General features: G+C 43.1%; 224 protein-coding genes, 1 tRNA gene and 3 pseudogenes (1 of these 228 running past the window's edge). 107 read left to right on the top strand and 121 right to left on the bottom strand.

Features of this window, described 5'->3' with window-relative positions; genetic code table 11:
* Positions 1 to 118: 118 nt before the first annotated feature.
* From EFE42_RS01670 to EFE42_RS01660, 3 genes are all read right to left on the bottom strand, one after another.
* Positions 119 to 505, bottom strand: a complete 387-nt coding sequence (locus EFE42_RS01670; protein ID WP_233564680.1) for an NYN domain-containing protein — start codon at positions 503 to 505, stop codon at positions 119 to 121.
* Positions 506 to 621: 116 nt separating this feature from the next.
* Positions 622 to 1782 carry an MFS transporter gene (locus EFE42_RS01665; protein ID WP_123135596.1) on the bottom strand — a complete coding sequence of 387 codons (1161 nt, stop codon included), beginning with the start codon at positions 1780 to 1782 and terminating at the stop codon, positions 622 to 624.
* Positions 1783 to 1920: 138 nt separating this feature from the next.
* Positions 1921 to 2304 (bottom strand): helix-turn-helix domain-containing protein, encoded by a 384-nt coding sequence (locus EFE42_RS01660; RefSeq protein ID WP_123135595.1) that lies wholly within the window; start codon positions 2302 to 2304, stop codon positions 1921 to 1923.
* Positions 2305 to 2409: 105 nt separating this feature from the next.
* Here EFE42_RS01660 and EFE42_RS01655 point away from each other — a divergent pair, with 105 nt between their 5' ends.
* Both EFE42_RS01655 and EFE42_RS01650 read left to right on the top strand, forming a co-directional pair.
* Positions 2410 to 3093, top strand: a complete 684-nt coding sequence (locus EFE42_RS01655) for a DUF5591 domain-containing protein (protein WP_123135594.1) — start codon at positions 2410 to 2412, stop codon at positions 3091 to 3093.
* Positions 3094 to 3250: 157 nt separating this feature from the next.
* On the top strand, positions 3251 to 5110 hold the full coding sequence (locus EFE42_RS01650; RefSeq protein ID WP_158599167.1) for a PAS domain S-box protein: 1860 nt from the start codon (positions 3251 to 3253) through the stop codon (positions 5108 to 5110).
* A gap of 16 nt (positions 5111 to 5126) precedes the next feature.
* Here the strand turns inward: EFE42_RS01650 and EFE42_RS01645 are convergent, their stop codons facing one another.
* Positions 5127 to 6602 (bottom strand): aminotransferase class I/II-fold pyridoxal phosphate-dependent enzyme, encoded by a 1476-nt coding sequence (locus EFE42_RS01645; RefSeq protein ID WP_123135592.1) that lies wholly within the window; start codon positions 6600 to 6602, stop codon positions 5127 to 5129.
* Between the two features lie 343 nt (positions 6603 to 6945).
* Between EFE42_RS01645 and pylSc the strand changes: the two genes are divergently transcribed.
* From pylSc to EFE42_RS01575, 14 genes are all read left to right on the top strand, one after another.
* A complete protein-coding gene (gene pylSc / locus EFE42_RS01640; RefSeq protein WP_123135591.1) occupies positions 6946 to 8160 on the top strand; it encodes a pyrrolysine--tRNA(Pyl) ligase large subunit in 1215 nt (404 codons plus the stop codon).
* A gap of 5 nt (positions 8161 to 8165) precedes the next feature.
* Positions 8166 to 9218 carry a methylornithine synthase PylB gene (gene pylB, locus EFE42_RS01635; protein ID WP_370448643.1) on the top strand — a complete coding sequence of 351 codons (1053 nt, stop codon included), beginning with the start codon at positions 8166 to 8168 and terminating at the stop codon, positions 9216 to 9218.
* Between the two features lies 1 nt (position 9219).
* Positions 9220 to 10302: a 3-methylornithine--L-lysine ligase PylC gene (gene pylC / locus EFE42_RS01630; RefSeq protein ID WP_123135590.1), complete on the top strand. Its 1083-nt coding sequence runs from the start codon at positions 9220 to 9222 to the stop codon at positions 10300 to 10302.
* A 13-nt stretch (positions 10303 to 10315) separates the two neighbouring features.
* Complete coding sequence (pylD, locus tag EFE42_RS01625) at positions 10316 to 11095, top strand: 3-methylornithyl-N6-L-lysine dehydrogenase PylD (RefSeq protein ID WP_123135589.1); 780 nt, start codon at positions 10316 to 10318, stop codon at positions 11093 to 11095.
* Positions 11096 to 11236: 141 nt separating this feature from the next.
* Complete coding sequence (mtbA, locus tag EFE42_RS01620) at positions 11237 to 12265, top strand: methylcobamide:CoM methyltransferase MtbA (protein WP_123135588.1); 1029 nt, start codon at positions 11237 to 11239, stop codon at positions 12263 to 12265.
* 213 nt (positions 12266 to 12478) lie between these two features.
* Positions 12479 to 12871, top strand: a complete 393-nt coding sequence (locus tag EFE42_RS01615) for a NifB/NifX family molybdenum-iron cluster-binding protein (protein WP_123135587.1) — start codon at positions 12479 to 12481, stop codon at positions 12869 to 12871.
* Positions 12868 to 13230, top strand: a complete 363-nt coding sequence (locus EFE42_RS01610) for a NifB/NifX family molybdenum-iron cluster-binding protein (RefSeq protein ID WP_123135586.1) — start codon at positions 12868 to 12870, stop codon at positions 13228 to 13230. The genes EFE42_RS01615 and EFE42_RS01610 overlap by 4 nt, the downstream gene beginning before the upstream one ends.
* A 10-nt stretch (positions 13231 to 13240) precedes the next feature.
* Positions 13241 to 14065 (top strand): ATP-binding protein, encoded by an 825-nt coding sequence (locus EFE42_RS01605; protein WP_123135616.1) that lies wholly within the window; start codon positions 13241 to 13243, stop codon positions 14063 to 14065.
* Positions 14062 to 14925, top strand: a complete 864-nt coding sequence (locus EFE42_RS01600) for an ATP-binding protein (protein WP_123135585.1) — start codon at positions 14062 to 14064, stop codon at positions 14923 to 14925. Before EFE42_RS01605 ends, EFE42_RS01600 begins: the two co-directional genes overlap by 4 nt.
* Positions 14922 to 15494 (top strand): DUF1847 domain-containing protein, encoded by a 573-nt coding sequence (locus EFE42_RS01595; RefSeq protein WP_123135584.1) that lies wholly within the window; start codon positions 14922 to 14924, stop codon positions 15492 to 15494. Before EFE42_RS01600 ends, EFE42_RS01595 begins: the two co-directional genes overlap by 4 nt.
* Before the next feature lie 2 nt (positions 15495 to 15496).
* Positions 15497 to 16153 (top strand): MBL fold metallo-hydrolase, encoded by a 657-nt coding sequence (locus EFE42_RS01590; protein ID WP_123135583.1) that lies wholly within the window; start codon positions 15497 to 15499, stop codon positions 16151 to 16153.
* A 56-nt stretch (positions 16154 to 16209) separates the two neighbouring features.
* Positions 16210 to 16494 carry a ferritin family protein gene (locus EFE42_RS01585; RefSeq protein ID WP_123135582.1) on the top strand — a complete coding sequence of 95 codons (285 nt, stop codon included), beginning with the start codon at positions 16210 to 16212 and terminating at the stop codon, positions 16492 to 16494.
* 37 nt (positions 16495 to 16531) lie between these two features.
* Complete coding sequence (locus EFE42_RS01580; protein ID WP_123135581.1) at positions 16532 to 17827, top strand: MgtC/SapB family protein; 1296 nt, start codon at positions 16532 to 16534, stop codon at positions 17825 to 17827.
* A 46-nt stretch (positions 17828 to 17873) separates the two neighbouring features.
* On the top strand, positions 17874 to 18293 hold the full coding sequence (locus tag EFE42_RS01575) for a metal-dependent transcriptional regulator (RefSeq protein WP_123135615.1): 420 nt from the start codon (positions 17874 to 17876) through the stop codon (positions 18291 to 18293).
* A 3-nt stretch (positions 18294 to 18296) separates the two neighbouring features.
* Here EFE42_RS01575 and EFE42_RS01570 read toward each other — a convergent pair whose 3' ends face one another.
* Together EFE42_RS01570 and EFE42_RS01565 are read right to left on the bottom strand one after the other, a co-directional pair.
* Entirely contained in the window at positions 18297 to 18944 is a 648-nt protein-coding gene (locus EFE42_RS01570; RefSeq protein ID WP_123135580.1) for a TfuA-related McrA-glycine thioamidation protein, read from the bottom strand.
* Positions 18941 to 20221 carry a YcaO-related McrA-glycine thioamidation protein gene (locus EFE42_RS01565; RefSeq protein WP_123135579.1) on the bottom strand — a complete coding sequence of 427 codons (1281 nt, stop codon included), beginning with the start codon at positions 20219 to 20221 and terminating at the stop codon, positions 18941 to 18943. Before EFE42_RS01565 ends, EFE42_RS01570 begins: the two co-directional genes overlap by 4 nt.
* Here EFE42_RS01565 and EFE42_RS10450 point away from each other — a divergent pair.
* The 3 genes from EFE42_RS10450 to EFE42_RS01555 all read left to right on the top strand — a co-directional run bounded on the left by EFE42_RS10450 (position 20205) and on the right by EFE42_RS01555 (position 21878).
* Complete coding sequence (locus EFE42_RS10450) at positions 20205 to 20423, top strand: hypothetical protein (RefSeq protein ID WP_123135578.1); 219 nt, start codon at positions 20205 to 20207, stop codon at positions 20421 to 20423. The two genes, EFE42_RS01565 and EFE42_RS10450, sit on opposite strands and share 17 nt — an antisense overlap.
* A gap of 82 nt (positions 20424 to 20505) precedes the next feature.
* On the top strand, positions 20506 to 20658 hold the full coding sequence (locus EFE42_RS10445) for a hypothetical protein (protein ID WP_158599166.1): 153 nt from the start codon (positions 20506 to 20508) through the stop codon (positions 20656 to 20658).
* A 41-nt stretch (positions 20659 to 20699) separates the two neighbouring features.
* On the top strand, positions 20700 to 21878 hold the full coding sequence (locus EFE42_RS01555; RefSeq protein WP_123135577.1) for an aminotransferase class V-fold PLP-dependent enzyme: 1179 nt from the start codon (positions 20700 to 20702) through the stop codon (positions 21876 to 21878).
* 2 nt (positions 21879 to 21880) lie between these two features.
* Here EFE42_RS01555 and purL read toward each other — a convergent pair whose 3' ends face one another.
* Both purL and EFE42_RS01545 read right to left on the bottom strand, forming a co-directional pair.
* The gene (gene purL / locus EFE42_RS01550) at positions 21881 to 24025 is read right to left on the bottom strand and encodes a phosphoribosylformylglycinamidine synthase subunit PurL (RefSeq protein ID WP_123135576.1); all 2145 of its coding nucleotides are present in this window, start codon (positions 24023 to 24025) and stop codon (positions 21881 to 21883) included.
* A gap of 61 nt (positions 24026 to 24086) precedes the next feature.
* Positions 24087 to 24446, bottom strand: a complete 360-nt coding sequence (locus EFE42_RS01545; RefSeq protein WP_123135575.1) for a DUF192 domain-containing protein — start codon at positions 24444 to 24446, stop codon at positions 24087 to 24089.
* A gap of 77 nt (positions 24447 to 24523) precedes the next feature.
* Between EFE42_RS01545 and yciH the strand changes: the two genes are divergently transcribed.
* The 3 genes from yciH (at position 24524) to EFE42_RS01530 (ending at position 26583) form a co-directional block, all read left to right on the top strand.
* Entirely contained in the window at positions 24524 to 24832 is a 309-nt protein-coding gene (yciH, locus tag EFE42_RS01540) for a stress response translation initiation inhibitor YciH (RefSeq protein ID WP_013036737.1), read from the top strand.
* Between the two features lie 177 nt (positions 24833 to 25009).
* Positions 25010 to 25369 (top strand): transcriptional regulator, encoded by a 360-nt coding sequence (locus EFE42_RS01535; protein WP_072560785.1) that lies wholly within the window; start codon positions 25010 to 25012, stop codon positions 25367 to 25369.
* Positions 25366 to 26583 carry an Nre family DNA repair protein gene (locus EFE42_RS01530; RefSeq protein ID WP_123135574.1) on the top strand — a complete coding sequence of 406 codons (1218 nt, stop codon included), beginning with the start codon at positions 25366 to 25368 and terminating at the stop codon, positions 26581 to 26583. The genes EFE42_RS01535 and EFE42_RS01530 overlap by 4 nt, the downstream gene beginning before the upstream one ends.
* 154 nt (positions 26584 to 26737) lie before the next feature.
* On the opposite strand, the gene purC is transcribed toward EFE42_RS01530, so the two are convergent.
* Positions 26738 to 27469 carry a phosphoribosylaminoimidazolesuccinocarboxamide synthase gene (purC, locus tag EFE42_RS01525; RefSeq protein ID WP_123135573.1) on the bottom strand — a complete coding sequence of 244 codons (732 nt, stop codon included), beginning with the start codon at positions 27467 to 27469 and terminating at the stop codon, positions 26738 to 26740.
* A gap of 136 nt (positions 27470 to 27605) precedes the next feature.
* Between purC and nikR the strand changes: the two genes are divergently transcribed.
* The 3 genes from nikR to EFE42_RS01510 all read left to right on the top strand — a co-directional run bounded on the left by nikR (position 27606) and on the right by EFE42_RS01510 (position 30339).
* Complete coding sequence (gene nikR, locus EFE42_RS01520; RefSeq protein WP_123135572.1) at positions 27606 to 28028, top strand: nickel-responsive transcriptional regulator NikR; 423 nt, start codon at positions 27606 to 27608, stop codon at positions 28026 to 28028.
* A gap of 51 nt (positions 28029 to 28079) precedes the next feature.
* The gene (locus tag EFE42_RS01515) at positions 28080 to 29216 is read left to right on the top strand and encodes a UDP-N-acetylglucosamine--N-acetylmuramyl-(pentapeptide) pyrophosphoryl-undecaprenol N-acetylglucosamine transferase (protein WP_123135571.1); all 1137 of its coding nucleotides are present in this window, start codon (positions 28080 to 28082) and stop codon (positions 29214 to 29216) included.
* A 94-nt stretch (positions 29217 to 29310) separates the two neighbouring features.
* Positions 29311 to 30339 (top strand): flippase-like domain-containing protein, encoded by a 1029-nt coding sequence (locus EFE42_RS01510; RefSeq protein ID WP_123135614.1) that lies wholly within the window; start codon positions 29311 to 29313, stop codon positions 30337 to 30339.
* Between the two features lie 5 nt (positions 30340 to 30344).
* On the opposite strand, the gene EFE42_RS01505 is transcribed toward EFE42_RS01510, so the two are convergent.
* Entirely contained in the window at positions 30345 to 31283 is a 939-nt protein-coding gene (locus EFE42_RS01505; RefSeq protein ID WP_158599165.1) for a phosphatase PAP2 family protein, read from the bottom strand.
* Between the two features lie 290 nt (positions 31284 to 31573).
* On the opposite strand from EFE42_RS01505, the gene EFE42_RS01500 reads away from it, so the two are divergent.
* Entirely contained in the window at positions 31574 to 31753 is a 180-nt protein-coding gene (locus tag EFE42_RS01500; RefSeq protein ID WP_123135569.1) for an MM0924 family protein, read from the top strand.
* Between the two features lie 155 nt (positions 31754 to 31908).
* On the opposite strand, the gene EFE42_RS01495 is transcribed toward EFE42_RS01500, so the two are convergent.
* Positions 31909 to 32112: a TRAM domain-containing protein gene (locus tag EFE42_RS01495; RefSeq protein WP_233564679.1), complete on the bottom strand. Its 204-nt coding sequence runs from the start codon at positions 32110 to 32112 to the stop codon at positions 31909 to 31911.
* 406 nt (positions 32113 to 32518) lie between these two features.
* Between EFE42_RS01495 and EFE42_RS01490 the strand changes: the two genes are divergently transcribed.
* Both EFE42_RS01490 and EFE42_RS01485 read left to right on the top strand, forming a co-directional pair.
* Positions 32519 to 34750, top strand: coding sequence for a CDC48 family AAA ATPase (locus EFE42_RS01490; protein ID WP_123135568.1), 2232 nt, complete (start codon positions 32519 to 32521; stop codon positions 34748 to 34750).
* A 16-nt stretch (positions 34751 to 34766) separates the two neighbouring features.
* Positions 34767 to 35024, top strand: coding sequence for a PRC-barrel domain-containing protein (locus EFE42_RS01485; protein ID WP_072358742.1), 258 nt, complete (start codon positions 34767 to 34769; stop codon positions 35022 to 35024).
* Here the strand turns inward: EFE42_RS01485 and EFE42_RS01480 are convergent.
* From EFE42_RS01480 to EFE42_RS01465, 4 genes are all read right to left on the bottom strand, one after another.
* Positions 35021 to 35701, bottom strand: a complete 681-nt coding sequence (locus EFE42_RS01480) for a phosphoglycolate phosphatase (RefSeq protein ID WP_123135567.1) — start codon at positions 35699 to 35701, stop codon at positions 35021 to 35023. The two genes, EFE42_RS01485 and EFE42_RS01480, sit on opposite strands and share 4 nt — an antisense overlap.
* A gap of 38 nt (positions 35702 to 35739) precedes the next feature.
* Positions 35740 to 36717, bottom strand: coding sequence for a DNA repair and recombination protein RadA (radA, locus tag EFE42_RS01475; protein WP_123135566.1), 978 nt, complete (start codon positions 36715 to 36717; stop codon positions 35740 to 35742).
* Positions 36718 to 36821: 104 nt separating this feature from the next.
* Entirely contained in the window at positions 36822 to 38180 is a 1359-nt protein-coding gene (locus tag EFE42_RS01470; RefSeq protein WP_123135565.1) for an MATE family efflux transporter, read from the bottom strand.
* A complete protein-coding gene (locus tag EFE42_RS01465; protein ID WP_123135564.1) occupies positions 38177 to 38617 on the bottom strand; it encodes a MarR family winged helix-turn-helix transcriptional regulator in 441 nt (146 codons plus the stop codon). Before EFE42_RS01465 ends, EFE42_RS01470 begins: the two co-directional genes overlap by 4 nt.
* Before the next feature lie 90 nt (positions 38618 to 38707).
* Between EFE42_RS01465 and EFE42_RS01460 the strand changes: the two genes are divergently transcribed.
* The 3 genes from EFE42_RS01460 to EFE42_RS01450 are packed head-to-tail and all read left to right on the top strand — an operon-like array spanning position 38708 to position 40358.
* Positions 38708 to 39175, top strand: coding sequence for a phosphopantetheine adenylyltransferase (locus EFE42_RS01460; RefSeq protein WP_123135563.1), 468 nt, complete (start codon positions 38708 to 38710; stop codon positions 39173 to 39175).
* A gap of 24 nt (positions 39176 to 39199) precedes the next feature.
* Entirely contained in the window at positions 39200 to 39529 is a 330-nt protein-coding gene (locus EFE42_RS01455; protein ID WP_123135562.1) for a hypothetical protein, read from the top strand.
* Between the two features lies 1 nt (position 39530).
* Positions 39531 to 40358: a TIM barrel protein gene (locus EFE42_RS01450; RefSeq protein WP_123135561.1), complete on the top strand. Its 828-nt coding sequence runs from the start codon at positions 39531 to 39533 to the stop codon at positions 40356 to 40358.
* A 16-nt stretch (positions 40359 to 40374) separates the two neighbouring features.
* Here the strand turns inward: EFE42_RS01450 and EFE42_RS01445 are convergent, their stop codons facing one another.
* Positions 40375 to 40950 carry a GMP synthase subunit A gene (locus EFE42_RS01445; RefSeq protein WP_123135560.1) on the bottom strand — a complete coding sequence of 192 codons (576 nt, stop codon included), beginning with the start codon at positions 40948 to 40950 and terminating at the stop codon, positions 40375 to 40377.
* Positions 40951 to 41106: 156 nt separating this feature from the next.
* On the opposite strand from EFE42_RS01445, the gene EFE42_RS01440 reads away from it, so the two are divergent.
* From EFE42_RS01440 to EFE42_RS01415, 6 genes are read left to right on the top strand one after another with little or no spacing between them, the layout of a single operon-like run.
* The gene (locus EFE42_RS01440) at positions 41107 to 41904 is read left to right on the top strand and encodes a 2-amino-3,7-dideoxy-D-threo-hept-6-ulosonate synthase (RefSeq protein ID WP_123135559.1); all 798 of its coding nucleotides are present in this window, start codon (positions 41107 to 41109) and stop codon (positions 41902 to 41904) included.
* 9 nt (positions 41905 to 41913) lie between these two features.
* Complete coding sequence (locus EFE42_RS01435) at positions 41914 to 43056, top strand: 3-dehydroquinate synthase II (RefSeq protein WP_123135558.1); 1143 nt, start codon at positions 41914 to 41916, stop codon at positions 43054 to 43056.
* 2 nt (positions 43057 to 43058) lie between these two features.
* Positions 43059 to 43754 (top strand): type I 3-dehydroquinate dehydratase, encoded by a 696-nt coding sequence (gene aroD, locus EFE42_RS01430; protein ID WP_158599164.1) that lies wholly within the window; start codon positions 43059 to 43061, stop codon positions 43752 to 43754.
* Entirely contained in the window at positions 43751 to 44557 is an 807-nt protein-coding gene (locus EFE42_RS01425; protein ID WP_123135556.1) for a shikimate dehydrogenase, read from the top strand. The genes aroD and EFE42_RS01425 overlap by 4 nt, the downstream gene beginning before the upstream one ends.
* Complete coding sequence (locus tag EFE42_RS01420) at positions 44554 to 45861, top strand: prephenate dehydrogenase (RefSeq protein ID WP_199724065.1); 1308 nt, start codon at positions 44554 to 44556, stop codon at positions 45859 to 45861. The genes EFE42_RS01425 and EFE42_RS01420 overlap by 4 nt, the downstream gene beginning before the upstream one ends.
* A gap of 57 nt (positions 45862 to 45918) precedes the next feature.
* Positions 45919 to 46242 carry a hypothetical protein gene (locus EFE42_RS01415; protein WP_123135554.1) on the top strand — a complete coding sequence of 108 codons (324 nt, stop codon included), beginning with the start codon at positions 45919 to 45921 and terminating at the stop codon, positions 46240 to 46242.
* Here the strand turns inward: EFE42_RS01415 and tpiA are convergent.
* Both tpiA and EFE42_RS01405 read right to left on the bottom strand, forming a co-directional pair.
* On the bottom strand, positions 46239 to 46907 hold the full coding sequence (gene tpiA / locus EFE42_RS01410; RefSeq protein WP_123135553.1) for a triose-phosphate isomerase: 669 nt from the start codon (positions 46905 to 46907) through the stop codon (positions 46239 to 46241). The two genes, EFE42_RS01415 and tpiA, sit on opposite strands and share 4 nt — an antisense overlap.
* Positions 46908 to 46917: 10 nt before the next feature.
* A complete protein-coding gene (locus EFE42_RS01405; RefSeq protein WP_123135552.1) occupies positions 46918 to 48096 on the bottom strand; it encodes a bifunctional 5,6,7,8-tetrahydromethanopterin hydro-lyase/3-hexulose-6-phosphate synthase in 1179 nt (392 codons plus the stop codon).
* Positions 48097 to 48203: 107 nt separating this feature from the next.
* Here EFE42_RS01405 and EFE42_RS01400 point away from each other — a divergent pair, with 107 nt between their 5' ends.
* A complete protein-coding gene (locus EFE42_RS01400; protein WP_148039238.1) occupies positions 48204 to 49010 on the top strand; it encodes a hypothetical protein in 807 nt (268 codons plus the stop codon).
* Position 49011: 1 nt separating this feature from the next.
* On the opposite strand, the gene EFE42_RS01395 is transcribed toward EFE42_RS01400, so the two are convergent.
* From EFE42_RS01395 to EFE42_RS01370, 6 genes are all read right to left on the bottom strand, one after another.
* Positions 49012 to 49755 carry a ParA family protein gene (locus EFE42_RS01395; protein ID WP_123135550.1) on the bottom strand — a complete coding sequence of 248 codons (744 nt, stop codon included), beginning with the start codon at positions 49753 to 49755 and terminating at the stop codon, positions 49012 to 49014.
* A gap of 206 nt (positions 49756 to 49961) precedes the next feature.
* Complete coding sequence (locus tag EFE42_RS01390) at positions 49962 to 50303, bottom strand: transcriptional regulator (RefSeq protein WP_123135549.1); 342 nt, start codon at positions 50301 to 50303, stop codon at positions 49962 to 49964.
* Positions 50304 to 50388: 85 nt separating this feature from the next.
* Positions 50389 to 52020, bottom strand: a complete 1632-nt coding sequence (locus EFE42_RS01385; RefSeq protein ID WP_123135548.1) for a tRNA uridine(34) 5-carboxymethylaminomethyl modification radical SAM/GNAT enzyme Elp3 — start codon at positions 52018 to 52020, stop codon at positions 50389 to 50391.
* Positions 52013 to 53044, bottom strand: a complete 1032-nt coding sequence (locus tag EFE42_RS01380) for an AAA family ATPase (protein WP_123135547.1) — start codon at positions 53042 to 53044, stop codon at positions 52013 to 52015. The genes EFE42_RS01385 and EFE42_RS01380 overlap by 8 nt, the downstream gene beginning before the upstream one ends.
* Complete coding sequence (locus EFE42_RS01375; protein ID WP_123135546.1) at positions 53041 to 54732, bottom strand: preprotein translocase subunit SecD; 1692 nt, start codon at positions 54730 to 54732, stop codon at positions 53041 to 53043. Before EFE42_RS01375 ends, EFE42_RS01380 begins: the two co-directional genes overlap by 4 nt.
* Positions 54729 to 55625, bottom strand: a complete 897-nt coding sequence (locus tag EFE42_RS01370; RefSeq protein WP_123135545.1) for a protein translocase subunit SecF — start codon at positions 55623 to 55625, stop codon at positions 54729 to 54731. Before EFE42_RS01370 ends, EFE42_RS01375 begins: the two co-directional genes overlap by 4 nt.
* Positions 55626 to 55800: 175 nt before the next feature.
* Between EFE42_RS01370 and EFE42_RS01365 the strand changes: the two genes are divergently transcribed.
* Positions 55801 to 56271: a cytidine/deoxycytidylate deaminase family protein gene (locus tag EFE42_RS01365; RefSeq protein WP_123135544.1), complete on the top strand. Its 471-nt coding sequence runs from the start codon at positions 55801 to 55803 to the stop codon at positions 56269 to 56271.
* Here EFE42_RS01365 and EFE42_RS01360 read toward each other — a convergent pair.
* From EFE42_RS01360 to EFE42_RS01350, 3 genes are all read right to left on the bottom strand, one after another.
* Positions 56248 to 57009 (bottom strand): coenzyme F420-0:L-glutamate ligase, encoded by a 762-nt coding sequence (locus EFE42_RS01360; RefSeq protein WP_199724064.1) that lies wholly within the window; start codon positions 57007 to 57009, stop codon positions 56248 to 56250. The genes EFE42_RS01365 and EFE42_RS01360 overlap by 24 nt on opposite strands.
* Before the next feature lie 182 nt (positions 57010 to 57191).
* The gene (locus EFE42_RS01355) at positions 57192 to 57656 is read right to left on the bottom strand and encodes an Hsp20/alpha crystallin family protein (RefSeq protein WP_123135542.1); all 465 of its coding nucleotides are present in this window, start codon (positions 57654 to 57656) and stop codon (positions 57192 to 57194) included.
* An 80-nt stretch (positions 57657 to 57736) separates the two neighbouring features.
* Positions 57737 to 58921 (bottom strand): cofactor-independent phosphoglycerate mutase, encoded by a 1185-nt coding sequence (locus tag EFE42_RS01350; protein ID WP_123135541.1) that lies wholly within the window; start codon positions 58919 to 58921, stop codon positions 57737 to 57739.
* A gap of 85 nt (positions 58922 to 59006) precedes the next feature.
* On the opposite strand from EFE42_RS01350, the gene EFE42_RS01345 reads away from it, so the two are divergent.
* The 4 genes from EFE42_RS01345 (at position 59007) to EFE42_RS01330 (ending at position 62944) form a co-directional block, all read left to right on the top strand.
* A complete protein-coding gene (locus EFE42_RS01345; protein WP_123135540.1) occupies positions 59007 to 60179 on the top strand; it encodes an S-layer protein domain-containing protein in 1173 nt (390 codons plus the stop codon).
* 69 nt (positions 60180 to 60248) lie between these two features.
* Positions 60249 to 61643: an aspartate kinase gene (locus EFE42_RS01340; RefSeq protein ID WP_123135539.1), complete on the top strand. Its 1395-nt coding sequence runs from the start codon at positions 60249 to 60251 to the stop codon at positions 61641 to 61643.
* Positions 61644 to 61658: 15 nt separating this feature from the next.
* The gene (gene purM, locus EFE42_RS01335) at positions 61659 to 62657 is read left to right on the top strand and encodes a phosphoribosylformylglycinamidine cyclo-ligase (RefSeq protein WP_123135538.1); all 999 of its coding nucleotides are present in this window, start codon (positions 61659 to 61661) and stop codon (positions 62655 to 62657) included.
* Entirely contained in the window at positions 62654 to 62944 is a 291-nt protein-coding gene (locus EFE42_RS01330; protein WP_123135537.1) for a DUF1894 domain-containing protein, read from the top strand. Before purM ends, EFE42_RS01330 begins: the two co-directional genes overlap by 4 nt.
* Here the strand turns inward: EFE42_RS01330 and EFE42_RS01325 are convergent, their stop codons facing one another.
* The 3 genes from EFE42_RS01325 to glnA all read right to left on the bottom strand — a co-directional run bounded on the left by EFE42_RS01325 (position 62945) and on the right by glnA (position 66231).
* Positions 62945 to 63508, bottom strand: coding sequence for a hypothetical protein (locus tag EFE42_RS01325; RefSeq protein ID WP_123135536.1), 564 nt, complete (start codon positions 63506 to 63508; stop codon positions 62945 to 62947). It abuts the gene before it with no gap.
* Positions 63509 to 63586: 78 nt separating this feature from the next.
* The gene (locus EFE42_RS01320; RefSeq protein WP_123135535.1) at positions 63587 to 64858 is read right to left on the bottom strand and encodes a PKD domain-containing protein; all 1272 of its coding nucleotides are present in this window, start codon (positions 64856 to 64858) and stop codon (positions 63587 to 63589) included.
* Positions 64859 to 64902: 44 nt separating this feature from the next.
* Positions 64903 to 66231 (bottom strand): type I glutamate--ammonia ligase, encoded by a 1329-nt coding sequence (gene glnA / locus EFE42_RS01315; RefSeq protein WP_123135534.1) that lies wholly within the window; start codon positions 66229 to 66231, stop codon positions 64903 to 64905.
* 109 nt (positions 66232 to 66340) lie between these two features.
* On the opposite strand from glnA, the gene EFE42_RS01310 reads away from it, so the two are divergent.
* Positions 66341 to 67168, top strand: a complete 828-nt coding sequence (locus tag EFE42_RS01310) for a 4Fe-4S binding protein (protein ID WP_158599163.1) — start codon at positions 66341 to 66343, stop codon at positions 67166 to 67168.
* 74 nt (positions 67169 to 67242) lie between these two features.
* Here the strand turns inward: EFE42_RS01310 and EFE42_RS01305 are convergent, their stop codons facing one another.
* Both EFE42_RS01305 and EFE42_RS01300 read right to left on the bottom strand, forming a co-directional pair.
* Positions 67243 to 67437, bottom strand: coding sequence for a helix-turn-helix transcriptional regulator (locus EFE42_RS01305; protein ID WP_123135532.1), 195 nt, complete (start codon positions 67435 to 67437; stop codon positions 67243 to 67245).
* 18 nt (positions 67438 to 67455) lie between these two features.
* On the bottom strand, positions 67456 to 67848 hold the full coding sequence (locus tag EFE42_RS01300) for a DUF2178 domain-containing protein (RefSeq protein WP_123135531.1): 393 nt from the start codon (positions 67846 to 67848) through the stop codon (positions 67456 to 67458).
* A 219-nt stretch (positions 67849 to 68067) separates the two neighbouring features.
* On the opposite strand from EFE42_RS01300, the gene EFE42_RS01295 reads away from it, so the two are divergent.
* Positions 68068 to 69660: a glutamate synthase-related protein gene (locus EFE42_RS01295; RefSeq protein WP_123135530.1), complete on the top strand. Its 1593-nt coding sequence runs from the start codon at positions 68068 to 68070 to the stop codon at positions 69658 to 69660.
* Between the two features lie 69 nt (positions 69661 to 69729).
* On the opposite strand, the gene npdG is transcribed toward EFE42_RS01295, so the two are convergent.
* Complete coding sequence (gene npdG, locus EFE42_RS01290) at positions 69730 to 70467, bottom strand: NADPH-dependent F420 reductase (RefSeq protein WP_123135529.1); 738 nt, start codon at positions 70465 to 70467, stop codon at positions 69730 to 69732.
* Positions 70468 to 70746: 279 nt separating this feature from the next.
* On the opposite strand from npdG, the gene EFE42_RS01285 reads away from it, so the two are divergent.
* Both EFE42_RS01285 and EFE42_RS01280 read left to right on the top strand, forming a co-directional pair.
* Positions 70747 to 71058, top strand: a complete 312-nt coding sequence (locus EFE42_RS01285; RefSeq protein WP_123135528.1) for a DUF167 domain-containing protein — start codon at positions 70747 to 70749, stop codon at positions 71056 to 71058.
* Positions 71059 to 71067: 9 nt separating this feature from the next.
* Positions 71068 to 71433: a DsrE family protein gene (locus EFE42_RS01280; protein WP_123135527.1), complete on the top strand. Its 366-nt coding sequence runs from the start codon at positions 71068 to 71070 to the stop codon at positions 71431 to 71433.
* Positions 71434 to 71439: 6 nt separating this feature from the next.
* On the opposite strand, the gene EFE42_RS01275 is transcribed toward EFE42_RS01280, so the two are convergent.
* The gene (locus tag EFE42_RS01275) at positions 71440 to 72585 is read right to left on the bottom strand and encodes a class II fructose-bisphosphate aldolase (RefSeq protein ID WP_123135526.1); all 1146 of its coding nucleotides are present in this window, start codon (positions 72583 to 72585) and stop codon (positions 71440 to 71442) included.
* Positions 72586 to 72724: 139 nt separating this feature from the next.
* Between EFE42_RS01275 and EFE42_RS10595 the strand changes: the two genes are divergently transcribed.
* Positions 72725 to 72892, top strand: coding sequence for a hypothetical protein (locus tag EFE42_RS10595; RefSeq protein WP_169818154.1), 168 nt, complete (start codon positions 72725 to 72727; stop codon positions 72890 to 72892).
* A gap of 222 nt (positions 72893 to 73114) precedes the next feature.
* On the opposite strand, the gene EFE42_RS01270 is transcribed toward EFE42_RS10595, so the two are convergent.
* The 8 genes and pseudogenes from EFE42_RS01270 to EFE42_RS01235 all read right to left on the bottom strand — a co-directional run bounded on the left by EFE42_RS01270 (position 73115) and on the right by EFE42_RS01235 (position 81764).
* The gene (locus tag EFE42_RS01270) at positions 73115 to 75046 is read right to left on the bottom strand and encodes a hydantoinase/oxoprolinase family protein (protein ID WP_123135525.1); all 1932 of its coding nucleotides are present in this window, start codon (positions 75044 to 75046) and stop codon (positions 73115 to 73117) included.
* Positions 75047 to 75485: 439 nt separating this feature from the next.
* A complete protein-coding gene (locus EFE42_RS01265; RefSeq protein WP_158599162.1) occupies positions 75486 to 76283 on the bottom strand; it encodes an energy-coupling factor transporter transmembrane protein EcfT in 798 nt (265 codons plus the stop codon).
* A pseudogene (locus EFE42_RS01260) lies at positions 76280 to 77023 on the bottom strand (ATP-binding cassette domain-containing protein); the annotation flags it as partial. The gene EFE42_RS01265 and the pseudogene EFE42_RS01260, both read right to left, overlap by 4 nt.
* A gap of 38 nt (positions 77024 to 77061) precedes the next feature.
* The gene (locus EFE42_RS01255) at positions 77062 to 77886 is read right to left on the bottom strand and encodes an ATP-binding cassette domain-containing protein (RefSeq protein WP_123135522.1); all 825 of its coding nucleotides are present in this window, start codon (positions 77884 to 77886) and stop codon (positions 77062 to 77064) included.
* The gene (locus EFE42_RS01250; protein WP_123135521.1) at positions 77883 to 78431 is read right to left on the bottom strand and encodes a biotin transporter BioY; all 549 of its coding nucleotides are present in this window, start codon (positions 78429 to 78431) and stop codon (positions 77883 to 77885) included. Before EFE42_RS01250 ends, EFE42_RS01255 begins: the two co-directional genes overlap by 4 nt.
* Before the next feature lie 87 nt (positions 78432 to 78518).
* Positions 78519 to 80138: a thermosome subunit alpha gene (gene thsA, locus EFE42_RS01245; RefSeq protein ID WP_123135520.1), complete on the bottom strand. Its 1620-nt coding sequence runs from the start codon at positions 80136 to 80138 to the stop codon at positions 78519 to 78521.
* Positions 80139 to 80407: 269 nt separating this feature from the next.
* Positions 80408 to 80734, bottom strand: a complete 327-nt coding sequence (locus tag EFE42_RS01240) for a hypothetical protein (protein ID WP_148039236.1) — start codon at positions 80732 to 80734, stop codon at positions 80408 to 80410.
* Between the two features lie 367 nt (positions 80735 to 81101).
* A complete protein-coding gene (locus EFE42_RS01235; RefSeq protein ID WP_199724063.1) occupies positions 81102 to 81764 on the bottom strand; it encodes a hypothetical protein in 663 nt (220 codons plus the stop codon).
* A 417-nt stretch (positions 81765 to 82181) separates the two neighbouring features.
* On the opposite strand from EFE42_RS01235, the gene EFE42_RS10440 reads away from it, so the two are divergent.
* From EFE42_RS10440 to EFE42_RS01175, 15 genes are all read left to right on the top strand, one after another.
* Positions 82182 to 82355: a hypothetical protein gene (locus EFE42_RS10440; RefSeq protein WP_158599161.1), complete on the top strand. Its 174-nt coding sequence runs from the start codon at positions 82182 to 82184 to the stop codon at positions 82353 to 82355.
* Position 82356: 1 nt separating this feature from the next.
* Positions 82357 to 82542, top strand: coding sequence for a hypothetical protein (locus tag EFE42_RS01230; protein WP_123135518.1), 186 nt, complete (start codon positions 82357 to 82359; stop codon positions 82540 to 82542).
* 91 nt (positions 82543 to 82633) lie between these two features.
* The gene (locus EFE42_RS01225) at positions 82634 to 83992 is read left to right on the top strand and encodes an HTH domain-containing protein (RefSeq protein ID WP_158599160.1); all 1359 of its coding nucleotides are present in this window, start codon (positions 82634 to 82636) and stop codon (positions 83990 to 83992) included.
* A gap of 523 nt (positions 83993 to 84515) precedes the next feature.
* Positions 84516 to 84761, top strand: coding sequence for a hypothetical protein (locus EFE42_RS01220; RefSeq protein WP_123135516.1), 246 nt, complete (start codon positions 84516 to 84518; stop codon positions 84759 to 84761).
* 22 nt (positions 84762 to 84783) lie between these two features.
* Complete coding sequence (locus EFE42_RS10435) at positions 84784 to 84933, top strand: hypothetical protein (protein ID WP_158599159.1); 150 nt, start codon at positions 84784 to 84786, stop codon at positions 84931 to 84933.
* Between the two features lie 17 nt (positions 84934 to 84950).
* Entirely contained in the window at positions 84951 to 85916 is a 966-nt protein-coding gene (locus tag EFE42_RS01215; RefSeq protein WP_123135515.1) for a site-specific DNA-methyltransferase, read from the top strand.
* Between the two features lie 792 nt (positions 85917 to 86708).
* Positions 86709 to 86966 carry a hypothetical protein gene (locus EFE42_RS01210; RefSeq protein WP_148039235.1) on the top strand — a complete coding sequence of 86 codons (258 nt, stop codon included), beginning with the start codon at positions 86709 to 86711 and terminating at the stop codon, positions 86964 to 86966.
* The gene (locus EFE42_RS01205; protein WP_123135513.1) at positions 86950 to 87240 is read left to right on the top strand and encodes a hypothetical protein; all 291 of its coding nucleotides are present in this window, start codon (positions 86950 to 86952) and stop codon (positions 87238 to 87240) included. Before EFE42_RS01210 ends, EFE42_RS01205 begins: the two co-directional genes overlap by 17 nt.
* A 25-nt stretch (positions 87241 to 87265) precedes the next feature.
* Positions 87266 to 87613 (top strand): hypothetical protein, encoded by a 348-nt coding sequence (locus tag EFE42_RS01200; RefSeq protein WP_123135512.1) that lies wholly within the window; start codon positions 87266 to 87268, stop codon positions 87611 to 87613.
* On the top strand, positions 87610 to 89754 hold the full coding sequence (locus EFE42_RS01195; RefSeq protein WP_123135511.1) for a carboxypeptidase-like regulatory domain-containing protein: 2145 nt from the start codon (positions 87610 to 87612) through the stop codon (positions 89752 to 89754). Before EFE42_RS01200 ends, EFE42_RS01195 begins: the two co-directional genes overlap by 4 nt.
* Entirely contained in the window at positions 89751 to 90719 is a 969-nt protein-coding gene (locus EFE42_RS01190; RefSeq protein WP_123135510.1) for a hypothetical protein, read from the top strand. The genes EFE42_RS01195 and EFE42_RS01190 overlap by 4 nt, the downstream gene beginning before the upstream one ends.
* A gap of 14 nt (positions 90720 to 90733) precedes the next feature.
* Positions 90734 to 90862 carry a hypothetical protein gene (locus EFE42_RS10865; protein ID WP_255419041.1) on the top strand — a complete coding sequence of 43 codons (129 nt, stop codon included), beginning with the start codon at positions 90734 to 90736 and terminating at the stop codon, positions 90860 to 90862.
* Positions 90862 to 91302, top strand: a complete 441-nt coding sequence (locus EFE42_RS01185) for a hypothetical protein (RefSeq protein ID WP_123135509.1) — start codon at positions 90862 to 90864, stop codon at positions 91300 to 91302. Before EFE42_RS10865 ends, EFE42_RS01185 begins: the two co-directional genes overlap by 1 nt.
* Complete coding sequence (locus tag EFE42_RS01180; RefSeq protein WP_123135508.1) at positions 91299 to 91670, top strand: hypothetical protein; 372 nt, start codon at positions 91299 to 91301, stop codon at positions 91668 to 91670. The genes EFE42_RS01185 and EFE42_RS01180 overlap by 4 nt, the downstream gene beginning before the upstream one ends.
* 109 nt (positions 91671 to 91779) lie before the next feature.
* Positions 91780 to 92334 (top strand): hypothetical protein, encoded by a 555-nt coding sequence (locus EFE42_RS01175; protein WP_123135507.1) that lies wholly within the window; start codon positions 91780 to 91782, stop codon positions 92332 to 92334.
* 448 nt (positions 92335 to 92782) lie between these two features.
* Here the strand turns inward: EFE42_RS01175 and EFE42_RS01170 are convergent, their stop codons facing one another.
* Positions 92783 to 93931, bottom strand: a complete 1149-nt coding sequence (locus EFE42_RS01170; RefSeq protein WP_123135506.1) for a tyrosine-type recombinase/integrase — start codon at positions 93929 to 93931, stop codon at positions 92783 to 92785.
* Between the two features lie 74 nt (positions 93932 to 94005).
* Positions 94006 to 94077: transfer RNA gene (locus tag EFE42_RS01165), tRNA-Arg, on the bottom strand.
* A gap of 108 nt (positions 94078 to 94185) precedes the next feature.
* On the opposite strand from EFE42_RS01165, the gene EFE42_RS01160 reads away from it, so the two are divergent.
* The 5 genes from EFE42_RS01160 to EFE42_RS01140 all read left to right on the top strand — a co-directional run bounded on the left by EFE42_RS01160 (position 94186) and on the right by EFE42_RS01140 (position 98682).
* The gene (locus EFE42_RS01160) at positions 94186 to 95370 is read left to right on the top strand and encodes a redox-regulated ATPase YchF (RefSeq protein ID WP_123135505.1); all 1185 of its coding nucleotides are present in this window, start codon (positions 94186 to 94188) and stop codon (positions 95368 to 95370) included.
* Positions 95371 to 95393: 23 nt separating this feature from the next.
* Positions 95394 to 96053 (top strand): undecaprenyl diphosphate synthase family protein, encoded by a 660-nt coding sequence (locus tag EFE42_RS01155; RefSeq protein ID WP_158599158.1) that lies wholly within the window; start codon positions 95394 to 95396, stop codon positions 96051 to 96053.
* A gap of 12 nt (positions 96054 to 96065) precedes the next feature.
* The gene (locus EFE42_RS01150; protein WP_123135503.1) at positions 96066 to 96530 is read left to right on the top strand and encodes a DUF5817 domain-containing protein; all 465 of its coding nucleotides are present in this window, start codon (positions 96066 to 96068) and stop codon (positions 96528 to 96530) included.
* A gap of 118 nt (positions 96531 to 96648) precedes the next feature.
* A complete protein-coding gene (locus EFE42_RS01145; protein WP_123135502.1) occupies positions 96649 to 97935 on the top strand; it encodes an ATP-binding protein in 1287 nt (428 codons plus the stop codon).
* On the top strand, positions 97936 to 98682 hold the full coding sequence (locus EFE42_RS01140) for an MBL fold metallo-hydrolase (RefSeq protein ID WP_123135501.1): 747 nt from the start codon (positions 97936 to 97938) through the stop codon (positions 98680 to 98682).
* Between the two features lie 3 nt (positions 98683 to 98685).
* On the opposite strand, the gene EFE42_RS01135 is transcribed toward EFE42_RS01140, so the two are convergent.
* The 3 genes from EFE42_RS01135 to tnpB form a co-directional block, all read right to left on the bottom strand.
* Complete coding sequence (locus EFE42_RS01135) at positions 98686 to 99597, bottom strand: DUF5803 family protein (RefSeq protein WP_123135500.1); 912 nt, start codon at positions 99595 to 99597, stop codon at positions 98686 to 98688.
* Positions 99598 to 99667: 70 nt separating this feature from the next.
* On the bottom strand, positions 99668 to 101584 hold the full coding sequence (locus EFE42_RS01130) for a sodium:solute symporter (protein WP_123135499.1): 1917 nt from the start codon (positions 101582 to 101584) through the stop codon (positions 99668 to 99670).
* Between the two features lie 171 nt (positions 101585 to 101755).
* Positions 101756 to 102868 carry an IS200/IS605 family element RNA-guided endonuclease TnpB gene (tnpB, locus tag EFE42_RS01125; RefSeq protein WP_123135498.1) on the bottom strand — a complete coding sequence of 371 codons (1113 nt, stop codon included), beginning with the start codon at positions 102866 to 102868 and terminating at the stop codon, positions 101756 to 101758.
* A gap of 45 nt (positions 102869 to 102913) precedes the next feature.
* On the opposite strand from tnpB, the gene tnpA (EFE42_RS01120) reads away from it, so the two are divergent.
* Both tnpA (EFE42_RS01120) and EFE42_RS01115 read left to right on the top strand, forming a co-directional pair.
* Positions 102914 to 103309 carry an IS200/IS605 family transposase gene (tnpA, locus tag EFE42_RS01120; RefSeq protein WP_123135497.1) on the top strand — a complete coding sequence of 132 codons (396 nt, stop codon included), beginning with the start codon at positions 102914 to 102916 and terminating at the stop codon, positions 103307 to 103309.
* A 116-nt stretch (positions 103310 to 103425) separates the two neighbouring features.
* A complete protein-coding gene (locus EFE42_RS01115; protein WP_123135496.1) occupies positions 103426 to 104193 on the top strand; it encodes an S-adenosyl-l-methionine hydroxide adenosyltransferase family protein in 768 nt (255 codons plus the stop codon).
* Here EFE42_RS01115 and EFE42_RS01110 read toward each other — a convergent pair whose 3' ends face one another.
* From EFE42_RS01110 to EFE42_RS01065, 10 genes are all read right to left on the bottom strand, one after another.
* Positions 104194 to 105168 carry a radical SAM protein gene (locus tag EFE42_RS01110; RefSeq protein WP_123135495.1) on the bottom strand — a complete coding sequence of 325 codons (975 nt, stop codon included), beginning with the start codon at positions 105166 to 105168 and terminating at the stop codon, positions 104194 to 104196.
* 92 nt (positions 105169 to 105260) lie between these two features.
* A complete protein-coding gene (gene rpl12p / locus EFE42_RS01105; protein ID WP_123135494.1) occupies positions 105261 to 105572 on the bottom strand; it encodes a 50S ribosomal protein P1 in 312 nt (103 codons plus the stop codon).
* A 29-nt stretch (positions 105573 to 105601) separates the two neighbouring features.
* Positions 105602 to 106639, bottom strand: a complete 1038-nt coding sequence (locus tag EFE42_RS01100; RefSeq protein ID WP_123135612.1) for a 50S ribosomal protein L10 — start codon at positions 106637 to 106639, stop codon at positions 105602 to 105604.
* The gene (locus EFE42_RS01095) at positions 106639 to 107280 is read right to left on the bottom strand and encodes a 50S ribosomal protein L1 (RefSeq protein WP_072358595.1); all 642 of its coding nucleotides are present in this window, start codon (positions 107278 to 107280) and stop codon (positions 106639 to 106641) included. The genes EFE42_RS01100 and EFE42_RS01095 overlap by 1 nt, the downstream gene beginning before the upstream one ends.
* 126 nt (positions 107281 to 107406) lie before the next feature.
* The gene (locus EFE42_RS01090) at positions 107407 to 107895 is read right to left on the bottom strand and encodes a 50S ribosomal protein L11 (RefSeq protein ID WP_123135493.1); all 489 of its coding nucleotides are present in this window, start codon (positions 107893 to 107895) and stop codon (positions 107407 to 107409) included.
* A gap of 48 nt (positions 107896 to 107943) precedes the next feature.
* Positions 107944 to 108402 (bottom strand): transcription elongation factor Spt5, encoded by a 459-nt coding sequence (locus EFE42_RS01085; RefSeq protein ID WP_123135492.1) that lies wholly within the window; start codon positions 108400 to 108402, stop codon positions 107944 to 107946.
* Positions 108403 to 108406: 4 nt separating this feature from the next.
* Entirely contained in the window at positions 108407 to 108604 is a 198-nt protein-coding gene (locus EFE42_RS01080; protein WP_370448644.1) for a protein translocase SEC61 complex subunit gamma, read from the bottom strand.
* A gap of 163 nt (positions 108605 to 108767) precedes the next feature.
* The gene (ftsZ, locus tag EFE42_RS01075) at positions 108768 to 109871 is read right to left on the bottom strand and encodes a cell division protein FtsZ (protein ID WP_123135491.1); all 1104 of its coding nucleotides are present in this window, start codon (positions 109869 to 109871) and stop codon (positions 108768 to 108770) included.
* Between the two features lie 38 nt (positions 109872 to 109909).
* On the bottom strand, positions 109910 to 111319 hold the full coding sequence (locus EFE42_RS01070) for a D-aminoacyl-tRNA deacylase (RefSeq protein ID WP_123135490.1): 1410 nt from the start codon (positions 111317 to 111319) through the stop codon (positions 109910 to 109912).
* A gap of 44 nt (positions 111320 to 111363) precedes the next feature.
* Complete coding sequence (locus EFE42_RS01065; RefSeq protein WP_123135489.1) at positions 111364 to 112185, bottom strand: class I SAM-dependent methyltransferase family protein; 822 nt, start codon at positions 112183 to 112185, stop codon at positions 111364 to 111366.
* Positions 112186 to 112262: 77 nt separating this feature from the next.
* On the opposite strand from EFE42_RS01065, the gene EFE42_RS01060 reads away from it, so the two are divergent.
* A complete protein-coding gene (locus EFE42_RS01060; RefSeq protein WP_123135488.1) occupies positions 112263 to 112553 on the top strand; it encodes a DUF427 domain-containing protein in 291 nt (96 codons plus the stop codon).
* Positions 112554 to 112598: 45 nt separating this feature from the next.
* Here the strand turns inward: EFE42_RS01060 and EFE42_RS01055 are convergent, their stop codons facing one another.
* Positions 112599 to 113957 carry an aldehyde dehydrogenase family protein gene (locus EFE42_RS01055; RefSeq protein ID WP_370448641.1) on the bottom strand — a complete coding sequence of 453 codons (1359 nt, stop codon included), beginning with the start codon at positions 113955 to 113957 and terminating at the stop codon, positions 112599 to 112601.
* A gap of 52 nt (positions 113958 to 114009) precedes the next feature.
* Positions 114010 to 114180 carry a hypothetical protein gene (locus tag EFE42_RS10430; protein WP_158599157.1) on the bottom strand — a complete coding sequence of 57 codons (171 nt, stop codon included), beginning with the start codon at positions 114178 to 114180 and terminating at the stop codon, positions 114010 to 114012.
* Positions 114181 to 114297: 117 nt separating this feature from the next.
* On the opposite strand from EFE42_RS10430, the gene EFE42_RS01050 reads away from it, so the two are divergent.
* Positions 114298 to 115224 carry a ribose 1,5-bisphosphate isomerase gene (locus EFE42_RS01050; protein ID WP_123135486.1) on the top strand — a complete coding sequence of 309 codons (927 nt, stop codon included), beginning with the start codon at positions 114298 to 114300 and terminating at the stop codon, positions 115222 to 115224.
* Positions 115225 to 115347: 123 nt separating this feature from the next.
* Here the strand turns inward: EFE42_RS01050 and sppA are convergent, their stop codons facing one another.
* Entirely contained in the window at positions 115348 to 116478 is a 1131-nt protein-coding gene (gene sppA / locus EFE42_RS01040; protein ID WP_123135485.1) for a signal peptide peptidase SppA, read from the bottom strand.
* A 161-nt stretch (positions 116479 to 116639) separates the two neighbouring features.
* Here sppA and metG point away from each other — a divergent pair, with 161 nt between their 5' ends.
* A complete protein-coding gene (gene metG / locus EFE42_RS01035; protein WP_123135484.1) occupies positions 116640 to 118682 on the top strand; it encodes a methionine--tRNA ligase in 2043 nt (680 codons plus the stop codon).
* Between the two features lie 6 nt (positions 118683 to 118688).
* Here metG and cyaB read toward each other — a convergent pair whose 3' ends face one another.
* The 5 genes from cyaB to EFE42_RS01010 are packed head-to-tail and all read right to left on the bottom strand — an operon-like array spanning position 118689 to position 122610.
* Entirely contained in the window at positions 118689 to 119204 is a 516-nt protein-coding gene (cyaB, locus tag EFE42_RS01030) for a class IV adenylate cyclase (protein ID WP_123135483.1), read from the bottom strand.
* A 4-nt stretch (positions 119205 to 119208) separates the two neighbouring features.
* Complete coding sequence (locus EFE42_RS01025; RefSeq protein WP_123135482.1) at positions 119209 to 119598, bottom strand: Zn-ribbon domain-containing OB-fold protein; 390 nt, start codon at positions 119596 to 119598, stop codon at positions 119209 to 119211.
* A gap of 6 nt (positions 119599 to 119604) precedes the next feature.
* The gene (locus EFE42_RS01020) at positions 119605 to 120777 is read right to left on the bottom strand and encodes a thiolase domain-containing protein (protein ID WP_123135481.1); all 1173 of its coding nucleotides are present in this window, start codon (positions 120775 to 120777) and stop codon (positions 119605 to 119607) included.
* A 10-nt stretch (positions 120778 to 120787) separates the two neighbouring features.
* Positions 120788 to 121837 carry a hydroxymethylglutaryl-CoA synthase gene (locus EFE42_RS01015; RefSeq protein WP_123135480.1) on the bottom strand — a complete coding sequence of 350 codons (1050 nt, stop codon included), beginning with the start codon at positions 121835 to 121837 and terminating at the stop codon, positions 120788 to 120790.
* A gap of 32 nt (positions 121838 to 121869) precedes the next feature.
* Positions 121870 to 122610, bottom strand: coding sequence for a helix-turn-helix domain-containing protein (locus EFE42_RS01010; RefSeq protein ID WP_123135479.1), 741 nt, complete (start codon positions 122608 to 122610; stop codon positions 121870 to 121872).
* A gap of 127 nt (positions 122611 to 122737) precedes the next feature.
* On the opposite strand from EFE42_RS01010, the gene cas4 reads away from it, so the two are divergent.
* Together cas4 and EFE42_RS01000 are read left to right on the top strand one after the other, a co-directional pair.
* Entirely contained in the window at positions 122738 to 123526 is a 789-nt protein-coding gene (gene cas4 / locus EFE42_RS01005) for a CRISPR-associated protein Cas4 (protein ID WP_158599156.1), read from the top strand.
* A 45-nt stretch (positions 123527 to 123571) separates the two neighbouring features.
* Complete coding sequence (locus EFE42_RS01000; RefSeq protein ID WP_123135477.1) at positions 123572 to 125473, top strand: phosphoadenosine phosphosulfate reductase family protein; 1902 nt, start codon at positions 123572 to 123574, stop codon at positions 125471 to 125473.
* Between the two features lie 13 nt (positions 125474 to 125486).
* Here EFE42_RS01000 and EFE42_RS00995 read toward each other — a convergent pair whose 3' ends face one another.
* Genes EFE42_RS00995 through EFE42_RS00975 form a run of 5 tightly spaced genes read right to left on the bottom strand, consistent with a single transcriptional unit; the run spans position 125487 to position 130875 of the window.
* A complete protein-coding gene (locus EFE42_RS00995) occupies positions 125487 to 126257 on the bottom strand; it encodes an ABC transporter ATP-binding protein (RefSeq protein WP_123135476.1) in 771 nt (256 codons plus the stop codon).
* Positions 126254 to 127315, bottom strand: a complete 1062-nt coding sequence (locus EFE42_RS00990; RefSeq protein WP_123135475.1) for an iron ABC transporter permease — start codon at positions 127313 to 127315, stop codon at positions 126254 to 126256. The genes EFE42_RS00995 and EFE42_RS00990 overlap by 4 nt, the downstream gene beginning before the upstream one ends.
* Before the next feature lie 38 nt (positions 127316 to 127353).
* Entirely contained in the window at positions 127354 to 129099 is a 1746-nt protein-coding gene (locus tag EFE42_RS00985; RefSeq protein ID WP_123135474.1) for a radical SAM protein, read from the bottom strand.
* 3 nt (positions 129100 to 129102) lie between these two features.
* Complete coding sequence (locus EFE42_RS00980; protein ID WP_123135473.1) at positions 129103 to 129756, bottom strand: class I SAM-dependent methyltransferase; 654 nt, start codon at positions 129754 to 129756, stop codon at positions 129103 to 129105.
* A 36-nt stretch (positions 129757 to 129792) separates the two neighbouring features.
* Positions 129793 to 130875 (bottom strand): ABC transporter substrate-binding protein, encoded by a 1083-nt coding sequence (locus EFE42_RS00975; protein WP_123135472.1) that lies wholly within the window; start codon positions 130873 to 130875, stop codon positions 129793 to 129795.
* Positions 130876 to 131064: 189 nt separating this feature from the next.
* Between EFE42_RS00975 and EFE42_RS10955 the strand changes: the two genes are divergently transcribed.
* Positions 131065 to 131208: a 4Fe-4S binding protein gene (locus EFE42_RS10955; protein WP_158599155.1), complete on the top strand. Its 144-nt coding sequence runs from the start codon at positions 131065 to 131067 to the stop codon at positions 131206 to 131208.
* Here EFE42_RS10955 and EFE42_RS00965 read toward each other — a convergent pair.
* From EFE42_RS00965 to EFE42_RS00955, 3 genes are all read right to left on the bottom strand, one after another.
* Positions 131201 to 131797 (bottom strand): hypothetical protein, encoded by a 597-nt coding sequence (locus EFE42_RS00965; protein ID WP_148039234.1) that lies wholly within the window; start codon positions 131795 to 131797, stop codon positions 131201 to 131203. The two genes, EFE42_RS10955 and EFE42_RS00965, sit on opposite strands and share 8 nt — an antisense overlap.
* A 190-nt stretch (positions 131798 to 131987) precedes the next feature.
* Positions 131988 to 133214: a C39 family peptidase gene (locus EFE42_RS00960; RefSeq protein WP_123135469.1), complete on the bottom strand. Its 1227-nt coding sequence runs from the start codon at positions 133212 to 133214 to the stop codon at positions 131988 to 131990.
* 291 nt (positions 133215 to 133505) lie between these two features.
* Complete coding sequence (locus EFE42_RS00955; protein WP_158599154.1) at positions 133506 to 133778, bottom strand: winged helix-turn-helix domain-containing protein; 273 nt, start codon at positions 133776 to 133778, stop codon at positions 133506 to 133508.
* A 106-nt stretch (positions 133779 to 133884) separates the two neighbouring features.
* Here EFE42_RS00955 and EFE42_RS00950 point away from each other — a divergent pair, with 106 nt between their 5' ends.
* The gene (locus EFE42_RS00950) at positions 133885 to 134157 is read left to right on the top strand and encodes a 4Fe-4S binding protein (protein ID WP_233564678.1); all 273 of its coding nucleotides are present in this window, start codon (positions 133885 to 133887) and stop codon (positions 134155 to 134157) included.
* A gap of 10 nt (positions 134158 to 134167) precedes the next feature.
* Here the strand turns inward: EFE42_RS00950 and EFE42_RS00945 are convergent, their stop codons facing one another.
* The 4 genes from EFE42_RS00945 to EFE42_RS10425 form a co-directional block, all read right to left on the bottom strand.
* Positions 134168 to 134632: a permease gene (locus tag EFE42_RS00945; protein WP_233564677.1), complete on the bottom strand. Its 465-nt coding sequence runs from the start codon at positions 134630 to 134632 to the stop codon at positions 134168 to 134170.
* Between the two features lie 59 nt (positions 134633 to 134691).
* On the bottom strand, positions 134692 to 135192 hold the full coding sequence (locus EFE42_RS00940) for a permease (RefSeq protein WP_123135466.1): 501 nt from the start codon (positions 135190 to 135192) through the stop codon (positions 134692 to 134694).
* Positions 135189 to 136016, bottom strand: a complete 828-nt coding sequence (locus EFE42_RS00935; RefSeq protein ID WP_199724062.1) for an ABC transporter ATP-binding protein — start codon at positions 136014 to 136016, stop codon at positions 135189 to 135191. Before EFE42_RS00935 ends, EFE42_RS00940 begins: the two co-directional genes overlap by 4 nt.
* 102 nt (positions 136017 to 136118) lie before the next feature.
* Positions 136119 to 136277, bottom strand: a complete 159-nt coding sequence (locus tag EFE42_RS10425) for a DUF5320 domain-containing protein (RefSeq protein ID WP_158599153.1) — start codon at positions 136275 to 136277, stop codon at positions 136119 to 136121.
* A gap of 209 nt (positions 136278 to 136486) precedes the next feature.
* On the opposite strand from EFE42_RS10425, the gene EFE42_RS00930 reads away from it, so the two are divergent.
* Positions 136487 to 136864, top strand: coding sequence for a helix-turn-helix domain-containing protein (locus tag EFE42_RS00930; protein ID WP_123135465.1), 378 nt, complete (start codon positions 136487 to 136489; stop codon positions 136862 to 136864).
* 256 nt (positions 136865 to 137120) lie between these two features.
* Here EFE42_RS00930 and EFE42_RS00925 read toward each other — a convergent pair whose 3' ends face one another.
* The 3 genes from EFE42_RS00925 to EFE42_RS10690 are packed head-to-tail and all read right to left on the bottom strand — an operon-like array spanning position 137121 to position 138342.
* A complete protein-coding gene (locus tag EFE42_RS00925; protein ID WP_233564676.1) occupies positions 137121 to 137354 on the bottom strand; it encodes a CGGC domain-containing protein in 234 nt (77 codons plus the stop codon).
* Complete coding sequence (locus EFE42_RS10695) at positions 137351 to 138052, bottom strand: (Fe-S)-binding protein (RefSeq protein WP_233564675.1); 702 nt, start codon at positions 138050 to 138052, stop codon at positions 137351 to 137353. Before EFE42_RS10695 ends, EFE42_RS00925 begins: the two co-directional genes overlap by 4 nt.
* The gene (locus tag EFE42_RS10690; protein WP_233564674.1) at positions 138049 to 138342 is read right to left on the bottom strand and encodes a hypothetical protein; all 294 of its coding nucleotides are present in this window, start codon (positions 138340 to 138342) and stop codon (positions 138049 to 138051) included. Before EFE42_RS10690 ends, EFE42_RS10695 begins: the two co-directional genes overlap by 4 nt.
* 47 nt (positions 138343 to 138389) lie before the next feature.
* Here EFE42_RS10690 and EFE42_RS00915 point away from each other — a divergent pair, with 47 nt between their 5' ends.
* The 3 genes and pseudogenes from EFE42_RS00915 (at position 138390) to purH (ending at position 141018) form a co-directional block, all read left to right on the top strand.
* On the top strand, positions 138390 to 138842 hold the full coding sequence (locus tag EFE42_RS00915; protein WP_233564673.1) for a threonyl-tRNA synthetase editing domain-containing protein: 453 nt from the start codon (positions 138390 to 138392) through the stop codon (positions 138840 to 138842).
* Between the two features lie 20 nt (positions 138843 to 138862).
* Positions 138863 to 139314, top strand: a pseudogene (locus EFE42_RS00910) (class I SAM-dependent methyltransferase).
* Positions 139315 to 139401: 87 nt separating this feature from the next.
* Positions 139402 to 141018: a bifunctional phosphoribosylaminoimidazolecarboxamide formyltransferase/IMP cyclohydrolase gene (purH, locus tag EFE42_RS00905; protein WP_123135462.1), complete on the top strand. Its 1617-nt coding sequence runs from the start codon at positions 139402 to 139404 to the stop codon at positions 141016 to 141018.
* A gap of 5 nt (positions 141019 to 141023) precedes the next feature.
* On the opposite strand, the gene EFE42_RS00900 is transcribed toward purH, so the two are convergent.
* Genes EFE42_RS00900 through EFE42_RS00865 form a run of 8 tightly spaced genes read right to left on the bottom strand, consistent with a single transcriptional unit; the run spans position 141024 to position 148014 of the window.
* On the bottom strand, positions 141024 to 141860 hold the full coding sequence (locus EFE42_RS00900; RefSeq protein ID WP_123135461.1) for a bifunctional 2-polyprenyl-6-hydroxyphenol methylase/3-demethylubiquinol 3-O-methyltransferase UbiG: 837 nt from the start codon (positions 141858 to 141860) through the stop codon (positions 141024 to 141026).
* 39 nt (positions 141861 to 141899) lie between these two features.
* Positions 141900 to 142319: a rhodanese-like domain-containing protein gene (locus EFE42_RS00895; protein ID WP_123135460.1), complete on the bottom strand. Its 420-nt coding sequence runs from the start codon at positions 142317 to 142319 to the stop codon at positions 141900 to 141902.
* A 3-nt stretch (positions 142320 to 142322) separates the two neighbouring features.
* Positions 142323 to 142529 carry a DUF2769 domain-containing protein gene (locus EFE42_RS10860; RefSeq protein WP_255419044.1) on the bottom strand — a complete coding sequence of 69 codons (207 nt, stop codon included), beginning with the start codon at positions 142527 to 142529 and terminating at the stop codon, positions 142323 to 142325.
* Between the two features lie 39 nt (positions 142530 to 142568).
* Positions 142569 to 143252: a fibrillarin-like rRNA/tRNA 2'-O-methyltransferase gene (locus EFE42_RS00885; protein WP_123135459.1), complete on the bottom strand. Its 684-nt coding sequence runs from the start codon at positions 143250 to 143252 to the stop codon at positions 142569 to 142571.
* Complete coding sequence (locus tag EFE42_RS00880) at positions 143249 to 144196, bottom strand: NOP5/NOP56 family protein (RefSeq protein ID WP_233564684.1); 948 nt, start codon at positions 144194 to 144196, stop codon at positions 143249 to 143251. The genes EFE42_RS00885 and EFE42_RS00880 overlap by 4 nt, the downstream gene beginning before the upstream one ends.
* An 8-nt stretch (positions 144197 to 144204) precedes the next feature.
* Complete coding sequence (locus EFE42_RS00875) at positions 144205 to 145164, bottom strand: beta-ribofuranosylaminobenzene 5'-phosphate synthase (protein ID WP_123135457.1); 960 nt, start codon at positions 145162 to 145164, stop codon at positions 144205 to 144207.
* 38 nt (positions 145165 to 145202) lie between these two features.
* The gene (locus EFE42_RS00870; RefSeq protein ID WP_123135456.1) at positions 145203 to 147404 is read right to left on the bottom strand and encodes an ATP-dependent DNA helicase; all 2202 of its coding nucleotides are present in this window, start codon (positions 147402 to 147404) and stop codon (positions 145203 to 145205) included.
* Positions 147405 to 147459: 55 nt separating this feature from the next.
* A complete protein-coding gene (locus tag EFE42_RS00865; protein ID WP_158599152.1) occupies positions 147460 to 148014 on the bottom strand; it encodes a type IV pilin in 555 nt (184 codons plus the stop codon).
* A 222-nt stretch (positions 148015 to 148236) separates the two neighbouring features.
* Between EFE42_RS00865 and EFE42_RS00860 the strand changes: the two genes are divergently transcribed.
* From EFE42_RS00860 to EFE42_RS10855, 3 genes are all read left to right on the top strand, one after another.
* Positions 148237 to 148413 carry a 4Fe-4S binding protein gene (locus EFE42_RS00860; RefSeq protein WP_123135454.1) on the top strand — a complete coding sequence of 59 codons (177 nt, stop codon included), beginning with the start codon at positions 148237 to 148239 and terminating at the stop codon, positions 148411 to 148413.
* A 512-nt stretch (positions 148414 to 148925) separates the two neighbouring features.
* A complete protein-coding gene (gene pyrH, locus EFE42_RS00855; RefSeq protein ID WP_123135453.1) occupies positions 148926 to 149630 on the top strand; it encodes a UMP kinase in 705 nt (234 codons plus the stop codon).
* Positions 149631 to 149755: 125 nt separating this feature from the next.
* Positions 149756 to 149884, top strand: a complete 129-nt coding sequence (locus tag EFE42_RS10855; protein ID WP_255419038.1) for a hypothetical protein — start codon at positions 149756 to 149758, stop codon at positions 149882 to 149884.
* Between the two features lie 3 nt (positions 149885 to 149887).
* On the opposite strand, the gene EFE42_RS00850 is transcribed toward EFE42_RS10855, so the two are convergent.
* The 10 genes from EFE42_RS00850 to EFE42_RS00805 form a co-directional block, all read right to left on the bottom strand.
* A complete protein-coding gene (locus tag EFE42_RS00850) occupies positions 149888 to 150883 on the bottom strand; it encodes an isocitrate/isopropylmalate dehydrogenase family protein (RefSeq protein ID WP_123135452.1) in 996 nt (331 codons plus the stop codon).
* The gene (locus tag EFE42_RS00845) at positions 150880 to 151728 is read right to left on the bottom strand and encodes a hypothetical protein (protein WP_123135451.1); all 849 of its coding nucleotides are present in this window, start codon (positions 151726 to 151728) and stop codon (positions 150880 to 150882) included. The genes EFE42_RS00850 and EFE42_RS00845 overlap by 4 nt, the downstream gene beginning before the upstream one ends.
* A gap of 4 nt (positions 151729 to 151732) precedes the next feature.
* Positions 151733 to 152209 (bottom strand): 3-isopropylmalate dehydratase small subunit, encoded by a 477-nt coding sequence (locus tag EFE42_RS00840; RefSeq protein ID WP_123135610.1) that lies wholly within the window; start codon positions 152207 to 152209, stop codon positions 151733 to 151735.
* A gap of 93 nt (positions 152210 to 152302) precedes the next feature.
* Positions 152303 to 152659, bottom strand: a complete 357-nt coding sequence (locus EFE42_RS00835) for a hypothetical protein (protein WP_123135450.1) — start codon at positions 152657 to 152659, stop codon at positions 152303 to 152305.
* Positions 152656 to 152934: a hypothetical protein gene (locus EFE42_RS00830; RefSeq protein WP_123135449.1), complete on the bottom strand. Its 279-nt coding sequence runs from the start codon at positions 152932 to 152934 to the stop codon at positions 152656 to 152658. The genes EFE42_RS00835 and EFE42_RS00830 overlap by 4 nt, the downstream gene beginning before the upstream one ends.
* 178 nt (positions 152935 to 153112) lie before the next feature.
* Positions 153113 to 153307 (bottom strand): YwbE family protein, encoded by a 195-nt coding sequence (locus EFE42_RS00825; protein WP_123135448.1) that lies wholly within the window; start codon positions 153305 to 153307, stop codon positions 153113 to 153115.
* A 92-nt stretch (positions 153308 to 153399) separates the two neighbouring features.
* Positions 153400 to 155868 (bottom strand): oligosaccharyl transferase, archaeosortase A system-associated, encoded by a 2469-nt coding sequence (locus tag EFE42_RS00820; RefSeq protein WP_123135609.1) that lies wholly within the window; start codon positions 155866 to 155868, stop codon positions 153400 to 153402.
* 348 nt (positions 155869 to 156216) lie between these two features.
* Positions 156217 to 157083, bottom strand: a complete 867-nt coding sequence (locus EFE42_RS00815; protein WP_123135447.1) for a glycosyltransferase family 2 protein — start codon at positions 157081 to 157083, stop codon at positions 156217 to 156219.
* 47 nt (positions 157084 to 157130) lie between these two features.
* On the bottom strand, positions 157131 to 158066 hold the full coding sequence (locus EFE42_RS00810) for a GDP-L-fucose synthase (RefSeq protein WP_123135608.1): 936 nt from the start codon (positions 158064 to 158066) through the stop codon (positions 157131 to 157133).
* Between the two features lie 19 nt (positions 158067 to 158085).
* Positions 158086 to 159336, bottom strand: a complete 1251-nt coding sequence (locus tag EFE42_RS00805) for a glycosyltransferase family 4 protein (RefSeq protein ID WP_123135446.1) — start codon at positions 159334 to 159336, stop codon at positions 158086 to 158088.
* A gap of 208 nt (positions 159337 to 159544) precedes the next feature.
* Here EFE42_RS00805 and EFE42_RS00800 point away from each other — a divergent pair, with 208 nt between their 5' ends.
* Positions 159545 to 160237 (top strand): FkbM family methyltransferase, encoded by a 693-nt coding sequence (locus EFE42_RS00800; RefSeq protein WP_123135445.1) that lies wholly within the window; start codon positions 159545 to 159547, stop codon positions 160235 to 160237.
* A gap of 82 nt (positions 160238 to 160319) precedes the next feature.
* Here the strand turns inward: EFE42_RS00800 and EFE42_RS00795 are convergent, their stop codons facing one another.
* The 11 genes from EFE42_RS00795 to EFE42_RS00745 form a co-directional block, all read right to left on the bottom strand.
* On the bottom strand, positions 160320 to 161231 hold the full coding sequence (locus EFE42_RS00795) for a glycosyltransferase family 2 protein (protein WP_158599151.1): 912 nt from the start codon (positions 161229 to 161231) through the stop codon (positions 160320 to 160322).
* 16 nt (positions 161232 to 161247) lie between these two features.
* On the bottom strand, positions 161248 to 162420 hold the full coding sequence (locus tag EFE42_RS00790; RefSeq protein WP_123135443.1) for a glycosyltransferase: 1173 nt from the start codon (positions 162418 to 162420) through the stop codon (positions 161248 to 161250).
* A 456-nt stretch (positions 162421 to 162876) separates the two neighbouring features.
* Complete coding sequence (locus tag EFE42_RS00785) at positions 162877 to 164064, bottom strand: glycosyltransferase family 4 protein (protein ID WP_233564671.1); 1188 nt, start codon at positions 164062 to 164064, stop codon at positions 162877 to 162879.
* A 19-nt stretch (positions 164065 to 164083) separates the two neighbouring features.
* Complete coding sequence (locus EFE42_RS00780; RefSeq protein WP_123135441.1) at positions 164084 to 165034, bottom strand: GDP-mannose 4,6-dehydratase; 951 nt, start codon at positions 165032 to 165034, stop codon at positions 164084 to 164086.
* Between the two features lie 22 nt (positions 165035 to 165056).
* Entirely contained in the window at positions 165057 to 166160 is a 1104-nt protein-coding gene (locus EFE42_RS00775) for a glycosyltransferase family 1 protein (RefSeq protein ID WP_123135440.1), read from the bottom strand.
* On the bottom strand, positions 166157 to 166924 hold the full coding sequence (locus EFE42_RS00770) for a class I SAM-dependent methyltransferase (RefSeq protein ID WP_123135439.1): 768 nt from the start codon (positions 166922 to 166924) through the stop codon (positions 166157 to 166159). The genes EFE42_RS00775 and EFE42_RS00770 overlap by 4 nt, the downstream gene beginning before the upstream one ends.
* Positions 166921 to 168111 carry a glycosyltransferase gene (locus EFE42_RS00765; RefSeq protein WP_123135438.1) on the bottom strand — a complete coding sequence of 397 codons (1191 nt, stop codon included), beginning with the start codon at positions 168109 to 168111 and terminating at the stop codon, positions 166921 to 166923. The genes EFE42_RS00770 and EFE42_RS00765 overlap by 4 nt, the downstream gene beginning before the upstream one ends.
* 114 nt (positions 168112 to 168225) lie before the next feature.
* The gene (gene gmd, locus EFE42_RS00760) at positions 168226 to 169263 is read right to left on the bottom strand and encodes a GDP-mannose 4,6-dehydratase (protein WP_123135437.1); all 1038 of its coding nucleotides are present in this window, start codon (positions 169261 to 169263) and stop codon (positions 168226 to 168228) included.
* A 60-nt stretch (positions 169264 to 169323) separates the two neighbouring features.
* Positions 169324 to 170694 carry a mannose-1-phosphate guanylyltransferase/mannose-6-phosphate isomerase gene (locus tag EFE42_RS00755; protein ID WP_123135436.1) on the bottom strand — a complete coding sequence of 457 codons (1371 nt, stop codon included), beginning with the start codon at positions 170692 to 170694 and terminating at the stop codon, positions 169324 to 169326.
* 153 nt (positions 170695 to 170847) lie between these two features.
* Positions 170848 to 172317, bottom strand: coding sequence for a flippase (locus EFE42_RS00750; RefSeq protein ID WP_123135435.1), 1470 nt, complete (start codon positions 172315 to 172317; stop codon positions 170848 to 170850).
* Between the two features lie 76 nt (positions 172318 to 172393).
* Positions 172394 to 173347, bottom strand: coding sequence for an NAD-dependent epimerase/dehydratase family protein (locus EFE42_RS00745; RefSeq protein ID WP_123135434.1), 954 nt, complete (start codon positions 173345 to 173347; stop codon positions 172394 to 172396).
* Positions 173348 to 173563: 216 nt separating this feature from the next.
* On the opposite strand from EFE42_RS00745, the gene EFE42_RS00740 reads away from it, so the two are divergent.
* Both EFE42_RS00740 and EFE42_RS10680 read left to right on the top strand, forming a co-directional pair.
* Complete coding sequence (locus tag EFE42_RS00740) at positions 173564 to 174232, top strand: bifunctional 2-polyprenyl-6-hydroxyphenol methylase/3-demethylubiquinol 3-O-methyltransferase UbiG (protein WP_123135433.1); 669 nt, start codon at positions 173564 to 173566, stop codon at positions 174230 to 174232.
* 317 nt (positions 174233 to 174549) lie between these two features.
* The gene (locus tag EFE42_RS10680; protein ID WP_233564669.1) at positions 174550 to 174777 is read left to right on the top strand and encodes a hypothetical protein; all 228 of its coding nucleotides are present in this window, start codon (positions 174550 to 174552) and stop codon (positions 174775 to 174777) included.
* 307 nt (positions 174778 to 175084) lie between these two features.
* On the opposite strand, the gene galU is transcribed toward EFE42_RS10680, so the two are convergent.
* Positions 175085 to 175945 carry a UTP--glucose-1-phosphate uridylyltransferase GalU gene (gene galU / locus EFE42_RS00730; protein ID WP_123135607.1) on the bottom strand — a complete coding sequence of 287 codons (861 nt, stop codon included), beginning with the start codon at positions 175943 to 175945 and terminating at the stop codon, positions 175085 to 175087.
* Positions 175946 to 176148: 203 nt separating this feature from the next.
* Between galU and EFE42_RS10950 the strand changes: the two genes are divergently transcribed.
* Positions 176149 to 177636 carry a PGF-pre-PGF domain-containing protein gene (locus EFE42_RS10950; protein WP_123135432.1) on the top strand — a complete coding sequence of 496 codons (1488 nt, stop codon included), beginning with the start codon at positions 176149 to 176151 and terminating at the stop codon, positions 177634 to 177636.
* A 119-nt stretch (positions 177637 to 177755) separates the two neighbouring features.
* A complete protein-coding gene (locus EFE42_RS00720) occupies positions 177756 to 178025 on the top strand; it encodes a hypothetical protein (protein WP_123135431.1) in 270 nt (89 codons plus the stop codon).
* Positions 178026 to 178118: 93 nt separating this feature from the next.
* On the opposite strand, the gene EFE42_RS00715 is transcribed toward EFE42_RS00720, so the two are convergent.
* Positions 178119 to 178946 carry a CPBP family intramembrane glutamic endopeptidase gene (locus tag EFE42_RS00715; RefSeq protein WP_123135430.1) on the bottom strand — a complete coding sequence of 276 codons (828 nt, stop codon included), beginning with the start codon at positions 178944 to 178946 and terminating at the stop codon, positions 178119 to 178121.
* Positions 178930 to 179823: a DUF1616 domain-containing protein gene (locus EFE42_RS00710; RefSeq protein WP_123135429.1), complete on the bottom strand. Its 894-nt coding sequence runs from the start codon at positions 179821 to 179823 to the stop codon at positions 178930 to 178932. The genes EFE42_RS00715 and EFE42_RS00710 overlap by 17 nt, the downstream gene beginning before the upstream one ends.
* A gap of 174 nt (positions 179824 to 179997) precedes the next feature.
* Between EFE42_RS00710 and EFE42_RS00705 the strand changes: the two genes are divergently transcribed.
* Positions 179998 to 180531, top strand: coding sequence for a metal-dependent hydrolase (locus EFE42_RS00705; RefSeq protein WP_233564668.1), 534 nt, complete (start codon positions 179998 to 180000; stop codon positions 180529 to 180531).
* 103 nt (positions 180532 to 180634) lie between these two features.
* Here EFE42_RS00705 and EFE42_RS10390 read toward each other — a convergent pair whose 3' ends face one another.
* Entirely contained in the window at positions 180635 to 180844 is a 210-nt protein-coding gene (locus EFE42_RS10390) for a hypothetical protein (protein WP_148039233.1), read from the bottom strand.
* 207 nt (positions 180845 to 181051) lie between these two features.
* Between EFE42_RS10390 and EFE42_RS00700 the strand changes: the two genes are divergently transcribed.
* The 6 genes from EFE42_RS00700 (at position 181052) to EFE42_RS00675 (ending at position 184243) form a co-directional block, all read left to right on the top strand.
* Positions 181052 to 181153, top strand: coding sequence for a YgiT-type zinc finger protein (locus EFE42_RS00700; protein ID WP_158599150.1), 102 nt, complete (start codon positions 181052 to 181054; stop codon positions 181151 to 181153).
* Between the two features lie 227 nt (positions 181154 to 181380).
* Positions 181381 to 181719, top strand: coding sequence for a hypothetical protein (locus EFE42_RS00695; protein ID WP_148039232.1), 339 nt, complete (start codon positions 181381 to 181383; stop codon positions 181717 to 181719).
* Positions 181703 to 182089 (top strand): DUF2283 domain-containing protein, encoded by a 387-nt coding sequence (locus EFE42_RS00690; protein ID WP_123135425.1) that lies wholly within the window; start codon positions 181703 to 181705, stop codon positions 182087 to 182089. Before EFE42_RS00695 ends, EFE42_RS00690 begins: the two co-directional genes overlap by 17 nt.
* 165 nt (positions 182090 to 182254) lie before the next feature.
* Complete coding sequence (locus EFE42_RS00685; RefSeq protein ID WP_199724060.1) at positions 182255 to 182473, top strand: hypothetical protein; 219 nt, start codon at positions 182255 to 182257, stop codon at positions 182471 to 182473.
* 319 nt (positions 182474 to 182792) lie between these two features.
* A complete protein-coding gene (gene tnpA / locus EFE42_RS00680) occupies positions 182793 to 183194 on the top strand; it encodes an IS200/IS605 family transposase (protein WP_123135424.1) in 402 nt (133 codons plus the stop codon).
* A complete protein-coding gene (locus EFE42_RS00675) occupies positions 183191 to 184243 on the top strand; it encodes an RNA-guided endonuclease TnpB family protein (RefSeq protein ID WP_123135423.1) in 1053 nt (350 codons plus the stop codon). The genes tnpA (EFE42_RS00680) and EFE42_RS00675 overlap by 4 nt, the downstream gene beginning before the upstream one ends.
* Before the next feature lie 401 nt (positions 184244 to 184644).
* On the opposite strand, the pseudogene EFE42_RS00670 reads toward EFE42_RS00675, so the two are convergent.
* Positions 184645 to 184905, bottom strand: a pseudogene (locus EFE42_RS00670) (type II toxin-antitoxin system PemK/MazF family toxin); the annotation flags it as partial.
* 65 nt (positions 184906 to 184970) lie between these two features.
* The gene (locus EFE42_RS00665) at positions 184971 to 185234 is read right to left on the bottom strand and encodes an AbrB/MazE/SpoVT family DNA-binding domain-containing protein (RefSeq protein ID WP_096712500.1); all 264 of its coding nucleotides are present in this window, start codon (positions 185232 to 185234) and stop codon (positions 184971 to 184973) included.
* Between the two features lie 74 nt (positions 185235 to 185308).
* Between EFE42_RS00665 and EFE42_RS00660 the strand changes: the two genes are divergently transcribed.
* Both EFE42_RS00660 and EFE42_RS00655 read left to right on the top strand, forming a co-directional pair.
* On the top strand, positions 185309 to 185500 hold the full coding sequence (locus tag EFE42_RS00660) for a hypothetical protein (RefSeq protein ID WP_123135420.1): 192 nt from the start codon (positions 185309 to 185311) through the stop codon (positions 185498 to 185500).
* A gap of 397 nt (positions 185501 to 185897) precedes the next feature.
* On the top strand, positions 185898 to 186644 hold the full coding sequence (locus EFE42_RS00655) for an SIMPL domain-containing protein (RefSeq protein ID WP_123135419.1): 747 nt from the start codon (positions 185898 to 185900) through the stop codon (positions 186642 to 186644).
* Between the two features lie 180 nt (positions 186645 to 186824).
* On the opposite strand, the gene rbr is transcribed toward EFE42_RS00655, so the two are convergent.
* The 3 genes from rbr to EFE42_RS00640 all read right to left on the bottom strand — a co-directional run bounded on the left by rbr (position 186825) and on the right by EFE42_RS00640 (position 188105).
* Positions 186825 to 187409 carry a rubrerythrin gene (gene rbr, locus EFE42_RS00650; protein ID WP_123135418.1) on the bottom strand — a complete coding sequence of 195 codons (585 nt, stop codon included), beginning with the start codon at positions 187407 to 187409 and terminating at the stop codon, positions 186825 to 186827.
* Positions 187410 to 187605: 196 nt separating this feature from the next.
* Positions 187606 to 187878, bottom strand: coding sequence for a type II toxin-antitoxin system RelE/ParE family toxin (locus EFE42_RS00645; RefSeq protein WP_123135417.1), 273 nt, complete (start codon positions 187876 to 187878; stop codon positions 187606 to 187608).
* Positions 187875 to 188105 (bottom strand): hypothetical protein, encoded by a 231-nt coding sequence (locus tag EFE42_RS00640; protein WP_123135416.1) that lies wholly within the window; start codon positions 188103 to 188105, stop codon positions 187875 to 187877. Before EFE42_RS00640 ends, EFE42_RS00645 begins: the two co-directional genes overlap by 4 nt.
* A gap of 182 nt (positions 188106 to 188287) precedes the next feature.
* Between EFE42_RS00640 and EFE42_RS00635 the strand changes: the two genes are divergently transcribed.
* The 3 genes from EFE42_RS00635 (at position 188288) to EFE42_RS00625 (ending at position 189298) form a co-directional block, all read left to right on the top strand.
* On the top strand, positions 188288 to 188542 hold the full coding sequence (locus EFE42_RS00635; protein ID WP_123135415.1) for a type II toxin-antitoxin system HicB family antitoxin: 255 nt from the start codon (positions 188288 to 188290) through the stop codon (positions 188540 to 188542).
* Between the two features lie 112 nt (positions 188543 to 188654).
* The gene (locus EFE42_RS00630; protein WP_123135414.1) at positions 188655 to 188930 is read left to right on the top strand and encodes a hypothetical protein; all 276 of its coding nucleotides are present in this window, start codon (positions 188655 to 188657) and stop codon (positions 188928 to 188930) included.
* The gene (locus EFE42_RS00625) at positions 188924 to 189298 is read left to right on the top strand and encodes a DUF6516 family protein (RefSeq protein ID WP_123135413.1); all 375 of its coding nucleotides are present in this window, start codon (positions 188924 to 188926) and stop codon (positions 189296 to 189298) included. Before EFE42_RS00630 ends, EFE42_RS00625 begins: the two co-directional genes overlap by 7 nt.
* A gap of 29 nt (positions 189299 to 189327) precedes the next feature.
* Here EFE42_RS00625 and EFE42_RS00620 read toward each other — a convergent pair whose 3' ends face one another.
* Entirely contained in the window at positions 189328 to 189519 is a 192-nt protein-coding gene (locus EFE42_RS00620) for a DUF433 domain-containing protein (RefSeq protein ID WP_123135412.1), read from the bottom strand.
* Between the two features lie 64 nt (positions 189520 to 189583).
* Positions 189584 to 190492, bottom strand: coding sequence for an NAD-dependent epimerase/dehydratase family protein (locus EFE42_RS00615; protein WP_123135605.1), 909 nt, complete (start codon positions 190490 to 190492; stop codon positions 189584 to 189586).
* A gap of 251 nt (positions 190493 to 190743) precedes the next feature.
* Between EFE42_RS00615 and EFE42_RS00610 the strand changes: the two genes are divergently transcribed.
* On the top strand, positions 190744 to 192264 hold the full coding sequence (locus EFE42_RS00610) for a glycosyltransferase (protein WP_123135411.1): 1521 nt from the start codon (positions 190744 to 190746) through the stop codon (positions 192262 to 192264).
* 4 nt (positions 192265 to 192268) lie between these two features.
* Here EFE42_RS00610 and EFE42_RS00605 read toward each other — a convergent pair whose 3' ends face one another.
* Positions 192269 to 192553, bottom strand: a complete 285-nt coding sequence (locus tag EFE42_RS00605; RefSeq protein WP_123135410.1) for a metal-dependent hydrolase — start codon at positions 192551 to 192553, stop codon at positions 192269 to 192271.
* A 47-nt stretch (positions 192554 to 192600) separates the two neighbouring features.
* On the opposite strand from EFE42_RS00605, the gene EFE42_RS00600 reads away from it, so the two are divergent.
* The 5 genes in view from EFE42_RS00600 to EFE42_RS00580 are tightly spaced (at most 19 nt apart) and all read left to right on the top strand, a layout consistent with a single transcriptional unit that may run on beyond the window.
* A complete protein-coding gene (locus EFE42_RS00600) occupies positions 192601 to 193644 on the top strand; it encodes a DUF354 domain-containing protein (protein ID WP_123135409.1) in 1044 nt (347 codons plus the stop codon).
* A gap of 19 nt (positions 193645 to 193663) precedes the next feature.
* The gene (gene wecB / locus EFE42_RS00595; protein ID WP_123135408.1) at positions 193664 to 194734 is read left to right on the top strand and encodes a non-hydrolyzing UDP-N-acetylglucosamine 2-epimerase; all 1071 of its coding nucleotides are present in this window, start codon (positions 193664 to 193666) and stop codon (positions 194732 to 194734) included.
* The gene (locus tag EFE42_RS00590; RefSeq protein ID WP_123135407.1) at positions 194734 to 196077 is read left to right on the top strand and encodes a phenylacetate--CoA ligase family protein; all 1344 of its coding nucleotides are present in this window, start codon (positions 194734 to 194736) and stop codon (positions 196075 to 196077) included. The genes wecB and EFE42_RS00590 overlap by 1 nt, the downstream gene beginning before the upstream one ends.
* A gap of 14 nt (positions 196078 to 196091) precedes the next feature.
* Entirely contained in the window at positions 196092 to 197153 is a 1062-nt protein-coding gene (locus EFE42_RS00585; protein WP_158599149.1) for a CapA family protein, read from the top strand.
* 4 nt (positions 197154 to 197157) lie between these two features.
* Positions 197158 to 197776, top strand: the 5' portion of a protein-coding gene (locus EFE42_RS00580; RefSeq protein WP_123135405.1) for a glycosyltransferase. Its footprint extends 488 nt past the window's final position; the window shows 619 of its 1107 coding nt (coding positions 1–619); the start codon lies at positions 197158 to 197160; its stop codon lies beyond the right edge, outside the window.

The raw sequence follows: 197776 nt of genomic DNA, 5'->3' as shown, positions 1-197776 counted from the left end.
AGATAACTGTTTTAGTGAGAAACATATACTGTCATATTCACACGCAAAATATAAATATTTTACTGTGAATTATTAGACGCATTCCTCCCCTACCTCACGGAAGGGGACTCCTGCTTTATTAGTTGAATTCCCCGAAGCCGTAGACCTTGCGGCCCGATTCCCTGATCCTGGATGAAAGCCGTGTGAAATCACTGTCACTTGAAACAATACAGAAACCATCCAGGGGCTCGGAATAAAGCAGGTCCATCGCATCGATTATAAGGGAACTATCGGTAGCATTTTTCCCGTAAGTATAGCTGAATTGCTGTATCGGCTGGATGGAATGTTCCAGGAGACTGTCCTTCCAGTTTTTAAGGTTGGGACGTGTCCAGTCACCGTAAATCCGTTTTACGCTTGCAATCCCGTATTTGGCTATTTCTGAAAAAAGGCCCTCCACTATGGAAGGTTGTGCATTATCAGCATCGATAAGTACTGCCAGTTTCTTCTGTGCTGCATCGGTCTCCATTAATATTCCCCAAAAAGATAGTGCAAAATCCAGAGCACATCGATTTAATAAATAACCCACTGAATTGATAAATATAACGAGTTCACATCCGTTTGTACTGTAGAACCAAACTAAATTCAGACATCAACAAACCATCCCCTCACCATATAAACAGAAATTCCAGCAAACAAAGCCAATAAACCTGCAAGCAAGAAAACAGTTTGCAGTCCAAAATAAAAGTAAACCATCCCCATAAGGGCAGGAGACAAGCTCATTCCCACATATTTTGTGGAATTGTGAATGGAAAGTACGCCCCCTCGCACCTGAGGCGGGGATATGTGAACAATCATCCCGTCTAGGACTGTCTGGGAAAGGCCATACCCGCAGCCAAAAATAAACATCAGGGCAAAGACAGGGAGCACAGAGTCCACCTGTGTCAGCAACAATATAGCAACACTCACAAGGATAAAGCCAATACCAATCATCGAAATCATCTCAAACCTTGCGGCCATCTTACGTACATTTGAAGCTACAATAATAACGGCAATTCCCTGAAAAGCAAGCACAATTCCGGATTTATCTGCAGTATATCCGAAATATTCCTTAAGCATAAACGGCACGTAAACTACCACTGAATACAGCAGGAAAAATGTCACAAAAACCAGAAATATTGTGTAGGCCACACGGAAATCCCGCATTGCACCAAATGCATCCAGTAACCCTCTTTTATTGATTTCCAGATTTTGGGGTCTTGTTTCGGGCAGATGAAAGAACATAATTAATGCAAAGGGCAGGGAAAGAGCATAGAAAAGGAAAGGATAATTCCAGCCGGCAATTGCCAGGCCCCCTCCAATAAGAGGAGCGGCAATTATACCAATAGCTATCGTCGTACTGACCCGACCCATTGCGTGTAAACGTTCACTACCAGAATAAGCTTCTCCGATAATCAACATTGCAAGCGACATCATTCCGGCCACTCCCGTACCCTGCAAAAGCCTCAAAATCAGAAGGGTTTGCAAATCATTGGCAAAAAAACTTGCCAGGCCCATTAAACCATATATTAAAAGGCAGGGCACCAATACTTTTTTACGATCCAGCCGGTCCACAAAATGGCCAATTATGAGAGTGAAAATTGCGGTGGAGATGGTATAGACCGAGATAACAAGCCCTATCTCATGAGATGTTGTATCAAGAGGCGCCACCATATCAGGCAAAACCGGTGCAAGAATTGCACCTCCTGCCATGGCAAAAAAGGCAGTGATACAAAGCAGCAGCAGATGACTTTTCCCGAATTTCATCGTTCACACCAAATATCAGAGGCAATAGCCAGAGTTGCGAAATGATTCTTCGTATAAATAAATGAGTGAGGTATCAGATAAAACACGGGAATAGAAAATCAAAATAACAGGGAAATTGTTCCATACATATATAGACGGTTATGACATTTCGTCCCCTACAAGTTCCTTATCAATTTTATTAATAAGAAGACTCACTTTAGCATACCACTGATCAACACTTTCCTGGAGCATTCGCCTGACCTCTCCAGGATTTACGGCCACATATTCATAAAAATAGCCACCTACATCAATGGTATGGGTTTCCCTGTAAACAAGCCCACAGGAGATCAGGTTCTGGAGAGAACGATAAGCTGTACTGCGTTCACGGTCTAGGTGCTTCCCTAGTTTTTCAGCTGTCAGAGGGCCATTGGAAAGGAGTATTTTATAGGCCTTTAGATCCAGGTCTTTTAAGCCCAGAATACACTTTGCAACATCATCACATTCACAATTCGCTTTCAGCATTTCCGAAATTGAACCCGTCATTTTAAAACTCACCTGAAGCCCTATAAACAAAGTTGCACAGATTGTACAAAACCATACTAATCAAATCGTTAATTATATATATAGTTTTTCAGCAACGGTAGCCCAGTGACACCAATAATACCAGAAAATGAAAGGTCCGATGAACCACTTGATACAGAGCGATTAATTTATCATCCGGACATGATACGTGCCAATGAATGGGTCCTCAATGAATATGAGGCACCTACACGCAAATTCTGCATATTCGTCCCCTGTTCTATGAGGAAACCCTATCATACGAGCCCATCCCACAGGATGTATGACAGGATCATTTTTGACCTGCTAAAGCCCGAAGATGTTCATATAGTAGTTTTTGGAACCTGTGGCGTAACTCCGCGGGAAATCGATAATGAGTATCCTTTTACAGATTATAAATTCATGATGGGAAAATGCAATGTGGCAAAGATCAAACGGGATTTTCTAAAAATGGAAAGCAGAAGAATTGCAACATACCTCGAAAAGACACGTGACAACTATAGCCACAGGATAGCCTATTGCACAGGTGACTTCAGGAAGGCAATGCTCAAGGGTCTTGAAAAAACGGATATTGAAGTAGATATTGCCCCCAGGCAAAAAACAATGGAGGAGCACATCCGCCCCAACAAGAGATTCATTTACGGCAGTCTGAGCCAGAAAGGCTATCTCCAGGATCTCTCTGATACAATCACCGACAAACTGGGGATTGAAAGAAGGGTTGTGGGAATTGATCCCGAGTGTTCAGAAAACGATAATGACTGGTATCTTTTGTGAACGAGAACAGACATGCAACGTAAATTGCTCCATCACATCAATAAAATACACGCAAAGAATAAATAAAAAGAGATACCTTACCCATCATAACTCGCATGTTTATGCAAATAAACATTATAAAAATATTTAAAATACTATAATGTGCAATGTGGTTAATGTGGATATTTTAGAATTTAATGCACCCGTGAACAAATCAAAAGTATTTGAAGATATGATCCAGCAGTCCACAGATGCTATAATATATACTAATCCTGATTTTACCATCAATTTTGTGAACCGAACTGCAGAAGAGATGTTCGGATGGACTTTGCTTGAAATAAAAGGCGAACCAATAACAATCCTCCATGATCAAGAGCTGACCTCGGAACAGAAAAAAGAAATGTTCTCAAACCTCTATTCCGGAAAACCTCATGAGATTGAAGACATCAGGAAACGCAAGGATGGAAGTACTTTTTATTGCCAGATAAAAATATCACCCCTTTTTACAGAAAAATCCAGAATATACGGATACCTGGGAATAATAAGGGATATCACTGAGGAAAAACAGAATGAAGACAGTTTGGTTAAAGAAATCGACCTTTTAACCGGCCTGATTGGCACTGCCAGAGTGATTGTGGCTGTTCTTGACAGGCAGGGAAAGATCGTATATTGCAACCCCCATATGGAAAAGATCTCCGGCTACGAACTTAAGGAAGTGAAGGGAGAAGACTGGATTTCCAGATTCATACCCGACAGAGAAAAGGAAAGAATCAAATCCGTATTCAAAAAGGCGATTTCCGGCCATCCCAATGAAGGCAATGTCAACCCTATTGTCACAAAAGAAGGCAATGAAGTCATTGTCGATTGGTACGACACGGCATTAAAAGATAATGAAGGAGAAGTAACCGGCCTTCTTGCCATCGGAAATGATATTACACAAAGGGTCGAAGCTGAAGAAAAGTTAAAGACGATATATGAAAACATGCCCGGCGGGGTCCTGATGACAGGTCAGGATTACATCATAAAAGATGTAAACTACCGCACATGTGAGATTACAGGTTATAAAAGGGAAGAACTCGTCGGACAACTATGTGACATCGTCTGCCCAAAGGGCTCAGCCTCAAATCAGTGCCCCATATGGGAAGACGGAAAGAAAGAGTTCAGGGGAATGGACACCACAATAAAGTGCAAAAACGGAAGAAAAAACCCCATATTGAAAAATGCACAGGAAATTACCATAAAAGGAGATACATACATTCTGGAAATGTTTCAGGATATTTCAGAACGTAAGACTGCCGAAGAAAATGCTATCGAAGCTAAAAGAACTGCAGAAAAAGCAAACCAGGCCAAGAGTGAATTTCTGGCAAGCATGAGTCATGAATTGAGGACCCCTTTGAACTCAATCATTGGATTTTCCGATATCCTGTCAAAAGAAATACAGGGCAAACTCAATGATCCCCAGAAGAAATATGTGTCCAATATTGCCAAAAGCGGCAATCACCTGCTAAGTCTGATTAATGACATTCTCGATCTTTCAAAGATAGAAGCCGGACAAAAACAACTTGAATACAGTAGTTTTGACCTGCATGAAGTATTGGATGAAATCAGCATACTCATCAAACCTCTCACGTCCAAAAAGAGGATAGACCTGCAAATGGATTTACCGCCTGAAGATATCACGGTTTATGCTGACAAGAAAAAATTCAAACAGGTTATGTATAACCTGCTGAGCAATGCGTCCAAGTTCACTTCTGATAAAGGAACAATTACAATTATTGCCAATCAGGAAAAGGACAAACTGAAAGTTGCAGTCTCGGACACTGGCATAGGCATGCCTGAGGAGGACCAGGCTAAAATATTCGAACCTTTCCAGCAGGTCAAATCCGCCAAATCCAGTGAACATAAGGGCACCGGACTGGGACTTTCCCTTGTCAGGGAACTCGTGGAAATGCATGGCGGACAGGTCGGACTGAAAAGTGAGGTTGGGAAGGGAAGTACATTTACCTTCACAATCCCGGATAAACCGACTGATAATTAATAATCTGTGATAAAGGTTATAAACTGACACCTATCACTTCATTCCAGGCTTTTTTGAGACTGACGTCAGTGCCACCATCCTCCATGAGAATGTTAAGCATCCTGTGTACAACATCCGAATTATGGACAAGCACACAATCTTCACAGCTCCATACCCTGCTGCCTGTGGTACTATCTATCCATTTACCCCCGGTGCGCGTATCTTCGCATGGGTAGAAGGGGCAGAAACAGAAAGTACAGTCCTGACCTTCGAAATGACAGGGATAATACTCACAGGTATTGCGGCTTGAAGAACATCCAGAAGAGACACCTTTGATGGTTTCCTTCAGTTTTTCCTCGGCATAATCCTTACCGGATTCTGTAAGGACCTCTCCGATAGTATGAATCATTCTATCAGTCTCTTCCGGAGGGCGCACGGCAAGACGGATAAAATCGTTTTCCATCAGCGGGAAAGAACTGCAATCCCGGATTAGCACCCCATGTCTTGCAAGCCTTTTCGTGAGTTCTACAGAATCCATAAGGAGCTCGGAAACATCCACAAGTATATAGTTTACAGAACTTGAATGAGGATGGAAACCGTATATATCGCTCAGTCGATTTATAAGATAATCCCTGTATTGACTTATCTTCTGGCGGGACACATCCAGGTATGTTGATTCCATACCGCCTTCCATCCCCATTAAGGCACATCCCACCTCTTCAGCAAGAGAGCCCATATTCCAGGGCAGGCGGGCCGTATTCAATTTTTCAGCCATTGCCTCTGATGCAACACCAAATCCCATACGTATACCCGGCAGTGCAAATGATTTGGTAAGTGACCTCATTACGAAAACATGATCATGGGAGATAGCAACATCAACAACGGTACTTGATATATCGGATAATTCAATAAAAGCTTCATCAACAAAAAGCAGGGTATCTGTTTCTGCACAAAGCCCTGCAAGATGCAGGATATCTTCTCTTGCCAGCAACTTACCTGTAGGATTGTTGGGATTGCACACAAAAAGGATACGTGTCGATCCCAGAGCATCCTCTGATATGGAAAGCAGGGATTCTACCGGATAATACACAACCTTTGCCCCTGCCACCCTGCATTGCTGCTCATATTCAGCAAAGGTGGGCTGGGGAATCATTACCTCATCCCCTTCATTGAGAATACAACCGGCGACAAGCCTGATGATTTCTGATGAACCATTACCAGGGACAATGTTAACAGCACCTGCGCCCCCTCCTACGAAAAAGGCAGCTGCAGTTCTGTATTCAAGATAGCGATTGTCAGGATATTGACCCATTCTTTCAAAGGAAGTGGCAAACAATTCCTGCAGGTCCATACCCCATTCAGGATTATCAAAAGGGCTGCCCAGAGGATTCAAACTGGCACTGAAATCCACTATATCGGACAGGGGAATGGAATACTGCTGTGAAGTCTTCCGGATAAGTCCGCCATGGGTTGAAGGAATTAACTCAAGTATATTTTCTTTGAAAGGGAGCATATGTTTATCATCTGCCGGGCTTTAATTGGTGTTTTTCAAGATGTATGAAGTTATATAAAGCAATTTTTAGCAGCGAACTTATTATTAATATAATTTATGATAGGAAACTGTTATTCCCCATCACACACCCATAAAGTTAAATACAAATTCAAAGAAATAAAGCAGATCATCATGTGGAAACCTGATCAGGTAGATCAAATGGACTCTAGATCCATTCAGCCGGGTTAGATTCCCGGGGTTTCCGCCAGTAAAATAGAAAGTGACGGTCTGGATATGTTGCAAAATTAGACGCCTCAGCAAATGTAGATGTCAGAAGTCGCCTCTATAGTCGGAGCAATCCCCTATGGAAAGGAAACCACTAGATTTACTTATAGATACCAACGGAGTGTGGCTCTCAAGGAACGGGTTACTCCATGGTGTAAAGAACTTCGAGGTGTCGAGGAACCATATTCATATCACTACTGACTGCGGAAGCCGTTTTACAGTACGTAACTCCAGAAGAAGCCGCTCTGCAAGGGCGCTACGCAACAATAAATATCGCAAAGCATGCAAAAACTGCAAACTTTCCGATGAGCGTATATCTCGTTTTATCACAAAAGATTTCGGCAGGGGAAGCCAGGCGCGTGTTCTCACCGCTTCAAAAACAAAAAAGAGCAAGCCTCCAAAGGCAGCAGTAGTGAAATCTGTTTCCAGCAAGGCAAATGAAATGCCTCCTGTTGCAGAGGCCAAAAAAGAAAAGCCTGTAAAACCGGATTACACGCCTGCCCAGAAAAAAAGAATTACAACGCTGCTTAGCCCTGCAGACGACCTTGGTTCAGTAAAAGAACTTCCCCCCTTCAAGGAGCTGGAGACAGAACTTGTCAAAAAGAGAAAGCAAGACCTGCGCCAGATGTATGAGGATGACCGCAGACATCAGCTGGCCCAGCTTGAAAGGGATATTTCCCTCTTTTTAATAGAAAAGGGATTCATGGAAGTACGCACTTCTGTCCTGATTCCTGCCAAATTCATTGAAAGAATGGGAATCACAGAAGAGGACCCCCTCTACAAACAGATATTCCGGGTGGATGAGAATACATGCCTGCGGCCCATGCTTGCCCCGGGATTATACAATTACCTCCACAATTTTGATAACATAATGCCCGACCCCCTCAAGATATTCGAGATCGGCACCTGCTACAGGAAGGAATCCGATGGCAAGGAGCATCTTGAAGAGTTTACAATGATTAATTTTTGCCAGATGGGTTCGGGATGCACAAGAGATAATCTGCTGAAAATTATTGATGACCTGCTTAAATATCTGAACATTGATTACGAAGTAATCTCGGATAATTGCATGGTGTATGGAGATACCATTGACATAATGCATGGAGACATGGAAATATCTTCAGCCGTTGTAGGACCCATCCCACAGGACCTCGACTGGGGAGTGAACAAACCCTGGATGGGCGCAGGAATGGGACTTGAAAGATTACTCAAGGTTAAGCACAAATACACAAACATCAAGCGTTCAAGCAGGTCTATATCATACTATAACGGAATTACAACCAATCTCAGGTGAATAATTTGTTTGAAAACATGGACAATGAGCAGCTGGACAAATTTGCATCCTCAATAAATAAAGGATACCAGCTCAGGGACCAGGAGATAAGAGATCTGCTGGCCATAGAGGATGAAGAAGAGATGCAGAAGTTGTTCCATGTGGCACGCATGGTCCGTGATAACTTTTTTGGGAACAAGGTGTTCCTGTACAGTTTTGTGTATTTTTCAACATACTGTAAGAATCAGTGTTCGTTCTGCTATTATAACTGTAAGAACAATATCCACCGCTACAGGCTCACCCCCGATGAGATCGAAAAGGTATGCGAGGAACTTGAAAATGATCCTATCCACATGGTAGACCTGACAATGGGAGAGGATCCTTATTATCATGACCATCCTGAAAGACTGGTCAGTGCTGTGCGCAAAGTAAAGGACAAACTTGGCCTTCCAATAATGATCTCCCCGGGTGTAGTGGGAAAAGATATTCTCAAGCAGATGTATGATAACGGGGCCAATTTCCTGGCACTGTACCAGGAAACCTATGATCAGGAATTATACAACAAACTCAGGGTAGGTCAGGTATGCGATCAGAGAATAAACTGCCGCCAGGATGCAAAAGAGATTGGTTACTGTGTAGAGGACGGAATCCTTACCGAAATCGAACCTGAAGCCGAATCCACCCTTGTGTCCCTCAAAGGCCTGCGTAAATCAAATCCCAATATGGTACGTGTAATGACATTTGTACCCCAGGAAGGCACACCTCTGGCAAAACGAAAACCTGGAAGCAGCAAATCAGAACTAAAAATCATATCGATTCTCAGACTCATGTTCCCGGACAGGTTGATCCCTGCTTCCCTTGACCTTGAAGGCATGGAAGGTATGGTTTACCGCCTGAATGCAGGAGCAAACGTTGTGACATCCATCATTCCTTCCGGATCTACACTGGAAGGCGTGGTTAACTATGACAGGGAACTGACAGAACGCAACCGTGATGCATGGAGCGTGGTGGAAAAACTTCAGAGCATGGGTATGGAACCGGGAAAGCAGGAAGAGTTCAATCAGATACTGGGCAGGTAGAATGAAAACAATATGTCTGATTGGGGGCAAGCTACAGGGCTTCGAGGTGGCCTATCTTGCCAGGAAATCCGGGATTCAGGTACATCTGATCGACAGGAAAAACAAGCCTCTGATACGTAATAGTGTGGATAAGCATTTTTGCTTTGATATCACAGAGAGACCAGAAAGGCTCATAGAATTATCCCGCCACTCAGATGCTATAATCCCGACAAATGAAAATATTGACACCCTCCTCTTTTTGAAAAAAATCGGACCAGAACTACATTGCCCCCTTCTTTTCGATTTTACAGCCTATCATACCAGCATGGACAAAAAACGTTCAAGAAAATATTTCAAATCGATAGATATACCCATTCCTTCGGAGAATCCCAAAAATCCTCCTTATTTTGTGAAACCCCCGTGCATGAGCAGCAGTAAGGGCGCGCGCATAATTGACAACGAAAGTGAACTGGCAAACATTGATGATGCCATGGTCATTGAGGAATATGTACCCGGACCTGTAGTTTCACTGGAAGTGGTGGGAGACGGGAACAATTTCATGATCGGTCAGCAGACACAGGTCCATATAGACCAGGAACATGATTGCCATCGGGTCACCCCGATGGAGACAGACGCAAATTTCAGGGAAATCACACACCGGCTGGCCAGCAATCTGTCCCTTAAAGGAATCATGGATGTGGAAGCAATACTATCCCCCGAGGGAATCCGGGTAATTGAGATTGATGCACGATTCCCCAGCCAGACACCTACCGTAGTATATCACAGTAGTGGTGTGAACCTGCTCGAATGGCTAATGGGAACTTTTGCAGGAAAAATAAGGGAAAACAAACCTCTTCCTGTTGGCAAACACTGTAACTATGAGCACCTGATGGCATCTGATGGAAAATTTATCCCTGTTGGAGAACATGTGCTTTCAGGCGGTGATGACTACCGGCTATTCCATGAATCAAAGGGGTTGGAAATATTCAAATGTAAGGGGAAAAGACCAATCTATACCCTGATATCCAGCGGCATGACATGGCATGAGATGTGCGATAAAAGAAAAAAAGCAATTCAACTCATCAAATCCGATATGAAGCAGTAAAAGGAGGATTAATATGGCACTACTTACACCACAAGATCTGGAAGGACTTACAAAGCACCTTGAGTGCAATAACGATACTATCAAAAAAACAACCGGAATGGACATTGCTGACATATGCAAACAAATATACGGCACAACTCTTGACGGAGAAAAGGTAGGTATTGTGCCTATAACTTCCGGCAATGGCATCATTACCAATTTTTCGTCATCCCTGCTTACGATAACCGAATATTTCGGCCTTGATGGTGCTGTAACCGAGCACCCTGACGTTACCGGGTACTATGAAGCTGTTTCCAGTGATGCCGATATAATACTGATGGCAGATGACCACATTTTTATTGCACATAATATGAGAAACGGCAAAATTGCAACCAATCATGTATGCACCGGAGTGGTTTACGCTGAAATCGCCTCCCGTTACAAATATGCCGACTCAAAAGATATACTTGTAATCGGCCTGGGAAGAGTGGGTTATGCCGGGGCACAACATCTCGTAAAAAGGGATTTCGATGTGTATGCCTATGACCCCGACCGGAAAACTATGGAAAAGGCCCGCAAAGAACTGGGCATCATACCCTATGATCCCGAAGAAGAACACAAGTTCTCCATGGTCCTGGAAGCTACACCAAACCCCAATACGATCTCTGAAGGCATGGTCGCAGAAAGATGCCTCATATCCACACCGGGAATCCCCTGTGGCTTACCTGAAGACATTGGGAAAAAGAACGAAATAGATCTGGTAATGGAACCTCTGATGATTGGCGTGGCTTCAATGCTTTACGCGGTAATGTGAAGTAGAGAGGGGGTCATGATCAAAACAGGCATATTGATAGCGCTTTTTTCATGAAAAATTGAACATGAAAAGATATATATATGCTAAATGCGTAGCCAGATTACCTTTTAGAATAAAAATAAGTTTTAAGGAGTAAAGGTTATGGTTGAATATACACCCAAAGAGAGATTAGCACGCGTATTTGCAGGTAAAGAGGTAGACAGGATGCCTGCTATCTGTGCCACCCAGACAGGAACAGTAGAACAGATGGATGCAGTAGGTGCTTACTGGCCAGAAGCTCACGAAGACCCTGTAAAAATGGCAGCACTGGCAGAAGCAGCACACACATTTGTAGGATTTGAAGCAGTACGTGTTCCATTCGACATCACAGCAGAAGCAGAATTTTTCGGATGCGGAATCAAGCCAAGTACCAAGGAACAGCAGCCATCCGTAATCAGCCACGTTGTCAGCAAGATCGAAGACGTCGAGCAATTCGAAGGCTACAACATCGAAGACGGCAGGATCGGAAACGTATGCCAGGCAGTCAAAATCCTCGCAGACAAATACGGCGACGAACTTCCAATCATCGGCAGTATGATCGGACCATTCTCCCTCGCACAGCACCTTAATGGTGACTCCTGGTTCATGAACATCATGACCGACCAGGAATTTGGCCTCAAACTCATGGAATTCACCACTGAGTTCTGCACACAGTACGCCCTCAAGCAGGTCGAGAACGGTGCCGACACCTTTGCAATCATTGATCCAACAGCCAGCTACCAGCTTATTGGTGCTGACTTCTACAAGACTTTCGTAGTTCCATTCCACCAGAAGATTGTTGAAGCCCTCCACGAGAAGGGTATACCTTCCATTCTCCACATCTGCGGAGACACAACAAACGGACTTGCGATTATGGAAACCTGCGGCGTAGATGCAATCAGTGTAGACCAGAATGTCGACCCTGTAGCAGCAGTTGAGAATGTGGACAAGACCCTCATCGTAGGTAACCTCGACCCTGTAAGTGTTCTCTGGAACCAGGGCGAAGACAATGTCGAAGGTGTAAAGGAAGAATCCAAGAAAGTTCTCGATGCAGGAGTACAGCTTCTCGCACCAGGTTGCGGTATTGTGAGCAAGACTCCTACCCAGAACCTTCAGGCAATGATCGAAGCAGCAAAGAACTGGACATACTAAGTCCAGTTTTTTTATCTCTTTTTATATAACTCCTAAATTCGTTTGTTTTTTACAAGCCTACAAGGGCTTACTGCAGTATTTATACTTGTATCATTCTACAGGCAATCATTAGCTTATTAAATACCGCAAAAGAGATTTTCTACAAGATTGTTTTTGGAAAGTTATATATACTTCCTCCTTTATGTGTTAAATATAGTGAAAAGAGGAATGATAATGAAGATCTGCATAACATCAAAAAGCAATGAATCTGATTCAGATATTGAGCCCCGTTTTGGCAGGGCCCCTTATTTCATAATGGCAAATACTGAAACCGGAGAATTTGAAACAAAAGAAAACCCCGCATCAAGTGCTACTGGTGGAGCCGGCATACAGGCTGCCCAGGAAGTCGCAAAAATACAGGCCGATGTTTTGATCACCGGCAATGTGGGACCTAATGCCTACGATGTCCTTTCCACAGCAGGCATAGAAGTCGTAACCACTTCCGGCGTATCCGTAAAAGAAGCAATTGAACAGTATAATAAAGGAACTCTGGAAAAAGTATCCGGGCCCACTGCAAAAGCACATGCTGGCATGGGTCGCGGACAGGGCAGAGGAGGGAGAAAATGAAAGTATGCATACCGGCAACCGAGAACAGTGGAATAGATTCACCCGTAGGCCAGCACTTTGGTAAAGTCCCTTATTACACAATATACGATAGTGAGACCGGCAAAGTAGATGTTCTGGAGAATACCAGTGAGCACATGGGCGGTGTTGGATTGCCTCCCGAATTACTCGCAAATAAAGGCGTTGAAACCATGCTCTGTGGAGGCCTGGGGTGGAAAGCCGTCCAGATGTTCGACCAGTTCGACATCAAAGTTTTCGTAGGTGCACAGGGAAAAGTCAGTGATGCACTAGAAGACTGGAAAAATGATAGGCTCGAGCAAGCTGGTGCAAACAACTCCTGCAGTAGACATGATCACCACTGAAACACCAAACATGAAAATAACTGTGGCAAGCGGAAAGGGAGGAACCGGGAAAACAACAGTTGCTGTTAATTTCTTCCTTTCTGTTCCAAAAACCAGCCTCCTTGACTGTGATGTGGAGGAGCCAAATTCCAATCTGTTTTTACACAATGACCTTGAAAAAGTAAAAGAGGTTACGATACCAGTTCCTGTAATCGATGAGCAAAAATGTGAACATTGCGGCAAATGTGCTGATTTTTGCAATTACAATGCGCTTGCAGCACTACCACAAAAAGTGATGGTCTTTTCAGATCTCTGTCATGGCTGTGGAGGCTGTAGCCTCGTCTGTCCCAATGATGCTATCAGTGAAACAGGACGCAACATAGGGAACATAGAGAGATCCTTTTCAGGACAGTTCCATACAGGACTTCTGAATATAGGAGAAGCAATGGCATCACCCCTGATAAAAGAACTCAAGAACTATGCAGGCGAAAATACAGTAATAATGGACGCTCCCCCGGGCACCGCATGTCCTATGATCACAACCGTTGAAGATACTGACTATTGCATCCTTGTTACCGAACCCACACCTTTTGGACTCAATGACCTGAAACTAGCAGCGGAAGTTGTCCGGGAAATGAAAATTCCTGCGGGAGTGGTGATCAACCGTGCAGGAGTAGGGGATGGAGGTGTTGAAGAATACTGCCAGCAAACCGGTCTACCAATAATAATGGAAATTCCCTATGACCGCAGAATAGCTGAAGCTTATTCAGAGGGTATACCTTTTGTTGAAACAATGCCGCAGTGGAAAGATAAATTCCTGCAGATGTTTGAAACTATCAAGGAGGCAGTTAGATGAAACAACTCACAGTAATCAGTGGCAAAGGTGGTACCGGCAAAACCACCCTCACTTCTTCCTTTGCAGCTCTTGCGGAAAATGCCACCATTGCAGACTGTGATGTCGATGCTGCCAACATGCACCTGCTGCTGCAACCTGAAATAATAAAAACCTATGATTTTACAGCATTACCTACCGCAATCATACACCCTGAACGATGTACAGGATGCGGGATATGTGTTGATCATTGCCGATTCGGGGCAATAAAGGAAGGTTTCGAAATCGATCCATACATATGTGAAGGTTGCGGAGTCTGCGAGTATGTATGCCCTGCCGATGCAGTGACAATGGAATATAATAAGTGCGGGGAAGCCAATGAATCAAAAACCCGGTTCGGACCTCTTGTGCATGCCAGACTCGGGATAGGGGAAGAAGCCGGAGGAAAACTTGTCACCCTTGTGCGGGAAATTGCAGAAGAGGTAGCCCCAAAGAATAATTGTGACACAATAATTATAGATGGACCGCCGGGTACCGGTTGCTCTGTAATTGCAGCCCTTACAGGTGTGGACATTGCTCTTGTAGTCACCGAACCCACCGTCGCCGGGACACATGATCTTAAAAGAGTGATAGAAGTGACAGAACACTTCGAGATACCCTCTCTGGTTTGCATAAACAAATCCGATATAAACGATAGTAAAAGAAGAGAAATAGAAAAATTCTGCACCCAGAAAGGGATTAAAATTGCAGGCGAGATCCCCTATGATACAACCCCTACCAAGGCAATGGTGGAGGAAAAAACAATTGTGGAATATACCGACAATTCTTTTGCAAAATGTGTCATAGAAGTATGGGAAGAAGTAAAAGAAGAGATGCGATCATGAAATGTGCGACCTGTCAGGAGAAGGAATGCCGTAACGGGAAAGATTGCAGCGGTGTTGCAGAGGATATCGAATATACAGGTGAAGACCTCGATTGTATGCAGGTTGCAGCTGCTATCGAAGGGCAACATTATATGCAAAAAACCCGTCTGGAAGAACTTATCCTGTTTGCCAGACAAATGGGTTACCAGAAACTGGGAATTGCTTTTTGTATCGGACTGGCCAATGAAGCCGCAACTATCAACCGGATCCTGAAAAAGGATTTTGAGGTTTATTCTGTCTGCTGCAAGGTCTGTGGTATCCCGAAGGAAAAGTATGAGCTTGAAAAGATCCATCCCGAAAAATTTGAGGTTACCTGTAACCCAAAGGGACAGGCCCTCTTACTTGCCAAAAAACAAACCGAGCTCAATATCATCATCGGCCTCTGCATGGGCCATGACATTATATTTACCCGCAACAGTGAAGCCCCGGTAACCACCTTGATCGTCAAGGACAGGGTGCTTGCACATAATCCCGCTGGTGCAATCTATTCCGGCTATTACCTGCGCAAAAAATTCAATATGGAAGATTGAATATGGAACTTACCGTTGTTTATGATAATAGTGCAACCGAAGGTTTTCATGCAGGATGGGGGTTTGCCTGCCTGGTTCGACAGGGAGGCACTACGCTTCTTTTTGATACGGGTTGGAACGGACCCGCCCTGCTGGAAAACCTTCAAAGGGTGGGCGTGAAACCCTCTGATATAGACATACTTATCGTATCCCACCAGCACTGGGACCATATCGGAGGGCTGTCTGCAATATTACATAATTCAGATGCTCTGGAAGTGTATGTGCCCGGGGCATTCTCCCCAAATCTCAAAAAGGAGATAGCCAGGCATGCCCAACTTATAGAAGTCACAAAATCCCGGCAGGTCTGCAAGGGAGTTTTTACCACAGGTCAACTGGGAAACCACATAAAAGAACAATCCCTTGTCCTTCAATCTGAGGATGAATTGTATATTATAACTGGTTGTGCCCATCCGGGACTGGGGGAAATAATTGACAGCGCTGCAAAAATGGGTCATATCACAGGTGTACTCGGAGGACTACATGATTTCAATGACATGGGCACATTGAGCCAACTTTCATACATAGCAGCCGGACACTGTACATCCCACAAAGATAAAATTAAACGCAAATTTCCGGATAGATTTGCATACATCTATGCGGGATATTCCATAGACATATGACAACATGACAAGAAATATATCCTAAGATTTCTATAATGTTTGATGGGAGGATACGTATGTTATCAAAAATACCAATTGACCTTGATGCTGTAGAGGATGAGAACATCGACAAGGAGATCCTGAGGGCTGGCATTATAGCCGAACTTGATGCTATCAACCTCTATGAACAGATGGCCGAACTTGCTTCCACCGAGGAGATCCGGGCAGTGCTGCTAGACATTGCAAAGGAAGAAAAGACCCATGTGGGAGAATTCCAGACCATGCTGCTTGAATACGATGATGAGCAGGGAGATGAACTGGAAGCAGGTAGAAAAGAAGTTGAAGAAGATGTTCTTAAATAAAGGAACTTAAAGACTTTACCAATCCGGAGGTGGAGTGATGGAAATTATACCCACCATCGGGCTTGATCCTTTTTTATTTGATTTTCTGGAAAAACTCATCCTCTCCCTGATGATAGGTATTATCATCGGGATAGAAAGAGAACACCGAAGAGCAGAACATCCGGTTTTTGCAGGTGTGCGTACATATGCCCTGGCTGCGGTCACAGGCATGCTGGCAACTATTGTGGGTAAGATTATTGGCAACGAAATCATAATTGCCTCAGCCTTTCTGATAATAGCCTGTAGTATTGCCCTTATCTACCGCACCTACACAATACGTGGCAAACTGGGCATGACAAGTGCCCTTTCCCTTTTCTGTACTTTTCTGCTGGGGATACTGGTGGCAACCGATAATTACCTGTTTGCCATTGCAGGCGGGGTTGCAATAACTTTCCTGACTATAGAAAAACGTCCTCTCCATTCCTTTGCCCAGAATCTTTCCGATGAGGATATCCTCAATGGACTCCAGTTCCTTGCTGTGGCTTTTATCCTGTACCCCCTGGTACCCGATGAAGAACTATGGGGCATTGTGAATCTTAAATCCACAATCCTTATTGTAGTACTTGTTATGTTTATCGGATTTATCAGTTATATTTCCCTCAAGCGCTTCGGGTCAGGGGGAGGCATACCCTATTCCGGACTGTTAGGAGGATTTGTGAGCAGTGAAGCCACCACTGCTGCCCTGGCATCGATAGCAAAGGAAAAATCCGGGCTTGTAAATGCTTTTTACATCGGTGTCCTTTTATCCAACCTTTCTATGTTCATCAGTAACCTAATAATTGCCCTGATTGTAGATAATTCAGGCAAGACTACCCTAAACATGCTACCTCCGCAATTATTGATGATACTGGTAGTAATAGGGATTTTTTGGAAAAACAAGAATATTACAAAGAAAATGGAAGGGACCCTTGACATTGGTTCGCCCTTTGCCCTGAAACCTGCACTGCGTTTTGGAGCGATCTTTCTGGTATTACAGATTTTTGCAACTTTTGCCAACGAATACGCAGGAACATATGGCACATATGTAACTGCTCTGGGAGGCGTGGCCAGCAGCTCGGCAGTGACAGCTTCCATGGCAAGCCTTGCAGTTAAGGGAGAAATTTCATACATCGTGGCTGCTGAGACCGCAGTTATTGCCGGTATCGTGAGCACACTCAACAAAATCACCTACATCCGGATTGCAGGTGCTTTGGAACTTGAAAAAAGAGCCCGGTTGACATTGGTCCTGTTATCTATTGTGGGAATTATCGGGCTTGTTATATGGATATATGCAGATGTCAAAACTATCTTCTGAGCAAAACCTCATAAGATTTAAATATATTTTAAATTTAACTCCCATCATGGAAAAGATAACAGGTCTGGAGCTTTCCCCGCGTAAAATAGAATATCTCAAATATATTCACCAGAGAAAAGAAAACGTACGCACCAATGAACTTTCAGCCCACCTTCAGGTAGACCCCTCCACAACAACCAAAACAATCAACGAACTTGCAGAGGAGGGATATGTCAACCATGTACCTTATCGTGGTGTGAAACTTACAGAAAAAGGGAAAGATTATGCTGCTTTTCTTATTCGCAGACACAGGATATTGAGCCTTATGCTCAAAAACTATGGCCTCTCACCCGAAGAAGCCTGCAGCGAGGTGAACCGTTTTGAAAGCTTTGTCTCCCTGCATGCTATCGATACCATATGCAGTACCATGGGCCATCCTACAATGGGAGTATGTGGCAAAATAGAACACCCCCACTGCGACGTATAAAATTTAAAGATTTAACTCCTTTATTCTGGAAAGGACTGTCAGGGCATCTTTTCTTTTGATATCCACTTCAGTGTCACGGCAAAAATCAATTAAACATGCTGCTGTATTTTCATCCAGTATTCCTCTATCCCGGGCACTTTTTATTATGCCATAGTAGCTCCTTAGAGAATAATGGGTAGCTTTTGCAATATCCAGCAGGAAAGCTTCCTGAGGGGATGAGATAATGCCCTCATCCTTAGCTGAGAGGAAGGTACACCGAATATTCACAAACGGAGCAGAGATGGACTCATATGTATCAGGGTTTGTGGCAACCGCCACTTCATCATCATCTTCAATAACACCATCGCGGTACCACTCATAGATTTTACCCACACCTATCATCCCGTGTCGATCCATTTCGGATGCACGCAAAGCTCCCATGCTACACCCACCGACAATTGTTACATTTTTGCGCAGGGCCTCCAGTATTTCCCTGTGACCAACCGCAGCCCTGTGGAAAAAAATACCATCAATGATACCAATCAAGTCATAACCCTGTTTTACAGACTGTGTAACATCTCCACGTTTAACAGGGCCGTGGATGGTGGCACCACTGAGTTTTCCTGCTTCTTCCAGGCCGATACTGGTGCCGGCAAAAACGATTGTTTTCATACTTTTGGCCTGCGTTTCCAGGGTTTTTCCCTTTCAGGACCTTTTCTTTTGCCTACCAGACGAATCCTTTTGCCAACCCTTTCACGATCAAGGGTGTATTGCTCAAAGCCGGGAATTATTACCCTGACTACAGGTATATTGATAGAACTGCGGCTCAAATCCACAACAATAGCATTACGAGCAATCTTTTCCAGATGGGACAGAACGGTATTGATGTTTCCTGCGGGTGTCGGGGAGGAAATGTCCTGCATATTTGCAAGGGATATCTTATCCACACCTTCCTCATACCAGTAAACGTTCATCCTTCTCATACGTTCATAACCGATCTTGCGGACCAGATCTTCCCGGGTTGTATCTTCACGTGCCCCGTGGATCTGGACAACACGGGACTGTGCAGCCTCAGTAATAGCACGCATAACAGCAATCTCCGGTCTTAGATGAGAACCCGCCCCCATAACCAGCAGGGCTGGATCTTTCAGCTGTACATCATCCGTAGCAGCGACCACTGTTGTGACAGGAGTATCATGCAGCAAAACCCAGAGACGAATATCCACACCGCTGTCCCTGAAGGCTTTGAGCATCTCATAAGCCTGCCCGTCTTCTTCCGTTAGCACAAGTTCCATTCCCGGATTGCGGTTGAACTCGGCCATACTCAGAGCATCCCTTTCAATAACTTCCAGCAATCCGTGCAGGATGGCTTCTTCCATCACATTACCCGAAGCAAGTCCGTTGGTATTGCTACGGAAAAGATGGGCGGACATACCCGGAGCATCATAGGGATGATAAACAGCATTGGAAGGCACATATACCTCTTTTCCTGAAAGCAGGTCAAAACCTTCTGTCCATTCGATCAATGAAGAAGAATCAAGGGGTTGCGGCATCAGGAATTCTTCAGGATGGACCAGGTCGTGCTGGCCGGCAGCTTCTTCCATTGTGGCCATGAATTCATCAGCAGCTACGTTTTCGTCAATGTCCGCATTCACCCCGTTGCGCTCTGCAAGACAGCGTTCGTAGCATTCCATGATCGTGGAGATGCGGGCTTGCTGCGGGTTCACTCCTTTGCCGGAATAAACCGAGATGGCACCATCAGCAGCTGTGGGCCGGATGCCTGAAAACACAGGGATACCCAGCCGATCAAGGTCAGTAATATTGGCAATACGGGTTACACCAATTGTATCCAGGCCGGCACTGGCTTTTTCCAGGGTTGCTTCACCATCCAGCACTCTCTGGCTATCTCCCGCATACTTTACAGAAGGATCAATGTTTATTATAGGCATGGAAGGGAAGTCTCCTGCATCGCTAATAATCCTTACGATAACAGGTATTGCAGGGGCCGATGACATGGCACTTAAGAATAATTTATTGGTAAATGTAAGGAAAAATGAGAATTATACCACCAATGTAATGCATTTCCCTAACCCGACAAAAAACAATCAACAAATAAATATATATAGAAAGAACACTGATAAAGTTGTTTAATATTCTGATATGCTGCTGATGCCTGAGGGGTCATGTATGGCAGCAGAGTATTGAAATTGAAGAAGACAGGAGGTTATACCATATGACAACTATAATGAAAAAACATGATGTTTTGAGATGTGAAGACAAGAAGGGAAAATGCCATTCAGTAGTCGGAGGACATACAGAAGGCAAACTTAATGAAGATGATGAGGAACTCTACCATTTTATGGTAGGCGGGATGCAGGCCAAATAACCTGCAAAACCTATTTTACTCTTTATCAATAACTTGCCTGCATGTATGACGTAGAAAAGATACGTGCAGATTTCCCCGTATTAAAGGATAACATCTATCTGGACAATGCCGCCACCACCCAGACCCCGGTGCAGGCGGTAAAGGCCATGGAAGACTATTTCTTCAGGTATGCGGCAAACCACGGCAGGGGAGCCCATCACCTGGCCCGCCAGACCACTGATCATTTTGAAGATGCCAGGGAAACAATAGCTGACTTTCTGAACTGCCCGGCAGAAAATACCATTTTTACCAAGAATGCAACCGAAGGCCTTAATCTGATAGCCCGGGGCATAGACTGGCAGGAAGGAGACCACATAGTAACCACTCTGGTTGAACATCACTCAGACCTGCTCCCCTGGATGGAACTCAGGGAAAGAGGAGTCGAACTTACCATCATGGAGCCAGATAGTGAAGGGCATATTTCCGTGGAAGCCCTGGAGCAGCACATCCGCCCTTCCACACGTCTTTTGGCAGTTACCCACATATCCAATTCCTTTGGCTCCATACAGGATGTGGATAGCATGTGCAAACTTGCCCGGGACCACAAAAGCCTCTGCCTGATAGATGGTTCCCAATCCGCAGGACACATGCCGGTGAACCTCAAACAGATGGATTGCGATTTTTTCGTAACCCCTGGACATAAAGGTTTGCTGGGCCCCCAGGGAACCGGTGTGGCATACATTAAAGAACCAGATTCAATCAAGCCCCTCAATGTAGGAGGAGGAGCAGTAAGATCGGTTACCACCACAGGCTATGAACTGGAAGAAACACCAGCCAGGTTTGAAGCCGGGACACCAAACATCCCGGGAGGAATCGGACTGGGAAGGGCTGTGAAATATGTTCAAGAAATAGGTGTCAGCGACATAGAGAAACATGAAAGACAACTGGCACAAAATGCCGCATACAGACTTGCACAAATAGAAGGAGTGGAAGTATACGGCCCGGATAACAGGGGTGCAGTCGTGCCTTTCAATGTCCGGGGACTCAATCCTCATGATGTGGCAATGATACTGGATGAAACCCGGCAGATATGCCTGCGCAGCGGTTACCACTGTGCCATGCCGGGAATTGATTTCATGGGTCTGGAAGGAACGGTGCGGGCATCTTTTGCCTTGTATAACACCGAAGAAGAAGTTGATGCCCTGGTGGAAACCGTTGAACAGATAACCACCCTGGCCTGATTTTATTCCATCATCAATCGGGTTAGCGAAGCACGGGCATTTTTAATCTCATCCAGATCTACTTCAATGTGCTCATTGCTTACTGTAATCCTTAGACTGCTACCACCGGTAGTACCGATTACAACGTGCGGGATATTGCCAAGCTGTGCAGAGACTGCATCCGGGTCATCTGTTGCAAGCAGAGCCCTGCCATGGGATTCGGAAAAGAGGAGTTCTTCTGCTGACATATCCCCTGCAATCTCAGAGAGGTTCACTTTTACACCCACATACCCACACATCTCACAGAGAGCAGCTGCAAGTCCACCCTGTGAAACATCGTGAGAAGCAGCGACTTTACCAGCCCTGATAGTTGTGATCAGGGACTCAACTATTGCCGCCATATCAGCCGGCACTTGCGGGACATCCCCTGCATTTGGACTACCCCTTAGATTATAGTATTCCGAACCACCCAGTTCTGCTTTTGTGGTTCCCACAAGGATGACAGACTGGCCTGCCCCTGTAAATTCCGAGGATGGGACCGCAGAAACATTCTCCACTTCTCCCACAACACCTATTGCAGGAGTTGGCAGGATTGCGGTATGATGTTCTTCACTCTCGTTGTACAGGGAAACATTACCCCCTACCACCGGAATGGAGAGGTCACGTGCTGCATCAGCCAATCCATTTATGGCATACTTGAATTGCCAGTAGATATCAGGTTTTTCCGGGTTGCCAAAATTCAGGCAATCCACCAGTGCCAGGCCACGCCCACCTTTTACAGCAAGGTTCATTGCATTTTCAGCAAGGGTTCCCTTTCCTCCTTCATAAGGATCGAGATAGGTATGCCTGGGATTACAACCACATGAAAGAGTTATACCCCTGTCACCGATAATCCGCTGGATAGCAGAATCTCCTCCGGGTTTGGCTACTGTCCGTATCTGGACTTCATGATCATACTGGCGATATATCCAGTCTTTTGAAGCCATATTGTGGGATGCAAGTACATCAAGCACTGCCTGTTTCAGGTCCCCTGCTGCATCCGGCACAGGATCTTTTTTGACTGTAAAGGGCGTGGAAGGACGCTCAAAGGTGGGTGCACCTTCTGTTAATAGATGAATGGGAATATCCGTCTCCGTTTTATCTTCAAACTCAACTGTAAAGTAAGGCCTCTCGGTCAATTCGCCAATGACAGCACCGTTCAGGTCATATTTTTCGGCAAGCTGGAGCATATAGTCCACATTTTCAGGTTCCACCTCGAAAAGAATACGCTCCTGGGATTCTGCTATCATAATCTCAAAGGCATTCATCCCTGCCTCCCGCTGGGGTACTTCGTCCGCAATAATATGAATCCCCAGATTACCCTTGGAGGCCATTTCTGAAGAAGCACCTGCAAGTCCGGCAGCTCCTAAGTCACGGCAGGATTTTACGACACCTTCTGCAACCGCTTCAAGAGATAATTCAATAAGAAGTTTTTCAGTAAAAGGATCACCAATCTGGATACTGGGGCGATCCTCTGCCTCGGCGCTTTCGGAGAGATCCCTGGAAGCAAAAGAGGCACCACCCAGACCATCACGTCCGGTGGTGGAACCAATAAGTACTATCTTATTCCCTGCCTTTTGGGCAGTGGCAGTTACAAGCTGATCTTGACGGGCAAGCCCCACACATACAACATTCACCAGAGGATTGCCGCTGTAGCGTTCATCAAAAAATGCTTCACCCCTGACAACCGGCACACCTATACAGTTACCATACCCCCCGATGCCTTCGATAATATGCTCGAACAGATACAGGTTCTTAGGAGTGTTCAGGGGACCGAAATAGAGCGGATCCATAAGGGCAATTGGCCGGGCACCCATGGAGATGATATCACGGACAATGCCTCCCACGCCTGTAGCCGAGCCATTGTAGGGATCGACATAGGACGGATGATTATGGCTTTCCATACCCAGGGCAAGTACCCAGCCGTCACCAAACCGCACAATTGCAGCATCATCACCAGGACCTATGATTACACGGTCACCGGTAGTTGTAAAACTCTTAAGCAGTGGGGCACTGGAGCGATAGGAGCAATGTTCACTCCAGAGATTGAGAAAACAACCCTGCTCCACGTTATTCGGCTGCCGTCCCATTTTTTCTACAATGATCTTCAGGTCATCTTCAGGTAGCATGTGAGAACCTCATTAAATTGGAATGATGTACCCATAAATAGGGCATGTAAATAAACATTTCTTATGTATGGGTGTTTTCCAGGGACATCTGCTGCCCTACCTCAAGTCCATGTTTCTCCACGGAACCTGCAGGCATTTCAACCATATATCGGGTTGCATTTTTTGCGCGGGCAAAACCCAGCCAGGGGCGAAGTGATTCAATTTGTGTTATGCGATAATTCGAATCAAGGAAAAAAACATCCAGGGAGAAGGGAACAAAAAGCATATGTATGGAAAACTTGCAGGGTTTATTTATGGAAAAAAACATAGCATAATCTTGCGGGATATGTGTCCTGAACATCAGGCCCCTGGTTCTTTTCAGTAACGTTTCGGCCATGTCAACGTCTCTTGCAATCATTTTACCATTAACTTTTAATAGCATCGCATTTAACTTCTATTTGTCTGTATATAAATTATACAGACAACATAATACTAAATTTTCGGAGGAAAAACCAGAAGATGAGTTCAGAAATGTGCTCTGTTTGCGGATTGCCAAAAGAATTGTGTATCTGCGAAGAAGTGGCCAAGGAGCAACAGAGAATAACCGTAAAGGTAAACAGGCGAAGGTATGGAAAAGAAGTTACAGTGGTAGAAGGTTTTGATGCCAATGAAATTGACCTCCATGAACTTTCAACATACCTCAAATCAAAATTCGCCTGCGGTGGTACAGTACGGGGCAATGCCGTGGAGTTGCAGGGCAATCATCTTGGAAGGATGAAAGACGTTCTGGTCCAGAAAGGGTTTTCTCCCGATCAGATCAAGAATTAAAACTTTTTTCAATGACTAATTAAATGACAGAAATCCGAAAAACATCTGTCCCGGCAAAAGGAAGAAACACAAAATCTTTTTTGAGCCGGCCTTTTCAGTTACTTATAGCACCTTATCCTGCAGTAAAGAGAGGGATTAGTGTCATCTGAATAAAAATAACATAGAGGATACCATTAAATGAAACCTACCTGTGAAATAATGGTGCAAAGGGTATTGCCAGCCATAAGAGCCGTACTTGCACGTGAGCTTATGAATGAACATAAGTGCACACAGCAACAGGTGGCCAACCTATTGGGCCTGTCAAGAGCCGCCGTATCTCAGTACGTCAGTGAGAAAAGAGGTGCAGAAGTAGGATTTTCTGAAAATACAAATGAAGAAATCCGTAATTTTGCCTTCTGTCTTGCAACGGATGGCCTAACCCCCAAGCAAAAAGTAAAACGTATGTGTGAAGTATGCAAACATGTCCAGAAGTCCGGCTGGCTTTACAAGAATGCACCAGAAGTAGGATATTGTATCCTGTGCGGTGAAGATGATTGAAAAACCGGTGTATTGAATGTAAAGGGAAAGGACTTTGTGGAAGAGCGCGGTGCCCCATACTTGAAAAATTCAGGGCCACCGCTAAACATTCCCCTCAAAAGCAAGGGGAAAAAACTATTTTTGGAGCATCTCCACCTGCTGTATTTGTTGGTAGGTATGGCTATCCCGAGGTAAGTGCCGGACCCATGATACCTCCTTTAATGGAAAGTGAGGACGCTGCACAGCTGGAGGACCCTCATGCACTCCTTGGCATGGGAATCGACGAGATCATACAAAAAAGGTGCCAGCTGGTACGGGCTAACACTACTGTCAAAGTAAAACAATTTGAAAAAAGTCGCCTGATAGAAAAAGCCCAGGAAATGGCACTTTCCCGCAAACCTGTGGATACAGAAGTGTTGCTCAGCAAACCCTTAAAGCCTGCCCAAAAATTCGATGGTGTACTCACACCGATGGGGCCGGCCGGAAAAATGGAAAGTTTTGATATCGCAGAAAATCCGAAGGTTCCTGGTAAAGTTGACTACCTGACCTATGATACCGATGTAAAAGCCACGGATGCTGCCCTGGAACTTTATGGCCACAAGGTTGGCTGTGAACATATTACACGGCTTCTTTCCATCGGTTTGCTCGGGCAGGAAACAAAACTTGTCCCCACCCGCTGGGCAATTACCGCCACAGATGATATGGTGGGCAAAGAACTGTCAAAAGGTTTACTGGATTACCCCGAAATAAAGGACATACAACTATACAGCGGAGGTAGCCTTGGAAACCATTTCGAAATACTGTTGATACCCAGGAGTTATTCTTTTGAGCTGCTGGAATTGTGGATGGCACGTACGGTGTGGTCTGCAGACAAAGTCTGGATTGGGCAGGACATGGAAGGAACTTCAGGGAAAAAAGGATACTCTCCCCTGGCAGGAGGCTATTATGCAGCCCGTCTGCCGGTTCTGGAAAAACTTGAAAACATAAGAAAACAGGCTGCAGTATTTGCGATCAGAGAAATTACTCCTGATTACTGGGCACCCCTGGGGGTATGGGTTGTCAGAGAAGCCGCACGCAATGCTCTTTCAACAAAGCCAGATTCTTTTGAAACACTGGAAGAAGCACTGATGGATATGAGTAGACGCATCAATACACCCTTCTACCAGTGGAGAGAAAAATCAGAGCTTCTGCCTTATGTAAAGGAGCAAACAACGCTATCACGGTTTTTGTCATAAGTATCCACAGCCGGTATGCAGCAATAAAAATGGTTAGAAAAAGAAAGGGGATGTAGCGGAGCCTGACATCTTACAGAATTGATGAAGACAACCGCATACACCAAACAGACTTAAAGCATACAGCCAACAGCCTGCCAGCAATGATATTTACAGTTCAATTTTCAAATATTTCGGGGACAAGGCGGCGCGCCAATTTTTCATAGGTTCCGGAGACATCACCCTTGTTAAACCTGAATACATCCTTATCCAGGGATTCACGGGTACCTGCATCCCAAAAACGACAGGTGTCACAGGATATTTCATCGGCAAGCACAATTTCACCGTTTGCCCAACCGAACTCAAGTTTGAAGTCAACGAGTAAAAGGCCCTGGTTTTCCATATACGTTTTGAGAATGGAATTGATATTCAGGGCAAGTTCACGGATCTTTGCAATATCCTCACTTGTGGCTATCCCGAGGGAAATGGCTATGTCCTCGTTCAGCATGGGATCCCCATATTCATCGCTCTTATAATCCATAACAAGCACGGGTTCTTTGAATTCGTCCCCTTCATTGAAGGGATATTTCCGGGTGATAGAACCTGCAGCTATGTTGCGTGGAATCACCTCAATAGGAATTATTTCCACTTTTTCCACAAGCATCCGTTCATCGTCAAACATCCCAAGATAATGGGTATTTATACCCTCATCTTCAAGCATCTCGAACAACTTGCGAGATATCTGGGCATTATAATATCCCTTTTTCTCAGCTTCACTTTTCTTCTTGCCATCAAAAGCGGTAAGACTGTCCCGGAAATGGGATACAAGTACTTCCGGATCATTCGTTGTATAGATGGTCTTGGCCTTTCCTGAGTATAGTTCTTCCTTGACCTGGATATCAGACATCATGCAATCTCCTTCCATAGTAGATACACAAAATCCAATATAAATCTATCACAACGTTTACACATAGTATAATATATAGCAACTTAAAGTAACACAAAATATTATTAATACGCAAAACAATTGAAATAAAGGTGATAACATGGAACAAGAACTTATGCGAATCGGAGTTTCCCTGCCCAATAATCTGCTGGAAAAGTTTGATTCCATTATAGAACAGCGTGGTTACTCATCCCGGTCTGAAGGAATAAGGGATGCTATTCGAAATTATATAAATTATCATGAATGGATGGGCGATATCAGTGGCAGAAGAGTTGGTACTATAACCCTGATCTATGATCATACAAAAAGAGGGTTGTCCAATGCCATTGCAGACGCACAACATGGCTACACAGACCTTATTAAAACTTCAATCCATATACATCTTGACCCTGAGAATTGTATGGAAATCATAATCTTTGACGGGGACGGGGAGAAAATAAAGAAACTTGATGAAAATCTCATTTCCCTGAAAGGTGTCAAGTATGTCAAACTCAACACAACACCACCTGCAGAAAAATTGTGAAGAATGACATTAATTGAACATAGTATCAGTAAAAAAGAATAATCCATAAATATGTCACTCAAGATATTCATATTCGTTTGTGGGGAGGGGCTTGGTCATACAGGCAGGTGCCTTGCAGCCGGCAGGGAATTATCCAGGGCAGGACATGAAGTCACCTGTGGTGCTTATGGCTATTCCGCACAGTTTCTGGCAGAACATGGAATGAATGTAAGAGATATCCCTCCTGAAATTCGACTTGTGGGAGAGAAAGGCTCTCTTAACCTGGCAAAATCCATAAAGGAGAGTATTAAGTTGGGACAGGTAGCCGGCCTTTTCAATGTTCAAAACCTTGTTGACGAAGAAAAACCGGATGTAATTCTCTCGGACAGTTATTACCTTGGAACTATAACGGCCCTGAGAAGAAAGATACCTGTTGCATTGATGGTAAACCAATCCAATATGGAAATATTCTTTCAGGAGAATTATTTGTTTCAGGGCCTGGGAAAAATTGCGAAAGAATTCTACAACGGAATTTTCAAACGCGTGGATAGGACAATCATACCCGATTACCCACAACCCAATACAATCTGTGCACTGAATCTCAACTTTGAGGATGAATCTATTTCAAAAGTGGAGTATACGGGCCCTCTGCCCGCCAGAAATTATGGAGATGTGATAGCACAGGATCTGCCCAGACCTCATGTCCTTTCCCTCATAGGTGGTTTTGGTTACAGAGCACCTATTTTCCGCAGAATAATCGAAGCTGCCAGTATGGATAGCACCATCAACTATACCCTGCTCTCCGGCCCCGGTCTTGATAAAGAAGAGCTACCCCCCCTTCCTGATAATGCAGAACTTCTACCATTTATTCCCGACCAGTTCCCCTATCTTAAAAGCTGCGACCTGGCAATTGCCCCTGGTGGCCATACAACGATGATGGAGGCTCTTGCCTATGGCGTGCCAATGTTGTCATTCCCTGACAGGGGACATAGCGAACAGCAAAATAATGCAGAGGGACTTGAAGCTAAAGGATGTGGAAAACAGATGGATTACAAGGCTTCAGCTTCGGAAATACTCGAAGCTGTCAGAGAAGCCGTAAACGGCAAGTACAGGGATAAAACCGAACAAATGAAAGAACTTGCCGGTGAAATAAATGGACCAGAAAAACTGAGAAAGATACTCGAAGATATAGCATACCAAAGAATATAAATGTCTGATATACATCTAGAGAATAGCCTCTGCATGCTGATTCCGCAAAATCGTTACCAGCATGGCATCCAGCAAAAAAGACCAGGTGCAAAGGATGAATAAATTCGCAAAATGGCTTGCTGTTTCTTCAATAATCAGTATTGTAACAATAATTGGGGTATTCGTTTACACAATCGACCCTAAAACTACGGAGAGTCTTTACAATATCCGCCCACTTTACCTTGTTGTAGCTGCTGGTATTCATTTGCTGGGATTTGCTATGTGGGGAATCCGGACTAAAATAATGGCTGGAGCCCTGGGGTACCACCTTGAAATCAAAAAGGCATTTGAAATTGTTATATCCAGCTCGTTCCTTGCAGCAATGACCCCTTCATCTGTAGGAGGAGAGCCATTGAGGATACATCTGCTTCAGAGTGATCGGATGCCTGTAGGAAGTGCCACCGCAGTCGTGCTTGGTGAAAGGGTACTGGATGCTATAATAATATTAACAGCCGCACCATTTGCGCTATCCTTTTTTGGGGAAGTGTTGGGCAATAGCAAACTTGACAGCCTTCTTTTATTTGGGGAAGTATTTCTTTTCTTTGTACTTGGAATGCTTTTGTATGCAATATGGAAACCTCATTATACACGTAGGTTTCTCCAATGGTCTGTAAAAAAATGCAGTAATTTTTTTGGAGAGGAAAAACAACATTTTTTCTGTAAAGTCTCCGAAAAAATTGACACCGAACTCGAAGAATTTCACTACAGTATTTTCTTTTTCCTGAAAGAAGGCAGGCAGGGGTTAATCGCAGGAATATTATGCACATTTGCATTCTGGTTCATTGAATTTTCCATGTTGCCCGTACTTCTCATGGGCCTAAACCAGTACCCTTCCATAATCATTGTTTATGCGGCCCAGGTTCTACTGATGATTGTGATAATTATACCTGCAACACCAGGTTCCAGCGGCGTGGCGGAGATTGGGGCAACCACACTGTTTTCAGTTTTCGTGCCTACTTATATGCTGGGAATCATTGTGGTGGCATGGAGGGCACTGACATTCTACATGAACCTGCTTGTCGGTGGGTTTGTGAGCTTCAAGATACTCAAGGATACTGTTGAAGTCGACGAACTTCTAAAATGATCCCCTTATGAAAAGAAACGCTTTCTGAAGCGTTTTAACAATGATCCCACACGGGATTTGATGTTATATTCAGTACCACAATAATCACATTGCATGACCGAATCAAAATATATACGCCTGTTACATCCCACGCAGGGTAGTGCCGGACCTTTGAACTTCCAGGCTGCCATGACGACAATCCAGCGATAAAAGGCAAATAAATGCTCACTGTAGCGAAAAGCAATCATACAACATACAATCGCAAGCAATGTACCCCCTATAAGGTCGCTCAGCCAGTGAATCCCCAGATAGAGAATTGTGAAAAGAATTGTTGCTGTGGTAATAACGGCAAAAGCCTGATATCTGCGGGATTTTACATTATGCAGGACCATAATCATAGCCATTACAGAAAGAGCCGCATGGAGACTCGGGAAACTATTATTCAGTTCAGGATCCACAATACGCACACCTTCGGCTATGAGGGGGCTCAAATTATAAAGAAGCGGACTGACACCTGAAAGGGTATAACCGGTCACATGAACAGGGAACAGTACGTAGAACGGAAATGCCAGCATATAAATCAGGATGAAAGCCACCACAAATTCCTGAACGGCTTTGTGCCTTTGCAGGTAAACCAGAAGCAGGAATGTGAATACCATTAAGAAAGGAAACATTAAAAGATAAAAGAAACCGCTTACATAAGTTAACAGCGGGGTAGCCATTTCCTGAAGCAGGCTTACTGAATTACCTTCCAAGATCATGATGTAGCGGGCATAATTCTGGTTTGCCGGAACTCCCAGCAATGTGGCAGCAGTTGTTTGCATATGCACAAGTGCAAAAACTATTAGCATGGGGATGGCATAAATAGCAACATCCACCACAAAATGGAAAAATCCTTTCATGCTGCTGAATTCAGGACGCCTGCTTTCGACAGGTACAAAAAAAACATACCCAACAGTAACCATAAGAAATAATAATGGAATCGTTACGATTGTCATTATATATTGAGATAACCATTGCCCACTGAAACTGGATATAATCTCAGAGAGCAAAAGATGAATGAAAGAATACATATCCGACCTACCGGCTTTCTATATGCGGAGACTTATATATATATTTTAGGTAGATAGCCATAAAGTCCATATTTCAATTGGTTGCAGGACAAACAATGATCCTAGGGAAGAACTACCTGTTAACCCGTAAAAAATATTAACATTCAAACCATAGATCAATTATCGAAAAAGGAGGGAAATTCATGCAATCTTTCATAGTAGAACATTACCTTGGAACCGAACTTGATATCTATTGTGGCGGCCCCGATATCTTTAAAGGAACCGTGGAAGCATGCGCAGACGGCGTGCTGACCATAAATAAAGACAACAAATACACCCATTTAGCCATCGACAAGATCATAGCTGTCTGGGAAGAAAAATAAATTTCAAGCAGGCTAATGCCTGTACTTTTTTATGGGATTCAAGCCTGCAACTCTATTGATTTGCAAAAAAGGCAAAACCTGAAACATTACTTTGATAAAGACAAGGTAAAAAATAGATGACAGGCATTTGCCTGTCGGTTTGTGAAATAGAAATTTCAGACTACTTCTCCAAAAGCGAATTTCGAAAGGACTTTGGTTACTTTAATTGAAAGTTCATCGCCCACTTCTGTTTCGGGCACAAAAATGACAAAACCGTCAACACGGGCTATTCCGTCGCCTTTCTTGGCAATATCTTCAATCACAACATCGTAGGTTTCTCCAGCTTCTACCGGAGCACTTGATTCAACACGTTCGAACAAACTAATACACATCCTTATTTAAATTAGCCTTTCTAGAAGGCACAAATTAGTGAACTATCCCTGAGCTAAAGACTCAGGGGCTTCCTGCTTCATCCTTTGAACTCACGTTCACAAGTCCACAGGCCCTTCCCCTCGTCCCGAGGGTGCCTTAACATCGTAAGTATCATGTGATTCAAAGGTTTATATACTTTTCTGTATTTCTGGTATCGATTCTGAGTTAAAGGAAGTTATTAAATCATGGGTAAGTTGACGCTTATATCCCCTGGGCTAAAGACCCAGGGGTTTTACGCTGTGTCCTTTCAAACCTTTGCAAGAAGAAAAAACAGGGGCAGTACCATAAATATATATCATTTGGGAATTTAATAAGATAGACATATCAGTACAACATATTTTCGGGATGAACTAAATGGAAGAGTTACAGATAAAAGTGGAGAAAGCGCATCCTATCGATTTTGGCAGGGGTATAATACGACTTGATCCGAGTACCCTCCTGAGCCTGCAGCTTTCCCCCGGAGACATTGTCCTAATCGAAGGAAAGCGCCAAACTACGGCAAAGGTATGGCGTGCTGACAGACAGGATTGGGGACAGGGAATTGCCCGTATAGATGGTTATACACGACAGAATGCAGAAGTGGGGATTGGTGAGAGGATAACACTTAGTAAGGCAGAGCCAATACCCGCAGAAAAAGTACTCCTTGCACCTCCAGAGGGAATCGTCATGGAGTTTGGTGACAATACAAGTGCCGTTATCAAACATAATATCCTGAAACGTCCCCTTGTAAAAGGTGACATTATTCCTATAATCAGTTCCATGGGGCAAACTACCCCGGGTAGTCAGGCCATTCCCCTAATAGCTGTTGAAACCGAGCCATCTGATGGCATACTTATCATCAATGAAAATACTGAGATCCAACTCCAGCAGAAACCTGTAGTGGGTTATGAGGGAGCTGCCAGAGGTATCAATTACGAGGATATCGGCGGGCTTAGAACCGAAATTCAACGGGTACGTGAAATGATAGAACTTCCGTTGAAACATCACGAGCTCTTCCTGCGTCTAAATATAGACCCACCAAAGGGTGTTATTCTCTATGGACCACCCGGCACAGGGAAAACCCTGATAGCAAGAGCGGTTGCAAGTGAATCTAACGCCCATTTCATCAACATTGCCGGTCCGGAAATAATGGGAAAATATTACGGGGAAAGTGAGGAAAGGCTACGAAAAATATTTGATGAAGCTGCGGAGAATGCCCCCTCGATAATATTTGTTGACGAAGTCGATTCCATTGCCCCAAAAAGGGAAGACGTCACCGGAGAAGTAGAAAGAAGGGTTGTAGCCCAGCTTCTCACCCTGATGGATGGAATGGATGAACGTAAACAGGTAGTTGTAATTGCAGCCACAAACAGGCTTGATTCTATTGACCCGGCCCTGCGCCGCCCGGGCAGATTTGACAGGGAAATCGAAATCGGCGTTCCCGATAGTGAAGACAGGCTCGAAATACTTCAGATCCACACCCGTGGAATGCCTCTGAACGAAGATATCGATGAAGAATATTTTGAACACCTGGCAGAATATACCCAGGGTTTTGTGGGAGCCGATCTATTAGCCCTTGTACAGGAAGCCTCCATGAGGGCACTGAGGAGATTGCTTCCTGACATCAATCTCGATGAAGAGGAAATTCCACAGGAAATACTCGATAAACTGGAAGTCACGCCCGATGACTTCGAGGAAGCCCTGAAGGAAATTGAGCCCTCGGCAATGAGGGAAGTCATGGTTGAAATACCGTCTGTGGGATGGGACGACGTTGGCGGGCTGGACCTGGCCAGAAAAGATATCAGCGAAGCAGTCGAATGGCCGCTTAAATGGCCCGATAAAATAAGCCAGATGGGTATCAAACCTCCCACAGGAATACTTTTATATGGCCCTCCGGGGACAGGCAAAACCCTGCTTGCCAAAGCTGTGGCAAACGAAGCTAATGCCAATTTCATCAGTGTCAAAGGGCCCCAGATATTGTCCAAATACGTGGGGGAATCTGAAAAGGCAATTCGTGATACTTTCAAAAAAGCACGACAGGTTGCACCCTGTATAATATTCTTTGACGAAATCGATGCTATCTCTTCGACAAGACAGGGTGGCAGTGATGTAGGCAGCCGGGTTTCCGAACAGGTTGTCAATCAGATGCTTACCGAGATGGATGGACTTGAACCCCTGAATGAAGTGGTTGTCATTGCAGCCACCAACAGGCCCGACCTTATTGATCCGGCATTACTGCGATCAGGAAGATTTGACAGGCTTGTAATGGTAGGAGCCGCACCCGCCGAGGGCAGGGAAAGAATATTCCGCATTCACACAATGGGTATACCCCTGGATAGTGATGTTGACCTAAAGGAACTTGCCACAATGACTGAAGGCTACGTTGGATCAGATATAGAATCCATATGCAGGGAAGCAGCAATGTTATCCCTGAGAGAAAATTTTGATAATGAAAAGGTAAGCAAAAGACATTTCCTTTCAGCTATGGAAAAAGTAAAGCCAACGGTCAATGAGGACATGATAGACTTCTACAGCCGGGTTCAAGATAAATTGAAAGGCGGATCAATCCGCAAGACAGACGCAGGCTCATTTACAGGATACATTTGAAAAGGAGGTTATGAGAATGCCAAAGGTATTTGCAAAAAACCTATCCAACAAACAGGTCATGACAACAGACGGAACAGAAATTGGTATACTCGACAATATAGTAATGGAAGTCAAAACCGGCAAACTTGAAGACCTGATGGTCAAACCAGATATCGGGCTTGACACATCTAAATATGTTACCGACGGGCAGTTTTTGAAGATCCCCTTCAAGGCCGTCCGTTCGATCAAGGATTATATTGTGGTGGATAAACAGATAGCCACCAGTCTGGATTAAAAGAAACTTTTTCGACGTAATATGTCCAGAGCCTCCACTGTACCTTCCCCGAAGGACGTGGAGGTCACATGATCGGCTATCAACTTTAATCCGGGATTCGCATTGCCTACAGCGATTCCGTAACCTGCTAGCTCAAGCATTTCCCGGTCATTTACGGAGTCGCCGATTGCAATAAAATCAGAAACATCCAGACCCATAAGGGATGCTATTTTTTCAAGGCCAGTACCCTTATTGACCTTTTTACTTTTTATATGCAGGGCAAACTGTGTGTCAATAACTTCTATAGTAAAGCCTGCCCTTTCAAGACTTGTCTGTAAATCATCTGCATTGACATTGCGCCTCAGGGCGATTTCAGTCTTTCTCAGGTCACCATCAAGCCGAATCAGATCAAAACGACTGGAAAGATAGGAAAATGCTTTTTCACATTCCTCCATACTTTCAGAAATATGAGGAGTGGAATCAAATCCGGTGGAAATTACCCCACCGTTTTCAGAAATAACTTTACCTCCAAGGCCTATAAGCTTGGAAGTTGCTGCAGCATAGCAGAGAATGTTTCCGGTGGCAAGAATTACCGGAATTCCCAAATTTCTCAGATGTTCTGCTGCTAAAAAATGAAGACGGCGATCACTATAGGTGATCGTACCGTCAATATCTATTGCAAGTGCTTTGAATTTCATTATGGGACAAATGGACACGTTTGATAATATAATTTTTCTCAGGCATCGCAGAGACCATCTGTGGTAATACACGCAACAGCTTCTCCATCAGGCAGGCAAGGCGAATCCACGAGTTTCACGATCCTCTTGTCCCCCTTGGATTTGCGTATATAGAGCCTGAAGGTGGCAGTATGCCCCAGAATATGACCTCCAATCGGACGGGTTGGATCACCAAAGAATGCATCCGGTTTTGACATTACCTGATTGGTAACTATCACAGAGGCATTATTCAGGTCCCCGAAACGTTGCAGGTCATGCAGATGCTTGTTCAGTTTCTGCTGCCTGTCAGCCAGTGTACCCCTGCCCACATACTCGGCCCTGAAGTGAGCTGTTAAGGAATCCACTATAACCAGCCTGACTGGTTTATCCGTATTTTTGAGATTGTTAGCCATTTCCATTGCTGCATCTACCAAAAGGATCTGGTGATTGGAATTGTAAGCCCTTGCCACATGTATATTCTTCAAGAACTCGGCAGGATCAAAATCCTGTTCAAATTTTTGTGAAAGACCCGCAACCATCTGCTCAATACGTTCAGGACGGAAGGTGTTCTCTGTGTCTATGATTATGACTGAACCGTCAAGTCCGCCCATTTCCCTTGGCAACTGCGTATTAACCGCCAGCTGATGGGCTATCTGGGTTTTACCGGAGCCGAATTCCCCATACATCTCGGTGATTGATTGGGTTTCTATCCCTCCGCCCATCAATTCATCGAATTCTTCGCAACCCGTGCGGAGTTTACCCACTTCCATGCGCCTTTGCATCACAAAATCCCCTGTTTCGAAGCCACCTATATCGGCTGCGCTGCGAGCGGCACTTATGATCTTAGCAGCGGTAGATTCCCCGATCTCGGCAGTTGCCACAAGTTCGGAAGGGGAAGCAACTGCAACTGCTTCCACACTGTTATACCCCGCATCATTCAATTTCTGGGCTGTTGCCGGCCCTACATGATCAAGTTCTTCAAGCAAAATTTCACTCATATCTGATACTCCTTTAGGTGCACTGGTTTTCCCTCTTGTACACTGTACTTATGATGCTATCCTGCTGAACGTATTTATATGTAGTCAAAGCGAATTGAAAGTATTCAGGAACCCGATGATCTCCTTTCAAGTAACCTGTATTCTTTCATGAACATATACACTGCAAGCAGAACTGCCAGAAGGTCCGAAACCGGGAACGCTATCCACACACCGGTGGTATCAAAAAACCAGGGCAAAACAAGTACAAGGGGAAGCAGAAACACCTGCCTGGCTGTTGAAAGAATGAAAGAGGGCCGTGCCTTACCCAGTGCCTGATACATACCACCACTCACAAACTGGATACCAAGCAGAGGGACAGCAAGGACCATGATCTTCGTAGCATCTGTACCTTCCTTTATAAGAGTTGCATCTGTTGTAAAAATCGAAAAAAGATAAGATGCGAAAAAGAACAACATTAAGAAACCTGCCACTGCAATCACAGATGAGATTATCACGGAGATACGCAATGTGTCTCTTACCCTCTCGAATTTATGTGCCCCATAATTAAATCCAATTATCGGTTGCATACCCTGCAGCAGCCCTATCATCGGCATAAAGGAAAACATAAGCATGCGGTTAAAGATACCATAAATTGCAATCGAGACATCCCCGCCATACAATGCCAGGATATTATTCACAACTACCACTATAGCACTAGTGGAAGAATTACGTGCAAAAGGAGATGCCCCGATTGCAACCATTTCGCTGATTATGCCCTTATCCGGTCTCATAAAACCCGCATGGAATTGCAGGCTACTTTTACCCGACAGGAAATAATGTATCAGAAATATTGTTGTGGCAAACTGGGAGATGACAGTTGCAGCCGCAGCCCCCCTGATACCCATGTCAAGACCAAATATGAGGATGGGATCAAGTAATATGTTGAGGCCGGCTCCTATAAGCATTGTATACATAGCGACTTTGGCATTGCCTTCAGACCTCACCACATTATTGATAGCCTGGGCAAACGTGATTAAAGGAGTACCATAAAGTATAATTTGTAAATAATCCCTGGCAAAAGGCAATATCGTCGGTGTTGCTCCGAAGGCTTTGAGAATGGGAACAATAAAAATTGAGCCGAAGATAAAGACCAGAAATCCCAGAGAAAGAGACAGACCGACCATATTACCAAAGGTACGTTCCGCACCTTCCAGATCATCGCCACCCAACCGGCGGGAAATTATGGAAGAGCCACCCAGACCGATCGCCAGGGAAACAGCCATCGCTATCATTATTACAGGGAAACTGACCGCAATACCACCAATACCCTGGACACTTTCCCCACCCAGGGCACGACCTACAAAAATAGTATCCACTATATTGTACAGGCCCATAACAACCATACCCACAGTGGCAGGCGCTGAAAGCCTGAAAAGAAGTTTGCCAATACTTTCCTCCCCGAGGGCACGGCTCTGCTCTTTCACTTACAGGCCTCCCCACAATTGGAAATGGCCTTCTCCAGCAAATTTCTGAAGAGGGTTTTTTCCTCTTCTGAAAAACCAGCAAGCATACTTTCACTTCGTTTTTGTGAAAGCTGGCGGATAAAACGATGCATGCGGTGACCTTCCTCTGTAAGGTTAATCACCAATGCGCGCCTGTCTTTTGGATCCGGGGTCCGCTGCACATAACCCGCTTTTTCAAGTCTTTTCAATGCCCTTGTGGCGGTGGCCCGGTTGACCATCAGCATGCGGGATAATTCCTCAGGACGAATACCTTCAACATGGTACAGAGCAAGCAAAAACCTGAATTGACCGCCGCCTATCCCATATATTTCCAGTTCCTGCGAAAGATAACGCAGGTTGTGCCGGTGAAGGCAGGCAATCATTGCTCCCAAACTGTGCACATGTTCGTCCTGATTCATAGCCGGGGGATGAAATTGGAGTTATATAATTGTTGCGTATGCAACTAATATTTACAAATATTTATCAACCGGGAAAACCTCACACAAACTATGCCAAAAACTGCTGTGGGAGGCACCTTCGAATACCTCCATGATGGTCATCGTAAACTTCTTCGCAGGGCTTTTGAAATCGCGGCGGGAGATTTACTTGACATCGGCCTAACATCCGACTCGATGGCAGGGAAAAAAGACAGGAAAATACCCCCCTATGCCACCCGTCTCAACCAGCTTGAAGATTATATTGCCAGCCTTGATATTCCTGACAAAAATTACCAGATCGAAAAACTGGAAGATCCTTTTGGCACCACCGTCAGTGGTGACTACCGCTATATTGTGGTTTCCCCGGAAACATATGCTGTTGCTGAAAAAATAAACAAACTCCGCAGGCAGGATGGGAAAGAGCAACTTGAAATTGTCAAAATTGACTATGTTATGGCAGAGGATGAAGAACCCATATCATCAACCCGTATATCAAATGGAGAGATCGATATACATGGTCGCCTGAGAGGAAAGTTTTAAAGGAAAAATCTCTTATTTTCCTGCATGGGACGGGAATTTACAGACAGAGACATGGACATTTTTAACAAACTTGCCCCCGAAGCCGGCGAAAACAATATTTCACAGATGGGACACCCTTATCCATTTATTCTCAGGCCGATTTCCCATCGTTTTGCCGAATCAGGAGAAGATTTCCGCAATCGCCTGGAAAAACTGAAACGGGAAGATGTGGAATACCTGGCAGACCTTGCAATTGAGGGAAAAGAGGATGTCAGGGGGCTGGAAGATGAGGACATGGATTCTTTTTTCAGTGTTCTTGAGGGATTTTCACCTGAAAAACTGGAAGAACTCAAGGATAAGTTGGGGATGATCTGAATTGCCTCTCCTTTTCGGAACTGCCGGCACACCCCTTAGTGCTAAAGGCAGGGGAAGCGAAGGCGGCATCCGGCGGGTAAAAGAGCTCGGGTTGGGTTGCATGGAACTGGAATTTGTACGGGGAGTGCGCATGAAAGAACCCACTGCGGAAAAGATCGCAGATACAGCCCTCAAAACAGGGATTGCCCTGAGTGTACATGCACCCTACTACATAAACCTGAATTCAAAAGAAGAAAAAAAAATCCAGGCCAGCATCAAACGCATCTATGATTCTGCCTACATAGGCAATATCTGTGGAGCCAGCTCAATAGTGTTCCATCCGGCCTACTACCATGAACAAAATGGGAACACCGTTTTTCCAAAGGTAGAGACTCTGCTGGAAGAACTTGCAGGCCAACTTGAAGATGAAGGAATAAACGCGACTTTGCGTCCGGAAACCACTGGTAAACCCAGCCAGTTTGGCAATCTGGAAGAAACCCTCGCTCTTTCAGCAGGTGTTGAAGGTGTCCTGCCATGCATCGATTTTGCCCATTTGCACGCCCGCTCAAAAGGTGAGGAAAACAGCTATGCAGAATTCAGTGCAGTGCTGCAAAAGGTTGAGGAATACCTGGGCAAGGAAGGTCTGAGAAACATGCACATGCATATTTCGGGAATCGAGTATACAGACAAAGGCGAAAAGAATCATCTTGTGCTTGAGGAATCAGACCTGAAATATTCAGAACTCATGGAGGCACTGAAAGATTTCGGGGCGCAAGGGCTTGTAATCTGTGAGAGTCCAAATCTGGAAGAAGACGCCCTCCTGCTGCAGAAGACTTATGAAAATAAGTAAAGAACTGGCGGGACCTTTACTTATTATAATTTGCACAAGCATCGAAGAAATTCATGAATAATTCCTCGCCTTTGTCCGTATGTGCAACCTCAGGATGCCACTGGACACCGTACAGCGGTTTGTCTGGATGTTTCATCGCTTCGATACCGCATATATCAGAGCAGGCAAGTTTCACAAAACCCGGCGGTAGTTCTGTAACCTCATCCCCGTGCGAAGCCCAGGTAGAAATGCGGGGACCAAGGCCCTTGAGAATATCATCCTCCTCCACAACCTCTACATCCACGGCAGCATATCCGCCATGGCTGCCGACTCCTGTGGACCCTCCATAGGCATGTGCGATGAGCTGGTGACCCAGGCATATGCCAAGAATAGGAATATCCAGTTCTTTTGCGTATTCTTCACATAGACCTCCTCTTTCCAGAGAAGGACCGCCACTAAAGATCAGTCCATCCGGTTTTTCGGCAAGGATCTCCTCAACCGGGGTTGTGTTGGGAACAATACTTGTATCCATATCAAGATCCCTTACGGTCCTGTGAATAAGGTGACAGAATTGTCCGTGATTATTGATTACAAGGATTCTCAACTCTTCCATGTCTGCCAGAAGGAGAACTGCATATATAAGCTTATTCCGGCAAAATATTAACTTTCTTTATATACACAAACGCTTATAGAAAATAAAGGGGAAAATTATAAATAGAGTTGAGTGATACCATGTCACATACTAACACGATAACTGCGGAGTGATAATATGCCAGAAATAGGAAAACAAATTCGAATTGAAAGAATCATGGACAGAGACAGCAGGAATATGGTTATCATACCTATGGACCATGGAATTACAGATGGACCAATAAAGGGATTGATTAACATAGCAGATTCCATAAATAGCGTTGCTGAAGGAGGAGCCAATGCAGTACTTATGCAAAAAGGCATGATCCTTCACGGTCATAGAGGATATGGTCATGATGTAGGACTCATAATCCATATGAGTGCATCAACTTCACTGGGACCTGATCCCAATGACAAAGTGCTGGTCTGCACCGTAGAGGAAGCATCCCGCATAGGAGCAGATGCCGTATCCGTACACATCAATGTGGGATCGGAAACCGAATCCGAACAACTTAAGATACTGGGTCACATAGGTAGGCAATGTGACTACTGGGGCATACCTTTGATTGCGATGATGTACCCCCGAGGCAGAAAGGTCACAAATCCGAGGGATCCACAGATGGTAGCCCATGCTGCCCGTGTAGGAGCTGAACTTGGAGCTGACGTAATCAAGACCGTCTACACCGGAGACATTGAAAGTTTCTCCAGGGTTGTAGAAGGCTGCCCTGTACCCGTAGTAATTGCAGGTGGACCAAAGACTAACACTGACAGGGAATTCCTGGAAATGATTCGTGAAGCAATGGATGCAGGTGCCCGTGGTGTTGCCATTGGCAGAAATGTGTTCCAGCATCCAAGCCCCACCCGGATGACCCGGGCGATCACAGAGATCGCACACAAGAATCAAACCGTGGATGAAGCCCTCAAGCAACTTCAGTGAGGATACAAAATGAAAAAGCAGGTATGGATACGTGCCGACGAAGGCGATTGGGAAGACAAGAAGGAGCGTATAACAGGCGCCCTGGAATCAGGTGCCGACTGTGTTCTGGTAGAGGCAGATGATGTAGATAAAGCAAGAGAACTCGGGGACATCAAGATTGCTGCATTTACCGATAATGCGGATACTGCCGCAGACATAATAGTTATCGGTCGCGGAGGAGAAGGCGACGGGACACTTCCATTACCTGTGGACATGAGCAACTCCCGGGATTTTGAAAAACTGGCAACATTGAGACGCCAGAAAAAGAGCATCGCTGCCCTGGTGGTAATCCAGGACAAGAAATATGAGAAATTTGCCGCTGCAATAGGGACTGAATGTGACTACCTCATCGCTATCGGCACGGACTGGAAAGTCATCCCTCTGGAAAACCTCATAGCGCAACTCCAGGACAAAGAAGTGAATATAATATCCGGTGTCAGAGACCCTGAGGAGGCAAAACTTGCCCTGGAGACCATGGAGCATGGGTCCGATGGAGTCCTGCTGGATACTGCAAATCCCGACACACTGAAGAAAACCGTAAAACTTGCAGAAGAAGCAGGTGTAGAGGGAATTGATCTTGTACCTGCCACCATCACCAAGATAGAACCTGTCGGAATGGGCGACAGGGTTTGTGTGGATACCTGTAACTTAATGGAAAGAGGGGAAGGTATGCTTGTGGGTTCCCAATCCGCCGGCATGTTCCTTGTGCATTCTGAATCCGAAGAAAGTCCCTATGTAGCATCCAGGCCATTCAGGGTTAATGCCGGAGCAGTTCATGCTTATGTTAAGATCGGTGACAAAACAAGATACCTATCCGAGCTGGAAGCAGGAGACGAAGTAACTATTGTAAATACAGAAGGCCAGCAACGCAAGGGAATTGTTGGTAGGGTTAAGATCGAACGTCGCCCCTTAATGCTTGTGGAAGCCCAATCCAAAGACGGTAATACAGTGAAAAATATCCTCCAGAATGCAGAAACAATAAAATTGGTTTCAACCAAGGGAAAACCAGTATCCATAGCCTCCCTGAAGGAAGGAGACGAGGTGCTGGTGCATATGGAAGATACGGGCAGGCATTTCGGGATGAAAGTTCAGGAAACAATCATAGAGAAATGAATATGACAGATTTTGTCGCCGGAAAAGATGTAAAAATTGTCGCATCCATTGACAGCGACCCTCTTTTACAGGCACGCATCGCCAGCGTGCTTGGTGCGGATATTCTGGAGATCAGGCTGGATTTGCTTGAAATAGAAGAGGCTGTGCAGGCAAAGAAATTGTTCGACTTGATGGATCAGCAGGACGAATTACCACGTATTGCAACCAATCGTGTACATGCAGAAGGCGGCAACTGGCAGGGATCAGAGGAGCAAAGAATCACCCTGCTGGAAGACCTGATTCCTTATGCGGATATGATTGATATCGAACGCAAAAGTCCCGATTGCTTGCGAAACAGGCTGGTAGAGGAAGCAAAATCCCAGGGAACAAAGGTAATAATGTCCTCCCATTTCTTTGAGAGTACCCCTCCTGAAAAAGAGATGGTTGCTATTCTCAACGAATGCACGGATAAGGGAGCCGACATAGCCAAACTCGCAGTCATGCCCAAAAAACCCGAAGATATACTGGAGCTTTTCCATGCTGCATTGCAGGCAAAGGGAAATGTTTGTGTAATTGCTATGGGGGAGCTGGGACGTCACAGCCGGGTTGTTGCCTGCAGATACGGTTCATTACTGACCTACGGTTGCATTGAAAAACCGGTCGCTCCGGGACAGATCAGAATAGACCAGCTTAAAATGGCTCTGGAGAATATCGTATGAAACAAGTATTTGGTGTAATGGGAGACCCAATCGAACATTCCCTTTCCCCGGCAATGCACAATGCAGCGTTCAGGGAACTGGGAATGGATTGTGAATACCATGCATTCAGGGTAAGGCAAAAAAACCTTAGAGAAGCTATCCTGGGAGCGCAAGCAATGGGTTTTGGCGGCCTTAATATCACTGTGCCCCATAAAAAAAAAGCATTAGAATTTACAAACCCTGATACACTGGCACGCAGGATAGGGGCTGTCAACACCATATCCTTCAATGAGGGGATACGGGGCCACAACACAGATGGGCTGGGGGCTGAAATGGCTCTGTGGGAAGCAGGAGTGGGAATTAAGTCATCTAACGTACTTCTTATCGGTGCAGGGGGTGCTGCCCGTGCAATTGCCTTTCATTTTGCAGAAAAAGGAGCTTGTGTGACAATCACAAACCGCACTCCTGAAAAGGCAGAAGCTCTTGCAGAGGATGTCGGTTGCCGCCATGCAGGTCTGGAGAATTTAAAAGGACTGCTGCAGGACAGTGACATACTGATCAATGCCACGTCCATGGGAATGCATCCTCATATTGATGCAACCATTGCCAGTCGGGACATCATGCATCCGGATTTGGCTGTTTTTGACATAGTTTACAATCCTCTGCAGACAAAACTGCTGCATCAAGCAGAGCTTGCGGGTGCCAAACCGATCGGCGGGGTTGCAATGCTTGTCCATCAGGGTGCTGAGGCTTTTAGGATATGGACCGGTCAAGAGCCACCGGTGGAAGTCATGCGCAAGGCAGTACTGGAGGGGCTGGATTGAAAATACTCATCATCGGTGGTACCGGGGAAATGGGCCAGTGGTTTGCAACCTTTTTCAAAAAACGTGGTTATGAAGTATGGCTCAGTGGCCGCAGCGGAAAAATGGAAGTTGCCGAAAGGCTGGGTGTGCATTTTACAGCCGATCCTGACACTGTTATTCCTACATGTGACATTGTGATAATTTCAGTACCAATCAACATAACACCTACCATCATAGCACAGACTGCCCCTAAAATGAAAAAGGGAAGTTTGCTCATGGACCTGACATCATTGAAGAAAAAACCTGTTGAGGCCATGAAAAAATATGTTCCTGAAAATGTAGAATTTCTGGGAACCCATCCAATGTTTGGGCCTTCTATTCCCTCCCTGCAGGGCCAGACCTTTATCCTCACTCCCGTAGAGGACAGGTGTGAGCAGTGGTTTGACCATATATTCAACCTATTAAGTGAAGAAGAGGCGAGTATAGAAGTCATAACTCCCGATGAACATGATCACTTTGTATCCATTGTCCAGGGACTTACCCATTTTGCCTACATTACCATTGGCGCAACCATGCAAAAGCTGGATTTTGATGTGAAAGGCTCCCGGCGTTTTATGAGTCCTGTATATGATATAATGCTGGACTTTGTGGGACGTATCCTGGGGCAAAACCCCGAACTTTATGCCCTCATCCAGATGGAAAATCCTGAAGTTATCCCCGTACATGACATATTTATAGAGCAATGCAAACATTTTTCCTCAATGGTACGCTCCCATGATACAGGGCAATTCTGTGAAGAAATGAAAGCAGCAGCCCTCCATTTTGGCGACACGCCCTCTGCCTTACGTAGATCGGACAAACTCATAAACAGCAAGGTAGCCGAATTCGAGGAACTTGTACACTCCACAGGTCATGAAAAGGGACTTTTGCACATATATTCCAGAAAGATACATGTTGGAATTGTTAAAAAAGTTACTTCAAATAGTGTAACCCTTGAAGAGGGAAAAAAAGAACTGCAGCTAAAAATAGGTAACATAAGAATCCTGTCTGCAGATGAACTGAATCGCTGGAAAGAAAATAAACTCAAACCAACCCTGCGCGACATCTCTGTTTTCATTCCTCATTCAGCCAGGCCATTTACAATACAACAAATCCTGGATTGTCGCATAGATGGAGTGAAGGTCGAAACGATCGATACATATCTGCATAAAAGGGGCCCAAGCGCAACTTTCCGTTTGAACATACGCGGCGATCTGGATGCCTGCGAAATACACAGGGAAATGGAAGATTTATTAGAAGGCATGGGATGTAGCCTGCGCAAGTAAAGCAATTATTTATGCCAGCAGCCACATAGCCAACCGAAGATAGCGCAGGGTGATAGGTTGAAAAAACAAACACAAAAAAGTGGAGTGAAAGCTGCTTTCGGCAAAGATATTACCGAATATCTCAGGTTTTACAAAATGGGACTGATCCTGATATCAGGACTTGGCATATATCTGGGACTCCTGGGATTATACCTGATCATTGTTGATAATAACTATATCCCAGGCTTTGCCCTTTTTATTGCCGCCCTTCTCATATCCCCGCCGCCCATCGGGATATCAAATATGATTATCAGGCATTTCAACATAGAACTTTCAATGGGATTAAAATTAGGAATAGCCACCTTGCTTATGTTTATTGCATGGTGGCAACTGGGTTTTTAAAGCTGGCTGACAAGATCTTCCAGGGCTGACCTGGGATCTTCTGCCTTTACTATACCTGATGCAAGCAAAACGCCTACAGAACCAAGATCCATTGCGGCGGTGAGGTCTTCTCCCCGGGAAATACCCGCCCCACACAAAACCTGAACATCAGGATTTATTCTTTTTACAGCCTCAACCGAGCCCCTCACGACATCCGGATCAGCCTGGGAAACCGGAACACCCGTACCAATGAGTTCGGGAGGCTCCACCGCAACATATTCCGGAGCCAGGGCTGCAGCTGCTGCTGTTGTGGGAATATTATTGGTGCACACAATAGTGGTCAGGCCTTCAGCCCGGGCTGCACGCACCGATGCTTCAATATCCGCCAGGTTGAGCCTGCGTTCGGAATGATTGATTAGACAACCCACAGCCCCTGCCTGTTTTACACAGGAAGCCATTACATGGCCGGTATTGCTACCTGGTGAAACACCATCCACATGCTGGGCATAGACAGGCACATCCACCTGAGAAGACACCCTGTAGATATCACAAAGTTGGGGAGCGACACCAATGGTCACTCCCGCTTCTGCGGCTACATCCCTGCAGGCAGCGGCAATTTTTACTGCTGCATCACCTGTGCCCTGTGAATAGGTCTTGAAGTTCACAACTATCAGGGGCGAGTCCATGGGAATCTCCTCAGAAATCAGTCATTACCCTGAACTGGTCTATCTCGGGCTTGTTCAAGCCTTCGACAAACTGTTCTGCAGACTGGCGTATATCCTTGGAATTGGTAATTGCACGTCCTACAACAAGGACATCCGCACCTGCCTTGAGAGCATCAGGGATTGTGTGTACACGCACACCTCCGGCAACTGCCACGAGAATCTTCGGGGACAGTTCCTTGATAGCCTCAATACTACCCCAGGCGTAAGCGGTATCCTCTACATCTATGGCACGGTGAAGTTCCACAACATCAGGAAGCTCATTGAGTTCCTTGAGCACAGCCATTGGATCTGGATGGTTGAGTGTGTCCATTACCGCATAGATTCCTGTCTTGTGGGCCTCTGCGATTGCCTTTTCAAGGGTTGGCACCGGTGCAAGGGCGGAAACCACAATTGCATCAGCTGTGGCATCTGCCACCATACGTGCCTCAAGGTTACCTGTGTCCAGTGTCTTCAGATCAGCCACGATGAAAGCATCAGGTTTGACTTCACGCAATTTGGTGATTACATCCACACCATAACGTTTGATCAGAGGAGTGCCTGCTTCAAGGATGAGATGGTCACTCTTGGGCAGCTGTCTTACAACATTGAGCACTGCTTCAATATTCGGATTATCCAGTGCCACTTGCAGATAAGGAGGGTCCCATAGTCTGGAAACCTTGAATCCCATAACTGCATGGGAACCTTTGTCCTTTTCATCCAGTACAGTGTCTACGGCAGGGAAATTCTCCATTGCCCTTTTCAGTGCAAGTTTGGTCGCACCGTAATTATACCTGTAGATGCGGTTGTAATCCAAAGCCTGAGGGTGTATGAATACGCTGGCCACAATCACAAGATCGTCTGCTTCTTCTTTGGGTACAATTCCTTCTTCCACGGCATCTGCGACCGCTTTTGAAACCGCTGCCTGTGCAGGACCAAATATCTGGGATGCCTGGTCCATATTCTTTACCGTTACCTTGGGAACGATGAGTGTGGAAGGTTTTGTGGGTAGGTTCGGCCTGATCACAGAAAGCAGGGGAGTATGTCCTGCGGATAACTGAGTCATACCGGTAGCAAAGGCCTGCCCAACAGGTCCTTCCTTGTCACCGATCATAAGATCAATATGTGCGAGTTCGGGTTCCTCGCCAATAAGTGCTTCTCCAATTAACATCATGCTCGATCAGCTGTTAGATTGGAATGAACATATATATGATTTCTGATGAAAAGAACTCAAACCGTATATACATAATTATTTATTTTTTAGGTAACTGATAGTGATATGTGCTGCGGAAAACGTATTCCATGATATCGGGCGACAAAAAAATACAGAAATTACATCTGTTGCTCGCTTTTGTTGTAACATATTTTGCCATCTGGCTTCCTGACATACAGGGAGTTTTAGGAATGGAGAATGTGAAAATTAGTTCCACACTGATTTTCGGCACACTGAACGGACTGCTTCTTGGCCCGATATATGGGGTCATTGTATCCCTAGCAGCTATTTCAGTCCACCGTATAGCACATGTTGATATGTTGCTCAATAACCCATTCTATCTCATAAGCCCGCTATTCCTTGCAAGTGCCTCCCTTGTAGCGGGACTGGCAATAACGGGGGAAAAAAAGAAAGCAATAATTCTCCCGTCCCTGTTAATAGCAGCCTGGTTCACAACAGGTGTAGGCAGAGAGGTTTTTTATTATCCCTGGTTACACGTATTATCCATTGCATTTTTCCTTATTTTTACCAGAATCGAAAGCAAAATTTCCTTTTTTTCCAAAAACAAAGGATATCTGTACCTTTTTGCATGTTCACTGCTTGCGGTCTCCACTGACCATCTTGCAGGAAGCCTGTCAGCACTCTTTATTTTCGACCTTGGAAGCAGTATGTATAAAGAGGTAATATTTATTTACCCGCTTGAAAGGATATTAATTGCGACTATATCAGCACTTATATTCTACGCTTTCATTGTGTGGATCAACCTGCTGAAAGCAAATGCCAGTATGCTGGACAAAAAAGAAGAACACAATGTCAAAGATGTAATGGATTATATCAGTAGTGAAGTAAAAGACATAATTGAAAAAGAAAAATGAATTAATAATTGATACTGCCCTTCAATCTATCAATGGCACTGGAGAAAGGATGAGAAGGTTCTTCAACAGTAAATATTTTGGATAGGCCCTGCATGGATACTTCACACATGCACGGAATAGTAGAAAGCACAGGCACTCCATATTTTTCGCCCATTTGCAATGATTGCCCATTAAGACACATGTTTTCCACAATCCCACATTTTTTGCCCAGGGGAGTATATATTCCATCAATTGCCTGTTTTATGTTTTTGAGACAGTACTCATTGGGCTTTACTACCATTAGGACGTAATCACTTGCTGCCACCACATTGGCTGATGTGAAATCCACACCGGGACTTGTATCCATGATTACAATGTCAAAACCTTCCTTTTGAAGATTTTTTTTGGAGCGAATCAATTCTTTGAGTGCATCTGATTGCCATTTCCGGTCCTTTGAAGAAAATTCCCTGATAGCAGAAATGTCAGGATTTGAATAACCTACATAGAAACTACCCTCTGAACCAATACTTTTTGAACCGTCTACTATAACTTCCTGTATGTTTTTTTTATGATCAAGGATATCATTTACCCACTTATCCGAGTAGGGGAACATACCATTGAATGTGCTGGGAGATTTCAGGTCCATATCAAGCAAGCATACATCCCTACCTTCTTTTGCATAAGCACACGCAAGATTAATGGCAACACTTGTTTTTCCCGTCCCCCCACGTGGAGAGTGGACTGCAATTGTAAACGTATCTTTCATTTGATTTGCCCACAGATTAATTGCTTAATTAAATATATCACCATTAATAATAAATTTGTAATAATTCCACCAATTATTGATGGAAATATTTTTTGTTTTTAAGTATAGAGACCTATCCTTCAAAATGAAGACGTATTATACATTAATTGTTCTGCTGAATATTAACCATAGTGATTAATATGAATTTTTCTTCACTCAGAGATGGATTACCCAAATTGAACTGTAAAAAAGACTTTCCTGCCATTTCTGTGCTTATGTACATGACCCATACGTACAAGCTGATTGAGATAATTGCTTTCAACTGCTCTTTCCTTAGCTGTTTTTTCCGAAATCTGTGCAGCAGTTGCGGTTCCCATTTCAAATAAAACGGTAGCTGTAGTGCGCAAATGATCCGGCAGGGAAAGAAGAGTCATTACATCGAGCTCATTTAAATCATCTTCCTGCGAAACATGAGCAGAAGAATCCTGCTGGAATAACAGCCTGTCGAGCTTATCGTTGATTTCATTCAAAGCTACAAGAATATTGTTCATTTCAACTTCTGAAACCATATGGCCACCATAAATTGTATTCTGGTATTACAGTAATACTGTATTCCCGTAGAACTATAAAAAAGTACAGTATTCATGGAAGGAGTTAAAGATATTTTACCATATATGGGCCTTCCAGAACATAACCCAGTTTCCGATAATATTCCCGAACCCCAATACCGCTGATAATACTGAGTTTTTCAAAACCGGAATCTTTTGCCATTTTCTCAGCCTCTGAAATCAACCTGAGGCCGTAACCTCTGTGCTGCCAGTCGTGATCCTTTGCAGACCCACCCAAGACAACCATTGAACCATAAACGTGTAACTCCCGTACAAGAGCAGAATTGTCAAGTTCAGGTCGATGTGGTTTGTTCGGAAATCTCAACCTCAAAAATCCAATCAGGATGTCCTGACTTACATCCTCAAACGAGAGGAAATGTTCCTGTCCACCACAGGAAGAATAGGATTGCACCATAAATTCAATATCTTCTACGGAAGGTGGCCTTTCTTTCAGGATATTATGGCCAACTTCCCTGCAACGTATGCACCTGCATTTACCACCTTTTTGCATAAGTTTCTGGCCTGCAAGCTGGCGAATATTACTCTTTTTCACACCGGCCAATATCTGCTGTGCAGGTATATCCCGCTGGATACGTTGCAGCCGCACCCACTTGGGCAGGATGGCTTTTATATCGGCAAGCAATTCCACCGCCTCATCATCACAGAGGGGAGCGTACTTTCCTGCCCTCCACATTTTTTCAAGCTCTGTACCTTCAGTCACAAGAGTGGGATAGATCTTCAGGAAATCCGGCATGAAGCGCGAATCATTGAACAGTTTTTTGAATCCCCGCAGGTCCCGCTCATTATCCGAACCCGGCAACCGGGGCATCATATGGAATCCAACTTTCAGGCCACTATCGCGTAATACTCGATTAGCCTCAGCGGTGTCGGCAACTGTATGTCCCCGACGCATCCTTGAAAGTACAAAATCATATACACTTTGCACTCCGATTTCCACTTTTGTGGCACCAAAATCCAGAAGCCGGTCTACCTCCACAGGAGATGTCCAGTCCGGGCGTGTCTCATATGTTATACCTATGTTGCGAACCGCAGAACTTTCATTGGCCTCCTGTACATCTTCAATAGGAATATAACCATAAACATTGTGGACGCCATCCCGCCATTGTTGTCCTTTAAAATCATTCATCGCCTCAAGACAACGTTTGGTGAACCATTCCTGGTAATCCAGATTACGGGATGTAAACGTGCCTCCCATGACTATAAGTTCTGCCTTATCGACTTCGTGCCCGATATCCTGCAACTGTTTCAGGCGTGCGTGCACTATCCTGTAGGGGTCATACTCATACTGTATGCCCCGCATGGCGGCAGGCTCCCTTCCCATATAACTCTGGGGAGACTCAAAAGCAGATGCAGGTCCTCCGGGGCAGGGCACACAGACACCGTGAGGACAGGGAGCGGGAGATGTCATAACCGCTATAACCGCCACGCCGGATATCGTTCTTACAGGTTTACGCCGCAGCCGGCTGCGCACAAACTCCTTTTCATCATCAGAAGCAGCGGCTATCACATCGGAATTACGAGGCAGGGTTGACAGGCCATATTGCCTGCTGATGTTCAACTTTTCCCTGTTGAACTGCACCTTATCCAAGGTTAAATCTTCAAGAACCAGCTCAACAAGTTTCCTGCAGGCTTTAGCAAAATCACTCTCATCAGACATTGGCCATCTCCGTGACCAGGCGTTCAAGATGTATCCTGTCGTTAGCGGCACTCCTGACATCCAGGTCCGCATCTGCAAGCTTCAACAGGATCTGGGCCAGGATTGCAGGAGACTCACCGGCATCACTCACAACCCGATACAAATGCCTGACAATTTCCACTCCGGACATCCCGTCTTCAATAAGCATTTTATCAATCGCCTTACGTGCCTGGGGAAAATCCGCAGCTGAGATGGCTTCCTGAAGGGAAGAAATACCGGCGGGTACATCTTCCATTACTACTTCAAAAATTATGTCTGCAGATAGTTTTTCACCGGGGTACTGGAGAGCCGCAGACTGGAGAAGCCGCAGCGCACAGTCCACATTGCCCTTACAATGACGCGCAAGACCTCCAAGAGCCTCCGGGCCACAAGCAAGACCCTCACTATCAGCAACATCACCGAGGAAACCTACGAGTTCATCATCTGACACGTAGGTAAAAAATAATTCCAAACCACGGGAGCGCAGAGGGGAGATAAGTCTTGAGGGCTGGGTTGTGGAAAAGATGAACCTGCAGGTGCGACTGTAGCGTTCCATGATCCGGCGCAGGGCATGCTGGGCGCTTTCATTGAGGGATTCCGCACTATCGACAAAGATAATTTTATAATCCGCATCAATTGAACCCATACTGGCATATTCATTTACCAGGCCTTTAAATATCGAAATTACACTTGACCTGATCTTTTTGGGATCATCTGTTCCCAGAAAACGCACAAATCGCTTGTCCCTAACAAGATAACGTTTTCCCTGATCGAAAAAATCTGAGGCATTGAAATAGGTGAAGTTGTTCTCAAAATTATCACCATAGATGCCTCTTGCAAGGGCAAATACAGCAGAGGACTTTCCACTTCCCGCAGGCCCGTGGACTACAAGATGAGGCAATTTCCCGGAAGATGCCAGGTGTTGCATTACCGATATTGCCTTTTCATTGCCTACAAAGTCATCCAAATCCTGTGGCCTGTATTTCAATGTCCAGAGATCTTTCATTGCTCATCTCCGTTTTCCTGAAGTACTTCCTTTATCACCTTACCGTATACCGGACGGGCAATAAGTACACCGATCAATACACCTACAATGGTAGTTATGGCGAAACCTTTCAGGGCTCCAAAGCCCATGACAACCAGAGGCGACATTGCAATAATCGTGGTTGCAGCTGCTGCAAAGATTATGCTGAAAGCCCGGGTAATCCTGGAAAGGTAAACCTTTGTCGGGGGTAATTTACCCTCATAGAGCACCTCGTCGGTAATTATCACAAGGTGATCGATACCCGTACCTATCACTGCTATTATACCGGCAATACTTGGAAGGTCGAGTTGCCACCCTACAGCTGCAGCAAACCCAAGGATCATGAGAACTTCACTAACGGAAGTGGCCACCATCGGCACAAGAATCTGTTTTTTACCATAACGCCTGTAGACCACACCGGCAACTGCAAGCATTGAAAGCAATCCTGCAATAATCGCTTGCATCTTGAACTGTTCACCCAGCGAAGCATCCACCTGCCCGGAACCCATGAGTTCCACATTGACCGGCAGGGCTCCTGCACGCAGGTGTATCTGGAGCTGTTCGGCCTGTGCCTTACTTTCATTATCCGCACCTGTGGAAGCTTCCCAGGAATAAATTGGGTTCGTCCTTATACGGGATGCAGCTGAAGGGCTCAGCGGAGCACCGTATACTTCCTCATCATCAAGATACATGTAAAGCCAGTGAGAGTTGGGGTCGTTTACCGCACCGGTCTCTATTGCAGCTTTTTGGAGAGCGTTTGCACCGTCAAGGGTCAGCTTAAATGGAGTGTACCACTGTCCATCATGACGGGAGGGGACACCAACACTTGAAATATCGTCACCATAGAGCACACGTTTGGTATTATTGCCTTCGGTTTGCATCCGTATTTCAAATTTACCGGGTGTTAGGGCAATCTCCTTGGCAGCTGTAAGGTCGATGCCTGCAAAGTCCATCAGTATGTATTCATCGCCCACCGTACGTACCGGTATATCCTTCAGACCAAGGGCATTGAGTTTCTCACTGAGAATCTCCTTGGTAAGGTCCCTTGTCTCTGTGCGCACACCCTTACGATAGAGTTTGTCACCGTTTTCATCGGTCAGCAGGGAACCGCCAACATCAGCCAATATTTTTTCAACAGTTTCCTGTCCTGCTGTGGTCCTGATTTCATATTCCACACCGCCGGGAACTGCATAGGGAATTACCTCGGCATTGAATTCCTCGGAGAGATATGTAGCTATCAGTTGTTGTTCTGTTGTGTAAAGAGTAATTTCTGAGAGATTCCCTTCTCGGCTTACCGAAGAATCACTCAGACCCAGTTGATTGAGCCGGGATTGGGTCACTGAAGCCTGTGTTCTAAGGGAGATGGTCGTTGTGGATTGGCCTTCTGCAGGTTGTATCACGTTCACGACTTCAACCGGAGAGTCAACAATATTTTCGACAAGAGCACTTGCAGCCATTCCAGAGTCAACATTGGCCTGTATTACAGCCCCCTGCAGGCTCACCTGTAACCAGGAACCGCCTTCAAGATCAAGTCCATAATCAAGGTTAGTATCAAAACCTTCATCTGCAGAATACCAGGGCTGGATTGCAACTAGAGAAAGGAGAATGGCTATTATGAATATACGTACACGCCAGTCACTCAACAGACTCTTTGGTTTTTCTTCGCTCATGTCTTCACCCCCTTGGGATTCTTCTTGACATACCACCTGAGGATACCCGTATTCAACAACCAGGTGTTCATCAGGTCAGCAAGGAGACCGAATATTAACACAATGGAAATGTCAGATAAGAGGTTTATCTGTGAGATAGTTGAGGTCAGGACATAGGAATATGTGGAAACAATATACATTACCACCAGCGCCGCAAGGGTAGTGGTGGTCATCGTAATACCTGTATGCATTGCAAGGGATATTTTTTCATTTGCAGACCCGCGCCGTTTGAGTACACGGGTTGTGAGTAAGATATCACTGTCAACAGAGTAACCAATAAGCATCAATAAAGCTGCAACTGTACCAAGGGACAGTTCAATTCCTGTAATATTCATGAATGCAGCGGCTATGCCGATATCGGAAAGTGCAGAAAGGACCACTGCTACGGAGGGTATGGTGCTGCGGAAGATAAGGAAAACTACTATCGCCATGCCTATAAAGGACAGAACTACAGCCTGGAGGGCCTGTACCTGCAAATCTTTGCCATAGACAGCCCCTACCTGCCGGATCTCTACGGATGAATATGCAGACGTTATTTTCTTTTCAAGTTCCAGCTGTTCGTCATTGTCCATAGGCCCAAACTGGAGGACTGCTCTTTGCCCGGTTTTACGTACATCGGCCAGAGAATATTCTGAATAATCAGCCTCCAGTTTTTCTATAGGGTCGTCTGTCTGGAAGGAAATCATTGTTCCGCCCTTAAATTCCATACCCAGGTTCACAGGGGACCCGGATGTGGAATACACAAATACCATAATCAGTAAGGCTATTGCGAACACCGCAAGCGGTATAGTTACAAGTTGCCTATCATTATGGCTTTTGATGAAATTTTCAAGTTTATCAATAAACAGCGCCATAAATTGTATGCTCCGATAACATAGACTCAAAAGTCAAATTACACTTTTCCATACTATGAGGTAATATATACTATTTTCTTGTGTTATTGCTTTTTGGTGAATTTTCTCAAAGCCAGATTTTTGGAAAAGGGCTATACATAACTAATATATACTGCCGATAACCCATTTTACAGGCATGCCATATAGACCATCTGTTGACGAATATTTTCTTGAAATAGCTACCGTAATAGCCAAAAGATCCACATGCCTTCGCAACCGGGTAGGAGCGGTTATCGTGCGGGATAAGCAGATCCTTTCCACCGGTTACAACGGTGCCCCGAGTAATATGGAACACTGCCTGGATATAGGATGTATCCGGCAAAAGAACAATATCGAGTCAGGAACACGTCATGAAAAATGCCGGGCAGTGCATGCCGAACAGAATGCCATAATCCAGGCAGCCCTGCACGGAGCTGGAATCGAAGGGGCAACCCTTTACTGCACGCACCAACCCTGTATCCTGTGTACCAAAATGATAATCAATTCCCGGATTAACCGGGTGGTTTACCTGACATCATACCCGGATACTGATGCTCTGGATTTCTTTAATGATGCAGGAGTGGAGATAATAAACCTGCCAGTATCAAGACTTCTTGAAAATGCGTAAGGCCTTCTTAATAATATCCATATTGTCCGGCCGGTACAGCTGGCGGGCAGATGTTTCTTTCCCGGTGAACAGGGATGTACCCCGTACAACAACTACCGGATTACCTCCACTCCCTTCACCCATCAGTAGATTTGCAGCAGCTGCCACTTCATCGGCAACCGCTTCCTCACTGATCTGCATTTCATAGCCGAAAAGATCCTTTGTACCTCTCCAGTAATAAATGGGTGTAGCATGGTACAACCCTATTGCAACCCCTGTCTGACCCAGTCTGAAAGGCCTGCCATTGGTATCGGTTACCACAACAGCAACCCTGCAACCTGTAATCTCTTCAACTCTCTGACCTATACTTCTGGCACTGGCATCCGCATCCTGAGGGAGATCGGCAAGTAAATCGTTCTCGACATTGGAATCATCCACTCCCGCATTGATACATACATGTGCCCTGTCGGATTGCACAAGCATTACAGGTGATTCGACAAAACACTCACTGCACCTATCCAGTACCGCCTGTACAAGCCGTGGGTCTTTATCATCCCTTTTGCCAATCCCGATTGCCCGGGCAGAGGGCGTAATATCTTCAAGAGAAAACAGTTCATTTTCGGCTTTTGCAATGATTGTAGAAGCAATAACCAGCACATCGCCAGCTTCCAGCCCGGCACGCTCACATATCATAGCCGCAATGTCGTCACCGGGTTTTACCAGGGGCATATCATCAATAGTAAAGGCTTCCATTCTCACCTTTTTTCAACTCCACAGGAAAATACAGCAGCTCATAAATAATACTAGCCCTATATATTGACCTGCGGCAATGATGAAAGTTACCCCCACCGAGCAAAGTATGAGGACAAAACATAACTGATGCCGCAAAAAAATGAAACCTCCCTGCAACCTGCAGAGAGGTAATATCACATTTAACTAATTTATTCGATTGGGATCTTGGGTTTTTTAGCTTCTTGGGTTTTTGGTAATGTGACCGTCAGCACCCCTTCCTCAAGTTTGGCCGTGGCACCTTCCTCTGTCACAGAAGCCGGCAAAGAGACTGCCCTGGAGAAACTTGAATACCTGCGCTCTCTCTGGAAGTAACCTTCTTCCTCTTTCTCTTCTTCCTTTTTGCATGCTGCACTGATCTCAATCATGCCCTCGGATACACGGATATCCACATCCTTCTTATCGACTCCAGGAAGATCCGTGGTAACAACTACTGAATCATCCTTCTCCTGAACATCCACAAGAGGAGCCAGAGTTTCACCACCCTTCCACTGTACCGAGGGTAAGAATTCCCTGAAAAGGTCGTTTAGGTAATCCTGTGTCTGTTTTATCTCATCGAAAGGATCCCATCTGCTTACTGAAGGTGAATTTCCCCTGCGTATTAATCCTCTTTTCATTTTATACCACTCCTGTTATTTCTGTTTTGAAATAACAGACATACTATGTGTTAGTACGTCTATAAAAAAATTGTGGTTATTCAAAGGGAAAGCAGGGTATGTATCAGATCACAACCCCTGACAGTTGAAAGAATACCATCTGTAGCTGCATCTTCTGAGTAATTTTTAACAATATCGGCATCCTGATTGAAGGACGGATAGATCACAAAGGGTACCGGATCGGGCGTATGGGTTCTTACTGCAATTGGTGTGGGATGGTCGGGAAGGACAAGCACATTGCACTCTTCAGACATTTTATCTATTCCTTCAAGGATGGCCCCCACAACTTTAGAATCAAAATCCTCGACTGCCTGTATTTTGGTTTCCAGACTACCCATATGTCCTGCTTCATCCGGAGCTTCCACATGGACAAAAACAATGTCATGATCCTTCAGGGATTCAAGAGCATATTCTGCCTTACCCACATAATTTGTATCAAGATATCCTGTAGCTCCGGGAACTTCAATTACATCCATTCCTTCACAGATACCCAGGCCCTTGATAAGGTCCACTGCAGATATTACAGCTGCTTTTAACCCGTACATTTCTTCAAAAGAAGGCATCGAAGGAGCATAGCCCTGCCCCCAGAACCATATGGAATTGGCAGGTCTCTTTCCTTCTTCAATGCGTTTTTTATTCACAGGATGCTCGGAAAGAATTTTCCAGGATGCTCTTATCAATTCTTCCAGTTTTTCTGCTGAATCGCCCCTGGGCATATAGTCTGAAGCTGGTTTCTCAACCACATCATGAGGAGGAGTACAGACAGCATCCGCACCAAATTGGGCAACCATAAGGTGGCGATAGCTGATTCCCGGATAAAAATGGATGTCGCCACCCAGTTCATCCTCAATTGCCTGCATGAGTTGACTTGCTTCTTCGGTGGAAATATGACCGCCACTGTGATCCAGTATATTGCCATTTTCAATTGTTATCAGGTTGCAACGAAAAGCCACATCGTTTTTATCCAGTTCAATTCCCATACTTGCCGCTTCCAGGGGAGCACGTCCCGAATAATGCCTGGCAGGGTCATAACCCAGAATGGACATATTAGCCACATCACTGCCTGCGGGCATCCCATCCGGAACATTGGTAGCCAGCCCATTTATTCCCCCCAGTGCCATACGGTCCATGTGAGGAGTATCCGCAGCTTCTAATACAGTTTTGTCTCCAAGTTCCTTAATAGGATAATCTGCCATTCCGTCACCGATTAATACAATATGTTTCATACAAACACCTGCCATCTTTTTAAATACAAAACTGCCAATTATCCATAAGCCAATTAAAAATATAAGCATACGAGGGTGAGGACTAATGAAATATATACGTTTTGCAATTGCCGTCATTTGTGTATTCGCATTCTTCTGTGGTTTTGCCAGTGCTGCAGAAGAAATGGAGGAACAAATCCAGCATGCTGAAATCACAGTTTCAATCGGAGATGAGATAGAATTGGAACAGGGATACACAGCGGACATTGTCGATGTGAACAGTGACAATGGGGAACTCTGGCTCAAGCTCTACCTGGATGGGGAAAAGGTGGAGGAGGGTTTTGTCAAAAAGAATAATCCGTTCAGGTACGTGAGGACAATAGAGGAAGAAGACGATGAAGAAACTGACTACCTGATATTCAATTTCAGCCTGCAGGGTACCAAAGAAGAAGATGGGGTAACATCATCTGAAATCCTGATTAAACAATATCGTGACCCGGAGATTGATCTGGATCAATATTTGATGTTGGACAAAACCGTCTCCATGGATATCGGGTCGGAGATGGATCTCAAAGAAGATTACACCATTGAAGCCTCCGACCTTGACGATAATACCGTTACTATTACACTCAGGAAAAACGGGAATATCGTAGAAGAAGAGGAAACTATGGAGGAGGGAGATGTTTTTGCTTATACCCGTACAAATGGCGACCGGATAATGACAATTTTTATGGGAAAAGTCGGAAGCATATTTGAAGGTGAGGATCGTGATGTTGTATTTCTGGAAAACGTGGCTCAGAGGACCGATGCAGACATAGGGGAAGGAATACAAATCGAGATCGATGTTCCAGCAGAGAATCCAGAGAATGAACAAATAATCATACACTACACGCTAAATGGCGATGCAGACACTGTGGAAGTGTATCTGGAAGAAGACCTTATTGACACAAGACAGAACCTGGGTGAAGGTACCTATCCTGCAGTCATCGGAGAATCATCCACCGGTGAATACAACATAGAAGTAAAAGCAGTTACTTCCGACGGGGCAATAGTCACTGAATCTGCCATATTAAAAGTGGGGGAAACGGCGGGAGAAAGTGAGGATGGAGAGCAGGGACAAGATATTATTGAAAAGGCACAAAATGTAACCTCTGCTGCTGAAAATGCTGCCGATAAGATTAACGAAACTGCCACTGCGCTGGAAAAAGTTCCCGCAACGGGCGCATTTTTTGCTATATTCATACTTCTGGGAGCATGGATGTGGTGCAGGAAGAGGTGACAATATTTATATGCGCCTCTTCCCTATAACAGCCAGAATTCACAAATCATCCAATAACGTGATCCTAATATGAGATATGTAATGAAATTCGGCGGGACATCCATTGAGAACGGGGAAAAGATTCGCTATGTCGCAGAATTACTGAAAGACTACAGGGAACAGGGCCACGAAATAGTGGCAGTGACCTCGGCCCTTGGTGGAGTCACCGATGGGCTGATGGAGATAGGTATTGATGCGTCCCATAAAGGCAAGGTTTCCCGGGTAAAGGAATTTATGGCAGACCTTGCAAAAAAACACTATGATGCAATCGAGATTGCCATCGATGATGCTAGGATTGCCGATGAAACAATCCGCACTATCGATGCTCTTATCGATGAACTCGAAAAAGCACTCATCGGTATATGCTATCTGGGGGAACTCTCCCCGCGTTCCATCGATTACATATCTTCCTATGGGGAAAGACTTGCAGTTCCTGTTGTTAGCGGAGCTGTGCAAAGTAAGGGAATTAATTCCTGTTCATTTACCGGTGGAGAGGCAGGCATTGTAACCAACAGTGAATATGGTTGTGCCAGACCTTTCGAGAAAACCTATGAAAATGTTGGCAACATCCTAAAAAGGGTCGTTGCAACACATGTTCCTATAGTTACCGGTTTTATCGCAGAGAATGAAGAAGGAATCATTACGACGCTGGGACGCAGTGGCTCAGATTTCACTGCTTCGATTATAGGGGCTGCTATAGAGGCTGATGAGATCTGGTTATGGAAAGAAGTTCACGGCATAATGACCAGTGACCCCCGAATTGTCCCCGATGCACGTCCGATACCCCAGATATCCTATATTGAAGCAATGGAACTGTCCTATTTCGGCGCAAAGGTACTCCATCCACGTACAATTGAACCTGCGATCAAGCATGGAATACCCGTGCGGGTGAAAAATACATTTGATCCCGAATTTGAAGGAACATTGATTGTTTCAGACCAGCGACTGCGCAAGGATGTGGTAAAAGCTGTGACCCTGATACGATCGGTAGCCGCAATAAACATCTCCGGCGCCGGAATGGTGGGTGCAATCGGTACAGCCGCCAGGGTATTTTCCACACTCGCCAATGCTGGAGTGAACATTATAATGATAAGCCAGAGTTCCTCCGAAGCAAACATGTCATTCGTTGTGGATGAAGCTCATCTGGAAGATGCTGTAGCTGCCCTGAAATCCGAGATGAACCGGGATGTAATAGGAGAAGTGGCCTGCGATCGGGATATCTGCGTGGTAGCGGTTGTAGGTGCCGGCATGGATGGTATACCCGGTGTGGCAGGCAGGGTCTTCAGCTCACTGGGCAGGGAAAAAATAAATGTTATCATGATCAGCCAGGGATCTTCCCAGCACAACATTTCATTCGTTGTCAGCTCCGATGAAGCCGAAGAGGCAGTACGCCTGTTAAACCATGAGTTTGAACTTGGAAATTAAAACAGAGGGATAAAATTGGACAAAAAACTTACCTACGCCGATTCCGGAGTTGACATTCATCAGGAAGAATCCACCATAGGCAATCTCACAGGAGGCATGACCTACAGCAGGGAAGGATTGGGAGCTCCTATGACACGCATCGGGCATTACGCCGGCCTGATGGATTTTGGCGATTTTGCCCTGGCAATGGCCACCGATGGCGTGGGCTCCAAGGTGCTGATTGCAAATGAGATGAAAAAATGGGACACCATGGGAATTGACTGTATTGCCATGAATGTCAATGACCTGATTGCCATTGGTGCCGAACCTGTCAGTTTTGTGGATTACCTGGCAATTGAAAAACACTCTGATGAATTCGCACGCCAGATCGGCCAGGGGCTTGCAAAGGGAGCCGAGATCTCCCGGATGTCCATTTTGGGCGGAGAGACCGCAACCCTTCCCGAAATCGTAAAAGGGTTCGATCTTGCAGGCACATGCCTGGGAAAAGTGGACAAGGATGCAATTATTACGGGAGAGAAGGTCGCAGAAGGCGACGTGCTTGTGGGAGTACCCAGCAGCGGAGTTCACAGCAATGGATATACCCTTGTGAGAAAAATTATCGAGAATTCTGAATATTCCTATCATGACCCTCTGCCCTATGACAGCTCCCGCACCATCGGCGAGGAACTGCTGACCCCCACACGGATTTACATGGAAGTGCTCGATGCAATCCGTGAGTGCGAGGTACATGGCCTGGCCCACATTACCGGCAGCGGACTGCTGAAGTTGCGCAGGGTCAGCGAACTGGGATTTGATTTCACAGACCCCATCGAGCCGCCCGAGATATTCCGTTTCCTCCAGAAACAAGGCAATGTAGAGGAACTGGAGATGTATCGCACCTTCAATATGGGAATGGGCTTTCTGCTTATTGTCCCACCGCATGAGGCTACAAAAGTTGCAGAAATAGTCGACGGGAAAATTGTGGGCAGGATTACGGAAAAAAATATCCGTGTAAAAGACCTGATTATTGAATGATCAGCATGGCATGTATCAGTGACCTTCCCTATGAGATCCTGCTAAAGGGCGCATCCGTCAAGAAAAGTGAGGAATTTATTCGCGAAAACTGTGAAGAGGTCTACCACGTCCCGGGTGGCTACAGCCTGGCAGGAGTGATGCTCAAAGGGGGCAAGACCATACCCATAGGCGTCAAAGGCAATTCCATTTATTTCCAGTACGTCAAACCCTGCAAGGGATTGTTCGTCCTCAAACTGGAGGATGCACAGGAAGAAATTGAGAAATTGAGGCAGGGAAACTACCAGTAATTACAATCTGGTATTCTTACCCTGATCCACCGCACATCCCAGGAAATCCGCAGACGGGAATTCATGGACAGTCGTGGCAATGATCAACCCCTCACCAAACTCTTTCTTAACCATCACAGCCCGGCCTTGCTCATCTTTTAAAATCACTTCCCCATCGGCCCGTGAAAAGTAACCATCGCATTCCACCGGCTCCTGCGACTCTCCAATAATACAGGGCATAGAATCATCCACAACCTCCAGCGGGGATTGCATGTGCTCTTCCACATAAGACAGTTCAAAAGGCAGCCAATCATATTCATATTCCGGCATACAGGCCCCGAATACCACAAGTACACCGCCTTTTTTCACAAAATCGGCTATCTTGCGTCCCTTATTCTCAATACCTTTCGCCACCTTCGTGTAGGCCGGATTGGCAAAACCGGTGGGCACCATCAGGCACTTTGATGACGGCAAAAAGGGAGTGCCCAGTGAGTTGCCGTCCACCCGCAAGCATTCGTAGCCGTGTTCCTTGAACAGCTTTTCAAAAAGGATGGGAGTGTCCCAGAGCAGCATTATGTCGGTCATGATTGGGGATTCTTAATCAGGTATTATAATTGTGACGGGTGATGGAGAAAATCGTTTGAATCCACATCTAAAAATATATTAAAACATAGTATAATATGCATCAAATCCATTAATGAAAGTATATGTCGGGTTAAACTCAAATCTAAATATTTCACCTTGATTAGGAGTTATGTTATAAAATACAATTTCTGAATCGTTGTGGGGCCAAGCTGAAATAATATTATTATTAGTTCCATCGGACCCAAACTGTGTCTCTGATAGATTTGGCGGGGAATAATATGATAATGTAGATTCTATGATATCAGCTTTGTGTATATTTATATTATCAATTTGTCCTGTATCAATTAAATTACCATTACGATAAAATTCAACATTGAAATCATACATTGTAATTTGTCTATCATTTCCTTGTATCCCAATATCGGCTTCACCTGATGCTTGGTTACCATTCATAACAAATTTTATGATGTTGTTTTTGTTTATTGTATAGGGTTGTCCATTTATTTGCAAATCGTTTTGATTCGCCCCGGAAGTTACTACTAATTCAAGGTAGTTTCCTTCCGGAATATATCCTCCATAATTTTGTTTTTGGAAAAAGAGGTCTTGACCAAATAGTGATTCCGTAACAGTTACCACGCTGGAAGTACTACCTGTATTACCATCGTTATCAGTAACCGTAAGAGTCGCTGTATAAGTTCCTTCAGAAGAGTACTGATGGGAAGGATTTTGATCAGTTGAAGTATTCCCGTCACCAAAATCCCATGACCATCCAACAATGTTTCCGTCAGTATCGGAAGATTGATTGGTAAAATCAACTGTTTCATATGTAGTAGGATTTGGAGGAGAATAGGCAAAATCGGCACTTGGATCATCTCCACTTCCGCCATTACCACCAGTCCCACTATCCCCCATTGAACCATATGCATCATAGATTACCAGACTGGAAGCGGTGTGTACAAGTTTGGAAGGCACATTATCGTCGTCGATATCGTAATTAAACTGTGAAGAAGTATTAATCTCTATTACATCCCCCAGAGCCCATTCATCCGAATCGTAATTGAACTGCGAAGAGTTCAGGGTTTCATAGGAGCCATTGACATAGACCAAAAGTTCAAGGTCTTCCACATCAACAGTTTCCCCTCCGCTGTGGCGGAAGTAGAGAGTGTCGGTTTCATTATCGACCCAGTGGTCGATGTCCACCCTGACATTATCGGGCTCGTCAAGAGAAGATAAAACAAAAGCAGCGGCTGCAGCGATTGCAATTACAATGATGCCAATCAGCAGTATTTCACTGAATACCTCTATGACCGCATCATCTTTTCGGGCAAAATCCTGCAGCCTTTTGATCATGATATGCTTTATGATATCATGAATATATTAATTTATCTTATATATTATACTGCATTGAGATACCGTTTGGTTTCCCAGTCATGCACCTGTAATTTGTAGGCGTCCCACTCGGCATAGGCAATCCGCAGCAGGTTCTCATGCACATGTTCTCCCAATGCATCCCTGAGAAAATCATCCTTTTCCAGATGTTTGGCCGCATCCAGGAGGGTTGGAGGCAGGGTTTCAATGTTCCTCTCAGCAAGGCCTTTGGGAGTGAGATCATAAATATTCACATCGGTGCCTTCACCGGGATCGATCTCCTCTTTGATACCTTTCAAACCTGCAGCCAGGATTGCCGCAAAAGTCAGATAGGGATTACAGGACGGATCGGGACTCCTCAGTTCCACACGGGTACTCTGACCCCGGGCAGCAGGAATCCTGACAAGGGAACTGCGGTTCGGGCCGGACCAGGTGATATACACCGGTGCTTCATAACCCGGCACCAGACGTTTATATGAATTGATCAATGGATTGGAAATTGCAGTGATACCTTTGATGTGTTCCAGGACCCCGCCAATAAAATGATAGGCGATTTTGTCCACTTCTTCCTCATCCTGCGGATCATAGAAAGCATTCTTGCCATCCTTGGAAAGGGAAAGGTTAACATGCATTCCAGAGCCGTTTTCCGAAGTAAGGGGTTTGGGCATGAAAGTGGCATGCAGGCCGTTGAGTTTGGCAATCGTACGGGTTACATACCTGAAGGTTACCACATTGTCAGCAGTCGAGAGAGCATCGTCATACTTGAAATCGATCTCATGCTGGCCGTAAGCGACTTCGTGATGGGCGGCCTCGATATTGAAGCCCAGATCGATCAAACCGAGAACAATCTCCCTGCGTATATCCTCTGCAAGATCTGCAGGTGCAAATTCAAAATAGCGTCCGAAATCATGAGGCTTGGTGGTTGCCTTGCCATTTTCAATCTCGAAAAGGAAAAATTCCAGTTCAGGACCCACATTGAAAGAAAATCCCATTTCATGGGCCTCCTTCAGGACCCTGCGCAGGACATACCTGGGATCTCCTTCAAAAGAAGAACCATCCGGTTTGCAGATATCACAAACCATACGGGCCACCACTCCCTTCCCCTGGTCCCAGGGTAGCAGGGCAAAAGATCTTACATCGGGTTTGAGGACCATATCGGATTCGTCAATTCTTACAAATCCCTCGATTGAGGAGCCATCAAAAGAAATACCTGTTGTCAGGGCTTTTTTCGCCTGGGTCACAGGGATTTCCACATCTTTGACTACTCCCTGGATATCGGTGAACTGTAGTCTGATGAATTTGACATTATTGTTCTCTATCGCGTTGTATACGTCTTCCTTGCTCTTAATGTTCATTAAATCGCCTTAATAGCTTTGTACGAACTATATGAATGTGGGTTTTAGGAATTGTATTATATATCATGTTTTTGGTATGAGAGATTATACAGGAGAGATTGGGATAACCTTGGAAAAAATCGTAGAAGATTTTATTCTGGATCCAAAAATAAACCATGTATCTAAAGAAGAGGCCGCAGATGAATCGGTAGTCAGACTGGAATTATTTGATAAACCTATTATTGGATATGCCAGTGCAAACGATGAGTTATTTGAAAAATTCAAAACCGACGAGAAGATAACACACGGTCGTTTTATTCCACCCCGGGAGTGGATGGAAGATGCTAAGACTGTCATATCGATATTTGTCCCATATTCAAAACAGGTGAAAAAAGGCAATAGTCGAAATATGAGAGAGCCATCAAAAGAATGGCTTCATGTTAGGCGTGAAGGAAAAAACGCTATCGATAAACTTTCCCAACACATTAAAGAGATTCTTACACAACAGGGATATTTGTGCATTGCTCCAGGTATCGATGACCATTATGAAGAGATAATAGGCACCTGGCTTGATATCAATAGACCACTTACGAACAGTGACTATGGCAGTAATTGGTCACAGAGACACGTAGCTTATGTTACCGGATTGGGTACCTTTGGTTTATCGAAAACCCTGATCACGAAGAAAGGAGTAACAGGGGCTTTTACAAGTCTTATCACAAACATGGAACATGAGCCTACAAAAAGAGACTATCAGGGAATTTACGATAATTGTTCCATGTGTGGAGCCTGTATCAATATTTGCCCCGTAAAAGCGATCACTTTTGAAGGCAAAGACTATACACGTTGCTCTAAATTTCATGATGAATTTGAGATTAAATATGGACCAGGCAATGGATGTGGCAAATGTCAGGTTAAAGTCCCATGTGAAAATGGCATACCAAAAAAAAATCAGTGACATGGGACTTAATGGCATGTTAAGTAAATAGAAAAATATAAAAAATGTATAATGTTAATAAAATGATATTAACATCATTCTTCGTAAAGAAAAATGTCTTCAATTGAACATTCGAAGAATTTAGCCATCCTGAACGCCAATTTTATACTTGGATCGTATTTGCCGCGTTCTATGGCATTGATGGTTTGCCTGGTCACCTCCATTTCCCTGGCAAGGTGTTCCTGAGTAATATCCTTCTTTGCTCTCCAGACCTTTAGGGTATTCTTCATTCAACATCCATCCTAAAATTACATTTGTCTTTTGTACCAGTGGTAAAATCCCACATATGACAACGTTGTTAGAGCAAACAAGAGAGACACAATTGGATATGCCTGGATATCGAATGCTGTAACACCAAGAAATACCATCAATGTACCCTCAAGTATAATGAGTATGGACAGGGTTTTATGGCTGGCTTTCTCAGCAATATGAAAGATTCTTTCATCTTCAACTACGGTTCCCTTGTTTTTGAGTCGGATTCCACGAAGGGTGGCCAGGAATAATACAACCCCCGCACCTATGAAGGCTCCATCTGCCCCGCTCGGATTTATGATCCAGTCGGGCTCAAAAACGTGAAAACCTAAACCTATCAGGAACAATATGAATCCAACAATTAACATACCTGTTTCTTTGACTTGCATTTACTTCTCCGTGTAATGTATACTATACATTTTGTATATATAACTTTTCATAAAGACATGTTATTGCTACATATTGTCATGTATGATTTGAACACATTACTCTGATCAACCATATAGTCAAACCGCCTATCAATGAGCAAACTATAAATATAACCGATACGGTAAACGATTAGTTATTAGTGACAAAAGTCACATTCATACATTAAGGAGTAATTAAAGATGGGCAATCTTAGACAACCAAATGCAAATGAAGCAACAAGGACCTTCAACAGGTCCAAAAGTGTTGCCCCGATGTCCGGAATCTGCACACGCTGTGTAGACGGATGCCGTGGTAACTGTGAAATATTCAAATCATCATTCAGAGGACGTGAAGTCCTTTATCCAGGACCTTTCGGCGAAGTAACTGCCGGAGCAGACAAGGAATATCCTGTAGACTATTCCCATCTCAACATTCAGGGATATGCAGTCGGTGCAGTTGGTCTCCCGGAGGGAATGGAAGCCAGTCCCGAGACCGCAAGGTTCCCCAACGTAGACACCGAAACCGAATACGGATGGGACAAGAAAGTAAAAATGAAAATCCCCGCCTTCACCGGTGCTCTCGGTTCCACTGATGTTGCAAGGAAGAACTGGGACGAATTCGCAGTCGGTGCAGCAATCACCGGAATCACCCTGGTATGTGGTGAAAACGTGTGTGGAGTCGACCCGGAACTCAAGCGTGACAACAATGGTCTGGTCACTGAATCCCCGGAAATGGACAGAAGGATCGCAGTCTACAACAAGTTCCATGAAGGCTACGGTGAAATGCTCGTCCAGATGAACGTAGAAGACACCAAACTCGGTGTTGCAGAATACATCTCCAGCAAACACGAAATGGACACCCTTGAACTCAAATGGGGACAGGGTGCCAAATGTATAGGTGGAGAAATCAAGGTCCGTGATCTTGACCGTGCCCTAGAACTCAAGAGGCGTGGCTACATCGTAACCCCGGATCCCGAAAATGCAGCTGTCCAGGAAGCTTTCAAGGTCGGTGCAATCAGGGAATTCGAACGCCACTCAAGAGTTGGTTTTGTTGACAAGGAAGGCTTCCTCGAAGAAGTTGACCGCCTCAGGTCCATCGGCTATGACCGTATCACCTTAAAGACCGGTGCATACTCCATGGTTGAAGCCGCAATGGCACTCAAATACTCCTCCGAAGCAAAGATCGATCTGCTCACCTTCGATGGTGCACCAGGTGGTACAGGTATGAGCCCCTGGCCAATGATGGAAGAATGGGGTATCCCGACATTCTACCTCCAGTCCCTTGTATATGAGTTCGCAGAAAAACTCAACAACAAAGGTGAAAGAGTACCCGATCTCGCAATGGCTGGTGGATTCTCCAGTGAAGATGGTATCTACAAAGCACTTGCAATGGGCTCCCCATACTTCAAGGCAGTATGCATGGGCCGTGGTCTCATGATACCAGGTATGGTCGGTAAGAACGTCGGCAAATGGCTCGACGAAGATAACCTGCCAAAGACCGTCTCCGAATTCGGCCACCGCCCTGAAGAGATCTTTGTCCACTACGAAGACCTGGAAGAACGCTATGGTGAAGATGTTAAGGACATCCCGCTCGGTGCAATGGGTATCTACTCCTATGGAGAAAAACTCAAGGTCGGTCTGCAGCAGCTCATGGCCGGTTCACGTAGATTTAACATCAACACACTATCCCGCAAAGACGTGATGGCTCTTACAGAAGAAGCCGCAGAAGTCTCTGGCATCGATTATGTCATGAATGCCTACAGGGACGTAGCAGAACAGATTCTGGACGAATAAGGGTAAATACCCTTATTTCACTTCCTTTTTTAAATATATATAAGAGAGCAGCTTTGCATGCTGCCAGCTTTAAATGAATTTTACTCCCACATCATCCATATTGTTCCTGGCTGCTATATTTATCAGCAGAGGAGTGAGAGATTCGATCATGGAAGAGGCCTTTAAGGGACCTGCATCCAATGGTCGCAAGTTTGGTATATCATCTGTAAGTTTGCAGACAACCTCTTTTGAAGCCATATCATTCCCACAGACAGCAAGATCATAATCCAGCGCAAGAGAGAGATCTTCAAGATGTTTGGCAGGAACATTGTGAAAACCCGATACCAGTCGAATATGTTGGGGAAGGAGTTGTGCAATTTCCTCGGCGGCACTGCCACCGGCAGGTTGTGTATAACAGAAATATTCCGCATTGTATGCAGAATCCCTTACATCAACTTCCATATGTTTTGCATCGGGAATGATGTAACAGCTGTCCTTTTCCATAGGAACAACCACAGAAACCACAATCTGGTCCTTAAGTACAGGAGTAATAGTTTCAATAACTGATGAAACATGACGATACTTTATTGCAAGCAATACGACATCGGCCATTTGCGCAGCGGTTTTATTATCTACACCTTCAAAGGAGCCTTGCTTTCCAAGACCTTCCAGCATACTCCTGTACTCTTTTGCCGCTGAAGACGCTCTTTCTGCATTTCTTGAGCCAATGATAATATCGTGAAGATCGCCCCATCGCAGAGCAAAACCTTTGCCGATATGTCCCGTGCCGCCCAGTATCGCTATTTTCATGAACCTTTCATCTCTCATAATAACGTTTATAACTATTGGTTGTCAGACGTCAGATATATAACGGAGAATCCCGGTATTCCTATTTGCGTATTGTAAGGTCCTTGCACAAGAACATGGCACAAGCCATTCGATGAGTGTACAGACAACCTCAGTACGCTACAAAAAGGAAGCGATGTGACATTACGCCTGTCACGAGGGTAACCGGGATGGACAGCGGATATTCCATAGGATGATATCCTGGAGTTAGTGCGTCGGGATACAGCATCGTTCTCCACAAAATATAATTGATGGAATAATATGCCAATACGGGATGCCATACACACAAAGGGGAATGGTTGTATAATTGATTTTGAAATTAATCCCGGCTCCAGCAAACTGGTAGTTCCTTCAGGTTACAATATCTGGCGCAAAAGGGTTGAGGGCAAATTAACCGAACCCGCACAAAAAGGAAAAGCCAACGACCAGTTTATACAAGAGCTCAGTCATATATTCCAAATAAACAGCTCCTCAGTAACTATTGTATCCGGTGCAAAAACTACCAAAAAATCCGTACATCTTGAAAATGTGGGCCCAAAAGCAGCAGAAGATGTTCTGGAACAATACATGTGAGAAGATAATATGCACAAAGTTACAAATGTCCTGATCCTGCTCAAAAGCATGATTTACGAAAGTACCGGCCCACTGGAGACCCTTAGATTTGCAAAGCACTACAGTGAACAGGGCCTAAATGTAAATATAGTCCTTTTTGGCCCAATGGGAGTAATGCTTGCCAAGAAGGATAAAGCAGGAGCGCTGGAATACGACCAGAAAGTCGATGAATGTATGAATCTGGGTGTGAACATTATGTGTTGCAAACTGGGTTCTTCACTTGTAGGGCTCAAATATGAAGAAATGATATCGGGCATCGAGATGGTCGAACCTGAAGCTATTGCTGATACCATTCTGGAATTTAGCCAGAAGCAACAACTTATTATTACGCTTTAAAAAAGATTACAGGGATTTGATATAATCCCTGGCCTGCTGGGCAGTACCTTCAGCCTTGAAAGCCCCGAGGAACATAAGGGTCTCAGCATAGACTTTGGCATCAATGGCACGCCTTGTATTCTCATCAACAGCATCTATGCGGTCAAAGAACTGTCTTACTGCATACTTACTGAATTTACCGAAAATCTCATTATCACTCTTTTCAGGAGCTTTACTGCGGAAATTCTCAATAGTCCATTTCCGGATGTCACTGAAAAGCTCAGGTTCATATATCCTGAACACTTCCCATACAATATTCTGGAAAAATGTGGCAACATTGCCCTTCAGTATATCCCCGTGAGGGAAATGCTCGTAAATAAGTTCCCTGGGCGTACCTGTAATCCCGTGCTGGGCGATCCTGACACTTGAACCATTCTCTTTCAGGGCATCAGCAACCGCAATCGTCTGCTCTATATCAACTGAAACCTGCTGGATGAGATTTCCATTTGTGTCATAAGTGTTCCCATGGGCACTACCGTTTGCGATTGCGATCACATGTGGATATACACCGTTTTCATTAAGCGCTTTGATGAAGGTTACTGCTTCTTCAGGTTTGGTAAGAACCCTGCCGTTTTCATCCTCTCGGCCTATTTCACCAACCTCAACTTCAAGCCCGTACTTACGACCATCCATTTTATCCTGAATATGATGGGCAATCTCTGTAGTTGCATCAATATTCCGGGAGAGTTCTTCCCGGAGGTTGCCACCCTGGAAATTGAAAAGATGGGAAGCATCAATTGCAAAAGAGGTATATCCCGCATCAATCTGCCCACTTACAAGTTGCCTTGTGGATTCAATATCCTCAGGAGTGCCTTTCTTGATCCCGATATGGTCGGCATGCAGAGACCATACATCCAGACCAACTTCATTGGCGGTTTTTTTGCATCTTTTTGAAAATTCAGCCGGGGTCATACCTGAATAGCCACCGTCCAGATCGGATTCAGAACGGGCGAGTTCTACTATCAGCGGAGCATCTGCATCTTTGGCTGCTTTCATAATTCCACGCATAACAAGAGAGATACGCGGATTTGCAGCGAGGATTATGGTATCTTTATCCAGCAAACTGTTAAATAAATAGGAACTTGGCAACGGTTCGAATTTGGATTCACTCATAGGTTTTAAACCTCATACTGTTTATATGATACCTACATGTAACTTGCAATTCATAATGATTTCTGTCCGGGAATGCAAACACCATAAGGAATAAATACAAAAACTAGAATTTCTCACAAAAAACGACAGGAGAAGAAAGATGGAAGAATTACTTAAACTCAAGGACAAACTTGAAAAAATGACGTCTGCCGAACTCTATGAATATGTAAAGGAGAACTACCCGGAAAACCCCGATGCCGGCCTGGGAAAGAAAAAACTGGTAATCCGCAGGGTATTGAACCTGGAAAGGGAGAAAATGAATCAGTGAGAGTGTACCTCTCAGAAGCCACCGACCATAGGCTGGATCACCAGCTTATATATTGCAAATCCGAAAAGAAAGATAACAATCAAAACAAGAATTGCGAGCAAAAAACATTCCCTGTCCAATTTTTCGTTTTTATCCTTGCAAAAATGCATAGCTATACCCCCGCTAAAAGGGTAGTACCCAATAATATATCAACCTTCTGAAGAAGAAAAAAGAGAGACCTTTTCAGGCCTCTTCGTCTATCAGGCGGGTGCCGACCCCCATAATCCTGATTTTGGTTTCCATTGGGAAATTCCAGCCTTCCGGCACAATCTCATCCTTTTTGACGTCAATTTCCACATGATCCGGATCCAAACCGGCGTCTTCCATGTATTGCATGATCATGGACTGTCCTGTTTCTTTGGCGTATTTTATAGCATCTTTATATTCATAGAAACTCTGTCGCCCTTTTTCAGAAAATACGTAATATTCCCAGTCAGGGGCTGCCATGGAAGCAGGTCTTATAAGGAAATCAACCCTCCTTACACCTTTGGCTGCAAGGGCTCCTGTGGCATTACCGACATCCGAGTATTCGGGTACAATAATCTCGGCATCCAGGATACTTCCAAGTATATCCTTATAAGCAACCACGGGCCCACCTATAAGAACAACCGGAATATCAACCTTAAATTTAGTAGGACAAGCTATATCGAATATTTTACGAATCACTTCCCTTGGAATGCCTTCCAGGAAAAAGGAAATCAGGTCTGAGGCCATATTCTTGGCAAAAGTTTCCTTGACATACCTGGCAAATTCTTCACCGGTTCTTTTACACAATGAACCCAGGTATTCAGCACCTACCTCAGCTGCCTCCACATTGCGGGCGGTGTAATCCCCCAGTACATGCAGAGCATCCGTGGGAGTAAAGCCAATACACTGCACAAGCCTTTTCTGAATAAGGCTGTCCAGAATCCGGGTTGAGGGATAGCGGCCCATGCGGCTGCGTAACTCCCGCAGAGAAGTCGGACTACTGGAGATGGAATCAAGCAATTCCTGCTCCAGGTCATTAAGACCCATGGCTTCATATTCGGTACGTGTAAAGAAAGTAGTGGGCTGGAAATTCATGCCGATCAAAGTTTTGGTTGGCATGGGATTGACCTTGAGAAGTTCCAGGAAATCGGGATAGAGATCCGCTGCCCTGCAAAGGGGAATTACACGTCGGGGTCCGACATTCAACTTACCGTCCTTTACCCATATATGACTGTCACCACCCATTGCTGAGGTTTCCATCTTAATGGCCTTAACACGGGTCTTCCATCCACCGACAACCGCCCCCATCTCACTCATTTCAGGAACGCCGTCTTTTATAACGGATATATCGGTACTTGTACCTCCCACGTCAATAACAGCACATGAATCATTTCCTGTCAAAAAGGAAGCTCCTACAAGACTTCCCGCAGGTCCCGAGAAAATAGATTCAATCGGCTTTTCCAGTGCACTTTTGATACCGATGACAGAGCCATCGCATTTGAGCATGAATATCTTCGGACTGATTCCCCTGGCAGTTACATCCTTCTCCACCGTGGACATGAATCTTTCTGTAATGGGCAACAGCTGAGCATTGAAAAAAGCAGTCGTTGCTCTTTCAAAGGCACCCAGGTCCTGAGAAAGCTCGTGTGCGCATACCACAGGAAGACCGGTAGCTTCACGGATAATTTGCTTGGCCCGGATTTCATGGTCCGGGTTACGGATACTGAAGAAGGAAGAGATTGCAAACGCTGCAACCTTGTCCTTTATTTTCACTGCAAAATCCCTGACCGCTTCCTCATCCAGAGGTTCTTTCTCCCCGCCATTATAGGTATGACCACCGGCAACTTTTACGTAATGTGGAGTCGGAAGTTTTTCCTTGAGATCATAATTTCCGATCAAAAACAAGCCAACCGGGAAACCCGTACCTTCAAGAATCGTGTTTGTCGAAAGAGTTGTTGATACGGAAACAATCTTTACTTTCTTGAGTTTTTCCTGGTCGAGACCATCAATGGAGTTTTTTATCCCATTCAGGGGATCGGGATATGTTGTAAGTGCTTTATTTGAATCAAGAATACTATTAGCGTTATCATCCAGAAGAACAGAATCAGTATAAGTTCCTCCAGCATCTATTCCCAAACTGTATACCATGCCGGAACACCTCCAATATGTTAGCAACTTTTCATGTACAAATCGGCCAAATTGAGTTATAAAAGGTTCCATAAATTCACGGCTACATAAAGATACCGCATTAACCTATCGCTGTGAACATTCTAAATAACGGCTTCTGATAACGAAAAGATGAACAGGATGTATAGAAAGGCATCCAAATATTTAAAAAAAGAAATAATCTGCCAAAATGTATAAATCTTTGTTTATATATAGATAAAACTGCAAACCATTTAACAAAGTGAGGGGCGGGGCATGAATAAAAAAGAGGATTTTTAGTGGGAAAAATCACCTGTTTCCGAAAAAGAAAAGGAAAAAATCATACCAATTCCACTTAAATCCAATCACTGGACAGAAAAGAAACCAGATATGGATGATGCAGATATTGTTGTAAATGAATTTAAGGAAAGAATTGCCCGCATTATATCTGATAAGAGGGCAAAAGAGTGATATTCAAATTCCAGAAGCCAAGCAACAATACAAAAACCAGCATAAGGACTAGCCAGTCGTTTTTATTCATTTTTAATTCAAAAAGGGATGTCCTGTAGTTGCCCTGATAGCACCTGCTTTCCATTCCCATAGCTATATCATCCATCATCCTGAAGGCCCCCCTGAGCAAAGGTATCGCCAGTGAGACCAATCCTGAAAGCTTCTTTTGTCGTCCCAGACCCCTGCACAGCTGTGCCTGATACACTTCTTTCAGGAACCTGTTCAAAACAGGAACCAGATGGATGGATAGGGACATCATGGTGGCAATTTCAAAAGAAGTCACCCCTAAGACCTTACCGGGCAGAGGACGAAGGAGCCTTTCAATTCCCGCCGTCATGTGAGCAGGAGAAGTCGTAGCCGTCAGGAGGGAAGCAAATTGTATTAAAAGAACAAAACGCCCTACAATCCTCAAACCCTCAAAAAAGCCTGCTGATGTAGCAGAAAAACCATACAAATCCATAAAACTATTCCCGGGTACCAGGAATAACTGGAATATAAAAATTAAGATTAAGAAAGGAGCAACTGGACGGAGGTTTCGCAGCAGTGCAATCCGCACAGACGAAAGATAGTATAAAGCCATGAATAATGCAAATAGCAGGACCAGGCCTGTAATATGCAACCTGAAGATCAAAATGCTGATCAGCATCGTAGCTATCAGTTTTGTGCGTGGATCAAGTTTGTGCAAAAAGGAATCTCCAGGGACAAAACTCAAAAAATAATCAGGCATCATCCACATCTCCGATTTCTAAATTTTGCCAATTGCTTGATTGCACTTTCTACCGTAAATGTATCCGGGTACACTGGTAAACCCCTTGCATGCAGCCTCTTCATCAAAGCGGTTATAAGCGGTAGAGGTAGACTATTATCCAAAAGGTACTGCTGCCTTTGACCATCAAAACAAATTATTCCATCTCGCAGGTAAATTATTCGCGGAGCTACTTCAAGCAGTTTATCAAGGTGATGGGAAATCACGATAATTCCCATTCCCTTATTCTGCAAAGTCTGTATAATATGAAAAAGGCGGGTTTTTCCTCTTGTATCAAGTCCTGCAAAAGGTTCATCGAGCACCATGTATCGGGGAAACTGGGCAATTATTCCTGCCAAAGCCACCAATTTCTGCTCCCCTCCACTAATCCCAAAAGGAGATACTTCAAGGAGAGATTCATCCAGACCCACTATATCTACTGCCTTTTGGACCTGACTTTCAATGTCCCTTCTATCAAAACCAAAATTAGAAGGACCAAAAGCGATGTCATCATAAACCGTTTTTTCAAAGAGTTGTCTGGAGGAATGCTGAAACAGTACACCTACCATTTCCCTGAATCTTTTAGCATTGGATGAACAACCATCGATTTTCACAGTGCCTTTGTCGGGTTCGAGCAGACCCACAAGCAGGCGCAATACGGTTGATTTGCCTGCCCCTACAGGCCCCGTCAATCCCACAATTTCACCGGGCTTTATGTGCATGGATACATTTTGTAAAACTAAATTTTGCCCGTATGAAAAATTCAAATTCTTGACTTCAATTGCCAGATATATTCCTCCAATCTCCCCATGTCGGGATTTGATACATCAATACCTTTCAGACCATTCTCCCGCAGCCACAGGGCAAGTTCAGTTAGAGGAGGAATTGAAATACCGGGGTTTGACACAGCAGGGGAATCAAAAAACAAAGAGGATTTGCCATCATAAACAATTCTCCCCTTTTCAAAAGCTATAACCCTTCCTGCCAGATGCACTTCCTCCAGGTTGTGGGTGACCATTATTATCGTCTTGCCCTTTTCATGAAGTCTTGTGATTGTTGCAAGCACCTGTTGTTTTGAGAAAGAATCCAGCATGGATGTTACTTCGTCAAATATCACACATTCAGGCTCCATGACAAGGACACCTGCAAGGGCTGCAAGTTGCATCTGTCCTCCACTTAGTTGCAAAGGAGATTTGCCGGCCAGATGGGATATCCCCAGCTCTGCAAGTGAATAATCCGTTTTGTTGCGGATTAATGACGAAGGGCAGGCCAGGTTTTCAAGACCAAAAGCCACATCTTCCTCTACAGTGGCACCTACGAACTGGGTGAGAGGGTTCTGGAAAACCATACCAATTTTCTTGCGTATAGCAGTTAGATTGGAGATCGTGCGTGTGTCCATATTCCACACTTTCACCATGCCTTCATCCGGCAGCAGTAAACCATTCAGATGCCTTACAAAGGTGGACTTACCACTACCGTTACCACCCACTACAGCAACGAACTCACCGCTGTCAATAGACACATTAATGCTGTCAAGCACACGTTGATTTTCCTTGAAACCAAAACTTAAATCCTTAATCTCTATCATACCAAAGATTCCGTCTTAAGATAGCGATAAATAATGGTCGCCGCTGCAATCTTGATGACAGCTCCAAGAATAAAGGGAGCAACGCCTAATGCAAATGTTTCCTGCACCCCCAGGGATGCCACATACATCAACTGTAAGTAGCCGGGAATGTAGATAGCAAGCATACCGACAAGGAATATGGCAACCATACCGGCAATTGATTTGCTCTGGAAATTTTCAAAGAGATAACCAATTACAAGAGCCGCCAGAATAAAACCTATGATATAGCCCCCTGTGGGACCAACCAGCACACCTAATCCGGAACTGCCCCCTGAAAATACAGGCAACCCTACAACCCCGAGCAAAACATAGATGAACATACTCAGCATGCCCCACCGAGCACCCAACACCGCTCCTGCAAGAATTACAAATAATGTCTGCAGGGTAACAGGCACCATTCCCACAGGAATACTTATGTAAGCACCTACCGCAGTCATTGAAGCAAATAGGGCAGCATAGACCATTTTCCGGACAGGGGAATCTGATAGATGATTGTTGTTAACCATGTCACATAAGTGGTTAACAATGCTTTTAAATTTTACCCCGAAAATAAATCACATTAAAAAATAGAAGGTGGTAGAACCCACCTTATCTTACATATCCATGTCCATATCAGGCATTTCAGGTGCTGCCTGGCCGGAGTTTGAGGATCCGGAAACAACATCATCAATACGCAAAACCATGACAGCAGCTTCGGTACCGGCGTCAATTGCCTGTGTCTTGGCACGTAGGGGTTCGATTACATCGTTTTCCCACATGTCAACAATTTCACCGTTATATACATTAAGCCCCATTCTCTTGTTGCCTTCTTCATGTTTAGAACGCAGTTCAACAAGTTTGTTTATTGGGTCATAACCTGAATTTTCAGCAAGTGTCTCAGGAATTACTTCAAACGCTTCTGCAAATTTGGCAACTGCAAGCTGTTCCCTGCCGCTCAGGGAAGATGCATATTCACCAAGACGCATGGAGAGTTCTACTTCCGGAGATCCGCCACCTACGACGACTTTGCCGTCTTCCAGAGCCACAGCGACTACGTGAAGAGCATCGTCAACTGCATGCTGGAGAGAATCTACAACGTGCTGGGTACCCCCATGAAGGATTATTGAAACAGCTTTCTTTTCCCTGCATCCTGTGATATAGGTCATCTTGTTGCCTTTTATATCACGTTCTTCCACAAGATCTGCAGAACCCAGGTCATCGGCAGTGATTTCATCGATATCCTGAATATTGGTTGCACCGGTAGCTTCACAAATACGATCCAGATCGCTCTTTTTGAGCCTCTTGGCGGCATATACGCCAGCCTTTTCGAGGTAATATTGTGCAAGGTCATCGATTCCCTTCTGGCAGAATACAACATTTGCACCGGAGTTCAGAATCTTGTCGGTCATTTGCTTGACCATCCTTTCTTCCTGGTCCAAAAACATCTGCATCTGATCCGGGGAAGATATCTTTATCTCGGCATCCATCTCGGTCTTTTTGAATTCAACCGGGATACTGAGGACAAGGATCTTTGCATCCTCGATCTTATCGGGCATGTTGGGATGTGTGCGGGCTTTATCCAGAACAAGGCCTTTTACAAGTTTGGATTCACCGACACTTTCGCCAGCCTGTTTTTCTATCTTGATGTCACTTACATCTGCAACATAGCCATCGTCCGTTTCTTCTCCTATGAGAGATACGGCTTCAACGGTAAGCTCTGCAAGCATTTCCTTGTGGGATTCGGCACCTTTACCGGTGATTGCGGTTTTTGCCACTTTTTTGAGGGCTTCAGTATCATCACGGGAAATATCTATACTTGCACCTTTTACGATTTCAACCGCCTTTTTGGATGCCTGCCTGTAACCTGTTGCAATAATTGTGGGGTGTACACCTTTCTTGAGAAGTTCCTCTGCTTTGGAAAGGAATTCGCCTGCCAGTACAGCTGCTGTGGTTGTACCGTCTCCGACTTCGTCTTCCTGGGTCTTGGCCACCTCAACGATCATTTTGGCTGTGGGGTGTTCAATGTCCATTTCCTTGAGAATGGTTGCACCATCATTGGTGATTACCACATCACCCATTGAATCCACAAGCATTTTGTCCATACCCTTGGGACCAAGGGTAGTACGGACTGCGTTGGCAACTGCCTTGCCTGCCAGAATATTGTTGCTCTGGGCATCTCTGCCCCTTGTTACCTGACTTCCGTCTGCTAAAATGTATATCGGCTGTCCTGCCAAACTTTGACCTCCTTATATAATTATGATCCAGTAAATTGCATCACGAAAAGAGCACTATGTACTCTCAACCTGTTCGTTCTAGATGATTGAACTTCTATATAAATGTTGCTTGATCGAGTGAGAAAAAGATAGCGAAAATATACAGGAGACCGGTACAGTATTAACTAATATCCTATAAATAAGAAGGGGTAAAGGTAGAGGAGAAGTCCTGATATGCCTACAACCAATAGTACAGGTATTCTGAGATACTTCCCGGGATTATCCAGGCTTCAGTCCTTCATTCCCTGTGAATATACTGTTTCCACAACCTCGAGATTTTGTACAGTTACGGTAATTGTGGCAGTATCGATAACATCAGGGTATTTTGCAGAAATAAGATCGAACTCATAGGTAAACGACCAGCAATTTGAGCAGTCCAGTTTTTCAGACACCAGAAAAACCGGTTCTGTGACATTATACCGCATATAGTCCTCATGGTTGAGAACATATGCCTCTGCAAGATCCTTGCTTTCCTTCAGGATATCCTCATCTGTTTCTTCCACAGGAGTCTCCTGATTCACACAACCTGCAAGCGATACAGTGAGAACTAATAACAAAACCAACACCAATTTATTGCCATAAGGGAAAGTAGGAAAAATAGAATAATAAAAATATCGACTAGAATATTAGTAGATATGACAGCATGAAAAACAGATACTCATAAGAGGCACCACCATGAGGGGTTTAATTAACTCCACACGGAAAAAGTGCCTCAAGCAAGTACAATGTACGTCCCGACTGGACACTATTATCAGAGTGCAAGGTTTCCGATTACTTTCACCTCGCATGCAACTCTCTTAAAACCTTTCGGCTTTAAGAGTGTGCGGAGTGCGGAGGTTGTAGGCTAAATGAAAGCCTTCGAGGAGACCAATCCCCGAGACCGCACTCCACATGTATATTTATGTTGGTTGCCTATATATATGTTCATCTGAGTTCCGATCCATTCCAGAAAAAGTCTTTAGATGGATCATGATAATATTTTCCAAAAAGAGACGGGTACAAGCCGGAATATTTGGCTTGTTCTAATGGGATACAAAATATATTATCAGGATGTTCTGGATAACCACCAAGCCCAATAACTATGAAAACTGGCATATTTCTTTCTAATGAAAATTGCAAGTATCTGGCTCTCTGCCCATCGTTTGACCATTCTAATTTATTATTGTGAAGATGGGACCTATATTTACATTCAATAGCAAACATTTCATTAGACGGTTTAAATCTAACTACCAAATCAGGATTCATATCCGATTCAACAGTTCTGCTATGTTTCCTTGATACATCTGTAGTCCATTCAACAATACTGAAGTATTCAGGATCAAGCCTATCTACCACATATTTTTCAAAGAGGTTGCCTTTATTGACAGATTGATTCTGTTTGTTTCTGTTTGTGTTTTTTTCTGGGTGGCTATATAAACATTTATTATTTGTATCCTGAGTATTATAATCTGGATTTATCTTATTTTTATAGAGTATAAATTCTATAAAAACAAAGCCAACAAAAATAAAAAACCCTAATACTGGAGAAACGATGAAACCACTTAATGTTAATATTAATGCAATCATTACTTCTTTTCTAAAGTCCATAAACAAAAACTTCAATAACCTATATATATAATTTCTTTCATAGTGATAGTTATAATTCCGGACTAGACCACCGGAATTTAGACCAAGGTTGTGAATTAAATGAAAACAGCAATAGAGACCACAGCAAAGACTTTTCTGAATCGATTACTGAATAGGTTACCTTCCGGCCACACGGCTCTTTAGTTAAACTCTCCTCTAAAGAATCGTGCCTCTATTGGAAATTGGCCGGAGGTATCTTCTCATGTGTGAGGCCTCCATACAATCGGCAGAGATCTATGGGCAAAACAAGGAACTCATAGATTGGGATTGCGAGCATGGCACCACTTGGACTAGGCGCACGGCATTAACAATTCGCCATCTTGCCACATAGGACCTTCAACCGGGACCAATCTCCGCTTCTAACCCCGGGGCTGTCCTATGAATGATATTGTGGATACAGGCCTCGAATTATCAGGATGGTCCAATGTCAGAGAGGAATCCCTGAAACACAGGGCACGTCTCCGCATTGAACGTGGTCTTGACAAAACGGATCATGCCTCTCCGTATGATCCCCGGCCTGAAAAATCGTTATCGGAGTTTTCGGAGGCATAACATGGCCAAAGCAAAATATCGCTTGAAGGATACCGGAGGGTCCAAGATGGTAACCCTCCCGGTTGAACTTCTCACGGCAATTGGAATAACCGATCTCTCCGGGGAACTTCGTGCTAAATGTGTCCGATTTGATCTCGGACAGGACGATGAAGGGGACTACGGCATAATCCGGCCTGCATATGACTAATCCAGTCTTTCCCCTTCCGGTAACCCATGAATTCGGGGCTTACTATTCTATCCTCGATCTTAATTTGTACCACACAGTCATAAATTGGTACATGGATCATGACGATCTTAGCCATGTAACTCTGGAAGCAGCAGGCAAAACATGGAAAGTATGGAGTACAGCAGGCGGTCTCATTAATCCAAAAAACAACAAGTCCTCTTTTGAATATCATTTTGACTGGAAATCAGCAGATAAAGCCTCAAAATGCCATTTCTCTATAAGGCCTAGGTATGGGAGAGGTACCAAAACAAAATCCGGCAAAATAGTAGATCACCCATTCTCTGGTACATCAATACAGGTACAGGGATCATACTTTGAACAGGATGATTACCTGAACATGCTCGATGCGATCTTCACAGAAATAGATGCTGCTAGATTTGCAGGCACATACGATCTCGACAAATCAACAATCTACCAATTTGCCCGACATGTCCGCTATCATGACGATCATGAGGCAGACATGGCCTCAATGCTCTCCGTACTCGAATACGAAAGCGATATGTCAGGTGACTCCTACCTGCACAAAAATAGAGTAGCAGGCAAATGCGAGATGCTCATTCTCGGCAATCCTCGTTGGGAAGCGGCAGGCATACACCCAAAATATAATTATAAAGTAAAAACATACAGGATAAAAAACTTCCTCGATAGAGATTCTTCCGATCCTCTCTATCATCCCAAACTGGAAGTATATATATCTGACAATAAAAACGTAAAAGCATTGGAATATTTCAGGCTAAAAGCCGATTGCGACAATACTCTATACTCATTATTGCATTGTCTTGGCCCTGATCTCGATTACGTGCCGGACAATTACTTTGATCCTACTAAAAAATACGAATATCGTTATCGTTTGCCCAAATGGAATTGGGCTAAAATTCCTGATCCCCAGGGATCATCTATCCTCTCACAGGCTAGCGAGGAAAATCCATTTTCTGCTCTGCAAATACTCGCTTATCTCTGTGCTCGTAGAGATGGCTATGCTTCCTTCGAGGAATTGCGAGACAATCTAGACATAAGTGAGCGTACCCTCTGGCGGTACATCTCTGCTCTCAGGGATCAGGGATTATTAGACAGACAGAGGAAGGATAAGACGTTCATCTTCTTTAAAAAACGTAAAATCTGCGAGGCCATCAAAGAACCTATTACAAAAATAATGAATGTCCTCAAACTTAAAATTAGACATATCTATGGTCATTATTTCATAGACTCAAATGAGATTCAGGAATACAGGAACAGGGCAAAAAACCTCAAACCAATGAGTGAGGCCAAACCCTCGAATACTGATCCTATCATAGTTGAGTCAAATAAAGAGGCTAGGGAAATCAAAAGAGACCTGGCAAAATTAGGCATAAGAAGGCCGGTGCATGTCTTTTCCAATCCACAAAACATGAAGTGGGATCGCATTCGCTGAGCCTATGCTATGAAGAAATGGCACACACACCTTAGGGAGTCGAGTATGGATGTATAGTCAAAATAAAACAATAGTAATAGTAGCAATGTACTGCTTGGTATCGCTTATGATTGTATCCTCATTATTTCTGATGATACCATGATAGAATACGATCCTAATAACGTGCTGTGGGGATTAATCCCTGCGGCTCTTTACATCACTATTGGAACAGTAGCAGGATTTCTAGCAAAAAGGAGATCAAACAAATGGAAATAATAGGCTCAACATTGCATTTTAAATTAAAAAGTCCATTCTTTGAAAAGGAACAGTCCGGTAAAAAATCAAATACAGTTCGTAGATTGTCTTATTCAGAGATCAATACCTAGATGGCTACTTATCATGATTCAATAGCCATTGAAAACCCAGACACAGGAGAGATGTTTACTCGCGAATTAACAGACGTAACATACTATAATGGTCTGTTTATCTTCTCTTGGAGTTCTGTCGATAAATCATATGATGAATTATTCAACGGAGGCAACCGATGAGCAAATACAGTATAGTAGATTTCTTCAATGATCTAGGGGCAATGGCACTCTATATCATGATGGCTGTATATTTCATTTCAGCATTCTACGACTACATATTTGATCCTTATATTGATTATGTCAATACAGGACACTTAGCAATGGCAATGATCCTATTCATCTGCTTACAATTAGAAATAATTGCTAGTAGGCTCAGGGAACTAAAAACAGATTCCTTAAATGATTCCGATTCCGACAAATAAAGGACAACCGGAGAGATGAAACATGGCAAATTTTGAGGTAACGGTAATATACAAAGTGCAAGTCGAGGCGTATGGAAATAACGAGGCACTCGCTGAGGCATTCGACACGATATTCTGTGGATATACTAAACCAGTAGAGCATGACATTATGTTGCTCGATTCCGACAAATAAAGGACAGGGGCTAAGACATGATTGATATACAAATAGGAGATTCGAGGGAACTTGTGCACAACCTTGAGGATGATAGCATGGATTGTGTTATGACTTCCCCTCCATACTGGGGACTTCGTGATTATGGACATGACGACCAGATAGGATCAGAAACCACCCCTGATGAATATTTAAGCAATCTGATTAATCTATTTTCAAATATTCAAACCAAATTAAAGGAAACAGGCAACTGTTTTGTAAACTTAGGAGATACTTATTATAATGGATCCCAATCCGCAGGAACTAAAGTGCAGGGAAACCCTGAATATAATAAGAACAGACCATCAAGAGACGCCACTAAAACACCACCAAGGGATGTTCTGGAGTTCCCTTCAAAATCTTTGTGTATGATTCCTGAAAGGTTCGCATGGCAGATGATCCAAGCGGGCTGGATATTGAGAAATAAAATAATCTGGCACAAACCTAACCCTATGCCGGAATCAGTAACAGACAGATTAACCAAAACTTATGAGATCATATACCATTTTACTAAATCTCAAAAGTATTATTATGATTTAGACGCAATCCGAGAACCACATAAAGAAAATTCGATGAAAAGAATATCTCAAAATGTGGATCAACAGCAAGGATCATACAGAGGAGAAGGTGGAACATACAAGACAAATGGCCCGATGAAAGCAGTATGTAATCCAAAGGGCAAGAACCCAGGGGATGTATGGAGTATCAACACAAAACCGTACAGTAAGGCACACTTCGCAGTATATCCATTGGATATTGTAAAAAGGCCAATTCTTGCTGGTTGTCCTGTAGGTGGTACTGTTTTAGATCCATTTGGTGGATCTGGAACTACTGCCGAATTTTGCAGGAAGAACGAACGTAACTGTATCATTTTTGAACTTAATCCTGAATATGAACCACTCATACAGGAAAGGGCGATGACAAAAACACCAGAATTAACAAAATTCGTGACAGCAACCCCCTAAATAAGGACAATTCTATATTGTCCAACACTATTTTATTTATTTGGCTTCTCTGTTTTGCAGGATTGCTATTTCTCCATGACAGAATTGTCAGGGACAACTGCAAAGTCGGACAGTAAACCCTGCACTATTTCCACTCCATCACAAAGGTGTCCGGTGTGGTGAAAAAATCTCTTTCTAAATCACTCTACAGATTAGCCGATAGCGATTTCTCTAATACGTATAATTCCACAATCCCAGGTACCCGGCATTTGCCGCGCTGCGCGCGGCCACTGGCTTTTGATTTTGCGTATCCTTAGATACACGATTAAGGCCTCTGTGCCACAGTTGGCACACACAAAAAATAACTTTTGGCAAATAAAAATCAAAAATTCCAGTTGAAAATGAGGTAACGGGGTAGATCTACTCTGGGATCTCTCCAGGCAGGCAGGCCATACATGGAAGAACATCTCAATGAGTAACTCGCGACAGCGAAATAAGATCTCCCCCTAAGGCATTCCCGTCATTATTACACAAGGGAAGCCGCAGCAGGCCCTTGCGGTCTGACCGGCTGACCGTTTCTCTGCAAACCCTAAGTCAGTCAACACACTAATTCCATGTATCAGGGAAAGTACGCCGTTACCTGCCCCGCAGGCTACGGCCAAGCGTAGTAAAATGTGTCTGAAAGACATACTTTACATCCATTTAATCCACTCCTCAACAAAAGTAGCCATTTTTTATACAATAATTATAGTAACAATTATAGAAAATTTGTAATGTTTATATATCACTCTATTCTAGTTTTCATTGATTAATATGAGTGAGTTCAATAGTTACGGACTAAGGCAGGTGGGAGATCGCATTAGACTCCCCTCCATGAGTGTATCGGTTACAGAAAAGCAGCGTGATGATGGCTCTACCCTTCGCTGGGTACAGTTGTCTAAATTCAATAAAAAGGCTGATCGCTGGGAAAACTTCACTGTGTTCCCTGACGACTTGCTGGCTCTCGAAAAATTCCTTCCTGATGTGATCTCTCTTACATCAGGCGGTGAAGTGAATGCAGATCAAAACTAAGATGGAGCAGGTAAAGGCAAAAGCCTCTAACTACAAAGGCAGGGCTGCTATGGCAGTTTCCGGTGGTGCTCTTATGGTATCTCCGGCAGCAGCAACAGAGACTAACAGTTCTCTTGCAGACATCGGGCCAATAATTACCGATGCAGCAGGCCTCATGCCCGATATAGTAACCCTTATTATAGCGGTTGCTGGTGTAGTCATTTCAGTAGCAGTAATTACCTTCGTTACTGGATTGTTCGATAATCTCCTCAGTATGATGAGATTCAGGAAATAAATAAGGTTAAAAGGGGTGATCCGGCATGCGTAAAAGCATTCTAACCCTCTGTATCTTTTTGATACTGACCTGTACCACTTCTAGCGGCATTGCCGGATCAATCACTTTTTCTGATCCAATGGATGCATACGAATACACCGTTTACGATCAGTCAGGTAATGTCGTAGGTCAGTACAATAATACAGATGATATAATACTTAATTCAACAGAAAATTACCAAATATTTGTAAAACCAAACACAGTAAGTCTTTTCAATGAACCCCAAAGAGGGGCAGATTTCCTAATGGCTTATGTACCATTCGGATTTGCGGCTCTCTTGTGTGCAGTTGTTTGTCTAGGTATTTTTGTAATATTCAGGAGACAGGCCAGATGAAAAGGATAGTTCTGCTTCTGATACTCCTAACATTCTGCATACCAAATGCCTCTGCTTTACCATATACAGGTTTGCCTGATCCTACACATTTGTGCAACCATCCAGATGATGATACTATCATGTTTGTGGGAGATGATCCTAACACAGGGCAAAAAGCAGTATATGAATTTTATACGGATACGGGCAATTATGCTCAAAAATTGACGGGTGCAGATTATAAAGATATATCATATTCAGATGGCTCTCTATATTTTGTACTTTCCGATGGTTCTTTGTACAAAACCTCAGATACTCAAGGCATATTAAACTTCTCTTATTCGGGCAATGATGATGATTTTCTCTTCCTCGGTAGTGTAAGTTCAAACTCTGTATTATCACATTCGGAAGATAAAAGTTTATACACGATTCCTCGTCGCTGGATGGATGGCCGTGATTTGACACGTATCCAACCACCCGTTTATACTGCTCAGACAGTAACTTCGATTGATGCTCCTAGTGATCTTTACCCTCATCCAGAAGGCATTTTGATAGCAGACTATCACATGGACACACGTGATAACCGTGGTGTCACGGGGTATGTGTATCTGTACAACGACACAGGTAAGCACACTCTTCTTTCTAAGTACAGGGGTGGTGTATATAGTCAGTATTCACAGGCTGGGTATAGAGTTGTTGGCCGAGATGTTGCAGGGAATCTGTATACAGTCGGTGGTACAGGTTACTCTCAATATAGATACAATTTAATAGGCACAATGACCTATTATCAACACCCATACAACGCAACTACCGATACGTATGGTGAGGTGGCCATTGGTTCTGTTACCACCCCCAATGATATGACAGTTGCCGATAATGTTTATATCTGCTATGATGACACAATAGAGTCTCTTGCTACAATTGACGGTTTGACAGGATATACAGGTGAACCTATCCCGCCAGTATCCGCTACTGTTGGATGGGATGTAGGCGAGGCTGGCACATATACTGCCGGAGATGTAGCCACAATAAATTATTCAATAACTTCAATGGATTCGTCAAAAGACTACACTATTGAGGTCTGGACTTCATCAACAATGAAGCAATCCTATACCATCTCTGATTCATCAGGTAGTGTAACGTATGACTTCCCTATAGATGCTGCACCTACTGCATACCTTGCAGCAATCTATGAAGGCGATACAAAACTGGATGCTCAACATTGCTATCTGGAAAACCCAAATTATGACTATGCCATTTCCTTCTCCAAGTCGAATTATGAAGTAGGTGAATGGGTAGTTGTTAATTATGAAGGCTTGACTTCAGACATGGAATTAGTTTTACTCAATGATGATGCCCTCGATGACGGTGATGTTCTCCAGAACTGGACAAAATCAGGAGACGGTCAGGTTTCCTACAAGCTACCGGATGATTACTCCCAGGATGGAATAAACGTACTTCTCATAATGGATGAGGTAAACATAGATCAGGACTATGCGGATGTTGTAACAGCAGATGAGGATTTGCTCTATGGAGTAGTCTATGATTCATCAACCGGACAGCGAATAAGCGGTGCTAGCGTTACCGTAAACAGTAAGGTATCTATTACGTCTCTAGATGGTAATTATCAACTCACCCTCCCAGAAGGCTACTACGAGGCCACAGTTTCTGAAGGTGGATATCTCGCTACTAAACAATGGGTGACAGTACAGGGCTTAACTCAGCAAAACTTTTACCTGACTCCCGAAACAGCAGACACAGACGTTTACGGTGTAGTTCGTGATAAAGACACGAATGATCCCATAAATGATGTAGTCATTTATGTGAACGGCAATTCCTTCGGTGAAACTTCCTTCACTTCTTCCTCTGGATATTTCTCCCTCGATGGCCTGACACCAGGACAGGAATACGATATATCTGCTACTGTAAGTGGTTATGAGTCCTACGAGTCCTCATTCACTGCCACAAATAACAGTACAGATTTGTCCTTCTCCATGTATCCGGCAGGCACAGGTGGAGATACAGATGATCCCACAGGAGATGATTTCTCTATTGATTGGGAAACTCCAGACGATGCGAAGTCCTTTGCTCAGCAATGGACAGGCATAACTTGGTTCATTCTCGTTGTCTTGTTCGTAGTAGCAGCAATGGGGGCTAAGAAATGAAACGACTCATTCTTACCCTCATAATCCTTTCCGCTATGGTTATTCCGGCCTCAGCAGACACATATAATCTATATGGCTCTAGTGGATTTGATGACCTGTATATCTTTGATGCACAGGCAGACAAATACGTCTCTGCGAGTCCTAACTCATACGATGTCTCTGCTCTACAATACGATTCGTTTGTATGTGCTCCTTCCGATGAGATATATTCAATATTCATCGAGATGGAAGATTTAAGTGGCTCATCCACAATGCCTATGACATTTCATCATAGGAATACATCACATACATTGAATGTTAATTTCGATGTAGAAGAACGGCCATATCTCATTGTATTCTCTAGGGATTGGGCGGTTTACACCGTATCCAATTCCACAGGATCAACTCTACTTTCAGGTGAAGTTCCGGCAGATAAAGTTCGCATAATGATGGATGAGTCCGATTTCTCAATCGGTGCTTCTACAATGCATTCAATGAACACACAGGCCAATGGCACACTTCTACCCGCTAGGGCGGTAGAATATGACATTACAAATGTCCAGTTAAAAGAACAGGATTTAAACAAAAATGTCAAAGCGTATGCATGGTCTAAACTTTCCTATCAGGATACTGCTACATACGATGACCTGGAAGGCGGCCTCAAATACATATATGCAGGCCTCTCGTTCCTTGATCATGACAGAGTAATCTATTCCGTATTCTTCTATCTTCAGTTAATGGTCACTTATGCCATATTCACGATAGGATTTTTCATACATTCCACTTGGCTCTATGTCGCTCTTGCTAACTGTGCAGGACTGGCCTATGCGATCTTACAGAAAAGAAAAGGACAGGCCGCCATGATACAGGGCTATGCTTACGTTCTAAAAGAGGCAATACTCTTACCATTCAATATAGCAAAATTCTTTATAACGTTGGTTATGCGTCTGGCCTCTGCTATCACTAATTTGATTCCGTTCACCTAATCAGGAGTTGAACTATGAAAGATACGGTAGAATATTCTCTCAAACTAAATCACAAGAAAATCCTCTATACGAGGGGTACAGATTCCAGAAAAGCAAAAGAAGAATTTGACAGGAAATGTAAGCAAAAAGGAGTCGGTAACTAATGGCCGTCTCTTTTACACATCTCCGTACATTCTTCTCTGACCTGCGATCTAGCAGATCTGCAGTAAAATCGAATAAAACAGATGTACTTTATCTCGATCCCACACAGTCAATAGTAAATCTAACAGGCCTCTATGATCCAGATACACACTCTGTCGATATAGCAGGCACAGGGATCGTAAAACTTACAGATAATTCCATGTTTACAGGCAAAAAAGGCCGTAAAACCATAATTGCTTCTTATGACTCGGCTACTGCTTTTACTCCACTGAAAGAAAAGCAGGACTATCTCACAAAAGAACAGGTCGATGCTCTGATGAAATCCGGCATGCTCACATCTGTTCTCAAACCGAATGTCTCAATGATGATTGTAGCATTCATTCTCGGAATAGCGACTGCGGCCATATTCTTCATGGCGGTTCTAGGAGTGTCTTTCCTATGAGTGAAGATACATCCACTTCTGACCTGATCCTGCGAACTATGCAGGATCGCTCTGAGCCAGAAAAAATAAAAATCCTATCTGCTGCACTAGATAAACTCCACCCTAACGAGATTGAGGACTGGCTAGCAGTCTCAAACCTTAATCACACTCAGATTATGGAAATCTCAAAAATAATGCTCATAAAAGAAATGATGCTCCCAGACACATGTGACTGGCTAACATCTTTCGTAGGTCGTTATATTCGTCTCAATGTCTCTAAAAATGCTCATGGTCGCCATGACATAAGGGACATGTTCTCAGGTCTAACACATGCTGAACAATCAGAACAGGGTAAACTCGACAAACTAAAAGGAGTTGTATCTAAATGAGTCCACAGCAGTACGATAGTAAAATCGTAAGTCTAGCATTCACAATGGGCATGATAACAGCAGGAATTCTAATGACTGCTCTATTCCTTATCTTCGGTGAGATTCTTCTATGACTGGCAGGAAACAGACAGCAAAATACGCTATAATAGGTGAATACTCAGAGGGTAAAACCCTCTTAATGACAGCAATAGGATATAGGGATTACCTTAGAGGTATCCCGGTATTCTCAAATTATCATCTCGAATACCCTCATACTCACATATCCTCAATGGATGATCTAGAGACTGTCTCCGATGGTACAGTTCTGCTAGATGAGGCGTGGTATTCCTTCGATAGTCGGTCCTTCAGTTCTAAAACCAATAAGGGTGGCTCATATCTTCTCTCAAAACTCTCTAAACGTAACTGCGATTTATACCTAAATATGCAGTCCATGGATTTAATTGATAATAGGTTCAGGGATCGGTTACAGGCGATCCTCATTCCTCAAAAATTCGTACATCCTTCCTCAAATGTTCCTTTCGCATTAGAAGTCTCAATAATGCAAAAGGATAAATGGGGAAGTTATACTATAATTCCTTCAAAACTGTACTTTGATGTGTCTGAAATATTATCGCTATACGATACTTCGGAAGAATTAAATCCTCTTACATACACAGCAGACTGAGCCGTACCATTAAGGCAAGCGATACAAGCCGTAGCCTTATGGCTACGGCCTGCTAAATTCTAAAATATATTCTCTCAACTCTATAACTAAATGCTCTCCACGTATCTTCTAAAAGGGTGTCTTGCGGAGGACTATCCATAGTCCGTTGCGGGGTCGGTGGGCGGGTAAATAAGGATGGGCGGTTCTCGCTTATAGTGAAACGCATAGCGAGCAAAAGGGCTATCTTTGAAAAAATCATAAGAAAAACAATTCGTCAAGGAGGGGCGTAATGTTGTTCTTGTACGGAGGCTTGGCTGGCCCCGGGAGGGCACTAGTTGCAATTAATAGGTAATCCAATAAACCGGATGTTGCATTGCGATTCACTACAAAGCAAAAAACAACTATACTGCAGGCAAACTACTAATTCTACTTATTGTTTACTTTGGTGAAATAAAGTAAATTGCAATCCTTATTTTAAATCTCTGAATAACTTCATTATACGTGGATCATGCTCAACAAGGTCCATGACATACTCTGCTAATTCTTCCCTTCTCTCATCAGCATTGACTGCACATTCAGTGCTAAGAGCAGCACCACACCTGCAACAAAACTTAGCATCAGGTCCATTCATTTCCCTGCATCTGGTACATTCTATAGGTGTAAGGTCTGGTTCTAGTTTATCTTCGCTCTGCATACCATACATTTTTAACAATGCATCATCTACCTGTTTTCCAGATAGGTGTATGTAGGTCCTTGGCATCTTTGAACCATGAGTCCATCCCAGATGCGCCTCCATCTGTGCCTGTGTCATGTACTGGGCCAGTTCTGTACTCCTGGAATGCCTGAATAAGTGGTTATAAACTCTTTTTGTGATTCCTGCCTTTTTTGCAGTCTTTTTGATAACTGCTGTAAAGGCATTGTATTTCATCTGTTTTCCATAATTCCATTTTCCAATATTAACCCATAATGGAGCATCAGGATTATTCCTATCAGGATGAAACTCAATCCATTTCAGTATGTAAGGAACACTGAAAATAATACGTACTCTCCTTCTGCCTGTTTTCCCATTTACTTGCAAAACAGCCCCTATCTTATCAACAATCAGATTACGGATATTTAAGTTCCCGATCTCGGATATACGTGCACCTGAATCATACAGAGTTGCAATCAGGGCACGATCCCTTAGATTGTTGGCAACACTAATCATATTTTTAATTTCATCTTCTGTGAGAAGTTCCTCAGGCATCTTTTGATTATCCCGGATGGTAGACTTGATCCATTTGGTACATTCAGGATCCTTGCCGTTGTTCATCCACCTGAAAAATCTCTTTATAGACACTTTGTATGCATGCTTTGTGTGTGGAGATAGATCTGTTCTTTCAAGTTTACCTATAACTCTATAAAGATCATCCTTAGAAGAATTAGGAGACAGGGCATAATCCCTGAACATGAGGTTCATCTGGCTTAGGTATTTGATAACTCTTGCATGCTTTATCCCCTCTGCAAATAAAGCATTTTCAAAATTCAGCAACAGAGTTTTCCATTCCTGTGGATAATCAGCATCACCAATAGTAGTTTCAAGTTTGGACAGTGTCCTTTCATATCCATAGAGTGACATGAGGTATAACACCCCGGCAATATTTTAATAGAACAACCCTACCGAGGTGAAAGTGACCTACACTCTAACAATGACGTCCCGACTGAGACTTGAACTCAGGTCTAAGGCTCCGCAGGCCCCAAGGATATCCGCTACCCTACCGGGACACTCATTGACTTGGCTTCCTAATTATCTTTTCGAATATAAATGTTTGGTGGTAAAGCGTTTAAACCACCAACAAAAGTTAAATCCATCAAGCATGTGATTGGTAGAGCATGACAATGACTATAGGCCTTGCAGGAAAGCCAAATGCAGGCAAATCAACATTCTTCAAAGCCGCAACCATGGCAGAGGTGGATATCGCCAATTACCCATTCACCACCATTGACGCCAATCGCGGGATTACCTACGTTCGCACCACCTGCCCATGCATCGAACGGGACAAGAGATGTGGTAACTGTGAAGACGGGATACGCTTTGTACCAATCGAGATTATCGATGTGGCCGGACTTGTGCCTGATGCCCATCAGGGCCGTGGGCTGGGAAATGCCTTCCTGGACGAACTGAGCCAGGCCCAGGCAATCATTCATGTAATTGATGCCTCCGGTGCCACAGATATAGAGGGTAATCCCGGCGACATCGGCAGCCACGATCCGCTGGAGGATGTTGATTTCCTCAACCGGGAAATAACCATGTGGATGAAAGGTATCCTGTGTCGCAACTGGGAACGCCTGGCACGCAAAATAAAGGCTGAAAACCTGAAGGTGGAGGAAGCAATCACAAACCAGCTCATGGGTGCCGGCGTCTGTGAAGAACATGTGACCGTGGCAATAGACCAGCTTGGCAAACGTGAATACATCAAGTGGGAAGATGAAGATATGTGCCAGCTCTGCGAGTACATACGATTGCTCAGCAAACCCGTCATCATCGCCGCAAACAAACTGGATGTAGCCCCACCGGAAAATGTCGAAAACCTTGAAAAACTTGAGATGATAGTCGTACCCACAAGTGCTGCTGCAGAATTGGCCATTCGCAGTGCTGCCAGTACAGGGGCAATTGATTACAAGCCCGGTGATGAGGATTTTGGTATCGAGAGAGGCGACCTGAGTGAAAAACAGATAAATGGACTGGAAAAGCTTAAAAGTTTCGTAGCATCCCGCAAACCCCATGGATGTGGAGTACAGGAATGCATCAACAGGGCAGTCTTTGACCAGCTCGACCTAATTGTAGTCTACCCTGTCGAAGATGAAGGACACTGGACGGACAAAAAAGGTCGCATGCTTCCTGATGCCTACCTGGTCAAAAAAGGGTCCACTGCACATGAACTTGCATACAAGGTGCACACTGACATCGGGGACAGTTTCCTCTATGCGGTAGACGGGCGTACCCGAATGAGACTCGGAGACAAATACGAACTCAAGGACGGAGATGTTATAAAGATCGTCTCAACTGCCAAATGACATCTCAGAAGGAGGGCTTCGGATTGCTACATAAATTATATGAAAAACGTCTCCTGAATAAAATACAACAGGAATATCAAAATCCACCTTCCTCCCTTGCTATAGTCCTGCCAGAAACTGATCTATTCCAAAAGAATAGTAGCCAAAAAACGCTTCAATTCATAAACTGGTGCCAGGAGTTTGGTATCAAAAAAATCTATTTTAATGTGGATATTCTGAATGAAAAAGCCGATCTCAAAAACAAGATGATCTACAGATTGGTTCAGGTCATTGAAAGAATATGCAGCAAACTGCCCCCTGAAACAGGCTATGATGTATATGGAGAAGACGGCAGTACATTACTCACAAAACCCGGAAATGACCCCAGTATCATTTTTGTACTGGGATATGGTGGAAAGAAAGAGATTACCTCTTCTGTCAGGACAATTCTCTGTGATGTAGAAAAAGGAAACATAGAACCCGAAGATATTGATGAACAAATTCTGGAATCCCATCTGACAATAGAGGGAGAACCGGATTTGATAATACGCTCGGGGGGCAGACATCTTTCAGATTTCCTTATATGGCAATCTGTCTATTCAGAACTGTATTTCACAGATATTAACTGGAACCATTTCAGAAGGATTGATTTTTTGCGTATTATCAGGGATTTCCAGAAAAGGAAACGCCGCTATGGCAAATGAGGATGTGTTTACATGGTAGCCTATACTGTAATTGTCTGCACAAAATGCCGCTTGCAATGCCAGGTTATAGAAGACCGGGGGCAAAAATCCATAAAATGCCAGAGATGTGGTGCAACCCTGCAATTTCGTAAATTGAGGAAATTCCACAGGACAGAAATACTCGATGAAGCAATAGCGGCACGAACCGCTCTTCAGGCACAGCTACAGGGAACCGATTCAAAAAAAATCAGCCAGATTCTATCAGATGCAAGCGATAGTCAGCTCCAGTCAAGCCCTCCTCCTCAAAAAAGATCTTCAAATCCTTCTAAATATATCATAAATGCTCTTGAAAATCAGGAAAAAATTCAGATCAGACAGTTATTCCAGATGGCTGAAGATGCAGGTTTTGAGAGGGAAAAAATCGAAAAAGCCCTTCAAAACCTGAAAAATTCGGGAGATATCTACACTCCCGGCAAAGGATATCTGAAACTTGCCTGACTTAGAACCTGCGAACAGGGTAGCATAAGTTATATTTAGGGAAAATACATAATAAGGTGGTTCAGACAAACCATTTTCGACCTCCCTTAAATAAAAATCCTGGATGTAAGGTATCAAAATGTCCGACAATACACTTGATATAATAGAACTTTTGTTGACGGCCCAGATATACAACCAGAACCAAGTATTGGATGTCAGCGACCTTCCAAAACCCATAAGGAAGCACTACTGGAAAAAAGAGGCCAAAGGAGTACCACGACCCATTCATGTGTCCCTCACTGATGTGAGTAAACTGTATGGAGAAAGTGAAACTAAAAAGGTGTTAAAGGGTCTTCCCTTTGTAGAAATCGATGAAGTTGGTTACAAGATCAAATTAACCTCTCTTGATATGGCCATTAGCTGGTTCGAAAAACAGGATACCTCCAGTCGCATCGAGGAAAATCCTGTACTGGCCTATTACTTTGAGAAAGCTGAAAAAGAAGGAGTCAGCTACAGTAAGGCACGTGACAGCACCAAACCCAAAGAAGTAGACAGGGAATGGATAGAATCCCTCAAAGCCGAGGTAATGGAGGAAGAAGGCGGGGAAGATATGCTCAAACTGGCACAACTCCTGGCCCCGGAGGATATACAGCAGGGCATGTCCGAACTAATCCTCACAAAAAAACAGGAATCCGAAGTTGACAAGATTGTCAAAGCCATCAAGTTCCGGGATTACCTGAAGGAAATTGGGCTGTACGATGTGGGCAAGGTATTGCTGGTTGGCCCCCCGGGTACAGGGAAAACATCAGTTGCAAGAGCGCTATCCGAAATGTTATCCATTCCTTTTGTTGAAGTTAAATTATCCATGATTACAGACCAGTATCTTGGTGAAACAGCAAAGAACATTGACAGGGTATTTGAACTGGCAAAAAAACTCAATCCATGCATTCTTTTTGTGGATGAATTCGACTTTATTGCAAAAACCCGGACCTCGGATGAACATGCAGCCCTGAAAAGAGCTGTCAATACACTCCTCAAAGCAATCGATGAAATAAGTCTCACAAGGGACGGAGTACTCCTGATCGCTGCTACCAACCATCCTCACATGCTGGACTCAGCTGCATGGAGGAGATTTGATGAAATACTTGAATTCCCATTTCCGGATTATGATATGAGGAAAAATATTCTTGACATTGTCACAAGGCATATCACGGGAGACTTTGACACTGCAGCGATTGCCGAAATCACAGAAGGTTACAGCGGATCCGATCTGAGAGTGGTGATCCGGGAGGGTGTTCTGGATGCCCTGCTTGAGGAGCGTCGGGAGCTCCGTAACAAAGACCTTCTGGATGCGGTGGAATCATTCAACAGTCGTTCACATATAAAATCCGAGAAATACCTCCAGCAGTATGACAGGGTGTCTTAAGTGAAAGTGACATTACTGGGCACAGGAGATGCTCCCGGCACACCGGTAATCGGTTGTAACTGCCCCACCTGCCAGGATGCTCAAAAAGGAGGGAAAAGCAACCGTCTCAGATGTTCTATTCTTGTAGAATCAAAGACGGGTACAATTTTGCTGGACACCGGGCCCGACCTGCGCCAGCAATTACTTGAGCACAATATAAAGCATGTGGACGGAGTTATATGGACCCACGGCCATTATGATCATTTTACCGGTTTTGGGGAATTCCACAGGGTACAAAGAAAGGTAGACGTATACGGGCTTGCTGAAACCCTTGACTACATCCTGGAATACCTTGCCTTTTTGAAACCCAGGAGAAACAACGTCAAAATCAATGAGGCCTTTGAAATTATAGGGCTTAAGGTTACTCTTTTTGAAGTCAAGCACCGACCGGCGAGCAATCCGATAGGCGTACTCATAGAAGAAGATGGCAAAAAAGTGGTGTTCACAGGAGATTGTGAGAAGGAGATCCCAAAAAAGAGTCTTGAAATGATTGATAGTCCAGACCTTTTAATCGCCGATGCGATTGTACCGGATTCAGATGTGTTGCATATCAAAAAACATATGGATGCAAAGGACGCACTGGAACTTGCCCAAAAAATAAAGGCAAAAGAAGTCGTTTTTACCCACGTGAGCCACTTTTTCAAACCCCATTCTATCGCAGCACAGAAATTCCCAATGGGATATGACGGAATGCAATTTGTGATATAACCTTCAACGTTTTTTATCTTTTTTCCAGTCTTCTTCTGCCATCCGTATCGTTTCATTCAGTTTTTTACGGTTTCGCAGATAATTCCCAATGACCAGAAGCACGCCTGCACCAAGTATTGATGTACCGATCAGCAGGTTACGGGGTGCATCTTCTGAATAGAACTTGAGATAGAGAGTCTTAAACTCAATTTCTTCTTCCTCTTCATCTTCGGAAGGCAGGAAACCTTTTGCCAGGGAAGATAATGATGAAGAAGTATTCTGACGCAGATTATTCCAGACAAGTACTTCCCTGTCCTGTCCATCGACATACCTGGAATCAGGTTCTGGTTCAACCTTACCGATAAACTGGTTGCCTGTTGTATACCCTTCCGGAAGGACCACCCTGACAGTGGAAAGATGTGATGGCACATACATGAAATCCTGTCCCATAGGCACTTCCATTGTATAGGCCACAAAGCCTGTAAGGCTTTGATTGAAAGAAATTACCTGTTTGGTTTGCCCGGATTCGGATTCTTCAGAAAGGGTATAGTTTATCGAATCCATTGCCCCTGAGGTGGACAACTGTCTGACTGTTGCAGCTGGATTACCATTATTTGCTTCGGGTTTGGCCTCAATTACAATATTTGAAAGTACATCAGAACCTGGATTTGTAATATCTTCCAGGGGAACTACCTCAAGACGATCTACATTCTCAAGTATATAAACCGCTTTTACAGGCGAATCGGGGGAAAGATAAAAAGTAGTCGTATTAATGCCGCACTCACATGAATCATTAGCAATGAACGGGTCCAGTGCATACTCCGATGTATTGGTTGTTTCAGCGACTTCATCAACAGGTATAATGTCATCGATGCAACCACTCAGATAGATGGCTGAAGTGAGTATCAGAAATAGGACTACCACTTGTTTTCGCATTATACTATCCACCGATCGGTTATTAAAAAAAGTTATCGGTGTCCAAGAAAGGAAGGGATTGCCCCTTCACTCATTCTTCGACTACCGTAAGGAAAACACCCATGCTTTCAAGAGCTGCAGCAACCTCTTTATAGGCTACATAGAGTTCCTTCTTCTGATCACCCATTTCTTCTGCAGGAGGTTCCGAGGCAAACCAGATCTCTTTATCAGTAGTACCACGTGTTATGGATACGCAGGAAAGCATATCCGCCTGCACAAGACGATATACAGAATCCACTCCTGTAGGAGTTACCCAGGCAGCATAGGAAGATCGCAGGGCTTCAACGAATCTGTGCCAGTTTATAGAAGCTGAACTTTCCAGCCGCACATGCAGATGCGCCCTCTCACCGGCAAGTTGCTCATCGATTCTCCTGAGGAACTTCTGGAATTTGGGATCGTCTTCCTCAACTGTAACTGCTGCTTCAGCTGCCAGATTCTTTGCCTCTTCCTTGAAGAAGGGAGCAAGATTAACAGCACTGGATGGTTTTGTTAACAGGGATACTCCAAAAAAGGCAACTGCGCTAAGGCCCATACCGACAATGACACCGTGGTTCATCAGGACCGGGTGAACCGTCTGGAGATATGCAGGAGCCATTGGAGCTGTCATGTAAATATCATACACAATCAGGCTTATCTGGACAACTGCACCTACAATAAGACCTGCCATGGCACCTTCCTTGGTAGCACGCTTCCAGTAGAGACCTCCCATCAATGGGAAGAAGTAGGAAGCACTGGCAATATATGTGGCTATATGAATAGCATCAAGGATACTGGTAATGAAAAACGAACCCACAGTAGCTGCAAGGACTATGAAAAGCACACTGAGCCTGTTAACCGCAAGCATCTGTTTCATGGTGGCATCCGGTTTAATGAAACGCTGGTAGATATCACGGGACACACAGGATGCACCGGAAGTTGCAAAGGTATCAGTGCAGGACATAGCAGCAGCAGCCAGACCTATCGCACTCAGGGCAATAACGAGCGGGGAAAAGTTTTCAAGCACAAAAACAAGCAATGCCGGTTCTGCCTGAGCCATTCCCATAGGGAAACCTGCAGCCGGTATTTCCGGATAAATGGAACTCAGAGCGATAGCAATTACCGCACAACCTGCAAATACAATTGTTATCAGGAGGGAACCCAGAAGCAGCCCATTACGTGCGGATTTGGAATCACGCGCAGCCCATACTTTCTGCCAGGGGTCCTGTTCGGTGATCCAGCCGGGAATGATTGCAAACAAAAATATCAATACCATCGGAATTCCAACGGACAGCGGGTTCCACCAGCCAGAAGAGACATTGGAAAATAACTCGCCTGCATTGGCAGGGGCATCGACAGCACCACCCGTAGCTGCTCCTACAGCAACAATTGCAATGACGATAGTAAACACAGAGAGGAAGAGGAACTGTACTACATCAGTCCAGACAACCGCACTGAGACCTCCTAATGTCACATAAACAGAGACTGCCAGGGCAACAATCAGGGCTGCATACAGTGGATCAAAGCCATAGAATATCTCAAGCACCAGAGCAAAACCTTTGATATCAGCCACTGCAAAAAGGATCATTACAATTGTAATAATAATACCAATAGGCGCCCTGATTGCTGCACTGTAACGTTGCTCCAGTAATTCTGCCTGGGTGATTGCAGGCAGATTCTTTATCTTCTTCACAAAGATAGCAATTATCAGAAGAGCAAGAATGTTGGGAGCCACGAATCCCCATATCGAACCCATTCCCTGCAGCATAAAGAATGCAATAACTGCAAGCAAGCCTCCTGCCGTCAACCAGGACGCTGCTGAGGAGAATCCTACCCCAATCGTCCCGATACGCCTGCCGGCAAGCCAGAAATCGGTTACTGTGTTTTGTCTTTTGGTAAAATACCAGCCTATACCAATCAGTCCAGCTAAGTAGACTGCCAATAAAATCAAGAATAATTGAGAACTTTCCATAATAGTACCTTCAATCTTATGAGGATTTACTAAATAGCATCGGCTTATTGATGATACATAGATGATTTAGTATGTGAACTACCCCTGAGCTAAAGACCCAGGGGCTTCCTGCTTCATCCTTTGAACTCATGTTCACAAGTCCACAGGCTCTTCCCCTCGTTCCGAAGGTGCTTATGTTCCTATTAGATTTTGATCAATGAGAGCAAACTTTTTGATATTGATAGCGGCGTTAATATCCCTATCATGTTTTGTTTTACAGTCAGGACACGTCCATTCTCTATCTTTTAGTGTTAGTTCAGAGTTATGGAATCCACAGACGTTGCATACCTTTGAGGATGGTTCAAATTGTCCAATTCTTAACAGGGTTTTACCGTACCATTCGGCTTTATACTCTAACTTTGTTACGAAACTACTCCATGCAGAATCCCCTATAGCCTGTGCTAAGTGGTGGTTCTTGATCATACCTTTTACATTCAGAGTTTCAACAGCTAAAGCTTGGTTTTCGCTTATCAATCGTTTTGACAATTTGTGCTGGAAATCATTTCTCTGATTTGCGATTTTCTCATGAAGTTTTGCAAGTCTCTGTTTTGCTTTTCCCCTGTTTTTAGAGCCTTTTTGTTTTCGTGAAACCCTTTTCTGAAGGACTTTAAGCCTTTTGAGAGAGTTTTTAAGGCATTTTGGATTCTCGACTTTCTCTCCTGTGGAGAGGATGGCAAAGTCTTTAATCCCTACATCGATTCCTACTGTTGTTGATTCTGAAAACTCCTTTTTTTCTGGGAATTCTTTCTCATCATCTACAAGAATGCTAATGTAGTATCCTCCAGTCGCAGACCGTGAAACGGTTGCTGTTTTCAGAGTGCCTTCAAAGCTTCGATGTAGAACTGCTTCAACTTCTCCGATCTTAGGGAGCTTCACAATACCCTTTTTAAAATCTGCATAATAGTATTGAGGAACAGGGAAAGACTGGATAGGATTTTTCTTTGATTTGAAGTTTGGAAAACCGGTTTTCTCTCTGAAAAACCTTGTAAATGCAGATTCAAGGTTTCGAGTCATTCCCTGCAGTGATTGAGAATTTACTTCTTTTAACCATTCGTTTTCCTTTTTAAGAATGGTTATTTGTTTGTTAATGTCAAATTGAGAAATTGATTTACCAGTCTGCTCATATGTCTTGATCTTGAGGTTTAAAGCCCAGTTATAGACAAACCTACAAGCTCCGAAATGTTTTTCCAGTAAAATTATCTGGTCTTTGGTAGGTTTTAGTCTATATTTGTAAGCTTTTAACATCGTAAGTATTATATGATTTAAAGATTTATATACTTTTCTGTAAAAATGAAGTATGAACGTAAGAACCATTGTAAGCATCTATTGATGTACCACATCATTTTCGTGTGTAAATATAGACGAAAGGTACTTTCTGGTATCGATTCTGAGTTAAAGGAAGTTATTAAATTAATTTCCGAAAACTCAGATTTTGAAATTCTTGAAATGGAAACGGACAAAGATCATATCCATTTGCTTGTAAAGAGTGAACCTAAGATCAGTACCTTATCGATTGTTAGAAGACTGAAACAAGAAACTACCGTTGGAATGTGGAAAGAAAAAGGAGAGTATTTGAGTAAGTTTTACCGAAGAGAAAAGACGTTATGGAGTGATGGATATTTCGTTTCTTCTATAGGAAATGTTAGCAAAGAGGCAGCAGAATATTACATACGGAATCAGGGGTAAGTTGACGCTTATATCCCCTGGGCTAAAGACCCGAGGATTTTACGCTGCGTCCTATAACCTTTTAAAAAAAGCCCGCTGGCGACACCCATATAAGTTCCCTGTAAAAACAAAATATTATGAAAATCATTACTCTTACGACAGATTTCAAGGATCTCTATCCTGCCTCCATGAAAGCGGTTATCCTGGACATGTGCGAAGAACCGACATTCATCGACCTGACACATGATATAAAACAGGGAGACATATTATCTGCGGCTTTTGCCCTTTACACCACCACACACCTTTTCCCTGCCGGCACTATCCATATGGCAGTGGTGGATCCTGGGGTCGGCACCAGCAGAAAAGCCATTATTGTACGCACAGCAAATCATTACTTTGTCGGACCGGATAACGGACTGCTTATCCCTGCTGCCCGACGGATTGGGGATATTGAGGTTTTCGAGATTGTAGAAAAAGCCATGCTGGACAAGGTATCCAATACTTTCCATGGCAGGGATATATTCGCCCCTGCAGCCGGTTTGCTGGCATCCGGCCATGAAGCAGAGGACATAGGCCAGCCTTTAGAAACCTTTGAAAACCTTAGTTTCGGAGAAGCCAATGCAGCTGTGGATAAACTTTATGGAAAAGTGTTATACATCGACAGTTTTGGAAATGTAATAACAAATATTCCGGCAAAGATGCTGGAAACCTTTGCCAGACCTGCAGAAAAGTTAGTAGTAAAGGAAAATGTAGCGTCTTATTCCCCGACATATGGTAAAGTACAAAAGAATGAATTGCTGATCCTTACAGGCAGCCACGGCTTTCTGGAAATAGCTGTAAACGGTGGAAATGCTGCGCAAAGACTTGATATTACAGGACATTCTGAAATCCAGATAGAAAAATGATTACATCCATTCGTAATGACGCAATGCCTCCAGATTGTAATCATACAGTAAGCTGTTTTCAGCATAACCGAAGAAAAGGCATTTATCGCATTCATTCACGGTTTTTGCCATGGTTGCTTTACTTGCCTCCCAGGCATTTTCCACACCATGCCTGATATCAGCAAGCTGTTGGCGATGAACCCTGCATGTTTCAACCATACCATCACAACCCACATTCAGTATAATATCAGGAGCATGGCATTTGAAAGATGGTTTTCTGTTACGTACCATCTTGAGATAGGTGAGGGAATTAATAATCGGATAGCCCTGTGATTTCATCTCTATCAGTGAATCCAGAGCTCTGCGATATGCCTCACGGTCTTTTACCTCCATGTTATCCCATACATCATCCTTGATATTTTCAAATTCATACAGAGGTTCAAAAGATATCCTGGCACCAATCTCTGCTGCAAAGTACACAAGATCGGTTAGTTCATCCACGTTTTTAGAGCTTATAACACAATTCAACAGAACAGGACGTTCCATTATCTCAACACTTTTCTTGATCCCGGGAAGGATACGGGATACATCGATGCCCCTTATCTCCCTGTAACTTTCCAGCCCGTCTACTGAAATCGAAAGGAAATCAAGGTTTGAAAGATCAGGCAACCGTTTTTCCAGAAGTAGACCATTGGTTACCAGAGAAGTCATTATGCCTTTTGAATGGGCATGTTCCAGAATAGCAGGAAGGTCTTCCCGAAGCAAAGGTTCCGTTGTCCAGGCATTATAGACACCTATACCAAAATCTGCAGCCTCGTCAAGCATTTCAACAATCTCCCCAAATGTCATATCCGGTTTTTCTTCCTGCCAGTATTCACAGAAAGGGCATTGCATGTTACAACGGGAAGTTACACCGTGTGACAGAACATAGGGACGCCTACGTATTTTCATTTGCCATATCGGACGCAGGGTAGATACTATTGAGAAACGGGACATTGACCACAACCTTGTTGGTCAATACAGATAAAGTCGACTGTTTATTTTAAAAAAGTAAAAGGGTGTCCGCCGTAGCGGACAAAGTGAGGAAATTATCCAAAGAGTGCACCAAGACCGGCCATGCCGCTCTCTTCTGCTTCCTCTTCTTCCTCTTCTTCTTCAGCCTCAGCTGCCTCTTCTGTAGCTTCGGCAGGTGCTGCTGCTGGTGCTGCTGCAGGTGCTGCTGCAACTGCTGCAGTGCTCATAGCTTCTTCAATGTCTACATCTTCAAGAGCTGCAATGAGAGCTTTTGCACGTGCTTCGTCTACATCGGTACCTGCTGCCTCGAGGACAGCTTTTACTGCATCTTCAGTAACATCTTTTCCAGCGTTGTGGAGTAAAAGTGCTGCATATATATATTCCATTGTGAATCACCTGTAATTAATCTTAAATCTCATCCGAAAAGTGCTCCAAGACCGGCCATACCGCCCTCTTCTGCATCCTCTTCTTCCTCTTCTTCTACTTCTTCCTCAGCTGCTTCTTCAGCAGGCTGTTCCTCAGCTGTTGCAGCTGCACTTTGTGCTGCTGCACCCAGAACAGATTTGAGATCCTCATCCACTGCATCTTCATTGTTTGCAGATACAGCAGATGCGAGTGAAATCATCTGGGAATGTGCTTTTCCAAGCAGGGAATCCATGATCTCTGGTTCCAGTACTGTTGCATTGATACCAAGGTTCATTGCTTCGGAAGATGCCTTGGAGATCAAAGTGCTGATAGTAGCGGTTGTTGGATATGCTACATTGACTGCCAGATTGAATGCCTGTCTGGACGCTGCGGCAATATCGGAGAAGTATTTATCATTGTCAATTGCCAGTACATCGGGAGTAAAGATAGAACCATCTTCGAAAACTGCATGAAGGTCAAGTCCCACTTCTACAGGGAATATCTCAAGCCTTGCAAGCATTGAAGCAAGGTTCTGGGATACTACATTACCCTCTTCTGTAACAACCTTGTTTTCGCTGACTACAACTTTACCGCCATCGATGGATGCCGGGATTCCAGCACTCTGGAGGTCTCCGAGAATGGGGCCCGGCGGGAAACTGGTTGGACCTTTTTCCACCTTTATATCCTGGGGAGCAATAGCACCTGCCTTTATTGGAGAAGGGGTCTTGCTCTGCTCAAGCAACTTATAGAGCTTAAAAGGATTCTCATTGGTGAAAATTAGTGCACACTGTTGATTAAGATAATCAATCATTTCAGAACAATTTTTTGAGGAGCCTTCCAGTGCCCTGTTGACAAGAGTGTTCCTGGATACTTTGAGGACTGCCACATCTTTCAGGTCACGTCTCATAGCCTGGAGTTGTTTGGCCGGGATACCTCCCACACCTACAATACCAAACAATGGATATTTTTCTATGAGAGCCTTTATATCCTCTATTTCCTGTTTTTTCCATTGAGGGATATGTTCACTGTGGTGAAGCTCTTCTTCCATCATACCACCCTCAAAGATTTGCCCATTGTGGTTGTAACATATATGGACTTGAGATTCTGTTTCCCTTTATCAAGTACAGACTCAACCCTGTTCACAATGCTTTCAATGTTCTCTGCAATTCTTTCTGCATCCATGTCCCTTCTTCCCACTGCAACGTGGAAAGTGAGTTTATCCTTGGAACGAATACGAATAGAATTCTTAGAGGATCTAATCATGTCCGCCACGTTTTTATCTGGCGTAAGTGGGACAGGCATCTTACCTCTGGGACCGAGAATTGCACCAAGGGTTTTACCGATAAGTGGCATGTACTGCACTTCGGCAATGAAGAAATCACATTCATTAGCAATGGAACGTGCGCGACTTTTGTCATCTGCGAGGTCATTAATATCTTCCTCGGTGAAAACATAGTCACAGCCTGCTTCCTTTGCCTGAAGGCCTACTTCACCCTTTGCAAAAACAGCGATCTTAAGGTCCTTGCCAAGGCCATTGGGTAGATAAATTTCTTCATCTACACGATATTTGGGCTGGCTCATGTCAAGGTTTTTTAAATTGATGGCAAGATCCACACTTTCCGCAAAATTGCGCTGTGGGGATTCCTCAAATAACCTTTCGACTGTGTTTAATATAGATTCTTCTACCATACTGTACCTCCCGTAGTGATCATCAGCCGCAAAGGCCTCCTACGGAACGATCTATTGTCATCTATACGGGCTCACCAATATAGGACAATTATTTTTAAACCTATCGGTCAAATGGAATGCATGGGGTTACCATGCTTCAGAAGCAAGTGCTTCATCAAATTTACCTTCATCAATTGCCTTCTGGCAATCCTGAGGTTTCATTCCTTCACCGGTAATTCCCATTGGCACACAGGTACCGAGAACTTCCTTGATACCTGCTTTCATTTCATAAGAAAGAAGGTCATCCTTTTTCATACGGGCTATCCTGGCAAGCTGAGTGATACTGAGATTTCCTACAATTTCACTGTTGCCTTCTTCACCTGCACCTTTGCCTACACCGGCTTCCTGAAGGACAAGGGCGGCTGTTGGAGGAGTACCTACTTCGACCTCCACGCTTTTGTCATCACCCACAATGACCTTTACAGGAACCTGCATTCCATTGTAATCACTGGTCTTTTCATTTATAGTGTCAACAACTTCCTTAATGTTCACACCCAATGGTCCGAGCGCCGGACCCAGTGGTGGACCCGGATTCGCTTTACCGCCGGGAACCAATGCTTCAACAACACTTGACATTAAATCATCACCTTTTAATTTTGATTGAATAATTATTTTTAATTAGCTTTACTCCTCTTCTTTGCGGAGTATTCTCACTGTATCCCCACGAATAGTTATGGGGATAGGTACCACAGCATCGAAAAGCTCGACAGTGATTTCTTCATGACCTTCATCAACACGCTTGACACGTGCTTTTTCTCCCTTGAAAGGACCTGAAGTAACCTCTATGATCGCGCCTTCCGTGATTCCTGTGACCGTCGGTTTGGGAGTCAGGAAATGCATGATTTCTTCCATGCTGGATTGACCCTTCACAACAGCCCTTGCATGTGGAACTGTCTGTATAGCCTGTTCGACCTCACCTGAATTGGAAGATTCCGCAAGTACATAACCCTTAAGCTCATCCGGTGCAAGAAGAGCCCGTATATCCAGATTGTCCTTTTTGGCCACTTTGGCCAGCATTCCGGCAACTGAGCGTTCTTGATTTGCAGTCGTCTTTATCACGAATATAGCGCTATCTTCACTCATAGAGTTACACCCATGTCGGCAATTCGGTCAGCAATATATAGACCACAAAGCCAACAAAGCCGATTGCTACAATCCCTGCACCCGCAACTTTTGAGATCATGAGGAACTCTTCCCTAGCAGGCTTTCTGGAAAGTTTGAGCACCCTGTAATAGGACTTCAGGATCTGGCTGACACTGCGATTGTTCATTGCTGATTTTAATATGTTCTCTGCCAAAATATCCACAACCGATAAACGTTGAATAATTGGTATGGAAGTAGTTAGAGTAAAATTATGCTATAAAACTATAGCGCCACTCACATAACCTTATATATAAAATATCTTTCGACTGGAGGAATATAATATCCAAAATAGAAAATGCAGGAAATTATCCCACAAAGTCTATTCCATATCTCCTTGTAACGTTCTTTGCTCCGCCAGGGCCATATATTTGCGGTGATTTGACACCTGTCACAACTATCATTGTGCGCACAGTATGTTCCAGATCCGGATCGACCTGTGCACCCCATATGAGTCTTGCGCCGGGATCTATCCGGCTGTATACTTCCTGAACTACTCCTTCTGCTTCTGAAACAGTCATATCCTGACCACCGACAACATTGACAAGTGCAGATGTTGCACCGGAGATATCCACATCAAGAAGTGGACTGCGTAATGCTTTCTGTACGGATTCACTGGCCTTACTATCACCATCAGCCTCACCCAGACCGATCATTGCAACGCCACCGTTCTGCATAACAGTACGTACATCGGCAAAGTCAAGGTTAACAAGACCGGGTTTAGTTATCAGTTCGGTAATTCCCTTTACAGCCCTCATCAGCACTTCATCCGAAACCTTGAATGCGGCCTGCAAAGGCAAACGGGGCACTACTTCCAGAAGTTTGTCATTGGGTACTACAATTACAGTATCTGCAACATCCCTGAGTCTTTCCAGTCCTGCTTCAGCATTGGTACGGCGCACCTCTCCCTCTACTGCAAAAGGCAGAGTTACAACAGCGATAGTAAGGGCACCTGCATCCCTGGCAGCCTCTGCGACAACGGCTGCGGAACCGGTTCCGGTGCCTCCACCAAGTCCTGCCGTGATGAATACCATGTCGGTCCCATCGACCACTTCAGTAAGTTCATCAATACTTTCAAGTGCAGCATCCTCTCCAATTTGAGGGAGACTGCCAGCACCCAGACCACGGGTCTTTTTCTTGCCGATCAGTATCTTATTATCACAACTAACATTCAGAAGGTGCTGGGCATCAGTATTGAGGGCTACAAGTTGTGCTCCCTTAATTCCCTCATTTGTCATCCTCTGGACGCTGTTAGAACCTCCTCCGCCACATCCAATAACTTTAATATTGGTATGCATACCTTTCAAAACTGCTTCGATCTCCGCATTGACATCCTTCGGTCCCGATGCTTCGGCACTTCCTTGTCTTTCGTCTGCTGAGCGAGCTAATGCCTCTTCAACAATGGATTTCATACTCAATTTCCTCCACGAGCACAAAGATAATCATGAATTCAACGAATCATATTTTTCAGGACAAGATCTTTTGTAATTGTCTCATGAACCATATCCGGATGGATAATATTTCCATCAACCTCAACAGGAATTCCCCTGGCAAGTTTACCAAACAGAGGTCCTCCGGGAACGCCTATACTCTCCGCTTTTATCGGATTGAACTTCCGGTAGGTAAGATACAATATATTGTCCTCTCTAATATACTCAATTTCATAATGTTCTTTTAGTATTTTAATGCATTCATCTATAATCTGAGTCTGCAAGTCTTCTGCATCTTTCTTTTCAAATAACAGGAAAGAGCCCCTATAAGTCCCGTTGTCCCTCTGCAGATATACAAGCGGAAATTTCTGCAGCATATCCAGGAAACTGTCCGGGTTACTCTTCCAGGTATAGTGGACCAATCTCTCATCTATGACCATTTCAACTGGATCCGGGACAACATCAGGTGAAGAATGTTCCAGATCTTTTCTGAGAATATCTGTAAATAACGGTGGTGTAGTGGATTCTATATCCCTGGACTGCACCAGGATATTCTTGAAAATAGCCCAGGGGATATTTCCAATCTGCTGAATATCATTCTCCCTCAAAACCAGCAGCCCATTTTTCCGGGCAAGATCATGCAGATGCTCTTTGTCAGAAGATGAAATGGCTTTCCTGTCCATATAAACAAAATCTGCACCCGACCTATCTACTGCCCGGCTAAAAAGGGATTCATCAACAAATTCCAGCTGGTAGGAAGGAATATTATGGCCAAAGGTCACATTATTGCTAAGAACTATCTCTGATTGCCTGGCTGCATAATGCCCACCCCCAAATCCCAGAGCTATTGGCAATTTACGGGGATTGAAGGTAAGTATAGCCCGGGCGAGTACTTCTGCAGCCCTTTTGTCATCCCACTGCGCGGGACCACTGCCAATCTCTGCATAGATGGAAGGAATTTGCAGGTCTGTAGGCCCGTGATGTGTGGATTCCATAGACACATCATAATCCATTCCTGCAGAAAAGGACTGTATCTGCATCAGTAAAGGTTTCAGGGCAGAGGAATAAGCAATTGAAAGTTTTCCGGGATAGCCACCGAATTTTGCCTCCGAAGGATTGCCTGTAAAGTGGGCGGTAAGAAGTTTACGGCCATCATCACTTTTATGTTTGGAAGCAAAAATGAAGCATGAAGGAAGAAATCCAAACTGGCCCAGCTTGTCGTCCAGGCCGTCCTGAAAGATATGGTGGATGGAAACTTCCACAAGCAGGAACTTTCCGGATTCATATATATTGGTTATATCCTCATAAAGAGGCTCAAAGGATTGCTTTTCCCATTCCTCCATTTCCAGAAGATGGGACATTATATTCATACTCGCAGCATCCACACTGGAGCATACAATCGTTGGTTTTGGATTTGACATTTGTGACATGATAACAGACCATTTTTAATTTACTTTCAAGCCGTCCTTATATCTTACCTTTTTGCCAGTCGGTTCTTTTTCAGGTCAAACACCCATCTACTGACACCACGTGCCACGTTCCCGCATCTTCGCAGACCAATTATTTCGTAACCTGCGTCCTGAAAGGCTTGTTTTGATTTTTCGATATCCTCTGCTACCTGAAAAGTATAGAAATGCATCATACCTCCCTCTTTCAAAAGAGGGGAGAGTAAAGAAAAGAAATGATCCTGCCCATAGGGAGTAGGAACTATGAGTCTGTCAAACTTCATGTCAAGAATAACCGGAATATCCCCGGCATCCGCATTTATGGGATAGATATGCCCCTTAAAGTTATTCAACCGTATATTCTCGGCCAGCCAGTGACATGCATGCCGGTTCTTTTCGATACAAAAAACACGTACATCCCTTATAGCAGCAGGGATTGCAAACGGGCCCACCCCACAAAAGGGAACCAGTACATCTTCCCCGGGAAGAACCAGGGATGTTACCCTGTGTCTCTCATAACCCAGCCGGGGATTAAAAAATACTTCCGAGAGGTCCAAACGATAGCGATATTTGAATTCCCCGTGTGTAGTTACAGTACTGCCACCCAGTAAATTTTCAAAATCTGAGACACGATGATCGCCTTTGACCCGACTTATTTTGTTAAGAACAGTCCGGATATTACCTCTCATGGATACAACCTTTGTTGCAATCATTTCAGAATAATCCCGCAGCTCAGGAGGGATACTTACAATTGCAATGTCACCGACCACATCGAATCGATTAGGGACATATTCAATCAGGTCTGCAGGGAGTTCCTTTTCCACGAGAGTTTTGAGACTGTTTTTACTCATGCTTTCACTTGGTTATCAAACGATGATTACATATTTAAATCAATTAATCCAATATTGCCAGGAGGAGTGGATTTAATATGCCAGTTGCAAAATACAAAGGAGTCGTACTTGCAGATAGTAATGCTACCGAGAGAGTGGAAGGAAATCATTATTTCCCACCGGAATCGGTCAATATAGAATTTTTCAAAGACAGTGATACAGTAACTGTCTGCCCCTGGAAAGGCAAAGCCAGTTATTATGATATTGTTCTCGAAGACAGCACACTGAAGGATGGTGCGTGGTATTACCCGCAACCAAAACCTGCAGCATCAAACATTAAAGGCTACCTGGCCTTTGATACAAGAGGCGGAGTGGAAATCACCGACTGATTCAAACATTTTGTATCCCTGATTATGAAATTCTCGCCTGTTTGTTTAGAAGGCTTTCAGGGATCGGATATGCATGAATTCATAGAAGCCAAAATCAGACAGCTCCCTGCCGACCCCGCTTTGCTTCATACCCCCAAAGGGCATGCATGCTTCCGGTTTGAAGAAACCGTTTATCCCGACAACTCCTGCCTGAATCCTTTTTCCAATTTCCAGCAGATGAGCTGAATCACCACCCCAGATACTTGCACCCAGCCCATAGGGAGTGGCGTTTGCGACCTTTATCGCTTCAGCCTCATCTTTCACAGAGATCAGAGGAGCAAGGGGGCCGAACGTTTCCTGACGCATTACATCCATATTATCAGTAATTCCGGAAAGCACAACCGGATAATAGAAAAATCCCGCACCCTCAACCAGTCCGCCTTCAAGTTCAACCTTTGCACCTTTTTCAATGGAGTCTGCCACCTGAGAGCCCAATCTGTGCATTTCTTCTGCCCGGACAAGTGGACCAATGTCTGTGTCCTCTTCCAGCGGATCACCAACCTTCATACTACACGTGTGCTCAATGAAGTGTCCTTTAAATTCCTCCATCAAAGACTCTTCCACGATAAAACGCTTGGCAGCAATACAGGTTTGACCGGTATTGATAAATCTCGCAGCAACCGCTGCCTTTGCAGCCTTTTGTACGTCAGCTCCTTCAAGGACAACGAAAGGATCACTACCTCCGAGTTCAAGCACGTATTTTTTCAGGAATGAAGCCGCCTCCACAGCAACCCGGCGTCCGGCTTCAGTTCCTCCCGTAAAGGACACAGCGGCGATCTTGTCGGATGAGATCAGGGATGAAGCTGTCTTGCCATCAATCAGGAGAGTTTGGAATACACCTGCCGGCAATCCGGCCTGCTGCATTATTTCTTCGATTTTCAGGGCACATGCCGGTACACTGGATGAATGTTTGAGCAGGATAGTATTGCCACCGGCCAGAATATGGGAAGCCGCACTGAGCACCTGCCAGAAAGGAAAATTCCAGGGTTTTATGCACAGAACCGGCCCCATCGGTTCAAAGAATACACTGGAATAGGTTGCATCGGTATCTTCCCCACGTGGCTCCATAAGGGAAGGTGTCCTGTCAGCATAGTAATCAAATGTCAGGGCACATTTGGCAATCTCACCCAGCGACTGTTTGATGGGTTTTCCCATCTCCCGGGTGATCAGTTCTGCACACTCCTGCTTGCGCTGGCGCAAAACCTTCGCAACCTGCCGCAGATAATCACACCGCACATCAACATCCAGGGATTTCCACTCCAGAAATACCTGATATGAATTTTCAAGGATGTCCCTGACATCTTCCGCCCTGTGCATCGGGAAGGATTCCACCAGCTCCCCGGTCGATGGATTGATTGATTCCATGGATGGCATGCAGGAAAGTATGTATTTGCAATATAAGGAATTTTGCCAGCCTTTAGTTCTTCTTGTTATTTATATCACAGTACCTTCTGCTGGCTTCTGAGCCCAGACTGCGCCGGTAATCCGATCGGACCTGCTTTCTGGAAGTCCTGACCATCAATTCTTCCACATCCTCTTCAGAAAGGCATTCTTCAGTATCATTGTTGCTATTCGGTGCATCGGACATGATTGCTTCGATTTGATCCTGTGAAATATTATAGTTTTTGGAGGATCTTTGATAAAATACTATAACTGTATCTGGTTACAATACCTATAAATCCTTCCACATCCCATCCAAATAGCTATGCAGCAGTTACTCGACACGGCTGAAAAGATCCGTACAATGGAGATTCGCGGCGCAGGCAGGATTGCCGCTGCAGCTGCCCGGGCATTGCGAGATTATGTGGAAATGCTGGAAACCTCGTCCTTTGAAGAATTTGTAGCGAAAGTCGAAAAAGCCAAATCCACTCTTATCGAAACCCGACCCACAGCTGTCTCCCTGCCCAATGCGGTAATGCTGGCGGGCAGTTATGATGCAGAAACTGTGGAAGAGGCACGCAGCCAGATCCTGGATAATGCCACAGAATTTATCCAAAATGCCGATACCGCCCTTGATAACATAGGGGAGATCGGTGCAAAACGCCTCCGTGACGGAGATACCGTCATGACCCACTGCAATTCCCACGCAGCTATTGCAATCATAAAAACCGCACACAAGCAGGGAAAGAAAATAAAAGTTTATGCAACCGAATCCCGCCCCCGCAGACAGGGATTCATCACAATAAAAGAGCTCAGTGACGCCGGAATTGATACAACCCTCATCGTAGATTCCGCAGTGCGATATACAATGAAAAATGTGGACACTGTCATAGTGGGTGCAGATTCAATTACCGTAAATGGTGCTCTTGTTAATAAGATCGGTACATCCCAGCTGGCCCTGGCAGCCCATGAAGCCCGTGTCAATATCATATCCGCAGCCGAGACCTACAAATTCAGCCCTTCTACCCTTTTTGGCGACCTGGTGGAAATCGAGGAACGTGACCCTGAAGAAGTCATTTCCAAAGACAAACTTGGCGATATGCCAGATGTAAAAATAAGCAATCCTGCCTTTGATGTCACACCATCAGAATACATTGACCTGATCGTGACCGAAGCGGGAGCATTTCCCCCGCAGATGGCTTATGTGATAATAAAAGAACACCTGGGCTGGAAACTGGAAAAAATGGGATAAATCAATCCCGTTTTCCCACAGCAGCCAGATAAACCACGAAATGTTTGTCCCCGTCAAGGCCAAGCAGGGAATTCAGTTCATCATCCATGAAATTTCTGCCTGCTCCTGTCATCCAATACACCTTCAATATGCAAGTTTGCCAAAGGGAGATTTCTCATAGTAATTCACAAAATGCTCGATCATGTTATCATTCTGTACTTCCGAGCCAAATAACAGGTTTGTGATTGAGGGTTTGTTCACATAGTAGATAGAGGGTTCTCCTTCAATTCCCCCCATATCAGCGGCCCTATCGATAGCATCATACAAATTACCGTACTCATCTATAAGCCCGATACGTTTGGCAGAGACACCCGTGTAGATACGTCCGTCTGCTATATCCTTCACTTCACTGACCGTCATATTGCGCCCCTGGGCCACATCCTGTACGAAAAGATTGTAATTTTGCATTATTACACGATCTGCATATTCTTTCTCTTCGTCGGTCAAACCGCGCCATGTTCCGCCCATATCCTTGAAATCACCTGATTTAGCGACATAATGATCGATGCCTTCTTCCTCGTAATAAGCAGACTTATTACGGAAAGTCCAGATTACCCCTATACTGCCTGTCATGGTATTTCGGTTTGCAACTATCAGATCGGTACTGGAAGATACATGATAGGCAGCACTGGCAGCCATATCTCCCATGGAAGTTACAACCGGCACACCTGCCTGCTGGGCTTTTCTTATTTCCGTATTGATTTCTTCTGATGCAGCACCAGATCCTCCGCCACTGTTGATCCGCAACACAATGGCTTTTACACTATTGTCATCAACTGCCTTCCGGATACTGGAAGAGATATCCTCGGATGTAGCATACCCCAGTCCGGAAGGGACACTACCGGTCAGCATTGTACCCTGAATATAGATTACAGCTACCCTCTCATTGGCAGGGTAAAAATCCCCTCCAGCTGAATAATAGATTATTGCAAAACTCGAACCGATTATCAAAAACAAGACCGCAATAAGGGCGGCATACTTACCAAAGTTACTTTTTTTTTCAGGCGGTGTATGGGGAACATCCATCCGACCTTTACCGGATTCATCGGGAGGGGACAAAGGAGGCGAACCGGATACAGGCTCTTCCTGCATTGGCTCTTCATACGGCTCGTCTTCCAATTCCGTATAAAGGGATTTATCGCTGCCTGCAAGAAACCGCTCATTGCCCGATGAATTTTCGCCCTCATCATTATTGGTGGGATCGTTTTCGTTCATTGTTTTCCTCGATATAAAAGCAAATATTCCCCTGAATATTCAAATACCTTCTGACAGACCTAACTTTCCTTAAGACAAGAAGCGAAATGTATTTTATAATTGTCACCTATCCATTGCAAACACATTATTACAATTAATATTGATACAGACGGAGAAATAACATGTCACGCTTTTCACCCGATAAACCCATACTTGTGACCTGTGGATTACCCTATGCCAACGGAATGGCCCACATCGGTCACCTAAGGACCTATATTCCTGCAGACATATTTGTACGCTCATTAAAAAAAATGGGCCATGAGGTTACATTTGTTTGTGGTTCGGATACACACGGAACCCCTATCGTATTCAATGCTGAGGAGCAGAATACTACCCCTCAGGCACTGATCAAGAAATACCACACCCATTTTGATGAAACATTCAAGTCAATGGGTATCGAATTCGATGCCTTCGGTACAACCGATGACCCAACAAACCATAACCGCACTCATGACATAGTGAACCGTTTGATCGAAAATGATTACGTATACCCCAAAACTATAGAGATTGCATATTGCGCCGGATGTAATCGATTCCTCCCCGACAGGTATGTGGAAGGAGAATGCCCCCACTGCGCAGAAAGTGCCCGGGGTGACGAGTGTGATCAGGGATGTGGAAAACACCTGGAACCCGGAGAACTCAAAAATCCCGTCTGTACCATCTGTGGCGGGGTTGCCGAGTATAAGGAACAGGAACACTTCTTCTTCAAATTATCCCAGTTCAATGATTATTTGCTTGAATACCTTGACAAACTTGACGGTACATCCAATGCCCGCAACTACGCATTAGGATGGGTAAAACAGGGACTTGATGACTGGTGTATTACCCGCAATCTCGAATGGGGTGTCAAGTTCCCGGGGCGTGATGACCTGGTCGTCTATGTATGGGTGGATGCACCCATAGGGTATATCGCCTTCACCGAAGAATGGGCAAACGCAACCGGTGACAGCTGGGAAAAATACTGGAAGGATGATGGTGAAATAGTACATTTTATCGGTGGAGACATAATCTACCATCACTGTATATTCCTGCCTGCCATGCTCAAAGGTGCTGACTACTCACCCGCCTCATCTGTGGTAGCATCGGGTATGGTAAAGATAGAGAACAAAACTTTCTCAAAAAGCCGTGGTTACGTTGTATGGGTCGGTGATGACTACATGGACCAAGGTTTCCACCAGGACCTGTTGCGTTATTATCTGGCAAGTTACACATCCCATACCAAAGAACTCAATTTCTCCTGGAAGGTATTCCAGGAAAAAACCAATACCGAACTTGTAGGAGTCTTCGGCAATTTCCTCTACCGCACATTGCTCTTTGCCTACAAGAACTTCAAGGCCGTTCCGGAAGGAAAACTGGATGATGAAGTCATGGAAACCATCCAGAATACCATTGATGAGGCAAGTGAGGCAATGGAAAAGTATGAGTTCAAAAAATATGCAGACAGCGTGATGACCCTTGCGTCCTATGGAAATATCTATTTCCAGTCCAGAGAACCCTGGAAGCTGATAAAGGAAGACAAAGAGGAGTGTGGCCGCGTACTCAAAAACTGTATGCAGATCGGCAAAGCCCTTACTCTGCTTTATGAACCCCTGATCCCTGAAAAGGCCGGAAATGCCTGGAAACAGCTCGGTATGCAAAGCGATGTACACACAGCACTCTACAGCCAGGGTACAGTGCCTGTTGAATCGGGTGCACCCCTTAACAAACCCTCCCTCCTCTTCAAGAAAATAGAAGATGAAACCATCGAAAAGATGGAAGCCATTGCATCACAGCGGGTCAAAGAAGCCAATGAAAAACAAAACCGCAAGAAAGGAGAACAAATAATGACAGATAACGAAGAAATCACCTTCGAAGATTTCGGTAAACTCGATATGCGTGTAGGCACCATTGTCGAAGCTGAAAAGGTTGAAAAGGCTGACAAATTACTCAGGCTGGAAATTGATATCGGAGAAGAAACGCCACGCCAGATAGTTGCCGGAATTGCCCTGACCCATAGCCCCGAAGAAGTAAAGGGCAGACAGGTAATCGTACTGGCCAATCTCAAACCCGCCAAACTCTGCGGCGTCAAATCTTTCGGTATGGTGCTTGCCGGAGTGAACGAAGACGGCGGTGCAATTTTGCTTTCCCCTGAAAAAGAAGCAAAGAATGGAACCCAGATTGGATGATGGAGTTTACTCCATCACCAGTTCCAGATAGGATTTACGGATGGAATCTTCCGGTTTCAGGCCGAATTTTTCCATCATCGCAAAAATGCGTTTTTTACTTTCTTCCATATCAGCATCCGATATAATCTCAAACTCGATGAACTGACCCAGAGAATCCACCTCGTCCAGACACAGGGCGATGTCACCTATTTTGAAAACATCCCTCACCTTCTGGACCCTGGCAGTTTCTTTGAAACCAAGTCTTTCCAGAATCTGTATCATGGCTTCGGCTTCAACATGAGTCTGTATTTCCTCACGACTTTTGGTGGTATCATCGAGTTTTTTACCCTTGTAGGTCAGGAACTGCCTGTCATTAACAGAACGTATACGCAAAGCTTCGTCCGTTTCTGCAAAATCCCGGTGCGGAGCATTGTAGTAAATATCAAAATGCTCCTCTGTCTCCAGGAATTTTGCATCAAGCCCCTCAAGAACTCCACGGGCATGAGACAGGTCGATACGGGATTTTACTTCTACCTCAAGCATCTCATCACGCCGGTGTGAATTTAGTACCGTAATGGAGCATACCTTTATCCCCGCTTTCACCGAGTTTGCGGAACACAGGCCTTACCTTCATACCGATGTTCACATCCTCTGGTTGTGCTATTATCTGGGATGTAAGACGTGGACCTTCTTCCAGTTTCACAATACCCAGCACATAGGGTGTCTGGTGTTCAAACCCTTCTACTGCTGAATGAATAATCGTATAGGTTACAAGTTCACCTTTGCCGCTGAACTTGTATTCTTCCATCTCCCCGTTCCTTCTGCAAAAAGGACAGGTAGTCCTCGGGGGATAATAGTATTCATCACAGTTTCTACAATGGTTACCTACGAGATTATATCTCTGTACCTGCTGTCTCCAGAATCTTGCAACAGACATCTAGAATCACCTCTCCCTGCCTAATATATGTACAAGTGCAGTCGCCCCGGACCCTCCTACATTATGGGCCAGTCCGATCTTTGCACCCTCTACCTGTCTTTTCCCTGCCTCTCCACGCAGCTGGTTGACAATTTCTGCAGCCTGTTTGATGCCTGTAGCACCCACCGGATGACCACATGCTTTCAAGCCGCCTGAAGTGTTTACAGGGATTTTGCCGCCAATAGCTGTATTGCCTTCTTCAACGAACCTGCCACCCTGTCCTTTCCCTACGAATCCAAGATCTTCGATGGCGCATATTTCTGCAATGGTGAAACAATCATGCACTTCTGCCACATCGATATCATCCGGCCCGATTCCTGCCATTTCATAAGCTCGTTTTGCAGCATAGACACTAGCATCAAGAGTGGTAATGTCCCGGCGGTCATGCAGGGCAATAGTGTCACTTGCCTGTCCGGACCCTTTTATATATATCGGAGTTTCGGTGTATTTGTGGGCTTCTTCGGCAGGAGCCAGCACAAGAGCGGCTGCTCCGTCAGTAATCGGAGAGCAATCAAAGATGTGTAAGGGGTCGGCGACCATTATGGAATTAAGCACTTTATCCACTGTGATATTATTCCTGTACTGGGCGATTGGATTATTGGTACCATTCTGATGATTTTTCACAGCAACCTGTGCAAGCTGTTCACTGGTTGTTCCATATTGCTGCATATGCATGCGGGCTATCATGGCATACAAACCGGGGAAGGTGGCACCCATCATGCCCTCCCACTCCCGGTCAGCTGCTGCCGCAAGGGCTGAAGAAGCACCAACTGCAGAAACGTCTGTCATTTTTTCAACGCCTGCAGCTACCACTATATCATTGTAACCAGATGCAACGGACTGTATTCCCTGCCTGAAGGCCAGTCCCCCTGAAGCACAGGCGGCCTCCACACGGGTGGAAGGTACATGCAAACCGGCTGCCAGGCCGGAATAATCAGCGATCAGGGCACCGATGTGTTCCTGTTCAATAAACTGTCCGCCGCTCATATTACCGACAAACATACTGTCGATACTTTCTCCACCAACTTCGGCATCCTCAAGAGCTCCGACTCCGGCCTCAACAACTATATCACGGAAAGAGCGCTCCCACATCTCACCAAATTTGGTAGTATAACTTCCGATAATTGCAACGTCTCTCATTTTTATCCCCTCATGCACGTCTTATCTTGCCTTTATGCTTTGCATACATTGCATAATCCATGTAAACAGGATTTGCAAGCAATTCCTCTACCCGGGGAGCTTTATCCCTTATCTTATCGATCTTGTCCGTTACCCTGAAACTGAAGGCATCTGCCCCTGCACCTGAACCAAAGGCTGTGGCAAATATCCTGTCTCCAGGCTTTGCCTGATCAAGAGTAGCTGCAATACCCATCAGGCATGAACCGGAATACGTATTACCCAATCTTGTGACCACAAGGCCGGGAGCAATTTTTTCCTTACTGAATCCCAGCATTTTTGCCACCCTGGAGGGGAACTTACCATTGGGTTGATGGAAAATTGCATAATCGTAATCCTCAGCTGAAGTGCCAAGTTTGTTCATCAGCCCTTTTGCGGCACCCAGAACGTGTTTGAAATAACCGGGTTCTCCGGTGAAACGCCCACCATGTTCGGGATAAGGCATACCCTCACGTCTCCAGAAATCAGGTGTATCGGTAGTGAAAGAGTAGGTATCTTCGATAATTGCCACCATTTCTTCTTCTTTGTTGCCTATAATATAAGCCGCACCGCCAGCAGCGGCGGTATATTCCAGCGCGTCCCCGGGTGCACCTTGTGATACGTCCGAACCTATCGCAAGCCCCAGATCTGCCATATCGGATTGTACCAGTCCCATGCATGCCTGCATACCGGCACTTCCTGCTTTACAGGCAAATTCAAAGTCCGCTGCAGTCATCTCAGGGGTCGCTTCCACCGCTTCAGCCACTATTGTACTGGTGGGTTTGACCGCATAGGGGTGACTTTCAGAACCTGTATATATCGCCTCTATTCTGGAAGGATCAAGACTGCTGCGACAAATTGCAGCCCTTGCAGCCTCTACTGCAATTGTTACAGTATCCTCGTCCAGATCCGGGACGGATTTTTCATTCACCATGAGGCCTGCACTGAGTATATCTGCATTATCACCCCATACCTTTGCTATATCCTCCACTTTTATCCTGAATTTGGGGATATATGTACCGTATGAAACAATCCCTACGCTCATTGCTTAAATCACCTTTTTATCAAAAATAAATATCATTCGATTACCTGGTATTGACTGTAGTGTTTTAATGCCTCGATCAATTCATCAAGGTCCATAGTCGTTGCCATCAAAGGGATCCTGTCAACTTCTGCCATTTTTTTAGCAATAGGATCCACCTCCCTGATACTAAGGCCATGCATAACCACTGCTGCGGGTTTCAGGTTTGTGACCCTGATTGCTACCATGGGGGATTTCCCTGTAGACACTTTTGTGAATATCATGGCACGTTCTGTGCTCCATCCATAAAGTTTCTGGAATTCGTGGGAAGACAGTTCAAGAATTGCCTTCTTACTGTCTACCACCGTAAAACCATACAGAGGTTTTTCCACACCCCGGTAGGCCACATCCGCCTCTATAAGAGTGGCCAGTTTTGCAAGCTGCATTGGATATGTGTATTCGTAAGTTGCATAGACCGCTTTTGATACCTGGTCACTGTACAGCATGCCTTCATAGGCATGTATCTTGTGGCCTCCGCTTTCTGAATCAATATTTATCAGAGCATCCACAATCTTGCTGACGATAAGGGTTCCCGGAGACTTTCGCCTTCCACTTTCATAGTCACTTATCACAGATGGCGAAACACCCAGATATGAAGAAATATCAGTCTGTGCGATCTCGAAATTGAGTCTCCATTTTTTCAGAGCCTCACCAGGCTTATCCGAAAGAGTGATCTCACCAGCCATCTTTTCAGCCAGGCGGTGACGTAAGTTTTCCTTTGGTGCATCCTCGGTCATGTGCTACAATTACCTCAATACCAGCATGCATATATATTTAACGAATGTCGATTCGTCTATTGCCGATATCCGGATATTCATTTAACTTAAATATTATGCAATTTGTTAACTTCTAAATATGTGTGCAATGTTCTGCGAAACAAATTCCAGTGTTTCGGAAGTAGTCCTCTACACGAAATGTCCCCGAAAGGTATACTTTGCCAGCAGGAATGAAACAATAGCAGATGACATTAAAAAACCTTACATCCGTCATTTACTGCTAAAAGAACTGGCTCTTTCCTGTGCAGAGATTGCCAGCTCAAAACAGGAAACACTTCCCCTGCTGCAAACGCGGGTAGAAGAAATAGTACAGGAAATAATAACCATCTATTCTGACGAATTGGAGCATATTGATGAAAAACAATTCAAAGATGCTGTGGAAGATGTAAACGAAGCGTTACCTGCAATAGCAGCCAATTTAAAGAACCAATCTGATGAAAAAATGATTGAACTCATAACACCCGTTGAAATCGAACCCCTGATGCATTCGGACAAATTAAATTTAAGCGGTGCACCATCGGCAATCGTCTTTCACGATGACCAGAAGATGCCTCTGCTCATAAAGAGCGGTAATGCCCCGGAGCAGGGTGTTTGGAAAAATGACCGGATACCTCTGGCAGCTTACTCCATACTTGCAGAAGAAAGATACGTCCAACCGGTAAATTCCGCAGTGCTTTTTTATGCCTCTCAGGGTCAGGCAAGGCCTGTGAGAATACGGCCAACCGAGCGCAGGGAGGTGCTCAATATCCTCAAACGGATCGAAAAGATAAAGAACGGAAAAATGCCACAGGCAAAGCGGGGAAAACTCTGTGAATACTGTCCCTACGAACAGATGTGCCAATCGCAGGGCAATTCCCTGGCTTCAAAGTTCTTCTGAGAACGACCACAATATTATTTAACCAGTACAGGATTTCCAGCATAGATGTCACAACCTGTATTTCATGGAGATTTGCTGCTGCAATGGTGCCACAGCTGCAATGTACCGGTCCTTGGCAAAAAATGTGCCTGCGGGGATGAATGTGTAAAAGTAAATGTTACACCCCCGGGAGATATAAGACCGGCTTTTTTGCACGATATCGAACACATAAACCGGATATCAAAACAACAATTCAACAACCCGCTTCTTGACACGGACAGGGTAGTGCTGCTCAACAAGGCACCCTATGAAGACCGCATGGATGAGATAATTGTTGATGGCGAAGTAATTGCGAGCATACGTTATGAGATCGGCAAACTTGAATGGGTACTTCTGCCCCGACTGGAAGCCGCTCGCCGGATTTTGACAGGCAAAGAAACCCTTACAGGTTACGTGACCATCGAGGAAGATGTGAAAAAATTCCTGCACAAAGGTGCAAACCTGCTTGCCCCGGGAGTACTGGATGCGGACCCGGGAATACAGAAAGATGACGAAGTCATAATAATAACCCCTGCCGGAGAAGTTGTTGCTACAGGCCGTGCCCGAATGGATGGCCGGGAAATGATAGAAACCAAAAAAGGCACTGCAGTCAAACCCCGATGGAAAACGGATACAACTTCAAAAGTCAATGATAGAAAACCTTCATGCTGGGACGATGTTATCCGGGCAAACCGATCCATAATGGATGAATCAATCACAGAAGCCCACTCTTTCATTCAAAAAACCATTGAAAATGAGGATCTGCCTATCTCCGTATCTTATTCCGGAGGCAAGGACAGTCTTGCAGTGGTCCAGCTTGTGGATGAGTGCGTCAGAGATTATGAAATAATGTTTGCCGATACCGGGCTTGAATTCCCTGAAACACTGGACAACATCCGGCATGTGGGAGAATTATATTCAAAAGAGGTCAAATCCATAAGTGTGGGGGATGCCTTCTGGGAATCCATCGATGCTTTCGGGCCGCCTGCAGTGGAAATGAGATGGTGCTGCAAAGTCTGCAAACTCGGACCCATAAGCCGGTTGATAGAGGAGAATTATGAGAAAGGCTGCCTGACCTTTGTGGGCCAGCGCAAATATGAATCAACCACCCGGGCCCGCAGCAACCGTGTCTGGAAAAATCCCTGGGTGGGCAACCAGACCGCAGCCTCACCGATACAGGACTGGACTGCCCTGCATATCTGGCTCTACATATTCATGAATGAACTGCCCTACAATCCCCTCTATGAGAAAGGGTTTGACCGGATGGGATGCTGGCTGTGCCCCTCATCTTCTCTGGGAGATTTGAAACGTCTGAAAAAGACCCATCCCCATTACGAAGAAAAACTGATGAACCATTTGTATGCCTACGCCGAGAAAACCGGCATCGACAAACAATGGGCTGATTATGGGTTCTGGAGATGGAAATCCCTCCCTGCCAACATAAAAAAAGTAGCCGAAGAACTGGGAATTAATACTGCTCCCACAAGATACGACCCTAACAAATTGACATTCACCTCCAGTGTGGGCTATCGCCCCTGCACCACCGGGGAAATGACAGCTGAGGGAAGTTTCTCCACGGCCCTTGATATGGAGAAAATAAGGAAAAGCGGCATGCTGCTTGCTATCGGTGAGGTGAAGTATACCAACGAGATGGCAATGATCACCCGGAAAAAAAATACAGCGCAGGTCTTTGCCACAGGTTCAGTAAGAGTCAGGGCCTCTTCCAAAGCCGATGCCGGAAAACTTCTCAAGGACACGGAAAACTCAATACGCCGGGCTCTGGGCTGTACGGGTTGCGGGGTATGTATAGGCAAATGTCCCCGCAATGCAATCCGGATCGAAAACAAAATTGCCTATATAGGGGATAAGTGCACCCACTGCGGCAAATGTATAGAGGTATGTCCTGTGGTGAAATTTGTACGGGACTGAAAGGCTGACATAATTAAAGAGGAAGACATACATTTCTCTGTATGGAACTGACATGATCGATGGTTACATCGACACCATATGCAAGAGCCATGTTCTCTTTTGTAATTACTTCTTCAGCAGTTCCCGGGTCAATGAAACCATTCTCAAGCATTATCGCTACATTCTTAGAGCCTATAAAACCATGGTCCGGGAAGTGCGTGCTCATAATCACAGAAGTGCCCTGAGATGTTAGTCTTCCAATAAGGTTCAGAACACGTACCTGGTTCCCGAAATCCAAATGGGAGGTAGGTTCATCCAGAAGCAAAATTTCCGGCTCCTGTGCCAGAGCCCTTGCAATCAGAGCAAGCTGTCTTTCGCCACCACTTACTTCTGTAACAGGCCGATCCCTCAAATGAGATATCCCCACTTTATTGATGGCATTCTCAGCTATATTGAGATCCTTTTCTCCAGGAGAGGAGAAGAAGGGAAGATGAGGTGCTCTTCCAAGCATTACAAAATCCAGTACAGAGAAGGGAAATACCGATTGATCTGACTGGGGAACGTAACCGATCTTTTGGGCAATCTCTGTTCTGCTCATCGAAGAGATGTCTTTTCCCTCAATAAAGACGCTGCCCTCACTTAATTTCAATACATTGCCGAGGCATTTTAGCAGTGTTGATTTACCAATCCCATTGGGACCAAGTATGCATAAAGTCTCACCCTTATTTAAAAAAAAGGAAATATCCTCAAATACATTCTCCTTGCCACCATACGAATACGAAGCATTGTCTACCCTTAATATCATGACCAACCAACCTTCTTTTTTTGTAAAAGATAAGCAAAAAATGGTGCTCCTATCAATGCCGTAAGAACTCCAAGGGGTATTTCTATGCTCATTAATGTCCTTGCGAGATCATCTACGATCAAAAGAAAAGATGCACCGAGGAAAACTGACATTGGTAACAGTTTTTTGTAACTTGGACCAACCAGCATCCGCGAGATATGGGGTACTACAAGGCCTACCCATCCAATAATACCGCTGATACTAATTGCAGAAGTTGTGACCAGAGTGGCACAAATAACTATCAGTATTGTCATTTTCATAGTATCTATACCCAGTGACCTGGCTTCTTCCTCTCCCAAAGAGATGACATTGATGCGCCACCCAATAAGAATGAGAACGAGCATACCGGCAAGAATTGCAGGTGACGCATACATCAGATCCTCGGCCCTGACAGATGAGAGACTTCCCATAAGCCAGAATACCATCTCAGGAAGTTTATCATATGGATCTGCGACATATTTTACCAGAGAGGTCAGAGCAGTGAAAACTGCACCTACAATAATACCTGAAAGCACAAGGACCAGTGTGACCGTTGCCTTGCAGGACTTACTGAGGCTGTAAGCTAGAAAAGCTGCAAGTATTCCAAAAGAAAATGCCATTAACTGGATAACAAATATATTCTCACTTATCAGGATACCCAGGCAGGCACCAAATCCAGCCCCTGAAGCCACTCCTAAAATATAGGGAGATACCAGCGGATTGCGGAAAAGGCCTTGAAAGGAAGCTCCAGATATAGATAATCCAGCCCCTACCAGCATAGCTGCAATTATCCTTGGAAGACGTATCTGAAATATGACAGTACCCACATTTGAAGGCTCCACCTTTCCTAATGATAGAAGCCAGAAAATAATGTTAGTCATTATAGTTTGTGGAGGGATTGAATACCTTCCCATAAAAAGGGAAAGTACAAAGAGAAATATCATAAGGAAAAATGCGAGGAATATCTGTGTATTACCCTCAGAGATTCTCTTATGAATCCCCAATTTCAAACCTGTGATTCTTCCGATATCATATGACATTTATATCTCATTTCCTAAAATCGGTTCATAAAGTGTGGTCATTGCCTGGATGAAACGCTGTAAAAAGACCTGTTGTGCCTTGAAGAATCAAAGGACACACCATAGAACCTTTTATAGAACTGATTTGCCTCTTTATCAATATCAAAATTAAATTTTTCAGGATGTAACTTATTTGCTATGTACATCAGCCCCAATATCCATCTAGGACTTCCGAAATCCCATAATGGACGAAGACCGTATATCCTCCTGTTTTTTAGGGCATCTGCAGATAGACCATGTTTTTTACAATAGGCATATGAATCGGAAACCGGGGTTGAAAGGAAGCCTGATATGAATATGAACACAGGGTTCATCTCTGCAAATTCATTATGAGAAATACCAACCCCGGGTTTTCCCTCCCTGTCGATCAGCTTGTTTACACTTTCTCCGCCTGCAGCTTCAACAAGATTATTCTCAATTCGCTCCCCATTGAGTGCAAAAAGGGGATATCCCATACAATAATAAACCCGTGGCCTTTCAATGTCATTTGTCACAGACCGTATGAAATCCAGTTTCTTCCTCATATAAGCCACAAGTTCCATTCCTTCCTTTTTCCTGTCTGCAAGGGCGGCAAAATGCTCAATTACATCAAAGTAAGAGTCAAGGTCCTGAGAACTGGTATGAAGCTCCTCCAAATATCCTGTTTCCATGACATTGGCCCATATTTCTGCAAGTTTATGATCATCTTTTATCCCAAGGCAGACAAGAATAGCATGGATCATCTCCAGAGCCCGGGTGATCCTGTATCCTCCCATAAATCCAGGTTCATGATGAGAAACTTCACTTACTTCTCCTCTGAAAAAGGCTGGATTCGAACACTCACATCCCCCCTGCGGCAGGTAGGATAAAGTACGGGAGCCCATGGGACCAAAGAACTCCCTCTGGAAAATGATTTTACTGCATTCTGGACATACCGTATTCAAATGATCGGTACCCGGAGAATTGAAAAGATACACATAATTTAGGTATTGCGTTAATTTGTCACACAGACCTTCACTTTCCCTTATCGTTGGTTCGATCTGAGGGGCTGCATCTCCAAAAGGTACAAACCTCATAACCTGAAACGGTATATCCTCTGAGAGGGAGGAAACAAATTTTGCAGAATTTATGACTTCATCCTCTGAACCCTTGATGTAAATGGTAGAAACCTCAACATGAACATCACTTTCTTTCAGTAATTTCAGATTCCTGAAAACAGGCCCGGAACCTCTGGCACCGCATGAAATATACCTTTCATCTGAATAACCCTTTATACCGATATTTACGAAATCAATCAAAGGGATTAGTTCTTTCAATGCGTTTTCTGTAAAATATCCGTTAGTGGAGCAACCGATCAAAAGATTGTTCTGCCTGGCCTTTTTAGCAAGGTCCCGGAATGTAAAATAGGAGACAGCCGGATCATTGAGACAAAAAACAATCCCTATGCAGTCTTCATCAAGGGCTTTATTGATAACGTTCTCATTGCTAATTCCACTTTTTTTATTAGTGGAAAGAAGACGGGATGCCAGGATCTCCGAGATGCAGCCTTCACATTTAAAATTGCAGCCAATGGTACAAACCTGCAGAAATTTACCCCGCGGATAAAAATGGAGCAGGGGGACTGTCTCAATGGAAACCGGAAACATTGTGAAGTAGGTGTTTGGAAATCTCTCGATGATCTGACCATTTTTGTTGATATACATACGACATTGGCCACTCTTTCCCTCTGCAAGCTCGCAGCCGATTTCACATATGTTGCACTTCATAGGTCAGTCCACCTTATTGAAACATATCCAGAAACCGGATTCATCATCTATTATCCTGTAATGGTCAATTTCAGCAACATGCAGTGCTTTTTTAAAAGAATCCAGATTGGCCTTGTTCAATCTTTTTTCGACACACTGTGGCCATGTAGGGTCCCTTTTTTCCATGGCCTGTGTGATCTTTGACTTAAGTTCCGCTGTGCCGAAACCGCCTCCAATATAGGCCATACCACCGGGTTTTAGCACACGATATATTTCCCTGAAAGCTTGGGGCACATTCTGCCAGAAGAATAGAGAACCACGGCTTACGACCAGGTCAGCAAAACAATCGTCAAAAGGCATATCATGAATATCACCGAAAATAGGAATCACATTTGCATTCAAATCCCTTGATTCAATCTTTTTCTTTGCTATAGCGAGCATTTTTTCAGAAAAATCCATTGCATAGACCTTGCCATCGACAAGCTTACTGAGAGCTATCGCAAGTGATGCGGGTCCGCTGCCCACATCTATGAAAGTCCCGCTCCTGATCTGGCATCTGTTGATTATCTGCTGCGAAATAACAGGATATATAGGAGCAAAGATGTTGGCAGCAACATCTTCGAAATTTTCGGCATATTCGTCATGAAACCCAGCTTTACCAGTTACTTCATCTGTCATTTAATTGCACCTTCGTCTGAAACTATTTATAAAATTTTACTTTGATGCAGCAGCCGGGTTCAATAACCCATCGATCTCATCTTCCGACAGTTCATAATGATAGAACTCTGAATAGAATCCCTTTACATGACCCCTGAGATCAAGATCGCTGAACTCTTGAGGGTAGAGCACTTTAGCTGTCCAGGGAATACCGATTATCCTGTTAATACCCGGTGGCCTGTCAAACCAGCAAAAAGGAGCATCTGGGAAAAGATATACCTCATCTTTTTTTACCGCAGTGATGTCCTGCCAGAGAGGGTCTTCATATACATTTTTGTAAAAATTAGGGTCGCCTGTGATGATAACTTCGGGGTCCCATTGCAATACCTGTTCAATGGACACCTCTGATCTTCCATAACCCTGTTCAATGGGACATTCTGCTACATTGATACCACCACATATCTCTATCAACTGACTGTGCGGGGAACCTTCCGGGTCCGTAAGCAGACCATTGGTACCTTCTGCATAATAGACACTCTTCCTTTCATCTTCAGGTATTTGTGAGACCTTTACGGTGACATTGTTAAGTGCTCTTTCGTAAAAAGAGATCAATCGACCTGCTCTCTCTTCTTCTCCGAGAACATTGCCCATGAATTTGATTGACTTTGCATATCCCATGGCATCAATTGTCGATTCAATCCCCACAACAGGAATTGTACCGAATTTTTTCTGTCTTTCATTGATGGTAGAATTAACATCCCCTCCACTGTTGTAGCCTTCAAAGATGATATCGGGACCCATGGATATTATGGTTTCATAATTTCCATCCTGCTTACCAAACCAACCGCCAATCACAGGCAGGGTCTGATACTCAGGTTCCAGATATGTTTGCGACCCCTGAGGCATAAAATTCCAGCCTGCTAATTTATCAGGAGCCAGCATGTAGATTAGCATTGTTGCAGGAGGAGAAGTGGCAACTGCCCTGTCAACCTCAGCCGGGATTTCAACTGTCCTTCCCGCCATATCAGTTATCGATCTTGTGCTCTGCGCAGAAACGTCCTCTTGATCAACACATGCGCTTGTGCATACAGCAAACAAGATCACAAATATCAATAGAATATACCTGAATTTTTTATGCATGAGAGTTCCCCTATGATGAAAGTGTTTTAATTCCATAACATGTGGCGATATGTTTGGATAAACATAACGATACATAAAGTTTTCTTAATTCAGCCAGGTAACTACAAATTCCATAGAGATTTCTGACAGAATCCCGCATAACCAACTGGTTAATCTGAAAAAGAACAGGAAAACTCCATACGCCGGGCCTTGGGCTGTACGGGTTGCGGGGTATGTATAGGCAAATGTCCTCGCAACGCAATCCGGATCGAAAACAAAATTGCCTATATAGGGGATACGTGCACCCATTGCGGCAAATGTATAGAGGTCTGTCCTGTGGTGAAATTTATTTGAATTTGAGTAGATGACGTCTAAATATAAATGCACAACAAAATGACCCTATTAAGATCAACAATTCAAATCCAGGAACCATGTTTGGGGATTTGGAAGTATCAGGATGCATATGTAGACCTTCAACCCCACCTTCCGAATTCCCAAAATAGTAGGACTTTGCTATCAATTTCTTCAACTCCTGTTTTTGATCTCCAATATCTGCACCGTCTTTTGTTCCATAATAAACAATGAAATAATCTTCTCTTTCTTCAAGAAAAGGACGAACATAAACCAGAAAATAGCCGGATGTTGTCGTACTTACATATCGGGTAGCATTGAACTGCTTGGGCCCAAGAGTTGGTCTCCATTGATTCTTATCTTCACGTGATTCAATAATTCCATTAATCTCATCACTGATATTAAGTTTCACAACCCCAACTTCACCTGATTCAACCAGATAACTGGACAAATTCGCTTCCGATTTGATAAACGAGTTCTTGTTATCAAAATACCATACACACATAATTGTATGACGAGTATAGTTTCCACAATCAGAATATTGAGAAATATCGGGAAACATGGAAAGATGATTGGCATTATCATCATCCATTGAGTCAAGGATATACCGTTCCGGCATCATTTCAGATGGAGGTAATCCCGGACCAACTACGTCGTCTTCTCCAATAGATTCAGAATATGCAGTAGTTATGAAAAATAAACTAGTGCAAATGAATACAATCAGAATTGTAAAGATTCGTTTGGAATGCCACATCAAACCACCTATAATCAAAAATGGGTGATTAAGGTATCACCCATGTTGCATGTGCACGGTCCCAATTATCAAAAGCAATATGATGTGTATTTTCATCCCATGTATCATGTATAAATACATAATCTTCGGTATAATCACTGTAACCAATACAAGTTACACTATGGTTGTTATAAGGTTTAGAATGACCACTACCCACACCACCATCAAAAACCGACAGGACAAATGGTCTATCTCCATCAATTTCAGATTTTGTTTCACTCCATGTCACATAATATTCATTTGATGACTCGAAATCATTGTAGCCGTAATCTTCACAAACATCTTCTATACCTATAGGAATATTTGACATACTTGTATTCCCACCAGAACCTGTATTCATAGCATCTGCCAGTTCATCTATTAGCAATGTTTCATTGTTGGTAAAATCTGGATAACCCTGTGTATCCCAATAGCCCAAAACCATTGCAGAAGCTGTTGGGGAACAACCCCTATACCATTCATAGGCAGGTACATCATCAACCCAACCCAGACCTCTGGAAGATTTCATAGCATCAGGAGTTAGATTACCACTATCCATTCTATTTTCCAAAGAATTCCACAATTCATTTGCTGCTTCTACTTTATTCTGCTGTAATAATTCATTGTTAAAATCAACTGAATTTGTGTTTACAGAGGAAAAGTTAGATAATTTTGCAGGAGATATTGATTGAGAAGTTATCAAATCCACAACAACTTTGTCTGAAACATTACCACTTGAATCAATTAAAGAGTATTCAATATAATAAAAGGTACCTCCCAGATACAAAGGCTTTGCTTTACAGATTCTTAAATTGTTTTCTACAGCATATTCAGATGCTTGCACCATGGATTTTGATTGAAATTCAGCCACATCATTTGGAATGCTTCCTTCTGAAAATTCAAGAATCGGGTAGTTATCTCTTGTAGCTGAAACAAGAATATAACCCGCATACTCACCATTGTCAATTACATCAAATGAAAAAGCAGACTTGTTGCCATCGATATCATAAAAGGTAGTTGAATATTTTACAGTTGCATCTTCCCAATCTGACATACTCGGCATGAAGACCGGTACATATTGCACATAATATGCCGCAACTTCTTCTGCGTTATTTAAAGTCACAACATTTGAATTATCTGACATTGCCGATACAGATGGAGATAAACACACAATAAACAGTCCAAACGCAACTATTGTACTGATTGTGCACATATTCTTTAGGTTAAGTTTTCCCATTATATTTCACTCCCTTAATTTCTCCCGACACAAAGTATTAAAATATTAAATACAAGATTTATTCTATGTTTAGTTTTCAAATGTATTAGTACATACTAATTGTCAAGAGCAATTAAACTAATATTGACTAACAATATAACATAGTCGAATTCGTTCGTAAAAAACGAACAAATTTTCCTAGAGAATCAATACAAATAGTCTAAACTCTAACAGCAGTATATTTAGGAATTAAGACCGGAAAAAATCTCTTATGAACAGATTACTGATAATATCAAGAATACCAACACATAATCAGACTATTTCATAATATCTTATTAAATACTCTCCTTCCGGAGTGAGTTCATGGTATACCCACTTGTGACCATCATCCGAACGAGACACAATATCAGTGTCAATCAATATAGAAATATTGTCATGAACTGTAGATTTGGCAATATTAAGTTCTCTTGATAGTTCAGTAACTGTCATTGGCCTATCTTTCAATAATATAATAATATTAATTCTTAGTCTTGAAGATATGGCACAAATGGTCCTATAATCCACAATTTCCTTTTTATATCCCATAAAATTACTCCCCAGATAAAACTTCATATGTTTTTGTGATGTTAATAAAATTAAAAATACATGCTTATATAACTTTTGCATCTAACGTGCAATATAATATTAAACAATGATCACCCGGAAAAAAGATACAGCGCAGGTCTTTGCCACAGGTTCAGTAAGAGTCAGGGCATCTTCCAAAGCCGATGCCGGAAAACTTCTCAAGGATACGGAAAACTCCATACGCCGGGCCTTGGGCTGTACGGGTTGCGGGGTATGTATAGGCAAATGTCCTCGCAACGCAATCCGGATCGAAAACAAAATTGCCTATATAGGAGATAAGTGCACCCACTGCGGCAAATGTATAGAGGTATGTCCTGTGGTGAAATTTGTACGGGACTGAAAGGCTGATATTATAACCTATCATCAGTAATTCCAAAAAAATATTCAATGATTTTAGCCATTATGATTACCAAAATTACAGTAAAAAATAACCTCAAAAACATAAATTTCCAGCCTAAAAACTGAAACTCCATCAATTCCTGTGGAATCTTCAGGCATGCCCAGGCCGAGAGGAAGATTATGACATTGGATACGCGAGCCCCCTTTTCCAGCAGATGAGATGCTATAGGGAAAGCAACATACAAGGGACCTGTAGGTAAAGAACCCAGGAAAAATGATAGAAATATGCCCTTTATCCCAGCATATTTGCCAAGATATTTCTCTATCATATTATTAGAAACATATACTGAAAAAAGCCCCATTATCAACATAACTGCCGGGAGAATTAGAACCATTTCCATCGTATATTGCCAGAAATATTCAATTACACTCCCGATTTTGAAAGGATATATTTTGAGAACCACAAAGGCAATCAACAATACAATTCCAAGAGAAATCCAATCTTTAAGGTTCTGCTGATTGCTGATCTGGGAACTTATTGCCATAACGTTGCCTCCATTGCCACACCCACAATTAAAGCAATAACAATGGCAATAACAAAACTTATTCCATTTCGAAGCAGTGCAAATTTTTTGCCCAGTTGCCGGATTTCCAGAGGTAATGTAACCGTACCAATCATTGTCAAAGTTGTGATCAAAGCGGCCACTGCGGTATAAGATATACCTTTTTCGAGCAAAGAAGCGGCCAGAGGAAATGAAAGTATTGCGGGAATATGCATAATAGCCCCTGCAACCCCGATTAACAAAATACCGCCTAATCCTGACTGTTGCCCAATAAATCCGGATAAGTTATCAGGGGAAACAAAACCAAGGAGCAAAGCAATCACAATCAGTATGATCAATGTCACAGGCAGGATTTGCATGAAACCCTTAAATGCAATTTTGATTGAGAGAATTGCTTTTTCCTGATCATCCATAAATGCAACTAGAATACCTGCCAGGGCCGTACCATTAATGAGAAGGACAACAGCATTCATGGTAATGCCTTATTTCCTTTCCTGATTAATTTCCTGTATATTAATAATCCTCCAGAAACGAGCTTATTTTGTAAATCATTAGAATAATTCGAGCATGCAATCTGTATTACATGCTTTCCCTGTATAGGCTGTACCAGATTTTCAACAGAATCTACACGAACAATGTTACCTGAAACGATAAAAGCGATGCGATTGCAAAGCTGCTCTGCCTCCTCAATATAGTGAGTAGTCAGAAATATTGTCGTTCCATTCCTGTTCAAGTCTCTAATGAGATTACGCAAATGTCTTGCACTGGCTACGTCAATACCAGTGGTGGGTTCATCCAGAAATAAAATTTTGGGTTTATGGATTATTCCGGCAGCAATGGTGAGCTTACGCTTCATGCCCTTTGAATAGCTGTCGAACTTGCGGCTGGCTGCCTTAGCTAAATCGAAGGCTTCCAGCAGGTCCCTAGCTCTTGCCTGGCGTTCGCTCTTGCTCATGCCATAAAGAGCGGCACAGAAACAGAGGTTGTCAAAGCCACTCAACTCTGGATACAGGTTGTTTTCATCCGGGACCACTCCTATAAGGTGTTGGGCTCCACGTGGCTTTTTTGTACAATCGATCCCGTCGATATGGATTGTCCCTGTGTCTGGAAGTGCCAGACCGGTAAGCATATTGATGGTTGTGGTCTTACCTGCACCGTTTGGTCCTAAGAATCCAAAAATTTCTCCAGACCGCACTTCAAACTCTACGTTTGCAACCGCCTGGACATTATCATACTTTTTACTAAGCCCTTCCACTTTAATTGCAGTATCGTAGTCTGCATCATCTATTAAACACAATTTGTTCATCATCTGTTTTTAAAACTCTTGATCATGAATTTTTAAATAACTCTTGATTAAATAAGGTAACAAATTGATGTTCTTTCAGAAAGGAACATGTTTTCATTTTCTTTTGATCTCTCCGAGATGTTCATCTACTGCATCAAGTTCCTTCTTAAGTTGATCCTTATAATCTTCCAGAAACTCTTGCTTTTCTTTAGCAGATACAAAACGACGGAACGAATGTCCGCATCCACAGTCACCAACGGAAACATGGTTCAAGTGCCCAAAATTTGTATGATGTTTTTCTTGTCCGCAACACATATTTGTATGATGTCTTTCTTGTTCGCAACACATATTTGTATGATGTCTTTCTTGTTCGCAACACATATTTCTCACCTAACTTTAAGTTACATACTACCTATTAATTAGAAAGTATTTAAAATCTCAAGTTTATACAAACATAGGTAATAATGGAGAAGGAACAAACTATGAAGAAAGAAAGTAATAATCACTGTGGAAACATTCAATGCGCAAAAAAGGGAGGGGAAGAAATTTGTTTATGCTCTCTAGATGGTGTTATCAATGTAATCAGTAAAAAATGGGCATTGTTGATTATCTGCGCCATCGGAAACAGAAAAAAAATAAGATTCAATGAAATCACACAGAATTTGGGTAACATAAGCCCTAAAACATTGGCAGACAGGCTGAAAGAGTTAGAAGATTTCGGACTCATCGAAAGGGAAGCTTTTGCAGAAATACCTCCAAGAGTTGAATATTCATTAACAGAGGACGGTATTGAAGTTAGAGATGCAATGATACCTTTAATGAAGTGGACATTTAAAAAAGAAGCACAACAAAAAGTATAACTCTATCTCTCTGACATACTCCCACGCCTAAGGTCCGGGGGTTCAGTGGTTGACTGCTTTCAAGTAAATCTTTTCAATCAGATAAATTGCATCTCTTCCCTGACCGCTACAGCATCATATCATTATCTAAATAGGTTTAATTACATTTGTGATTATCAATTAATGAGTATAATCGATTAATCGTATCGAATCACCTATTTTCTTTTTGATTGCTGCTTTCATCTGCTCAGCATGCGGACAGGCAAACCCTATTGGATTACCTCTGGTTGCAAGAAGCAAGAGCAATTGTATCGGCTCCTCGTCTGACCATTTCAGCAGCCCTCGGAACTGCTTTCTTTCCAGGGCAGCCACCACATGAAACAACACCTATCACTTCAATTTCGCCCTCAACATCTTTGAATGCAAGTTTTTTCTCCTTCATTACTTTGAAATCTGTTGTTGCAGGGCACATATCCTCTGTTTGCATACATCTGATTAAACCTACTTTCATGATTCCATCTCCTTGACATCTCCAAATATGCTTTCTGCCAGCAAAACTGAAATGTCTTTCATATTCAGTTCTTCATCCTTTGATTTACAAACACCACCTATATGATGCATGCAGAAAGGACAATAAGAAACCAGCATATCGGCCTTCTCTTTATAGTTCTTAACCGACAACATGGCAATATCCGATGATATTTCCGGGAAGTTGGGTTTAAGGCCGGCAGGTCCTCCACAGCAAACATGTTTTCCATCAAAAAGTTCTTTGATATCCACATCCATGCTGGAAAGGATATCCCTTGATATATCCTTTGATTGCTTCAGAGGACAGGCATCTCTTACCGCAACAGTATAATCAATATTGTTTGGTCTGAGAGTACCATCATTTATCAAATCCCTGAACAGGTTTAGAGAATGCTCGACCTCAAAGTTCAACTCCCTGTAGAGTTTAGGATACTCACGACCCAGAACCAGATAGCAACCGGGGCATGAAACTATAACCTTCTTCACTCCCAGTGATTCAATGTAATCTACGAATTTCTTTGCATGCACGGCTGCCTCCTCAAGATGACCATTGTCTATGAGGAAAAGACCGCAGCACTTCTCATCTTTCAGAAGCATCGGCTTGATACCAACCTGATTGAGCAGGCGGATAGTTGATCTGGCTATGTCCGGCTGGCTGTGTGCAATCCAACAACCTGTCATATAGGCGATCTCGGAATTTTCGGCAATTTCAAGATCATCTGTAACTCATAAAACCTTGTTGAAGGATCCATACCACCGGGACTGTTACGTTCGATAATGTTCTTAGAGATCGCTGTGGTTTTGGCAGGTTCTTTTCCCTGTTGTGCCAGCAATTGCCGTTCATACTGTATGATATCAGTAATAGGGATGTCTACCGGACAGACATCATCACAGGCTCTGCAGCGTGTGGAAAGATAAATGTTATCCATCTCATCCGATGTCAGTTTCTCACCTGCAACTATCCTTTGCAAGGGATTCAATCTTTCCCTGTGGAGTAAAACGATTATCTTCTGTAACCATGTTGACAGGACAGATGCCCCAACACTTTTTACTATTTGATACCGAATATTTTTGGTTTGACACTTTTAGTAAGACCCTAGAAAACGTAGAAGACATAAAAGAAGAAGAAAAAATAGAAACTACTGCAGTTGTTTTCATACATGTTGAATTAGAGGACGAAGAGAAAAAAAACAAGATAATAAAAAATCCTGTGAAAAATTTTAAGTGGTACCTTAATAAAGTGAATAAAGAAGGAATCATTTTGCATTCTTTTGCACATCTCTCATCAAGTACATCTTCCCCTGAATTCGCATCGCAAATTATTTCTGAAATTAAAGAAAAATTGGAAAATAAGGGAATAGAGGTCCATACAACACCCTTTGGCTACTTTTCTGAATTTTCTATCCATGTTCGTGGCGAATCTCTTGCAAAATTTTCAAAGAGATTTAAGAAACACCAAGATATATTGTAAGCAGATTCTGGACTGGAAAAATGAAAATAAAAGAATGCGGAATGCCCGATGAAAATGTATGGGAAGGGTTTTTTAGAGCAGATGAGGTCCTTGAAAAACTGGGTTTGAACGATAAAATTGCGGATGTAGCCGATTTTGGTTGTGGTTACGGAACCTTTACAATTCCAGCTGCAAAGATAATAAAGGGGAAAGTCTACGCCATCGATATAGAGCCAGAAATGATAGAGATTACAGAACAGAAGGCAAAAGTGGAAAATTTGAGCAATATTGAATCAGTGCTTCGTGATTTTGTATCAGACGGCAGCGGTCTTGAAGACAAAAGTGTAGATTATATTATTCTATCCAATATTTTAATGTGGAAGAGCCAGAAAAATGCATAGAATGGGCTATATCCTCAGGGTTCAAAAGTCCCCTGACATATGACCTTAAACCATACCATTATGGAATTGTCCTTAGTAAAGGGAAAATATGAGATTGACTCCCCAATAGTAAAAAGAGCACAAAAAAGACAAACCAGAACCTTTATTAGTAATATCTTACAACCTGACTTGGTGATTTTTTGGTAAAAAGGGCATTGCTGAGCGTTTCTGACAAAACGGGAATAGTGGATTTTGCACGCGGGCTCAAACAACTTGATGTAGAGATCATTTCAACCGGAGGCACGGCACGTATGCTCCGGGATGCAGGAATAGAAACAATTGACGTATCAGAGATCACCGGATTTCCCGAGATGATGGGAGGCAGGGTAAAGACACTCCACCCAAAGATACACGGTGGCCTGCTTTGCCTGCGGGAAAATCCGGAACACGTCAGCGACGCTGAAGACCTTTCCATCGAACTTATCGACATGGTGGTCGTAAACCTCTATCCCTTCGAGATAACGATATCCAGGGATGGAGTTAATCTGGAGGAAGCCATCGAGAACATTGATATCGGCGGCCCCTCCATGCTCAGGTCAGCTGCCAAGAACTACAAATCTGTTACAGTGTTGAGTGACCCGCAAGATTACGGACATATCCTCAAAGAACTGCGCTCAAGCGGAGCAATCTCACAGGAAACCCGGGAAAAAATGGCAGTCAAGGCGTTCCGCCATACTGCAAACTATGACAGTACAATTGATACATACTTAAGTCGCACCTTACTGGGAGAAGATACCCTGCGGCTTAATTTCACAAATGGAACCACCCTGCGCTATGGGGAGAACTGGCACCAGGATGCAATGTTCTTCCCCCAGCCGGAAATAGAGGGGCCGTCCCTGTCAAACTGCCATCAGCTGCACGGCAAGGAACTCTCCTACAATAATTATGTTGATGGGGACAACGCCCTCCAGACCGTTAAGGAATTGGGGCACGAAAAACCTGCAGTATGTATCGTCAAACACAATAATCCCTGTGGTTTGGCAACCGGCAACACACTCCTGCAGGCCCTGAAAGCTGCATGGGACGGTGATCCGATATCCGCCTTTGGAAGTATCATATGCACCAATGTCCCGATGGATCTCGAATCTGCCAAATTCCTCAAGGGCAAGTTCGTAGAGATCATTATCGCTCCGAGATTCAAACACGATGCACTGGAGTTCCTCAAGAATAAGAGCAAGAATTTGCGCCTGCTGGAGCTGCCTTCACTCAACGAATCCTTTGATGCAGAATTTACCTACAAGTATATTGCAGGCGGAATGCTCAAGCAGTCCCGCAATATCGGATTGTACGATAAATGGGAATGCGTCACTGACACCGAGTATCCCAAAGAAAAAAAGAGCCTGTCCGAATTCTGTATTGCAGCCTGCAAATGCACCAAATCCAATGCTGTAAATCTGTCCTGGGAATATGAGGATGGATGCTACATGATGCTGGCTATGGGAGCCGGTCAGCCCAACCGGGTGGATTCCATTCGCAAACTCTGTGCCACCAAAGCCCGGGAGAACCTGAAAGAAATCTATGACAGGGAACAGCCTGAAATGGACTTTGAGGAGTACTGCAAGAGTATCTTTGCAGAATCTGTCCTGGCCTCCGATGCTTTCTTCCCCTTCGATGACAGCATCATCCATGCCGCCGAGAACAATATCAAATATATTATCTCCCCTGGTGGCTCCATCCGGGACAACGAAGTTATAGACACCGCCAACCGGCTGGGAGTCTCACTGGTATTTACCGGAATGAGGCACTTTTTGCATTGAAAAAATCAGTGGGAATTATCCCACGACATTTTTACCCTTGACGAGCGACCCACCTGGACCAGCTCGTCCCCTTCTTTTTCCAGTATTTGTTCCAGATGGGAGCGCAGTATCTGTTCCTGCTGCTTATTGCCAATCTTGTAATGAGGTTTGTAGTGCTCCACCGCCTCATCCAGGGAAGAAAAACGGGTTTCATGTGTCAACTCAAAATTTTCCATGTCCGGATAGATCCCCATGCTATAGAGCACATTATAGAGCACATCACATTTGGGAGAGGGATGATATTGTCTGCCATGCAACTGCGGCCAGATACGTGAATAATTCTTATCCCAGGAGGTCGGGCCTGCAAACCAGTAGATGTAAACTTTGCCATTGCTTACCTGCTGGATCTTTTCAATAGCCTCCCTGATATTGGGGACATGCAAAGCATAGGACGCTACAATCACATCATAAGGAGAATCCAGTTCTTCAACGGCTACATCCTCCCAGGTTTTCTGGATACATGTCACATTGTCAAGATTGTAATGTTCGATATTTTCCTTCAGGACTGCTGTCATGCCGTCAGCAGGCTCCACTGCAGTTACATGGGACACCCTTTGCGCCAGGGGAATTGCCATTGAACCCGGACCGGCACCGATGTCCAGTATCCGGGAATCGCTGTCATGCTGGATGTCCTTGAGGGTTTTTTCCAGCCGTTTACCACTTTTGCGGGAGGATTGCCAGAAACGTCTGGCATTTTCATAGGTTCCCCAGCGATCCGGCTGTTGAACCTGTTCATCTGCCTCGTTATGCAATTTCATCTGCTCGATCCAGATTTCTCCCCAGTCAATCTCATCATACAACATGTATGTAAAAAGGAGAGAATAAGTAAAAAAGATTGGGTTTTATTCCTCGTAAGGGTAGCCGCCAGAACGCCATTCATTAAAACCGGCTTCCATATTATACACATCACAGTAACCCGCATCCAAAAGGATATTCGAGGCGGTTACACTCCGTCTGCCACTGCGACAGTAGACAAGAATCGCAGTCTCCGAAGGTACCTCGTCCAACCGACCTTCAAGTTCAGAAACAGGGATCAGGTGGGAATCCTCCAGATGGCCGTTATCATATTCGGATTGGGTGCGTACATCCAGGATGAAAATATCCCCTGTCTCAATCATATTGAATGCCTCTGCTGCAGAAACATCGGAAAACTCACATTTTTCAGTTTGTGGTGTGGTGTTGTCAGCCTCCTGCTGTACACATCCGGCCAGAGTCAGAGTTCCCAGTACACAAATTAACACAATTATTGTATTTTTGTTCATAATTCATTCCCGCCTGCAAAAATAATCCCCTTCAAGCGCAAACTGATGATAGACATAACAGTCCTTACACCTGCAGCCCTGCCGGGCCTCACCGGATACAGGACCCCGTGCACAGAACATATAACCTTCACCCGGATAGGACGAACAATTCTTGCATAAACAGGCCCTGGAATGATGATACGATGGACAGACACCGAAATATTTGCCCAGCCCCTATCTCAATTCCTCCTGATCTGCCACGTGCAAACCTCATTCAGTCTTTTTTACAACTACGCCGAGATGATCGATATGGAACGGTGCAAGTTTCTGTTTCTTGACAAGTTCCAATTTTGAATTATCTTGCTCCAGTAATGTTATGAGCTGCTGTTTAAAAACAGTATCGGGTTTTGCAGTTGAATCCACACTCCGGGCCTTGATGCTCATCAACAGGTAACCGCCGGGTTTGAGGAAGTGCTGCACATTGGACAGGGCAATGGATGCCTGGTCCGGCTGGGCGACATCCTGAAAGATAACATCAACAGGCTCCACAACATTTGCATAGGATTGCGGTTTGGAAGCATCGGCAAGCAGAGGGATTATATTTGGCCTTTCTTCACAGATAGGCAACATGTCCCGCATTGTACGGGGGGAGAATTCCACTGCATAGACCACTCCCTGATGCACAATATCCGAAACATGACTGACAGTGGTACCTGTGGCCGAGCCCAGGTAAAGCACCTTTGAAGTGGTTGTGAAGGGCGAAGGAAGTTTTTTGAGCAGCATTGCCGCAAGTTTACTTCTTTTGGGCTCCCAGATACGGTACTCTGCCTGTTCAACCTGCACCAGGCGTTCCCCGTACACTTGCGAGCCGGGAGAAAGATTTCTGGTGGCAAGGAATCTTTTCTTGCCCTGCTGTAGCGTGAAAATGTATTCATGGAAGGTTTTGACCTTCATTTGCTCCCCCCCTTGATGGACCGGACCTTACGATCCAGTTTTTCTTTAATTGTGGGATTCAACTGACCGGAAAAAGCATCCACCCTGCTTGCGATACTCAGGCTTGAAGCAAGAGCACGGGCCATTTTGCCCCGGATTTTGGGATGGGAATTCTTGATCAGTGGATGATTGAAAATAATACCGTGTTTGGGAGAAGAAGCCTTGCCTCTGAGATGTTTGAATAATGCCTGGTTTGCACCCATCACCTGAATGGTACTTGACGGCATCCGGGAGAGAGATTGCAACCCCCCGGCCATACTGATCAATCGAGCACCCAGATTGGCTCCTGCGACCTCATCCAGATTGGGAGCGAGTTGCTTCATGTTTTTGTGAATATAGGCTTCTATCACATGCCGCCTCTCATACAGAGAAGTGAGGTCCGCTGCAAAAGCCTTTATGATAGCTCCGTCCTCTGCGTCCATTTCCATACCCACCGACGAACGGGCAGCCTCATGGAACTGCGAATCCTGCTGTAAATCCTGCCTGAGCCCGTTTTCGGCTACGAATTTGGCCAGATTTTCGGTTAGCATGCCTGCTTCGGGGAAATGTTCGCCGTACCATATGCCCAATCTCTCAGCAAGCAGGTTGGCCGCTTCATCAATATCATCCAGTGCTTCCACAGCATGGATAATTCGCAAATCCGGAGAATAGGAATTCTTTATCTTAAGCCGCGTGGCTGCAATACAGGTTTGCTGCAACAGGGAATAATATTCAGTTTCCCCTGCTGCAAAACCGCATTCAATGGCATTTTGAACCGGATCAAAACGTGCCGGCGGGATTTGTTTGGGATCTGCCTGAAAGACAAGCAATCTTTCTGCCAGCTGCTGCACATCCTGACTACATGGCCTGCAGTCAGCCACACTTCCATCTTCATTGATTTCAATATCTGCAAACCAGGTTTTCACATTCAAGGTTAATCCATCCTGATATCCGCACCGGTATTATTGGGAGTTGTAAGTAAAACCTTACCCCCTATATTCTCATCCAGGAAGTTTTGCATTTCCCGGACAATACGTTTCCCCTGATTTTCATTCTCAACAAAACCACATATTGCAGGCCCAAAGGAACTCATCCCGACACCATGGGTGCCGGCAAGTCTCATCTGTTCAATTACATCCCGCACCTGCTGGCTCTGCAGGGAGATCTCTTGTTTTTTGAAGCCCAGCGTCTGCAGGCTGTCAAGTGCACTGCCGAAATTCTCAATATCATTTTCAATAACCGCCGGAATCATCTGCATCAGAACGATGTGGGAGATCGCCTGTACATCCTCCAGGGGTACAGGACAGACCTGCCTGAAAATATCCACTTCCTGGGCATCATGCGCTCCCTGCCTGTCAGGAAGAGCCAGCACTATGGGCCAGTCCGGAAAATCATGCCTGAAAACTATCGGAGCGGGCGGTGCCGGACTGGCAGAGGAGGGAGAAAAGGCGCCTTTATCAGAGAAACGATGTCCGCAATCCACAAGGAAACCTCCTTCCTCAAAAGCCGCCACACCAATGCCGGAAGTACCACCCCTGCCCACTTTTTGGGCCAGCTGTCTGACCGAAAGGCCCAGTTCGAAGAGCTCGTTGATCGCAGCCGCAGTACACAAAGCCACCTGTGTGCCCGAACCCAGACCTACATGGGCAGGCATATCCTCATCAAGATAGATATTGATCCCTTCTCCTTCAGGCAGCAGGGCAGAAATCGCAGCTTGCACTTTGTCGTATAATAATGAGCTGCCGTTAATCTCCACATGATCATTTTTTTCAGCGGTAAGATGAATGTGGGGATATTGCAGACTAACCCCCACTCCTCCATCAACCCGGCCCAGGGAAGCATTGAGATCGATCAGGGAGAGGTGCAGCCTTGAAGGGGATGTGATCTCGATCATGGTACCTTGGAACTAATTCACAATCATATATATATGTGTCAGGACAGCTCTTCCATGTCCGAAAAGAAATTGAGCAGGGAATATTTCACTTTCCCTGCTTCCACATCAAGGAATTCCTTCCTCTCATCTTCGGGAAATGAGGGGTATACCGAATATTTTCCCAGTCTTTTAGCCGAATCCGTCATGAACCTGCCATCCAGCAGTATCCTGACACCGTAATCGGCCGGTGAACGTACCACTCTGCCCATAGCCTGTCTGATCTTGCGTATCGTGGGAACCTGTACCGCATACTCCCACCCGGCACCATAACCGAATTCATGATCATAGGCAGATTCCACCGCATGCATCCTGTCATTCAGGGCCGAATAACCTACACCGACCACCACAACAACCCGACCCCGGCCATTCCTGTAATCCACTCCTTCACTGAGGGTACCCCAGAGATAGGTGAAAAGGACAGCTTTGCCTCCCTGTTCTCCAATCTGGAAGAATTGCTTGCGTATATCCTGAGCAGATACACCGGTTTCATCAAGGAACAGTTCGACACCAAGCACGCCATCGAATTTGCGGAAATGGCGTTTTGCCTCAAAAGCATTCGGGAAGAAGATGATCACATTGCCCCCGGCATTTTCAATCGTGTCCTGTAACACCTGTTCCAGTATCTGGAGGTTCTGGGGGTCGTCCCTTATACGCGAATACTGGGGAGGCACGGATACTGTGATAGTCAACCTGTGTTCTTCGGGAAAGGTCAGACCATAGACCAGATCGCATGTCTGCCGCGTGATACCCAGCGTGCTTTTGATCATATCGAAGGGACGCAGGGTTGCAGACATCAGGATTGCCGAGTAGATCGAATCCAGCAGCGGACCTGTAACGTTTTTAGGGATACAGGTGAACAATTCCAGCCTGCCGTAGATCTCCCCGCCCTGATCCCGGCGGACATTGAGTACCGGATAATAATTTTCGTTGTTGGAGAGTTTAAGATACTGGGAGAAAAATTCTGCTGTGGGTTTTAAGTGGGATCTTTTCAGGATCGGGGTCTGGCCCTGTTTGTACTGTTCATGATAGGCATTATCCAGTAGACCTCCCACTTCAGCAGCAATCCCGAGCAATTCCTGTACCTGTTTTTCCTCCCCATAACCGGTCTCTTTCATCCGCCTCATAAAACGGGCATAGACCACATCATTTCTTTCATAGGGGTCACTTATGCGTATATCATACCAGTTGCGCCCCACCCGCTGGCGTTCCCCGAACTTGAAACGGTTATCATAGGTATCCCTGACCACTTCCAGGAGGATGGAGAGTACGGCTTCCACGTCCTCAACCGGCATGGAGGTGAAAAGATCACTTTTTTCATTGGCATTGAGTTCAGCCAGGGCACTTTCAATGGTATGTTCGGCCAGAGTAATGGATGAATGGGACCTGGCAGCATTTTCTATATTATGGGCTTCATCAAATATCGCAATAATATCTTCGGGTTCTTTGTCCATCCAGCGCAGCATTGTGGAAAAAATCATATCATTGAGGACATGATGGAAATTACCTATGACAAGATCAGCATTTTTCAACTCCCGCTTGAGAAGTTCATAGCCACACATCCCGTTTTCAGCTGCGTAATCATTGACCTGTTCTGGATCGCGTACATCCTGGAAAAGCCACTTCTGGAATTTTTCATCCTCTGCCCTTAAAACCTCATACAGGGGATCACATGAACGTTTCCTCAGGGAACTTGCTTTTTCCTCGAGCTTTTCCCGTTCTTCATCAATCGCATCCCTCAGAGAAGCATGAGCTGCTTCCCCCGAGGATTTATACTCGTCCCAGGCAGCCTTTGATTCCTGTTTTTTGAGAATGATTTCCTTTTCGATCTCCATGAGATCGTAGGTATTGTCCCGCTTGGCCTCGCATTCATCATAGCCCTGTTTCAGGGGACACATGCCCATCTTACCCTTGAAAACCAGGACCTTGATATCATGTGATAGTTTAATCTGGCGGGCCTCATCTATGAACTGTAACATCTGTTGGTGGACATTCGTGGCAATGAACACGGTTTTGCCCAATTGTTTTCCCACATGCAACGACGGAACCAGAGCACTCAGGGTCTTCCCGGTCCCACAGGCTCCTTCAAAAAGCACCAGATTTTCCTCCAGCAGGGAGCGGTGAATCTTCTCCATTGCGTCCTTCTGGTTGGGATAACATTGCTCCAGGGGGAAATACTGGATATAATTGTCAGGGGTGCTCATGGCTTTCCCTAAAGCTCCTCCTATTAAAAAGATATTGGATGGGATATTATGCGTGTCAGGAAGCGGTCAGAGTTTCTTCCATGATTACTGTGTTGGTGGGCGTATGTATGATTTTAACATAAACAATATCTCCAGAATTAAGAGAAACTGCAGTATTGGAAATTCTGAACATCACATATTCCCCTGTGGACCACATGCCATCATCATCAACATCTCCCGTTCCAATAGACCCTTCTATTGAGTTATGACTATTATCGAATACATCATCACCACTTACATATTCGGAAGTTGGATTGGGGTCATCTCCTTCTATAGGAAAATTATGGAGTGTTCCCACTTTATCATTCTTATCAAATGATACAACAATTTCAATATCAGATACATCAATTGGATCTCCGCCTTCATGATACAAATATACTCTTTGATCTGTCTTCTGTACATCTGCACCCCCTTTGCGTACCAGTTCCCCGCTTGAATGAGCCACAAAAGGCGCAGGTTCCTGCATTTCAAAGGCTGTGGCAAAGAAAATCAGAGTGACTCCAAGAACAATGGTTATGGCAATCATTAACATGATGCCGACAACAGGAGAAATTGCTTTTTCATCTTTCATTCTATCATATACCCAAATTGAGAGTGTGTTTACAATATCATTGCATTCATCCAAAATAAATATGTCTGTTAAAGTAAAAAGGTTCTGCAATCTTCCTTTACTCATTCAAAGTAGGGCGAAACAAGATGTTATAAATCCTAATCGATAACTTTTTATTTTAGTTGTTCAATGATAGATTGAAGTCTATTAAGACATCAAAAATTAACAGGAGAGTCGATAGATATGGTAGCAGTAATCAATGTTGACGAATGTGTAGGTTGCGGAACATGTGTGGACGAATGTCCCTCTGAAGCAATCTCAATGAGCGATGAAAACATTGCAGTCGTAGACGCTGAAGAGTGTGTAGACTGTGGTGCATGCGTGGACGTCTGTCCAACCGAAGCAATAACAGTGGAATAATTATTCCATTTTCTCTTTACTTTTTTGAACAACTTTGCCGGGCCAATCCTATGTCTGAAGAGGGAATCTACTACATAACCACTACCTGTTCTTCAGATGCCCGGGTTTTGGGCATAGAGCGATTGTATCAGGCATACCATTTATAGAACACAGCGTAAAACCCCTGAGTCTTTAGCCCAGAGGATATAAGCGTCCTTACCCCTGATTTAATAACTTCCTTTAACTCAGAATCGATACCAGAAATACAGAAAAGTATATAGTCCATTGAATCGTACCAATACTTACGATGTTAAGGCACCCTCGGGACGAGGGGAAAGGTCTGTGGACTTGTGAACATGAGTTCAAAGGATGAAGCAGGAAGCCTCTGAGTCTTTAGCTCAGGGGTAGTTCACGAAGGTAGGAAAATGCAGCCTCAACAAATCTTTTTTACAAAAAGGCTGTATTCGTCACATCCACCTTTTGCATATAGTATATTTATATAATACTTCTGAACAATATCCGGAGGACCATTCATGCTAGTAGTAATATCAATAGGCGGATCCATTCTTGCCAGGGACCTGGATCCAGAGAGGTTCGCAAAATACGCCGACATGCTGGAAGAGCTTTCAAAAGAACATTCCGTGGTAGTCGTGACCGGTGGGGGTGTTGCCGCCCGCCAGTACATAGAAACTGCCAGGCAGGTCGGTGCTAATGAGGTCACCTGTGATTTTATAGGGATCGATGTAACCCGTCTCAACGCACAACTCCTGATAGCCGCACTTGGCAAACATGCATACCCGGAGCCTCCTTTGAATTATAAGGATGCAGAACTTGCCCTGTCCTCCGGCAAAATCATTGTAATGGGAGGGGTAATCCCGGGACAGACCACAGATACGGTATCCGCTGTACTTGCCGAGTATCTGGGAGCTGAGTTGATGGTGATTGCAACTTCTGTGGACGGCGTATATTCAAAAGATCCGACAACATCCCCAGATGCTCAAAAATTTGATGTGATGAGTCCCAAAGAACTGCTTGATGTGGTAATGTCCACCGAAATGAAAGCCGGTTCAAAATCCCCTGTCGACCCCCTGGCTGCAAAAATAATCGAGAGATGTAATATCGAAACAATCGTTATGGATGGATCCAGCGAAGGGGATATTTACAAAGTCGTAATGCAGGAAAAAATAAAGAGTGAACCTGTCGAAGGAGAACGTGTGGGTACACGGATCAAGAGCTGATTTGCCAATTTGCTGGATTATTTATAAATAATAGTATTTTACGGGCTCTGTAGAAACCTATTCTCTACCTCAAGTCAACTTATGCAGGACATGTTCACTTCATCCATGCCATTATATCTGCTCTTATGATACGGGTTGTGGACGGGGGCCACCCTCTGGCAGCAGCTACCGATTTTGTGATAATGATGTGGATTGGCGGAGGAAGCGCCGTGGTAACAGAGAAGGGAATTGCCTCCCTGCTGGGCGTGACCTGAGAATCAGCAATGGGATCGCACGTAGTGCACCAGAAATTCTGTTACTTCTGCTGTTGTAGAGTTGCCACCCAGATCAGCAGTCTTTATGTTTTCATTAATGGAAGCCTCCACCGCTTCCCTGACAATGCGGGCCTGTTCAGGTCTATCCAACCAGTCCAGCAGCATGGCCACTGAAAGTACGGCCGCAATCGGATTGGCTATACCCTTACCTGCAATATCGGGAGCACTGCCGTGTACCGGTTCAAAAAAAGCCTGTTTTTCTCCAATATTGGCACTGGGCAGCAAACCCAGACTTCCTACAAGCGCCCCGCCGAGATCACTGAGGATATCCCCGTAGAGGTTGGGAGCCACCACCACATCGTATTTTTCAGGGGAGCGCACCATATCATATGCCATGGCATCTACCAGCATGGCATCGTGAATTACATTGTGGGATTGGGCAACATCCCTGCAGGTATTGAGGAACAGGGAATCCGCCTTGATCACATTGGATTTATGAACAATGGTCAGATGATTGTCTCGTTTGGCGGCATATTCACAGGCTATTTGTGCAATCCGCTCGCAGGCCCGACGTGTGATAATACGCTTGCTCCAGGCCTCATCCGTACCCACTTCCTCGATGGAGGAATACAGGCCTTCGGTGTTTTCCCGCACCACCAGGATATCAAAATCTGTGTTGCCTGTGGCACCTTTTATTCCCTTTATGGGTTTTAAGGGCCGTATATTGGCATAGAGGTCCAGCTCCCGGCGGATGGTCAGCAGCACACTCTTGTAATTTGGATCTGCCGGTGTTGTAACCGCTCCGAACAGGATACAGTCACAATCTTTCAGGATTTCAAGATCTGTATCCGTGATTGCCTGACCGGTCTTTTCCCATTTACCGTAACCCAGTTCCAGAGGGATTTTTTCTAAGGGCAGGTCGAAGCAATCCAGTACCTGCAATGCCGCAGGAATTACCTCTTTGCCCACACCATCCCCTTCAATTACAGCCAGTTTCATGCGTAATCCTTCCTGATCCTGTCCACAAGTTCCCTGATCATGTTTGCCACATCAAATTCGCAAGCGCCCCAGTGCACGGTTGCGCCAGGATAACCATTGATGGTAACCTGACCTACATTCTCAGCCCTGCAACAGCGGGCGATGAACGGGCCCGTGGGTCTGACGATATCACTGGTGAAGGGGCAGAGACTTATAAACTCATATTCCAGACCCGGAAAGCGCGATTCGAAGAGAGAGCGGGATATTTCACAACCCACAAGTAACGAGCCGGGTTTTTCGATTATATCATTATCCAGACATTTGCCTTCAAGACCCGAGGAAGAACAGGGGAAGACCGTATCAGGACCACTGAAGCGGGTCAGATCAATCGTGTTTTCTTTGAACGTGATTGTGAGATCGCCGAATAGACCCGATGTTTCTAGCCGGCGCACCACATCGGTCAGCCAGGATGGATAGGGGGGCGCGATATCCATTATCTCAAGTTCCAGAATTGCTGAGGGTGCAGGTTCATGGACAAAAGTCACATGATTATCGATACCCGTAAAGATGACCGTGGTTATACCGTTTTTACACAATTCTGCAGCCTTTTGAATCAGGAGGGAGCGGTTCTTTATATTGAGTTTTTCAGGGAAACTGACAATGTTTGCAGGTTTTGCGATTAAGTTCACAGATTCGGCTTTACGCAGCAGGTCTTCACCGCTGTGTTCCACCTGATAGAGCCATTTGTTCCCATTACATTTCTCCACAAGCATGTAGTGGGTCAGAAAATAGATGGGTTCTTTTGAATCCTCATCCGGATGGATATGGGTTACACCCACATGCTTGTATTCTTGAGGGAATATCATGGATTTAGCCCTGCTGTTGTTTTTTACGATGCTCGACAAGCCCGCCGTCACTCAGTATTTCCAGGAGGAAATCAGGAAGTTGCTGGCCTTTATAGGTCCTGTCACCCACTTTAATGGCACCTTCAGAGAGATTTACTTCGACCTCCTCACCCTCCTCACATTCCACATCCGCCTCTATCAATGGCAGACCTACATTGATGGAGTTGCGGAAAAAGATACGTCCGAAGGATCTGGCAACCACACAGCCCACACCTGCATGTTTGAGCGCCAGGGGAGCCTGTTCCCTGGAGGAGCCACAGCCAAAATTATTGCCGCCAACAATGATGTCGCCGGGGGATACTTTGTTTGAAAAATCAGGGTCGATGCCTTCCATGGCATGATCGGCAAAGACCTGCATATCGGTGGTGCGCAGGTATTTACCCGGGATTATTACATCGGTGTCCACATCGTCACCGAAGATCCATGCTTTACCTTTAATCACTTTGTCCAATCCTCTCACCTGCTTAGGGATACCTCGTATATATTATTTGTAGATAGCGAATTATGCTGATTGTAGTTGTATGCAATGTGCGCCTTATTTCTTCTGATAGCCAAACAATTTGTCATAGGCAGCATGATCAACAATGTCTACAATCATCACAAGAATAGAATTACTGCTGTCTGGATCTTTTTTTAGTGTATATAGTAATCTCCAAAAATGAGGCAATTCCAGCCGGAATAGATTCGTTATGCCATAATTTTTGAGATATGTATCAGGAATCAGTTTTTTACTTATGGGTTGCCCATAGTGTATATCCCTTTTGAGAATATCGGTTTTGTTTCGGATTGCTTCCACAATAGCCATTTCAACTTTGGAGTCGGATGCCTTCTCTTGCAACCAATGATAACTATCAGCTGCGTTGTCGATGAGGACTATCCGAACCTTTTTCATAGCTCAATGCCTCGAGATATCGCTTTGTTGAGCCCGGGGTGATCATTGTGTATCCAGGTAATACCTTTGATACTTACTGCAATCTTATCGCTTTCTTCCAGATATTCCAGAATGGTCGTGAGTGTATTATGATTGACCTGTTTGGGCAATTTCCTTTTAAGTTCGCCAACAGATATTATGCTTTCATCCATATTCTGTAGGGTTCCTTCTACCATTTTGATGGTATTCAAAGTAGGTGAACGGCTTTGTTTATTTAACGGTGGTGTCATATTCATAAGTAATCTCCCCCTTCTTATTATTCAATACCTAGTTGATATCAATTGATAATTAATAAATACACAAACATAACTATATAGCACTTTTGCTGCTTTAATCCAACGTTGACAGTCAAACTTGATAAAAGAGTTCCTGGCTTTGTTGTATTCGATCAAAAATACAACAAATGACCCAGTATCAATAAATTTCCTTCACCCTTCCAACACTACCATCCTCCAGTTGTACTTTAATTCCATGGGGATGAGACGGGGATTTGGTGAGAATTCTTTTGACAATACCTCTGGTAATCTTGCCACTCTTCTGATCCTTCTTCAAAACGATTCCTACGTTTAGCCCTGGCTTGATATTCTTTCTGTTAGTGCCTGCATTCATGGTCTGAAGGTGCCTTTGCAGGCATATAAGGTTGTTTATCGACAACAAAAAAAAGGAATTCAGGAAAAGTAGAGAAATGGAGAATAGAGGCCTTAAACCTCTATTTCCCCACCATTCAAAACAGCCGATTCACTTACCCGCACGGATTCAGTGGTATCCCCGAAGGAAACTTTGTAGGAACCTGTGGGTGCGGTATCAAACTGTGTCTGGCCTGTCATTGGTCCTTCAGTTGAATAGGGCACTACGAATTCATAGGTACCATCTGTGGCCGTGGTGGACTGGGAATACTCAAAAGTCCGGCCGGTAGTGGTACGTATGGTATTTGTGATGGTTACTTTTTCACCTGCAGGTGCCTGTCCTGTGATAGTGGCACCGTCCACATACTCGAAGATCTTCACATAACCGGTATTCACCACTTCAATATTGCCGCCAAAGAGGGCATTGTAGACCTGCTTGTAGCCACTCTCAGCGGTATTGGCTGCAGGGGTCTCATGCACCATACGATACTGCTCAAGACCATCACCATCAAAGATGTGCAGCCGGGCTTCCATTGTATTGAAATAACGTTCTCCGGGTACAGTCTGGGTGCCCTGGGCAGTCTGGGCCTGCACATAGTAATTATCGGTATCCAGAGTCCAGGCAGCCATGGCATAGAATTTGCCGGTGGCCATCTCCACATCGGAGACTACGTAACGTGCCCCTGCTTTGTCAGGGTCGGGATGTACGGCTTCCAGTACTGCTGTGGCCTCTGCTTCAGAGGGGGCGGTGAAGAAGGTTGATGCACCGGGTTTGTTCTCTTCATCCATACTGCCACGGCGGCCACCAACACCCTGCTGGAAGGGGTTGGCGTTGGGTATCCTGTGGCCGATGACTTCAAGCCAGTGACCGTAATCCCACCAGGACATTACACCGTAGGCTTCATCGGGATAAGGGAAAAGTTCACCTTCAGGAGGTTGCTCATAACTTTCATAGTAATCCAGACCTGGATCGGGTGTATTGTATTTCATCCACTGGGTAGCCTCAATCCAGTAACCATTGGGTCCACCTGTACCCTGATTCTGTTGTGTGGAAAGATCATAGGACGGATAGGCCAGTACCAGCACCACCAGTACAAGAGCAACTGCATGGACCGGTTTGATCTGTTTGAACCAGTCGCTTATACTGGATGTCGCTTCGGCAAAGGGGCTCTTGATATCTTTCCAGCCTGCCAGGTCCAGCACTTTGATTCCCAGATAAGCCGAAAGGATGGCTGCATTGACCGAGTAGTAGTAGGCGAAACGGTTCTGCTGCAGCATGGCCCAGATGATCATCACGGACCAGACAATCAGGAAGGTCTGCTCCCGGTTGTTATGCCGATAGATGGCAATGTAGGCCAGGATTGCCAGGGCGAAGAAGGAGAGAATACCTGCCAGAGCAAAGTTGTACCAGAGGGGTTGCAGAGTGAACTGTCCACCACTCATCAGGAGAGGGGAGGCTTCTGCGATTGTGAGGGCGCCGCCTTCCCATGTGAAATAACTTGCTACCCTTAAAACCAAATCGTAAATCGATGGTGAAAAATATTTTGCAAAAATTACAGAAGCAAAAAATAAGATTGCAAGTGATAGAGGATAATAATATCTTCTCATATTCCTTTTATTAAATTCAATTGATATCAAACTCATTATCGGGAATGCAACAATGCCACCAATCAGCCCCTTTATCGTAATTGATTTAGAAGATAATTCAGGAACCATTAATATAATTATTAAAGGAAGTGCAAAAATAATTACTCCAACGATTGCCAGAGAATCAGTAGACCTACCATGCATATGGTCCACGATGTGCTGAACAGTTATGTACAAGCCAATTATGAAACTGAAGAAAACTGCACCATACCATGCAAGTGAATAAGCACCCAGAGCCAGACCGGTAAGTACGATATACGGTAAAACGTGTTTCAGTGATTCAAAATTCCGATTCTTTATATTCTCAAATGTTACTGGATGCTCCCTCAGGACCTTCAAAGTCATTATCAAAAACATTGCAACTACTGTTGTGAATAGTGTCTCTGCAATGTGATGATCATTAAATCCTATTATCGATCTTGAGAGAAACTGTCCCGGTGCAATTGCAACCAGTAAAGCTGCAAGCAATCCAACCCTGCGATCAAATAGCCACTTTGCTACAAAATATGTCGGGATCACTACAAGTGCACCCAGAAATGCAGGATAGTATGCACATACGGTATTGGTCAGGTCCTGGCTGGGATTTCCAAATCCAAGGATCCATATTATTGTTGCAAGAAGCATATCGAAAAGAGGCGCAAATATTTGATGTGTCCCTTCTGGATATTGGGTATATGCATCAAACCATAGCATATTTGGGAAGTTATGCAGAATGGATTCCACATTCCGCAAGTGATACCAGGGATCGTTTCCACCGAAGCGTACAAAACCGTTTGAAAGGAATACGCCTGCCTTTGGCACAGTTCTAATATAAAATGCTATCAGGAATGAAATAGCCACTCCCAACCCAAAAGGCAGGGCATTGATTATTTTGGTCTTTTTAGTTTCACCGGTCATATTTTCACTCACATTAATGAATTTGGGGTATTCTGAATTGAAAGCATGAGTCACATCTTTAATTATATTAGTTTCATATTCCAGTTTGTAATCTCACAATAGCCACTCACCAATTAATTCCATGAAATTTCATATCTAGAATATGGAATAAACAATCATTTAGCCTTATATTTTTAATGGGAAGCTACCTTGTAAATATTCAATGTATTACAATACTGAACGATATATAAATATTATCAGACGTGTTGCTATTTATTGCAATAGTTATGTCCACAAATTGCACCCAATTAAATTTTCAGAAAGAGATTAGAACTGAAACCCGAATATTTCAGTAAAATCCTGTATTTGTCAGTCACTGTTGCGCCGCAAAATAGCATCTTTTTTGCAGGACATATCTGCAACGAATTTTTTCCCGAAATTTACCAGTGATCTGGTGTGTTTGGCCCCTATCAGAGAATCCAATACCGGATAGCATATAGCCCAGCCATATGATATAAGCCAGGGAACAGTTATGACCCTCAGGTGATGATTCCTCCGGGCTCTGGCAGTTTCCTTTACCAGATTGGTACAATTCCCAGTTACCCCTCCTGTCTGCATTCCTGCCACAATCAACCCTTTTACGAAAAGAGCATCCCCACCTTCCTTAAAGGCCCTGAGAAGTAACTCATAATCACCTGCAATCCTGAAGGACTCGTCAAATCTTCCATAGGTTTCAAATAAACTGCGATGGTGGAACATTCCCTGATGGGTAAAGGTACATATCCCGTCCACAACGATACCTCTTCGGGTATAATCCCAGGGGTTACCGTCCACACAGCAAACCTCATTATCCCCTGTCACCCTAGCTACTTGGCCATAAACCAACCGTACCCTCTCGGATTCGGCCCTGCTAAGATATGGAACTATTTCTTCAAATACTGTAGTTTCCCAGAGATGATCATCAGACCCCAAAAAGTAGATCCAATCTCCTTTGACATGGTCTAATCCTTTATTCCATGCATTGTAAATACCATCATCGGGTTCTGATTTCCAGTGAGCGATTTTGTCATTGCAGGTTTTCAGGATTTCCAGAGTACCGTCCGTGGATCCACCATCAATGATTATAAGCTCTTTATTAGGATAGGTCTGCCCTGCTACACTATCTATACAGCGCTGCAGGGTTTTGGCACCATTGTACACGGCTACAATTACAGATATGAGAGGTTGTGAGGTCATTTATTTCGCCATCTACTATGTTATAATATTAAATACTGGAATAATGATCACATTGTCCCTTTGTACCATTCATATGTTTGAATGATTCCATCCCTGAGTAAAATATTGGCCTTCCAGCCAAGGCCATTCAGCCTGCTTACATCTAACAATTTACGCGGAGTACCATCGGGTTTGGAGGAATCATAAATGATATCACCTTCATAATCCACCACATCCTTTATCAGTTCTGCAAGTTCCTTGATGGAGAGATCTTTCCCGGTACCGATATTTACAAACTCACCAATATCCGTATAGTCATAGTCTTCCATCAGATAAACACAGGCATCAGCCATATCATCCACATGAAGGAATTCGCGTTTGGGAGAGCCGCTTCCCCAGATAGTAACTTCGGGCTCTTTATTTATTTTTGCTTCATGGAACTTGCGTATAAGAGCAGGCATTACGTGAGAAGTTTCAAGATCAAAATTGTCATTGGGGCCGTAAAGATTTGTAGGCATTACCGAGATGAAGTTTGTATTATACTGCTGGTTGTAGTGTTTGCATAATCGAATACCTGCAATCTTAGCAACTGCATATGCCTCATTGGTAACTTCGAGCTCTCCTGTCAGAAGATATTCCTCTTTCATGGGTTGCGGGGCAAATTTGGGATAGATGCATGATGAACCGAGGAACAGGAGTTTTTTAATTCCATATTTCTTTGCAGCATGGATGATATTTGCCTCAATCATCAAATTGTCGTATATGAATTCTGCAGGATACGTACTGTTTGCCAGAATCCCACCTACCTTGGCGGCTACCAGGAATACATATTCAGGTTTTTCAGATTCGAAGAATTCATTGACTGCTTGTTGATCGGTGAGGTCGAGCTCGCTGTGGGTGCGACATATCAGATTTGTGTAGCCTTTTGATTCTAAGTTTCGTTTTACTGCCGAGCCCACCATTCCTCGATGGCCTGCTATGTAAATCTTATCAGTTTTATCCATTGAAAATCCCCAGGTATGTTTAACATATTTCAGAATATAAGTCTGTATATTTTCGGGCAATATGAGTTAGTTCGAAATTATCTTCAACATATTTTCTAGCAGCTTCACTTAAGTATTGTTTTCTTTGGTCGTTTCCAACAACCCACTCCAAACCTCTTACAAGATCATCCACATCGAATGGTTTGGCCAAATAACCATTTTCCCGGTGAACAATCATATCTGACATGCCACCAACATCAAAAGCTACACAGGGAGTACCACATGCCAGAGCTTCCATTACAGTGTTTGGCAAGTTGTCCTGTACAGAAGGAGCTACAAATACATCAGCTGCCGAATATACAGAATTTAACAGATCATCCGGCAATCTTCCTAAATAGTTGATTGGAATATCCACCTGGTCGCCTTTGCCTGAGTTGCCAAATACAATACCTTCAAATTCCAAATCTTCAGATAGCATACTGGTTGCAGATTTTAGATAGTGGAAACCTTTCCTTGTATCATTAGTGGAGTTCATCGCCCCGAAAAGAATCAAATTCTTATCCATTGGAAGATTTAAGTCTTTTCTTGCTTTTTCCTTATCAACAGGTTTGTATTTCTGAAGATCAAGACCGTTTGGGATGACTTCTATTCTTTTATTCTCAAATAAAGAACTGGAAAGTGCACTGTTTGCAAGCCAATTGCTGGGTGTGACAACAGTAAAATCCAGGTCATCCCAATATTTCTTTTTGCGACCCCATACCCACCTGCTCAAATCCCCCTCCCTATCGGAATCCAGCTGAGGGCAACTACCACAGAGGTCTTTGTATCTATCGCAGGTACCATTATAGTGACACCCGCCAGTAAAAGCCCACATATCATGGAGAGTCCACACAAGAGGTTGCTTTATTTTAGCAATCTCCTGAACAGGCATAAAGCCCTGGCATACCCAATGAAGATTCACAACATCAGGATCCAGCTTGTTAATTTTCTTGTGTATATTGTTGGGAAGCCACTGGGGACTCCAGTCCATTTCCTTGAAATTACGAAAATCATAATATGCCAGAGGCAAGCGATCCAATATGTAACGTATAACAGCCATTGAATTCCAGCTCGATGCCCTTGGACCTTTTAGATTTGACTTCGGACCTATTACAGAACAATCAGTACCCGTCTTTTTCTGCACCAACATTTTTGATGGAACATCAATTTGCTGAAGTCCTTCATGTAGCCTGTAAGCTGCTCTGGCGGCACCACCCTGAAGGTCTGATGTACTGATAAGAAGGGGTTTCATAGTTTTCACAAACTTTTTAGTAACTGTATACCATATGAACTTATAAAGTGATATATAATTCTTGGGTTAAAACCTGTACCAATTAGGCATTGAAAGTATTCCAAATTACTTTTCGGTTGACTGATTGCTATACACCTAGAAATTTAAGTAGCAATCACATATTAATTGCCATAATATCAACCATAATAAAAATACGCAGAGGATTCAAATGAGCAGATTATTTAATAATATAATTTTAAAAATAAAAGAAATTATCAAATTTAAAGAATATAAGAAAAATATGGCCAATTGCCAGATAGAATATTTAGGATCAAAATATGGTGGTTGGGCCTTTTGCCCAGAAAATATTGATAGCCAAAGTGTGATTTATTCTATGGGGATAGGAGAAGATGTTTCCTGGGATGAAGCATTGATTAAAGGCAAAAATGTAACGGTTCATGGATTTGATCCTACACCGAAAGCAATTGAATTTGTAAAAAACAAAAATATAGATCAATTTATTCTTCACCCCATAGGAGTTGGTTCAGCAAATGGAATGCTAGAATTTTTTCCTCCAAAAAACACAAGCCATGTATCATATTCTTTAGTAGAAAAAAACAACAATTCCAATAAACCCATCAAAGTAAAGGTTGAAACCGTTGATAGCATAATGGACCGATTGGACCATAAAAATATAGATATCTTAAAAATGGATATTGAGGGTGCGGAATATGAAGTCATACCAGATATGCTTTACAAAAACATATATCCCGGGCAAATATTAATCGAGTTCCATCATCGTTTTCATCCTTTTACATTAGATGACACATTAGATATTATCAACAAGCTGATTGCTTGTTCATACAAAATCAGTTCAATATCTGACAACAATCAAGAGTTTTCGTTTATAAAAAGTAATTGATATAGATAAGAAACTATGAGTTTGCAAGAGATATTTTGAAAACTGACATGCATATATTGCCATCCAATCTAATTTCATCCGGTTAAATATTGATATATCTTCCAAATTTGTGATAGCAAACGTATAAGACCTTCTTGAACAAAGTTCCTGAATGGAAATCTTTATAGGCTTTTATAATCTCCTTATCAGGAACAACCTTTTCAGGGAAAGACAAATTACTGGTCTTTTCCTTGTTAATTTTAACATTATATTTCGAATCCGAAGAACAATGTGTGCCACTACCATCATGCCCTATATTCATTATTCTGGACCTTACAGGATTGATCGACAATCCATCCTCAATTATTATATTTATGGCCCAAAAAACAGCCCAGGAATTGAGTTTGCCATAAACTTGCCTCCTTAACATGGGATATAAATCCAACCCTGCACAATCTACTTTCTTCTTTAACGGTCTTGAATTTTCAATAACTTTCAATATACCCGGGTCATTAGAATAATAATTCCAAGCCCGTTTCCATGTACCCCATCCCCAGGATGAAAATCGATAAGAAAAATAGATATCATACGGATAATCTTCCGGAATTTCTATAGGTGGCGTGTAACCGCTAACATTCATGATTTTTTCATCTGATTCATAATGAGAAAGGCAGGCATTCATGAAATGCAAAAAATCAGGGGCAGGAACACAATCATCTTCCAGTACAATTAGTCGGTCATGTTCCTGCAATATATTATTTATGCCACCTACAATTGATCTTGCCAGACCTTTATTTTGCTCATTTTCAACAATGTTGGCATTCTCAAGTTTATAAGAGCGGATTAATTCACGTGTAGATTGGACAGATTCCTTATCTTTTTCACTTCTTGCACCATCACAGAAGATATAAAGCAAACTATCCGCAAATTCGGGGTTTCCCATCAAACTCTCAAGGGTTTTTCGGGTGTGATCTGGCCTGTTATAAACGAATAGGGCTATTGGGGCAAGTTTCATGTTAAATCCATGTAAATCAATCATTATTATTGAGCATAATATCTAAATGGCTAAATATGTTCTCTTTACTAAATTGGTTGTAAAAACAAATTACGTTATTGATATATTCATTATAAGATTTCTGCATCATATAGACAGATTCTTTAAAATCACTATAATCTTTATGTTTATATGTTAAACCTACGTTATTGTCAATTACCCTTTTACCCATCAGACCAACATCAGGGACTATCACAGGTTTTTTGAATTCCATAGCTTGGAGCATTACACCACTTGAACTATAGTGATTTCTATAAGGAAGAGGGATGAAATTAGTAGTATTAAATATTTTTTCAACTAAAGCAGGACTTTTAATAAATTGATTGATGTTTAGGAGACGCCCTTCCTTTTCTAATGCATCCATTTTATCCATAAGTTCTCGATTTTCATCACTTTCAACTGAGTCCCCAGTTCTCAATATCACAAATTGATCGTCATCTAATGCTAATTCCACAAGAAAGCCAAAACCTTTGCGATTGAAATCCCTTCCGAAAAAAAGTAAAACCTCTTTGAATTTATTCTTTTCCATAAAATTATCAATGACAGAATATAATTTTAATTCGCTAGTATCCTCTATTCTTTTAAAATTGAAACTTTTAGATATGTCTGGCACCCACAAAGAATTTTTGCCATGTTTCTTTTTTACAAAATATTCATCCAACCAATACTTTACATCAAAATGTTTTAACTTTTGCTTCAAGGCAAATTTTAGTATTCTTTTCTTCAACCAATTATCAGAATCTGGATAACAGTAACAGGAAATAAAAATACCAGCCCAATTCGAAATGTGCTTTTTGGGTTTTAGAAAACTTTTTACTATTGCTGGCAAAGAATGATTGAATTCATCTCCACTTATAGCAAAAATAAAATCTGGATGCAATTTTGATTCCAAATTCAGCAATAATTCCGAATCACTCATTAGAAAAGGTTTCTGTACCCCATCTATTATAGACACATCATCATTATTTTTGTATATATCAATATAAGGAGAACTTTGTGAACTTCCATTTTCGCCATTACACCAATCATTTCCAATGTAAAGTAATACCTTCATATTGGATTCAAGTGCCCAGTTAGCAATTACATTACAGTAAACTTGCCGATGGCCTCCGATATTTGGAGAATATATCAATATCCTTTTAGAACTCATGATTGTAACTCACATCAAATATAATAAATCATGGCTTATTATGTACACATATTTTGCCTTCATATATTAGAGATTTTATTCAATATAATCAAATCATATTTTGAAGCATATCTTTCAGAACACATTGTAAGAATTGTTTATAATATAAATATCAAATAGATGGGTACCTCATGAAAGAGCTTTTGTTGTACATAACATCGATTTCGCTGATTTTGAGACAAACTTCCAGTAGATGAAATACGAAAGACATATACTGTTTGCTATTATCCTATCCACTTTTGTATGTATAAGGATAGGGTATTTTCCGGAATATCAAGCAATAAAATTGCCTGTGTTTGTTGTTGGCTTCTCAATGAAGATTCTATAATATTGACTTTTATCTTCTTTTTTAATCTGAGCTAATCATTTCAGAAAAACCAACGTTGAAACAAATCTTCGGACATAATTTCCCGAAGTTCAACTGTGAATAATAGAATACAATTCCCCATACCTTTGTGCAATATTTTTTAGTTCATAATTACCTTCAACATGTTTCCTTGCATTTTCACTTAAAGATTTCTTCCTTTGATCACTCTCAACAACCCACTCTATACCCTTTGCCAGGTCCTCCGTATCAAATGGTTTAGCTAAATAACCATTTTCCTTATGCACGATCATATCTGACATCCCACCAATATCAAAGGCAACAGATGGTGTTCCACAGGCAAGGGCTTCCATTACCGTATTTGGCAAATTGTCTTGCAGAGAAAGAGCTACAAACATATCCGCTGCAGAGTAGACAGAGGTCAACATGTTATCGGGGATTCTACCCAGATAATTAACCGGGATATCTAATTGATCATCACTATCGGAATTACCAAAAACAATCGCTTCAAATTCTAAATCTTCAGAAAGCATATTTATTGCAGACTTCAAATATTGAAAGCCTTTCCTCTTATCTTTCGTTGAATTCATTGCCCCAAAGAGGATCAGATTCTTATCCTGTGGAAGATTCAAAGCCTTTCTTGCTTCCTCTTTATCAACAGGTTTGTATTTCTGAAGATCAAGACCATTTGGAATCACTTCGATTCTTTTATCATCGAATAAAGAACTGGATCGTGCGCATTCTGCCAACCAATTACTGGGCGTAACAACAGTAAAATCCAAATCATCCCAATACTTTTTTTTGCGTTTCCACACCCAATTACTTAAATCGTTTTCACTGTTGGAACCCAACTGCGGACAACCGCCACATTCTTGCTTATATTTATCACATGTGTCATTATAATGACATCCACCAGTAAAAGCCCACATATCATGGAGAGTCCATACAATGGGTTGCTTTATTTTAGCAACTTGCCTAATGGGAACAAAACCTCCACAAATCCAATGCAAATGTACAATGTCAGGATCTATCTGGTCGATTTTCTTATGTATGTTGTTGGGGAGCCATTGAGGACTCCAGGGAGTGTTCTGAAATCCCCTGTACATTTGAAGAGGAAAACGATCTGCAAGATAACGGACACCCGAAAGTTTATTCCAAAAATTAAATTTTGGCCCAATTACAGAATTATCACAACTACTTTTGTTTTGTACCAACATATTAGAAGTCATTCCAATCTGTTGCATTCCCTGATGTAATCTGTAACTTGGGTTATAACCCAAATCATCACCTCTAAAATAATTAAACTTTATAGTTCCTCCAATAGTTGAGTAAATCATTCAATGACGTATGGATGTCAATTTCAGGAATCCAACCGATTTCAGTTTTAATCTTTGTATTGTCACCCAACATTATTGGTAAATCGGATGGCCTGTATTTTGAACTATCTATCTCTACATTTACCTCTGTAGTCGAAAATGAGATTAAAATATTAAGCAAATCTTTAAGATTATATGCTTTTCCTGAACAGAGATTATATACAGTGCCTGGCTTTGCTTCTAACGCTATTTTATAGTAACCTTTCACAGCGTCCCTTACATCAGTATAATCTCTTGTAACATCCAAGTTCCCAACTAACATCATATTTTTTGATATATTTTTTTCTATTTTTGCAATCTGGTAGGCAAAAGAGCTAAGTGCATAAGTGTGAGGGCGACCCGGACCAGTTAAATTAAAGGACCGTACGCGGACAATGTCCATATTATAACTTTTGTAGTATTGATAAGCTAGCATATCCTGAGATACTTTACTTACAGCATATGTACTAAGTGGATTGAAATTACATTTTTCATCTACAGGTAAATCAGATTCATTGATTAATCCATATTCTTCAGAAGAACACGCAACCAATATTCGAGTAGGTAATTCAAGCTCACGCACAGCTTCAAAAATATTTATTTGAGATTGAATATTATTATTCAATATGTTGATTGGACTTTTCCAACTTGATGCTACCGAACTTTCAGCTGCTAAATGAAATATATAATCAGGTTTGACCCTTTTCAGTAAATTGAATACTGAAGTGTGATCCATAAGGTTGCATTGTTCATACGTCACCTCTGGATAACATAATATGAGTTCATCAGGAATATAACGAGAAACACCATATACTTTGTTGCTTTCATGATTTAAAACTTCTACAATATGTCTGCCACAGAATCCATTTGCCCCAGTTATAAGGTATTTATACATGAAGAATAACTCCTTTTATTGGTTAAATAATGCTTTTATAGACGTCCAATGTTTCATTAGCCGTTTTGTCCCAGCTGAACTTATTTTCTTGTTCAAACCCACGTATTATCAAATTATTTTTTGTAGGATTATTGTACAATGATTTAATACCAGCAGCCAATTCATCTTCTGAATGAGGGTTGAATAGTATAGCTGCATCACCAACTACTTCTGGAATCGAACTAACATTACTTGCAATTACAGGACAGCCCACTGACATTGCTTCAAGAGGTGGTATACCAAATCCTTCATAAATTGAAGGATAAACAAAACAAAATGCATGTTTGTATAATGAAGCAAGTAAATCATCTGAACCATGCAATTGTATTATATTGCAAGTAATATTACTATTAATACTTTCTAATTCATTGCTATTAAATTTACCACCACCGAAACAAATTAAATCAAACTCACCTGAAAAATTGTTTACATATGAATTGAACAATATTTTAAAATTTTTGTACTTGGACCTACTACCTACATAAAGAATATATGGCTTATTTATTCCATAAATATTACATAAATCGTAGGCATTCAAAGGGTTACTTAACCGCAGAGAACTGGCAAGATATACAACCTTTATTTTATGTTCAGACACACCATATATATCAATTATATCTTTTTTTGTATTTTCAGATATTGCAATAATTTTCGATGCATTTTTAATTAAATTTTTTTTATTTGCTGCCGTATTATCTCTTTCTGAAAATATTTTTGGGTATTTTTCATGAATCATATCATAAACCGTTAAGACATAAGGCTTGTCGCCTATATATTTTAAAAAATAAGGGTCATAGTATGTTGGATGGAATACATCAAAATCATCATCCTGCAACTTTTTTATAGAATACTGCTTGTTCAATAAATTAATCAAAAGTTTCTTGCCACGAAACTCAAAATACGGAATGAAATTATAATGAGGAACTGATGTAGATGTTGTAAGATAATGATTATTTGAAAAGCGAATCGAATATAATGTATCAATGTCTTTAATATTGTTAAATTCGTTGAACAGTTCACAAAAATAACGGGATATACCGCCGTAATTTTGGTTAGTGAATGTTTGATGATCATAAAGTACTTTCATAATTTCTCACTTCTTTGCAAATAGTCAGACCAAGTTTTGCTCTTCAACCTACTTCCTAATAACTTGTGAAAACCAAGTAAGTGAAATTTTAGTAATATTTGAGCACTTTGAGGAATGTTTTTTTCTGTCAACAGTTGTGTGTGCCCAAGATCTATATAATTTAAACCGAATTTTTCAGATATGTAAACAAATGTTTTTTTTGAATAAAATGAAATGTGTTGCCCGTGATCAAGTCCATAATACCACCATTCAGTAGGTTTTGGTATCGGGTCCGGCAAAAGTACCGTTGTGAAAATGATATTTCTTGAAATGGAAAGCATTGCTTCAAGATCATCCAATGGTTTTTCAAAATGTTCAAAGCATTCAAATGCTGTAAGAGCATCCGCTTTTTCACCATCCCATTCAAACCCTTTTGCAAAAAGATTTTCTGTGTATTTATCTTGCCAATAATAATTAAAACCAATATACCTCATTAAACGAACAAAAACACCATAACCTCCTGCATAATCAACAAATTTCCCATTTTGTGAATTGAAAAATAATGATAATAATATAGTAACTTGCTTAGATAACGAAATATTTCTTCTCATATATCCAGTATCAGAACTATTTATTGATTGTGAATAAGCTTCTTTCAACCAGTATGGGGGTTCAGTTTGTAAGAATCCACAATTTGGACAAAAGTAATAATCCACCCAATATTTATCTAATATCTTTGCTTTAAAAACAAAATTACTTGCACAAGCACATATGTTACACTTCATATAATGCACCCTTCCAAAATATCCTCTAAAGCACTTTTAAGTTGGCATGAATAAGATTCAATAGAATGAGTCCTTCTGGTATTTTTGAAACATTTATAGGATTTTGCCATAAGATCATTTTCGTTTTCATATAAAACCTTATTAATTGTTTCATCTATAGAATCAATATCAATACTAGGTATCAAATAGCCAAAATCTTTAATTTTTATGCCTGCATTTTTTGTTACAATTGGAATCATACCTTGTGCCATTAAATTGACAACTGAACCTGATTCGCCTTCAGAACAAGATGGAAAAATAGCAAACAAACTTTTGCGCATCAAACTCAAAAAAAGTTCAGATTTTAAATTCACAAATCCATGGGTGTGAATATTTGGAGATTCATAAAGTTCTCGATAATAAAGATTTTTGAATCTTGGTTCATTGTCTATAGGCCCACATACATGAAGATGGAGATTTGGATGTTGGTGAAAGTATTCAAGTACTAAATCAAGCCCCTTATGTATCAAACCAGAACTCCCAAACCATATAAAATTATATTTTGCCTCACTATAATCTTTATTTACTATAAAAGATTCAACTTTTTTGACATCAATAATATTGTAATATGTGACTGGTATATTGTAAATATCCCCATCAAAAAACATCCTATAACTTTTTAAGACCTCATCATTGCCCAAAGTTATAATTGCATCTACTATGCTCGTTTGAATAGACCATGCTTTTTCTACAATTCTTCCAGATTCAGGCAACCATTTCTTTTTTTTGTAATAAACTTCTTTTATACGAGAGAGAGAATTGTGATTTTGCCAACAGATATGCATACCTGTACCATAATATATCGTAACAATATCATGATCCCTATTGTAAAAACTACCAACAAAAGGATCTCCAAAACCAAAAACTACTGAGTACTTTGAATAATCTATAGTTCTCTCAAAATTATAATTATAAATATCTACATTGAAACCTAAATCCCTAAAAGTTTCCGCTATTTTTATAGCTTCAATGTAGTTTGTATGTCTATAATTAGGAGCTTTTGATTTAAATGGTGGAACTATATAAGATACTAAAACGTTTTTTTCATTATTCGAGTTGTAATAATTAATTATTGGTTTGTATTTATAAAATAAATATACTTTTTTAATTGATGATGGTAAAATATTTTTAATTGTTTTTTTTAACATGTAATATATCCTTGGTTCTTTTTACAATAGAATAAACTACGACATTCTTTAAGGTATCGTCTTACGCAAAATTATTTGTCTGCATACAGATATTACATCTCAAATAAATCAAAATCAAAGAAGTTTGCCCATATCTCCTTTTACCATCATATTAACAAGTTCTTCAAACCCAACATTTGAGTTCCAACCAAGTTTCTCCCTGGCTTTAGAGGGATCACCTATCAAAAGCTCCACCTCAGTTGGTCTATAATACCGCGGATCAATCTCAACAAGAACCCTTCCAGTCACACGATCCGCCCCCACTTCATCCACACCTTCACCTTTCCACTCAATATCAATCCCGACTTCCCTGAACGCAAGTTCCACGAATTCCCTGACCGAATGCGTCTCCCCGGTTGCTATGACAAAATCCTCAGGTTCTTCCTGCTGCAACATCAACCACATGGCTTTGACATAATCCCCAGCAAAACCCCAATCACGTTTGGCATCCATGTTACCAAGATATAGCCGCTCCTGCAAGCCTTTCTTGATGTTTGCCACAGCCATCGTAATTTTCCTTGTGACAAAAGTCTCACCCCTTATAGGAGACTCATGATTGAAAAGTATCCCATTACACGCATACATTCCATAGGCTTCACGGTAGTTTATCGTGATCCAGTAAGCATACAATTTCGCAGCAGCGTAGGGACTTCGCGGATAGAAAGGAGTGGTTTCACTCTGGGGGATTTCCTGAACCTTGCCGTACAATTCACTGGTAGAAGCCTGATAAAACTTCACCTTTTTCTCCATACCAAGGATCCGGATAGCCTCCAGCAGCCTCAGGGAACCTATTGCATCTGAATTTGCGGTATACTCAGGGGTCTCAAAAGATACCTGCACGTGACTCTGAGCAGCCAGGTTATAGATCTCATCCGGCTGGGTTTCCTGAATTATCCGGATTAGATTTGTGGAATCGGTCAGATCCCCGTAATGCATATAGAAGTTCACATTCCTCTCATGAGGGTCCTTGTAAAGATGGTCAATACGTGCGGTGTTGAATGAAGAAGACCTTCTTTTAATCCCGTGCACGATGTAGCCTTTATCCAGTAAAAATTCTGCAAGATAGGCCCCGTCCTGGCCTGTGATTCCGGTTATTAAAGCAACTTTTGGCAAAATTCCACTCCTTTGTAAAATTATAATTTTACGATTAATAGGACTTGATACAAATATACTTTACTCCCGCCCATACACGTCATCAAACCTGACAATATCATCCTCTGCCACATATTCCCCAAGTTGTACCTCAATTATCTCCAGCGGGATCCTGCTCGGATTGCCCAGCCGGTGTCTTTCCCCTGCACGGATAAAGGTACTTTCCCCGGGTCTGACAAAATAATCGTCACCATTGACATGCACTTCCGCCATACCTGTCACAACCACCCAGTGCTCACTTCTGTGATAATGTAGCTGGAGACTGAGTTTCTGCTCTGGCATAACCATGATTTTTTTGATCACGTGGTTATCAGAAGATTCGAGGACTGTATAGGAACCCCAGGGCCTATACACCGTCTGCCCGATTTTGGCACGTGAATCTTTTTTTTCCTTGAGTTGATTTACAATCTGCTTGACCTTCTGGCTGCTCTCTTTAGGACTTATCAGCAGGGCATCCGGAGTATCAACCACTACCATATCATTTATATCGATAAGGGAGACAAGTTTCCCACTTCTGGAATGTACCAGATTCTTCTGGGAATCCAGAGGCAGAAATTCGCAGTCGTACACCACGTTATCATCCGAATCCTTATCCAGTTCATCATAGAGGGCAGCAAAATTTCCCAGATCACTCCACTTGTATTGCAGAGGTACTACGGCCACCTTCTGTGATTTTTCCATGATACCGTAGTCCACGGATATGGAAGGAATTTCTGCATAAATCTGGTTGATATCCTCGTTTTGTTCAAATGATTCATAGATTTCAGGTGTGGCCTTTGCCAGTTCACTGAAGAAGGTTTCCGTATTGAATAGGAACATCCCGCTGTTCCAGAGACAGCCTTCCTCAATGTATCTGCGAGCAGTCTCTTCATCGGGTTTCTCTCTGAATTCGGAAACTTGCATGCCAATACCCAGACTTTCAGCAGGTTTAATGTACCCATAACCGGTATTCGGGGATGCGGGTTGAATACCAAAAGTTAGAAGATAGCCATCATCTGCCAGGGATTCGGCATCTGAGATCGTTTGCATGGCCCCGGAATCCAGCACATGATCAGAAGAGAAGATGCCTACATTAGACGGACCGAACCGATTTTGAATCTCTTTCATCCCAAAACAGATTGCAGGCAAAGTGTTTTTGCCTTCAGGCTCAATGAGTACATTCTCTCTGGGAAAATCGTAACCCAATTCCTGTATCTGACCAATGACATAGAATTTCTGGTCCTTGTTGGTAACCACGAATATTTCCGATACATCAGATACTTCACAGCAGCGCAGGAAAGTCTGCTGAAAAAGGGAATGTTCCCCAATTTTCAGGAACTGTTTCGGATAATGCTCTCTGCTTAGCGGCCAGAGACGGGTGCCTGAGCCTCCTGCAAGAATGATGGACTTCATGTTGTTTCACCAGGTATTGGAATATTAAAGATGGAGGATTATACTTGTACATATGATAAAAATCATTTGCAAATATAGATTTTCTAAGTTTCAATAATGCCAATAATTTTAGAGGCTATTGTATTTTATTCCATATATTTTTTGTAAACAGAATTAAAGCATACTGGGCCAGGGAAGATTCAATCGATTTGAAATATCTTTTAAGTCTCTATAAATGCCGGGATCAAGTCTCAATATCAAAAGACCATATACCATAGCACCAATTGCAACCGGGATCAAGGTAAGCCAGACGTTTGTGATTGTAACCACATATGAATAGAAGCCTACAAAAAGTAACATCGCAGCTGTAGCCTTCAAAATATTCAAAGTCGATCCTGTGTCTATTCTTACATTTATGATATTCGAAAGTATATGCATTGCCAAAATTGAGTTGAGAGCCATAGTTACAATCGTAGCAATGGCCGCTCCTTCAATTCCCATAAGTGGAATAAGTATAACGTTTAGAGCCACATTTGCGATGCATGATACCGCAGTAGCATAGAAGGCTTCACGCTGGTGATCAAGAGCACCCAGAAACATTACAAACAATGATTGAAATACGTTTGTCAGCTGGGCAAAAAAGAGGAGAATTAGTGTTGTGTAACCCCATGCAAATCCTGCTCCATAGAAAAAGTAAAGCATTCTTTCCCCTAATAATATCCCTCCAGCAATGATAGGAACTGCGAAAAGAAGAGAAAATGTCAGGCCACGTGAGAGAGATTTTTCTATAGATTCAGTATCATCTATCTTGCCCCACCTGCTAACCTTTGGCCAGAGAGTTGTACGGATTGCCGAAACCATCAATATTGCAATCGTTGTGAACTGGAACACAACTTTGTATACGCCTACATCAGCTTCCTCAAGGAAGTAACCAATCATTACAACATCAACATTGGAATACAGAATTATTCCTGCAGATGTCAGAAATAACCAGAAAGAAAAGGACATAAGGTTTACAACATGCCTCCATTCAAAAGAGACACATTTGAGATCTAAAAATTTGAACTGGATAAGTGTTGCAATAACAAACCCTGCAATAAATCCCCCTACAAGGCCTCCTATACCATACCCAAAGAGTACAGCAATAACCTGAATGAAAATACGGGATAAATTTTGGGTGGTTGTACCCACCGCAGCAATTCCCATCTTGGATTGACCCGCAATCCCGCCGGATGTAATACTATAAAATAATGACATGATAATTGCCAATATAAGCCAATTAATGATCTGCCCCTCTATCTGGAAATATGATTCAAAAGCAAGTATTATAGCAATGATTAATACAGCAAAAAATGTCCTAGTCACAATAAATGCCGTGAAATAAGCGTCTTGTTCTTCCCCCTCACTGATACGTTTTATTGCTGCACCACCAAAACCACCATCTGAAAAGAGGTTGATAATCCCAAAATAAGAAGTAAAAAGAAAATAAGAACCCAATACAGAAGAACCAAGCTTGTGAGCAAAATACATTGTACTCAAAAAGCCCACAAAAGTGAGAACTATCTGACTAAAAAAATTGGCAATACTTTGCCTTTTTACCTCTTCTATAGATAAAATGTTTGATAAAATATTTTTGAGGGGCATTTGTTACAATAAGTAGACTGATAAAATGTTATGAAGTATTACACAACTTAACTTATATTCGATATTTTATGGATTGTTAAAGCAATTCCCTGACCGTCTGGCTTACACTTTCCTCGGAATCTATTCCCGGTTTCCAGCCCAGATTTTTAAGTTTCTCCACAGCAAGGCGCATTTTCGGTACATCGCCTTTCCAGCCGCGTGGGCCTCCGGTATAATTGAATGTAACATCTGCCAGGCCCATTTCCTCTACCACGGCCTCACCGATCTCAGTGGCACTGATGGTATCCTCTGAACCAATATTGAATATGTTCACGTTTTCAGAATCTACACCTTTTGCATTTTTCACCACGAAAAGAATGGCTTCCACACATTGTGTAACATGGAGGTAGGACTTGGATTGTTTGCCATCTCCCAGGATTTCCAGGGATTCTGGATTGTCTTTTAGTTTCCTTATAAAATCAAAGATTATACCGTGATTACTGCGGCTTCCAATAATGTTGGCAAAACGAAATAGCCAGCAGTTCATATCAAACGTATGGCAGTATGATGTGATCAGCGCCTCACTTGCAAGTTTAGAGGCTCCGTACAGGGAAATTGGCACAAGTGGCCCATAATCTTCTGGCGTGGGAATGACTTTTGCTTCTCCATACACAGTGGATGTAGAGGTGAAAACAATATTCTCTACATTATTCTTACGCATGGCCTCCAGCAGATTATAGGTAGTAAGAATATTCTGGTCGAAATGTACCTTTGTATTTTCCGCACCCAGCCGGACATCGGGATTGGCTGCGACGTGGTAGACCAGATCAATGTCACCGCAGGCTCTTTCAATCTCCTTTGGGTCCAGCAAATCAGCTTCAATAAATGAAAAATTAGGTTTATCCATGTATTTTTCAATAAATTCAAGATTGCCGGAACTGAGATTGTCAAAAACCGTAACCTCATTGCCCTGTTCCATTAAACTATCCACTAGATGGCTACCTATGAAACCTGCTCCACCTGTTACCAGTATTTTTTTGTTATCACTCATGAAATTCCTTATTATGCAATGTAAATATCATATCCGTTGAAAAGCATAAATGTGAATGAATTAACTTATATTTGTCTTTTTAGGTAGCAATGTATAAAAAATAATTAGAAATATTTCTTTTTTTATCCGGAATAAGTGCCATATTAAAATGATAGAAGGCAAAAATAATGTTGGTATTAGCGATGAATTTTTAAATATTGAATTATAAGTCAAAATATGAAAAAGCTCAGTTTTAAAGAATTAACAAACGTCAATAAAGAAGATTCTTTTGTTACGAAATTAAGACTAAAAAGAATTGCACTTTTCAAAGATATTATTCCAAAACAAAAACCAATATCTATTCTAGATATCGGTGGCACTGCTACATTCTGGAAAATGATGGGTTTTGCTGATGACCCTGACTATTCAATAAAAGTCCTAAATTTGTCAGCAAACGAGAGTAATTATAATAACATAGAAGCAGTGTCCGGAGATGCAAGAGACTTAAGTGAATATTCTGATAACTCTTTTGATATCGTATTTTCAAATTCTGTAATCGAACACGTAGGAACTTACGATGACCAAAGAAAAATGGCCCTTGAAATCTTAAGGGTTGGAAAACAATATTTCGTACAAACTCCAAATTACTATTTCCCGTTCGAGCCTCATTTCTTAATCCCATGTTTCCAATATTTGCCATTTGGTTTAAGAGTTCGATTAATTCAGCGTTTTAATTTAGGACATATGAAGAGAACGCCTGATAAGGATAAAGCAGAAGAAGTAATTAAGTCTGTCAGATTATTGAATAGAAAAGAAATACAAGAACTCTTTCCAGAAGGTCATATCCATAATGAGAAATTGTTTGGACTCAACTATTCTTTTATTGCATACGGTGATTGTATATAACATGGACAGTCAAAGTATATTTTGTGACCTGTTCCATGTGCCTCAATTTTTCTTCCCTTAATCCTTCAGGTCAAATTCAAAACTGCTAAAACATACTCCAACTGATTACAGAAATCATAACTCTGACCCATAAACTGGTGCACATACAACCATCGGAAAACTCATAAAATTAAAAATAAAAATTCGCTAATTGCTGAAGTAATATACAATTGGATTTGTCACAAAAATAGTAAGAAAGTAGATGACTATTAAAGTTAAACTTGCAATATCTATAATATAAGCCTACATATTTGATGTGTATGGGAAGAGGGTAGGAAATGGAGAAGAACAAAAGCAGTTTAATCATCAAAATAATCACCACAGTAACTTTCTCAGCAATGGTTATTGCCAATGCGCTGGCCAATGCTCTCCCGATCAATGGGCTCAATACAGGTGAGGTATCAGCAGCTTATCCCAACCTCTTTGCCCGGCAGGCTGGACCTTTGCAATCCGGGGACTCATCTACCTGCTGCTGGCAGGATATACACTGCACATTGGAATCATAAATCTAATTTGCAGATAAATTAAACATGAAACGTGATAGTTTCATACCTAAAAACATGAGTTTGTATAAATTTATGTATATTTAGGAGGGCGGCTTATGCGAGAATATTGTCCAGGCACACTTCAACTGATGGATTTGGAGGGCAGTACCCTGTAATTATCAATATCACAGCTGCGTGCATTGGATTACTACTTCTTGCCGAAGCCTATCTATTGATTTCAAAAAAGAGGAATGGGAATATGAGGCTTTTAGCAAAAAAGTCCTGATTTGCTGCAGGGGAATATATCCCCATAAAATCAGTAACCCCTTCAGCCCAGCTTCTCCAAATGCCCCAGGATCTCGTCCCTCATCCCTTCATCCTTCAGGGCAAAATCCAGTACAGCCTTCACATACTCCACCTTGTTGCCGGAGTCATAACGCTGGCCGGTGAACTGGTGAGCATAGACTTTCTGTGAATCATTGAGCAACCGGATCCCGTCGGTCAGCTGGATCTCGCCACCCACACCTTTGGAGGTCTGCTCTATGCAATCGAAGATCTCCGGAGTGAAAACGTATCGCCCGATGGCACCGATATTGGAGGGAGCCTCCTCCACAGAGGGTTTTTCCACGATATCATCCAGGGCATAGAGATGGTCATCCACAGGACTGCCGCTTATTATTCCGTAACTGCTGACCTTGTCCTGTGGCACTTCCTCCACCGCGATTGTGGAGCGGCCGTATTTGCGGAAGACATCGATCAGCTGACGTGTGCAGGGTTTCTCATTGACGATAATATCATCCCCCAGCAGCACTGCGAAAGGATCCCCACTAACATGTTTGCGGGCGGTCATTATGGCATCTCCCAATCCATTGGGTTCCTTCTGGCGGATGTAGTGAATGTCCACCATTGAGGAGATCTCCTGAACCATTTCCAGCATGTCATACTTGCCCCGATTCTGCAGATGCATCTCCAGTTCAGGACAGCCGTCAAAATAATCCTCGATCGCCCGCTTGTTGCGCCCGGTTACAAATATGATGTCATCAATTCCGGACTCGATGGCTTCCTGTACCACATAATGGATCACAGGAGTATCAATGATCGGCAACATTTCCTTGGGCATTGATTTTGTTACCGGCAAAAAACGGGTCCCCAGCCCCGCCACCGGTATTACGGCCTTTTTTACATCCATTTCAGTATCCTCGGGTTTCATTTTCTGTAAAGTTTGATGTATCCAATTGATATTAGGTTTTGGTCTGTGAATTACAAATATTCGATAGTTTTTTGTACATCACAAATATAGACTGCTAGTAGAAAAAGAGAGTATAGTATATCAATAAAAGGTGTTCACCATTGAAACGATTGAATAAATGTATATTATTACTGTTTATAACTTTGATACTGGGAATTTCCACAGCCTCTGCTTTTGAAGTATCTCCTTCAAATCCGACCGTGGGAGATGAGATCACAATAAATGGCACATCTTCTGCAGACTCGGTAAAAGCCAATGTGGAATTTACCAAGACCGTGTCAGTAGAAGACAGGGAATACGAATACCGCATCAATGATGTAGAAATTCCAAAGGGATCCAATACTTTTACAGTAAGGGCAGAGGGAGCCGAGGACCTGAATGTGCGGGTCAAAATGCTACTCTGGATCAAAAAAAGTGCAGATGCATCATCAGGTGTGCCAATCGTATCCCAGTCAAATGTGCCTTCTGGAACCTATGATATACAAATTGACGGTCAGGCTGCACCTGGAACAAGTTCTGTAGATCTTACAATTACAGCTTCTCAGAATATAGACGTTAAAAACGGTGAATTTAAAGGAGAATATAACACAAACAGCATTCCTCCAGGACAATTCAAAGTAACTGTAGCAGGAGATTCAAAAACCATCACCTTGAATCCTTCAGGTGGCGGTGGTACCTCAACAGAAGAAGAGTCCAAGACCAGTGCTGATGGTGGCAGTGGAGCTGCTATAAGTGCAGAACCCTATGAAAACGTTGAATCCAAAGGCGTGGACAGTCAGTACATTGGCAACGATATGAAGGCAGATTACAGCTTCGCTGAAGGCAGCGGACCGGTGGAAAATATCACTTTTACCCCGCTGATCAATGCAGGCTATACCAGTGTGCTAGTTGAGGTACTCAAAGACACCTCTACACTGGTTGATGCCCAGCCACCCGGACTCCTCTACAGCAACATTAACATATGGATAGGTTCAAGACTCTATGACGATGTGATTGAGGATGCCACGATCTCCTTCAGTGTGAATAAGACCTGGCTGGATGAAAATGATGTGGATACTTCAAGTATCAGATTGATGAGATACACCACAGAATGGACAGAACTGCCAACCACAATGACAGGAGAAGATCTAACTATAATTTCTAAAGGCGACATGGAAAGTGGATGGACAGAACTGCCAACCACAATGACAGGAGAAGATGGGGACAAGGTGTACTACACAGCAAATACCGAAGGATTCTCCAGTTTTGCAATCGTTGCTGATACATCTGCCACACAGGAAACAAAACCTATAGAAATTGAAGCTGACTTCTCAGCAACTCCTGTAGAAGGCCAGAGTCCCCTGGAAGTCACCTTTACAGCAGAGGCAGATAATGCTGACTCCTGGCAGTGGGAATTCGGTGATGGGAACACATCCACACAAACAAACCCAACACACACCTATGAAGAACCCGGCACCTACACTGTTGTACTGACAGTTGAAGGCGAAGGTGGAGTCGATGTTGTGGAGAAGACAGACCTGATCACAGTAACTGCACAGGAAGAAGATAAAGGAATCCCTGGATTTGAAGGCATCTTTGCCATTGCAGGATTGCTGGCAGTAGCAGGGCTTTTGAGAAGGAGGAAAGTATAATGAGGAAATGCAGATATATATACCTCCATCTTCTTTAACGATACAATATTATTCCAGAAAGCAAGATGAGTAACACTTTAATAATAATAAACTCAATATATAGAGTACGAGAAAACATTATGCTTACAAGCGCAATTTCAAGCAGTGCAGTATCAGCAACCAGTGCGGCGTCAACAACTAGTGTAATTTCAATGACTACATGGACTGGTCTGCCAGAATACGGAGTGCTGGCAGTAATTGCACTCATACTGTTATTATCAGCCAAGGAAATATTGTCCGCGTCAAAAAAATGGGATTCTGCTTTGAACTGCTCTCTTAATATGGGAATTGCACCTTTGCTTGTAGCATTTACCGCAATTGTCGTATTCAAAGTTGCAGAAATAGTATGATTTTAACTTTTTTATTAATTATTTTTTGCTAACTAAAAAGCAACTATCTTCTTTCTAAGCATTATTCATCTGCAAATATGAATCAGCCAACATTTAGATTAATCCAAGGGTTGGACCCAGATGTGGTATAATTCCAAACAGGAATACATTAACAAAACCATGAATAAGGGCTATTAAAGTAAGATTTCTAGTCCTTATGAAAATATATCCAATCAATAATCCTGCAATAGAAGCTACCAAAACTTCATAAATCGTACCATAACCAGAGTGCATAACACCGAATAAAAGACTTGTTACTATCAAACCAGGCCATATTCCAAAAGTTTGTTCAAGCCGGGTCTGCAATATAACCCTGAAAATTAGTTCTTCTATAAGACCCACAAAGAGTACCATTACAAGAGAAAGTTTCAATATATTAATAAGAGAAATATCCGGTATCAGATAGCTGTTTGAAATAACATGATATTGCGCCTCTGCAATACCCAGAGATAAAATAAGTGCGCCAATTACATAGGCAAAAAGCCATTTTCTATTAACCCCTTTAATTTTCAAAAACCATATATCAATACCCTGGTGCATAGTTACCAGAAACACAGGAATAGCCAGGGGAGCATAGGTGAATATGAAGAGATATAAAGTAGTCTCAAAGAAAATGGGCATGGAGATATTGACAAGTCTCAAAAGGGGCAACAAGATCAGTGCCTGGAATATCAGTGTCAGTTTCTCATTTTCAAAATAAACAGAAGCTAAAGGCAACCCTACAAGAAGACATGCATGCAGACATATGGCAAAATAACTTTGATCGGCAAAAATCAATAGTTCAGCTGCCATTATAAGCAATATAGGAACAATCGTAAGGATAAAATCCCTATACTCCTTAATTCCAAAAATTTTTTCAAATAAATCATTGCCAGGAGTCATTTGTATCCTCCGATACATTGATCCACAGATGCAGGTCCCTGTAGGATTCTGTGAAATTCTGGTCCTTGTACAGCAAGAACTGCAGTTTCATGTCCGTGCCGTTAAACGGAGGGGTTACCGTAACAGGTTGCTCCCAGGTCTGGTTATGCTCAAGGTTTACCTCTTGTATGGTTTGCAGGGATTGATTCTCCAATTGTATATCAATCGTATAATTGACATCCTCATATTCATGATTTACCACACCGATAATTACCTTTCCACTGTCTCCGAGAGTATAATTGACAGGGTAATCATCCGCCATCCCTCCTGAGCCCAGGATATAGAATTCGGTGAACTGTTCGCCCTGTTTCGGAGTTACTACCACATAGATCAGGGTCACTACCGAGGCCAGGATCGAAATTACCAGAATTATTGTTAGTGCCTTATCCAGCCGGGACTGGGATTCGGAGTGGAATTCATTTTTGAGGGATTCGTAGGATTGCCTTAGGGGAACGTAAAATGCTTCTTCCTCGGGTAGATTGGAGCGGCGCACCACGGCTATGATACACATACCTATTGTGAAGATGGATAATGAGATCAGGATAGGCAACAGACGGATACCCCAGGGTGTGTAGTTCAAGCCCAGGCCTATCAGAGGCACCACTGCAATACTCAGGCCAAAACTCAAAGCCACACGTTCAATACCATCCAGATCATCGTTTTTGGGAAACAGGGCGGCAATCAGGGCATAACCCGGCAGGAACAATACCATGGGCAGGCCCAAAACGGTACGTATGGCCGAATCACTGAGCTGGGGAATGAGAATAAATACTGCCGTCAGGAGTACCAGGCCTACGACAATTTGTATGTCAACAGGGATTTTTTTTATATCCGCCAATATGTACCCTCAAATTGATTGCAGAATCAAATGTTACAATGTTTAAATATTATTCGGTCAACAGGTATATAATTCATATTGTAGCCGGGAAACTAATTTTCAATACAGTGAGAGAGGGATAGAAGTCCTATAAAATTGAAAATCAGACAATAACCGTAATCTTAAACACATCTATTGATCATTCCCCTACCAATGTTTGTGTTTGGCCATATGGGACTGACCTTACTTGCCTTCTATCTGGCAGAGCGATGGCTGCCCGGGTTGCAGGGCAAGGTCAATTATGGTTTTGTGGCGATCGGAGCACTGCTGCCAGACCTGATCGACAAGCCGCTGGGCCGGTTTTTACTGGCAGATTCCCTGGCAAGCGGCAGGATATTTGCCCATACCTTAATATTCTGGATACTGGTTGGCCTCATCATTGTTTTGATATGGCAGAAGTGGCGAGCAAATTTCTTATTGGTATTGCCCCCTGCAGCAGTTTTGCATTTACTGGAAGACTCGATGTGGCAGACTCCCGAAGTTTTGTTCTGGCCGTTTATGGGTTGGGGTTTCCCTGCCGATAAGATTGCAGGTGGATTTCTGGATTACCTGCTGCACGTGTTCTCCAACTGCTATGATCCGGCCATATCGATGGTTTTTGTATCGGAAATTTTCGGGATTATGATCTGTATGGTGGGTGCTGTGCGATGGTACAATCGGGCGAGATAATACAGATTATGTCTACACATTTTGTCGACTATATTCGACAAATTTGCAGGAATTTATCGTGTATAGTCGATAAACTTTTAAAACAGGTTTATAGTGGTTTAAATCAGATCTGCATGTCTGCCAGTTTGTGAAGTACAAAATCATGTTCTTCTGCAAACTTCCGGGCCTGTTCTGTGAATCCGGATTTGGAAACGACCATGAAGTATTCCGATCTCTCCCTGTTATACCAGTCAACAAACCGGGATTTATCGATAAGGGATTGCAGGACACCGACATCTACCAGCGGGTTCTGCCTGCCTGTTGATGAACTCACTTTTTATTGTTACAATAATTATTGTGCAGACAATAATGTATGAAATCAATCCTTATCTGATTAGCCAGGAATTCCTGCCAGACAAAGACTATTTGGGCAATCCAGAAGATATGAATCTATATGTTACCGGACAGTTGTAATTTCTGCCAGGGCAGATTGGTTTAGAAAAACATTGAGGTGGAAATCAAAAAAGCGGATGGGGAATGTGTGTCTTTGAGAGTATCTGCCTATGTGTGTGATACCTGTGGGGAGGCTTACTATACGCCGGAGGGTTCCAGGAAACTGGACAGGATTGCTTATAGCAGGTGAGACCGCACAGGAACATATCTCATGTCCATTTTCATTCACATAATATTAATAACGTGTGAACAAATGTACCCATAATGCTTAATTTAACTGAATTGAAGAGAACGTTTGTTTTACAATCCAGTATAGCTGTGATATCGTACAGAGAATGAAAAGCTATCTGAATATGTACTGTCCGGACAAACAGCATCTGTATTGTGTGGAAGCAGAAAATAATTGCGAGGATATACGTGCCACAAATGGACCTCTATACTTTCATAGAATGTTTAGCAAACATTGACAAATCCCAACTGCATTATACTGCTCATTTCATTAAACGGTGGGAAGCACGATTAAGTTATTATTTTAGTGAAATTGACGATATATATGATGTTATAGCAAATCAGACACCGGTAGGCATCTTAATCCAAGATGAGGGAAAATTTAAAGTACATTATACGATAGATGTTGTATACGACTTAATTATTGTTTTATCCATTAAACGATTAAATCCATTTGAGATTTCATTGGTTACTTCATACAAACAGCGTGCAAACAGAAGAGTGAGAGAAGATGAAAAAAGTGATTAATATCAATAGTAAGAGCGACTACTGGGATTATGACTCACTCAACGATAGTTTTTTTGCATTTTCAAAAGGAGTCCAGTACAAGTCCTCTATAGAAATTGATGGTGTTTTATTGGATGTTGGAATGGACAATTCGATTGTCGGGATTGAAATACTTGATGCAGCCAAAAGATTTGGAATTTCCAAATATGACATGAAGAATCTTAAACAGATCAGGGCAGATATCAAGGTTTCAGAAGAATCTATCAATATTAAACTATTATTGGAAGTTTCTAAACGAAATCGTGAATTGCCATTAAAATTATCGATTACCGGGGCAAATGAGATGAAGTTGCCATCTACAAGTTCTGGCACGATGGCTGTGGCTGCCTGAAATCCGTTCAGATGTGCGGATAATTTTGTATCATGCTAAGTTACTGCTTTAATATCGCACAAAGGGTCAACTACACAACCTTTACAGAAGGGACCTGAATGTCAATTAAACATTCATCCGGGAGAATTAGTTGACACGTCTAATAATCGATAGGAGATAGGACACATGAGCACACACATTAACCACGCAACGACTATCCCCACAACAAAAGCAATAAGAGACAGATTGAAAAACTATGGTCATAAGGGAGAGACCTATAGCGATATTCTTACACGCATGATGGATTTGATTGATAGGGAGAAATTCATGGACCGGATGTACAAGCGTCTGGAAGAAAAGGATCAGTTTGTCTCAATTGACGAAATGTCAACCAACCCTCCCTGATGGCAAGGGCTTGAATGTCAATTAAAATTTGTCCGGCCGGCTGACAAGCACCTCTGATACTTCACGATATACCTGAAATACCGTGTTTTGTGTTCAATGTTATTGCACCTCAGCCCTCCATTATTTCCACAACATTTACAGCCAAAACCCAAACAATTTATGTGAAATATATTAACATATATTTAAACGAAGGACGGTTTACGACTAATGGGGCGTAGGGGTAGAAAAAGCCTATGACTTTAGTCATAGGATGAATCGTACCCCGCTCATTTAGTTAATCACAAATGTTATATAGATGTCAGACGTATAATACATTATCATGGCAACAGAGAGATGGAAACATAGCAATACAACGGTGTATAACATTGGTTTTCATTTAATATGGTGTCCTAAATATAGACGCAATGTTTTAGAAAATGAGATTGAAGCACGTTTAAAGGAACTTCTCTATAATAAAGCAGAAGAAATAGGAGTAACCATTGAAAAAATGGAAATAATGCCCGACCACGTTCATCTATTTGTGAAAACTACACCTACAATGAGTCCTCATTGGATTGTTCAACAATTGAAGGGTTATACATCTCGTATTTTAAGACAAGAATTTTCAGAAATGAGAACTAGACTCCCGACATTATGGACTCGAAGCTACTATTGTGAATCTGTAGGTCACATTTCGGAAAAAACGGTTAAAAAATACATTGAGGATCAGAAAAATAAATGATACTCACATACAAAATCAAGCATCATCGAGATTTTTCCGATGAACTAAAAAAGGCTAAACAAGTAGCCCACTATGTATTAGAGCATCATCCGCATTCAGATAAATTCAGTTCCAAAGATGTAAAACAATTCGGATTAAAATCAGTGATGAGCAATCAGATTATTCGTAAATACGGACGTAATAAGAAGATAAAACGTATCAATAAGGTTAAATTAACAATCCCTAAACAGGGAATCCAGTATATTCCTACATCACAAATTATCAAAATAACAGCATTGAAATTGGAATTTAATCATGAAATCCCCATCTACTTCGACACTATCAATCAGATTGAAGTAGATAACGAATATCTCTTTGTTTCTGTAACCCACAAAGAAAATTCAGAATATGAAGCTACAGAATGGTTAGGAGTAGACCGAAATACTACAGGTCATATAGCAGTCGTGGCATCTACTGATACTGGAAAAATTATGAAACTCGGTAAATCAGGACAATATATTCATGAAAAATACAAACATATCCGTAAAAATCTACAAAAGAGAGGTAAATATCGAAAAGTAAAACAACTCAAAAACCGTGAAAGTAGAATCGTCCGAGACATTAACCACAAAATTAGCAAGAAGATAGTGGGTAATGCCTATGAAAATGGTTACGGAATCAAGCTCGAAGAACTCAAGGGCATCCGTAAGAACAAGAAACAAGCAAAGTCATTCCGTTATTCCTTGAATAGTTGGTCTTTCTATCAGTTCCAAATGATGATAGAATACAAAGCCAAACTACTTGGAGTTCCTATCGCTTATATCGACCCTGCATACACTTCTCAATCATGTAGCAGATGCGGTCATATAGGGGACAGAAATGGCAAAAACTTCCAGTGTCCTTCTTGTGGACACGTTGAACATGCGGATGTTAATGCAGCTTTCAACATTGCATTATCTCCAAACATAGTTCGATTTGCTACAGAAAGTGATGTAGCAAAGGGGAATACTGGTATCCCCAAAGCGGCAATGATTAGAAAGCAATCAACCGTAGAACCCCACGCAATTTAGTCGTGGGAGTATGTCAGATGACCTATACCGGGAATTTAGTAAGGCTGCCTGTGGCTTGCGAGTATGCGGATAAAATTATTGCTAAAGATGTGTAAGTGTTCCTGATTTGGAACACTTCACCCTTTCTCCTTATAATGAACGGTGCACCCGCGGTCAGTGCTACAGCAAATATGACATTTAATCCGGATGCCTGTGGACCTGTGTCCGTTAGGAAAAGAGAAGAAGCAGGAAGCCTTTTTTCATAAGGGAGGGGGTTCACCATCAGTACCATTATCAATATACGAAGCACAATCATAATAAACATGTTCCGTAAATTTGTGAATCGGGCAGGTTTTACTCCCCGAATGCGGGAGGTCACAGAGGAAAAAAGAGTGATCCTGATTGGTCTGGCAGATAAAGACTTACAGGAAAAGTTTCAATAACTTATTCTGAATTTCTTTTTGTTTGTACAAATGAACATTTCCAATTATTTTAAGGACATTGCTGGACTCCATTGTGAATATTTTGTTCACCCGAACCCAGCTACCCTGGCGAAGTGAGCCTTCAGATAGATCGCTATCTGAAACATAGACAGCACAATTGTCCGCAGGTTTTCTGGATGTGATCTGGCACAGTATCACGTCCCGCCTCATCTGATCAGAAACAGCGATCGCCGGTCTGAGTTTGCTATTGTTATTGTCTGTAAAGGGGAAGGAATTATAACTATATTTCCTTTATAAATCATCGATTACTTCCCCAGATAGTCTTTCAAATGATCCCAGGCAGCATCTTCTTCAGGAGTGTCCCATTCTTTTGAAAGGGATTCCTGGGAAGCGATAGCACAACTTAATCCTTCTTCGATGAAAGACAAAGGTCGAATCTCAATGTGGTCGTCATACACAAAAACGGCTGCTTTGTCGCCTATCTTCATACCGGAATTTCTGTATGCGCCGGGAATGGTAATTTGCCCTTTTTTGCTGACAGTCACACTTTTTACATCTATTAAAGTCATAAAATGCCCCATATATCTTACAAGTAAGATAGTATATACCTCTTTCGACAAAAAGACTTACAACATCTCAAATAATGGAAGTGCAAAAGGTTGGACCGGATGTGTACTATTCCCTGAAGGAAATGGTCAGGTTTGTGGACTGGTATCCTGAAAGCCAGGAACATTTCGCCCTGATAAGCCGGGCAGGTTTTACTCCCCGGATGCAGGAGATTGCAGAGGAAGAGAAAGTGATTCTGATTGCTCTGGCAGATATGTTACAGATATAATTACTCTGCAGAAAACTTGTCACAGTAATAAGCATACACCTGATATCAACCTGAGAGGATATGGGACTGGAAGAAGAGCGATATAAGCGGGTGAAAGGGACCGGAGAAAATAGATGGGATTGTGGTGTATTGGGGTACATGATGTTTTTAGACCGGTCCCGTTCACCTGATGATGTCACAAAAATATTAGTTCTGTTATATAAGCATGGCTGTTTTCATTCATGAGACGGTTTATGTCAACTAGCCCTGAGAATCCTGTTCTAAAAGTTGAAATACCTGAGCAGAGAGGGGGTTTTCTCTACCTGTCTCTTTTGATTAACTTCGAACGAATTCGAACCTTAGCCAATTTTTTAATACCTGCCGGTACATCTATTGTATGAATAAAGGAGAGGATTAAATGTCCCAGGAAAATAATAAAGAGAAGTCATATTACATCATCATTGCACTTTCAGTAGTGCTGGTGCTAATGGCAGCGACGTTATATGCAGGATCGGTCGGCGGATCTGACAGTGATTCAGAAAACACTCTGCAGATGAATGGAAATGCGGAAATGATGGTTGTGCCCGACACTGCAACCCTGAACATTGGTGCAGAAGTCATGGCTCCCACTGCAGAAGAAGCGAGTCAGGAAAATTCAGCCATCATGAATGCGGTTATCGAGGAACTTAAAGGTCTCGGCCTGGAGGAGGAAGATATCCGGACATCACATGTTTCTGTGAGGCCTGAATACAATTATGGAGAAGGGACACGGACAATTGAAGGATATTCGGCTTCCAATAGTGTGCAGATTACCACTACAAACCTCGATATCCTCGGAGAGATTATTGACAGGTCTGCATCTGCAGGAGCAAATCAGATCGGCGGGGTTTCTTTTAGCATATCTGATGACAAACAGAAAGAATTGCATGAGGAACTGATCACCGAAGCTGTGGCCGATGCGTCATCCAAAGCCGAGACACTGGCTGATAATCTGGGTGTGGAGATCGTAGGCGTGAAGTCATCATCTATAAGTGATGGTACACAGCCAAGAACATATTATGAAGAGAGTTTGGCAATGGATGCTGCTGAAGAACCGGCAACACCAATTGAGCCGGGAGAGTCAAAGGTTTCAATGTCTGTTCAGGTCACATATATTGTTCAGTAAGCTTTTTGAGAAATTGATTAGAACTGCCACAAAAACAGAAATCCGGAAGTTGTAGAATGGCGAATTTGCCTTCTACAATCTTCCGGGTTATCTATTATTTTAAGGAAGAAGAAATCCCCAATGTGATTTTGGCCATGAAAAACACAGAGGGGATGAATGTGTTTTGTTCAGGATATGACCTTAATACTCTTCGCACTTTCTCTCGAAATAGTTGTAGGGATGGTCGCATGAAGGACATTCTTCGGGAGGTTCGGGTCCTCTGTGTACATAACCACATTTGCGGCAGACCCATTCGACTTGCTTTTCCTTTTTGAAAACGGTCTCGTTTTCCACTTCCCGGAGAAGTTGTTCAAACCGCTCTTTGTGATGCATTTCAGCCTTGCCGATGGCTCTGAGCCTTGCTGCGACCTCAGGCAGGTTCTCGTCTTCAGCAGTCTGTGCAAATTCAGGATACATGCTGGTGGTTTCGTAGTCCTCACCGTTGATCGCGGCTTTCAGGTTCTCGGCGGTTGTGCCGTAGTCATTCGGAACATCAGCCTGAATTGCAATGGCATCGAAGGATTCCCCGCTTTTTTCTTTCAACTCATTGATCAGACGGAAACTCCATTTTGCATGCTCTCTTTCATTCTCTGCGGTGAGGAGAAATAGATCGGCAATTTGCTCGAAACCTTCCTTTTTAGCAACTTTGGAATAAATTGTATATCGGTTTCTGGCCTGGCTTTCGCCGACAAACGCTTTTGATAGGTTTTCTACAGTCTTTTTCATGATTTGTTTCTCCAGATGTTTTTTTATGAATTGTTCTTTATGTGGTTTGAATGATAAATATATAATGTTTTTTTGGATCCAATTTTTTGGAGAGTCTGAAGAACAGCCCTACTATGGGAGATACCTGAACTGGAAAGTGTTTCAAGCAATGGGTATTTGTTTTGAAGAGTGTTGTCAGAACCTGGAGGAAATCATCTCAGGATTGATATTTCCTATAGATTGTTTTACGATCCCCAACTTCTACAATAAATATCAGCATTCTGTTGTTTTCGATTGTCAGGATGACTCTATATTCCCCAACCCGGTGAGAATACAAAGGTTGTTTACCTGTGCCTTTCAATTTTTTTATGTTACAATAGGGATCGTTTTTTAATTCGTCTATTGAACTGATTATGCTCTCACTTACAGTTATAGATAGTTTTTTCAACTGTTTCAGTGATTTGTTTGTATAGATTACGGCGTAACTCATAACAAACCAAGCTCTTTCTTGACCTCATCTTCACTATAGGTCCTACCCATTTTGATGTCTTCCAAAGCTTCTTCAATGTCCTGAATAGCTTCATCGCTTAGTTCATCCTCATCGATTGCCATTCTGGTTAATCTCTCGATTACAGAATTAAAGGACTCTTTTGGATATTTTTTTAGACTTTTTAGATTTTCTTTTGTTTGTGGATCCACACAGATAGTAGTTGCCATTTTGATTCTCCTTTGCACCGATTGCAGAGACGTTGTGATATTAGTCTATAGGATACTATAGGCACCTATACATATAAATGTCCATCCATTGAGGATTGCCAGTCTACTTCTAAATGAGGATAATTACTAAATATCTGATATATGCAATCCCCAAAGGGATAATTGCTTGAGATATAAAGTCCATGTTGATCGAATATATACAGGCAGCCCTTGAAAGAGCCAAATATGAGATAATTGAAGATGAAGAGGAGCCTTACTATGGAGAGATACCTGAACTGGAAGGGGTATGGGCAACTGGTACGTCCCTTGAAGAGTGCCGCCAGAACCTGGAGGAAATCATCGAGGAGTGGCTCATTTTAAGATTGCGTCGAAATCTGCCTATTCCACCCCTTGGCAACCATACAATAGATGATCTCGGAGAAATTGCCGTTGCCTAAGCTTTAATCCTGTAGACTGGAATCCGCATCACTGCTACTTAAAAACTATCCTGGTTTTCAGTATTACTTATCTGCCACAAAACCTTTAATTTGAGTACGTATATTTCCTATTATGGAAGTCGCAATCTCAGATGATGCATTACCTGTTGTAAAAGAGTCACTGGAAAAGGAGATTCTTCTGCTGCGGGCAAAGATCCGCCTGGCAGAAAAAGAAATTGCTGTTTTTGAAGACAGGTACAATATGCCGTCGTCCCGATTTTGTATAGAATTTGAAAACGGGGACCTCGGGGATTCACAGGATTTTTTTGAATGGTGGGGGCTGTTGAAGGGTCTTGAGACTCTTAAAACACAGTTGGATCAGGCACAATCGGTGATTTCAAAGTGGTGATTTCTGAGTACTTTGAATCAATAGAAGAATTGATTCGCAATTCTGATTTCATTATGGATAGATATGTTGATTACAAGGAATTCAGTCGTTCAGAAGGGATGGTTAGGGGACAATTGGTTTTTCTCGGCGGATATGTGCTTGAATTCATGGAATATGTATGCATTGGAAAAGAGCGTCTAAAGTACAGGTTTAATTTTTCTGATATGAAAGGAAATTTAGTATTTAGATACGATAATGCAGCCCACCATAAAGATATACATTCATATCCTCATCACAAACATGTGCCAGAGGGAGTTGAACCTTCCGTAGAAGTTGGATTAGAAGAAGTAATTGAACAAATTGAACAAATAATTAGTAAACAAGTGTAATAAAGGAAAAATTGAATATATGTTCCTTCTTAGGAAGCATATTTTAATGCTGCAAGGATGTCTTCTTTATCAATTTGGGGATAATTTTCCAGAATATCATCGTATGTCCAGTTATTTCCCAGAAGTTCAATGACAAAATCCACCGATATCCTGGTCCCTTTGATTACAGGTTTGCCTGCGCAGATTTCGTGACTGATCGTTATCCTATCATTGGGTGTCATTTTCATCTGATTACAAGTTTGGTTTTTCTTTATTTAAGCCTATCCGGTTTGGATATGACCCCTTTCACTCCCCCGCAAACTCCACCAACCCGTCCTCCAGAAAAACTTGCGGGACAAAGCCCAGCCCTTGCGCAGCGCTGATGTCGGCCACGCTGTGGCGGATGTCACCGGCCCGGGCCTCCCGGTATTCCAGGGCCCGGTCACTGCCAAAGACCTCCTGCACGATCCCGGCGAGCCGGTTGACGGTGGTCTGTGTGCCTGTGCCGGCATTGAAGACCCTGCCGATGGCTTCGTCCTTTTCGACCAGCAGTTCTACCAGATCCACGATGTCGTGCACGGAGATGAAGTCGCGGGTCTGCTGCCCGTCGCCGAAGATTACCGGGGATTGGCCGGCTTTGGCGCGTTCGATGAATTTGGTGATGACACCGGAGTAGGGATTGGAAGGGTCCTGGCGGGGGCTGTAGATGTTAAAGGGGCGCAGCACTGCCACGGGCAGGCCGAAGGCCCGGTGGTACATCAGGGCGTACTGTTCGCCGGTGAGTTTGCTGACGCCGTAGGGGGAGAGGGGTTGTGCGGGATGGTCCTCCTCGATGGGCGTGTGTAAGGTGTCGCCGTAGATGGCGGCGGAGCTGAAGTAGACGAAGCGTTCCAGGTTGGTCCGCCGGGCGGCCTCGAGGAGGTTGAGGGTACCGAGTATATTGTTTTCGCAGTCAAAGAGCGGCTGGTCCAGGGAGCGGTTGACATCGATCTGGGCGGCGGTGTGGATGACGACATCGGCCTGCTCCACCAGCCGCACCACTTCCGGGCCCTGAATGTCGCCGATGACCAGCTGGACGCCTGCGGGCACGTCGTGTCGGCAGGGAGAGGATGTGTTGTCCAGCACGATTACCCTGTTGTCGGTGCAGAAGCGGTCGGTCAGATACGAGCCGACCTGGCCGAGCCCGCCGGTGATGAGGATTGTTTGGGAGTGCATGGCATAAGGATGCGTAGACGTTGTAAATATATATTGTGTAACAATGTGCCGGATGCCAGAATTTTGTAGTTCTATATTACAAATGATTGCAAGCAATTTGCTTGCTGGTTTATAATAATTATTTTCTCCAGGCAATCTGTATATGCTAATCAAAATAACTAAATATTATTAGAAGAGTATTGCCTACAAATATATAAGCCAAGATATATTATTATATTCCAGTATATAATTGCGATAGAGGGAGTGGATGGTTGTCAACGATTGCAGTAATTCCGGCATATAACGCAGAGGTGCACTTGAGAGATATCCTGTCACGGGCCAGACTTTATGTCGATAAAGTTGTGGTGGTGGATGACGGGAGTGATGATGCTACTGCATTCATTGCCGAGTCGATGGAAGCTATTCTGGTACAACATGAGACCAACCGGGGTAAAGCCCTGGCTCTTAAAACGGGTTTTGAAGAAGCGAGCAAACATGACCCTGCCATTATTGTGACCCTGTATGCCAATGGCAGACATAATCCCGATGACATACCCAAAATCACCAGTCCTGTGATGCGAAATGAGGCTGACGCGGTTTGCGGCTGTTATTCCGGGGAAGAAGAGTGTCCTGCAGAAGTTTCCGGTTTCATACACAATACCTGCGGATTCTGTGCTTTTTCTCCTGCGGCCTATGAACAGTTGAAGTTCACCGAAACCGGTGACGGCGTGGAGACCGAAATGTTGCGGGAAGCCGAAGATGCAGGATGCCGGTTCAAGGGTGTCCAGTTATACAAAGCCTCCCCGGAAAAAGAACATCTCCTGCAGGAACATAAGATCGGTGTGGTCGTGCCGGCCTACAATGAGGAAAAACTGATAGTGCCGACCATTGAGGGAATTCCCGAGTATGTGGACCGCATCTATGTTATCAATGATTGCAGTACGGATAATACTGCAGAAGTGCTCAATTCCATTGAAGACCCACGGCTCTTTGTTATCAATCATGAGACTAATCAAGGAGTAGGTGCAGCCTTAATTAACGGTTACAAACGCGCATTAAAGGAGGACATGGACATCGTAGCCATTATGGCCGGGGACAACCAGATGAACCCGGACCAGCTGCCCAAACTCCTGTACCCGATTATCGAGGGCAAGGCGGATTACACCAAGGGTAACCGCCTGTTCAGTGCCGAGTTCAGAGGCGGGATGAGCAAGTGGCGTACCCTGGGCAACGGCCTGCTGACCATGATCACCAAGATAGGCAGCGGCTACTGGCACATTATGGATCCCCAGAACGGCTATACGGCCATCTCCCGGGAAGCCCTGGCCAATATCGGCCTGGATGAGATCTACACCTACTACGGCTACTGCAACCACATGCTGGTGCGGCTCAATGCCTTCGGATTCCGTACGCTGGACGTGGTGATGCCGGCCCGCTACGGCAATGAGAAATCCACCATCAAGTACGGCCCCTACATGATCAAGGTCTCCCTGATGCTGTTTCGCAGTTTCCTGTGGCGCCTGAAGATGAAGTACATGATCCTGAACTTCCATCCCCTGGTATTGTTCTACACCTTATCGATGATCATGCTACCTGCGGGTGCATTGTTCGGGCTGTACATTTTGATCCGCAAGATACTGTCTTTGTCGGTATCTACCAACTATCCCCTGCTGGATGCGGTGATTTTGATAGCGGGCCTGCAGTTCTTGCTATTTGCCATGCTGTTTGACATGCAGGAGTCGGAAAGGGATATGAGAAGCCATGAGATGAGGAGCAATCAACCCTATGAATAAGTTTTTAAGAGGTACGGAGGCGTTGTCTCAATTCTGTGGCAGTGAAGATCAGGATTATTATAAATCCTATAAATTCGACTGTCAGGCCCAGCACCACAACAAAGAGCAGGGAATGTGCAAAGATCCTGCCGCTGGCAAAGGTGTCGGCAAAGAGCACCCGTCCTATGACTTTGTCAATGATGTCGGGCAGCATGGAGCCTATGATCACGTACCAGTAGTTGATGTTTCTACCTCTTGTGACAATGTAGAAGAGTGCCAGGGTTATACCGATGTGTGCGAAGGGGAGCATTGTGCAGTACAATAAGGATTAAGTGTTTAAACATATAAGGTGAAATTATGAAAGTTTTAATTGATATCGGCCACCCTACACATGTTCATTTTTACAAAAACACAATTAAAGAGCTCGAAGAAAAGGGACATGAAGTTTTAGTAACTGCAAGGGATAAAGATGTATCAATCAAATTACTAAATGCATATGATATTGAATATATTCCAGTTGGTAAGATTGGGAATACCAAACTTGATTTAATATATGAATGGATAAAAAGAGATTATGAAATATTTAAAATTTCACGAAGATTCAAACCCGATATATTGATGGGAATGTTAAATCCGTGTGCAGGCCATTCTGCCAAAATTCTTAGAAAAAAATGTTTTTTGTTCAATGATTCGGAAGTCGTAAGATCAACTGCCCTAATTACATACCCTTTTGCAGATGTAATTTTCACTCCTTCAAATTTTGGAAAAGACCTTGGGGATAAGCAAGTTCGTATTAACGGATACAAAGAACTTGCATATTTACATCCAAACAATTTCATCCCCACTAAGGACGTTTTTGATAATTTGGATATAGATGACCAAGATAAGTATATTGTGATGAGATTTGTCGCATGGAATGCAGGCCACGATATCAAAAGAAAAGGTTTTGATATTAAGACAAAAATAAGGTTTGTTAAAGAACTTGAGAAATATGCGAAAGTATACATATCTTCTGAGACAAAACTTGAAGATGAGTTGGAGGCCAACAGAATAAACATACCTCCTGAAAAAATGCATGATTTCCTTTATTTTGCACAAATGCTGGTTGGAGATAGCCAAACAATGACTACAGAAGCAGCTGTATTAGGAACACCGGCAATCAGATGTAATTCTTTTGTAGGCAAAAATGACATGGCTAATTTCACTGAACTTGAAAATAAATATGGACTCATTTTTAATTTCAATGACCCTGAAAAAGCATTGCAAAAATCTATAGAAATTATCCAGAACCCTGAGATCAAAACTGAATGGAAAGAAAAACGTGAACGTTTATTAAAAGATAAAGTTGATGTTTCCTCTTTCATGGTTGATTTCATAGAAAGAGAATGTAGTAATCAATAACATTTGTGGGTATTTAGCAATGAAAATAGCAAGCATCATAGGTGTCCGACCACAGTTTGTAAAAGCATCGGTTGTCTCAAAGGAGTTGAGAAAACACCATGAAGAAATACTTATTCATACCGGACAGCACTATGATTATCAGATGAACAAGATATTCTTTGATCAACTGCAACTACCTGAACCTGAATATCATTTGAACATAGGCTCCGGCTCACACGGTAAGCAGACTGGAGAAATGCTTGATAAAATAGAAGAAGTTCTGCTAAAGGAAGAACCCGATCTTGTCCTCACATACGGTGATACCAATTCCACACTCGCAGGAGCACTTGCAGCTTCAAAACTGCACATAAAAACCGCCCACATCGAATCCGGACTCAGAAGCTTTGACCGTACAATGCCTGAAGAGATTAACCGAATCCTGACAGACCATTGTTCAGATATTTTGTTCTGTCCGACTCCAAACGCTGTGGAGAACCTGAAAAATGAAGGCATCACAGAAAATGTTCATCTTACAGGCGATGTTATGGTTGATTCTCTGCTATTCAACAAGGAGATAGCAGAAAAGAAGTCCCATGTTCTTGAAGATATGAACCTTGAATCCAGACAATATCTGGTTGCTACAATCCATCGTGCATCCAATACCGATGACAAAAATAATCTTACAAATATAGTGAATGCCTTATCTGAGCTCGATGATAAGATTGTATTTCCTCTTCATCCACGTACTGAGAAATTCCTGAAAAAATATGGATTATACGACAGATTAAAAGAATCGGTAATCCTCACCCAGCCTCTGGGTTTCTTTGATTTCATAAAACTGATGGACAATGCCCGGATGATTCTCACCGATTCCGGTGGAGTTCAGAAGGAAGCCTATGTGTTAAAAGTTCCATGTGTTACGTTAAGAGACAACACGGAATGGATGGAGACTATTGAGGATGGATGGAATGTTCTGGTTGGTGCAGATAAATTAAAAATTGTAGAAATGGTGAATGGATTCAAACCATCTTTAGAAATGCATGAAGATAGGTATGGATTGGGGGATGCGAGTGGACGGATTGTTGAAATAATCAATACAGGTGATCTCTAATGCTCCACAAACCCCTCTTCATCCTTGCACATCAGATTGGCGACCGCAATTTCTATCCCACCTACAAACGGCTGCTTGCAAACCAGTGGCAGAGTTATGCCCGGCAGAAAGAATCCCAGGAGATACAGTTGAGGAAAATGGTGGATTTTGTGTGGGAGAATGTGCCCTACTACCACAAATTGTTCCGGGAACTAGGGATTGTACCTGCAGATATCAGACAGGTGGAGGATCTGGAGAAACTTCCCATTCTTACAAAAGAGATAATCAAAAAAAACTGGGAAGATTTCAAACCAAAGAATCTGAGAAGTATGAAATATTATGAACGCTCCACAGGTGGTTCTACAGGAGTTCCTCTGAAATATCGTATCTCAAAGTATGATCGCTTTTTGTCGGGTGCCCTTCTCTACAGAGGGTGGGGGTATGGTGGCTATTCTTTAGGTGATAAAATAGTATTTTTGGCAGGATCCTCTCTGGACATCCATCCTAAATCAACATTATATGATCGTATTGTTCAAAAAACAAGAAATTCTATAAAATTGTCTGCTTTTGATATGGATGCAAATACTATGAACGAATTTGTAGATATATTAAATTCATTTGAACCTAAATTTATAAGAGGGTATGCATCATCAATTTACCTATTTGCAAACCATATAGAAAAAAATGGATTAAGAATTTGTTCTCCAAAAAGTGTGTTTACAACTGCTGAAAAGTTATATCCCCATATGAGAAAGAAAATATCAAGTGTCTTTAATTGTGATGTTTTTGATGGTTATGGTTTAAATGATGGGGGAGTAAGTGCTTATGAATGTAGGCAACATTCCGGATTACACATTGATACTGAAAGAAGTGTAATGGAAATTACTTCAGACGAAGGAAAGCAACTTGACTATGGAACTGGAAAAATCTTAGCTACTACATTACATAATTTTGCAATGCCCTTAATTCGTTATGATACAGGAGATTTGGGAGTATTAAAATCGGGTATATGTAGTTGTGGTAGAGGATCCAAATTACTGAGTGAAATTGTAGGCAGAGATAAAGAAATGCTGATGTCTCCAACCGGTAAATACATTCATGGTGCAGCACTTTATAATGATATTGTCAGTGAAATGAAAAACGCAAATAATCTCGTAGAGTGTCAAATTATTCAAACATGTAAAGAATTAATAATTTTCAATATGGTCTGTAAGAAACAATTTGAAGATGGTGAGTTGGAACATTTACGTCATCTGATTAAAAGAAAAAATGATGGTTTAGATGTCCAATTCAAATATGTAAATAAATTATCAAAAACAAATGCTGGGAAACATAAATTTATAATTTCAGAATTGGATACATGAAGGATTTGTTAGTTATGTCAGAAGATACTGTTTCTCTGGTAGCCGTGGGAGATATCATGCTTGGAGACCATCCTATCTGCGTTGGCCATGGAGTGGGAAGCAGTCTCAAAAATAATGAAGGGTATTTATTCAGTAATGTTTCAGAAATACTTAAGAAGAGAGATATTACTTGTGGAAACCTGGAATGTGTATTATCAGACATTGATATCGATCATAATTCTCTTGCATCAGTCAGTTTAAGAGGGAGAGAAAAATCCATACATGAACTCACATCCGCTGGCTTTAATGTTGTATTCATAGCAAACAATCATATTCTGGAACATGGAGAGCCTTCACTCAAAGAAACAAAAGAATTATTGCAGCAAAATGGAATTTTAGATGTCGGAGTTGCTGATACAAAAGAAGAATCCAGAACCGTTTCTGTTATGGAAGTACAGGGAGTAAAAGTTGGATTTTTGGCATATTGCTTGATTGGGGACAAAACCGCATATTGTTCTGTTGATAATCCCACTGAAATTATCGAAGATGTAAAAAAAGCCAGTTCAGAAGTAGATGTACTAATCGTTTCAATGCATTGGGGGAATGAGTTCATAAGAAAACCTTCTCCCAAACAGGTTGATTTGGGTCATGCAATAATAGATGCTGGTGCAAAGTTAATATTGGGACATCATCCTCATGTATTGCAGGGCGTGGAAGAATATAATGATGGAATTATTGCCTACAGTATGGGAAATTTTGTTTTCGACATGTGGCAGAGAAAAATGCGTGAATCTATGATTTTTTCCTGTAATATTTCAAAAGAAGGGATTGATGATTATGAGATATTACCTGCGATTATTGATAAAAAATTTCGACCCTTGTTATTAGATGGGACTGAAAAAGAGGAATTGAAATCAAAGATTACGGGTGAATTTTTGGATATAATGGAAGAAGCAACTTATATTATAGAAGTACAAAAACGCAGGCGAGAATATCGTATAGACCTTGTAAAACACTTAATTTTCCATTTTTATCAGTACAATCCACGATTTTTACATCAAATAATTAGCGGTTCAATAAAAAAAAGGACATGTTGATTTTATGAAATTATTAATTACAGGAAAATTAGCAGATCGAAGTTTATTGAATCATATATACCCCATCACTTTATTAGATGAAATTGACGAAATAATGGTTGTTAGAGATACAAAGGGAATAAAAACAAATAAAGTAAATTATTATTGTCCCCCCAGCTGGAGTTTGAAATTCATACCATTGGCTTTTGCATTTAAATTTATTATTATGATTTATCTTTCCATTTATAAAAAACCATCTTTAGTTCATGGATATTTACTATTTCCCCATGCTACAATAGCATTTATTGTAAGTAAATTAACAGGTAGAAAAGTTGGTACTTCGTTAATTGCAGGACCAGTTGAACTATATGCAGGCGGTAGTCCAATAGGGAATTACACTTATTGCACCCCTCTTCCTGAACTGAACCTTAGGGCCAAATTTTTTAAATGGATGCTTAACCATTCACATCTCATTACAGTAACTGGCAGTTATACCAGAAATATTTTGACTTCTATTGGAATTAGTGAAAATAAAATAGTAGTTCTACCCCATGTTATTGATGATAACTTTGAGATGAAAAAGGTAGATAAAGAATATGACCTCATTTTTGTTGGCAGATTAGCTAAAGTTAAGCATGTTGATG

The sequence above is a fragment of the Methanohalophilus sp. RSK genome (assembly GCF_003722075.1).
In the GTDB taxonomy this organism is placed as follows: Archaea; Halobacteriota; Methanosarcinia; order Methanosarcinales; family Methanosarcinaceae; genus Methanohalophilus.
Note: the sequence above shows the minus strand (reverse complement) of the source record. Positions and strands in the feature narration are given on the sequence as shown.

Bases quoted from the DNA above. Each gene is read 5' to 3' on its own strand.
- EFE42_RS01670 (WP_233564680.1), bottom strand. From the start codon at position 505: ATGGAGACCGATGCAGCACAGAAGAAACTGGCAGTACTTATCGATGCT.
- EFE42_RS01665 (WP_123135596.1), bottom strand. From the start codon at position 1,782: ATGAAATTCGGGAAAAGTCATCTGCTGCTGCTTTGTATCACTGCCTTT.
- EFE42_RS01660 (WP_123135595.1), bottom strand. From the start codon at position 2,304: ATGACGGGTTCAATTTCGGAAATGCTGAAAGCGAATTGTGAATGTGAT.
- EFE42_RS01645 (WP_123135592.1), bottom strand. From the start codon at position 6,602: ATGCTCCCTTTCAAAGAAAATATACTTGAGTTAATTCCTTCAACCCAT.
- pylSc (WP_123135591.1), top strand. From the start codon at position 6,946: ATGGAAAGGAAACCACTAGATTTACTTATAGATACCAACGGAGTGTGG.
- pylC (WP_123135590.1), top strand. From the start codon at position 9,220: ATGAAAACAATATGTCTGATTGGGGGCAAGCTACAGGGCTTCGAGGTG.
- pylD (WP_123135589.1), top strand. From the start codon at position 10,316: ATGGCACTACTTACACCACAAGATCTGGAAGGACTTACAAAGCACCTT.
- mtbA (WP_123135588.1), top strand. From the start codon at position 11,237: ATGGTTGAATATACACCCAAAGAGAGATTAGCACGCGTATTTGCAGGT.
- EFE42_RS01615 (WP_123135587.1), top strand. From the start codon at position 12,479: ATGAAGATCTGCATAACATCAAAAAGCAATGAATCTGATTCAGATATT.
- EFE42_RS01610 (WP_123135586.1), top strand. From the start codon at position 12,868: ATGAAAGTATGCATACCGGCAACCGAGAACAGTGGAATAGATTCACCC.
- EFE42_RS01605 (WP_123135616.1), top strand. From the start codon at position 13,241: ATGAAAATAACTGTGGCAAGCGGAAAGGGAGGAACCGGGAAAACAACA.
- EFE42_RS01600 (WP_123135585.1), top strand. From the start codon at position 14,062: ATGAAACAACTCACAGTAATCAGTGGCAAAGGTGGTACCGGCAAAACC.
- EFE42_RS01595 (WP_123135584.1), top strand. From the start codon at position 14,922: ATGAAATGTGCGACCTGTCAGGAGAAGGAATGCCGTAACGGGAAAGAT.
- EFE42_RS01590 (WP_123135583.1), top strand. From the start codon at position 15,497: ATGGAACTTACCGTTGTTTATGATAATAGTGCAACCGAAGGTTTTCAT.
- EFE42_RS01585 (WP_123135582.1), top strand. From the start codon at position 16,210: ATGTTATCAAAAATACCAATTGACCTTGATGCTGTAGAGGATGAGAAC.
- EFE42_RS01580 (WP_123135581.1), top strand. From the start codon at position 16,532: ATGGAAATTATACCCACCATCGGGCTTGATCCTTTTTTATTTGATTTT.
- EFE42_RS01575 (WP_123135615.1), top strand. From the start codon at position 17,874: ATGGAAAAGATAACAGGTCTGGAGCTTTCCCCGCGTAAAATAGAATAT.
- EFE42_RS01570 (WP_123135580.1), bottom strand. From the start codon at position 18,944: ATGAAAACAATCGTTTTTGCCGGCACCAGTATCGGCCTGGAAGAAGCA.
- EFE42_RS10450 (WP_123135578.1), top strand. From the start codon at position 20,205: ATGTTTATTATAGGCATGGAAGGGAAGTCTCCTGCATCGCTAATAATC.
- EFE42_RS01565 (WP_123135579.1), bottom strand. From the start codon at position 20,221: ATGCCTATAATAAACATTGATCCTTCTGTAAAGTATGCGGGAGATAGC.
- EFE42_RS10445 (WP_158599166.1), top strand. From the start codon at position 20,506: ATGACAACTATAATGAAAAAACATGATGTTTTGAGATGTGAAGACAAG.
- EFE42_RS01555 (WP_123135577.1), top strand. From the start codon at position 20,700: ATGTATGACGTAGAAAAGATACGTGCAGATTTCCCCGTATTAAAGGAT.
- purL (WP_123135576.1), bottom strand. From the start codon at position 24,025: ATGCTACCTGAAGATGACCTGAAGATCATTGTAGAAAAAATGGGACGG.
- EFE42_RS01545 (WP_123135575.1), bottom strand. From the start codon at position 24,446: ATGCTATTAAAAGTTAATGGTAAAATGATTGCAAGAGACGTTGACATG.
- yciH (WP_013036737.1), top strand. From the start codon at position 24,524: ATGAGTTCAGAAATGTGCTCTGTTTGCGGATTGCCAAAAGAATTGTGT.
- EFE42_RS01535 (WP_072560785.1), top strand. From the start codon at position 25,010: ATGAAACCTACCTGTGAAATAATGGTGCAAAGGGTATTGCCAGCCATA.
- purC (WP_123135573.1), bottom strand. From the start codon at position 27,469: ATGATGTCTGATATCCAGGTCAAGGAAGAACTATACTCAGGAAAGGCC.
- nikR (WP_123135572.1), top strand. From the start codon at position 27,606: ATGGAACAAGAACTTATGCGAATCGGAGTTTCCCTGCCCAATAATCTG.
- EFE42_RS01515 (WP_123135571.1), top strand. From the start codon at position 28,080: ATGTCACTCAAGATATTCATATTCGTTTGTGGGGAGGGGCTTGGTCAT.
- EFE42_RS01510 (WP_123135614.1), top strand. From the start codon at position 29,311: ATGAATAAATTCGCAAAATGGCTTGCTGTTTCTTCAATAATCAGTATT.
- EFE42_RS01505 (WP_158599165.1), bottom strand. From the start codon at position 31,283: ATGGTTACTGTTGGGTATGTTTTTTTTGTACCTGTCGAAAGCAGGCGT.
- EFE42_RS01500 (WP_123135569.1), top strand. From the start codon at position 31,574: ATGCAATCTTTCATAGTAGAACATTACCTTGGAACCGAACTTGATATC.
- EFE42_RS01490 (WP_123135568.1), top strand. From the start codon at position 32,519: ATGGAAGAGTTACAGATAAAAGTGGAGAAAGCGCATCCTATCGATTTT.
- EFE42_RS01485 (WP_072358742.1), top strand. From the start codon at position 34,767: ATGCCAAAGGTATTTGCAAAAAACCTATCCAACAAACAGGTCATGACA.
- EFE42_RS01480 (WP_123135567.1), bottom strand. From the start codon at position 35,701: ATGAAATTCAAAGCACTTGCAATAGATATTGACGGTACGATCACCTAT.
- radA (WP_123135566.1), bottom strand. From the start codon at position 36,717: ATGAGTGAAATTTTGCTTGAAGAACTTGATCATGTAGGGCCGGCAACA.
- EFE42_RS01465 (WP_123135564.1), bottom strand. From the start codon at position 38,617: ATGAATCAGGACGAACATGTGCACAGTTTGGGAGCAATGATTGCCTGC.
- EFE42_RS01460 (WP_123135563.1), top strand. From the start codon at position 38,708: ATGCCAAAAACTGCTGTGGGAGGCACCTTCGAATACCTCCATGATGGT.
- EFE42_RS01455 (WP_123135562.1), top strand. From the start codon at position 39,200: ATGGGACGGGAATTTACAGACAGAGACATGGACATTTTTAACAAACTT.
- EFE42_RS01445 (WP_123135560.1), bottom strand. From the start codon at position 40,950: ATGGAAGAGTTGAGAATCCTTGTAATCAATAATCACGGACAATTCTGT.
- EFE42_RS01440 (WP_123135559.1), top strand. From the start codon at position 41,107: ATGCCAGAAATAGGAAAACAAATTCGAATTGAAAGAATCATGGACAGA.
- EFE42_RS01435 (WP_123135558.1), top strand. From the start codon at position 41,914: ATGAAAAAGCAGGTATGGATACGTGCCGACGAAGGCGATTGGGAAGAC.
- aroD (WP_158599164.1), top strand. From the start codon at position 43,059: ATGACAGATTTTGTCGCCGGAAAAGATGTAAAAATTGTCGCATCCATT.
- EFE42_RS01425 (WP_123135556.1), top strand. From the start codon at position 43,751: ATGAAACAAGTATTTGGTGTAATGGGAGACCCAATCGAACATTCCCTT.
- tpiA (WP_123135553.1), bottom strand. From the start codon at position 46,907: ATGGACTCGCCCCTGATAGTTGTGAACTTCAAGACCTATTCACAGGGC.
- EFE42_RS01405 (WP_123135552.1), bottom strand. From the start codon at position 48,096: ATGATGTTAATTGGAGAAGCACTTATTGGCGAGGAACCCGAACTCGCA.
- EFE42_RS01395 (WP_123135550.1), bottom strand. From the start codon at position 49,755: ATGAAAGATACGTTTACAATTGCAGTCCACTCTCCACGTGGGGGGACG.
- EFE42_RS01390 (WP_123135549.1), bottom strand. From the start codon at position 50,303: ATGGTTTCAGAAGTTGAAATGAACAATATTCTTGTAGCTTTGAATGAA.
- EFE42_RS01385 (WP_123135548.1), bottom strand. From the start codon at position 52,020: ATGTCTGATGAGAGTGATTTTGCTAAAGCCTGCAGGAAACTTGTTGAG.
- EFE42_RS01380 (WP_123135547.1), bottom strand. From the start codon at position 53,044: ATGAAAGATCTCTGGACATTGAAATACAGGCCACAGGATTTGGATGAC.
- EFE42_RS01375 (WP_123135546.1), bottom strand. From the start codon at position 54,732: ATGAGCGAAGAAAAACCAAAGAGTCTGTTGAGTGACTGGCGTGTACGT.
- EFE42_RS01370 (WP_123135545.1), bottom strand. From the start codon at position 55,625: ATGGCGCTGTTTATTGATAAACTTGAAAATTTCATCAAAAGCCATAAT.
- EFE42_RS01365 (WP_123135544.1), top strand. From the start codon at position 55,801: ATGCCATATAGACCATCTGTTGACGAATATTTTCTTGAAATAGCTACC.
- EFE42_RS01355 (WP_123135542.1), bottom strand. From the start codon at position 57,656: ATGAAAAGAGGATTAATACGCAGGGGAAATTCACCTTCAGTAAGCAGA.
- EFE42_RS01350 (WP_123135541.1), bottom strand. From the start codon at position 58,921: ATGAAACATATTGTATTAATCGGTGACGGAATGGCAGATTATCCTATT.
- EFE42_RS01345 (WP_123135540.1), top strand. From the start codon at position 59,007: ATGAAATATATACGTTTTGCAATTGCCGTCATTTGTGTATTCGCATTC.
- EFE42_RS01340 (WP_123135539.1), top strand. From the start codon at position 60,249: ATGAGATATGTAATGAAATTCGGCGGGACATCCATTGAGAACGGGGAA.
- EFE42_RS01330 (WP_123135537.1), top strand. From the start codon at position 62,654: ATGATCAGCATGGCATGTATCAGTGACCTTCCCTATGAGATCCTGCTA.
- EFE42_RS01325 (WP_123135536.1), bottom strand. From the start codon at position 63,508: ATGACCGACATAATGCTGCTCTGGGACACTCCCATCCTTTTTGAAAAG.
- EFE42_RS01320 (WP_123135535.1), bottom strand. From the start codon at position 64,858: ATGATCAAAAGGCTGCAGGATTTTGCCCGAAAAGATGATGCGGTCATA.
- glnA (WP_123135534.1), bottom strand. From the start codon at position 66,231: ATGAACATTAAGAGCAAGGAAGACGTATACAACGCGATAGAGAACAAT.
- EFE42_RS01305 (WP_123135532.1), bottom strand. From the start codon at position 67,437: ATGAAGAATACCCTAAAGGTCTGGAGAGCAAAGAAGGATATTACTCAG.
- EFE42_RS01300 (WP_123135531.1), bottom strand. From the start codon at position 67,848: ATGCAAGTCAAAGAAACAGGTATGTTAATTGTTGGATTCATATTGTTC.
- EFE42_RS01295 (WP_123135530.1), top strand. From the start codon at position 68,068: ATGGGCAATCTTAGACAACCAAATGCAAATGAAGCAACAAGGACCTTC.
- npdG (WP_123135529.1), bottom strand. From the start codon at position 70,467: ATGAGAGATGAAAGGTTCATGAAAATAGCGATACTGGGCGGCACGGGA.
- EFE42_RS01285 (WP_123135528.1), top strand. From the start codon at position 70,747: ATGCCAATACGGGATGCCATACACACAAAGGGGAATGGTTGTATAATT.
- EFE42_RS01280 (WP_123135527.1), top strand. From the start codon at position 71,068: ATGCACAAAGTTACAAATGTCCTGATCCTGCTCAAAAGCATGATTTAC.
- EFE42_RS01275 (WP_123135526.1), bottom strand. From the start codon at position 72,585: ATGAGTGAATCCAAATTCGAACCGTTGCCAAGTTCCTATTTATTTAAC.
- EFE42_RS10595 (WP_169818154.1), top strand. From the start codon at position 72,725: ATGGAAGAATTACTTAAACTCAAGGACAAACTTGAAAAAATGACGTCT.
- EFE42_RS01270 (WP_123135525.1), bottom strand. From the start codon at position 75,046: ATGGTATACAGTTTGGGAATAGATGCTGGAGGAACTTATACTGATTCT.
- EFE42_RS01265 (WP_158599162.1), bottom strand. From the start codon at position 76,283: ATGATGCCTGATTATTTTTTGAGTTTTGTCCCTGGAGATTCCTTTTTG.
- EFE42_RS01255 (WP_123135522.1), bottom strand. From the start codon at position 77,886: ATGATAGAGATTAAGGATTTAAGTTTTGGTTTCAAGGAAAATCAACGT.
- EFE42_RS01250 (WP_123135521.1), bottom strand. From the start codon at position 78,431: ATGGTTAACAACAATCATCTATCAGATTCCCCTGTCCGGAAAATGGTC.
- EFE42_RS01235 (WP_199724063.1), bottom strand. From the start codon at position 81,764: ATGGACTTTAGAAAAGAAGTAATGATTGCATTAATATTAACATTAAGT.
- EFE42_RS10440 (WP_158599161.1), top strand. From the start codon at position 82,182: ATGAATGATATTGTGGATACAGGCCTCGAATTATCAGGATGGTCCAAT.
- EFE42_RS01230 (WP_123135518.1), top strand. From the start codon at position 82,357: ATGGCCAAAGCAAAATATCGCTTGAAGGATACCGGAGGGTCCAAGATG.
- EFE42_RS01225 (WP_158599160.1), top strand. From the start codon at position 82,634: ATGGATCATGACGATCTTAGCCATGTAACTCTGGAAGCAGCAGGCAAA.
- EFE42_RS01220 (WP_123135516.1), top strand. From the start codon at position 84,516: ATGAGCAAATACAGTATAGTAGATTTCTTCAATGATCTAGGGGCAATG.
- EFE42_RS10435 (WP_158599159.1), top strand. From the start codon at position 84,784: ATGGCAAATTTTGAGGTAACGGTAATATACAAAGTGCAAGTCGAGGCG.
- EFE42_RS01215 (WP_123135515.1), top strand. From the start codon at position 84,951: ATGATTGATATACAAATAGGAGATTCGAGGGAACTTGTGCACAACCTT.
- EFE42_RS01210 (WP_148039235.1), top strand. From the start codon at position 86,709: ATGAGTGAGTTCAATAGTTACGGACTAAGGCAGGTGGGAGATCGCATT.
- EFE42_RS01205 (WP_123135513.1), top strand. From the start codon at position 86,950: ATGCAGATCAAAACTAAGATGGAGCAGGTAAAGGCAAAAGCCTCTAAC.
- EFE42_RS01200 (WP_123135512.1), top strand. From the start codon at position 87,266: ATGCGTAAAAGCATTCTAACCCTCTGTATCTTTTTGATACTGACCTGT.
- EFE42_RS01195 (WP_123135511.1), top strand. From the start codon at position 87,610: ATGAAAAGGATAGTTCTGCTTCTGATACTCCTAACATTCTGCATACCA.
- EFE42_RS01190 (WP_123135510.1), top strand. From the start codon at position 89,751: ATGAAACGACTCATTCTTACCCTCATAATCCTTTCCGCTATGGTTATT.
- EFE42_RS10865 (WP_255419041.1), top strand. From the start codon at position 90,734: ATGAAAGATACGGTAGAATATTCTCTCAAACTAAATCACAAGAAAATC.
- EFE42_RS01185 (WP_123135509.1), top strand. From the start codon at position 90,862: ATGGCCGTCTCTTTTACACATCTCCGTACATTCTTCTCTGACCTGCGA.
- EFE42_RS01180 (WP_123135508.1), top strand. From the start codon at position 91,299: ATGAGTGAAGATACATCCACTTCTGACCTGATCCTGCGAACTATGCAG.
- EFE42_RS01175 (WP_123135507.1), top strand. From the start codon at position 91,780: ATGACTGGCAGGAAACAGACAGCAAAATACGCTATAATAGGTGAATAC.
- EFE42_RS01170 (WP_123135506.1), bottom strand. From the start codon at position 93,931: ATGTCACTCTATGGATATGAAAGGACACTGTCCAAACTTGAAACTACT.
- EFE42_RS01160 (WP_123135505.1), top strand. From the start codon at position 94,186: ATGACAATGACTATAGGCCTTGCAGGAAAGCCAAATGCAGGCAAATCA.
- EFE42_RS01150 (WP_123135503.1), top strand. From the start codon at position 96,066: ATGGTAGCCTATACTGTAATTGTCTGCACAAAATGCCGCTTGCAATGC.
- EFE42_RS01145 (WP_123135502.1), top strand. From the start codon at position 96,649: ATGTCCGACAATACACTTGATATAATAGAACTTTTGTTGACGGCCCAG.
- EFE42_RS01135 (WP_123135500.1), bottom strand. From the start codon at position 99,597: ATGCGAAAACAAGTGGTAGTCCTATTTCTGATACTCACTTCAGCCATC.
- EFE42_RS01130 (WP_123135499.1), bottom strand. From the start codon at position 101,584: ATGGAAAGTTCTCAATTATTCTTGATTTTATTGGCAGTCTACTTAGCT.
- tnpB (WP_123135498.1), bottom strand. From the start codon at position 102,868: ATGTTAAAAGCTTACAAATATAGACTAAAACCTACCAAAGACCAGATA.
- tnpA (WP_123135497.1), top strand. From the start codon at position 102,914: ATGAAGTATGAACGTAAGAACCATTGTAAGCATCTATTGATGTACCAC.
- EFE42_RS01115 (WP_123135496.1), top strand. From the start codon at position 103,426: ATGAAAATCATTACTCTTACGACAGATTTCAAGGATCTCTATCCTGCC.
- EFE42_RS01110 (WP_123135495.1), bottom strand. From the start codon at position 105,168: ATGTCCCGTTTCTCAATAGTATCTACCCTGCGTCCGATATGGCAAATG.
- rpl12p (WP_123135494.1), bottom strand. From the start codon at position 105,572: ATGGAATATATATATGCAGCACTTTTACTCCACAACGCTGGAAAAGAT.
- EFE42_RS01100 (WP_123135612.1), bottom strand. From the start codon at position 106,639: ATGGAAGAAGAGCTTCACCACAGTGAACATATCCCTCAATGGAAAAAA.
- EFE42_RS01095 (WP_072358595.1), bottom strand. From the start codon at position 107,280: ATGGTAGAAGAATCTATATTAAACACAGTCGAAAGGTTATTTGAGGAA.
- EFE42_RS01090 (WP_123135493.1), bottom strand. From the start codon at position 107,895: ATGTCAAGTGTTGTTGAAGCATTGGTTCCCGGCGGTAAAGCGAATCCG.
- EFE42_RS01085 (WP_123135492.1), bottom strand. From the start codon at position 108,402: ATGAGTGAAGATAGCGCTATATTCGTGATAAAGACGACTGCAAATCAA.
- ftsZ (WP_123135491.1), bottom strand. From the start codon at position 109,871: ATGAAATCCATTGTTGAAGAGGCATTAGCTCGCTCAGCAGACGAAAGA.
- EFE42_RS01070 (WP_123135490.1), bottom strand. From the start codon at position 111,319: ATGTCACAAATGTCAAATCCAAAACCAACGATTGTATGCTCCAGTGTG.
- EFE42_RS01065 (WP_123135489.1), bottom strand. From the start codon at position 112,185: ATGAGTAAAAACAGTCTCAAAACTCTCGTGGAAAAGGAACTCCCTGCA.
- EFE42_RS01060 (WP_123135488.1), top strand. From the start codon at position 112,263: ATGCCAGTTGCAAAATACAAAGGAGTCGTACTTGCAGATAGTAATGCT.
- EFE42_RS01055 (WP_370448641.1), bottom strand. From the start codon at position 113,957: ATGGAATCAATCAATCCATCGACCGGGGAGCTGGTGGAATCCTTCCCG.
- EFE42_RS10430 (WP_158599157.1), bottom strand. From the start codon at position 114,180: ATGTCCGATGCACCGAATAGCAACAATGATACTGAAGAATGCCTTTCT.
- EFE42_RS01050 (WP_123135486.1), top strand. From the start codon at position 114,298: ATGCAGCAGTTACTCGACACGGCTGAAAAGATCCGTACAATGGAGATT.
- sppA (WP_123135485.1), bottom strand. From the start codon at position 116,478: ATGAACGAAAACGATCCCACCAATAATGATGAGGGCGAAAATTCATCG.
- metG (WP_123135484.1), top strand. From the start codon at position 116,640: ATGTCACGCTTTTCACCCGATAAACCCATACTTGTGACCTGTGGATTA.
- cyaB (WP_123135483.1), bottom strand. From the start codon at position 119,204: ATGCTTGAGGTAGAAGTAAAATCCCGTATCGACCTGTCTCATGCCCGT.
- EFE42_RS01025 (WP_123135482.1), bottom strand. From the start codon at position 119,598: ATGTCTGTTGCAAGATTCTGGAGACAGCAGGTACAGAGATATAATCTC.
- EFE42_RS01020 (WP_123135481.1), bottom strand. From the start codon at position 120,777: ATGAGAGACGTTGCAATTATCGGAAGTTATACTACCAAATTTGGTGAG.
- EFE42_RS01015 (WP_123135480.1), bottom strand. From the start codon at position 121,837: ATGAGCGTAGGGATTGTTTCATACGGTACATATATCCCCAAATTCAGG.
- EFE42_RS01010 (WP_123135479.1), bottom strand. From the start codon at position 122,610: ATGACCGAGGATGCACCAAAGGAAAACTTACGTCACCGCCTGGCTGAA.
- cas4 (WP_158599156.1), top strand. From the start codon at position 122,738: ATGTTCTGCGAAACAAATTCCAGTGTTTCGGAAGTAGTCCTCTACACG.
- EFE42_RS01000 (WP_123135477.1), top strand. From the start codon at position 123,572: ATGTCACAACCTGTATTTCATGGAGATTTGCTGCTGCAATGGTGCCAC.
- EFE42_RS00995 (WP_123135476.1), bottom strand. From the start codon at position 126,257: ATGATATTAAGGGTAGACAATGCTTCGTATTCGTATGGTGGCAAGGAG.
- EFE42_RS00990 (WP_123135475.1), bottom strand. From the start codon at position 127,315: ATGTCATATGATATCGGAAGAATCACAGGTTTGAAATTGGGGATTCAT.
- EFE42_RS00985 (WP_123135474.1), bottom strand. From the start codon at position 129,099: ATGAAGTGCAACATATGTGAAATCGGCTGCGAGCTTGCAGAGGGAAAG.
- EFE42_RS00980 (WP_123135473.1), bottom strand. From the start codon at position 129,756: ATGACAGATGAAGTAACTGGTAAAGCTGGGTTTCATGACGAATATGCC.
- EFE42_RS00975 (WP_123135472.1), bottom strand. From the start codon at position 130,875: ATGCATAAAAAATTCAGGTATATTCTATTGATATTTGTGATCTTGTTT.
- EFE42_RS00965 (WP_148039234.1), bottom strand. From the start codon at position 131,797: ATGGATGATGATAATGCCAATCATCTTTCCATGTTTCCCGATATTTCT.
- EFE42_RS00960 (WP_123135469.1), bottom strand. From the start codon at position 133,214: ATGGGAAAACTTAACCTAAAGAATATGTGCACAATCAGTACAATAGTT.
- EFE42_RS00955 (WP_158599154.1), bottom strand. From the start codon at position 133,778: ATGGGATATAAAAAGGAAATTGTGGATTATAGGACCATTTGTGCCATA.
- EFE42_RS00950 (WP_233564678.1), top strand. From the start codon at position 133,885: ATGATCACCCGGAAAAAAGATACAGCGCAGGTCTTTGCCACAGGTTCA.
- EFE42_RS00940 (WP_123135466.1), bottom strand. From the start codon at position 135,192: ATGAATGCTGTTGTCCTTCTCATTAATGGTACGGCCCTGGCAGGTATT.
- EFE42_RS00930 (WP_123135465.1), top strand. From the start codon at position 136,487: ATGAAGAAAGAAAGTAATAATCACTGTGGAAACATTCAATGCGCAAAA.
- EFE42_RS00925 (WP_233564676.1), bottom strand. From the start codon at position 137,354: ATGAAAGTAGGTTTAATCAGATGTATGCAAACAGAGGATATGTGCCCT.
- EFE42_RS10695 (WP_233564675.1), bottom strand. From the start codon at position 138,052: ATGACAGGTTGTTGGATTGCACACAGCCAGCCGGACATAGCCAGATCA.
- EFE42_RS00915 (WP_233564673.1), top strand. From the start codon at position 138,390: ATGTTGACAGGACAGATGCCCCAACACTTTTTACTATTTGATACCGAA.
- EFE42_RS00900 (WP_123135461.1), bottom strand. From the start codon at position 141,860: ATGTTGTATGATGAGATTGACTGGGGAGAAATCTGGATCGAGCAGATG.
- EFE42_RS00895 (WP_123135460.1), bottom strand. From the start codon at position 142,319: ATGAACAAAAATACAATAATTGTGTTAATTTGTGTACTGGGAACTCTG.
- EFE42_RS00885 (WP_123135459.1), bottom strand. From the start codon at position 143,252: ATGAAGGTCAAAACCTTCCATGAATACATTTTCACGCTACAGCAGGGC.
- EFE42_RS00875 (WP_123135457.1), bottom strand. From the start codon at position 145,164: ATGATCGAGATCACATCCCCTTCAAGGCTGCACCTCTCCCTGATCGAT.
- EFE42_RS00870 (WP_123135456.1), bottom strand. From the start codon at position 147,404: ATGAGCACCCCTGACAATTATATCCAGTATTTCCCCCTGGAGCAATGT.
- EFE42_RS00865 (WP_158599152.1), bottom strand. From the start codon at position 148,014: ATGAAAGATGAAAAAGCAATTTCTCCTGTTGTCGGCATCATGTTAATG.
- EFE42_RS00860 (WP_123135454.1), top strand. From the start codon at position 148,237: ATGGTAGCAGTAATCAATGTTGACGAATGTGTAGGTTGCGGAACATGT.
- pyrH (WP_123135453.1), top strand. From the start codon at position 148,926: ATGCTAGTAGTAATATCAATAGGCGGATCCATTCTTGCCAGGGACCTG.
- EFE42_RS10855 (WP_255419038.1), top strand. From the start codon at position 149,756: ATGATACGGGTTGTGGACGGGGGCCACCCTCTGGCAGCAGCTACCGAT.
- EFE42_RS00850 (WP_123135452.1), bottom strand. From the start codon at position 150,883: ATGAAACTGGCTGTAATTGAAGGGGATGGTGTGGGCAAAGAGGTAATT.
- EFE42_RS00845 (WP_123135451.1), bottom strand. From the start codon at position 151,728: ATGATATTCCCTCAAGAATACAAGCATGTGGGTGTAACCCATATCCAT.
- EFE42_RS00835 (WP_123135450.1), bottom strand. From the start codon at position 152,659: ATGAAAAAGGTTCGGATAGTCCTCATCGACAACGCAGCTGATAGTTAT.
- EFE42_RS00830 (WP_123135449.1), bottom strand. From the start codon at position 152,934: ATGAATATGACACCACCGTTAAATAAACAAAGCCGTTCACCTACTTTG.
- EFE42_RS00825 (WP_123135448.1), bottom strand. From the start codon at position 153,307: ATGAATGCAGGCACTAACAGAAAGAATATCAAGCCAGGGCTAAACGTA.
- EFE42_RS00820 (WP_123135609.1), bottom strand. From the start codon at position 155,868: ATGACCGGTGAAACTAAAAAGACCAAAATAATCAATGCCCTGCCTTTT.
- EFE42_RS00815 (WP_123135447.1), bottom strand. From the start codon at position 157,083: ATGACCTCACAACCTCTCATATCTGTAATTGTAGCCGTGTACAATGGT.
- EFE42_RS00810 (WP_123135608.1), bottom strand. From the start codon at position 158,066: ATGGATAAAACTGATAAGATTTACATAGCAGGCCATCGAGGAATGGTG.
- EFE42_RS00805 (WP_123135446.1), bottom strand. From the start codon at position 159,336: ATGAAACCCCTTCTTATCAGTACATCAGACCTTCAGGGTGGTGCCGCC.
- EFE42_RS00800 (WP_123135445.1), top strand. From the start codon at position 159,545: ATGAGCAGATTATTTAATAATATAATTTTAAAAATAAAAGAAATTATC.
- EFE42_RS00795 (WP_158599151.1), bottom strand. From the start codon at position 161,231: ATGAAACTTGCCCCAATAGCCCTATTCGTTTATAACAGGCCAGATCAC.
- EFE42_RS00790 (WP_123135443.1), bottom strand. From the start codon at position 162,420: ATGAGTTCTAAAAGGATATTGATATATTCTCCAAATATCGGAGGCCAT.
- EFE42_RS00780 (WP_123135441.1), bottom strand. From the start codon at position 165,034: ATGTATAAATACCTTATAACTGGGGCAAATGGATTCTGTGGCAGACAT.
- EFE42_RS00775 (WP_123135440.1), bottom strand. From the start codon at position 166,160: ATGAAAGTACTTTATGATCATCAAACATTCACTAACCAAAATTACGGC.
- EFE42_RS00770 (WP_123135439.1), bottom strand. From the start codon at position 166,924: ATGAAGTGTAACATATGTGCTTGTGCAAGTAATTTTGTTTTTAAAGCA.
- EFE42_RS00765 (WP_123135438.1), bottom strand. From the start codon at position 168,111: ATGTTAAAAAAAACAATTAAAAATATTTTACCATCATCAATTAAAAAA.
- EFE42_RS00755 (WP_123135436.1), bottom strand. From the start codon at position 170,694: ATGAAGTCCATCATTCTTGCAGGAGGCTCAGGCACCCGTCTCTGGCCG.
- EFE42_RS00750 (WP_123135435.1), bottom strand. From the start codon at position 172,317: ATGCCCCTCAAAAATATTTTATCAAACATTTTATCTATAGAAGAGGTA.
- EFE42_RS00745 (WP_123135434.1), bottom strand. From the start codon at position 173,347: ATGAGTGATAACAAAAAAATACTGGTAACAGGTGGAGCAGGTTTCATA.
- EFE42_RS00740 (WP_123135433.1), top strand. From the start codon at position 173,564: ATGAAAAAGCTCAGTTTTAAAGAATTAACAAACGTCAATAAAGAAGAT.
- EFE42_RS10680 (WP_233564669.1), top strand. From the start codon at position 174,550: ATGGAGAAGAACAAAAGCAGTTTAATCATCAAAATAATCACCACAGTA.
- galU (WP_123135607.1), bottom strand. From the start codon at position 175,945: ATGGATGTAAAAAAGGCCGTAATACCGGTGGCGGGGCTGGGGACCCGT.
- EFE42_RS00720 (WP_123135431.1), top strand. From the start codon at position 177,756: ATGCTTACAAGCGCAATTTCAAGCAGTGCAGTATCAGCAACCAGTGCG.
- EFE42_RS00715 (WP_123135430.1), bottom strand. From the start codon at position 178,946: ATGACTCCTGGCAATGATTTATTTGAAAAAATTTTTGGAATTAAGGAG.
- EFE42_RS00690 (WP_123135425.1), top strand. From the start codon at position 181,703: ATGAAAAAAGTGATTAATATCAATAGTAAGAGCGACTACTGGGATTAT.
- EFE42_RS00685 (WP_199724060.1), top strand. From the start codon at position 182,255: ATGAGCACACACATTAACCACGCAACGACTATCCCCACAACAAAAGCA.
- tnpA (WP_123135424.1), top strand. From the start codon at position 182,793: ATGGCAACAGAGAGATGGAAACATAGCAATACAACGGTGTATAACATT.
- EFE42_RS00675 (WP_123135423.1), top strand. From the start codon at position 183,191: ATGATACTCACATACAAAATCAAGCATCATCGAGATTTTTCCGATGAA.
- EFE42_RS00665 (WP_096712500.1), bottom strand. From the start codon at position 185,234: ATGACTTTAATAGATGTAAAAAGTGTGACTGTCAGCAAAAAAGGGCAA.
- EFE42_RS00660 (WP_123135420.1), top strand. From the start codon at position 185,309: ATGGAAGTGCAAAAGGTTGGACCGGATGTGTACTATTCCCTGAAGGAA.
- EFE42_RS00655 (WP_123135419.1), top strand. From the start codon at position 185,898: ATGTCCCAGGAAAATAATAAAGAGAAGTCATATTACATCATCATTGCA.
- rbr (WP_123135418.1), bottom strand. From the start codon at position 187,409: ATGAAAAAGACTGTAGAAAACCTATCAAAAGCGTTTGTCGGCGAAAGC.
- EFE42_RS00645 (WP_123135417.1), bottom strand. From the start codon at position 187,878: ATGAGTTACGCCGTAATCTATACAAACAAATCACTGAAACAGTTGAAA.
- EFE42_RS00640 (WP_123135416.1), bottom strand. From the start codon at position 188,105: ATGGCAACTACTATCTGTGTGGATCCACAAACAAAAGAAAATCTAAAA.
- EFE42_RS00635 (WP_123135415.1), top strand. From the start codon at position 188,288: ATGTTGATCGAATATATACAGGCAGCCCTTGAAAGAGCCAAATATGAG.
- EFE42_RS00630 (WP_123135414.1), top strand. From the start codon at position 188,655: ATGGAAGTCGCAATCTCAGATGATGCATTACCTGTTGTAAAAGAGTCA.
- EFE42_RS00620 (WP_123135412.1), bottom strand. From the start codon at position 189,519: ATGACACCCAATGATAGGATAACGATCAGTCACGAAATCTGCGCAGGC.
- EFE42_RS00615 (WP_123135605.1), bottom strand. From the start codon at position 190,492: ATGCACTCCCAAACAATCCTCATCACCGGCGGGCTCGGCCAGGTCGGC.
- EFE42_RS00605 (WP_123135410.1), bottom strand. From the start codon at position 192,553: ATGCTCCCCTTCGCACACATCGGTATAACCCTGGCACTCTTCTACATT.
- EFE42_RS00600 (WP_123135409.1), top strand. From the start codon at position 192,601: ATGAAAGTTTTAATTGATATCGGCCACCCTACACATGTTCATTTTTAC.
- wecB (WP_123135408.1), top strand. From the start codon at position 193,664: ATGAAAATAGCAAGCATCATAGGTGTCCGACCACAGTTTGTAAAAGCA.
- EFE42_RS00590 (WP_123135407.1), top strand. From the start codon at position 194,734: ATGCTCCACAAACCCCTCTTCATCCTTGCACATCAGATTGGCGACCGC.
- EFE42_RS00585 (WP_158599149.1), top strand. From the start codon at position 196,092: ATGTCAGAAGATACTGTTTCTCTGGTAGCCGTGGGAGATATCATGCTT.